The organism is Nitrospira sp. Nam74 (assembly GCF_965152615.1).
Map to the genome: position 1 here is coordinate 1258810 of NZ_OZ224220.1, position 228740 is coordinate 1487549.

A 228740-nucleotide genomic window follows, 5' to 3' on the forward strand; every position below is an offset into this window, starting at 1 on the left:
GCTCCAACGTTCGGCCGGCCATCGGGATGGCCGCTTTGGCAGGGTTTGCAGGCTGACGGGGGGCGTGTGGTGCGCGGCCTCAACCACCTTCCTCAATACTCCGAGGGGGCGCTTCTGGATCGAGCCGCGTCCCGACAGCATCGTGGGGCCAGAGATCACCTCGAGCCGCACCACTCTGAGGGTGATCAAGGTCTGATGTTTAGCCGGCCGATCCGACCGACCCATGCCGCGGCTCGAGCGCCATGCGTATGCCGCCTTTCGGCCGCAACGTCACCATGAGCTCAGGCTCGACGCGGTCCTGGGCTAGTCTCGGATCGTAGCGGCGGCCGATAAGCGCCAGGAGCAGCGGCCCCTCTACCGTCGCAAAGTACGTCCCCACGCAGGCCCGCGCCCCTGCACCGAACGGCAGATAGGCGCAGCGGGCAGCAGGACGTTCGCTGCCGAGCCATCGCTCCGGCATAAACCGCTCCGGGTCGCGCCAGAAGGCCGGGTGCCGGTGCAGGTTATACGTGCCGACGAGGACCACGGCCCCGGCCGGCACCGGCAAGCCGCCGACGGTGACGCGGGTCGTCGCCTTGCGCTGAACGGCCGGGGCCGGCGGATACAGACGGAGCGATTCATCGAACACCGCGCGTGTGTACGGGAGGCATTCAAGATCATCGGCGTTCGGCGTCCGCCCCTTCAGGACCCGGTCCACTTCCTCGTGAAAGCGTGCCTTCGCATCCGGATGCGCCGCGAGGAGGTACCATGTCCAGGCGAGCGCGTTTGCGGTGGTCTCGTGTCCGGCCGCGAAGATCGTCAGCGCTTCGTCCCGCAGTTCCTGATCGCTCAAACAGGCGCCGCTCTCCTCATCGCGAGCCTGGAGCAGCAGGTCGAGTAAATCGTCATGCTTTGCCCTGCTGCGGCGCCGCTCGGCGATCAATCCGTAGATCAGCCTGTCCATGAATTGCATGACGAAACGAAATTCACGATTGCGCGCGGTCGGCACCCACCTGGGCAGGTGCAGCGGATTGTGGAATGAGTCGAATGCGTACTTTAGGCTGACTCGTAGCGCGTGGCTGATTTGGTCGATATGTTCGGACACGCTGGTGCTGAACATCGTTTGCGAGATCACTTCCAGGGCAAGCTGCATCATTTCGGCCGCGATGTCGACCGGCCGGCCGGCATGGTCCGCCCAGCCGGCGAGGTGCTGCTCGCCAACCTGGGCCATCCGATTGGTCATCGCGGCCATCCGAGACCGGTGAAAGATCGGCTGAATGATGCTCCGGTGCCGCTTCCACACCTCGCCCGAACTGGTTACCAATCCATTACCCAGGACCAGCGCGAGACCGACCGGCCGGCGGGGATCGTAAACCTTCACGAAGCGCTCGGATTGCTGCACCATAATCTCCTCGGCTAGATCGGGATGACTGAAGAGATAGAGGGTCTTGGGGCCGAGGCGGAAGCGCAGCGCATCGCCGTGCTGGCGCCACCAGGCCGACATGATCTGCAACGGGCGCGGCTTGAACGCGCGTAGATGACCGAGCAAGGGCGCCCCGCCGGGAACATCCACAAGTGTGAAGGATTGAACCGCCTTGGGCATGGGCGGAGATTATCACGCTATGTCGCCGGCATCAAATTGACATGCGTCAGGTTTGTCCTAGCGTGAGGTCGTGACGGGCCAACAATCAGGGGAATTAGGGAAAGGCTGTACTGCGATAACTCGGCCAAGAATAATTCGCCGCCTTCTACAACTGGACATGCGATATACTTCGTGGGAGTCTCCTTTCCAACAGATTCAATTAAGATTATTAGTATCATGGCGTCACAAGGCAGCGGTCTTACAATCTATGATCGGACGTATGGACGGCGGCAGGAGGGTGGAATGCGATGTCTCGGTTCAGGCCCGACCCCGCTCTGGCAGCATAGCGCCGGAAGTAGACGGCCGAATTAGATGTCCATACAGCCCTCTAGGCATATGCTAGTAGCCAAAGTTTCCTTCACGCCGCCGTAGATCTATGCCAGTGATGTAGCTGTCAATCGTCTTAAGGGAATCCGCCATCCGTACTTTAGTCCAATAGTTTCATCTGCGTGGCATGTTATAAAAAATAAAATACAATAGGATCTTATCTATGGTGCGGCTTTTTCTTGCAGAAGATCACAAGATCATACGTCAAGGCATCAAGCACGGCTTAGCGGATGTCAAAGTCGTTGGAGAGGCTAGCACCGCGGAAGAATTGCTCTCCCGTCTGCCGAAGCACCCCTGTGATATCCTGCTTCTTGACCTAGTGCTGCCCGATGAGCATGGGTTCACCCTAATTCCTAAAATCAAGGTCCTTTGTCCATTACTTCGCATCATCGTATTTTCTGGATTCAGCGAGCCCCGATATGCCAGACAGGCGCTGGAGTTGGGAGCGGCAGGCTATGTGGTGAAGACGGCATCAATGAAGGAATTAAAAACGGCCGTGCAACGAGTCGTCGCGGGCCAGACTTATCTAAGCCAGCCTTTTGACGAGGATGACATCCGTATGCCGCAGTTGCCGGTCAAGCGGTTGTCCCCTAGAGAAGAACAGATCCTCCATCTAATCGCGAACGGTCACAGCATGGTAGAAATCGCGTCATTATTGGGCGTGAGTGTGAAAACGGTCATGAGCCACCGGGCCAATATACGGGAGAAGCTGCAGCTTCCAACCGTTTCGGCCCTTCTTAACTATGCGGTCACCGATTGGCGGGACCGGGAACAGTGAGGGGTGAAGGGCGCGTCTGGCTAAATATACATCCGTCCTCTCCAATGGTCTTCGAGCCGTAAGCACCGGATTTCTATTGCAACCTTCGGTCGACCGACGGGATTGCCACTTTGCCACGGTTTCAATGCCTGTAAGGGAGCCGTTTGCCGCCCTGCCTGTTTTGATCTCTTCCCACCTTCATCATAACGGCCTCCCATAACCCGTAACGGCACCACCAGGTCGACTTTTGATCACTGTGAGAACGCCGGTATTTTTCTCCATCGCGTCACGAAATGCCTCTTGAGGAATATCCCGAAGCGATAGACCTCGATAAGTTGCGACGGTGTGCAGGCCAGAGAATAATATGCCGTCGATCCTAAGATCCCGACAGGGCCGCCCTCAGCTCCCCACCTTATCCCGGTACTTTCCCACGCACGCCCTGCGCGTAAGGGTCCTCTGTCATCAGTCCTTCATTGGCCGGGTAAATCGCAACCGAAAACATTCGCGTCATGATGCCGGGTACCATTGATACTTAGAATCTGTCGCGTCGGCACAGTTATTCTGCTGCCACGCTGCGAAGCAGGCAAGCCAAACCGGCACGGCCGACCAGATGATCCATACTCCTCTTTGTTGGTTTGGATGCAGTCACGTCATCTTGGTGTTTCGTCAGATAGCGGGTTGGTCAGGTTCGTGAACCGCAGGTCATTGATTCAATCCCAATCGACGTCTCCAACTTACACCATTGCTGCTCGGCGGCTGCTGATGCATACTCATGCTCTCTGGAGAGTCAGGGGCTCCGCTAGGTATGCCGGAATGCATGTGCCATAAGTGTCTGCCGTCAGTTCGATCCTCGCGAGTCCTCCGTTGCTCTTTCCGCACGTATGTAAGGCGAAAATGCCGTCAACTCATGCTAGTCCGATAGCCCTTTCGTCCGTCGAGGCGGTGATGTCACAACGCACCCACACTCATCAGACGCTCCCATTGTCGGTGAGAGACGCGACATCGGATAAGAGAGGGACGAGATCCGAGTAATAACGGACAACGTCGGAAACCGATAGAATGCCGATCACGCTGTCACCGGCGGTGACCACTAAGTGGCGTATTTCGTGCTCTTTCATCAGCGAGATGGCCGCTGTCATGGGTTGATAGTCTTCAATGCTAATAACAGGTTTCGTCATGCAAATATTCACCGTCGTGGCCGATGGATCAAGACACTGCGCGACAGCCTTACGGCTCAAATCTGTATCGGTAATGATGCCGACATAACGTGGACCGTTCTGGACGAGAAGTGAACCCACTCTCCATTTTTTCAGGAGAGTCCCTGCTTCCGCTAGCGTGGCATCCACATGAATGCTGTAGATTTTGGTTGACATGTACGCGGCCACACGGCCTTCAGGTCGTGGATTGGCGAGTCGATGTGCGTGAAGTGCACAAATACAACTCTCTAGCACTTGCTTGCGCTGTTGCAGGCTTCGTCGTTCCACATCCTGCACACCGCTTTCTTGAGCTTCTTCAGGCAAATTAACCAAACTTGCTGCCTCGCCGAGCTTGGCATACTCGTATGCCTCGGCTAAGTCCGATGCGTTTCCGAACACCTCACTAATCAGACGTTCTGTCACTTGATCAAAGTCTGCAAGTGAGGTGACGGGCATTTGCTTTCGGCTCAGAAACGGTTCAAAGCAGACCAGTCGTTGTCGCAACCGCTCTGCATCACGATCAAGGAACAGGCCTCGAGCCAGCCGACTCTTAGTGGTATGTTGCATCATGAACCTCGTTGTGTAGTGTAACGTAACTTCGTGTTGATAAGTATTGAACGCGTCGTACCGGAGCTTTGAATGGAGTACATACGGATTGACCATTGAACTCCATGTTGGCTTGCTTTCCCTTTCTGGCTACGCCAGGTAATGGTGACCGGCATAGCCGGTTCGACTGTGCTCATTGCAGGCTCCATGTGGGTGAGCCTTCGTGCCCGGACATCCGGTTAGCATCTGCTCTCTCAAGAGCTTTGTTCGACCCCATGTTGCAGATTGCTGAGGCCAACGAAATGTAGGTTTAGCGGGAACGTTAGGCCTGACCTAGCTGGAAAACAAGTCGGGGGTTGTCCTACCTGGTCCGGTGCACTGCTATGGGACGCTTCAATGAAACTAAAAAGGGAAGTTCAAGATGATGGGACGTCGTTTGAGGAAGGGGCCGACAGTTGAATCTGTAGAGCTGACCTCATCCTTCGGAGAGTCCCCAAGTCCAGCCACTCAGATCGTTTCAATCGTTCTCTTTCTGACATTCAGCCTAGACCTTGTCACTTTGTTCCGCCCTCTTGATTGTCGCCCGAACGGTGTAGGTATCCCTCTGATTGTCAAAGGGCGTTCGCACAGCCTAGTTCTTGGATCAAGAGATAAGGGGGCTGATGATTCTTAACTATGTGAGGAAGGTGAACTATGATTTACAAAAGGACGTTTGGGATACTCATCACCATCGCAATTATCATAGTTTTGGGTTATCGAGGCGGCCTTTTAGGAGCACAGGATTCCGCCCAGCCCGGGACTCACGCAGGAATTCCAGCGGAGAAAGTAGCGGACATCGTCCACGCTGTGATCCAAGCTGACCGTACTTTCTATACAGTCCATGTCGTGGAGCGGTTGCAGGAGAGGGGCGTCGTGGTGGCCTCGGAAAACTGGAAGACTCAAAAGACCCTTCCTCTTCCGGTGCAGTTTCTGGAGGAATCAGCCCGACTCGCTGCAAAGACTCAAGCCAAGATTAGCTACCGACTGCTCAGTCTCTGGCCCATTAACAAACGAAATGGGCCCAAGACCGAGTTTGATCAAGCAGGACTTTGGGAAGTCTCTCAGCATCCTGAGCATCCATATACTGGAATGGTGATGAACGGACGGGATCTGTATTTTCAAGCTGTATATGCTGACAAGGCGATCGCTCAAGCGTGCATTGGTTGCCACAACGCGCATCCCGATAGCCCGAGGCGGAACTTTCAACTGAATGACGTCATGGGCGCCATTGTCATTTCTATACCAATGGAACAATAATCGTTTCGCCCTGCGTTCCACAGCCGGCGTCCCAGTAGTCATCAATTTGCTCTTGGGAGAATGTGAAAATACAGTTTAGAACACTTCATGCGGCATCTCTGTCCATGTGTTTGGCGCCCTGTACCAGGCGGTCGATGAGGCTGCTAAGCGCCTGGATTAAACCTTTAGAGCTTCACTACCACATGGTGCGTAGTATTTGGCGCGATAGACAAGTAGGCGGCAGCAGCTTACTATGCGCCAGCTTGAGCTTACTCAAAGATGCCCTGATTGTTACACTTAGTGTGTAGGTATTTCACCAAGAGGTGGTGTCATGGTAGACCAGTCTGCAAATCTTACCCAACGAGGTTCAAGTGCCATGCGCGGCCTTTCTCATCTGCTTCTGGTCGATGATGATCCTGCCTTACTTGACGCCCTTTCGGGCACACTGGAATCACGTCTGAAGCATATAGAACTCGACACCTGTGATTCAGGGACGAAGGCGTTAGACCTTGTACGGGTGAAGGGGTACGACACGATTATCGTCGACGTGAACATGCCCAACATGAATGGTCTGCAAGTCCTGACTGCCGTGAAGCAACTGCGGCCCGAGACTCCCATATTGATGATTACCGCACATGCGGATCACGGGGTCATGGCGAAAGCTCTTGCAGCAGGCGCCACGGATTTTATTGCCAAGCCATTTGACCGAGAGGAGTTCGTGAGAGCGGTCCGTCACGGTTTAGGGCTATCCCGTCTGCAGTCTATTGCCGTGAATCTTGAAGAGCGTCATCGTAAGACATCAAAAAAGCTTGGTTTTGTTCGCGAGAAGCTGCATCAACATGTCTTGAGGAAGTTGAAAGACACGCACCATTAAAGCGGACATGATACCGCAACACGCTGGTGCTAGAGCAGGTATCAAGCAGCGTGACGACCATCGTATTCAGCAGAAAATAATTCGAATTGCAGCCGCTCTGTCGGCGTGCCCTCTATGACGTGACACGATGCCTGCTTGCCGATGTAGCGGAACCCGTTTTTTTGAAGCACTCTAATGGAGGCCAGGTTGATATCGAGTGTCCACGCATGTATGGCTCGGAGACCAAGCTTGAAGAAGCCGATTCTCAATAAACGATACACGGCATAGCTGGTATGCCCGTAGCGAGCAAATTCCTTGTCGCCTAGTACATACCACAAGAGTGCCGTCTTAAAAATTGTGTCAATATTGCTCAGTGCGACTAATCCCCAGGGTTCCTCGGCGCCGTTGAACCCATATACCATCAAACAGTGCCTCTCACTTTGTGTCATCTGCTCCAGCCTCGCTGGAGATATCATCGGTAGGCCGTTCGCAAAACTCACCCATTCATAATTCTCCCGCCGGTTTAACCAACCGGCGACTGTGCCGATTTTGGAGGCTGCGAGCGGTCTAAGCTCCATAGTGGTTCACTCCTTTCCAGCAAATCTGGTGGGACGCAGTTATAAGTTTTGGGGTAGGGCACGAGAATCAGCGCGGTACTCATACACATGTCGGTGTTGACCGATCCAAAAGCGGTTGAGAGTCTGACGTATATCAACTGTGGAACTAGGTTGTCCGAGGAGGTCTGTGATGTGGAAAGACAAAATATGGTTTCAGTGAGCCTGTTTGTATAGTACCCCCTGTCTCTTTGTTGCCTTGGAGGCCGGTCCACGATTGATAGGTATTCCCTGGCGTCAGGAATCGATTGGCACCCAGTCGTATCACACGATGGTTCATCAATCCTCGCCACCGTAGTCGCATGACGAGAATTCACTATGCTGTTAGAAAGCCGTCGTGCCAGGGGCGCCGTCCGATTTTAATGGGCACTTTTTAAACTGATGCCAGTACAACAGGAACTGGAATGGAGGTTAGGATGGGGGTTCATCCATTAGCCGGCACACTGGCCCCAGCCGAACTATTGATAGACGTTGAGAAGCTCGAACGGGCGTATCATGACCGACAACCTGATCTCACTAATCCCAATCGGCTCGGTTGTGGCCAAACTCACGCGGGCTCCGGGAAACGATGCCGTAATCTGAGGATTGAAAGTCGTGACGAAGAACGGCTGGTTTGCGGCGCGGCCTTCCGGCACTGAGAATATTTATAAACTGTACGGGAGAGGCTGAAGAACGAGTCCCACCGCGACGCGATTGTCAACGAAGTGCAGGCCATTATCACGCAGGCCTTGGCGAGCATACGATAGCCGTGCATTGTGGTCGAACATAATGGTGAGTGAGCGCACCAATGATGCGGGTATCCAGGCCGCCTTATCTTTAGCCGTATAGCAGCATCACGTTGCGAGGTGACGCCGGCGTACTGATCGAGGATGGATTTAAGAACCGGTCGTTGTCTCGTCAGTTTGATTGTAGTGTCGTGGGTGGGTGCGGTGTCCCCATAAGAGCCAGCTCCGGCTATTTCTTTGCACAGGCGGGGCCGGTTCTAGGGACCCACTCAATTGTTCTCGCACGACAAGGATCTGGACGAAATCTCGTATTTCGCGAAGAAGGGCAACAATTTCCTTCTCAGATTTCATACAGACCTCCCGAAGTTCCCGGTCGCTTTGATCTCAACCGTCTCGTATGGAGATATAGCGGTTTTGGGAAATCATGTGCTATTGCGCCTTGGTCGTAAGACTTTGGTCGGTAACCCACATAAGAGAACTGTCCTTGCTGACGTTGAAAGTAAATTGAAGTAGATGAAATACAAAGTTGTTCTGCCCCCGAAAGGTCGCGCCTTGGATGTCCTCATCAGTCCACGTGTGGTGCTTGAATCGCAGATCCATCACGCCAGTCTCGAAGTCTGCCGCATTTTAGCCGGCTCACATACGAAGCCTAGCAAGTATGGTCGGCATCGTGTACTACGGACGTAGGCGACTGTAGGTGTGCGACGGCTGGATTGCCGCCGGAGCACGAGGTACAGTGGCCTATGCTTTTTTTTCAACAACAGCCGGATGAGGTGTTCAACGACATCGTTCATGAGGCATTGGACTGGATGGAGCATGACTTAAAGGATTATGTGACGGACCCTGCCACCATGATGTTCCCCCTGCCGCAGACGGCGAAGCTGATCACTCCTGGGGCTGCATTGGCGACGGTGGAAGAGTTGAGAGCGGCGTTGAAGAGTCAAGACGTGTATGAGCTAGAACCGATGCATCGATTGATCATCAAGGAAGCGTTGCAACGGTATTGTGAATTGTATAATGACAAGCCACAGGGCACAGACGTTCACGCTCGATACGGGATTCTTGAGTTGCATCGCGATCGAATGCTGACGTTGTTTCTCGGGGAGTTCAAAGTGGTTCCTATAGAGCAAGCGGATGCCCGAACCGAAGCCCTTCAGCTCTGTCTCCTTGCCGATGCTCCATGGCGCAGTGCTATTCTGAGAGATGAATCTCCCTGGTTCCGAGCTGGAAGTGCTTATCCCTATATCGCTCATGCCACATAGGGATTGCAGCGACTATGTGGGCTCTTGGACGAGCAGTTCATCCACCTCTGTCAAAGGAGAACGATCGAGGGTGTGCTCAATTCATGGTTGACTTGGATAGATAATGCGAGCAGCCTAGAGTTGTGACGCATCGTGACCCTTTACCGCTTCATTGAGGAGGACCCCATGAAAAAGCTAATGTGGGCGGTCGTTGCAGTCATGTGTCTGGCAGGCTTTAGCTCACCGTCCTTTGCCGACGAGATGGGTAAGGGGAAGGGTGAGATGAAGGGCGAGATGAAAGGCGAAAAAGGAAAAACGGGCGAGAAAGGGGATAAGGGGAAGATGCAGGGCGAGGGCGGCACGATGAAAAGTGACATGGATAAGGGGGATAAGGACAAGATGAAGGGCGGCAAGTAGAGAAAGCGGACCCCACGTCTGGTCTTGCCAGGCACACAATAGACCGGAAGGCGGCCCGCCGGCTTGTAGCCAGCGGGCCGTTCTGTTTTTTAGTGACGGCTCGCTGAAGCGAGCCGGACCCCCCGATAAATGAAGAATATCAAGATACAGGAGCGTAGTCTTGCCGACTCCGATGCAACACATAGGAGTCTCGCTGATGCGAATGATCCGAAGATAGATGAGGGCAGTGTCGAGCGACCGCTGGAAGAAGACGGACAACACACCAGCTTGGCAGACGACGTTTCACTCACCGTGCCCGTCACTTCTGAAGTTGTCCAGGTGGATGCCTGCAACATCTCTGGCGAACCTGCTCAAGACGTACCTGCTAGTCCGGCTGTCGAGTACATCTATCGCCATCGTCTGCCGGTGCGTCTGACACATTGGCTGAATGTCGTCTGCCTTCCCATTCTTGTAATGAGCGGGCTGCAAATCTTCAATGCACACCAAGCGCTCTATTGGGGCGAGCGCTCGGATCGGGATCGTCCCCTATTGTCTATTATGGCCATGAGAATGGAGAACGGCGAGGTGAAAGGCATCACGACCGTCTTAGGCCATGCCTTCGATACCACCGGGGTGCTCGGATTCTCATCAGGGTCAGTTCGCGGATTTCCGTCATGGATGACGATCCCGAGCGGCAAATGGCTCGCCATGGGGCGGCAGTGGCATCTCTTCTTTGCATGGGTGTTTGTTGTCAACGGAGTGTTCTTCGCGCTCTATGCGCTGGTCAGCCGTCATTTCTGGCGAGACCTCTTTCCAAAACTCAAGGATCTTCGCGGGATCGGCCGTGAACTTGTCAATCACTTGAGGTTCCGCCATCCTCAGGGAGAGGAAGCGAAACACTATAACGTTCTGCAGAAACTCGCTTATACGGGGGTCGTTTTCGGATTGGCTCCTCTAATTGTCCTGACCGGTCTAACAATGTCACCGGCCATCGACGCGTCGTTTCCAGGACTGCTCAGTCTGTTCGGAGGTCGGCAGTCGGCCAGGACCATTCACTTTCTGGCATGTTTTGGTTTTATTGGTTTCGTGGCGGTGCATCTCTTGATGGTCGCGACAACCGGACTGAGGAACAACATCACTTCAATGGTGACCGGCTGGTTTCAAACCACGAAGGATGACGAGGCGCGAGATGCAAACCAATAGCAATGATCGCGTAATAGGTCGTCGCCGGCTGCTGGCCGGCGCTGTCCAGGCCGCTGGTCTTCTCTTGTTCGCAGGATGTGACAATTTATCACGCAGCGATTGGTTTACGAGCTTGCTCGGCAAGGCGGAAGGCCTGACTCAGCGCGCCCAACGACTGATCAGCACGAGAAAACCGACGGCAAAGGAGTTTACGGAAGCGGACCTTTCGAGCTTCTTCCCTCCGAACGGCACTCGCGATCCGGACAATCCTGAATATCAAAGGATGGTTCACAGTGGATTTGCGGACTGGAAACTGGAGGTCGGTGGACTCGTCCAACGACCTGCCACCTTCTCATTGGCAGCGCTGCGGGAACTCCCGTCACGTAGTCAGATCACGCGCCATGACTGTGTGGAAGGCTGGAGCGCCATCGGGAAATGGAGGGGCACGCAGTTGAGTCAAATTCTAGAACGGGTCCAGCCGTTACCCACCGCCCGCTACGTCGTCTTTCATTGCGCCGATCCTGACGATGATGGCACGTCTTATTACGAAAGCATCGACTTCGACGACGCTTTTCACCCGCAAACCCTCCTTGCCTATGAGATGAACGATCAGATTCTGCCCATCGCGCACGGCGCACCCATACGCCTCCGCGTGGAGCGCCAGCTCGGCTACAAGCACGCAAAGTACGTTATGCGGATCGAACTCGTGGAGAGCTTTGAGCGAATCGGTGGAGGAAGAGGGGGATATTGGGAAGATCAGGGGTATGAATGGTACGCGGGGATTTAGAGGATGTGAGAAAGCCTCCAATTGCTCTCGCGTTGACCCAAGCATTCGTCATCGAGATCAGTCCACATGTCTGGGGGCTGCCGATGATGGATTCCTGCAACGAATAGTCACTTTTCGAGCTTGACACGTCTGCCATGCGTTCACTACAGTGCCTCCCAGAGAGAACCTCTAGGCAAAGAGAAGAGGGTGCGAATCCCTCGCGGTCCCGCCGCTGTAACTGGGGACGAAAACCGCATAGATGTCACTGTTCGCTGAGGAGCGAATGGGAAGACGCGGCGAGTAGGGGGATCCAGAAGTCAGAATCCATGCCTAAAGGGGATGACCAACTTTCCCTCGTGGGGTGGGGAAGGGTGAGGAACGAAGACGGGAGCAATCCTCTGGGTCTCTAACGCGTACTGACCCCGAGGGTTTTCGTTTGCTCTTGCGACTCGTTCGGTCTTCCCTCATTGTCCTGATCGGATTATTCTCGGTCCCGATCCCCCTGTTTCTTTACGGCATCGCCTACCCGACCCAACCGCTGACGATTCGCGACGACCTCGATCGATCGATTCAATTTGTGAAAGCGCCCATGCGCGTCGTCTCCCTCGCCCCAAGCATCACGGAGATGTTGTTCGCCCTCGGTCTCGATCGCGAGATCATCGCCGTGACGGAGTTCTGCGACTATCCTCCACCGGCACGTCTGAAACAGAAAGTGGGGTATTCGAACCCAAGCATCGAAGCCATCGTGGCGCTCAATCCGGATCTCATCATCGCGCCCCGGGAATTTCTCCGCGCCGACCTTGTCGGGAAAGTAGAGCAACTTCAGATCCCTCTCGTCGTGCTCTCCGCCAACTCGGTGGCCGATATTACGACGCATCTCGCGAAGCTGGGAGCCATCTTCGGGCGTGCATCCCAAGCGGACGCGGCGATTGCACATGTGCAACAGCGCATCGACGCAATCCGCCGGACCACAGCAGGGCGTCCCGGCGTGCGGGTGCTCTACGTGCTCAACAGTCACCCGCTGATTACGGTGGGGCCCGGCAGCTTTATCCATGAGCTCATCGGCTTGGCGGGCGGGATCAATATTGCCGGCAATACGGCCACGCCCTATCCGCGTCTCAACATGGAAGTGGTGTTGCGAGAAGATCCTGATGTCCTGGTATTTCCCGTCGGCAAGGTCGAGAGCGTGCCAGTGAGCGAGCAACAAGTGTGGCAACAATGGCCGGCTCTGTCTGCCGTGAAGCATGAACAGTTGCGGCATGTCCCCTCGGATCTCTTGAATCGTCCTGGTCCCCGGATTGGTGACGGGCTGGAAGCGCTTGCACGGGCGATTCATCCGGAAGCCTTCACGGGAGCATCAGCTCGTTGAGCCGCATGAAGACCCTTGCGGAGCCAGAAGTGTCTGAGCGCGTTACGGCAGGGAACCCTGGTTCCGTTCATGGGGCGTCCATTGGCTTGAGTACTACCAGTGACGCCATGGTCGGTCGTGGACAACGAGGCCTCTACATTGTTGTCAGTCTCTCGATCGCCTTGGCTCTTCTTGTCGTCCTTTGTCTTCAAGTCGGAAGCCAGTATATCGATCCCATCACAATACTGTCGTTACTTGGCCACGCGATCCAGAGTGGGGACGTGAGTCGCGAGTCGATAGGGACCACGGGGACAATTCTGTTCCATGTTCGATTGCCCCGCGTGCTGTTGAGCATCATCGTTGGGGCCAGCCTCGCATCCGTCGGTGCCGTGCTCCAAGCGCTCTTGCGTAATCCGCTTGCGGACCCTTATGTCCTGGGCATTTCTTCCGGATCGGCGCTCGGCGCCTCTTTAGCGATGTTGTTCGGCATCGGCACCTCCTTTCTGGCATTGACAGCGTTGCCGCTCTGTGGATTTGCGGGCGGGTTGATCTCGCTCATCGTGGTCTATCGAATCGGCTCCTCGGGGGGTCGTCTTCCCGTCCACAGTTTGCTCCTGGCAGGAGTCATCCTCAATGCGATTTTCACGGCTCTCATTATGTTTATTACGTCCATCATGGAACCGAACCGCTCCTTTGGGATGATGGCGTGGCTCATGGGGACGCTTTCGACGCACGTCTCGTCGGGACTGACGATTCTCTTGGTCTATGTGCTGATCGGGTTGCTCATTCTTTATAGCCAAGCCACCACGCTGAATCTCATGACGCTGGGGGACGAGTCGGCGCGCTCGCTGGGTGTCGAGACCGAGCGAGTCAAGAAACTTATGTTTGTGACGTCGGCCATGGTGACCGGTGCGGTCGTGTCTGTGAGCGGCATGATCGGCTTCATCGGCATGGTCGTTCCTCATGCCGTACGTCTGGTGTTGGGAGCGGACCATCGGCTCCTGTTTCCAGCCTCGGCCTTGGTCGGCGGCATGTTTCTACTTCTTGCCGATACAGCCGCACGCACGCTCTTATCGCCGACGGAGATTCCCGTGGGCATCATCACCGCGCTTACCGGAGGCCCCTTCTTTATCTATCTGCTCATGAGGAAAAAAGGGATGTGGTCGTGACCGTTGGAGTGAGCTGGACCCGTACCCGGTCCACTCGTTCATCATAGGGGGTACGAAAAAGTTTAGGACGAACATAGCAGAGAGAAGCCCATCAGCGTCGGGGAAGATGGTGTAAAGCCATCACGGTGCCGCCACTGTAAGCGAGGAGTGCTTCCGCAATCTGCCACTGTGTGCCAGCGCACATGGGAAGGCCCGGAAGCGCGGCGATCCGCGAGTCAGGAGACCCAACTGATGGACATTCTACTCAGCCCTTCGAGCATAGGGGAGGTAGAGCATGGACCGGAGCCGACAGGACTCGTCCGTATTCGGATGGGTCGGTGTACTGATTATCTTTCTTGCAGCGGGTGTTCCCAATGCGTTTTCAGAGAACGGTGAGCAGACAGAGGATATCCTCGAAGCTCCACAGGTGGTGGTGACGGCGACGAAGACCCCCACTCCCATAAGCCAGGTGACCAGTGCGGTGGAAGTGATCACACAGGAAGCCATCGAACGGCAGAAATTCAAGACCGTCGCCGATGCGTTGCGATTAAGCCAAGGATTGACGGTGTTCTCAAACGGAGGTCCGGGCACGGATACGAGTGTGCGCATCCGTGGCGGCAGCAATACGCAGACGCTCGTCCTCATTGACGGAGCCATCGTCAACAGTGCCACGCAGGGGTATTACAATTTCGGCAATCTCACCACGGACAACATCGAGCGAATCGAAATTCTCAGGGGCGCTCAGAGCATGCTGTGGGGATCGGATGCCATGGGCGGGGTGGTCAATATTATCAGCAAGCGAGGTATGGGCATTCCGCAAGTGAGCGCCTTCTTTGAGTACGGATCGTTTCTGTCCATTCGCGAAGGCGGCAACGTGGCCGGGCAAAAAGGCCCGGTTGACTTCTCCTTGTCACTGTCCCGCTGGGACTTCACCGGGTTTTCCGCCGCCGATTACCGGCTGGGTGCGGCTGAACGTGACGCGTTCCGGAACTGGCAAGGGTCCTCGAAGGTCGGGATTGCCATTCCCCACGATGGGCGGTTGGAATTGGCCTTTCGCTGGCTGGAAGGTCATGTCAATCTGGACAACGTGTCGAATCCGCCTCGCGATGTCTTTGGGTCGCAAACCAGGGAGCAGGAGTTCATCTATACCGGCACCTATGACCAGCGGATTACGAACTGGTGGTCTCAAAAAGTGACGCTCGCGCGCGATGAAGACCACTCGTTGTTTCTTCCGGGCACGTTGCAAAGGAACCTAACCACTGGAGTGTTCAGTCAGCCCTTTGGAGGCGCGAATCAGACACGCACCCTCTCCAATCGGATTGAGGTGCAGGAAAACGTCCAGGTTGGAAAGCCGTTGCTCCTGACCGCCGGCTATCAATTCCGCGAACAACAGGGCGAGAATGACACCGGCCTCTCGAGCAAGATCGTTCGGTCCAATGCGGGATTTGCTCAGGCGCAGCTCAATCTGTTCGACCGGGTCTTTGCGACGGGCGGCATACGACAAGATAGTTACAATATCTTCGGAGACGCGACGACCTACCGGCTGACGGGTGGCTATATACATCGTGAAACGAATACCAAGCTCCGATCCAGCTATGCGACGGGCTTTCGCGCGCCGGCCATCAATCAGTTATTCTTTCCGAATTTCGGCAATCCAAACTTAGGACCGGAAAAAAGTCAATCGATGGATGTCGGGATCGACCAAGGGCTGTTTGGGGACCGTGTTCGTCTCAGCCTGGGCTATTTCTGGAATCGATACCGCGATCTCATCGTCAATAGCCTGAACGATCCAACTTGTGCGCCGTTCAGCACCTTTTTACAATGCCCATTGAATATTGGCTCGGCCGTCACAAAAGGATGGGAGGCCGGCGCGACGGTGTCGCTGATTCGTGATCGGCCGTTCATTAAAAACCTAGAGATCCAGGGCCAATACACCAATACCCTCACGCGCGACCTCAGCAATGCACTACGCTTGCCGCGATGGCCGGTCGATCAGTGGAGTGCGCTGCTGAACTATCAGCCGATCGATGCACTGGTGGTGACGCTCGCCGCTCGTTATGTGGGTTCTCGCTTCAACGACATCCAGAATCGTCAGAGCCAGAAGGCCTTCGATGTCTGGACGCTTGCGGCGAGTTACGATGTGACAAAACGGATTCAGCTCTATACCCGGGCAGAGAACCTCTTTGACGAAAAGTATGAAGAGATATTGAATGCGGGCACGGCGGGACGATCGATTTATGCCGGCATGAAAGCCACGTTGTGAGGCCAATGCAATGAACGTGACGAACACGGTCGACACACCGAAGCCTTTTCCTCGACTGGTCATCGCCGGCACACATAGTGGAGTCGGAAAAACGACAGCGACGCTGGCCATCCTGACGGCATTGACCACGCGCGGTCGCCGCGTGCAACCGTTTAAGGCCGGTCCAGACTTCATTGACGCAGGCCATCACAGCGCAGTGACGGCGCGGCCATCGCGCAATCTGGACGGTTGGATGCTGGGGGCATCGCTGAATCGCGACGTTTTCGTCCGCGCAGCGGCTGACGCGGATCTCTCCGTTATCGAAGGCATGATGGGATTATTCGATGGAAGCTCGGCAACCGAAGACACGGGCAGCACCGCCGCATTGGCGAAGCAGTTGGACGCCCCCGTGTTGCTGGTCGTCGATGGGAGCGCAATGGCACGCTCTGCCGCGGCCATGGCAAGTGGATTTGCGCGTTTTGACTCCAAGCTGAACGTGCGGGCTGTGCTGTTCAATCGGATCAGCGGCGAAGGACACTATGCGCTGCTCAAGGATGCGGTAGAAGCCGAAACAGATCTTGCCGTCGTTGGATACCTGCGGCCTGATGCGACCGCAACGATTCCTGACCGGCATCTTGGCCTGACGACGGCGATAGAACACGGTTCAACGGACCTCTACCAGCGGCTCGCCCGGGCCGCGATGCAGACCGTTGATCTGGATCGGATCGAAGCACTGGCTCGATCTTGTAGAGGGCTCTTCTCGCCGCCGCTTCGAACGCCTGGACCTCATCGAGGACAGACAATCCGCGTCGGGCTCGCCTACGATCCGGCCTTCTGTTTTTATTATCGAGACAATCTTGATTTGCTTGAAGCGGAAGGGGCGGAACTGGTCACGTTTTCTCCGCTCAGAGATCAGGCTCTTCCCGCAGTTGATCTGCTCTATCTGGGAGGCGGCTATCCCGAACTCTACGGGGAGGCACTGGCCGCCAATGCCGCCATGCGACAGGCGATCCGCACGTTTTCAGAGCGTGGGGGGCCGATCTACGCCGAATGCGGCGGACTGATGTATTTGACACAGGCTATCCGCGACTTTGAAGGGCGATCGCACGACATGGTCGGTGTCTTTCCAGCCGAGACGGCGATGAAGCGTCCCGGTCTGACGCTTGGATATCGAGAGTTGGAGCTGACGCGGTCATGTATGTTAGGGGCGGTAGGCCTCACAGCACGAGGGCACGAGTTTCATTATTCTTCATTGAGACCGATCGGACCTCTTCACTATGCGTGCAGACTGACCGATGCGAAAGGTGAGCTTCGAGGACAAGATGGTCTGATGACAGGCAATACGCTCGCGCTCTATACCCATCTCCACTTTGGCAGCCAGCCAGAGGTCCCGCGTGCGCTTATCAGCTCCGCACGCAACGCCGCTTCGCGGAGACACGAGAACCAAGGAGGAGCGCGATGACAGAGAGTGCCGAGCACAAAGCCCGCATGGAGCGACTGAAGACATCGGTGGATCGCCGGATCGAAGCTGCGCAGGAGGAAAGAGGCCTGGTGATGGTCTATACAGGCGCCGGCAAAGGAAAGACGACAGCGGCGCTCGGCATGGTGTGGCGCTGTCTTGGACATGGTATGAAAGTGGCCGTCGTACAGTTCATCAAGGGGGCGATCGATACGGCAGAAGAACGGGTATTGAAGCGCTTCGGCGAGCAAGTCACGTTTCTCCGCATGGGCGAGGGGTATACCTGGGAGACCCAGGATCGAGATCGCGATACACGGTTCGCACAACAAGCCTGGGAAACCGCGTGCGGCTTTCTGCGTGATCCCGCATATGCGATGGTGATTCTCGACGAGTTCAACATCGTCCTCCATCACGGTTATGTGCAGTGGTCCACTGTCTTGCCCGTTCTCGATGCTCGGCCCCCGATGCAACACGTCGTCATCACCGGACGAGGCGCGCCGGCCGATCTGATTGAACGGGCCGATCTTGTGACGGAGACGAAGCAGATCAAGCACCCCTTTCGAAAGGGAATTAAAGCTCAGCCCGGCGTAGAATTTTGAGCCGCGCAAGGGATAAGGGAATTGAGTGAGGGAGATATGGGTATCGATAAAACATGTGAGCGCTGCGGGCTGACGTTCCAGTGTGGGGGTCCCGGGTGTTGGTGTATGCAGGTGCCGCTGACCCATTCGCAGCGCGAGGGAATTGCCATGCAGTTTCTGGACTGCCTGTGCCCCCACTGTCTGCCGCAGGTCGCATACAAGGGTTCACAGGCGATCACCGATATCCGCTTAAATGAGAGCGGCGGGAGGGACCAGCCGGAGCCTAAACGCTGAAGGAATCCATGGCTGCGCGTACGTTGATGATTCAGGGAACCGCATCGCACGTAGGGAAATCGGTGCTCACGTCGGCCTTGTGCCGGGTCTTTCAACGGCGAGGGCTCAGGGTGGCGCCGTTCAAGGCTCAGAATATGTCCAACAATTCGTTCGTGACACCAGATGGCAAGGAGATCGGGCGCGCGCAAGCCGTGCAGGCTGCCGCCTGTCGTCTTACCCCCCGGACGGATTTCAATCCGATCCTCATTAAGCCCTCAGGGGATTGTCAGGCGCAATTGGTCGTGCACGGAGAAGTTGCGGGCTCGCTGACGCCCTCCTCCTTTGGGCGTCTTCGGCGCGAGCACTTTGCCACCGTCTGTGAGGCGTTTGCGCGATTGTCCGCTGAATTTGATCTCGTGATCCTGGAAGGCGCCGGCAGCCCGGCGGAGATCAATCTGCATGAGCAGGACATCGTCAACATGCGTATGGCACAGGTCGCCCATGCCCCTGTGTTGCTCACTGCAGATATTGAGCGCGGCGGCGTCTTTGCCGCACTGGTTGGCACACATCTGCTGCTTCGAAAAGAGGAACGGCCCTATGTGAAAGGTTTCATCATCAATAAATTCCGTGGCGATCCCTCGTTACTGACACGGGGCATTACGGACGTCGAAGCCCGCCTCACGGTTCGGTGCCTTGGTATCGTGCCGTATTGGAACGATATGTACGTACCCGAAGAAGACTCGGTTGGATCGCCTGCCTTGTTTGGTGATGGGAAAAGACTCCGTCCCGGAGGAGTCAGGGCGACTGGGTGCGATGAGGATGGCGCTCCGGAGCGGCTCGCCATTGGCGTGGTCGACCTGCCACACCTCTCGAACTCGACGGATCTCGAAGCCTTGGCACGGACACCGGATGTCCATCTCATTCGAGTCGTCGATGCGAGCACACATCCACTGGATGCACTCATCATTCCTGGGACGAAACATACGGCAGAGGCGCTCCATTTCGTCAGAGATCGAGGCATCGATCATCTTGTGAAACGGGTCGTCGACGACGGAGGAACCGTAATGGGGCTGTGTGGAGGATTTCAGCTTCTAGGCCGACTCATCTTAGATCCTGATCGGGTGGAATCGACCCAACCGGCGCTGAAAGGGCTCGGCTTGCTCGATGTCGTGACGACGTTTGAGCGGGAGAAGCGCACACGGCAGGTCTGCGGCATTCATGTACAGACCGGCTGCAGTGTCGAAGGGTACGAAGTCCACATGGGGCAGACCGTCATCGGCCGTGATATGAGTCCTTTCCTCGAAATTAGAACGAAGGGCGAGACGGCGTCTAGAAAGGACGGTGCGGTGTCACATCATGGTGGGGTCATCGGCACGTACGTGCATGGCGTGTTTGATGCGCCGGACTTTCGCCGCGTCTTTCTGAATCAACTTCGCCAACGAAGGGGATGGGCACCGCTTCCCCTCACGGAGGAGCTCTCACTTGATCGCCGCCTGGACACGCTCGCGGATTTCGTCGAGAACCATCTAGATCTAGTTGCCATTGAGAGGATTATTGAGCAGGGAGTGTAGACGATATGGATGTCGAAGGCCAAACAGGGCGATTGATCCTCGTGGTTGGAGGTGCGTCATCCGGGAAAAGCGCGATGGCGCTCACGCTTGCGGGCGTCGGCACGCCGAGAGCCTTCATCGCGACTGGTCAGCCGCTCGATGAAGAAATGACCGAACGGATCAGACGTCATCAATACGAACGAGGGCTAGACTGGGAGACCGCCGAGGTGCCGGTTGAGCTTGAACAGTGGTTCCTAGCCAACGGCCGGTCCTACCGAATCATCGTCTTGGACTGCCTCACACTCTGGCTCAGTAACCTACGAGCCCATGGCGTGCTGGACGAACAGATCCCGGAATTGGTGCGTGCGCTCTTAGGCGCCATCCGTGCATCAGCGGCGCGAGTCGTCGTGGTCACAAACGAATTGGGTTTAGGCCTGGTTCCGCTTGATGCGTCCGTGCGAGGATTTCGAGATGTCGCTGGAAAGACGAACCAGCTTTGCGCAGGTGAAGCCGATGAGGTGTACTTCATCGTGAGCGGGATGCCGATTCAAATCAAACCATTCGGGACAGCACATGTGAGGGCTGGGCAATGACACTGGCAGAAACCATTCGCAATATTCGCCCTGTCAATCAGGCCTGTATGAAACGAACGCAGGCGCGACTGGATCATCTGACTAAACCCAAAGACAGCTTGGGGCGCTTGGAGGAGTTGGCCGTTCGATACGTCGGTATCACGGGTGAAGAACAGCCGAAAGTTCCATCGGCCGCCGTCCTGACCTTTGCGGCCGACCATGGTGTAACGGATGAGGGCGTGAGCGCTTATCCTCGAGAAGTCACGGCCCAAATGGTGCTGAACTTCCTCAGAGGCGGCGCGGGGATTAATGTGCTCGCCTCGCATGTCGGCGCAGACGTTCGGGTGGTGGATATTGGCGTGGACCACGACTTTGGGATGTTGCCAAGATTGATCGCCAAGAAGGTAGCGCGGGGAACCCGGAACTTCTTGCGTGAGCCAGCCATGTCCAGAGAGCAGGCAATGGAAGCGCTGGAAGTGGGCGTGGTGTTGGCGTCTCAACTTGCGGATGAGGGGATTGGCCTGTTAGGAACCGGAGAAATGGGGATCGGGAACACGACTCCCAGTGCAGCCATTACAGCCGTCTTCACAGGGGAATCGGTTGTACAGGTGACCGGGCGGGGCACCGGCATCGACGATCAAGGCTTTCAGCGCAAAGTTGAGGTGATCGAGCAGGCGATCGCAAGACACCATCCCAATCCAGACGATCCCATCGATGTACTGGCAAAGGTCGGCGGGTTGGAAATTGCCGGGCTCGCCGGAGTCATCCTAGGCGGTGCAGCGCGTCGGATTCCGGTGGTGCTCGACGGATTTATCGCCGGCGCAGCGGCCCTCATTGCGGTGAAGTTGCAGCCGCACTGTCGCCACTATCTGATTGCCTCCCATCAATCGCTGGAACGTGGACACGGCGCGATCTTGAAGCAAATCGGACTCATGCCGCTCTTCGACCTGAGCCTTCGCCTCGGAGAAGGAACGGGCGCCTGTCTTGGTATCGGGCTGGTACAGGCTGCCATCAAAATCTTGACGCAGATGGCCACCTTCGATGAAGCGGGCGTGTCCGAGCGGGGGACCTAAGTCTATCATGGCTCGCTCGTTAGTCATCGCATGGCACTTTCTCACGGCGGTTCCATTCATCCGTCAGACTCGTGCCCCCGACTCATACGAGTGGGCGCGTTCCATGGCCTGGTTTCCCTTAGTCGGTCTGGCGCTTGGCGGCATCCTCGCCGCCGCCGCCATCGCACTCTCACCGGTGTTTTCCCGCCAGGTGACGGATGCGTTGCTCATCGTGCTGCTCGTGGTGCTCACGCGTGGACTGCACCAGGACGGCCTGGCCGATACGCTCGATGGATGGCTTGGTGGTCGTTCCCCGGAGCAACGGTTAATGATCATGCGTGACTCCAGAATCGGCACGTTTGGCGCCACCGGTCTCATACTGGCGTTGGGGCTGCGGTATGTGGGACTGACCGCCTTGCCGGATGCCGGTCGTCTTTCCATGTTGACTTGCCTGCCGGCGATCGGTCGATGGGCCATGGTGATCGGGGCATTCCATGTGCCGTATGCCAGACCGGAAGGGGGGCTAGGTCAGCCGTTTCTGCGATATCTCACCGGCCGCGATGTCCTCGTGGCGACGCTGTTGCTGTCCGCTCCCCTCATGCTCGCGGTGGGTCCAATTAGAGGGATGGCTCTCATGATTGTGGCGGCAGCGACCGCTCGTGCAGTGGTGATGGTCGCGCGTCGCCTGTGTAGCGGGATCACCGGCGATATGCTGGGCCTCATCAATGAGTGTGCAGAACTCGGGTTCTTATTACTGGCGCCGGTAGGTTTGAGTTTCTTATGACGGCTGGAATGTTGATTGCGGCCGTCGTGCTCGATGTGTCGTGCGGAGACCCCCAGTGGCTTCCTCATCCGGTGCGCCTCATGGGACGAATGATCGCATGGTACGAGCGCGGCATGCGGCGCCTGGTCTCTCGCCGGATGGCCGAAGTTGGGGCCGGGGTCGTGCTCGCCGTGGGGTTGCCGGCTTTCTGGTATGCAGCGAGCTATTGCCTTCTTGAGTTTTCGATGGCGACTCATGTGATCATCGGGCAAATCGCAGGAGTATTGCTGGCTTCTACCGCATTGGCAATCCGTGATCTGAGCGATCACGCGGTCGCCGTGGCTCGTGCCCTTGACGAGCCCTCCCTCGACGAGGCCCGTCGCGCAGTGGCTCACATTGTCGGTCGCGATACGGCCGGTCTTTCTGAACCGGAGATTGTCCGCGCCACTATTGAGACGATCGCAGAGAGTACGTCGGATGGCGTGATCGCGCCCCTCTTCTATCTCGTTATCGGCGGTCCTCCCTTGGCCCTCGCGTATAAGGCCGTCAATACATTGGACTCTATGGTCGGACACCTTGACGCGCCCTATCGATACTTCGGCTGGGCTTCGGCGCGGCTGGACGACCTCGCCAACTGGATTCCGGCTCGTCTTTCGGCGTGGCTGCTCATCGCGGCAGTCGCTTTCCGGTTTGGAAGTGTGGCTCGCATGCGGTATGCCTGGACGGTGTTCCGTCGAGATGCCTGGAAGCACCCAAGCCCCAATAGCGGCCGACCGGAAGCGGCGATGGCCGGGGCACTTCAAGTACAGTTAGGCGGGGTGAACTACTACGGCGGCACACCCATGCCGCGTCAGGTGTTGGGAATGGCTGAGCAACCGCTGACCTCATCTCGCATTCGTGAAGCCGTATCCATCATGTGGCTCACCTCGTTCCTCGGGGCAGGTGTTGCCGTGTGTCTTTTGTTCTGATCATGCATATGCACGGTGGAAATATTTATCTGGCAGCTCGGGAACGTGTGTGTCAGCCTCAGGACATCCTCGACTTCAGCGCCAGTATCAATCCGCTTGGGCCATCCCTTCGAGCCATTCGTGCTCTTCGGCAAGGGTTCTGGATGGTGCGTCACTATCCTGATCCCGTGGCGCATGATCTCCGTCGAGCTTTGGCAAAACACTTCGGCATCGATCCGTCGTGCTTTCTTATTGGGAATGGCTCATCAGAGCTCATCTATCTCCTTCCGATAGCGCTGTCGCTTAAACGAGCCCTCATCGTTGGGCCGGCCTTTTCGGAATACGCCCGGGCGATGAATCAATGGGGAGGGCAGTGCTCGTATGTGCACGCAGAACGAAAGGACCAGTACCAGCCATCTATCCAAAAAATTATAGACGGCCTTGATGATCGCCGCGCAGCCGTGGATGCCGTGTTCCTGTGCAATCCCAACAGCCCGACCGCTCAGGCACTGAGCCGGCATGAGGTGCTTCAGGTCGTGCAATGCGCGGCCAAGCACGGCTGTTGGATTGTGTTGGACGAGACGTTCATCGAATTTTGTGAAGAAGAGTCCCTCTCGCGTGAAATTGCTCAGCACCCTCGGCTGCTGGTGCTCCGCAGCTTCACGAAATTCTACGGGTTGCCAGGCCTGCGGATTGGATATCTCGTGAGTCATCCTCATGTGATCCAGCAAGTGCAAGCGCATCAACCACCTTGGTCCGTTAATGCCTTGGCGCAAAGAGCGGCACTGGCAGCGCTCACGGATCGGGGGCATCGGCGGAAGAGTTTGGCCTTTATGAAGGAAGAACGGGAGCGCTTCAGCCGAGCCCTGATGTCGCTGCCTGGCATTCATGTCTTTTCGTCGTCGGCGAATTTCCTCTTGCTGGAACTGCCTCAGGTGCTTGCTGCGTCCACGGTGGTGGAGACACTTCGGCAGAGCCGGATCCTTGTCCGCGATTGTTCAGATGTGCCGGGGCTCAACCAATGGACCATCCGCGTGTCAATCAATACCGCACGTAACAATGATGCATTACTTGCAGCCCTTCGGCTAATCTATGAAACCTGACATGGGGACGGCCCGCCGTGCGTGGTCTCAATTCACGACCCGCTTTTCGATCATACAGCAGTCTCTCGTGATTGATCTTCGAGAACGGCGCCGCATTCTCTCGTCCGCGCCACGCGGGGGAGGGTTCGTTCGAGCCCGGTACGTCATCAACCATCAGGTCGATGCCAATCCTATACGGTCCGATCCTCCGGCACCCATGTGTGAGTGGGGGGACCCAGCCCGCTATTTAGGTTCAATAGCGAGGAAGGTTGGGGTCACACACGATTGTGTGGGGCTGATGACTGCCGTGCCCATCAGGCGATTGATCGCCCTGCGTGAGCAGGTAGAAGGCCTGTGGGTAGAAGGGTTTTTCACGGTGGGCGTGACTAATGCTGTTCGCGCCGGTGATTCAATCAGTGCCGGACAAGACTATAACCCGGGGACCATCAACATGGTAGTCGTGACGAATGCGCGGCTCACCCGATCCGCGATGGTCTGCGCCGTTCAGGTCGTGACTGAGGCCAAAACGGCAGCCCTCTTTCGTGCGAACGTGCATTGTTCGAAAGGAAACGCCGGCGCAACGGGCACCGGGACGGATGCAACCGTGATCGTGTCCGGCGATGGTCCTGCTCTCAAATTTAGTGGCACTCATACCGTGATAGGCATGATGCTTGGACGACTTGTGTTGCGCGGGCTTCAGAAAGGTTTACGACGGTAATACGTTCGTCCACCTCCGAGGTCTCTCCGCTATGCTTCTCAACGATTTAGTCATCTGCTCGAGTAATTGATGCCCCCATCTTTCTGGTCTTTTGTGTCAGGCAACGCTACACTGTTCTGACCAAGGCGGTGTACCAGTACCTCACAAGGGAGTCACCATGGCGAATCGCATTCAACGGTATGGATTCGGCGTCATGTGCCTGCTCGCATGGGTTGTCTTCTCTCAGGAAGTTCCCGCATCGTTCCCGTCACAAGGCGATCCTGCCGTGTCCTCAGGATCGCAGCGATTTGTTGCCGCGTCTGATGGCACAGTGGTTAAAGACCTGCAAACCGGGTTCACGTGGGAACAATCACCGGATTTCTCCTACAGCGTCTGGACTGAAGCCATCGCACACTGCAAGGCCAAAACCGTGGGTGGGCATACAGGGTGGCGCTTGCCATCGATCAAGGAACTCTCAACTCTCATTGATTCCTCACAGAAAGATCCGGCGCTTCCGTCCGGCCATCCGTTTGGCAACAATAAATCTTCGATCTTCTGGTCGTCGACACCGTCAGAGACCGATGATATGGTCGCCTGGCATGTCAGTTTTTTCACCGGGGAAGCGGTGACCGATCAAAAATCACAAACGCGGCGCGCGTGGTGCATGTTAGCAGAAAAGGCAACACCGCGCCCATGATTCAGATCAAGCGTGCCTATCAGGAGCCAGGTCCTCGAGACGGGATACGAATTCTGGTCGATCGATTATGGCCGCGTGGTATCAAAAAAGAAGCGGCGCACATCCAAGAGTGGCGCAAGGACTTAGCCCCCAGTGATGCGCTTCGTCGATGGTTCAAGCACGATCCAGGAAAATGGTCTGAGCTTCGTAAGCGATATCGAAAGGAACTCAGCGGTAAAAACAAGATGGAAGAACTTCGTCAGCTTGCCGGCTTCGCGAAACGAAAGCGGATCACACTGGTCTATGGGGCTACTGACGAACAGCATAACCAGGCCGTGGTCTTGAAAGAACTACTCGACGAGTTGGCCTGATGTCTTGACAGCTCAGCCAACCCTCACCTATTCTCCGATGACCATGCCGATCCGTCGATTCTCTGTGACAACATCCCGTGATCCTGCACCTCTGATTATTCCCCGGCCGCTCGTGACGAAACTGATGCAATTGTACGATTATCCCGATCCGCGGAAGGCTGACAGGATGATCCGCGGCTACGACCGGCCGCACGCCGTGCGCACTGCCCGGATGTGTGCTGCAGTTGCGAGACGGCTCGGGCATCCACCGGAGCGGGTAATGCAATATCAGATTGCCTGTCTGCTTCACGACCTGGGCCGGGCTGGATTGGATCGTCGGTTGTTTGGGGCGATCTGGTCGTGGGCCAAGCAACACGGCATTCCAACGCGACCAAGAGAATGGCGCGCAGTTCATCCCGAAACGCGGTACGGGCAGGAAACGGCCGCGTTTTGGAAACTCTATGCGCCAGCATTGAAAGACGCCGGTGTGGCCATCGATGACTGGACTCGCGAGCAGGTCGAGATGCGATTGGGCTATGCTCGCCGGCTCTCGCGCCGCCTTCGTGCCGCCAAGCCTCTTCTCAAGGGATTATCGGTGCGTTGGGAGTCCTGGATGGAGCTCGTCATGCTCTACTATTATTATCCGGAAAAGATGAAGGGCGCGCCATCATGGGTCCGTCAATTGGCGGAAGTGCTCGTGGCCTGTGAACAGTTTGAAGCATACAGCAATCGCCGGCGAGGGGCCGATTACTACACGCGTCGGCGTGAAAGTGTCGAAGAGGCACTGACCTATCTGACGAAGTTGAGGTTGGAGGGCATCTTAAGCCACGGTGTGGTGGACGCGCTCGTCTCGCTCGCGAGCGAAGGCGCGTTCGATCGCATTCTGACAGAAGCAAGAGGCATACCGCTTTCGCCGCGGGAGAAGCGGTATCTCCGCGCGATGACCCCTGGAGGAGGAGCATGACGGTAAAAAGCATTCCCATGCGCCTCGCCATGAGAGGGGAGACCCACGTTGAAAATATCACCTCACAGGTTCAGAAGGCCGTGGAAAGTAGCGGGCTCATAGCCGGTATCGTGACGGTCTTTATCAAGCACACCACCGCATCGGTCATGATCATTGAAGACGAGCCCGGCATACGGGCCGACACAAAGTCATTTTGGGATCGGATGATCCCGGCGGATCCCGCCTTACAACACAACACGCGCAATGCCGGAGAAGACAACGGACACAGCCATCTCCGGGGGCAGCTCCAAGGTCCCTCGATCGTCGTTCCATTTACTGACCGAGCGCTTCTGTTGGGAACATGGCAGCAGATAGTGGTGGTTGATTTCGATACGCGCGTCCGCACACGTGAGTTGATCGTGCAAGTGCTTGGCGAATAGCCTCCTCGCCGACACCGCCGACCCTGCGGCGACATCCATTTACAGCCACACCAACCAGACCGCCAGAGGCCTCTGACGGTTCGTATCTCTGTTATGGTAAGAGAAGAACGGATTTAATTAGGAGAGGACAACATGAACGTGAAAAGCTTCCTCTACGGTAGTGTGCTGGGCATGCTGGTCGCGGCTGTGCTCGGGCAGTTAAGCGTGACGGCCGAAAGCAAGCAGGCGGATATCCCACTTGGTATTCCGCCAGAGGCTGTTGCGGCGTACGTCCATGCCGTCATTCAGGCTGACCGGAAAACGTATACAACTCTGATTGTGGAACGGATGCAGATGCGCGGCATAGTCGTGGCATCGGAAAACTGGGAACAGCGGGGAACGCTGCCATTGCCGGTCCAGTTTCTCAATGAATCGGCCAGATTGGTGGCGGAAGATCAGAAAGGGGTCTCATTTCGGCTGATTAGCCTTTGGCCCATCAACCAACGAAATGGACCGGCGAACGATTTCGAACGAGAGGGGCTCCAGGACGTTCTCAGGCAAGGAGATCGTCCTCATACGGGCATCATTACCAAGGGTGGAGTGAGATACTTTCAAGCGGTGTTTGCCGACAGGGCGATCTCTCAAGGTTGCGTTGGATGCCACAATAGCCATCCGGGAAGTCCTAAGACGAACTTCAAGCTGAATGATGTCATCGGTGGAATGGTGATCACGCTGCCGCTATAAGAAGTTTTCGGCCAGCATGGCACCGCGTCTGTCAAAGGGCGTATTGGTCGTGCATCCTCACGACGATACGACTGATTTTTTCTAGGACGCCATAGCTACATGCAGTCCAGCAACTTTTCCTGCCTCAGCTATACTTATCTTCAAGCAGAGCGACTGACACGACTCATCACGTAGTTCTTCATCGCTTTGATTCTCGTATAAAGAAGCGACCACTGGTGATATCAGGTTTGTAAGTAGCTGAATTCAGGTATGTCCGCGCATTGTGCTCGCTTCACTCTAAGCAAGTCGGCATGCCGGTTCGACATATGAAGAGTTCCTTCTATTTCAGCTAGCATGATCCGACTTCCCCGCTTACTTAAAACAAACGGCATTCGTGTCCGGCGTGGCGTAGGCGGCCTGTATCTGGCCATGGTGGTGTATCTCTGTGGACTCGCAATCCTTCCGCCTCTGTACGCCCAGACAGGGCATCATACTCCACGTCAGATGCTCGAGAGCGCCAGGGCTTTTGAAGCCCAACAAGAATATCCTGAGGCCATTTCTGCCTATCGCGACTATCTAGTGGTCCGACCCGACGATGACGAGGCACGAAATAGCCTAGCGAAGTTGTTGGGATGGCAGGGGTACTATGATCAAGCCGTCTCATTGTATCGGGACATCCTTACCCGGCATCCTCTGGATCTGGAGGTCCAGACGGCCCTAGCCCGCGTGCTGTCATGGCAGAAACATTTCGATGAAGCGCAACAGATTTTCGAGGCCGTTCTCCGTGACGATGTGAATCAATTGGATGCGATGAGCGGTCTGGCGGACGTGCTGTTCTGGACCGGCCGTGGACGCGAGGCATTGCCGTATTATAAACAGGTGTTTGCGGCCGCTCATGATCCGGAAATTGGCAAGCGGATTGACGTGATCAATACCGAACTGCTCGCTGGTCCTTCCTCCACGGCGGCAACGACTGAGGCGAGCGGCGTTCAGCTTGAGCAGAGTGGTGCAGCACGCCGTCTCGCTGAAGTTCGAAAGTTGGAAGCCGGCAAACAATATGGGGAGGCGATCGCTGCCTATCGCATCTACCTGATGCAACGACCGGACGATGACGAAGCGCGGGCCGCGTTAGCGCGACTCTTGGCTTGGGAAGGGAACCACGCTGAAGCCGTGGTCATGTATCGGGATATCCTGAGTCGACACCCCGCCGATGTTGATGTTCGAATCGCCCTGGCTTTGACGCTATCGTGGCAGAGGCGCTTTGAAGAAGCACGTCAACTCTATGAGGGTGTGCTACACGACGATCCAGAGAATCGTGAGGCAAAGAAGGGTTTGGCTGACATCACCTTCTGGCAGGGAAATCGTATCAAGGCGCTCGAGCTGTACGAGTCGCTCTATGCCGAGACAGCTGATCCGGACGTGGCCCGACAGATTAAGGCCGTCAAAGAAGAACTTGTCGCCTCTCCTCGAGCACCGGTAGGTGAAAAGGTAGGCCGCCTCCGTCTCCCTTACCGCGATTACGCCAAGATCGGCTATGGCCATTATTCGTACACGAAAGGCATTCCGGATGAGCGGGATGTGTTGGTGGAGGCGGGGACCTCCATTGGAAACAAGACCCTTATAGCGAGGGTAGAGGCTCTCAACCGCTTCGGGTTCCATGACACGCCGGTATCGGCGGAATTTTATAGTGCGCTATGGAGCCGTGCATGGGGCTATATTGGGGCGCAAGCCACTGCTAATCCAAATTTTGCCCCCAACTATTCGGCCGTCGGTGAGGTGGCCCAAGGTCTCGGCGCCGTCCATTCTGCCCTATCCTGGCTGGAACTTTCCTTCGGATATCGGCACCTCCTGTTTAAGAAGGATAATATCGATCTCTTACTTCCCAGTCTGACCGTGTACTTCCCTTACAACATCTGGCTCACAGAAAAAGTCTATTTCGTACCGGATACGGGCTCCATCACCCTGGCTTCACAACTGACATGGCGGCCGCAAGACCGGCTGCAGTTCTTCGCCTCCGGGTCATTCGGGACATCGGGAGAACGCATCGTGGCGACGCAAGACTTCACGAGAGTTCAAAGCCGGACCATCCAAGGAGGTGTGACGTTCCCGCTTACGTCGCGGCTTTCGGCCGAGGCATCGGGGTATTACGAGGATCGCGGAATTCTCTATGTCAGGCGCGGTGGCATGATTAATCTCATTGTTCATTGGTAACCGCATTGCTCACTTTACGTGGTCGGCTCATCCTCGGCTTGGCGCTCATGGTCTGCGCCGCCGTCCTGCTGAGTTGGATCCGCCCGCATTTTGACCCACTCGGACCGATGATCGTTCCTGCAGAGGCGATGTATGTGTTCCAAGGTCTCACCGGTCCTCCAAATATGAGCACCGTGCCGCCGGCACGTCCCGCTGACTGGAATCAATACGCGCAGGGCAGTCGCACGCGGCTAGCTGTTTTGTTGACCGATCGCTCGTCTGCCTGGCTGGGGCTTGCGCATGGTCTGAAGACGATCGGCATCCCGTTTCTCATCACCGAGGACTATGCCGAGGCTCTTACTCATAAGGTCGTGCTCGTCTATCCAACCATTTCCGGAAGCGTGCTTTCGCAAAAAGCCTTGCGTGCACTTGCGGCGTTTCCGCGTGGCGGCGGGACACTGATTGGCACCCAGGTTCTTGGTGGACTGAACGAAGTGTTTGGTTTTCGCGAAGCGGTGGCCTCACGGCAACGATTCGAAGTGCACTTGAAGCAGGAGGATGCCATCCTCGCTACATTCACCGATCCCAGAGAATGGACGTTACGGTTGGGGAACCGTGACAAGAAGCCGGAGGCATTAGGAAGCTACGGCTATACGCAGAATACCACGCCCGTGGCGCTGTATGAGGATGGCACAGCAGCGGTGACTCATAAGCCATACGGCGAGGGGCATGCCTATGCAATTGGGGTTGATGTGGGATTTCTTCTCCTACAAGGTCACAACAATCGCGGTGAGGAACTTACATACAGCTTCGATAATCGTTTCGATCCTACGCTGGATGTGTGGCTACGGCTGTTTAAGGCAATCTATACAGCGGGGGAGCCGGATGCGGTCACTATCGGCACCGTGCCTTTTGGCAAATCGCTCTCGGTCATGTTGACGCATGACGTCGATTTTACGAAGTCGATGGCAAATGCCGTGACCTATGCCGAGTACGAGAAGAGCCAGGGATTGGTGGGCACCTATTTTGTTCAGACGAAATATATTCGGGACTTCAACGACGATATTTTTTTTAATGAGGAAGGTATCACGCATCTGAAGATGCTCGCTGCACTAGGGATGGAGATCGGCAGCCATACGGTCGCCCATTCAAAAGTATTTAACAAGTTTCCAATGGGGACCGGTTCCGAACGGTATCCTTCCTATACTCCCTTTGTGAAAGATCGGCAGACGGCGTTCAACGGGACGATTTTGGGAGAGCTGCGGGTCAGCAAGTTTCTTCTCGAACAGTTTTCCAAGCAAACATTGGTTTCGTTCAGACCGGGAGAGCTGTCGAATCCTTCCTCCCTTCCGCAGGCATTGGAGTCGACAGGGTATCGCTACAGCTCGACAGCCACAGCCAATAACTCGCTCACCCATTTGCCGTATCAGTTGAATTACGACCGATCCGGCCAAGCGGAAACCAACATGTTCGAATTCCCGGTCACGGTAGAGGACGAGGAGCTGCCGAAGCTAGGCGAACGTGTGCCTGAGGCACTTGAACTGGCGCACCAGATCAGCCGCTATGGCGGGTCCTTTGTCGTATTGATTCACCCGAATATCGTTGATCACAAACTGGAATTCGAAAAACACTTTGTGGAGGGGGTGAAGTCGTTTGCCTGGTTCGGCTCCGTCTCGCAGTTCGGCCAGTGGTGGAGCGCGAGGAACGAAGTAGCAGCCGACGTGTCCCGAGAAGGGGACACCTGCCTTCTGACATTACAGGTCCCCAAGCCCATGGCTGGCCTGACGGTGCAAGTGCCGAATGGCTGGACACTGGGCCAACGCGCCGTTAGCATGAGCTCAGCGGAACAGGTCGGGCAGACCGTGATACTTCATGACGCTCACGGCACTATCATACTGCGCTTTTCAAGAAATCGATCAGTCTAGCCTTTGACATGCTGAACTGTGCACGGAAGTGTCACTTCCTCCCGGTGCATGAGCTTGCAGCCGCAATATGTCAGCGAATCACAAGTCAGATGAGCGCAAATAAGAAGTCGAGGACTGATGCGCGCGGATGGATTGGCTCCCCGGGCAGGACTCGAACCTGCGACCATTCGGTTAACAGCCGAACGCTCTACCAACTGAGCTACCGGGGAACGCGTGTTGAAAAGCTGGTGTCAGACGATTATTGAACGGCAGATTGTAGCTAAATGGAGTTCATCGATTCAAGGCTTTCTTGCACAAAAAGTTATACGCCGAAGTCATCGGATTCATCGTCTTCGTTTGATGCATCCGAGGTGCCGTCCGAAAGCGAGGCATAGTGCCGGGCCCACGAGAGGTAAATGTTGCCGCTGTCGCGCATGGCATCAGCGCCCTTGACTAACTTCGACGCAAGCTCGGGGTCCTTCCCAATTCGCCCGATTTCCGCCGCTCTCCGTTCTAAACATTCGGGATAGCTCTTCAGCAATGCCGTGATTTCTCCAAGCAATTCTTGGAGGACATTATCCTCGCTTTCCATGACATTCCTCCTGCTTTAGCACCGATGCCATAATAAAAAACCCCACGGCGCAGGCCCATGGGGTTTTTTAAACTCTGTGTGAGCCGATCAGCCTTGGTAGGCTTGCCCAAGGCCGGCTGATTCTCCCTTGTGCGACAGGAGCGTGCCGGTGGCACTCACAGCTTGCATTTCGATGGCCATATGTTTGGCCGCATTGCACACGACAACGCACAGTTCGCAACCTTTGCACCGATTGATCGCGACCTCTGCCACCATTTTCGTGACGTTGAGGTCTAAGCAGTTGGCTTCGGGACAATACATGATGCAGAGACGGCAGCCTTTCTTGGCCACACACTTCTCGTCGATGACTTGCGCAATATTATACATGCGTGTGTTCCTCTTTTTAGGCCGCCACCGGAGTGCCGACTTTCAATTCAACGTGATTCTTGTCAGCCCATTCTGAGGCAATTTCATATGCGCGTTTAACAGTCGCCAAGTTCTTGGCAAGCAGCATTTCCTTCTTGGCGAATTTCTTCTTGATGGCTTCGTCCAGGGTTGCCGTGCCGCCCGATGCGACGAATTTCTTCCCGAATCGCTCCTGGAGCGCTAAGTCGAGCGCTTCCATCGAGACGCATTTCGTAATGCCGGCCACCGATCCGATCATGGTCATGTTGGTCGATAATTCGGTCCCGGCCACCTCAAGGGCGATCTGCGTGCCTGGAATGTAAAACAATGCGACGTGTAAATCGTTCAATCGCTGAATATCTTCATCCGAAAGCAGCGAGACGTCTGAATTGATGATCACGACGCCGCCTTCTTTGATGCCAGAATAGAACGGCATGGTATAGCTCTTTCCCATCGTGATGACCTGAGGATGGAAGACCTGAATCACGTCCGGGAATACGAGCTCGCCTCTGTCATAAATGCGCTCCAAACCGATCCGGCAATAGCTTTCTGCAGGAGCCATCCGCTTTTCTGCTCCGAAGAACGGATTGGAGATGGCAAATTTCCCGTCTTTGGAGGCCGCCATGGCCATAACGTGTGCCGCAGTCACCGCACCCTGGCCGCCTAACCCCGACATCCGAATATTGATCCGCTTCTTGATCATTGTGTTCCTCCTGACGGCTTGTCCTCTGTACGTTAGGCTTCTTGGGCGGCCAATTGCTTGGCTGCGGCTTTGCGTTCTTTGTCTTTCGCTGCGACTTCGGCGAGGAACTGCTTGGCCGGCTCGCTGACATATTCTTTATAGGCAAATCGCTCCGTCGGCTTTTCAGAGTCACGCATTTCCTGAAGCCCTTCCATACTGTTCTTGCCGATTTCAAGAATGCAGGGCGTATAGAGCTGCAGATAGGTCGGGCCGATTTCACGAGCGACGAGTACTGCGTTTCGGATCACCTTTTCGACTAACGACGGCTTGCTGACCGTGCAATTCACCACGTAGTGACACCCGGACTCCCGAGCAATCTCCGGTAAACGGACCTTCTCAAAGGTCTTTCCTACCGGCGCCATCTTGGCGACAAAACCCTTTTGCATGAGTCCGCTTTCCTGGCCGCCAGTGTTGGCATACAATTCATTGTCGAAGCAGATGGTCGTGAATTTTTCCTGACGGAACCACGCCTGCAGCGTCATATCGAGACCGATATCGACAGTGGCGCCATCCCCGGCCAAGACCACAACATCCTTGGTCCGACCTGGAAATCTCACCGTGAGCGCCCGCTTCAGCCCGGAGGCAATGGCATTTTGATTCCCGAACAGCGAGTGAATGTTGTGTACGGCAACATGAGGGAATACCAGGCTTGTGCAGCCGGTCGATCCCACCATGACGGTGTCTTCAGGGTTGGGAAGTGAAGCCAGTATATAACGAAACGCCATAGATTCCGGACATCCCGCGCAGAGCGAGTGCTCTTCAATAAGCTCCTTGGAAGTCCCGATATCTTTCCAGCCTCGGTCTTGATTGCCGTACGTCGCCCGATTAACGAGATCTTGATATTCGGGCGGCATGATATCGAAAAACTCAGGGGCAATTTTAATTCGCTCTTTACTCATGGATGGCCTCCTAATCGCGCTGCCGTCTATTTCGGTTATTCAGTGTCCGCTATCACACAACGGTCGTTCGAACGATCAACTTCCGCGTCCAGCCAACGACATCGTTCGCATGCCCAGTGTCTTTTTAATCTCTTCAACGATGATTTCCGGCGGCATTGTCATTCCACCGCAGACGTGCGGGGCGGCGATCACGCGATCGCTATTGGGAATGGATGCCCTAATTTCTTTTGCCATCCACCCCGTGACGTTGAATTCCGGAACAAAGATGTACTTGGCGTTTTTTGTGGCTTCCCGGATTTCTTCTCCCGGCCAGGGCCGTAAAGTTTTCACTTTTACTAAGCCGCATCGTACGCCCTCTTCTTCCAAGAGGCGAATCGCTTCTCGACCTTGAGAGACGGCGGTCCCGGACGACACGATCATAATATCGGCATCCGTATTCTCGGTATCGACCAGTCCATTCAACCAGTGGATGGAATGTTTACGGGAACGCTCGACGGCTGCCCAGACTTCCTGTTGCCAGCTGGCGTGTGTTGCATAGCTAATGTAGTTGCTCTTCATCACAAACGGGTCCCGCATCATCCGAACCGGCGGACACTCCATATCCATGCATGGTACGGGCGAACGATACGGATCGTAGGGAGGCAAGCACATATCGGCGGGTGTTAGATTGACGACGTCTTTTGTGTGGGTGACGAAAAAGCCGTCGCAACAGAGCGCCAGCGGAAGATGCACGTCCGGCTCTTCGGCTACCATGTAGCCCTTGAGAATCCAGTCATAGAAGTCTTGGGCGGTCTCAGCGTGCCAGACCAACATGCCGGTGTTCAAAAGATAAGAAATTTCCAGCGTGTCAGGTTGAATAGACAGGGGTGAATTGATGCCACGGCACGTCACAATCATCTGGATCGGCAACCTGGCGCCCGCCCACATCGGGAAGTTTTCCATCGCTCGCATCGTGCCGGGTCCGGCGGTCGTGGTGAAGACTCTGGCACCGCCAAATGCCGCGCCGGCGCACTGAGACATGACGGCGAATTCACTCTCACCTCGGAAATAGTCACCGATGTACCCTTCGGCGAACAACTCACCGATCAAGGCAGCCGCCTCGCTTTGTGGGGTGATCGGATAGGCAATCATGACGTCGCAACTGGCCCGTCGAAGAGCTTCCTTGATCACCTCGCTGCCTGTAAAGAACGACGGCGTGCGAGGGGCTTCATTCATCATCTGCCAGGTGTCGGTGTACGTTTGGCCCTTTTTGTTTTTCGTACCGATGACTGACTGTGTATGTGCCATGGCCTCCGCCTCCTTAATTGTCTGAGTAGTGCACGTGTCTTTGACGACGTCAGCGGCTTAGTTGGATGCTCCACTCTTGGAAACAGCCTGTGAGACTTTGACTGTGCCTTTTAATTTCCGTATCCACTCCGCTACGCGCATAATCTTGTCCACCGATGCATCTCGGAACGACAGCATGGCATCTTCATGGCCGGCTTGGGCACACATGGCAACCGTGTAACAGGAGGTTCCACCTCTAATGATCTTCAGCGACAGATTCGCTTGATGGCAGTGGACTCCCACGAACATGCAACAGTCAATCTTGTTATGCCAAATCGTCAGGTTCGGGTGGTTCGGATTAATTTCAATTTCAGGATTGATCTTTGGATACTTTGGTCGGTAATCAGGCATGGGGATCAGCATGGCTTTCTGGCCAGGCTGGACACATTCTTTGAGTGTCTCATACAGGTGCCGAATGGCGGTGGCTTTCTTCGCCGCTTTTTCATTCCAAGCCCACAGCACTAACGGCCCTGGAAAAATCGTGGGAACTTTGGCCATCAGGAATTGACGGGCTGCTTCCTCGTACACTTTCTCTTCAGGAACAATAACACCGTTGATATGGCCTTCGCCCGGATTGGGCAATCGGATCCCCATACTGGCCGCTGCAGGGGGCAGAAAATGCTCCGGACCTGGCAATACGCGATACTGATTCATTCCAACCACTCCTCACTCTTCGGACGCATGCTCGCTTAATAGTTCAAGAACCAAGAAATCCTCTTTCTACTCTAAGCTTTCTTTGTCAGGATGTGCAAGCCGGCAGAAGCCCCACGGGTGAGGGATTATGGGCCATGAAGGGGTGGTCTTGTAGGCCTTTGGTCCCAACGCCAAGTCTTAGCATTTGTCAATAGTCCTGCCAAGTTGAGTGAACGAGTATAGCGACCCTGTTCTTTTGTTGTCAATCAACAATGTCTATGGGGCCGTTAATGGATGAGAGTGCAGAAGCTTCCGGATAGCATGAAGGGAGACACACGGGAGGGTGCGAAGGCAAACAGTTTAGCAAGCCCGGATAGTGTCGATCGAAATCAAATGTACTTATTCATTTCAGTGAGGTCTCATCTATTACCTTAAGACGTATTCTCTTTAGGAAGGATTTGGGTAAATGGGTGAACCTCAATGCGTTCAAAGACGCCATTTACGGTGTACGGGTCTTCTTTCGCCAATGCTTCAGCCTCTGCTAAGGAATCTGCCGAGATGACTATTAAGCTGCCGGTTCCATCCGTTAGGGGGCCGGCCAAGAGGACACGTTGTTGAGCGTGCAGCACGTCTAATTTGGCAAGATGCGCAGGCCGGTAAATTTTACGCTTTCTGCCACCATCGGGCCCATCAAAGCCAAGAATGACGAATTTCATGGTGCGTTAGTTACTGCTGAGATTCAAGGGGCTGTCTTCCTGAATAGCCGCTATGCAGGTCGTGCCACCACCGAATCTCTGTTTCCCCGCGTTTCCAGCAGAGATAGACGATTCGGCCATCCATATGATGAGGAAAGTCGCAAAGCCCCATGTCTAGGTCCTTGACGAGCACTCCCATTTCCTGAATTGCTTGAAGGTGTTCGCTCATTTGCTCTAAGGCGGTAATATAGACTCTTCCTGCGTAGCTCCCGCCTCCGAAGGTCGCTTTTGCGCTGGCCTTATTGATTTCGTCCTTCACACGGTTTAGTAGCTGTTTTGATTGTCCGATCAGAGTCAAATGCCGTTCAAGTTCGGGGATGAGACGATTCGCCTCAGAGAGCGTAAACATTCGTTCCAGATTCTGGCCTTCTTCTAAATTTCCCATGCGCATTCTTTAGCACAAATGCTGTTGTTGCGCAATGGAACGATCGCTCGTGGAACCCGTGTCGTCTCCTTTTAGTGACTCATCCCAGGGGAACGATTTTACGATGCCTATTGACAAAATTTAACTGCAGCGATAGGATACCCCACAGCTTCCAGAAATCCGACATTACTTCCACCCTGTGTAGCTTGCCGGGGCAGATCTCGAATCAGATCATCGACGTCAACATTTAAAATGAATTGTTGGTGTAGTCCGATTTGTCAAGACACACCTATTGTTAACCTAGTCACCGCGACCGGAGGTCGGGGCGCGAAACACTGAATTCCTTCGCTGGCCATTCTCTTCGCTAAACACCTTCGTTCTTCCATGTTCAATCACCACATGTCGCGACCATTTTCACTTTGTCTCTCGTCCAAAGAGAGGTTAGTTTTTTGTCAATAAGGGAGAAGATTATGCACCTTGCCGAACTGAAGCAAAAATCAATTGCTGATCTGAATGATGTGGCGAAAGATCTCAAAATAGAGGGCGCCGCCAATCTTAGAAAGCAAGAATTGATCTTTGCCATTCTTCAGGCCCAAACAGAGAAGAATGGCGCGATCATGGGAGAAGGCGTGTTGGAAACCCTGCCGGACGGCTTTGGTTTTCTACGAGCACCTGACTCCAACTATCTGCCGGGACCGGACGACATTTACATTTCGCCGTCCCAAATTCGCCGGTTCAATCTGAGGACGGGCGATATCGTGTCAGGGCAGATCCGTCCGCCCAAGGAAAGCGAGCGGTATTTCGCCCTGCTCAAGGTCGAAAAGGTTAATTATGAAGACCCGGAAGTCGCTCGCGACAAGATCCTCTTCGATAATCTCACGCCCCTCTATCCTGAGGAGCGAATCAATCTCGAATTTGACCAAGGCGAATACTGCACCCGGGTCATGGATCTGACGACACCGATCGGGAAAGGCCAGCGGGGCCTGATCGTAGCGGCGCCTCGAACCGGAAAGACCATGCTACTGCAAGCCATTGCACGGGCGATTCTCAAAAATCACCCTGAAGTCATGTTGATCGTGCTGTTGATCGATGAACGTCCGGAAGAAGTGACCGACTGGCAACGGCAAGTGAAAGCGGCGGAAGTCATCAGTTCCACCTTTGATGAACCGGCCCAGCGCCATGCGCAGGTGGCCGAGATGGTGCTGGAGAAGGCCAAGCGGCTCGTCGAGCATAAGCGTGATGTGGTCATTTTGCTCGATAGTGTTACGCGGTTGGCACGGGCCTACAATACGATTGCACCTCCGAGTGGAAAAGTGTTGTCCGGCGGCTTGGACTCCAATGCACTTCAGCGGCCCAAACGATTCTTCGGAGCCGCTCGGAACATTGAAAACGGAGGAAGTCTGACGATCATGGCGACTGCTTTGATTGATACCGGTAGCCGCATGGACGATGTAATTTTCGAAGAGTTCAAGGGCACGGGCAATATGGAAGTGCATTTGGATCGCCGTCTCGCAGACAAGCGTATTTTCCCGGCCATCGACATCAGCCAGTCCGGAACCCGCAAGGAAGAGCTCCTGGTGGATCGCGATCGGTTGAACAAGATGTGGATTCTGAGAAAGGTCCTCAGCCCGCTTGGTACCATGGAAGCCATGGAGTTCTTAATGGATAAGATCGGGGGCACGAAGACCAATCAGGAGTTCTTGCAGTCGATGAATCGATAGAGATCGAGGCGGACGAAGGATTCGCCGGGTCCGCTGACCCAATAGCTATTTCAAAAGGCCGTCGTTGTAAGTACAATATAGGTCAACGAAGAGGAGTATCATGAAAACAGCGATCCATCCGGATTATCGAGTGGCAACCGTGCATTGTGCCTGTGGGTCGACATTTAAAACGCGCACGACCGTCGGCAACGTCAATGTCGATATCTGTTCCAGCTGCCATCCGTTCTTTACCGGCACGCAAAAGATTGTGGATACGGAAGGACGAGTGGAGCGGTTTAAAAAGAAGTATGCCAAGAAGCAATAAGCGATTTATGCAGCCCATGTTCTCTGTGCTGTGAAGTGATTGATAGGCACGATGGCTGAAACGTTTACTGCAGATTCAGAACACTCGCTTCTGCTTGCCAAATGGGAAGAGGTGGCGAACCGTTACGAGGAGTTGAACCGTCAGCTCGTCGATCAGTCCGTGCTGAGCCAGCCCTCTCTGTTGCATAAACTCAATAAGGAACGAACCGATATCGAAGGGTTGGCCCAACTATTTGTAGAATACCATGAGTTGCGGAAACAAGAAGCCGAAGCCGAACAGATCGCGCATGAGCCGAATATCGGCCCCGAGTTGCAACGGCTTGCCGCTGAAGAGGCGCAGTCCTTAAGGGAACGTTGCGATGATATGGAGCAACAAGCCTTGGAGCTGCTCGAGCCGAAAGACCCTCGTGACGAGAAAAATAACTTTGTCGAAATCAGGGCGGGGACTGGCGGTGACGAAGCGGCCTTGTTCGCCGGGGACCTGTTTCGCATGTATGCGAAGTATGCCGAAAAGAAGCGATTGCGCATGGAGATCATCGAAGCGCATGAGACAGGTATCGGCGGCTATAAGGATGTCGTGATGCTCGTCGAGGGGAAAGGCGCGTTTGGGTTCTTTCGATACGAGAGCGGAGTGCATCGCGTGCAGCGTGTGCCGACGACCGAAGCGAGCGGACGTATACATACCTCCACTGCAACAGTGGCTGTCATGCCGGAGGTCGATGAGGTTGACGTCCACATCGATCCGAAAGATCTTCGCATCGACACGTTTTGCTCGTCCGGCGCAGGCGGCCAAAGCGTCAATACCACCTATTCAGCGGTCCGGATTACTCACATTCCGACGGGCGTCGTGGTATCGTGTCAGGACGAGCGGTCGCAGCTCAAAAATAGGATCAAGGCCATGCGGACGCTTCGTGCCAGAATCGTCGAGGCGGAACGGGAGAAGCAGGAAGCTGAAATCGCGCAATCACGCCGCAATCAGGTCGGCACAGGAGACCGGAGCGAAAAAATCAGGACCTATAACTTCCCGCAAAATCGTGTCACAGACCACCGCATCGGCCTGACGCTGCATAAGCTGGAGCAGGTGCTGGCCGGAGATCTCGATGAGCTGGTTGAGGCGCTTCGAGCGAACCAGACTACAGCCAGTCAGTCCGCTGAGCCCTCATGACCGGCTCAGTCCGCGCGGTAGACTATCCCTACAAACAGCATCCTTTCGTATTGTCATCCATGACCATCGGTCAACTAATGCGAGCCGGAGCGACTATGCTCGCAGAAGCCGGCATTGGTCAGCCCGAACACGAAGTCGTGTGGATTCTCGAATCGGCTCTTGGTCAGGATCGGTTGGGTCTTCACTTGAACAAAAATGAGAGAGTGGAGGAACGGGTCCGGGACAATGCCATGGCTTTGTTCCAACGGCGAGCATCTCGTGAGCCACTGCAATATGTGCTCGGCACACAGGAGTTCTGCGGATTGGATTTTCGTGTCACGCCGGATGTGTTAATCCCTCGCCCCGAAACGGAACTTCTTGTTGAATTAGTCGCGGAGGCATGCGCAAAGACCCCGGGCGCGCTAATTGCCGATGTCGGGACGGGATCCGGATGTATTGCCATTGCGTTGGCTCGTGCCATTCCCACGGCAACGCTGTATGCCACGGATCGTTCCCCTCAGGCATTGGCCCTCGCCCAAGAAAATGCCAAGCACCATGATCTGCAAGATCGCGTGCATTTTTTACTGGGAGACCTTCTGGAGCCGCTTCAACGGCTTGGATTACAGGGTCGGTTCGTCGCCATCGCCTCGAACCCGCCGTACATCCCTGAAGGCGACTTGGCAGGCCTGCAACCAGAGGTCGGATTGTTTGAGCCTCGCCAGGCTCTTGCTGGAGGGAATGATGGTTTGTTCTTCCACCGGCGTCTCGTCCGTGAAGCCGCTGGTTTTCTTGTGCCGAACGGAGTCCTGGCGGTCGAGGTTGGGATTGGGCAGGCTCGTCATGTTTCTGCCCTAGCACAGGACGGGGAAAACTACTACAATGTGCGAACTTTTCATGATATGGCCAAGATCGAACGAGTGGTCGTTGTTCAGAAGAGGGCAGAGTGACGAATTGAAAGCGGATCCTTTTGTAGTCATCAATCTGCACATTGCTCGGCGTTGAGTAAACCATGGATCAAATCACTATCTTAGGCGGTCGCCCATTGGAAGGGACGGTCAAGGTGAGCGGCGCGAAAAACGCCGCGTTGCCGATTCTTGCGTCGAGTCTTCTTGGGGGGGAGTGTCGTGTCGCCAATGTGCCGCACGTAGTCGATGTGACTACCATGTGCAAGCTGCTGGGTATCATGGGCGCAGGGGTGTCTGTGGAAGACAGTCGAGTGATAATTCAGGCGGAACATATCCACTCAACGGAAGCTCCGTACGATCTGGTCAGGAAGATGCGGGCCTCCATCCTTGTCCTCGGTCCGTTATTGGCTCGGTGGGGGGAAGCGACGGTCTCGCTACCGGGTGGTTGCGCAATTGGAACCAGGCCGGTGGACCTTCATCTAGCGGGCCTCGCGAAGCTGGGAGCCGAAGTATCCGTTGAGCATGGTTATATCCGAGCAAAAGCAGTTCGTCTCAAGGGCGCTCGCATCAATATGGACATGCCGACCGTCACGGGGACGGAAAATCTGATGATGGCGGCTTGCTTAGCGGAAGGGACGACGGTTATTGAAAATGCAGCGAAAGAGCCTGAAGTTGTGGATCTCGCCGTCTCCCTCATCAAGCGGGGTGCCCGGATCATCGGCGCCGGCTCCGACTTGATCACCATTGAAGGCGTTCATGAACTGCGTGGCATGGATCATGAGGTTATTCCTGATCGGATCGAAGCCGGTACATTTCTCATGGCAGCGAGCATCACAGGGGGTAATATCTGCGTGGACCATTGCCTGCCTCGGCACTTAGAGGCAGTAACCATGAAGTTGCGCGAAATGGGTGCCGATGTGAACGAAGATAAGGAAGCCGTTCGCCTGAAATCCGCCGGGCGCCCGAAAGGTATAGACGTCAAGACATTCACGTATCCCGGGTTTCCCACGGATATGCAGGCGCAGATGATGGCGTTGATGTGCGTGTCGACCGGTACCAGCGTTATTTCGGAAACGATTTTTGAAAGTCGGTTCATGCACGTGCCGGAACTCTGCCGAATGGGGGCCGATATTAAAGTCGATGGTCACCATGCCGTGGTGAACGGAAAGGCCACCCTGACGGGCGCGCCCGTCATGGCATCAGACTTACGAGCCAGCGCGGGCCTCATTCTGGCCGGGCTTGCGGCAGAAGGGCAGACGGAGGTGTCCCGGGTCTATCATTTGGATCGAGGATATGAGCGGATCGAAGATAAACTTCGCGATCTGGGCGCGATCATCCATCGCGTGAAGGCTGCGGCATAGGATTGTGACACGATGATGATCACCGTAGCCTTGTCAAAAGGGAAGCTGCTGGAGTACGCACTCGATTTGTTTCAGCGGACAGGATTCACCAATGGGGGATTGTCGGCAGACAGCCGAAGGCTGGTCATTCCCTGTTACGACCAGGACATGACTTTGCTTATTGTTCGTCCGAGCGATGTGCCAACATATGTAGAATATGGGGCTGCGGATGTCGGCGTCGTCGGAAAGGATATGCTCCTGGAACAGGAGCGTGACGTGTATGAGCCGCTGGATTTGCAATTCGGCGCCTGTCGCATCTCGGTGGCCGCTCTCCGTGGACAGGAATTCCGCGACCGGTTGTCCTCAAAAATCAGGGTTGCAACGAAATATCCCAATATTACCGAGCGCTATTTCAATCAGAAGGGGATACCGGTTGAGATCATCAAGCTGTATGGCTCCATTGAACTGGCTCCCCTCGTTGGATTAGCCGATCGCATTGTAGATCTGGTTTCCAGTGGGCAGACGCTGAAGGCTCACGATTTGGTCGAAGTAGAACTCATCGCCCGATCTACCGCTCGTCTCATCATCAATCGAGCGAGCCTCAAGATGAAACACGAACGCGTCACCGATCTCATCACAAGATTGAAGGCTGAGTTGGTAAGCACCGGCGCATCGCAAAGGAAAGCAGCCGCGGGCACGAGGCGCTAAGGGAGCGACCATGAAAGTCATCGCAAGCACAGATCGGGCGTTCAAGCCGGCGGTCAAACGCATTACGACGCGATCCAATTTTCAGGCCGGACCGATCGAGTCGGCGGTTAAGTCCATTCTCAAAGCGGTGGAGCGGGGAGGTGATCAGGCGATCACCCGCTATACGAAAAAGTTCGACCATGTCGTGCTCAAGCCGGAGCAGTTCCGTGTGGCATCTGAGCAAATCAAGGAAGCGTACTATCACCTCAGAAAAGAAGAGGGCGATGCCTTGCGCTTTGCGGCTCGGCGGATCACGGCCTTTCACGAACGCCAGCGCTTAAAGACGTGGATGTACGAAGAAGGGGGCGCCACGCTGGGCCAAATGATCCTGCCGCTCGATGCCGTGGGTCTCTATGTGCCTGGTGGAAAAGCGGTCTATCCCTCATCGGTTCTCATGTGCGCGATCCCGGCGAAGGTAGCCGGCGTGAAACGGGTGGTGATGTGTACGCCTTCGACGAAGGCAGGCATCAGTCCCTACCTTCTCGTCGCGGCCGACATTGCCGGCGTTGATGAGGTCTATCAGGTCGGAGGCGTTCAGGCGATCGCCGGCATGGCGTATGGGACGAACACCATCGCACGAGTGGATAAGATTGTGGGGCCGGGCAATATCTATGTAGCCACCGCAAAACGCCTCGTGTATGGCACTGTGGGGATCGACATGGTCGCCGGTCCCAGCGAGTTGCTTGTAGTCGCCGACGAGGGCGCCAATCCAGCCCATGTGGCAGCCGACTTGTTATGCGAAGCGGAGCATGATGAAGATGCCAAGGTTTACCTGGTGACGACTTCAGCACATCTGGCGCATGATGTTGCCAAACAACTACAGGAGCAGACGAAGCGCCTGACGCGAGAGAAGATTGTCGCGAAATCCATTGCCCGTCATACGGTCGCCTTGGTCGTGGAGACCATGGAAGAGGCGATCGACCTCGCGAATGACATTGCTCCGGAACACCTTACGCTGTCCGTCGATCGGCCCTTCGACTATTTGGAAAAAATTAAGCATGCCGGAGCATTATTCCTGGGCCGGTACACGCCACCGGCGGTCGCCGATTATGTGGCTGGTCCGAATCATGTCTTGCCGACCGGAGGAACCGCCCGTTTCTTTTCTCCCCTGTCGGTCGATGACTATTTGAAAAAAAGCAACATCATTGCCTATAGCAGAGAAGAGCTGAGCAAGGTCAAGGATCATCTTACGAGGATGGCCCATATGGAAGGGTTCGATGCCCATGCCAAATCGCTGGAGAGTAGACGGCCATGAACGCTATGCCGACACCACGCTGCGCCTCGATTGAACGAAACACGACGGAGACTCAAATTAGCGTTGACCTGGCGCTGGACGGAGTCGGTGGCAGCCACATCCAAACGACAATTCCTTTTTTGGATCACATGTTGCAGCTACTGAGCAAGCATGGGTTCTTCGACCTCACTATACGGGCTAAAGGCGATACGGATATTGACGATCACCATACGGTTGAAGATATTGGAATCGTACTCGGTGAGGCGCTGAAGCAGGCGCTGGGGAAAAAAGAGGGGATCCGTCGGTTCGGTTGGGCGTCCGTTCCACTCGATGAAACACTTGCTCAGGTGACGGTCGACCTCAGCGGCCGGCCTTATCTTGTGTATCACGTCGAGCTTTCAGAGCGGCGCATTAAGTCCTTCGATCTCGGCTTGTTTGAGGATTTCTTCCAAGCGTTCGTGACCCATGGTGCATTGAATTTACACATCAATGTGCAGTATGGCCGCAACCCACATCACATTATGGAGGCGATATTCAAGGCCTTGGCAAAGGCGCTGGATCAAGCGACCTCCATCGATGAACGGATCACCGGGGTGCTTTCAACCAAAGGGAAACTCTAGGTACGCCGTTCGGAGAGCGGCCTTCAGGAAGGTGTAACGTATGGTTCCTCCTTCCCGGCCTTCCACTCCGATGCTATGGTGCACGCCATGATTGCCATTATTGACTATGGAATGGGGAACCTTCGGAGTGTTCACAAGGCCTTTGCCGCCGTGGGGCACGATGCCGTCGTCACGCGCGAACCCGATATCTTAAATAAGGCGAGTCATCTGGTTCTCCCTGGAGTGGGGGCCTTCGCCGACTGCATGGCAAACCTTGCGCAGTATGGCCTCATCGAGCTGATTCGGAAAGGTATCGCGAGCGGCAAGCCGTTCTTGGGCATCTGTCTTGGCCTTCAATTGCTCTTTACGGAAAGCGAAGAATTCGGCGTGCACAAAGGCTTGGATATTCTGCCAGGGAAAGTCCGGCGTTTTCCCTTCGAACACGGTCCAGATACGATAACATTGTCTGAGTCGAGTCGTCTGAAGGTCCCGCATATGGGGTGGAACGAATTGGCCCTTGAGCGTGTGGCGCCACCGCTTCATGATGTGCCGGCCCGCGCGCACGTGTATTTCGTCCATTCGTATTATGTCGAACCCTTGGATCCCTCAGTCATTGCGACGACGACGGATTATGGGCGTCCCTTTGTATCAAGTATTTGGCGCGAGAACATCTTTGCCTGTCAGTTTCATCCCGAAAAAAGCCAAACAGTCGGACTTCAAATTGTCAAAAACTTTGCCGAGTGGCGGTCATCATGAGGCCGGCTGAGCTTGCAAGGCATGCGATGGTCGCGGTCGCATTCATGGTAATGGGAGCGTGTGCTCCCGCCAAAGTGACGACTACGGCTTCGCCTGGGCTCGGCCAATATGAGGTCCGCTCAGTCGCGATTATGCCTTTCGAGCGACTGGCGACACCGCAAATTCTCGATCCCGCTGGTGCCCACGTTTCCGTTCCGGGTGGAGTGAAGCGATCCGATATTCAAATTGCCCTCCCTCCTGCCGGTCGGCAGATCGACAGGGAGGCTACGACGGTGCCGGCGTTTGTTCCGGAGAAAATCAGCCGGATGGTGTATCAAGAACTCAAAAAGCGGCCCGGCCTCCGTGTCATTGCTCCTGAAGAGGCAGTCGCTGCCATGCCGGCTTCTGGAAGTGGTGTGAGCGGTATTTCGCTTGAACAGAGGGCCAAAGACGTTATGAAAAGAACGGGCGCGGATGCGGCGCTACTGGGACGTGTGCTGGTCTATCGTGAACGTGATGGAAGCCGATGGGGTGCGATCCCTGCCGTCCTTGGGTTTGAGGTCAAGCTCATGGCACCGGACGGGGTGACGTTATGGACGGCCAATTACTATGAGAAGCAACGCCCGCTCACGGAAGACCTGATCGGGTTCTGGCAACACGGCGGCGGCTTCGTGACTGCAGAAGAGCTGGCGGAGTACGGAGCGGAACGCGTCGTTCGAGAGTTTCCTTTTGGTACAGTGTAAAGGCATTCAATAGTGGTGACCGCTTCATGTTAGTGATTCCAGCCATTGATCTTAAGGACGGCCAGTGTGTGCGTCTTCGCCAAGGCGATCTGAAGCAAGAGACGGTCTATTCGGAAGATCCGGCGGCGATGGCCGCTCACTGGCAACAGCTGGGGGGCCGGCTCCTTCACCTGGTCGATCTCAATGGAGCGGTGGACGGACAACCCAGAAACTTTTCCTACATTGAAAAAATATTGACAAGGATCTCGATCCCGGTTCAAGTCGGCGGAGGAATTCGGACCATGGATACGGTCCGGCTCTATTTCTCGCGCGGTGTGCATCGCGTCGTTTTGGGAACATCCGTCCTGAACAATCCCGGCTTCCTGGAGCAGGCTTGCAAGGAATTTCCTCACCGTATCATCGTGGGGATCGATGCGCGAGATGGTAAAGTCGCCGTCCAGGGTTGGACGCATGTTTCCGGCACCTCCGTGGCGGATCTTGTGCAGCAGCTTGGAGGGTATTCGTTGGCCGGTATCATTTATACCGATATTGCGAAGGACGGCATGTTGGCTGGACCCAATCTCCTCGCACTTCGCGAAATGGTCGACTCAGCGCCGGTACCTGTCATCGCATCCGGTGGCATTACATCGCTCGACGATCTTCGGGCTATTCGATCGCTTGGATCCCGGATTGCCGGGGCAATCGTGGGCAAGGCCCTGTATGATGGAAAGCTGGATCTGCGAGAGGCAATCCAGGCGGTGGCGTCGTGATCCTATGTTGACCAAACGAATTATCCCGTGCCTTGATGTCAAAGACGGCCGCGTCGTCAAAGGGGTCTCGTTCGTCAACCTTCGCGATGCGGGCGATCCGGTGGAGGTCGCCGCGGCGTACGATCGCGATGGAGCGGATGAACTCTGTTTCCTGGATATCACTGCATCCCATGAGAATCGTGCAACCATTCTTGACGTCGTGGCCCGGACTGCCACACAGGTCTTTATGCCCGTGACGGTCGGCGGTGGCGTGAGAACGTTGGACGATATTCGAGCCCTATTGAACGCCGGATCAGACAAAGTCAGTATCAACACCGCCGCAGTCGAACATCCCGAGTTCGTCAATGCCGCAGCCGGCCGGTTCGGGTCGCAATGCATCGTCGTGGCGATCGATGCCAAACGTGTCGGAGATCCACGCGCAAATCGCTGGGAAGTGTTTACTCACGGGGGGCGACGGGCAACGGGTCGAGATGTGATTGAGTGGGCGCAGACCATGGAACGCGCGGGTGCCGGAGAAATTCTCCTCACTAGTATGGACTGCGATGGCACTCAGGACGGATATGATCTGGAGTTGACGGCTGCCGTCTCCATGGGAGTGTCGATTCCCGTAATCGCGTCCGGAGGAGCCGGCCGCTTAGAGCACCTTGCCGATGCATTTACGGTTGGCCGGGCCGACGCGGTTCTTGCCGCCTCAATTTTCCACTATCGGACGTATACGATTGGGCAGGCGAAGAGGTTTCTGCACCAGAAGGGCATTCCGATGAGATTGCTGGATGGCCGGAGTGCAAATCCAATGGTCGCCTCATGAGTACGTGGGCTCGGATTCAATTCGACGAGCGGGGGCTGGTACCGGCGGTCGTGCAGGACTGGCGGGATGGCACCGTGCTGATGGTGGGATTCATGAACCGCGAAGCATTGGATCAAACCGTGACGACGAAGCGTATCCATTTTTGGAGCCGTTCTCGAAACAAACTATGGGAGAAGGGGGAAACGTCAGGCCATTATCTGCTGCTTAAGGATCTCTTCATTGACTGCGATCGTGACACGGTATTGGTGAAAGCAGAGCCGGTAGGGCCGACATGCCATACCGGCGCACAGTCCTGTTTTTTTTCGCAACTCGCGGAGACCGGGACGATGGAGGGCTCGAAATCCTCCGAGGTAATGGGCGGTATTCTCGACCGGATCTACGGCACGATTCTGGATCGAAAAGAACACCCGAAAAGCGGTTCCTATGTGTCATCACTATTTGAAGGCGGGCAAGACCGGATTCTTAAGAAGATTGCGGAAGAAGCCGGCGAAGTGATGCTTGCCTCTAAAAACGTCAAACGCGAAGAGATCATTTATGAAGTGGCGGATCTCTTCTTCCATACGCTCGTGGTACTCGGCTATCATGGCATCACCTTGCAGGACGTGTATCAGGAACTGGCGTCTCGCCATGGCAAGCGGGGCATACGTACACCTCAAAAGGAGACGGATAGACAGTGAGTGCCTGTCTGTTCTGCAAGATTGTGGATCGCACGATTCAGTCCACCATTGTGCATGAAGATGAGCACGTTCTCGCCTTCCAAGATATTCATCCTCAGGCACCCATACACATTCTCGTCATACCGAAGCGCCACATTCAATCGGTTCAAGAGTTAGAACAGGGTGATGCCGGCCTGGCAGGGCATCTCCTGCAAACCTGCGTGGACCTGGCGAAGGAAAAGGGAATTTCTGAGTCAGGTTATCGAATCGTCACGAATTCTGGGCTTCATGCCGGTCAAACGGTATTTCATCTTCATTTTCATCTTTTGGGCGGTCGTCCGATGACCTGGCCTCCCGGATAAGAGTCCTTCCTTGCCTTTACAGAGAGTCCGTCGATTTGTTAGGCTGACCGGTCGTTCTTCCTCGTATTAAGAGGCATCATGGCTGCGGGTTTGATCTCGGAAGAGATCATCAATCAAATTCGGGAACGCGTGGATATTGCTGAGGTAGTGGCCAATTATGTGGCTCTCTCCCGAACCGGACAGAATCTTAAAGGTCTATGTCCCTTCCATTCGGAAAAGTCGCCTTCCTTTACCGTGAGCCCCTCACGCCAGATCTTTCACTGCTTTGGATGTGGGGTCGGGGGCAATGTGTTTACATTTGTGATGAAACTCGAAGGAACGAGTTTTCCGGACACCGTGCGCCAGCTGGGACAACGTGCCGGCATCGCGGTGCCGTCTTTCTCAAGCGGGCAGGGAGCAGCCGATACGCCGCAGCGAGAGCGGCTCGAGCGACTTCATCAGTCGGCGATGAAATGGTTTCAGCGCAATTTATGGGACACAGAGCCCGGGCGTCAAGCCCAGAAGTATTGCGAAGTGCGAGGATTGGAGCGCGCTACCATTGAAAGTTTTGGACTCGGTGTGTCACTCCCGGCGTGGGATGGTCTAATTCGCGCGCTTGTGCAGGAACAGTATTCTATGGCGGATATTGCTTTGTCGGGTCTGGCCATAGCGAAGGAGCCGTCTAGCCGGCGCACGACCGATGCGATCGGATATTACGATCGATTTCGTGGCCGGCTCATGTTTCCCATTACCGACTTGCGCAACCGCGTGATTGGATTCGGGGGCCGAGTCATGGGGGAAGGTGAGCCAAAATATCTGAATTCTCCCGAGACGCCGCTCTTCAATAAAGGCCGAACCCTATATGCCTTCGATCACGCCCGCGATGCGGCCGGCCGGGAGAGCCGATTGGTCATCGTTGAAGGGTATTTCGATGCGATTGCCCTGCATCAAGCGGGTATCAGGAATGTCGCGGCTACGCTGGGGACTGCGTTGACCCCGGATCACCTGACGATCATTCGGCGGTTTGCTCAAAAGGTGGTCTTGCTTTTCGATCCCGATCCGGCGGGCGTGCGTGCAGCCTTGCGGACGTTGGATCTCTTTGTCGGCAGTGGGCTCGGTGTGACGGTTATTTCTCTACCAGGCGGTCACGATCCCGATACGTTTGTCAGAGAGCATGGGGCTGACGCATTCCGAGAGTTGCAAGAGCGGGCGCCGAGTTTATTGGATTTTGCGGTTGAGCATAGTCTGCAGCGAGCGTCCTCGGGGTCGATCGATGATCGTATCCGAAGCGTCGATGAGATTTTGCGTATTCTGCAGAAAACCAGTCATCGAATTGAACAAGAAGAATGTATGCGCCGGGTTGCGGAGCGACTGGGTCTCAATCAGCAGCGATTGATTGAACGCTATCCGGAATTGCGGCCCAAGCCGGACGGGCAGACGACAAGGCCGGCCCCGGTTTGGCAGTCGATCCGCTCCAAGCACCATCATGAAGAATGGGACCTGGCGTATTTCTTAGTTCAAGGGAAGCTCACTGCAACTCAGGTTCGTGCCTTACACCCCGAGTTCTTTACGGAACCGGTATGCCGACGGATCGTCCAAATCGGACTCCGACATGTTGATGGAGATGGTCGAGTCTTGGTTCGGCCGCTCCTCGATGAGGGATTAGGTGATCCGGACTGTAGTGCTGTGGTGACCGAATTGTCGATGTCGGAACGGCACTTCGATGATGTCACAGCCTATATCGACGGGTGTCTTGATGCGTTGGAGCGAAAACAGCGTCAGCAGGCCTTGGGGGAATTGATCGTGCAATTACGGGTCGCCGAACGGGAAGGTCGGGTAGAAGAGGCCCAGCGCTTGAACGCGCAGGTGAACGTCTTACGGCTCAGCAAGGCGGGTTCGGTCCCTATTCAGACCTCTTAATGTTTCACTGAGGAGTCACTATGCCGAAAGAAGAATTGCTCGGAGAAGTCAAAAAGCTCATTTCGATCGGAAAGGAAAAGGGCTATTTGACCTATGACGAGTTGAACAACACATTGCCTGCTGAAATGGTGTCCTCCGAGCAGATCGGCAATCTCATGAGTATGTTCGGTGAAATGGACATCGAGATTGTCGATTCGGCTGACGGTGACCGCGAACAGAAGCTTGGCGACGCGGAAGAGGCAGTGGAAGAGGTGGAAGAGGTCGAAGAAAAGGAAGAGATTGAGGAAGAGGAAAAGGAAATCGATCTGACGCCCGGCGTGTTGAGCCGGACCGATGACCCGGTGCGTCTGTATCTCAAAGAGATGGGAAGCGTCTCGCTACTTAGCCGAGAAGGTGAAATCGAAATCGCCAAGCGCATCGAAGAAGGCAAGAATGAAATTGCCTCCGTCGTCTTTGGCATGCCGATGACTATCCAATTTGTTTTGTCTCTCCGCGACGATCTCAAAAACGGCAAGATCAGCGTCCGCGAGATCGTGCCTGTTCAGGAAGAGGAATTTGAAGAGGATGCCGAGGTGGTCGAGCGCGACGACGAAGAGTTGCGCGAAAAAACGCTCGAAGCGCTCAACAAAGTTCGGAATGCCTCCAAGACCTTGATGACCCTGTATGAGAAGAGCCGCCATGCGGGCCAGGACCCGGCTCGTCAGCGCCGAATCAAGGGGCAGATTAAAGAGGTCCGTCCGCAATTAGTTGAGAAAATGGAATCCATCAATCTGCACGTCGTCTTAAAGGATCGGCTTGTACAGCGGGTGCGGGACGTCGCGCAAGAGATCCGTGCCGCCGAGCGCGAAATCGCGCAATGCCAGCGGAAGCTGGGTGTGCCCGGCGAACCCGGCGCCGAATTGTTGCGAAAGCTCTGTCGTGATCGCCGCGATTTTCTCGCCGTCCGTCGGAAGTCCGGCCTTGCCGAAGAAACGCTGAATGATCTCAAGAAAATCTATCAGGCGGCACGTGCCAAGGTCCGTCATTTAGAAACTGAAGAAGCACTTGTTTCGGCCGAAGAGATCAAAGACGCGGTTCGTCAGCTGGACATTGCTGACGAGAAAGTGAAGCGCGGAAAAGCCGAGCTGGTCGAAGCGAATCTCCGACTAGTCGTGAGTATTGCCAAGAAATATACAAATCGCGGTTTGCAATTTCTCGATCTCATCCAAGAAGGGAACATCGGGTTGATGAAGGCCGTGGACAAGTTCGAGTACAAGCGCGGCTATAAGTTCAGCACGTACGCGACTTGGTGGATTCGACAGGCCATCACGCGTGCAATTGCGGATCAGGCCCGGACAATAAGAATTCCGGTGCACATGATCGAGACGATCAATAAGTTGATCAGGACCTCACGCCATCTGGTCCAAAAACTCGGACGCGAACCCAATCCCGAGGAAATCGCTGAACGCATGGATCTCCCGCTGGATAAGGTGCGGAAGATTCTCAAAATCGCCCGCGAGCCAATTTCACTTGAGACACCGATCGGAGAGGAAGAGGACAGTCACCTCGGAGATTTTATCGAAGATAAGAAAGCGATTTCGCCGTTGGAGGCCGCCATCCGGTACGACTTGCAGCGGCAGATCAACAATGCTCTGCAAACGCTGACTCCGCGTGAAGAGAAGGTCTTGCGGAAACGATTCGGGATCGGCGAAGCGACCGATCACACCCTCGAGGAAGTCGGTCAGGATTTTGAAGTGACGCGCGAACGGATTCGGCAAATCGAAGCCAAGGCCTTACGGAAGCTTCGCCATCCCAGCCGGAGTCGAAAATTGAAAAGCTTTGTTGAAAGTTTATAGGGGATTTGATTGACACCTCGGCGAGCGGAGATTACAATCGATTCCTTCTGAGAACCGAAGGGGCCCATAGCTCAGTTGGTCAGAGCGGCGGACTCATAATCCGTTGGTCCCAGGTTCGAAGCCTGGTGGGCCCACCATCGGGAACATTGAGTTCACCTATGCGCATTCAAAGAGGCTCCGTTGCATCCCCAGCTTCCTATACTGATTGACTTGCAGACCATTGATCTGAGAATCCTTGAGATTAAGGATCAGGAACGTAAGCTCCCGCAACTTCTTCAAGCCTCTGAATCCCCTCTTCAAGAAGCCAGAGAACAGTCTCAAACGCTTGCCAAAGAATTAGACACGCTGAATAAAGAGCGGCGAGACCGCGAGCGCGACTTGGAAGTTCATGAAGCGCACGTTGGGAAACTCAGGACCCGCTTGATGGAGCTCAAGACGAATAAGGAATATCAGGCCCATCTGTTTGAAATAGAGATGGCCAACAAGAAAAAAGGCGTCCTGGAAGAACAGATTCTCACATTGATGGAGCGGATCGAGCAGAATCAGCACGCGGCGAAGCAATGCGATGAGAAGGCTGCTGAAGTCGAGCGCATTTTTGTCCAAGAGAAAGTCCGCATAGACACCTTGGCATCTGGACTCCACGAAGAGCTTGTTCAATTGGAGGACAAACGGGAGCAGATCGTTCAGGGGCTCGATAAGAAACTCGTCGCACGCTATGCCAAATTAAAGGCTGGCAGAAAAGACGTCGCCATCGTGGCGATCCGAAATGGAATATGCGCCGGATGTCGGCTCCAGCTTCCTCCTCAATTGCTGGCCGAGGTGAAACGTTCCGAGGACCTCCAGTCCTGTTCTTACTGCCATCGCATCCTGTATTGGGAGGGGGAGCCGGCTGGTGTGTCGGCAGGGGGCTCGCCGACGACCGGCGAAAGTGGACAAGAAACTCTTTAAGCTTCAGAAGTATACCCCAGCACCGACTGCGTAGTTTTGAAGTGCAGCTTCGCAACACTTTCTAGCCCTTCGCGTCCGAGCTTTTTTACGACTACACGTGCTGCAAGTTCCACCGCCTGAGAAGCCCCCTTGGGCAGAGACACCCCAATCTCGTCCGAGAGCCGTTTGAGCCGTATTAAGAATTCCGCTCGAGCAAGGACCGACGCAGCGGCCACAGCTAAGTCTTCTTCAGCTTTCGGTCGTTGGATCAGTTGGATCCGTTTGCCTTTTTCCAAGAGCGCATTCAAAATAAATTTTTCATCTCCAAATTTATCCGAAATCGCAAGGGGACACTCAGAATGCTCTAGGATGTTTTCCAATGCGCGCGCATGTCCCCATGCGAGCAACCGGTTCAAATTCCTTATCTTAGCGTACAGTTCGTTATAGCGATGAGGGCCGATCGCGACCACGCTGTGCCGACAGACCTGGCGAATGTCGGGTGCCATCTCAAGAATGCGGCCGTCGGAAATCCGTTTGCTGTCCCGCACCTGCATAAGCCGAAGGTCCGGTTCGTCTGCAGGTCTGATCAGTACGGCTGCGATGACTAATGGACCAAAGTAGTCTCCTTTGCCGGACTCATCAATTCCAATACGCTCGCCGCTGTAGGCCGTTTGATTCATAATTATTTTTCATCATTAAAAGGGGGGGCGTACTGTAACAAACAGGCGGGGGGCGGTCAATCCGAGTGGCCTTGAACGTCACTGTCGTAAACGTTATAGTGATTGAGCGCGTTGGAGGAGGTCAGATGATCGCCTGAACGTAGGTTCGGGAGGAAAGTCCGGACTCCAGAGGGTAGGGTGCTGGGTAACGCCCAGGCGGAGTGATCCGACACCGGCGCCACAGAAAATACACCGCCGATGACCGCCACGAGCACGCTTTCCGCGGCGGCACAGGTAAGGGTGAAATGGTGGAGTAAGAGCCCACCGCGGTCATGGCGACATGACCGGCAGGGTAAGCGTCACCCGGAGCAAGGCCAAATAGGAGGACACGAGGAGTGGGCACCGGTGCCACTTCTCAACGGTTGTCCCGACCGTGGTCCTCGGGTAGGCTGCACGAAGCTCGAGGTAACTCGCGCTCCAGAGAAATGATCATCCTCGGTTCGGATGAAATCCGAATCGGGACAGAATCCGGCTTATCGATTTGCTCCAACGCGTTTTTCTCAGCGCTGCTCGCAGTTCCCGCTCAGTGATCTTTCCGGCCAATCGCTCGTCCTGATCGATCAGGACGACAGGGATCCGATGACCGTACAGAGCTAAGAGTCGAGCATCCTCTGCGATATCAATGGAACGAAGAGTAAACGGGATATCGACTTGCACATGACGGGCGATTCGGAGTGCCACATGGCACAAATGGCAATTGTTTCTGGCCAGAATGGTCACTTCCATCATCATCGCCGGATCGGAATGGAATGGTTTCTGAATAGCATAGAGGCGTGGAGCAGGCAAGGTTCGTCCATGTGGACCTTAGGAGCGCCCATTGGAGGCGCATTGTTATTGACTTCTTTGTGCACAGAATGCTAGCATCGACGAACTTTCTTTTGTTTTTCAGACCCTTTCGAGAGAGGGCATCACGATGAAACTCACCGGCGCAGAAATTTTTGTGGAGTGCCTCAAGCGTGAAGGAGTGAAAACTCTCTTTGCGCTACCGGGAGGAGTTGTCCTCAAAATTTTCGACATTCTCCATCAGCAGAAGGGGCTTGATGTCATTTTGACTCGCCACGAACAGGGAGCCGGGCATATGGCTGAAGGGTATGCGAAGGCGACCGGCCGCCCAGGCGTGGCTTTAGTAACCTCAGGCCCGGGTATGAGCAACGTTGTGACCGCGTTAGTGGATGCCTACATGGATTCGGTGCCGCTCGTCTGTTTTTCCGGTCAAGTCTCCACCAGCATGATCGGCAACGATGCGTTTCAAGAAGCGGATAATATCGGTCTCAGTCGACCGTGCACGAAATACAATTTCCTGGTGAAGGACGTCAATGATCTGGCCGTGACCATCAAAGAAGCCTTCTACATTGCGACTACGGGTCGGCCAGGCCCCGTGCTTGTGGACATTCCGAAGGACGTCTCGATGAATAAGGCCGAGTTCACCTACCCGGGGTCGGTCTCCATTCGCGGGTACAATCCGACGTACGACGGGAACAAATGGCAAATCAAACAAGCCGCCGAAGCGATCGCCAAGGCGAAGAAGCCGGTGCTCTATATTGGTGGCGGCGTTGTTTTCTCAGGGGCTTCCGAGGAAGTGCGTCAGTTGGCCGAGATGTGCCAGATTCCCGTCGATATGACCTTGATGGCTTTGGGTGCCTTCCCAGGCGAACATCCGCTCTCCATGGGCATGATGGGTATGCATGGCACCTATTGGGCCAATATGGCGGTGCATTACTCCGATCTGGTGATTGCGGTGGGGGCGCGTTTTGATGATCGCGTAACGGGCAAAGTATCGGAGTTTTGCCCACATGCCAAAATCATTCACATCGATATCGATCCCACGTCGATTAAGAAAAACATTCATGTCGATATTCCGATCGTCGGTGATTGCAAGCGCGTGCTTCGTGAGCTGATCCAAGTGCTCAAAGCCACGGTGAATGGCGATCAAAAAGATCTGAGAAAGCCATGGTGGGATCAGATCAATGAATGGCAGCGCGCTCATCCGCTCACCTATAATCAGGATCCGACGGGTTCGATTAAGCCCCAACATGCCATCAAGCGGCTCTATGAATTAACGAAGGATCGCGACCCGATCGTCTCGACGGATGTCGGCCAACACCAGATGTGGTCAGCGCAATATTTCAAACTTCCGAATCCCCGGCGCTGGCTGACATCCGGTGGATTGGGCACGATGGGATTTGGCTTTCCCGCCGCCATGGGGGCCCAAGCCGCATTCCCGGATAAGCTAGTGCTGTGCGTGGCGGGCGACGGCAGCGTGCAAATGAATATGCAGGAAATGGCGACGGCGGTTGTGCATAAGCTTCCGGTCAAAGTGATCATCATCAATAATCGGTTTCACGGCATGGTTCGTCAGTGGCAGGATCTCTTTTATGAGGGTCGGTATTCTTCGAGCGATCTGAGTACGACGCCCGATTTTGTCAAACTTGCTGAGGCGTATGGAGCGGTGGGATTACGCGCCCAAAAAGTTTCCGAGCTTGATGCGGTGATCAAGGAGGCGATTGCGATCGATGGCCCGGTGATAGTCGATATCCCGGTGTATCCATACGAGAACTGTTATCCCATGATTCCTGCAGGCGGCTGCAACCATGAAATGATTCTGGCCGATCCTCCTGAACTCAAGAAAAAAATGGGCGCCAATGACAAGGTGACGCCGGAGGACAAAGATACGGTGGTGACGGCCTAGCGGAGAGTAACAATTCATGGTGATCGGCTGAAGGGTCGGTCATCACATCACTCATCGATCGCCAATTCTGACTATGGAACATATCATCTCAGTCACCGTTGAAAATAAGTTCGGGGTACTTTCCCGTGTGGCCGGTCTTTTTAGCGGTCGTGGATTTAATATTGAAAGTCTCTCGGTGGCGCCCACGCTCGATCCCACCATGTCGATGATGACCATCGTCACCTCCGGTGATGATCGGATCATCGAGCAGATCGTTAAGCAATTGAACAAATTGATCGATGTCATCAAAGTGGTCGATCTGAATGAAACGGAATTCGTGGAACGTGAGACGGCGCTCATTAAAGTCCACACGAAGGCTGAAGATCGAGCGGAAGCCTTGCGGATCACCGATATCTTTCGTGCCAACGTCATTGATTCGACTCCGAACACGTATACGATTGAAGTCACCGGGGATATTAAAAAAGTCGACGCGATGATCAATCTGCTTCAACCGCTTGGCATTAAAGAGTTGATCAGGACGGGCCGCGTAGCGATCGCACGTGAGTCTATTCGGCCTGCCCTCGCGCAGCCAAAACGGGTTGCCAAAGAGTAGCCTTCCAGTTCCGTCTTGTGAACGATCTGCCAATCTTTTACGCTTCAGGAGTGGTCATGAAAATTTATTACGACGCTGATGCCAATCTGGATGAGATTCGGAAGAAGAAGGTCGCGATCATCGGCTTCGGCAGCCAAGGCCATGCGCATGCGCTGAACTTGAAAGAAAGCGGCGCCGATGTCGTCGTTGGCCTGAGAGAGGGAGCGTCGTGGCGGAAGGCCGAGCAAAGTGGTCTCAAAGTCATGCCGACGGCCGATGCGGTGAAGGGCGCCGATGTGGTCATGATCTTAGCCCCGGATGAAGCTCAGGCCGCAATCTATCGGACTGATATTGCTCCGAATCTCAAGAAGGGGGCCTATTTGGCATTTGGGCACGGATTCAATATCCATTTCGGCCAGATTGTGCCTGCTGCCACGACGAACGTGTTCATGGTGGCGCCGAAAGGGCCGGGTCATTTGGTTCGCTCGGAATATACAAAAGGAAGCGGTGTCCCCGCGCTGCTTGCGATTCATCAGGATCCCAGCGGCAATACGCGTCAGGTCGGGTTGGCCTACGCGAGCGCGATTGGTGGCGGACGGGCCGGCGTCATTGAAACGTCATTTCGAGAAGAAACCGAGACGGATCTCTTCGGGGAGCAGGCCGTGCTGTGCGGCGGGCTGACCTCATTGATTCAGGCCGGATTCGAGACACTGATCGAGGCCGGATACTCTCCGGAAATGGCCTATTTTGAGTGCCTGCATGAAGTGAAATTGATTGTCGACCTGATCTATGAGGGCGGCATCGCGAATATGCGGTACTCTATCAGCACCACGGCAAAGTATGGCGATGTGACCCGCGGTCCGCGGATCGTGACCGATGAGACGAAGAAGGAAATGAAGAAAATTTTGGACGAGATTCAGAGCGGCCGCTTTGCGAAGGAATGGGTCCTGGAAAACCAAGCGAATCGCCCGGTGTATAATGCGTTATTGGCAAAGGGCGAGGCGCATCCGATTGAAGATGTCGGCGGTCGCCTACGCGCCATGATGCCATGGCTCAAGAAAGGCAAGTTGGTCGACCGGAGTAAGAATTAACGCCGGGCATCCATAGGCAACCATGGCGGATCGAGCAGTCGGCATTCCAATCGTCCGTGAGGGCGTGCCATTCATTGCAACACTCGGCGGTGCGACGATATTGACGGGCGCGCTCGGCTGGGGAATACCTGCCCTCTTCCTGGGTAGCGCGACTCTTTTTACCGGTTGGTTTTTTCGAAATCCTCGCCGTGACAGCCCATGTACGGAAGGAGCGGTTGTCGCGCCCGGCGATGGAAAAATTATCGCCATTGAAGAAGACTATGAGCCCCGGTTTCTCAAAGCGCAGGCCACACGCATCAGCATTTTTCTCAACATCTTTGATGTCCATGTCAATCGTATTCCCTGTGATGGCACGGTTGTCGATATCCTCTACCAGCCGGGGCGATTTGTTGCCGCCAATCAACCGGCCGCCACGCTGAGTAACGAACAGAATGCGCTGATGATCCGCAGTGTGAACGGAGCGAAAGTCCTGTGCGTCCAGGTCGCCGGCTTGATTGCTCGTCGTATTGTTTGCTGGGCCTCTCCCGGCGAGAAGGTCGTGTGTGGCGAACGGTTCGGACTGATTCGCTTCGGTTCACGGGTTGATCTGTTTCTTCCAAAAGGCAGCTCGCTGCATGTCGCGATTGGCGATCGGGTCAGAGGCGGTAAAGACCTGCTCGCGCTGCTGCCGGTCGGGGAGGCTTCATGCGCGGAACGATCATGAAACGGACGAAGGCCTTTATGAAAAATGATGGAAAGCGAAAACGGGGCGTGTATCTGATCCCAAATCTGCTGACGACGGGCAATCTGTTCAGCGGTCTCTTTTCCATTCTTGCCGTGTTTAACGCCAACTACATGGCCGCGGCGATTGCAATTTTGGTGGCGGTGGTGTTTGACATGCTCGACGGAAAGTCTGCTCGCTGGACCAATACGACGAGTCAATTTGGAGTCGAATACGATTCGTTGGCCGATATGGTCTCTTTTGGCGTGGCCCCGGGCTTGCTGATCTATTCCTGGGCTCTCAGCGCGCATGGCATGATAGGGTCCGCCGTGATGTTTGCATTTGTGGCGTGTGGCGCGTTGCGATTGGCTCGGTACAACGTGATGTCAGGCACGTCCGAAAGTAAGTACTTTACCGGCTTGCCTATCCCGGCCGCTGCCAGCGTCATTGCGACCGTCGTGGTGTTCGATCACCACATTGTTCGCATGGGCGCCGAAGTCAAGCCGCTGCTGATTCTTATCATGACGCTCACGCTCGCGTTTTTGATGGTCAGCACCGTGAAATACCGGAGTTTTAAGGATTTGAAATTCAGTGACGGGCATCACTTTAACTATCTGGTATGGGCAGTCTTGGTACTCATGTTGGTGATTGCCTGGCCGCAAGTGATGTTATTTGTAGTCTTTGCCGGCTATGCCGTTTCAGGAATGATCGAAAAAGGAGTGACCTGGCTTGCGAAGACGTTCGGCAAGCGCGGACCCGGAGAACAACCGGTTTTGCATTCGAAAGACTCGTAAGGGCGATGAAGAGGAATAGTAGGTAGCCACGACGGAATCAAGAGAGCTGGTGGTCCATTTACAAAATGGACATGGTGCAAACCAGCCCGTCGAGCACCGAACTCGCCTCTGAGCCGGACTCGTGAAGTGCATTCAGTAATGAGTCCCGTCTGACCCACGTGAAGGGTTGCAATGAAGGGTGATCGAGTTTTGCATGTCAATGGAACCGATCACTGAATCGGGGTGGTACCACGGAGTGCGAGAAGCCTTCGTCCCTGGCCAAGGGCGAAGGCTTTTTTGTTTATGAGGAGGCTGAAAAATACCGCCAGCTTCGTTCTCGGCTCGAAACAATCCTCAACGTACCTCAGAGGGTACGCTCCCGGTTGTTTCTCCCCTGCGGCCTTGCTGGACGGGTTTTTTGAGCCTCCTCGAGTTCCGTGCGATTCACAGCAGGAGGAAGAGCCATGACACGCATGATTCGGATCTTCGATACCACGTTGAGGGATGGGGAACAGTCGCCTGGTGCGAGCATGAACGTGGAAGAAAAAATCATGATCGCCAAACAGCTTGCGCGGCTGAACGTGGACATCATCGAGGCGGGATTTGCGTATAGCTCGCCGGGTGATTTTGAGGCGGTGAAGCGAGTCGCCGGCGAAGTCGAAGGTCCGACGATTTGCAGTCTGGCGCGGGCCAGACCGGAAGATATCAATCGTGCCTGGGACGCCTTGCAGGGGGCTCCGAAGGCCCGCATCCATACGTTTCTCTCGACCTCGGATATCCACCTCAAACATCAATTTCGCATGACCCGCGAAGAAGCGTTGAAGCGGGCGGTCGACATGGTGCAACTCGCGCGTGGCTTTGTCGTTGATGTAGAGTTTTCACCCATGGATGCGAGCCGATCGGATCCGAGCTACTTGTGTGAAGTCATAGAGGCTGTCATCGACGCCGGCGCGGGAACGGTCAACATTCCGGATACCGTCGGGTACGCGACTCCTCTCGAATTCGGAGGTCTGATACGGACGATCCGGGAGCGCACGAAAAACATAGAGCAGGCCGTGATATCGGTCCATTGCCATAATGATCTTGGCTTAGCGGTTGCGAATGCCCTATCCGCCGTAGGGGAGGGAGCCGGTCAGGTCGAATGCACCATCAATGGAATCGGTGAACGAGCCGGAAATGCCTCCCTTGAGGAAATTGTGATGGCGTTGCGGACGCGCAAGGATTCCTATGGGGCGGATACCGCGATTGTCACGGAGGAAATCTCAAAAACCAGTCGGCTCGTGAGCAAGATTACCGGCATGGTCGTCCAGCCCAACAAGGCAATCGTCGGCGCCAACGCCTTCGCTCATACGTCGGGTATTCATCAAGACGGGCTGCTTAAGGAGAAAAGCACCTATGAGATCATGCGTCCCGACTCAATTGGGTTGGTTCAGAGCAAGATGGTGATGGGCAAATTGTCCGGCCGGCATGCCTTCCGGCAACGGCTGGAAGAACTGGGATATACGTTGAGCGAGGCCGAGCTCAATCATGCGTTCGAGCGGTTCAAGCGGCTGGCCGATCAAAAGAGGGAAATCTACGAGGAAGACCTCGAAGTGATTGTGTCCGAAGAGATTGCAAAGGTGGAGCAACAATTCAGGCTCACATCGCTCATGGTCGAAAGCGGGACAGGAAAGATTCCGACGGCCGTCGTCGAGCTGGAGATTGCAGGTCGTACAAGCAAGCACACCGGAACGGGGGACGGTCCGGTCGACGCAGCCTATCGTACGATCGCGGCTATGACACACACAAAAAGTCGACTGTTGTCGTATTCCGTCAAAGCCATCACGGGAGGAACGGACGCTCAGGGCGAAGTCGCGGTCAGGTTGGAGGAGAATGGCAAGACGGTGACCGGCCATGGCGCGGACACGGATATTATCGTCGCCTCTGCGGAAGCCTATCTGAATGGACTCAACAAGCTGGCCTACTGGGCATCTAAAAACCGAATCTATCCGGAAACGTCGGCTTGATTTGGAGGATGACGCCGCTGTAGAGTTCATTCCTTTGCGAAAGAGCGAGCAGGACCGTGATTGTCAGAAGGCTCAACGAGTGCAAGGAATTTCTCGCGGGCGACCACACGCATTTACGTGAACTGCTGCATCCCGATAGCGCGTCGGTGAAGGTCGGCTATAGCTTGGCGCATGGACATTTAGCGCCCGGTGCCGATTCCAAACGGCATCGATTGTCTTCCTCCGAGGTGTACTACTTCTTGGCGGGTCGTGGAGTGTTTCACATCGATGGTCACTCGTCGCACATCGAATCGGGCATGGTCGTGTATGTACCGCCCGGCGCCGAACAGTGGGTGCAGAATACCGGCAGTTCCAAACTGGAGTTCCTGTGTCTGGTCGATCCGGCATGGAAGGCTGAAGATGAGCACATCATGGAGTAACGAGTGACCAGTAACCGTCAACGCAAAAAGGAGATTTGAGTTGAAAGCAAAGATTGCTGTCTTAGCCGGCGATGGCGTTGGCCGTGAGATTGTTCCGGAGGCGGTCAAGGTGTTGAAGGCCATTGGTCAACGCTTCGGTCATGCATTTGAATTTCCGGCTGGGGACGTCGGCGGACATGCGATCGACAAGGTCGGTGTGCCTCTGCCACAAGCCACGCTATCACTTGCCAAAGAAAGCGATGCCGTGCTATTGGGGGCGGTCGGCGGTCCGAAATGGGAAGGCTTGGAGTACAGTCTCAGGCCGGAGCGGGCGCTGCTGGGTCTTCGGGAAGAACTGGGCTTGTTTGCCAATCTTCGCCCTGCCAAGCTCTATTCCATGCTCGCCGATGCTTCAACGCTGAAGCGTGAAGTAATCGAAGGAATTGACCTGCTCGTGGTGCGGGAATTGATAGGGGGGATTTATTTCGGGAAACCGAAAGGCATTGAAAAGACCCCGACCGGCGAACGCGGCATTAATACGGAAGTCTACACGACGGAGGAAATCCGCCGCATTGCCACCGTCGCCTTCGACGCGGCACGCAAGCGCAAGCGCAAGGTTGCCTCCATCGACAAGGCGAACGTGTTGGAGTCTTCCGAGTTATGGAGGCGTGTGGTCATTGAGGTGCATAAGGACTATCCCGACGTTGAATTGAGCCATATGTATGTCGATAACTGCGCGATGCAGCTCGTGCGCAACCCAAAACAATTCGATGTCATTGTGACGACGAACATGTTTGGAGATATTTTAAGCGATGAAGCCGCTATGCTGACGGGGTCCATCGGGATGTTGCCATCGGCCAGTATCGGTTCACGCGTGGGGATGTATGAGCCGATCCATGGCAGCGCGCCCGACATTGCGGGCAAAAACATCGCGAATCCCATCGCTACCATTGCGTCGGCCGCCATGATGTTGAGCTATAGCTTTCAACTCGAAAAGGAAGCCCAGTCGATTGAGCAGGCCATTCTCCACGCCTTGGAACAAGGCTATCGGACAAAAGACATCCAGAGCCCCGGATGTCAGGTGGTTGGGACGATAGAAATGGGCGAGGCGATCCTGAAGAATCTGCGTCAGAATTAGGCAACCCCTATGTTAGTGTCGACAAAGCCGGGAACTATCAGCACCGTTGCGGGAAATGGCGAGCCCGCTCATTCGGGTGATGGCGGACCGGCCGTCGCAGCGAGCGTGAATGAGCCGAAGAATATCGCGATCGGTCGAGGAGGCCATCTCTTTATCGCCGATTCAGAAAATCATGTCATCAGACGGGTCGATCTCCATACCGGTGTCATCATCACGATCGCAGGTCGTTCGATGGAGCCTGTGCCTCGAGACGTCAGCGGCGGTGTGCAGGACGATCCGCTGCCGATGGATCAGGACGATCCCTTGGGGGGGCCGAGTCAAGAGGTAACGTCCCGATTTACTCAGTCAAGAGACGTCAGTGGAACAGTCCGGTTTGTGACCGGGACCCAACCAGGCGCGAAACGGTTTAGTGGTGATGGTGGACCTGCCGTGGAGGCGCAGCTGAATTTTCCGGGTGCCGTTGCCGTTGATGAGCACGGGCATGTCTACATCGCCGACACGATGAACCATCGCATTCGAAAGGTCGATGCGAACAGTGGGGTCATCACGACCATCGCAGGCACCGGCCAGAAGCGATGGTTAGGCGATGGCGGGCCGGCTGTCTCGGCGGCCCTCAATGAGCCAACCGCGCTGGCCTTGGATCGAAACGGTCGTCTGTACATTGCCGATCAAAGCAATCATCGGGTGCGTAGACTGGATCTCGCCACCGGGATTATCACGACTGTTGCTGGAACGGGAGAGGCAGCTTACTCCGGCGATGGCATGCCTGGTCACGAGGCGGCCCTCTCGGGCCCGAGTGGTCTGGCGGTCGGCGTCGATGGTACACTCTACATTGCGGATACCTTTAACGGAAGGATTCGGAAGGTCGATGTAGACACCGGCGTCATCTCGACTGTGGCGGGGGACGGGTCCGAATATCGGTATCAAGGCAATCCGCATGAGTTTTCGACCAGTCTCTCACGCCCGTACGGCATTGCACTTGAAACGGATGGACATCTCTTGGTGACCGATTCCGACAGTCATTTGATCCGGCGATGGCATCGGCTCAAAAAGATCATTACCCGGGTGGCTGGGACCGGAAGCGCGGGATATAACGGAGATGGCGGCCTACCGCTCGACAGCAGCTTGAACTATCCTTTTGGAGTTGCGGTGGATCATCAGGGCAATATCTATATCGCCGATACGTTCAATCATCGCATTCGTATGATTATGGCCTAACCCCGATCTCCAATTACACCATACACTTGCCGTATATTTGATGTGGCATTCGCGGAGTCAAGGATGTTGAAGAACAAAACTGCGTACCGTGTGGCGGTCGTGGGCGCGACGGGAGCAGTCGGCGCCGAAATGATTGAAGTTCTGGAGGAGCGAAAATTTCCGGTTGAAATGCTCTTTCCTCTTGCCTCGGCACGGTCCGCAGGCGGCACGGTCTTATTCCAGGGCCGGGATGTCACTATTGAAGAGCTGACCAAAGATTCGTTCGTCGGGATTGATATCGCCTTATTTTCAGCTGGCGCGGACGTGAGTCGGGAATACGGCCCCATCGCTGCGAAGGCGGGAGCGGTAGTCATCGACAACAGTTCGGCATGGCGAATGGACAAGGAGGTGCCGCTTGTCGTGCCGGAAGTCAACCCGCATGCTGCCGAACAGCATCACAACATTATCGCCAACCCGAATTGTTCGACTATCCAGATGGTGGTGGCGCTCAAGCCCTTGCACGACCAGGTTCGGATCAAGCGTATCGTCGTGACGACGTTTCAGGCAGTTTCCGGCACGGGCAAGGAAGCCATGGATGAACTCATGGACGAATGTCGGGATCTCTTAAGCTTCCGTTCTGCGGAACCCAAAGTGTATCCATACCAAATCGCGTTCAATTGTCTCCCGCATATCGATGATTTTTTGTCGTCGGGCTATACGAAGGAAGAGATGAAGATGGTCAACGAGACGAGAAAGATCATGGGAGATGCCTCGATCCAAGTGACCGCGACGACCGTGCGCGTTCCCGTGTATGTCGGTCATTCCGAATCCATTAATATCGAAACTGAACACAAAATCACGGCCAATGAGGCGCGAGCGCTTCTTTCAACCGCTCCAGGCGTCATGCTGTATGATGATCCAGAGCATAAGATCTACCCCATGCCGCTCGATGTCGCTGGAAAGGATGAGGTTTACGTCGGACGAATTCGTGAAGACGAATCGATTCCCAATGGATTGAACCTGTGGGTGGTCGCAGACAATCTTAGAAAGGGAGCCGCGACGAATGCCGTGCAGATCGCCGAACTGCTCGTGAGGTAATCCGTGTCTGAGCTCGGTGGGATCGGCAAACTCCTAATTGTCTTGGGAGTTGCGCTGCTGGTGGTCGGTGGTCTCATCACGCTTCTGGACAAACTATTTGGCACGGGGTCGGCATTCGGATGGCTCGGCAAACTACCCGGCGATTTTCTCATCAAGCGCGACCACGTCACATTCTACTTCCCGCTTGCGACAAGTATTCTGATCAGCATCGTGCTCAGTGCCGTGCTGTATCTCATATCTTTCTTTTTCAGACGATAAGTCTATGAAATGTCTCTCCCGTCTGATGCTGGCCATACTGATGTGGTGTGTCACGGACATCGCACTGGGCTCTGAATCCATCCGCGTGCTCTTGGACCAGCAGGTGAAAAAGGTGACGGTCCAGGGTGACCAAGGGCTGATTGTCACGTTTGCTAACGGCGAGAGACGCTCGGCGACTCGTCCGGTCACGGTGTCGATGGCGGCCGGCCACCTAGTGGTGAACGGGAGGCGGTTTCAGTCCTCCTCCGCCGTGTTTCATGCTCGCGGAGGAGACGTGTCTGCAGTGATTACGGCTCACATAAGGCCAACTCAGGCGCGGGACTCCAGTGGTGTAAGGAAGTACGCGCCTGTTGAGTCACCCCAGTCGTTTCGTGTCGGGGGATCGCTTCACATTATGGTCCGGGACGGTGCATTGGTGGTCATCAACGACCTACACATGGAAGAGTATGTGAAAGGAGTGGTGCCGTCGGAAATGAGCGCCGGTTGGCATCCGGAGGCGCTCAAGGTCCAGGCCGTCGCCACGCGAACTTATGCGCTGTATCAACGCGTATCGAATGCAGCGCGCGAGTTCGATGTAGTTGCCAGCACTCAGGACCAGGTCTATCGAGGCCGACAAGGCGTGGATGAACGGGTTCAGCATGCCGTCGAATCGACCCGTGGGATCGTCATTACGTATCAAAATGCCCCTATTCTGGCGGCCTTTTCGTCGACGGCGGCGGGACCCACCGAAGATGCTATGAATGTGTGGTCCAAAGACTTGCCGTATCTCAAGGGGGTGGAGTGCCCCTTCGATGAGAACTCGCCGTACTATCAATGGCGCATTGAGTTGCCGCTCCAGTCGCTGGAGCAATCCCTTAGAAAGCAGGGTATTCCGGTGGGCACGATTGCCACTGTCACGCCTTTCCTCTACAGCCGGGCCGGCCGCGTCGATAAAATTCGGATCTTGCATTCGGATGGAGAAGTGGTTCTCCGCGGCCAAGATTTTCGAAAGGCGGTCGGATACAGTGTCATTCCAAGCACGCAGTTCGAGATCGAGGCGCTGGGGCGCATGGTAGTCTTTGCTGGCCGTGGCTCCGGGCACGCCGTCGGCCTTTGCCAATGGGGGGCAAAGGAGCTCGCCGATCAAGGCTATCCCTATGATGCTATTCTCCGCTATTACTTTCCAGGAACAGAGTTGCAACAGGCGGCTTCACTTCATTTGTCCAATTAATCATGCTGCTCTCTGAATTTGACTTTCCGTTCGATCCGGCCTTAGTCGCTGATCGTCCAGTGGAACCTCGTGATCAAGCGCGTCTTTTAGCCGTGTCTCGGCAGAGCGGAGGACGCGCGCACCATCGTGTCGACGATCTTCCTGGGCTGCTTAAGCCGGGAGATCTGCTGGTGATCAATGATACGAAAGTGCTTCCCGTCCGCCTGTGCGGTCGCAAACGGCCGGGTGGAGGAAAAGTTGACATGATCTTTGTGAAAGATCTGGGTGATCATACCTGGGAAGTCTTGATGAAGGGCGGAGGAAAGGTCGGTCAAGTGATCGAATTGGACGCGGATACGCATTGCACGGTGCTGGAAACAGGTCCGTCGAAAATCAGAGTGGGTATGAAGACATCGAAGCCGATCCGTGCGCTGTTTGAGGCCATGGGACATATGCCGCTCCCGCCCTACATCAAACGCGCACCCGAGCCAGCGGACCTGAAATGGTATCAGACGTGTTTTGCGAGGCAAGAGGGGTCCATCGCCGCTCCGACGGCGGGGTTGCACTTTACCGAGGGATTAATCGCCAATCTCGGTGCTCGCGGCATAGGCGTCGCGACAGTCACTCTGCACGTCGGATTGGCGACGTTTCGTCCGGTCAAGGCGAGTCGCATCGAAGATCATGAAATGCTGCCTGAGCGCATGGACGTCTCGTCAGAAACAGCCGAGAAAATCATGCGCACGAAAGCCGAAGGCGGACGAATCGTGGCGGTCGGCACGACGGTCGTGAGAACGTTGGAGACGGCAAGCGATGAGAAAGGCGCGATCGCTCCCTATAACGGTGAGGCGACACTCTATATTACCCCGGGATATCGGTTTCGCATGGTAGATGCCATGCTGACCAATTTTCATCTGCCGCGCACGACGCTGCTGATGCTGGTTGCTGCGTTTGCGGGGGTAGAGAGACTCAGAGCGGCATATGCCGATGCGATTCAAGCGCGATATCGGTTCTACAGTTATGGCGATGCCATGCTGATTCTGTAGAAACCGTCCAAGGTCAACACATCATCCAATCGTGGCCGGAACCTTCCACCTTTAGACGGTATGACCTTCAACTGCTTAAAGCATTTCCTTGTGAATTTGGATGGGCACTTTGGCCTTCAGCGCCTCTTGGTACGCCATCAAGGCACGCTGCTGCTTCTGAAATAAGAAATCTTGCAGCAGCCGCTCATTGGCTGTCTGCGCAGCCTGACCGGATGATTCGGTTTGCGACTGACGTGCCATTAACGTTTGAGCTTCGGTAATCTCGGCGGGGGTCAGCGCAACGGAATCCCGGACGATCATTCTGGCCTTTTCCCTGAGAAGCTCCGTGGTGTGCAAGGACTCGAAGAGCGATGGGGTCAATCGATTGGCCGCGAGAAGTCGGCGGTAAAGATCGGGATCGAACTGCCCATTCTTTTGAAAATCCGGCCGGCGCAGAATATCGTCGCGCAATTCCGCTGGCGACACCGTCACTCCCAAATCTTGCGCCGCGAGGGTCCAAAGTTTACTCTGAATCAGGCCGTCGAGCACGAATTGTTTCAACGTCTCTTCTTTGAAGTCGCCTTGTACGTTGTCTTTGTAATACCGGTAGGTATTTTCATAGGCGCGTCGATATTCGTCACGGCTGACTGAAAGGTCACCGACCGAGGCGATCCCGTCGGTCTGGCTATCCGTGAATCCCCACCAGCCCATGCCGACGATAAATGCAATGGCCAACACCCCCATCATCGATTTCAACAACCAGGGATACTTGTGTGCGCCTTCGCGCATCAGCTTAATCATAAAGTGTCCTTTCCAAGCACATAAGGAACAAAATTTTACCGTCGCTCAGGACTAAAGGCAAGAGGAAGGAAAGTCTGGCAGCCATTTGATTCTCCATTGAAAGCCGATGCATCGTTTGTGCTATAGGGGTCTTTTTGTTATACTCCTTCACTTATTGATGGTTAGTGATGCAGATTGGCCACGGGATGGGTGGGGTAGTCGTCTGACAAGGGGTATTTACCCAAAAGCCGATATCTTAAATAGGTTTATTGCCAAATTCGTTGATGCCATTCTTGTCATGGCGGCGGGAAAGCTGCTCTCACCGGCTGGCTGGCTGGCTGGGTTAGCCTACGTACTGATTTCCGACGGCTTTTCGGACGGGCGTAGCATTGGAAAGCGTTTGACCGGCCTACAAACGGTCAACGTCCGAACCCAGGATGTTGCCGGTTTCAAGGAATCCATCATTCGCAATCTGCCTCTGGGATCAGCTTATCTCTTGTTCTCTGTCCCTTATATTGGATGGATCCTGGCTGGGGCCATTACGGCATTGGAAGCCTTATTGATTATCGGCAACGAGCAAGGGCTCCGCGTCGGCGATGAAATGGCGCATACGCAAGTCTTGCAGAGTGGGCAATTAGATGTTCGGGAATAATCATCGGGTAGTGGATACGAACCCATACCATCCGATGGAGCCTGAGGAAGGGGGACAGAGTGGGATTCGCCGGTGACATTTTAGGCTGGTTCTCCAACGATCTCGCGATCGATTTGGGAACGGCTACCACGTTGGTCTATGTCCATGGCAAAGGCATTGTGCTAAACGAGCCTTCAGTCGTCGCCGTGGAAAAGAAAACGGAGAAAGTACTGGCGGTCGGATCCGAAGCGAAGAAGATGCTCGGGCGAACCCCGGGCAACATTTCTGCGGTCCGCCCTATGAAAGAGGGCGTGATAGCCGATTTCGAAATGGCCGAGAAGATGTTGAAGTATTTCATCAATAAGGCCCACAACCGCAGCACATTCGTGAGGCCTCGCATTATCATCGGCGTGCCGTCACGAATCACGCAAGTGGAACAACGCGCTGTCCGAGACTCGGCTGAATTAGCCGGGGCTCGCGAAGTGTATTTAATCGAAGAACCGGTGGCCGCTGCGATCGGGGCTGGTCTTCCCATCACGGAACCGTCAGGGAATATGGTGGTTGACGTCGGTGGCGGTACGACGGACATTGCAGTGATTTCATTGGGGGGCATTGTCTACAGCGAATCGGTCAAGGTCGCGGGTGATCGTATGGACGATGCGATCATGAATTACGTCAAGAAGAAGTACAATTTGCTCATCGGCGAACATATGGCCGAGCGGGTGAAGGTGGAAATCGGGTCCGCCTACCCATTTGAAGAGAAAAAAACGATGATGATCAAGGGGCGCGACTTGATTTCGGGAATCCCGCGCACGTTGGTGATCGACGACGCGGAAATCCGGGAAGCGCTCCAGGAACCGATAGGAACGATCGTGAATGCCATCAAGGTGGCGTTGGAGAATACCCCCCCTGAATTGGCCGGTGATATCATCGATCGCGGGATTGTGCTGACAGGCGGAGGATCCCTTTTGAAAGGAATGGACACGCGCTTTCGAGAGGAAACAAATCTTCCTATCATCACCGTTGATGACCCCCTTACGTCGGTCGTCCTGGGCGTGGGGAAAATCCTTGACGAATTGGATCTGCTTCGCAAGGTGTCTGTCATGTCGCAATGCGGAACCTCCCGTTGAGTCTCTCCCTCCCCACAGGGTCATAGAGGATGCTGCGCGCACTGTCGGGGACCACGCGATTAATTCTGCTGCTGCTGACGTTGCTGCTGTCGGTTATCTTCCTGCTTCCCAAACAGACCCGAGCGGTACTGCAGGCGTTCGGCCAGCCGCTTTCAGCCGTCATCTTTTTTCCGGTCGAGCTGTTGACCGGCTTCGAGCAGACCGTGATCGGGGCATGGGAAGACTACGTGGCCTTGCGCCATGTCCACGAAGACAACCGTCAGCTACGCCGAGACCTCGAGTTGCTTCAAAAGCAGAACGCCGATCTTCGAGAATCTGCCGTTGCAGGTCAGCGGTTGGCGGCACTGCTGGAATTCAAGGAGCAATTTGTGCCACAAACTGTCGCCGCGCGCGTAATCGGTCGAGACTCCACGAACTGGTACAGTGGGGTCATTCTCAATAAAGGCGACCGGGATGGGATTCGGCCGGAAATGGGTGTCATGACGCCGGCCGGAGTCGTAGGCCGTGTCGTGAAGACCGGTCCCTTTTCTTCCATGGTATTGCTCGTCACGGACCCGCATAACGCCATCACGGGCATTATCCAGCGGAGCCGAGATGAAGGGATTGTAGAAGGAACCTCACATGGTCACGCTCGTATTAAATATCTTCCCTTGCTGGCCGGTATACGCGTAGGCGATACGGTGATCACATCAGGTCTGACCGGAGGTTTTCCACGCGGTATTGTGATTGGTTCCGTCCTGTCGATTGAAAAGGAGGAAGGTGAACTGTTTCAATCAGCAGAGATCCTTCCGGAAGCCGATCTCTCAAAGCTCGAAGAAGTCCTCGTGATTACTGTGCCGCGTTCGTTGGACGCTGAGGTGAATGCCAAGGATCGGTGAGCCGTGAAACAGATCCTCTACTGTAGCCTCATCCTGAGTCTGGTGCCATTTCAGGCGACCGTATTACATTACGCCAGTGTCGCCGGGATTCGCCCAGACCTCACGTTGATCGCGGCCTTTCTCATCGGGTTTTTGAGTGGGGAAATAGAAGGTTTACTGATCGGTATCCTCCTGGGATGTGTTCAGGACCTATTCTCGGCCGGCTCCCTCTGGGTCAATCTCGTAACAAAGGGTATGGTTGGTATTCTGGCCGGGTTGTTGGGGCGCCATCTCGCCAATGCGACCCCTGTCACGGTCTGTGCATTCCTCTTTGTGCTGTCCCTGCTGGCGGGGTCCACCGTAGCCGTGTGGATTCGGGTCGGAGACGATTTGACCGGCGTTTCGCAGATCATCCAATCGGTCGCCCTCCCGCAAGCGGTGTTTGATGCCGTACTCGGCGCGCTGATCTATTGGGTGATGCCGGGTCGGCGTAGAAGAGAGTCGGAATTCGGAAACGAAATGGTCTTCTTCGGGCGATAACGGCGACGATGCATGTCTGAATTCGATCTTCACAGCGAGCTTCGTGAGGTTCAGCGTAGGCTCTCCATCCTCCGCGCGCTCCTCCTGTTGTTCCTGCTCTTGCTGGGTGCCCGCTTCTGGCATCTGCAAATTTACGAGGGCGGCTATTATCGAAACCTGTCGGACAACAACCGCACGCGGACCGTGCTCATTGAACCGGCTCGCGGGCTCATCTATGACCGCCATGGGGAACTTCTGGCGAATAACGTGCCAAGCTTTACGCTGTATGTCACGCTGGAAGATGTCAAGGATCGCGAGCAATTGATCCAGGGTCTCATCACGCTCATCGGGTTGGATGAAGAGATGGTGCGCAAGAAACTGTCCGCGCGCGGAAGTAAACTTTTGCCGAGGAAAGTGAAGGACGGTTTGACGTTGCGAGAGGCCGCGCTCATTGAATCGCACCGATTGGATTTTCCAGGCGTGATGATCCAGGCGGAGTTGCAGCGCAACTATCCTGCCGGACTGGCTGCCGGCCATATGACCGGCTATGTCGGCGAAGTATCGCCAGATCAGTTGGAGCGTGAAGACTCTTCCGATCTGCATCAGGGCAGTATTGTCGGACAGTATGGCCTTGAACGCACGTATGATCGATCACTGAGGGGTCGGCCAGGACAAAAAGTCATTGAAGTGGATGCGACGGGTAATGTGAAGCGAACCGTCATGGTTGAAAAACCTCAGTCGGGCGATGACCTCTATATGACGATCGATATTCGTCTGCAGAAGCTTGCTGAAAATCTCTTGGGTGAGGAGTCCGGCGCCATTGTGGCACTGGATCCCACAACCGGCGAAGTCTTGGCAATGGCAAGCCGTCCTGGGTTCGATCCGAATATGCTGTCTCGTGAGCTGACCGGGAAGCAATGGGAAGAGGTGGTTCAAGATGAACGGCATCCATTGACCAATCGTGCGACGCAAGGACAATATCCCCCGGGATCGACCTTTAAAATAGTCATGGCGGCCGCCGCGTTAGAAACGGATACGGTGCAGCCGTCGACCCAAATTCGGTGTGTAGGCGGCTATCAATTCGGCAAACGAGTGTTTCGCGATTGGAAGGCCGGGGGCCACGGGATGATTGATCTGAAGCATGCCATCATTCATTCGTGCGATGTGTACTTTTACACGGTGGGAAACCGAATGGGGATCGATACCATCGCCGCGTATGCCGGGCAATTTGGGTTGGGAAAGGAGACCGGCATCGAACTCCCTTCAGAGCGAGCGGGGATTATGCCTTCGACAGCCTGGAAGCAGCGAGTTCGACACGAGCAATGGTTTCCTGGGGAAACCATCTCCGCCGCCATTGGCCAAGGGTATGTCACGGTGACGCCGTTGCAGATGGCTCGATTGGTCGGGGTCGTAGCCAACAATGGCCTGGCGTATAAGCCCCGGTTGGTCCGCACGATCATGCGTCGGGAAACCGGGCACATGGAGGATATCGTCGCGGATCTGCAGGGACGGCTGACGGTCGATCGCAGAACATTGGAATTGATTCAGGAAGGCCTGGCCGGTGTGGTCACGGAGGGAACGGCGGCGAAAGCGAAGTCGACCTTGGTGTCGATTGCTGGAAAAACCGGCACCGCGCAAACGGCGGCGTTGCGAACCGGCCCACAGGAAGACATTCCCAAAAGGTTTCGCGATCACGCCTGGTTCGTCTCGTATGCTCCCGTCGAATCGCCCCGCATTGCTGTGGCGGTTCTGGTGGAGCATATGGGCCATGGCGGGTCAGCGGCGGCGCCCTTGGCTAAACAATTAATCGAAGAATTTGTCAAATTGCGGCCGCTCGATCCCATCGTGGCTGACCCTGAGCCTCCCGCCTCGGACTCCGCGAGGGGTGGAGCCCGGAAAGGCACCTCATGATGGACCGCATGATGGACAATCGAAAGCCGGATCACTTTGAATGGCGATTCCTCGCAGTGATCGTGGCTATTCTTTCCCTCGGTGTCCTGTCGATCTATAGTGCCACCTATTCCCAACCGGCCAACGGCCTGCCTCTGTACGTCAAGCAGATCATTTGGATCGTGGCCGGCGCCGGCGCATTTCTCATTATGTTGACCATTGATTATCATACGATTGCCAGATTAGCCTATCCACTCTATGCGCTTGTGCTCATCCTATTGGCCGTGGTCTTAGTGACCGGCAAGACCAGCCGAGGGGCACAACGATGGATTCCCATTGGTCCCTTCGCTTTCCAACCCTCCGAGTTTGCCAAACTCGTATTAATTTTGGTGCTCGCCAGTTATTATGCAAAGAGTTCCAGAGAAGGATGGCTGCAACGAGTCGTCCTGCCCAGCCTCATCATGATGCCCGGGTTGTTCCTCATCATTAAGCAGCCGGATTTAGGGAGCGGGCTCAGCTTTTTGGCGGTCTACGGAGCGATGTTGTTGGTAGTGGGCATTCGTTCTAAAGCTGTCGGCATCTTGTTTCTCTTTTCGCTCATGCTGTTCCCATTTGCCTGGGAAATGGTCTGGGGAGGACTTCATGACTATCAGCGCGAGCGTATTATGACGTTTGTAAATCCGGATTATGATACGGGCGGCAAAGGCTACCATGCCCTTCAATCGCGCATTGCCATTGGTGCGGGAGAACTCACCGGCAAAGGACTGTATGGCGGCACGCAGAGCCAATTGAAGTTCCTCCCAGAGGGCCATACCGACTTTGTGTTTTCCGTCTACGCCGAAGAGTGGGGATTTCTTGGAGTGGTGGTGCTACTCGGTCTATTTATCGCCTTGATCGTCCTGTCGGTCGATATCGCCTTAAAAGCGAAAGACGTACTGGGCGCACTCTTGGCGGCAGGGGTGACCGCGATGATAGCCTTCTGTGCCGTGGTGAACATCGGCATGACGGCCGGAATTGTTCCGATTGTCGGCATACCGCTGCCCCTGATGAGTTATGGCGGGAGCGCGACGGTGATGACGTTGGCGGCGCTGGGGTTACTGTTGAACGTGAAGCGACGTCGCCTGGCCTTGTTCTATTAATGGCGGCCGCGAGCCCCCTGTTTTAGGGCGCGCACGGCCGCGAGCATTTCAGAGTGTAGAGGCTTTTCACTTTTAAAGCGATCTGCTCGGGTCCTAGGTGGAATGCCGACCATAAAGCGTGATGGGCAATGTCCCTCACCGGCCGGTGTTGTACCGTTTAGTCCGGATCCCAGATTGCGGAGGACGGACATGGGGAGAGATATTGCGATCAATGTTACCCGCGAAGAAACGCGAGTGGCGGTCCTGGATAATAATCAGGTGACGGAGGTGTATGTTGATCGCGCGAAACACAAGGATTTCGTCGGCAACATCTATAAAGGAAAAGTGATGAAGGTCTTGCCCGGCATGCAGGCAACCTTCATCGATATCGGGATGGATAAGGCGGCCTTCATGCATGTCTCCGATCTGGCTGTCGATACGGAGCCGGGGGAAACGTTGGTCGATACCGACGATGACGACAAGGGCCAGGATATGCCGCGGCCTCGACGTCAAGTCAGCAAACCAATCGAGGCCCTGTTGCAAGAAGGCCAAGAGCTGATGGTCCAGATTTCCAAAGGGCCCATCGGTACGAAAGGGCCTCGCGTGACGACCTATGTCTCCTTGCCGGGACGCTATCTGGTCTTCATGCCCAACGTCGAGCACATCGGTATCTCCCGGCGCATTCCCAAGGATGAAGAACGAGCGCGCTTGAAAGAAATTATGAAGCGGATCCGGCACCCCGGTCATGGATATATCGTCCGTACGGTCAGCGAAGGAGTCAAGGAAGAGGAACTTCGTTCGGATGTCGAGTTTCTCACCGTGCTATGGCAGGAAGTAATGAAGAAGCGGGATCAGTTGGCGGCTCCCAATCTGCTTCACACGGATCTGAGTCTAGCGTTTCGTGTCGTGAGGGACCTGTTTACGACCAAAGTGGAGCGACTCTGGGTGGACTCTCGGGAAGAATATGAAGCGATTAAGGATTTTGTCCGGCGCTTCCTGCCGGAGCAAGCCTCGCGTGTCCATTATTACGATAAGGAAGAGAGCCTGTTTGATCACTTGGGGATTGAAATGGAGATCTCCAGGGCGATCAATCGAAAGGTTTGGTTAAAGTCGGGTGGCCATATCGTCATTGACCATACGGAAGCCATGACCGTTATCGATGTGAATACGGGCCGGTTTGTCGGAAAAAAAGACCAGGAAGAGACGATCCTGAAGAATAATCTCGAGGCGGCGAAGGAAATTGCGTATCAGATTAAATTACGCGGGATCGGCGGCATCATCATTATTGATTTTATCGATATGGAGCGGGAGAAAAACCGAGAGAAGGTATATCAGGCGTTTGTAGATGCCATGGCCAGTGACAAGGCAAAGATCAGAATTTCACGAATTTCGGATTTGGGATTGATCGAGCTTTCGCGAGAACGCGTCCGGGAAGATCTCATGCGGACATTGTCGGAGCCGTGCCATTATTGTGAGGGACACGGCTATACAAAATCACCCACGACCATTGTTTACGATGTGTTTCGAGACATCCGTCGGCTCGGCAGCGAAGCGCTTGACCGCACGGTCGTCGTCGGCGCGCACCCGGCCGTCGCGGGGTTGCTGTTGGATGATGAACATCAAGGGGTTGAAGACCTGGAACGAGAGTATAAGACTAAGATAATCGTCAAGGCTGATCCTTCCTTGCACCTCGAACAGTACGACCTCATCGTGATTTAAAGCTCGGGGGCCGAGTCGCAGCACCCAATAGGAGGCACGGAGTCAGGGCTGCAGGCCTGCGGCAGACGACTGAAGACATCCATGCACAACGCTGATCAAGTGGAATCCTGGTTGTTGCTTCGCGCCATACGGGGCCTTGGTGATGCCACCTATTTGCGTTTGGTTCAGGCTTTCGGCTCTCCGGATGCGATCTTACGAGCCTCGCGGGAAGAATTGTCGACCGCGGGGCACGTTAAGCCGTCGCTCGCTCAAGCGATTTGCCAGGGCCCCGGTGATGACGCGAAGCGTGCCGTCGAGGAAGAACTTAAATCATTAGCGATCCTCGGGATATCCATCGTCACGCTATCGGACCCCGAATATCCTTCTCGTCTAAAGACGATCCATGATCCGCCGCCTGTGCTGTATATGAGCGGGGTATTATCACTGGCCGATCAGCCTGCGATCGCTATCGTCGGGTCCAGGAAAGCAACGGCGGCGGGTCGCGTCTTCACCGAGCAATTAAGCCGAGAGCTGGCGTCATTGGGATTTACGATTGTCAGCGGCTTGGCTCGAGGAGTGGATGCCGCCGCCCATCGAGGCGCGCTGGTTGCCAAGGGACGGACCGTGGCGGTGTTAGGATGCGGATTGGACCGGACATATCCGCCGGAACATCAGGCGCTCCGCAAACAGATCGAATCAACCGGAGCCATCATTGCGGAACTGCCCCTCGGGTCCTACCCTCATGGTTATCATTTTCCTCGACGGAATCGCATTATCAGCGGGATGTGTTTGGGCGTCATCGTGACGGAGGCGGCCCTCGAGAGCGGCTCGCTCATCACCGCACGGTTAGCCGCGGAGCAAGGGCGGGAGGTGTTCGCCGTTCCTGGCTTCGTCAAGAGCGACACCAGCCGTGGTCCGAACGCATTAATCAAGGAAGGCGCAAAATTGGTGGAAAGCGTCGAGGATATTCTCCCGGAACTTTTCCCGCAGCTCGAGAGTAGCTTTGTGGCCCATCTGAGCTCGTCCATGGCGCCGCCTGCCGCTCGTCCCGAGCCGGATGAACTCGAACATCGCGTCTATCGGTGCTTGACTTGGGAGGGCATACACATTGATGATCTCATTGAGCAATGCGGACTGCCGGCAGCCGAAGTGTCCAGTCTCCTGCTGGGGCTGGAATTAAAGGGGTTATTGCGCCAATTACCGGGCCATTCCTATGTTCGGTTATAATGTACCCTGAAAGAGGGTTGGCCTGCCGCGAAAGTGGACCAGGCCGTGCCATACGGGAGCTTGAATGGCGAAATCACTGATCATTGTCGAGTCGCCGGCGAAAGCACGGACCATCACGAAATATCTCGGTCGCGGTTACACAGTCATGGCCTCGGTGGGTCATGTCAAGGACTTGCCCACCAGCAAGCTAGGCGTGGATCTCGAACACGACTTCGCTCCTCAGTACGTGACGATCAAGGGAAAGTCGCAAGTGCTGTCCGATATCAAGAAGAAGGCAAAAGACGTCGATAAGGTGTTCCTTGCGCCAGACCCCGACCGGGAAGGCGAAGCGATCGCCTGGCACATTGCCGAAGAAATCAATGGCAAGACGAAGAAAAAAGATCAGAAGGTATTTCGCGTCCGATTCAATGAGATCACCGAAGCGGCAATCAAGCGAGCGCTGCAGGCACCGGGGCACATCGATATGAATCTCGTGAACGCGCAACAAGCGCGTCGCGTGCTGGACCGCATTGTCGGCTATCAAGGCAGCCAACTCTTATGGAAGAAGGTGAGACGCGGTCTGAGCATGGGTCGGGTGCAATCGGTGGCTGTGAAGCTGATCTGTGACCGGGAACGTGAGCGAGAAGTTTTCCGCGCCGAAGAATATTGGTCCATCACAGCCACCTTAGCCGGGAATAACCCACCGCCCTTTGCCGCAAAACTGAACAGCATCAATGGTCAGGATGCCGTCATATCGAATGGGCAAGAGGCTGAACGCATTGTCGAAGCGGTCCAGGGTAAAGAATTCCTCGTACAGTCGGTTGAGCGAAAGGAAAAAAAACGCAATCCCGTGGCGCCTTTCATCACGAGCCGGCTTCAACAGGAAGCCGCCCGTAAATTGCGGTTCACGTCGAAGAAAACGATGACCCTGGCTCAGCAGTTGTATGAAGGGATCGAGATCGGCAGTGAAGGACCTGTCGGCCTGATCACCTATATGCGTACGGATTCTCCTCGCATTTCAAATGAAGCGGCCGAAGAAGCGAGGCAATTGATTCGCGAACGGTTTGGCGCAGACTATCTCCCTGCGACGCCGAACGTCTATAAAACACAGAAGGCGGCACAAGAAGCCCATGAAGCGATCCGGCCGACGTCGGCACATCGCGATCCGGAGTCAGTCAAACAGTTCTTGGAGCGGGATGTCTACCAGCTGTATAAGCTCATCTGGAACCGCTTTATGGCCTCTCAGATGACGCCTGCAATTATGGAAATGACACGTGTAGAATGCGTTCCGCAAGGAACTGTGGAGACCTACGTGTTTCGAGCGAACGGAACGGTGGTCAAATTTCCCGGTCACACCATCGTGTATCGAGAGGGGACCGATGTGGAGGCAACCGATTCGGCGCGAGCCGGTCAGCAGGAGTCGGAGGACGAGGACGACCGGCAGTTGCCGATGCTGACTGAAGGCGAGCGGTTGCGCCTTGTGGCCCAGGAAGGTCATACGGTGCCGGGCCTCCTCTCGAAACAGCATTTCACCCAGCCCCCTCCTCGCTACAATGAAGCCTTATTGATCCGCGAACTTGAAGAAAAGGGGATTGGTCGGCCATCAACCTATGCGGCGATCATCTCAACGATCCAGGATCGTAAATATGTCGAGAAGGTGGATAATCGGTTCGCGCCGACTGAGACGGGTCGAACGGTGAATGACTTTGTTGTGAAAGGCTTCCCCGACATCCTGAACGTCGACTTCACGTCACAAATGGAGCAGCAACTGGATGAGGTTGAAGAGGGGGATAAACCATGGGTCAGCGCCGTTCGAGACTTTTACGTGCCGTTCACCAAGGATATGGACAAGGCGAAGGACATCGTCGGACCCAAGGATATTGTTGAACCGCCGACCGACATTCCCTGTGAAAAATGTGGACGGATGATGGAAATTAAATGGGGCCGAAATGGGAAGTTTCTTGCCTGTCCGGCCTACAAAGAAAAACCGCCGTGCAAGAACACGCAGAATTTTGAGAAGCTGGAGGACGGCACGATCAAGATCGTTGCCAAGCAGGACATTACCACGGATGAGAAGTGCGAGAAGTGCAGTTCACCCCTGCTCGTCAAGACCGGCCGTTTTGGAAAGTTTCTCGCCTGTTCAGCCTACCCAGAATGCAAGACGACCAAGCCGATTCCTCTCGGTGTCAAATGCCCGCAGGACGGAGGAGATCTTGCCCAGAAGCGCACGAAGAAGGGACGGACGTTCTATGCATGCAGTAACTATCCCAAGTGCGAATTTGCGATTTGGGATCGTCCGGTGAACAAGCCCTGCCCCAGTTGCCAAGCGCCGTTTCTCGTCGAAAAATACAGCAAGCAAGCGGGGACGAGTGTCCAGTGCCGCAACGAGGAGTGCGGGTATAAGGATGCCGGCTAAGTTTTTTGTTCTGTTCGTCACCCGCATCTAACCTCATTTCAACCCTCATTGCATGACGCCGCAGCGCGTTTTCGCCAACGTGCTTGCCTGCGATGTATCCCCAGCCACACGAAACAGATTTTGAATACTCCTCTCAGCGACTCTGAATCTCATAATTCATCTCGCTAGGTAGTTCCACTTGAATTGATGAAAACGGCATGACATATTGAGAGAAGGAGCGCCTCCGTGCGCCGAATGACTAGTGATCCCTTGAACCAATCAGGAGGCTACCATGAAAGCAAAAGAAGGCATCATCGAGTTACTCAATAAGATTCTGACCGCCGACCTGACGGCCATCAATCAATATTTCTTGCACGCAAAGATGTGCGAGAACTGGGGATATGAGCGGTTGCATCATAAGATCAAGGAGCGCAGCTTCGACGAAATGAAGGATGCGGATGAACTGATCGAGCATATCCTCTATCTTGAAGGCGTTCCTAACGTGCAACGGTTGGGGACCGTGCATGTCGGTGAAACGGTTCCAGAACAATTCAAAACGGATCTCCAGGCTGAAAAAGAGATGCTCACGATGCTGACAGAGGGAATTGTTCATTGCGCGAAGGTTGGAGATTACACGACTCGGCATATGCTGGAAGATATGGCCGAGGACGTCGATGAACACATCGACTGGATTGAGACGCAAATGGAAACCATCAAGCAGGTCGGATTGGAAAACTACCTCAGCGAGCAGATCAAAAAAGAAGGATCGTAGGGGACGCCTGTCGCATGCACAGATGACTGAACATTCGCCATACCCACATGCCGATAAGGCTGAGAGCGATCATGCCAATGGAGATGATAAGACTGATCAGGACGGCCTGTTCTTGTGCGTGACCGACATTGCGCGGCATCATGGTTGTGTTCGTTAGGCGCTGGACCGAGCGATCTTCGTTTTGGAGTCTGGTTTGCTCTGTTGAGCCTCGACGGATAGGGCTATCGTAGTAATGGCTAATTGACAGGCGTCACAGGCCCAAAATACGCTGGTCTGGACAAGCGTGCGATGTTGACAGCGAGGACATGAGCGAATCTTCATTTTTATAATTGCCTCCTCAGGTAAACCGGATGAATTTCTCCGAAGGATGGGTAGGGGGGCTCGGACGAACCGAGGCGCCCTACCCAGCGGGGCGAACGGCACTCTCGCCCCGAATTCTCAGCTTGAGCTTCCCGTGCAAGATACATGAGGATGTTCGTCCTGCCGTTCGTGTACAAACACACCGACTAACGTCGGATCGAGTTGAGATCCCGCCAGCATCCGTAGGCGGTTTAAGACCGATTGCTCATCGGAATGAGAGCGGCTCTTCTCGAAGCAGGATGCGTCAAATCGATCTGCTATGGCTAGAATGCGCGATCCCAGGGGAATGAAGGTCTGACGAAGCCCGTAGGGATATCCGGATCCATCCCAATGCTCATGATGGTGGGCCACGATGACGGCTGCCCGACGTAGAACTGGAATGGCTTCGAGGAGCCGAGCTCCTTCGCGCGGGTGGCATTGCATCAAGGTGTATTCCTCCTGAGTCAGTGCGCCGTTCTTTCTCAGAATGGTATCGGGAAGCATCACTTTTCCGGCATCGTGCAGTAGGGCCGCCAAATAAAGATCAAGGAGATCGCGAGTTGAGACGCCGATTGCATGTCCGAGGGCCGTCGCATGACGGGCTGTGCGGTGCCCATGCTGCAGCAATGCGGGATCCTTGGCCTGCATTGCCTGGATCAGAATGTGGAGCGCTGTTGATGATGGCCGGGCGAAGCCACGATTTTGTTCCATTCGTGGAAGAGAATCGGTCCATATAGTCCTGCGTGTGTTCATGCAAACCTCTTTCGGATGATAAAACAAAGAGAGCCCAACACCACGTTCGGTCTTGGCTCTGGACGAACAATCCGTGGGCCTTCAAGGAAATATCCTCTGTCGTAATCACATCCGCATCATCCTCGGCGGTGTTCCCATCATTTGTGAAAAGGGAATTATGACGAGCCGCCGGCATCGTCTACATTTGAGCTCGATACCATCGGCATGCCAACGTGCGAGCATGTTCCCGCAGTGGCATCGAATGTCCGTTATCGATTTCAGCGCTACATCGTCCATCGTGTTCTCCTGAAATAAAAAGAGCCCGACTTGCTTTCACAAGGTGGGCTCGGGACGATGTGTCGCTGGCCTCTTCTTCGTTGTTAGCTGATACCGATTCTCAATATCATATTGGGATTGGTATCGTCAACCTTTTTGTTAGCCCAAGGGGCAAAGAAGTAAAGATTCAATTATCTGCAGACACTCCGAGTGTGGTATCGATGTGTTATGATTCTTCTATGTTAAAAGTAGCGGCCTCCTTATTGTTGGTAGGCGCGTTGGCAGGTTGTGTGACTACCATGCCGGCGCTTCCTGGTTCGGTTTCGACTGATGCCGCTGTCGTAATTGGCCGAGCCGTCACGGTCTTGCTCGGACCTACCACGCGATGGTTTACGCCCGAATTACGGTTTTTCGAATTGGTCAACACGGCTACGCAGGAACGCACCCGAGTAGACGTAAACAGTGACGATGCGTGGTTCGTTTTGCCTCTGCCGGAAGGGGAGTATGAGTTGGGGCGTATTCAGATCGCCGAGGGTGCCTTCATGGCGATGGCCGGGATCCATGCCCATTTTCAAGTACGTGAGGGCGCGGTCACCTATGTCGGTACCTGGCGGCTTGGCGTCGATTCCCCACAGTACAACCGAGCCATTCTTCTTTCTGCTGTTGCCGAAGGAGAGCCGGCAAAGGGTGAAGTATTGGATCGGTACCCAACGCTTGAGGGGCGCCCCATTATAACCGAGCTGCCGACTCCATCTACCATTGAATCTCGATTGTACGAAACGCCGCCGTATCCGCGCTTTTGGTGGTTTCGCCGACATCAGACCTCCTAATCCATCCGCCCCATCCTTCCACCTCAAAGAGCCCTATTGCGCCCAGGAGGCTTCGTGCAATTCAGTTGGGCCAGATGGCCCTAATCTTTTCTATTGACAAGTCTGTGGCTTTTTTAATATTAATAATCGTTCTCAATTTCATGTGGATTTATCGGAGAATGCATTACGTGAACCACGGTATCAGATGCGAAGAGGCGCGGTGTGACTGCGGCCACCTTGTTGCCAGACTGTTGACGGCTGGAGTTGAACTGAAGTGCAAGCGCTGCAAGCGCCTTGTCGTCATTCCTTACGCAACTGGGGAGTCAACAACATCGCAAGGCGCGTCTACGAGCCGGTAGAGCGCGCGTAGGAGGTACGTTACAGGCACACTATTTACTCAGAGGACCACAGCGTCCCAGGCAACACTATTCCAACAGGAGGAGAGGCATGGGACGGGGACGGCTGTGGTATGGGTTTCTAGTGATGTGTTGTGTGGTTCAAGCTGGCGCTGCAATCGCCGAAACGACTGATGAACGGCTTCAACGCCTGGAACAAACGATCGAGGACATGAAAAAGCACGAGGCGCGCGAACGCGAGGTTGAGGGCCAACCACCGGCCATGCGCCCCGGTGAATCGCCCAACGTGCAACAGTTGGGTGCTGAAGGCCAAGGTGCCGAGCGCAAATATGGGTCGATCATGCAAGGGTCTGGTAAGTTGATCTATGCGAGGCCCTTCGTCTCAAGTCCTAAGGCCATTCTCGGCGGCTATATGGATTTTGAGTATATTAATCGGCGTAATCAAGGCGGCCCAAGTACGATGGAGGTTCATCGCTTCGTTCCGTTCATCTATGGAGACATCAGCGAACATATTAAGTTCGCCGCTGAAATAGAAATTGAACATGGGATTCTCGAGCGATCAAGCTCACCCACCAGCGAGGTCAGCTTAGAATTTGCAACCATTGACTACCTAGTGAACGATAAGTTGAATTTCCGCGCTGGAGTGCTCTTGCTCCCGGTCGGCAAGTTCAACCTCTTACACGATGCTCCCCTTCGTGACTTGACGGAACGACCACTCGTGACCCAGTTATTGTATGGCGCGGTGCTTTCTGAGACAGGAGCGGGCGCCTATGGAACGTTCTATCCGAGCCGACAATCCAAGCTGGATTACGAAGTGTATGTCACGACCGGCTATAACGGATTTGGGAATTGCCAGGCAGGGAGTACGGCTGCAAATAGCCTGAATACATCAACTTGCGCGAATACGATTACAGAGAGCCGAGGCGTAGCCGGCGCCCGGCAGCGTGTCAGCCCTATAGGCGGCGGATTTGATAACAACAATGGTAAGTCAGTAGTGGGAAGACTGGCTTTTAGCCCATTTCTCGGGGCTGAGGTTGGCGGGTCCGGTTACTACGGGACCTACGATCCTTTTGGCCAAAGGCATATAGGGATTGCGGCAGTCGACTGGACGCTTGTGCGTGGGCCGTTCGAAGTCATCGGAGAGTCGATCTGGACCTATGTCGAGGACAACAATAAGAGAATTGACGGAAGTGTGTGCACAAATGTGACGGGTAGTATTAGTGGTAATTTGAGTGGCCACGTATGCCCGCAGCGCATGCAGGGTTACTACATCCAGGGGAACTATCATTTTCTCCCCCAGTGGATGACGCGCTTGGCCCCCAGCTTCTTCCGCCCCGAGATCTCGACCTTTACCGCGATGATTCGATGGGAGCAGGTCAATACGAATCTCGACCAACCAGACGGCCTGGGACAGCTGCAGCGGGCAACATTCGGCTTGAACTATCGTCCGACTGAAGACACGGTATTCAAGGTCGATTTTCAATATAGTCCGGAGGCTATTGATCGAAACAGTAACAGAATTCACGATAGGGCCATTCTATTGTCGGCCGCCACATATTTCTAAAAGAGCTGAAGGTAAGGTATAGTCCGGGGATTCACGTGGGGCGGCCTAGGGGCCGCCCCTGTCTTTTTAGGAGGGATGCTAAACGATGAGATTCTTACAGTTGGCAATACTGTTTTCTTCAGCCATATTCATGGTAGGCTGCGCTTCTTTGTCAAAAGAACAGCATGTCCTCTGCCCGTATGATACCGTCTGGAACGCGGCAATGGACACGATGAAAGACTTTCCCGTGAAAGTCAAAGATAAGGAATCCGGCGTTATCGAGACGAGTTGGACCGAAATGGAGGGACCGGACCGAAGGTTCGGCGTGTTTCGGCGAGCTGCATTTGACAACAAACAACGGTCCCGCATGATCGTAACAGTCACTCGCCGAGACCCGGGTACAGAAGTCAACGTGACGGAAAACAGAGAGCAATGGCATGTCCGGGGAGGCGCGACGAGTCAGGCAACCAAATGGTCTTCTGTTGAGCCATCTGAAGAAGCGATGACAGCCGTGATGAACAGAATCAATAGCAAGTTGAAAAGCCAAGGGTGTTCGACACCATGAAACTGATTCAAGCGCTGATGTGGGTGGTCTGCATAGTCAGTTCCGGCCCTGTATGGGCCGAGCGTATCTGGGATGCCGAGTTGGGGCGGTATCTGACGCCCCAGGAAATGACCAGCGAAGAGGAGTTTCTCACCGAAGAGGAAGCGGCACGGCTCATGTTTCCAAAGTCGGAACGCATCGCTCTAGAGAGCATCGAACTGAATGCTGATCAGAAGCGAGTGATCGAGGAACGCATCGGATGGCATTTTCCAGAGTCGCAATTTAACGTCTATATCGGCAAGACAGGCGCCGTGGTCGACGGATATGCAATCGTCCAAAACACCATTGGCAAGCATAAGGCCATTACGTATATGGTTGGGGTAGACCCGAAAGGACAAGTGCTCAATATCGAAGTGCTGGTCTATCGCGAGGCAAAAGGTTCCGAAGTCCGCACGAAACGCTTCAACGCGCAGTATGAAGGGAAGACGCTTTTCGATCCCATCCGCATCAATCGAGATATCATTAATATCAGCGGCGCGACGATGTCGGTACGGTCAATGAGTGCAGGGGTCAAACGAGCCTTGGTGATGGTCGATGAGCTCTACTTGAAGCCTCTAGGGCGAGGCAGCGATACGATGGAGGCCAAGCGAAGCCAGCAGGGTATTATGAACCGCTTGTTTGGAGGCCTGTTCGGCAACTGATGCGTAACTTCAATACTCGCTTCCGCCTTCGTGACAGTGATCGGCACATTAGGCTGATTTATACGCTCTTTCTGATGTTCATGGTCATTGCGTTCGGATTTTCATTTTTTTGGGCCCACAGTATGACCGAATTGTCTCCAGACCGGGTCGCACAGCACTATCTCGGATCAGATGCCACCTTTGGCGAACCCATGTCCTTTCGCGAATTGTCTGAGATTACGCATTTCCACCTGTTTACCATGCCGGTCCTATTCCTGATCCTCATCCATGTCCTGTTCTTGACGGAAGCCGGCAACCGACTCAAGGTGCTGACGACGTGGGCGTCCTTCGGGGGGGTGTTTCTAGATCTGCTCTCGCCGTGGCTGATCCGGTACGTTTCGCCCGTCTTTGCGCTGACCATGCTCATGGGCGATCTGCTTATGGCTGCGAGCTTCCTCATCGTTTTGCTCATTCCTCTGTATGAAATGTGGATCAAGCAGCGTCCGTTTATGGCAAGCGGACGCCCCAGTGATCAGCCGCGATCATCTCCATTGCTGACGCCAGATCCGCCGAGTGCTGCTCCACTTCAATGAGCCTCCACTTCGCCTGCCGAATCGTCGTCTTCTCCTTCCTCGTCTGCATGCTGATCGCAAGTGACATTGCTCGTGCCGACGTCTCGACTGTGCGACGGAGCCAGATGCTAATGGGCACACTGGTGTCGGTGACCGCGGTGGCTCCAGACGAGCCGACTGCACAGCGCGCTGCGGCCTCAGCGTTGATGGAGATTCGCCGACTTGAGGAGCTCTTGAGTACCTGGATACCGACCAGTGAACTGTCGAGTTTGAATGTCGCAGCCGGGCGGGAGCCTGTGAAGATCAGCCGCGAGACCATGGACGTGCTCACGCGATCGGTGGAAGTGGCTCGGCTCACCGAAGGCGGATTTAACATTGCCATTGGTCCTGCCGTTCAAGCGTGGAGCGTGATAGAGCACTTGAACATCCCCTCACAGGAACAGCTCGACAGCTTACGGCCGCTTGTGGATCTCTCGGCGCTTCAACTTGATGGTGCGAGGCGAACGGCTTTTTTGACGCGGGATGGGATGCGCGTGGATGTCGGCGGAATCGGCAAGGGTTTCGCTGCCGATCGAGCCGTCGACGCGATGCGAGCCGCTGGAGCAACTGCAGGCGTGGTGGCCCTTTCCGGCGATATCAAAAGCTTTGGACGGATGCCTGATGGAGAAACATTTCTCTTTGGTATTCAACATCCCCGAAAGGATACGGCACTCTTAGCCACGATCGAATTGCATGACGAAGCCATATCGACCGCCGGAGACTATGAGCGATTTTTTGAGCGTGATGGTGTGCGGTATCATCATATTCTCGACTCTCAGACATTACAGCCTGCCCGCGAGTGTCAAAGCGTGACGGTCATTGCGAAGGAAGGTGTGATGGCGGATGGGTTGGATACCGGTATTTTTGTGATGGGGCCACAGCGTGGGATGGAATTAGTGGAGCGACTACCGGACGTGGAAGCCGTCATCGTCGATCGTGAAGGCCGCATTCTCGTGTCCTCTGGCCTGCGCCTTCGCATGCACTTTATTGACTCAACGAATAAATAATAAGATTCAACACTCGCCGTGCCTTCCGAATGGCTGGGGAAGCCCTAGAGGAGAGAGGCGTTTGACCTGCAGGGCTTGTTGGTGGGCCTGATGCCGAACAAATAACCGGACCTTTTGATTTGCCCCGGGGAATTCATTGGCCGATGGTATGGTCAACGCCGGCTCGGCCTGCGCGGCTCAATCGGGCCGCTGGAGGCTCTTGAATGTTCATTCGTGCCGACGAACGCGACTTGCCGGCGCAATGCATCTGGTTGAGGGTCAATTCAAGGGCCGAAAGCGATGCAAACGCCCAGCCAACCGGCATACGGTGAAGTAACATTGAGAGCGCTCAGCATGGAGCATACCGTCGGTCATACCCATGCTGATTCCACAGCACTGCATCTACGACCGGACCACCTCGAGACTAACTTGCTGAAATCCCATCCCGCGTATTTCATCTACCACTTTGACGAAGCGCTCGAGAACGGTCACGCGATCGGCCCGTACCACGACTAATGATTGCCGTGGCTGCGAGGCCAACGCGCTCTTCAGTCCATCTTCGCCGACCGGCTGATCGTTCATAAATAACCCTCCGTCAGCCGTCAGGGTCACCACCAGCGGGGAGTCCTGCCGATCTCCGGTTTCCTTGGCTTTCGCCAGATCGACAGGAATCTGACCTGTGGAGATAAAGGTTGCCGTGGTCAGCACAATGACCAGCAGCACCAACATGACGTCAACCAATGGAATGACGTTGATCTGATCGATATCACGCTCCATGGCGACTCTTGTAGGTGGTCACCAATTCGGTGACCCGCCGGCGAAGGACATTGTTCATCACGACGCACGGGATCGCTACCAGCAGGCCGGCCGCAGTGGCTTTTAAGGCCAAACTGAGTCCGATCATGATGGTGCTGACGGCCATGGTGCCGGCCGTTCCCATGGTGTGAAAGGTCAGCATGATGCCGAGGACCGTGCCCAACAAGCCGATGTAGGGCGCATTGGCGGCGATCGTGCCGATGATGACCAGGCGTCTGGTCAGGGCAATTTCACACTGGTGTTGGTTTGAAAATTGGGTCACGTCCACGCGGCGATAGAACAGCCACCGTTCAACGGCGATCGCGACCGCCCAAACACTCAGAGCAAGCAGCAGCCCGATCACACCGTAATCAACGACATTCTTCAGCGCATCCATGAGGTACCTCAGCAAGTGTTAGCAAACACCATCGATGCCAGAATGACAGGAAGCTGTCAACCGGATTGTGCGATGGGTCGTGTTTGTGGTCAAGGCTGGGCGAACGTGTCGTCCTGAGGAAACAGCACCGTGTGGGTGGCAATGACGCTTAGTTCGACCGGAGTGCCCACGGAGTAGATGCTGGTAGAAGAGGCGCTACTATGAACGATGCGTCCGGAAGGGAGCGCGATCGTATAGAGATTTTCAGATCCCCGGAATTGTCGGGCTAAAATCCTCGCCTTCGCCAGATCGGACGGCACGACATGAATATCATCAGGTCGGATCATGACCACCACTTTGGTCCCTGTCGGATACCCGCTCTGGTTCGGAAACCTTCCCAGCTCGGTTAGCACCGTTCTGTGTTCAACAAGGCCGGGAATGAAGTCGGCTTGTCCGACGAAATCGGCGACAAAGGGCGTCGCCGGCGTATGGTAAATGGCCTCCGGGACATCAAGCTGTTCAAGGCGGCCATTGCGAAGCACGGCAATGCGATCGGCCATGGCAAACGCTTCGTCATGGTCATGCGTGACCAGCAAGGCGGTCGTGCTCGTGTGCCGCAACAGATGGAGCAGGTCCTCTCGCATCTTTCCCGTCATATCAGGGTCCAAATTGCTAAAGGGTTCATCCAGCAACAACATCACGGGCTTTGGTGCCAACGCGCGCGCCAGGGCCACGCGTTGTTGCTGTCCACCCGAGAGTTCGTGCGGATAGCGGCGCTCAAATCCCGTGAGACCGACCATGGCCAACATCGTCTCGACCTGAGCGGCGCGTTGGTCGGCCGGAAGATGGCGAAGGCCGAAGGCGACATTGTCAGCCGCCCTCAAATGAGGGAAGAGGGCATATTCTTGGAAGACCATGCCGATCCGGCGTTGTTCCGTCGGAACCAACAGTGTCGACGAAGAGACAAGCTGGCCTTGTAGGTAAACCTCACCGGCCGAAATCGATTCAAATCCGGCGATGGCGCGTAGCGTCGTCGTCTTTCCACAACCCGAAGGCCCCAACAGGCAGAGGATATCTCCCTCTTGAGCGGTCAGCGAAATATCGGCAATGGCCGGACGCCCCGCCTCATACGCACATGTCACATGACGGAGTTCCAACACTGGCTGGCGAGTTGAATGGACTGGCGTGTTCATGTCGGGGCTTGCCTGTTTCTCCACATCCGGCGCATTCTGCATCTTACCTCAAAAAGATGCTCAAAAAGGCCGCCCAGCGAGGCCCCAGGGAATTCGGAGGCCGAGGCGTACTGTGAAGTACGTTGAGGTGCCCGAATGACCGAGAACGAAGCTGAAGGCCTTTTTCACCATCTTTCTAAGCGGCGCGCCAGTCTTTGGCGACCAGGAGCAACAAGGCCGGCACCGTCATGACCACGATCAGCAGCGCCGCTGGGGCCGCCAGTTGAAAATATTCTTCACTGGCTTCCAACCAGACACGAACCGCCAAGGTATCGAACCCCACCGGACGCAACAGCAACGTCGCCGGTAATTCTTTCATGCACTGCAGAAAGATCAGCACCCAGGCCACGATGAATCCACCGCGAACAAGCGGAAGCGTGACGGTTTTGAGTATCTCGACGGTGCCCGACCCCAGACTTCTCGCGGCTTCTTCCAGATTCGGCGTGACTTGTTGCAACGCCGGTTCCATGGTCTGGAGTCCTGCGGGAAGAAAATGCACGACATAGGCCACCATCAGTACGATGACGGTGCCGTACCAGAATGGCGCGATATGCGCAAAGGCAACGAGAATCGCAAGCGCACCGACCGGGCCCGGCAATACATACCCGGCATAGGCGGCCTGCAGGCACAGGACGCTTACCCTGGAATAGCGCCGCGTCGCCAAATAGGCGAGGGGTGTGCCAAGAATAATGGCGATGGTCGCGGCGAATGCGGAGAGGAAGGTGCTGTTCCAAATGAATCCGAGGAAGCGGGCATCAATGGCCCCTTCGCTGACTACTGTGGCCGTCCACTTCATCAAGAGCCAAGCGGGCACCGCGAAGGCTGCCCCCAAGATCAGCGCAAAATAGCCTGTGATGAGCATGGTTCCGATAGGGCCACAAGTCTTTCGTGCCGGAGCGCGATAACGGCCGGTCGTTTGGTAAAAGCGGCTTCGCCGGCGAAACCAGCGTTCGGCCAAGAGGAACACCAGCGCGAAGACTACCAAGAGCAAGCTGAGGATCGCGGCGGCCGCATGGTCATACCGTCCGGTCAACTGTTGATAGACCGCGTACGTAAAGGTCTGATACCGCAAGAGGGAGACGGCGCCAAAATCGGATACGACGTATAAGATAACCAATGACAGTCCGGCGACAATTGCCGGGCGCAGAAGAGGCAATGTCACCCGCCACAAAATGCCGAGCCGCGAAACGCCACAGGCGCGAGCGACCTCTTCGAACGAGACATTGAGATTCAACAAGGCGGCACGGGTGAGCAGATAGACGAAGGGAAACGTATCGAGCGTCATGACGAGCGTCGCACCGGCATAGGTTTGTGGAGAAAAGACCTGTGCCTCGGGGCCCGCAATCAGACGCCAGATCTGTTCGATCGGCCCACCCGTCCCGAGGAGGTAGGTGTAGACATAGGCCAGGACATACGTCGGCATGGTTAGCGGCAAGACTACCGCCCATTCCCACATACGCCGTCCCCAAAAGTCGTAGCGTACGACGAGCCAGGCGAGAGAGACGCCGATCAACAGTGTTCCGATCGACACGCCGACCGCGAGCCAGGCCGTATTGGACAAGAGTTCGGGGATCCTGGTTTGCCACAGGCGTCTCCAGACGGCGGCCTGCGTGGAGAACGCTAGGCTGATGATGTAGAGCAACGGCAAGAAAATCAATCCGGCAACGAGGACGCCCAGCGCCGAGACGGAGGTGGGGAACCATTGCCGAATTGCCTGCGCCATGGTGCCTGGTCAGCGAAGGCCGACGCGTTCAATCAGGGCCATCGTGGGCTCGCGTAATTCGCCCAGTTTGACCAGCGGCACGGTGGCGGTTCGGAAGCTCTGTCTTGAGGGCAGGGCAGGATCGGCGGCGACGTCCGGATTCAGGGGGTATTCCTTGTTCTGGTCGGCGAACATCTTCTGGCCCTCCGGCGACTCGAGAAACTCGACTAACCGCTTCGCCAGGTCTTTATGGCGGCTGTGCGCGACAATGCCTACACCGGCGGCATTCACAATGGCCCCCATCCCGCCATCTTGCTGATCCGTAATGAGCGGCGCGATGGGCGCCTTTGGCTGTGCGTCGAGGTGTCGATAAATGTAGTAGTGATTGACGAGCCCGACCGCCGCCTCGCCCTTGGCCACCGCATCGACGATCTGGGAACTTTTCCCATAGACATGGGTGCCGGCATTAACTTTCAACCCCTCGAGGAATTGTTGTGTTCGCTGATCACCATAAACCGCTTGGATCACCGACACGCCGGCTTGCAAATATTCACTGCCCGCATTTGGGATGGCGATCTTTCCCTTCCAGCGAGGGTCGGCCAAATCCAACATCGATTGAATGTCGGCAGGCTTAATCAGCGCGGTATTATACACGATGATCCACACGCGTCCCGACAATCCAACCCACGTATTATCCGAGGCTCTGAATGCCGATGGAATTTTCCCATCGATCAGGGCGGCATCGAGCGGAGCGAGCAGCTTAAGCTCACGTGCTCGCTCGAGCGCTCCCACCTCATTGGTGATAAAGACATCGGCCGATGTGCGTGCTCCCTCGGCTTGTAGCCGATTGACCAATTCGGTACTTCCGGATGATAGAAGATCGACATGCACGCCGGACTTGGTTTGAAAGGCGTCGAGGACCGGTTTGATGAGTCGCTCGGCACGTCCGGAATACACCACCAGCCGGTCGGCGGCTAAGCTTTCCATTGAGAAGCAGAGACCCTCAACCGCCAGTGCCATGAGTATCATCAGAATCGTAGATAAGCGAGACCGACCATGAAGGGTTATCAAAGATATTCTCCTATTCATACCGGTTGGATCGACTGAAAATGAAATTGATTCACTCTCTCAAAAAGAATAACCAAAAAAAAGGAAAAACGGTCAATGTCGGCAGCCGGCGCACACGCCGTAGAGTTCCAGTTTATGCGTTTGAATGGTGAAGCCATTTCGGCGGGCGACCTCTTCCTGAAGTCGCTCGATGTCTTCATTTTGGAATTCCACGATTTTGCCGCAGGTCGTGCAGATGAGGTGATCGTGGTGCCCCTTATGCGACACATTATCGTATTGCGTTTGTGTGCCGAAATGACGAGCCTGGGCCAAACCCACCTCGCAAAAGAGATTCAGGGTTCGGTAAATCGTAGCCAGTCCAATATGCGGGTCTTTTTTGGCAAGTTGCCGGTACATTTGCTCAGCGGTGATGTGCTCGTTCTTTAAGAACATATCCAAGATGTGCTCACGCTGACGCGTGAGTTTCAATTGGTGCTTGGCCAGATGATCTTTGAGAACGGAAATTTCTTTCGCAGTTTTCGGCATGATTTGATTCAGACGGTTTTGATAATTGAATATTAAAAACCAATTGTGTAGGAAGGGTCAAGTGGAACTATTCGAATAGTGAGCAAGCGGTCCGGCGTTTGACCAGGTCCTTCGCCAACGACTATAGTCAGGAAGAACTCGGCATGGGCGGCGCGGAGGTTCGGCATGGCTGTTTCAAAAATCGACAATTTCATTCAGGGAGCATGGCGATCCGCCTCGTGCAGTGACTGGTTCGAAAGTCGCAATCCTGCGAATCCGGATGACGTCATCGGCCTCTTTCCCCAGTCGACAATCGATGATATTGAATCCGCCGTGCTGTCCGCGAAGCGGGCGTTTGACGACTGGCGTGGCATCGGCTTGGTCAAGCGTGCGGAATATCTCCTACGCGTCGCCCAACTGATGGAGGAGGACCAGGAGGCATTAGCTCGAGTGGTCGCACGCGAGGCGGGCAAGCAGATCAATGAAGCCAGGGCGGATGTCGTTGAGGCGATTCATACGGCGCAATACGCCTTTGCCTTCGGTCACTTGGGGCAATATGGCCGGGTCCTGGCCGACGAAGTCCCCAGCAAACGCTGTTATGAGGTCCTTGAACCGAGGGGCGTGGTCGTCGCCATTACGCCGTGGAATTTTCCTGTCGCGCTTCCGTTTTGGCTCACCGGGTTATCGCTGGTCTTGGGCAATTGCGTGATTCTCAAGCCGAGTGAATTGACGCCGATGTGCGGGGCGAAGATCGCGGGCTATTTTGACAAGGCGGGTCTGCCGCCTGGCGTCTTTCAAGTATTGCATGGAACCGGTGAAGCCGTCGGTGCGCCGCTGGTCGCACATCCGCACACTCACGTGGTGCTCTTTACCGGGAGCTATGAAGTTGGTCTGCAGATTAAGCAGGAAGTAGCGAAGCAGGCAGATAAAGTATGCACGATCGAGACGGGCGGAAAAAATGCCGTATTGGTCATGGATGATGCCAATGTCGACATGGCCGTGTCCGCCAGCGTCTTGTCGGCCTTTAAAACAGCCGGGCAGCGATGCGTTACCGCCGGTCGGCTCTTGATAGACAGCAGTCTCGTCAACCAGTTTGCCGATCGATTTGTCTCTGCGGCCAAGCGCGTGACCATCGGCGATCCAATGGACGAGCACGTCTTCTACGGGAGCATGATCAATCAGCACGGAGTCAACAAGGGCCGCCGTTTCAATGAGTTGGCACGGAAGGAAGGCTTCCACATTTTGTTGGATCGCAACAGTGAACCGCCTCCAACGCCCAATGGCTACTGGCTGAGGCCATTTGTCTACCAGGGGCCGTGGAATCACGACAGTGTGTGCTTAACCGAAGAAGCCTTCAGCCCGCATGTGGCCATCGTGCCGGTTCGCGGTGTGGAAGAAGCCGTTGAAGTCTACAACGATACCAAGTATGGTCTGTCCGGCGCCATCATTACCGAAGACTATCGGAAGGCGAAGTATGCCGAAGAACATATGCGATGCGGGATTTTTTATTGGAATTTGCCCTGTATCGGGGCTGGCGTGCGGTTGCCATTCGGTGGCGTCAAACAATCCGGCAATCTGATCCCTTCCGCGGCCGGCTTGATCCCAGTGCTGACCCATCCCAAAGCGATCACGTATAATCTCGATACGAAGATTGTAATGGCGCAAGGATTGAAGGCAGAGCTCGAGTGACAAGGATGAAGGATAAGCGAAGAGTGATGAGTAAGAAATGAGGAAGCCGGACCAGATTACGATCGATCGTCTACTCTTGCTTCATTTGCTGCAATCAGCCGAGCCGTTTGGATTGCTCAACGACGTCAAATTGCAACAATTGACGTTCCTCTGCGAATTGCAGATGTTCGCCAAAGGACTCAAAGGCTTCCATTTTGAATTTTTCCGGTATGCGTACGGCGCCTTCAGCAAGGATCTGGACAATGATCTGATGTCGCTGCGGAGGAAAGAGCGCGTTGAAAACTTCAGTGCGTCGAGAGAAGCTGAAGATGTGATCGAATTGTTCCTTGAGGAAGCGGAGAAGATGAACTCGGAGACGAATGCACAGGTGCTCGACATTCTCAATGCGGTCGTCACGAATTATGCACCTCAGGACACCGACAAAATCTCCAAGTCGGTCGAAGCGGTGGAGATCAGTTCACCAGCCGAACCGGAATTCAAACTTGCCATCGAAACCGTCTCCTTTCATACAATCCTCCTCGTGCCATCCCGGATTGAAACGAAAAGCGAATTTACCCTGCCGGCGCCGGTGCTGGCTCGCCTGAATACGGCGTTGGGCTATTAAATGTCGGGTGGGGGAAGTCAAATCAGCCCCAAATGAGACTTCTGCTGATGGAAAAGCTAGACATTGAATTTCTTCGCCACTTCTTCTGATTTCACTGATCGAAGCTTAGAGTGTGTTGTCTGGTGAAGAGGGAGAGTTTTTAGATGATTCTTTCGGATTCTTCAAATCAAGAGACCAGTGTTGGTCATGGGGTGAGGATCGAAACCGGAGCTCGGCACTAATATGATCGTCTGATTGCGATTTGCCCTGCGGGTAGAGTCTGAATTCGAAGCGGCCACGCTGCTCTCCGCTCGCTTCCTTCGCCTGTAAATCGCCCTTCAATTCGATGTAGTTCTCGATCATACCTAAAGCCTGGTTGAGGAGTGAGCGGAGCACGCTCTTGGCCGCCGCTTGCTCAAACGGCTCATCGAAATTCAACTCGTCAGCAATTGGGTGGACTCGTTCACCTCCCCACACCGGGCATGCCAATAGTACGAGAATAATGCTCAAAGCATACCGAAGCATCATGGTCCGCAGTGTATGTCCAAAATAGAAAGCGGTCAAGAAGGCGTACCCTTACGTACAATGCCGGCAACGCCATTATCAGTGAAGACTACAATGGCCTCTGCAATCCGTACAGGTCGCCGTATTTTTTCTCTAGATACACCAAGAACGGCTCCGGACTCAGCGGCCGTCCGGTCACGCGTTGCATCAGATGCTCGGCTGTGAACATGCGGCCCCAGCGGTGGATTTTTTGATTGAGCCATTTGGTCAACACGGTCAGTCGCCCGGCTTCGATCTCGGCATCGAGATTCTGGATCTCTTTTTGAACTTGTTCGTACAACTGTGCGGCGTAGAGATTCCCCAACGTATAGGTCGGGAAATAGCCGAAGGCCCCGAACGACCAGTGTACATCTTGTAGCACGCCTTCTGTATCGTTCGGCGGGACGAGGCCGAGATACGTCTTCACTTTTTCATTCCATACAGAAGGGAGGTCTTCCACACGCGTTCTGCCTTCGATCACATCTTGTTCAATCTCGAAACGCATCATGATATGGAGATTGTAGGTCAGTTCGTCGGCTTCGACCCGTATCAATGACGGCTTGGCCCGATTGATCGCGGCGTAAAAGTGTTCCTGTGCCACCTTGCCGAGTTGTTCGGGGAACATCTGCTGCAGCAGCGGATAAAAACACCGCCAGAATGGGCGGCCTCGTCCCACGGAATTCTCCCAAAGCCGCGACTGACTTTCATGAATCCCCAGCGAGAGCGAGTCTCCCAACGGCGTCCCATACCGGACGGGATCGAGTCCCTGATCATACAATCCATGGCCGCCTTCATGGATGCAACTAAACAGGCATGCCGCTAATTCTTTTTCGTACACTCGTGTCGTCACGCGCACGTCGGTCGGATGGAACGATGTCGTAAAGGGATGTGCGGACAAATCCAGTCGCCCGCGCTCGAAGTCATATCCCATCGCCGTGAGCACCAATCGTCCAAACTCCATTTGGCGGTGTGTGTCAAATGAGAGAAAGAGCATGGAATCATCAACCTTGACGCTGGAGGCCATGACTCTGTTCAACAGCGGCACCAACCGCGCTTTCAATGCTACAAACAGAGGCTTCAATTGAGCCACCGTGGCACGTGGTTCGTAGGTATCGAGCAGCGCGTTATAGGGTGTATCGCGATAGCCCAGGTATTCGGCTTCTTCTTGTTTCAGCGCGATGATCGTTCTGAGATTGGGAAGGAACAGTCGAAAGTCGCTTTTCTTTCTCGCTTCGACCCAGACCTGCTGCGCTAACGATGATTCCCGACTCAGCCGTTTCACAAAGTCCGACGGCAATTTTTTCGCACGGCTGAAATCACGCCAGACTTCTCGCAACAGGGCGCGGGCTGATTCATCCCACGCATCGTCCGGTGTGTCGGCAGCCTCGCCGGTGGATGGATCGACCCACTGGCTCAACACGCGCTCGATGTCCGGTGAGACGAATCGGTCATGCGCTAGAGTCTGCAACGTCGCAATCTGCTCCGCCCTCGCATGGCCACCGCCGGGCGGCATATAGGTCTCCTGGTCCCACGAAAGCAATGACGCGGCGCTGGAGAAATGTTGAATTTCTACGAGCTGTGTGGTGAGCGGCGTTAACGTTGCGAGCGTTTTCATGAAGGCCTCCTTGCACAACCGCGTCCCAACACGCGATGATGCAGTTTACGGAACGGGCGGTGGTTTTGTCGACTCTGCGAAGAATGAGGAGAACGATGAAAGATTTAGTGCTGCCGGAAATTGAAGCGTATGCCGAAGCCCATTCATGGGCAGAATCGGATATCTGTCGGGCCTTGCGGGAGGAAACGTATCGTCGAATGGAGTTTCCCCAGATGGTGGTGGGGCCTCTCGCAGGCGCATTCCTCAAAATGATGGCCCAGATTGTCCAAGCCAAGCGGGTACTGGAAGTCGGCACCTTCACCGGATACAGTGCGCTGTGCTTTGCCGAGGCGTTACCCGATGACGGCCAGCTGATTACCTGCGATATTGATGCGGCGTCCGTTGGGCTGGCGAAGATCTATTGGGCCAAAAGTCCTTATGGTAGTAAGATAGAGGCTCGGCTCGGTCCCGCCGTTGAGACGCTCGGCACGCTCTCCGGACCGTTCGATCTCATTTTTATCGACGCGGACAAGATCAATTATTTGAAGTACTATCGGCGTGCGCTGGAGTTGATTGCGCCTGGAGGCGTGATTCTCATCGATAACGTGCTCTGGTCAGGCGACGTGTTGAAAACTGATGGTGTCGATTCCTCCACGAAGGCCATTCAAGAACTGAATCATGTCATCGCCTCAGACCAAGGAGTCAAATCCGTGCTCGTCACGATCCGCGATGGCATTTTTGTAGTGAGGAAAGCGTGAGCGACAGTGTTCAAGGGCGCGCTGCCTCTCGTGGAGTGCCGGAAGGGTCCGCCGCTCTTGCCTATGCCGCCTTGACGACGGCTGCGGTTGTATGGGGCGGGTCCATTGTTGCGCAGAAGATTGCGCTCGGATCCTTTTCGCCGGTCGAAGTATCGGTCTTGCGCGGCGTCGGCGCTCTGTTGATCTTAATTCCTCTCTGGTGGCGGCAAGAAGGGCGAAAGGTCACTCTTTCACCGAGAGATGTGGCGATCCTGGCAATGTTGGGCCTCGGCGTGCTGGGCAATCATCTCTTCACACTTTTCGGGCTGCGGTACGTCGGAGCCTCGACGGCTGGTGTTATCATCGGGGCGAGTCCCGTGATCACGGCCTTTCTGGCGTCGCTCCTGATTCGCGATGTCCCCCTTCGTATAGTTTTGCCCGGCTGTGTGGTGTCGTTCGCCGGCGTCGCGCTCGTATCCGGCATGAATACGAGCGGCGCCAATGAAGAACGCGTATGGCTCGGCGGGGTGCTCGTCGTCCTAGGGCTTGTGAGCTGGGCGATGTATACTATTGGCAGTCGCCACATTATGGAGCGACTTTCCCCTTTAACCGTCAATTGGACGACGTTGTTGTTCTCGATCTTGCTTCAGATTCCATTACTTTGGACGGATACGAAAATGCGGGGGATCGGGGTGGACACGGTCGCCTCATCTAGTTGGCTGGCTTTGTTGTATCTGATTGTGTTTGCAACGGCCCTGGGACAGCAAGCATGGCTCTATGGGGTACGCGGTGTAGGGCCGTCGCGTGCAGGGGTGTTCGTGAATCTGATTCCCGTTTCGGCGCTGGTATTCGCAGCCCTGATCCTTGGCGATCGCATCCAAATGAAGGAGATTATTGGTATCATGCTCATTTTGGCTGGTGTGTGGTTAGTCAATAGGCCGGTGGTGTCACGGGCGCCGGTTCAGCAAGAAGCGTAATTATGTCGAATACCATTGCGGCGGGATCCCAAACCATCCTTATCGTCGAGGACGATGAAGACATGGTGACACTCCTGCAGTTTTTATTGGAACGGGAGGGTTATCAAGCCATTTTAGCGTCAGATGGCCGGCAGGCTCGCCATCTTATCGACACGCTGTTGCCGCCGCGGTTAGTGCTTTTGGACGTCATGCTGCCGTACCACAACGGCTTTGAATTGGTAACACATATCCGATCGAAAGAACCATGGCGGGGAGTCCCGATTGTGATGTTGACGGCCGACTCGGCCGAGCGGGATATCGTCCGTGCCCTTGATGCCGGCGCGAGTGATTATGTGGTCAAGCCGTTCAATCCGAAAGAGCTGATGGCCCGCCTCCGGCGATTTCTCAAGGCAGTGTCATAAGTTGAGTCCGAGGTAAGATGGTGCAGCCTGCAATGATGCCGTCATTTAAGTGGATATGGATGGGAGCGATGGCCGAAGCCGCGGTTGTGGTGGCGCTCTTCGCCGGTATCGTCGCGCTTCAGTTGACAAAAAATCTACAGCTTCGGCGACGCAATCGCTTCCATGCGGCCTGGCGCCCATTACTCGTGCAGAGTTTGAGCGACATTCCACAATCCGTTCCCCCAGTCGACTCTCGTGATACCCTAAACTTTTTGTTCTACTGGAATTATTTTCACGAGTCGTTGCTGGGCGAAGATAAAATCGTCGGCCTCAATCAACTGGCCCGCCTCGCAGGCATGGATCGTGCGGCGCTGAAGCTCTTGAAAGCGAAAAGTCTCCGCAAACGGCTCATGGCCATCATCACCTTGGGTCATTTGCGTGAGCGATCGGCCTGGAACGATCTCATGGCGCTGGCTCAATCCTCACATCCCATCGTGTCCTTGTCCGCTGCGCGAGCCTTGGTCGATATCGATTCAAAAGCCGCATTACCGCTGATCACGCCCTGGATCGGCGCACGTGCCGATTGGTCTCCCCCCAAGGTGGCCGCGCTCCTCTCTCAGGTCGGTTCAGCGTTCATTGCTGAGCCTTTATCAGAGGCCGCGATGGCAGCGACGCCTGACATGGCGGTGCGGATCTTGCACTATTTGGAAGTTACCCGGAGCACGGTGGCGCTGCCTGCCGTGCGGACGCTGCTGGCACGCGACTCGACCGAGACGGCGTTGAAGGTCGCCTGCCTGAAGCTGGTTGGGCAATTTCAGGATCCCAAAGATCTTGCATTGGTCAGGTCCTTCGTCTCGCATCCGGATGAAAGCGTGCGAGCTCAGGCTGTGGCGGCCTTGGGCACCATAGGAATGCCGGCCGATGAAGGGCTCTTGATCTCGCTTTTGTCGGACTTGCAGTGGGACGTGCGCTATCGGGCGGCGGAAGCGTTGGCACATTTACCGCTCATGAAGCAGGAGCGTTTAGCCGAAATCCACGCACGGCAACAGAATGCCCTTGCGAGACAGATTCTCGAACCGTTTCTTCGCACCTCGATAAGCGCGCCACACGCATAAGAACCGCACTGGACCTTATCTCACCGATCTCCCTGAGGCGTCACTCCGGAAGGGAAAAGTAGCCGGGCATATCATGAATCAGCACGCCAGCCAGACTGGTGTGTGGAAAGGCAAAAATCGTATTGAGTGCCGCATTGACATCGCGGCGGTTTTTCCCGGCAAAGGTCAGCCGTTCCGGTCGAATCGTAACCTGACGTGCGATTCGAAAACCTTCCTTGTGTTCCGGAGGTGGCGGCGTGAGGACCAGCCGCCGACCAGCCCTGTCGACATAGGCATTGGCCATGTCCCGCCGAGGTTCCCGAATCAGAGTCACCTGGCGATCGACGGGTAATGAGCGTGTTTCGACCGCCAGCCATACCGGCACCTCGATGGCATCACCGTACCTCAGCGTATGTTCTGTGAGGTCTTGTAAGTCGTCCACATCGGTCCGATAACTCATTAACGCCACTTCATCGACGCGATCCATCACTTCGAAGTCCAGCGGCCGATGGTTGACTGTTTTGGCGCTAAACCAAAACGGCATCACAATAGACAATCGAGTGCGGTCCCCTAGGGCCGCTCTGATTGTGTCGATAACATGAAGGTAAAGGCGGTAGTCCTCAGGATCTGAAAAGCGAGCGAGGAGGTAGGGTTCAATATCCAGTTGAAGCCCTGCCCAATGGCCCTCTGCTAAGAGCGTCCGTAATCGTACAATCTTTTCAATCAAAGCCTCGGGTTCATAGATCGCCTCCGGGTAGCCATCGAGGGCGAATATTTCAACGCCCGATTGACTGGCACGCTTCAACAGCGACGCATACGCAGACCAGAGACTCGGCGGATCGTCCCTGTGCGGCATTTGCACCAGAATTCGGCTGATCTCCGCACGCCGGCAGTCTCGTAGCAAGATTTCGGGATGTGCCACCGCTGCATGGTAGTCCCAGACCCAAAATCCTTTCGCGTGCCGCGCCACAAGCGAGGGAGGCATGCGTTCCAGCACGAAACGTTCGAGTGCAAGGATTGTCTCGTCGGAGCTGGTTTCAAATACGATTGTCGTAACGTGCGTGGGATCCACATGGGTGACGAGCGGTTTGAGAGAGAGCCGTAGATCAAAGTTACCGGTGACCCGCGCCAACGGAACAGCGGGCCGGTCAAGACCATTTGTCACTGCGATGGTTACCGGCTTAGAGGCCTTGCCTTTGATGGTCATGGTGCCATAGGACAGCACATCAATGGCCGTAGACCTCTGGAGAGTCATGGCGGCCTCACATCTATTGGCGTTCGATGGTCGGATGACCACTGTCCATGTTCCCGTCCCCATGTCCGGCGCCTCACATGGTCCAGTCAATTTCGATGTTTTGACAATGGGCAAAACATCGAATTGCCCAATGGAGGGGCGAAACGGTGGAGGGGGCTCATGGGTGGCTACGGTCGATCGAAACGAAATCCGTGGGGGAGCGGCGTCACTATAGGTGAGGTCGATCTCTTCGATATTGAATGGGATGTCACCGGAAATGGGAATTTCTTCCGCAACAGCATTGTTCAAAAAAGTACAGCCTGCCAGAACAGTCCAGCCAAAAAACAAGACGCATTTCATGTGGTACATTTCCTTACACAATGGACAGAAACGGATCATTCGCTTGTGTGCCCACTTCGAGTATCGCCCGCTCGCCGCATAGTCTCCCTAGGTGGCCGAGTCACGGCCGCACGATGGCTGATGTAGAATGAGTGAGCCTCTCGGACTGGCCGCGGGCCTCCTACAGACATGGGAATGGCTTTTCATTATTTATTTCCTGCTCCTGGCGGCAAGCTATCTGCTGCTAGATCTTATTGCTCTCGCCTCCCTCTCTCGGTACCTTCCCGAACATACACTGGATCGCTTGCCCGAAGGCTATACCGGTTTTGAGCCCGGTATCAGTCTACTTGCGCCTGCCTACAATGAAGAATCGACGATCGCCAGTTCGATTCGATCCTTGTTGCAGCTCACCTACGCGGAATACGAAATTATCGTCATCAATGATGGGTCCAAGGATCGGACGCTGGATGTACTCATGAGCGAATTTTCATTAACCCAGTTTCCTGAAGTGTACCAGATGCGGATTCCCACCAAGACGATTCGTGCAGTGTATCATTCTCGGCATTATCCAAATTTGCGCGTTGTGGATAAGGAGAACGGGGGGAAGGCGGATGCGTTAAATGCCGGCATCAATCTCTCCAAGTACGGGTTGTTTTGCAGCTTGGATGCCGACTCGATTGTGCAACGCGATAGTCTCCAACGCATTGTCCAGCCGTTTCTGCATGATCCCTCTACGGTGGCTTGCGGAGGCACCATTCGAATTGCCAATGGCTGTCAGGTCAGCGGTGGATTCCTCGTCAAGGTCGGCATGCCAAAAAATCTGCTGGCGCTCTTTCAAATCGTTGAATATATCCGCGCGTTTTTCTTTGGGCGACTCGGATGGTCGCCGCTGAATGCGATGCTGATCATTTCAGGTGCCTTCGGGCTGTTCCAGAAAGAGGCTGTCCTGAAAGTGGGCGGCTATCGCACGGAGACCATCGGCGAAGATATGGAATTGGTCGTTCGACTGCACCGGGTGCTACGAGAATCTCGGACGCCGTATCGCATCACATTTGTCCCGGATCCAATCTGCTGGACTGAAGCCCCCGAGGATCTGAACACGCTTCGCAACCAACGAATCCGGTGGCAGCGGGGGCTCTGTGAAAGCCTATCCCTGAATCGCGAGCTGTTGTTCCATCCTCGAGGCGGCACGGTGGGATGGTTAGCCTTTCCGTTTGCGGTCCTGTTCGAATGTCTCAGTCCGCTCATCGCGGTCATTGCGTATTTCACCATGGCCATTGGTTTTGCCTTGAATTTGATTTCGATTGAAGCGCTCACCGTGTTTCTGCTGGTGGACGTCGGTCTCGGAATGGTGGTGTCCGTCAGTGCACTGCTCCTCCAAGAGCTGTCGTTCCATATCTATCCGAAATGGGTCCACAACCTGTGCCTGTTTGCCGTTGCGCTTGTGGAAAATCTTGGCTATCGGCAATTGAATGCTATCTGGCGCTTCATCGGACTCTTTCGTTGGATCTCCGGCGCGAAAGCGAGTTGGGGTCAGATGACTCGTGTGGCGACTTGGCAGTCCCGGTAGTGGAAGCAATATGGCAACGAATCGAGAGTCGGACCCCATGCGTATCTTGATTGTGGACGATTCTGAAACGTCACGCCACCTGCTTCACGCGTGGTTAACAGGTGCGGGATATACGGATGTGATGGCGGTCGACTCAGGACCCGCCGCCCTGCAACGTGTGACGAATCCTTTAGCCCCACGAGAGAGCGATGTTGACCTCATCCTGCTTGATATTGAGATGGCGGGTATAGATGGGATCCATACATGCCGAAGGCTTCGGGCCGAGCCGCATTTGCACGATACACCGGTGATTATGGTCACCGCGAAGACCGATCCGCACACGATTGCGGAGGCATTCTCTGCAGGGGCAATGGATTATATTGTTAAGCCGGTTCAGAAGGTAGAGTTGTTGGCCAGAGTCCGCTCGGCTCTGGCCCTGAAGCGGGAGACGGATGCCCGGAAGGCCCGCGAAGAACAGCTGCTCGCCAAGAACCTCGACTTGCAGCGAGCGATGCATGAGATCCAGGTTCTGCGTGGGTTGATCAACATCTGCTCCTATTGCAAAAAAATCAAAAACGATCAAGGCACGTGGCAACAGGTCGAGTTGTACCTTCGCGAGCACACCGAGGCGGAGTTCAGCCATGGAATCTGCGCCGACTGCATCCACAGTCATTTCCCCACTTTAAAAGGGTTATCTCCGTAACGACCGGGAGGCTGCCTGCCGGTAAAGGGTGCGGGGATTTGTGGGAAGTCCTATGCGTGATGAGAACGACATTGTCTCCCAAGTGACGTTATCTACCATCGATAACACCCGACAGGTAGGGCCTGAACAAGCTCTGAAACTGTCCCAAGCATTGGCGCGAAACATTATCGACAGTTCATTAGACATGATCATTGTGTTTGACAAAGCGCGACACATTATCGAGTTCAATCGCGCCGCGCAGGACGCGTTCGGCTATGGCCCAGGAGAGGTCCTGGGCCAATCGATGGACTTGCTTTATCTCGATCGGCAGGTCAGCGAGCACTTCTACGCAACGGCCATGCAACACGGGCGTTATGTGCACGAGGTATCGAACCGCCGGAAGGATGGAACCCAGTTTGCCAGTCTATTGTCTGCCTCGGTCTTGCGCGATGGGTCGGGCGAGATTCTCGGCGTCATGAGCGTGTCCCGCGACATTACCGAACAGAAGCGCGCCGTGGCGGAGCTACGCAAGGCGAAAGAGGCGGCTGAATCCGCCAATCAAGCCAAGACCGAGTTCCTCGCCGGCATGAGCCATGAGATCCGCACGCCGATGAACGCCATCATCGGGATGGCCGATCTCTTATGGGATACGCCGCTCATGCCCGAGCAACAGGAATACGTCGGCATTTTTCGCCGAGCCGGCCTCAGTTTGCTGAATTTGCTGAACGATATACTGGATCTATCCAAAGTCGAAGCCGGTTATTTGGAGTTGGAGCGGATTGAGTTCGATCTGCGTGAGGTCATTGATAAGACATCAGAAATGATGGCCTTGCGGGCGAATGAGAAAGGCTTGGAGCTGGGGTGTTCGGTGGCGCCTGGCGTGGCGGTGGACCTGATCGGGGACCCGAACCGCCTCAAACAGGTTCTGATGAACTTGATCGGGAATGCTATTAAGTTCACGGGGAAAGGGCAAGTCGTTTTACGGGTTATCGAAGATCCTGACATCAAGGAACCTGGGGCGCTCCGGTTTATGGTCAGTGATACGGGCATCGGAATCCCAGCAGAAAAGATAAAGAGTGTTTTCGACCGATTCGTTCAAGCCGATTCCTCGACAACTCGAAAATACGGGGGGAGCGGATTGGGGCTGACCATTTCGAAACGATTAGTTGAACTGATGGGAGGGCAAATATGGGTTGACAGTGTGGAGGGCCAGGGCAGCACCTTTTCGTTTACAGCCCGTTTCCCCCAGCAACCGTATCCGAACCATCGCATCGTATCGGAAATCGATCTGGCCGGAGTGAAGACATTGATCGCGGACGATAACGCGACGAATCGGCTCATTCTGAAGGAAGCGTTGACGTCGTGGGGTGCATGGGTCACTGAAGTATCGGGTGGGGAGTCGGCCCTGCTGGAACTGCAGAGGAACCATGCCACTGAGCCTTATCAATTGGTTCTCTTGGATTGCCTCATGCCCGACTTGAGCGGATTTGAAGTCGTTGAGAAATTTATGAACCTGTCAACCCTTGGCGGGATAACCGTGATCGTTCTCACATCCGACTGCCGAAGTGCGGATATCGCCAGATCATATAAACTTGGTCTGGGTGGGTATCTTGTCAAGCCGATCCGACGATCTGACTTGCAGAAGGCCATCACGATAGCCATGAATCGGCCCAATGGGCTTGGCTCAACGGTGTCCGTCAATAACGCACTCGAACTCGAGGGCCGTTACGTCAAGATTCTCTTGTTGGAAGACTCTCCCGATAATGCCCTGCTGATCCATGCCTATCTGAAAAAGGCGGCGTGCGAAATCCATCATGCAGAAAATGGACAAGCGGGCTTCGAGCGGTTTCAGGGTGGACACTACGACCTCGTGTTGATGGATATGCATATGCCGGTGATGGATGGGTATACCGCAACCGAACGGATTCGGGACTGGGAACGGCAACATGGGCGACAACCAGTTCCTATTTTGGCGCTCACGGCATTCGGCATGAAAGAAGAAGCGCAGAAAAGTCTGAACGCCGGGTGTACGGCGCATCTAGTCAAGCCGATTCGGAAGGCAACCCTTCTGGCAGCGATTGCGAAATATACCAGGAGTGTGACGTCATGACACCTCAGAACGACCCAGGTACGTTACGGATTTTCATCGATCCTGATCTCAGGGATTTGATTCCAGGGTTTCTTCACAACCGGCGGCACGATATCGAGACCTTGCAGGAGGCGCTGGCTATTGGGAACTTCGATACGATTCGCATGTTGGGGCATCGTATGAGGGGGGATGGTGGTGGATATGGGTTTCATAAGATCTCTGAAATCGGCCGTGCTTTGGAGAAGGCTGCCGTCGAGAAAAATAGTGACGAAATTACGGAACGTGTACACGAATTGACGAACTACCTTGGCCGTATTGAGGTCGTTTATGAGTAATGCGGCTGTTCAGCCGGAGGTGGGCGGTGAGGGAGGGCTTAAGGCCGAGCGGCGCAAACTCATGCAGGCGCTTATCGTCGAAGACGATTCGGATATGCTGCGCTTAATCGAAAAGGTCGTGCACCTGCGCGGGCATCAGGTAACGGGCTGTGCAGACGCGGAATCGGCGTGGACCGCCTATCAGCAAGGTCAATATTCTCTCGTGTTTTTGGACTGGCAGCTTCCCGGCATGGATGGCTTGGAGCTGTGCCGAAAAATTCGATCGCATCCGAACAGTGAACAAACGATTGTCGTCATGATCACCGCCCGCGACGCTTGGGAAGATCTTGAGGCCGCCCTGAGAGCCGGAGTGAACGATTATCTGGCCAAGCCGGTGAACCTTGACACGCTAAAAGTTCGGCTTGCAATCGCCGAGCAATCGGTCAGAAATATTGATCGTCGCCGTGAAGCCGAGGAGGCGTTGCGAGACCAAGAAGAGATCGTGCTGGATCTGAAGCGTCAGTTAAATGAAAAGACGCAGTTTCACGACCTCATCGGCAAAAGCAAATTGATGGGGGAGTTATATGTGCGCATCCGAGAGTTGGCCAAGGTCGATTCGACAGTCTTGATTGAGGGCGAGACGGGAACCGGCAAAGAATTAGTCGCCCGGGCAATTCATTTCTCCAGTGCACGAAAGGCCGGGCCTTTTATTGCCATCAATTGCGCCGGGTTATCCGATGCCTTGCTCGCGAGTCAACTCTTTGGGCATAAGAAAGGCGCCTTTACTGGGGCGGTGGACCATCAACAAGGGTTTTTTGAAGCGGCCAATGGCGGGACCCTATTTTTGGATGAAATCGGAGATATCTCATCGTCGGTCCAGATTAGTCTGCTTCGTGTGTTGCAAGAGAAAGAGATTGTGCGGCTTGGTGAATCGCGACCGCGCAAAGTCGATGTGCGGGTCTTGGCGGCGACACATCATAATTTGAGTCGAGACGTCGAGAACGGGTCATTTCGCGCCGATCTTCTGTACCGGATTCGAGTGGCCCGCATTCAGTTACCCTCGCTTCGCGATCGTCGCGGAGACATTCCCTTACTGGTGGCCTCATTCCTTGGTCAGTATTGTGCGGTGACCGGCAAGCTCGTCGATCGGGTGAGCCCGGAAGCACTGCAGGCCTTAACGAACTACGGGTGGCCCGGCAATGTACGCGAGCTCAAGAGCGCGATAGAATCGGGCCTCATTAGCTGTAAGGACAGCACCATTCAGATCGAGGATCTTCCCCCTGAAGTGGTAGATTCCAACTCCGTCCTACGCATGCCTATTGATGCGCCTCAAGATGAAAAAACACGGTTGGTCGCCGCCCTCGAACACGCTAAAGGAAACCGCACGATGGCCGCCCGATTGCTTGGAATGAGCCGCGCCACACTGTATCGCCGCCTCGCTGAGTTGAGTCTGACGCCGGAATAATAGTTCCCGTGAGTGCTGGCCACTTGAGAGAGCTGTGGCCCTTTTCTGCTGACTACCCCTGTAACGGCCCATTGCATTCCTCCAATCGCTGATCTGCTACTGCAACACGAAAAGTACCAAGTGCGTTTTGTTTTCATGGTCGCGTCCTCAATTGCAAATCGTTCCTAGGGCTTAGACCGCCCGAGCATTCTTTACTAGGCCATCTAATTTATAGTATTGTCCACGCCCAATTTAACTGGTGTGTGACCTTTGGAAATGCAACAAGGTAATACCCTACCACGATCTCGGAGAACTGAATGAGAACACGAAGCGTCTTATTTATCGCTGTGATATTCCTGGTTTCGTTCGTCGGCTCTGTACATGCACAATCGCCGACACCCGAGGTCCCGCCACCTCTGGATGTCGTGACCCTCAAAGATGGAAGTCTCATCTATGGCGAGATCATCGAGTTGACCAATGGTGAATTGAAGGTCAAGACTTCGTTTGGCGTGGGCGATGTCGTCACCATCAAATGGGCTAAGGTGGCGAAGCTCACGGTGAACCATGCGCTTCCGTTTCATTTAAAGGAGGGCACCGTGATTGTCGGGACGGCCGAAGAGGGTCCGGCAGGCACCCTGATGCTGAAAGCCGCGCCAATGTCCGGTGCGTTGACCGTCCCGTTGGAGTCCGTCAGCACCATCAATCCGCTGATCCAGCCGCCCGTCGTCTATTCCGGCGGTCTGACCGCAGGGCTATCACAGAACGGCGGCAACTCACATCTTCGAAATGCCAGCCTACTAGGAGACATGACGGGACGGAGCGAATCGCTCAGACTGACGCTCTACGGTCGGTACATCTATGGTGATGACAACGGAAGGTTGATCACCCGGAATGCACGCGGCACGATCAAGCTCGACTTCTTTATTACCAAGAAGTTGTATTGGTTCGCGTCGTCTTATTTTGAGCAAGACACCTTTCAAGATATCAAGCTCCGGACCGCACTCTCCTCAGGTCCCGGCTATCAGTTCATTGACAAGAACGATTTTACGAGCCCATATTTGCGGGATATGACGCTCTACGCTGAGAGTGGTATCGCATATTTCAATGAAGACTTTTCGGTAGCGCCCGATCGAACATCGCTTCGCGCACGAGTATCGGTGAAGTGGAACTGGCCGATTCTCGATGAACGAATGACCTTTTATCATTATGATGAGGTGTTCCCCTCGCTTCAAAACACTCAGGACTTTTATCTCACCTCGGATCAGGGCATTCGTGTCAAGATCATTGAAGGCTTCGTCAGCGGATTTCAACTGACCTATCGGTACAACAATATGCCGCCGCCGGGCATCAAGAGTTCCGACACGCTCTTTCTTATGACCATTGGCTACACCTTCGACACCAGCAGAAAACGAACCTAGCGGGTCACTCACAATGGGAGGATCATATGCTGAAAGAATTTAAAGACTTCGCCATGAGAGGGAATGTCCTGGATATGGCGATCGGTGTCATTCTGGGTGCAGCGTTTGGAAAAATCGTGTCGTCCTTCGTCAGCGACATTCTCATGCCGCCGATTGGCTTACTCTTGGGGCACGTCGACTTCTCGAGCTTGTTCGTGAATCTGTCCGGGCAACCGCAGCCGTCTCTGGCCGCGGCCAAATCGGCCGGTGTCCCCACCATCAACTACGGAGTATTTCTCCAAACCATCCTGGATTTTACGATCATTGCGTTTGTGATTTTTATGGTGGTGAAGCAGGTCAACCGCTTCAACAAGCCAGATGCTCCCGCGTCGCCGTCGAACAAGAATTGCCCGTATTGTTTATCGGAGATCCCAGTGAAGGCGACACGATGTGCACATTGCACCTCTGATGTAAAGGCGGCCTAAATAATTTCTATTGCCTTTCAGTGGGAGAGGTCGTTGTATTTCCCCGGCAGGCCTGTCGCTCACTTTCTCTCTCCGAGCGCGTAATCGCTTGGCAGGGCCGCGTTTTCTACTAGCAAAATTCTAAGGATTGATTATACTGATAGGCGTTACTGCTGATGGAGACGAAGCACGGTGAGAACCGAAACGGCTAAAAGCGCCTTTGAACGATTGCCCACCGGAACAGAAACCATTCTGGTGGTCGATGACGACAATAACGTGCGCGCCTTGATTCGAGAAACTTTGAAGATGAAGGGCTACCATGTCTTAGAGGCCCAATTTAATAGCGGCGCCTTAATGGCCTCGGGACGACATCGAGGGCCCATTCACTTGATGATTGCCGATGTCATGATGCCCGGACTCAATGGCCGAGAGCTGGGTCGCCGGCTCGAATCGCTGCGTCCGGATATGAGGACTCTCTACATTTCCGGCTATCCCCGTGAAGTCCTTTTAGAGGAGCATATTCTCGAGGACGGATCGGTGTTTCTTCAGAAACCGCTCAGTCCGGAGACGCTGCTGCCGAAAGTCCGGGAGCTTTTGGATGCAACCGGAGGGTACCATCAGAGTACGGATCACGCAAATGACGAATTCGTGCTGAACATGTTGCAGTCGTTGCTGACCAGGAAGAAAGAATTCGAGCTCTCCAAAGAGCAGACGGCAAAGCTCGAAGCGCTGTTGATCGAGTACGAGGAAGCGCGGCTGGCGTGTGAAGCCGAATTTATGGTCGCTGAGTTGCACATTCAGACACTGGCCCAAGATGATCAGACGCCCGCTGCTGAAATTGAAGCGGCGCTTCGGAATTCAGAACGGGCCCAGACGACCGCGCGTTTGGAAGGTCTTAAGGCATTGCAGGCTGCTGAAGCCATGCTCTCCTCCGAGCAACGACAAAGGATGGTGGCTGCATACCCTCACGGGAGACGACGGGTAGGAGACCCCATGCGTCCGCTGTAGCTTTTGACTCTCTGTACGCTTCCGTTAGGATGCACACTCTCTCGGTTTCATAAACTCGATCAAGCGGTTCTCTGCCCAAAATACATCTTCTTCCGCCTGCGGCCGTTGCACAAATCCGCAATGACCACCCTGCCGAGGCGCGATAAACCGAATGTATGTATTGCTGTGGAGCGCGGGTGTGTCGAAGATTCGATACGGGATGAAGGGGTCGTCCTGAGCCGTCAGGACAAGAGTGGGGACTGCAATCTGTTGAAGCACATGGCGAGCGCCGACCCGTTCGTAATAGTCTGCGGCGTTGAGGAATCCCCCATCAGGAGCGGTATAAACGTCATCAAACGCCCGCAAGCTCCGAATGGATGAAAGCGCCGTGACATCAAAACGATCGGGAAACAGCGCCGCTTTGCGCTTGAGCCTAGCCTGCATGCTGGTTAAAAAATGTCGATGATAGATCCAATTGCTCCGCTGCTCTAGGGCCGCCACGCAGGCCGCGGGGTCGATATTGGGACATACGGCCATTACGCCTTTGAGTGGCGCGAACGAAGCCTGCACTTCTCCAGCCATTCGCAAGACCAAATTTCCGCCCATAGAGTAACCCGCGAACCATAAACGCTCAAGTCCATCTTTCTCGGCCAGCTCCGTGGCAACGGCCAGGAGATCCGCGGTCAGACCGCTATGGTACAGCGTCGGTGTTTCATGTTCCGTCCCGCCACAATTGCGCTGATTGATCCGAATCGTATTGAACCCGGCTCGCCACGCCTTTGTCGCAATGCCACGCATATACCGTGACTCGCTGCAGCCTTCCAGCCCATGGACCAAGAGGAGCGTCCCATGTCCCGGAGGGTGTGGCTGCCAATGACAGTAACCTAAAATACGAGAGCCGGCCGCGACGGTGAACAAGCGAGGTTCACATGGAATTCCTCGTAAGAGGCCATGGCGCGGCCACCACCGCGGTGCGATGGTCATTGTATGGGGATTGCGCATCAGTGGGTGAGGAATAAATGGAATGACCCCATTGATGATTGACATGCCGTATTTTAAACTCGGGTCCCGGCGGGCTTCAATCAACGCGACATGGAATGGATGACCCGTTTGGCGTATGATAATGGCGCCATTAACGAGGAGCGGTATGATTCAAGAACGTATTGAAGAAGTGACGCGTGCAAATCAGGACTTTTATCAAGCGTTCGAACATCTTGATATTGCGCGGATGGATCAAATCTGGGCAAAGCAAGATTATGTTACGTGCATTCATCCAGGTTGGCCGCATCGCGTGGGTTGGCCGGCGGTGCGCGACTCCTGGGTGTTAATATTCAACAATACGTTCTCGATGAAGTTTGAGTTGGCCGATATCTTAGTCCAGGTGGCCGGCGATCTGGCCTGGGTCATTTGCATGGAAAATATCACCAGCTACCAAGGAGAGACGACCCAGGAGAGTCAGATTCTCGCAACCAATCTTTATGAGCGGATAGAGGGTCGATGGTACCTTATCCACCATCACGGATCGCCGGTGATGGGGTGAGGGTGGTGGAGGGCGGGGGGCGCCCTTTGTGCTCGCACACCGCGCACGTTAAGAAAGTGCTCGGTGCATGCGCGCAGAGAATGGCGACCCTCCCGCCCTCCGGTCATTTCTAGATGCGAAGAGTGAAGAAGAAGTTGGAGGAGGGAAGGGACGGCGTGCTCCCAGAGCGCGCACAATCGGAATGTGCTCGCTCGATGGGCGAAGGGGAGGTCAGCCTGACCGACTCTCGCGTTGTTTTAGAGAAAAGAGAGCGCTGGAAAAGCGTAGAGGATAGAGGGCGAAGGAAGGAATCACTTTAGTGCTGAACCATGAAAAGAAGAAACAGAGCAAGCTATTCGGCCGCCATGACGGTTTTTCGCCATTCGGTGACAATCGTGTCTCGCTCGTTCATGGTCATGCCGGCATATTTCGTGAACATCGCGGGGCCACGACGACGTCGCCATGTCACAAAATTAATGAAATGTTCTTTGCAGAGGGAAGTAGTCCCGCCGGGCGCATAAGCCTGGTTCGTGCAGCCTTCAATTAAGCAACGTTCGTCGTTCATAGGAATCTTGTTCCTTTCCACAAGGAATATCAGCACTAGTATGCCGGACCTTCTTTCATGGTTGCAAGAGGTACACCGGTGTTCGCCCCTGTCCCATGCACGCATGCAGCGATGGGCTCATGGGCAGGGATAGTTGAAATGCGGACCTATCAGTTATGATTCTCCGTCGTATTCCCATCGCCATCGGCTCATTTCTTCTTGCGGCCCTGCTAGCATGTGAGCCCTCCTATCGGCCGGGACTGCCGCCAGGCAGTCCGTTTGCCGACGAGGAACCGAGTGACTCAATCTTACAACACGGGGTCGCGACGGGCGATGTCAGTAGTCATGCTGCACGAGTATGGCTCCGGACAAATGGCGCGTCGGCGGTTCTAGTGGAATGGATGGATGGGGTGGCATCATTCAAATCCGCTCCTCTCCAGACCACTAAAGATCAGGACTATACGACTTCGGTGTTGCTCGATGACCTGAAGCCGGAGACTGCCTATCGATATGTCGTTCGGGCCGGCCCACCGGATGAACCCACAGACCGCGGGCGAATCGAGCACACTGCGGAAGGCCGGTTCACCACGCCGCCTTCAGATGATCACGCCAAGCCGTTCACGTTTCTGTGGAGTGGTGACCTGGGAGGGCAACAACGCTGCCGTCGAACGCCGTCGGGCTATGCGATCTTTGATGAGATGCTTCGCCGCCGACCACATTTCATGATTTTCTTAGGCGACACAATTTACGCCGACGATCGTTGTCCTTCCCCCCCGAATGCGCCGGGGAGCGAGTCGACCGCATCATCACTGGATGAATACCGTGCCAAACATCGATATCAACGGCAGGATGCCGCTCTGCAACGCTTTTTAGCAGCCATACCGGTTTATGCGATTTGGGATGATCATGAAGTCCGTAATAATTTTTCGGGTCCTATCGATCCGCTGATGCCGGCCGGACGTCAGGCGTTGCTGGAATACTGGCCCATTATGGCCCCGAAGGAGGATCCATTCCGGCTCTATCGAAAGTTCCGATGGGGGGCTGATGCAGAGGTGTTCATTTTGGACACCAGGCAATACCGCAGTTTCAATGGTCAGAAAGATGGGCCCAACAAGACCATGCTTGGAAGCGCACAGCGCGAATGGTTAATAGAGGGGCTCACCAAATCCACGGCAACATGGAAATTTATCGCGACGAGCGTGCCGCTTTCCAATCAAAAAGGCGGAACGCTCCTGCTGCCGGGCAATGACAGTTGGGCTCGAGGTTCGGATGGGACCGGGTTCTTCACCGAACTGCGCAGTATCGTCGATAGCCTTCTAGCGCACCGCATTTCCAATATCGTCTGGCTCGCCGGGGATGTGCACTATGCGCAGGTGAACGATTATGATCCGGACGGGGACGGCATCACGGATTTCTATGAGTTTATTTGCGGTCCTCTCTCGGCCGCCTATGCAAGGCCGGTCCCTCCTAGTACCGATCTTAAGCCTAGGAGCGTGTTTAGCGAAGGCGGTTTTGCCAACTTTGGCGCGGTGACGGTTGAGGGGTCGAATTTACGGCTTGCCATCGTAGATGAGTCGGGGACCCCTCGCTTCGAACGCACCATTCAGGCACGAGCGTCGAGTCCTCGATAGACCCCTTGCATTCTGCAACACCTCACAGGTACCGTAACAATCTGTTTGGCACTCATCCCGCGTTCATCGAAATAAGCGGCGGCAGCGTGCCGATGGGCAAATATACGACGTGATAGTCAGCATATTCGGATGGAAGGAGACGATGTTATGGCGGGTTCGATGACAGCAGAAGAAGTGTGGAAACAAGTTCAAGATGCAGCGGCGTCCGCGACTGCTCCCGACGAGAAAGCGCTGCAGATCGATTACAACGCGCTCCGCGAAAACATTCAGAAGGCGCTGGGCAATCGGAAGGTTGCGATGATACACATCAATCGCTTTCTGCCGGAAGGGTACGAGGATCAGGGACGATTTAATGTTCTCTTACTGACCGGCGGAAAGGTCGTCTACGATATGGTCGTCGGCGATTCGTACTTTCGCTACGACATCGTGTCGGTCAACGATTTGGATAAGATTCAGCTTATCGATGCGGTGTGGGAAAATCGAGAGAAGCGACGGGAAGAGCCGTTCCTCAGTCTTCGGCTGATGCATGCTGATGAGACGCACTTGTTGCTGGCATTGGATAACGACGAGCGCAAGAGCCTCTTGGCGTTTACGGAGGCCGTCTCAAACGCGCGTCATCCGGAGAATTAACACGTGACGGCGGAGTGTGCTTACGATCCTATGAGGAGGTGTAGAGCGGCAACGGGCGGACCGTCGCGTCGTAACGTTGCCCGTCGATCTCGACGGTTAGTGTGGTGCCTGGCGATGCAAGGTCCCGCAAAGGGAATCCAAATGCGATGGAGCAGCCGAATGACGGGGAGTGGGCCGCGCTGCTAACCCAGCCGACCTCCCGTTCACCGCTGAACAATTTGGCCCCCATTTTGGGGATCACCGGATCCAGAAGGACTAGAGCAACCATTCGGCGGCGGACACTTCCATAGGTGTCCATTCGAGCGACGACTTCTTGCCCGGGATAACAGCCCTTGCTCAAACTAAAGGCCTTGCCTTCCAAGTTGGCTTCCGGTGGAACAATCTCCTCCGTTAGCTCGGTTCCCGCCTTAGGGAATCCGGCTTCAAGCCGAAGCATTTCGCGCGCCTCGGTTCCAAACGGCTTCAGCCCCATCGGTTCGCCAACGACCCATAGCCGTTCCCAGACCGAAACGAGTGCGTCCGCTGGAATCAAGATTTCGACATCCGTCTCGCCGGTTTCTTCCGTCCGCACCAGAAGAGCTTGGTGACCGTCGATCTCCTGTGTCAGGAACGTTAGTGGCTGCAACTTGCCGACATCGCATCCAAACGTCTCCTGGATCAACATAGGAGCCTGAGGGCCGCTGATAAGGAGGAGTCCCCAGGACTCCGCGGCATTTTCCATTTTGGCTTTTGTACCGTACAAGAGAAATTTGCGTAACGCTTGAAAGGTCGTCTCGCCAATCTCGCCGACGTCTTCCACCATCAGCGCATCGGGGAGCGCGTACACCCGAAAATACGACAGCATCTTGCCTTTATGTGTAAGAAGGCTTGAATAGAGCCCGTGGCCCGCTCTGAGTGGCAGAATGTCATTGCTGATGATGCTCTGCAGCCATTTCACCCGGTCGTCACCCGTCACGCGAAGCTTCCCACGGTGAGAAAGGTCGGCGATGCCGACTTTATTTCTCACGGCCGTGTGTTCTGCCACCGGATCACCGTAATTCCGGGGAACGTCCCACCCGGAGACTTCTTCGAACGTGGCCCCGTGTTTCGCGTGCTGGCCCTGAAGGCGTAGCTGTCTCATTCGTTCTTCTGTCCTTGTAATGGTGTACTACTGATGCACAGGACTTCTTCGACTAATCCTCGGGTCCGCGCCGAAAATTCGTTTCGAGACACAATCTTGGTCACCCCTAATTCCTTTGCCTTCTTCCAGGTGTCCACCTCTTCATGATTGGCATAGGCTAACGTGGGCATCGATGTCCGGGATTGAGCTCCTTGTATATGACGTAGGGCGTCAAATGCATCAACCTTCTCGTCGTTCATGTTCAGGATAATCGCTGATGGAGCCGACGTGATGAGCTTTTCAGCAAAATCGCCCTGCGTTCGAGCCCGCTCCAGCACATAGCCATGAGGGAGCAACGCATCCCGAATCTTCGTATAGAAGAAGATATCGGTCACCGCCACCAGAATCGTCTTCTTGTCATTGTCCATTGTTTTCTTCTGTAGCGGCTGCTCAAAATGGTCTTGAGCGAGGCCGCAGGTGAAGTCAAAGCCGGAGGCGTAGCCTTTGGGCTACGTTGAGGACTTTGATGAACCGAGAACGAAGCCCAAGGCCATTTTCAGCAGTCGCTTAATTGAGCATGCTGATGACCCGGCCTAACGCCTTCTTCGCCAACGAATAATTTGGGTTGAGTGTCAGAGCTTTCTTATAACAATCGATGGCTTCCGACCATTGCCCTTTGCGTTCATAGACCCGCCCCAAATTCAGATGCGGAAACGCCGGACTCTCATAGCGCCTCGCTTGTAATGCTTTTTCAAACCATGGAATGGCTTCGTCGTACTCGCCCTTTTCGATCAAATATGCCCCGATGTCGTTGTAGGGATTTCCAAATTCAGGATCGACTTGGATCGCATGCTGACACTCTTCGATCGCATCGTCGAGTTGTCCCATGAAACTATAGGTCCAACCCAGGAACGTATAGGCTTCCGCCGTCGGATGGCTTTGGATCGACTGCTTGTAGAGGTTCACCGCCTCTTCCAGTTCGCCTTTCATCTGATGCTCGTAGGCCTTCTGGAAGTAGCTCCACGCTTCCTTCTTATCCTCTTCGCGTCCTTCGCCTTGAATCAAAAAATCTTGAATATCCATAATTAGCCTGTTGAAAAAGGCATGTTCACACCCACTTGCCCCAAGCGTGCCAAGTTGCCCTCCTTCACGCTGTGCGTTCTCGGCACACACAGTCCCCCACGCACCCGCGGGAAAGAGCCGGTCTTGGGTGGCTCCGGGGTGGGCGCCTGAAATAAGGGTACGTTTCCGGTCGTTTCTCGCCAGTGGCCTCGGTGGCTGATCTTTTGAGCAGCCTGCCAGGCCAACAAAAATAGGAGGACTAGTTACTCCTGTTTTAGCTTCTTCTTAATCAGCTCAGCTCCGTAACGCCCGGATAGTAACATCGAGCCGAACGCCGGGCCCATACGCGGCGTGCCGTGCACGGCCGAGACGGCGAGCCCAACGACGAAGCAATTGGGATAGACCTCGCCCGTATGCTCCATGACATCTTCTTCTGACCGTGAGACCCACATCGCTCCGTTCCCGGGAACTGTTTTGTACAGATTCCGGCGATGCAACAGGTTTACGACGACGGCATCGTGACCGGTGGCATCAACCACTATTTTACTCTCCAGCGCGATCGGATCGACATGGATGATATCATGCCCTGCCATCTCGGCCGTCGTGTTATTGACCACCACGCCTTCCAAGATCCCGTCTCGCCGCAAGATGAGGTCGACCACGCGGGTCAGGTTCATAATTTTTGCTCCAGCCTGGTACGCGCCGGCGATCAATCCCGCCGTGGCATGAGGCGGATCGACGATGTACATGCCTTCGCAGTCCTTGATTTGTTTGCACGGGACACTGAGTTCACCCAAAATTTCATTGGCTGGCGCACAAATCGTAGCCTTGTTCATAAGGTAGCCGCCGGACCAAAAGCCGCCGCCTAACGCGAGGGATTGCTCGATGACAAGGGTGCGGAACCCCATCATGGCGAGATCGCGAGCGCAAATGAGGCCCGACGGCCCGGCGCCGACAATGATCACGTCGCTTTCGATCAGTTGGTCAAACTCTTTGTACCACTCACGCGCGATCTGACGAGTGATGTCGCGCTCGCGCAGCGGCGCCGGTTTTACCTTCCCCATGCGATACTCCTTCAAAGGATGCCGAAAACGACCACCTTCACACCCTCCCTCACGAGACGCGCCGAGACGCGTCCGTTCCCGAGGTTCGTTCTCCGTTCGTCAACATCCTCAACGTACCCCAGAGGGTACGCCTGCGGCGTTGACTTCACCTGCGGGCTCGTTGGATGACCGTTTTAAGCATCCTTTCCTGCTACTGGTAAATTTCTGCTCCAGATTTGCGGAACTCTTCGGATTTCTCTTTCATGCCGACTTCGAGCGCTCGCTCCTCATCCAACTGCTTCTGTACGGCATAGTCCCTGACATCCTGTGTAATTTTCATGGAACAGAAATGCGGACCGCACATGGAGCAGAAATGCGCGACTTTGGCAGCATTATCCGGGAGGGTCGCGTCGTGAAAGATGCGGGCCGTATCCGGGTCGAGCGACAGATTGAATTGGTCTTCCCATCGAAATTCGAATCGAGCCTTTGAGAGCGCGTTGTCCCGCGCTTGTGCGCCTGGATGGCCCTTGGCCAAATCAGCGGCATGTGCGGCGATCTTATACGTGATCACTCCGACTTTCACATCTTCCCGGTTAGGCAGGCCGAGGTGTTCTTTCGGTGTGACATAGCAGAGCATCGCACAGCCATACCAGCCGATCATCGCGGCGCCGATGCCTGATGTAATATGATCGTATCCGGGCGCGATGTCGGTGGTCAGCGGGCCGAGCGTATAGAACGGCGCTTCATCACACTCTTTCAGTTGCTTCTCCATGTTGACCTGGATCAGGTGCATGGGGACATGGCCCGGCCCTTCGATCATCACTTGCACGTCGTGCCGCCATGCAATTTTCGTCAGTTCGCCCAATGTCTCCAGCTCGGCGAATTGCGCGGCATCGTTCGCGTCGGCAATCGAACCCGGGCGCAGACCGTCTCCTAGGCTAAAGGAGACGTCGTAGGCCTTCATGATTTCGCAGATCTCCTCGAAGTGCGTATAGGCGAAATTCTCCTGATGATGCGCCAAGCACCACTTCGCGTGGATGGAGCCGCCCCGCGAGACGATGCCCGTCATGCGAGACGCAGTCATCGGGACATAGGGTAATCGCACGCCGGCGTGAATAGTAAAATAGTCAACGCCCTGCTCGGCTTGTTCGATTAAGGTATCCCGGAAAATGTCCCACGTAAGCTCCTCGGCCTTTCCCCCAACCTTTTCCAGCGCCTGATAGATCGGCACGGTTCCGATAGGGACTGGAGAATTGCGAAGAATCCACTCACGCGTTTCATGAATGTTTTTGCCGGTGGACAAGTCCATGACCGTGTCTCCGCCCCAGCGGATGGACCAGATCATCTTATCGACTTCTTCTTCGATGGAGGAGGCGATGGCGGAGTTGCCGATATTGGCATTGATCTTCACCAGAAAGTTGCGGCCGATAATCATCGGTTCGCTTTCTGGATGATTGATATTTGCCGGAATGATGGCCCGTCCGCGCGCCACCTCATCACGCACAAATTCCGGAGTAATTGTGGGCGGAATGCGAGCGCCCCAGGCCTGTCCCGGATGCTCCGCAACCCCGCCTCCATGGCTCTTGTTGCCGGGGATCAGGTCGCGTCCTCTCTCACGGCGCTGATTCTCGCGGATGGCGATGTACTCCATTTCGGGCGTAATGATTCCCTTGCGTGCGTAATGCATTTGGCTAACGTTGTGGCCGGCTTTCGCGCGAAGCGGCTTGCGGATGTGCTGAAATCGCAGCTCGGCCAATTTGGGGTCCGAGGCGCGCATCCGTCCGTAGGTAGACGTGACGTTCGGCAACTCCTGAACATCGTTGCGGCTCATAATCCATGACCGTCGGTGAGGGGAAAGGCCGGCACGGATATCGATGGTGACGTTCGGATCCGTGTACGGTCCCGACGTGTCGTAGACGGTAACCGATCGGTTTTCGACGGCAGGCCCTCCATTGGCCGTCCTTGTCGGCGTGAGCTGAATTTCACGCATCGCGACACGGACTCCCGGCAAAGTCCCATCCACGTACACTTTACGAGATGCGGGAAACGGAGCGGTGGTCAGTGTCGTATCAACGGTGTAATGCCCATTGCCTGTTCCGCTTCCGTTCGCCGTGTCTCGGCCGCTGTGTGAAGGTTGTGGATGGCTCATGAGATCCTCCGGTTATCCAAATAAAAAAGCCGCACCAGATTCAGGGTGCGGCTTGGTCTTCCAAAACTATCCGCTTCCCTACGCTGGCATTATCCAGGTCAGGTTCTGAGGGTTGTCCCTTCGGACTCTCAGCCTTTTGAAGACGGCTCCCCTAGCTAGGGAACGATCCTACACCTTGGTTTTTCTCCCTGTCAATTGGGCATTTCGGCCTATTAGCCTATGAACTAGGCCGGAAGATTCATTGATTGTCGGCAGGGGCTATCGTACAATTCATTGTATAATTGGTTCATTGTTGTGACGGGTGGCCGCCATGAAGGGACTCCAGAGGCAATGAAATTGCTTGAGACAACAGAGCTACCGCTGATCGACTATCAGCATTTGTCGGCTAAGGAGCTCTTTGCCCGCACGGCGGCAGCGAAGCGCACGCTCGGCGATAACGTTCTGATCCTGGGACACAACTACCAGCGCGACGAAGTCATTGAGCATGCAGATCTTCGGGGTGATTCCCTGATGCTGTCCAAACTGGCGGCGCAGCACGCCGAACGCCCCAATATCATTTTTTGTGGTGTGCATTTCATGGCTGAGACCGCTGACATTCTAAGCCGGTCACAACAAACTGTGATTCTCCCGGACCTCGCTGCCGGATGTTCGATGGCGGATATGGCTGCGATCGAGCAAGTCGAGCAGTGTTGGGAGACGCTCGGCCGCATTCTGCCCGTCGAAGAGACGGTCATGCCGGCCGTCTACGTCAATTCCGCTGCCGTGCTCAAAGCCTTTTGCGGCGAGCATGGCGGCATTACATGCACGTCTTCCAATGCCCGCGCCGTTATTGAATGGGGATGGGCCAGGCGGGAAAAGATCTTATTCTTCCCGGACGAGCATCTGGGGCGCAATACGGCCAATAAAATGGGGATACCGCGCGATCAAATGATTGTGTGGGATCCGAATATGCCTAAGGGCGGGAACACGGTCGACGCGATCAAGCGCGCACGGCTGATCTTATGGAAAGGCCACTGCAGCGTCCATCAAATGTTCCAACCCGCGCACGTGGATTATTTTCGAAAGCAATATCCGGATGGGAAAGTCATCGTGCATCCGGAATGCCACGAGAACGTTGTCAATAAGGCCGATCTCGTCGGGTCCACGGAGTTCATCATCAAGACCGTAAGTGCCGCTCCTGCCGGTACGATATGGGCGGTGGGAACAGAACTCAATCTCGTCAACCGTCTCAAGCGGCTCCAACATGATAAGCGGGTCTTTTTTCTCTCGTCCACCGTCTGTCAATGTGCCACCATGTTTCGTATTGACGCTTCCCACCTGTGCTGGGCGATAGAGAATCTGGCGGAAGGACATGTGGTCAACCGTATTGTCGTGCCGGATGATGAGAAGATCTGGGCAAAGATCGCCTTGGATCGTATGATGGCGGTCAGTTAAACGCAGGCCTCATCATTCGACAATTCTTACCCCAGCCGAAATTTCTTCTTGCAGAACGCCGTGCGCTAGATTAACTACAACGTGATGGATTACAAAGCCACCCTCAATTTGCCTCGAACCGATTTTCCCATGAAGGCAAATCTGCCTCAGCGGGAACCGGAGATGCTTGCGTGGTGGCAGCAGGAAAGATTGTACGAGCAGCTCCAGGAAGCGGGAAAGGGCCGGCCGCTGTATGTACTCCATGATGGTCCACCGTATGCGAACGGACGGATTCACATTGGCCACGCCCTTAATAAGATTTTGAAAGACATCATCATCAAGTCGAAGACGATGGCCGGATTTCATGCGCCGTACGTACCCGGATGGGATTGCCATGGGCTGCCGATCGAGCATCAAGTGTTGAAGGAATTAGGTGAGAAAAAGAGTCAGCTTGATACGCTGACGATCCGGAAGCTGTGCCGCGAGTATGCTGAGAAGTACGTCACCATCCAGCGTGATGAATTCAAGCGGTTGGGTGTATTCGGTGACTGGGATCATCCGTATCTCACGATGGATCCGGCCTATGAGGCGACAGTTCTGCGCGCATTCGGTACATTCGTGGAGAAGGGGGGCGTCTACAAGGGACTCAAGCCGGTTCTCTGGTGCACGTACGATCAGACGGCTTTGGCGGAAGCGGAAGTTGAATACGAGGATCACACGTCGCCCTCGATCTATGTCAAGTTCCCAGTCGCTCAGTCTCCAAGCGTCCTCAGCAGTCTCTTTCATCTTCCATTTCCCGGGGATGGGACACAGGTGTCCGTGGTGATCTGGACCACGACTCCATGGACCCTTCCCGCAAATCAGGCCGTCTGCCTTCATCCCGACATCGAATATGCCTTCGTGAAAGTCGGCACGGAAGTGTTCATCATCGCCCAACCATTGGTTGAGTCGGTCGCGAAGGCGTGTTCGTTTTCGGCCTATACGATATTGGGTACAAAAAAGGGGAGCGAAGGATTCGAGGGGTTGGAGACGCAACGTCCACTGACAACCGGACTATCGCCGATCCTGCTCGGGGACTTCGTCACGCTCGATCAAGGTACGGGTGCCGTTCACATTGCCCCCGGACATGGGCAAGAAGACTATGTGTTGGTGCTGTCGCACAATGCCACAGCGAGGCCAGGCGAACGGCTCGAAATTCTCGCTCCCGTCGACAACGCCGGGCGGTTCACGGATGTGGTGAAAGAGTTTGCCGGACAGCATGTGTTCAAGGCAAATCCCGCCATCGTCGAATTGCTGAAAGCCTCGGGCCGACTCCTCGGCCATGGATCGATCACGCATTCCTATCCCCACTGCTGGCGCTGCAAGAACCCGGTAATTTTCCGGGCGACGGAGCAATGGTTCGTCTCGATGGAGACGAATCAGTTACGTCAAAAGGCGATGGAGCAGATCGAACGGAAAGTGAAATGGATCCCATCATGGGGTAAAGATCGCATCGGCGGGATGATATCCAATCGACCGGATTGGTGCCTGTCCCGTCAACGTGTATGGGGCGTTCCGATTCCCGGTTTTACGTGCGCGGGATGTCAGACCGTCTTAGCGGATCCAACGGTAATTCAGCATGTCGCAGAGCTCGTCGCGAAACATGGGGCGGACATCTGGTTCCAAAAATCGGCGGCCGAGATGGTTCCTGCAGGAACCACATGCGCCAAGTGTGCCAAGACTTCGTTTGAAAAGGAGAAAGACATTCTTGACGTGTGGTTTGAATCCGGCGTGAGCTATGAGGCTGTGCTGAAGCCGCGACAGTGGTGGCCGGCTGCCTTGTACCTCGAAGGATCGGATCAGCACCGCGGCTGGTTTCATAGCGCCTTGCTGGCCGGTGTCACGACCGACGACCGCGCGCCATATGATGCCGTGCTCACGCACGGGTTTGTCCTCGACGGCCAAGGTCGAAAAATGTCGAAGTCAGCCGGCAATGTAGTCGCGCCGCAGGACGTGATCAAGCAATCCGGCGCCGAGATTTTACGACTGTGGGTCTCCGCCCAAGACTATCGCGAGGACCTCCGGATTTCGAGCGAGATTCTGAACCAGCTGATCGAGGCGTACCGAAAAATCCGCAACACGTGCCGGTTCTTGCTCAGCAATCTCTATGACTTCGATCCGTCGATTCATGCCGTTCCCTACGAGCAATTGCCGGAATTGGACCGCTGGGCACTTACGCGCCTGGCCGACCTGATTCCCCGCGTCACGAAGGCCTATGAGGATTTTGAGTTTCACGCGATTTTCCACGCGCTCAATAATTTTTGCTCCGTCGACATGAGCGCCGTCTATCTAGATATTCTGAAGGATCGTCTTTACACATTTCGCAAAGACTCGCCGCTTCGCCGAAGCTCGCAAACCGTGCTGCTGGAGATCGTGGTCGCGCTGACTAAACTCATGGCGCCGATTCTGAGTTTTACGGCTGAAGAAATTTGGCGGGCTTTGGCGGCGACGATGAAGTGTGATGGCAAGGCTGATAGCGTACACTTGGGTTTCTTTCCAAGAGCGGATCAAAGATGGGTGGATGAAAGTCTTGCGCGGCGTTGGAACCGGCTTCTTACATATCGAGAAGAGGTTCAGTGGCATCTGGAGTTATCTAGGAAGAATAAGGTTATTGGGTCCTCCTTGGAGGCTCAAGTTACTTTGGCGGCCAAACCGGAAGTGTATCAATTTCTTAAACACTATGAGTCTGACCTGTCGACATTACTTATTGTCTCAAAGGTAAAGCTTGAATCTAATTCAACAATAGCATCAGACATTATGACAAGTGTTCAGAAAATTAATGTTCCCAAGTGCGAACGTTGCTGGAACTATCGTGAAGCTGTGGGTATCGATAAGGATCATCCGACACTCTGTGATCGATGTCTTGAGGCGATTCGGTGATGAGCAGGAATGCCCGATATCTCATTCTCGCATTCCTTACCGTGTCGACCGTGGTGCTGGATCAAGTCAGCAAAGTGCAGATCATGCAGACCATGCGGTTGCATGAATCGATTCCCATATTTCCGGAATTTTTCAGTCTCACCTACATTCGCAATCCTGGAGCGGCTTTTGGCTTGCTGGCCTCCAGCGGTCAGGCGTTTCGGCTAATCTTCTTCGGGGTGACGTCGGTTTTTGCGTTGGGGTTGCTCGGCATGATTTTCTTTCGCCTACGTCAGGACGATTGGGTGGGGCAGCTCAGTATCGCGGCGATTCTCGGCGGCGCCATCGGTAATTTATTGGACCGCGTGCGTTTCGGAGAAGTCATCGACTTCTTAGACTTCTCTATCAATGGCTACCATTGGCCCGCCTTCAACGTGGCCGACGCCGCAATCAGCGTCGGTGTCTTTTTTCTCATTCTTCACTTCGCGCTGGATAAGAAAGAGGAGGAGGGAGTGCTGCAGCAGGGCCGCCTATAGCAGCGCTTCGACGTCCTTTTACGTTCCGGCGACGTGCCGATGCCTCTGTCGCGCGATCATCTTTAACCTGCCACGTGGTCCATGGGTCGGCTCGCCGTGTCGAGTGCTTCTTCCACTGTGGATTTCAATGCGTCTGCATCCAATAGCTTTGATAAAAATCCGCTTGCCCCCATTTCGACGGCTTTCGATTCGAGCCCTTCGGTGAGGTATTCGGACATCAATAAGATGGGAAGCTTTGGGCGAATCGCTCGTATGCGATGAATGAGCTCCGTGCCAGTCATTTCAGGCATGCATTGGTCGACGATGACCAAATTATAATCGAAATTGACAATGGCCTCCCAGGCGCGTCGGGCAGAAAGACAGACGTTGACTTCGGCATGGGAGAGTTTGGTGCGGAGCGTGGCTGCGACGGCATCCAAAACGGTTGGACTATCATCGATGAGAAGGATTTGCGTCGGGGCGTTCTCTTGTGGCTTTGTCGCTTCATCATCGAGCCAGCGAATCTGGTAATGATCTTCCTCGAAACAATGTTTCCCCTCGTGATTGATGGAACGTTGACATTGAACGACTAGACGGGTTCCCTCACGATCAAGATCGTGGCCGGCTGGACATCGGTCCGGGTCATTCGTGTTCATGGGTGGCCTCCTCAATAGTGGTGTGAGGCGTCGATCGGAATCCGCGGTGAAGACGTCCTCGTTGACAAGCGAAAGATTTCTGGAGAGACATATTTCGACACTCCCGTTTGCCACCGCGGCCGCTCGCGGCAGACTGCAAGTCGCGCGGTAAACTCACACTGGTCAATCATATGGGGTGAGCACAGCGGCTCCTTCCGGACGACATGTCAATGGGCTTAACGCCTACATCATTGATGCGCTATATCCTACGCTAATTCTTGAAAAAGAAAATTCGTCAAGATACTGCAGAGAGATTACGTAATGTGCCGCATGACGTAGCCAGAGACAACATCGTCTTGGATGTTGATCCTGATGAGAAATGTAATGTGAATTCGCGGCGCGGAGGGATAGGACGATAGCGGTATGGATGCTACGTGGAGAGGTTCACGATGAAGCCACCGTGCTCTTTGAGTTGCCGCTGTTGTTCCATGGAGAAGAACGCCAGCGGTTCACTGTGACAGAATCGACACTCTTTCGTGGTCACCGACGCTCCGGCCTCGCCGATGTTTTCCAGGTGTTGCTTTGCGAGTTTGAGGGCAGTCGCTTCATCCGTCGTCATGACATCAAAGTGCAGTCTGCCTTGCTTGCCGTTGACCCATGTGTCAAACACCTTGACGGTGTCGGTCGAGGTCTCTGTCATCTTCTCCTCCTGTCGATTGGTTCGTCATACTGACTAGTAAAACATAATCAACACGATGATGCCGAGCGCGATTCGATAATAGGCGAAGCTGGACAGCGTATGTTGTTTGACAAAGGCTAAAAATGCGGCGATCACGGCCCAGGCGACGAAGAAGGAGACGATGAGGCCGACCATGAGCGCGACAAGATCCTGCTGAGTGAAGATCGAGAACGACTTCAGCATTTTATAGGCCGTCGCGACGATCATCGTCGGCAGAGCCAGAAAAAACGAGTATTCCGTCGCGACGCGACGATCCATGCCGGCTAAGAGCCCTCCAATGATCGTCGCGCCGGAACGAGAGACGCCGGGGAACAAGGCACAGCACTGGGCCAGGCCGACCATGAGCGCAGTTCTGACGCTTACCTGGTCGAGTGTCGTCACATGAACCCGTTTGTGGGCCGCCTCGACCCATAAAATGATTGCGCCACCGACGATCAAGGCCGCCGCCACGGTCTGCGGCGTGAAGAGATGCTGTTCGATCCAATCGTGGGCGACAAACCCCACCAGGGCAGCGGGAAGAAACGCGATCAGCAATCCGATCAAAAACCACAGGCTGCGGTGTTGCTCGATTGAGCGCCTCAGAATACCGGCTGAGCCCGTTCCTTCCCATACACCGTGTCGCGGAGTACTTTGCAGCAGGTTCAGCAACGCGATCAACTCTTGAGCGGCCTGTGAAAACAGCGAGGCAATTTTGTGTCGTTCGTACACCATAATGGCCAGAATGGAGCCTAGTTGGATGGCGACTTCGGCCGTATCCGCCACCGCCCCCGTGAATCCCATTAAATGGCCGACGATAATCAGGTGCCCCGTGGACGAGACGGGAAGAAATTCTGTCAGGCCTTCCACCAGCCCTAAGATCGCTGCTAGTTCCAATCCAAGGGATGATCCGTCTGATTCGCGCATTCTCTGGTCCTCTTTCCATATGTTCGGAAGCGGGCGGCATCATCACAGACTGCCGGCAGCCAGTCAAGCCAGGGAGAGGCGCACACTCGGTAGGTCAGTCCTATGGGCCTCTACTATTGACAAAAGAGCGATGATCAACTACACATCAACTTTGTAGCTCACTGGAAACAGTGTAGCATGTGCGGGGACCAGGCTAGTGGAGGACGGGATGAAGACGTATGCAGTGATGGTCGTCATGGCATTCGCGCTGAGCACCTCGGGATGCGTCAGTAAAGATAAATACATGGCCGCGACGGCCGAAGTCGAGTCCAGCAAGGCCGATCTGGAAAAAGCGCGGGCTCAGAAAAACGCTCTGGACCAACAGGTAAAAAGTTTAAAAGATGCCAATGCGAAATTGACGGCCGATTCGGAATTCATGTCGGCGGAATTGCAGCGTATCAAGGACAGCCGGGATAAAGAGCGGTCGAATATCGACACCCGGACCAAAGATCTCGAGCAGAAACTCAAAGAAATGACGGCCCATCAGCGCATGTTGAAGCAGGAATACGAGGACGTTAAAAAGCACAACGAAACGCTCAAATCCACCGTCGCTCGATATCAAAAGGAACTGAAAGAGCGGGAACGCTCGATCTCGTTGCCGACGCCGCCGGCACAGCCAAAGTCGCCGGACTTGGTGCCCGCGCCGTCTGCAAAGACCGATACGGCTCCCTCCTTGCCGAGCGCCCCCGCTATCGCGGCGCCGCAGCCTGCGGCTCCATCAGCCGGCGTAGCTCCCGTCAACATCAATACGGCTTCGCCCAGCGACCTCGTATTGTTTTTGGGACTGACCAAGGATATGGCTGAACGAGTAGTCGCGAATCGTCCGTATAAGATTAAAGGGGAGTTGGTGGCCAAAAACATTATGCCGAAGGCCACCTTTGATCTGTTGAAGGACAGAATTACCGTCGCGCAATAAGGCATTTCATATGTCTGCACCGGAGGCTACTCGCCACGCGGCGGGTAGCCTCTTTTATTATCGACGAAAGACGCGGGTCTTTCGGCCCGCCATGTCCTTGCTCGTCCTGTGCGAAAGCTCGTAGAATGACCTCCATGCGGAAAGCCATTTGGATACTGAGTGTGATTGCGGTGGCAGTCGCTATTGGAGGATACGTATTTTTTAGCGGGGAACGCAAATCTCCGGTCCGCTACAAAAGTGCTCCGATCCAGCGTGGATCGATCGTGTCTGTCGTCACCGCCACGGGGTCGATCAACCCGATGACGACGGTGCAGGTCGGCAGTCAGGTGTCAGGCATGATCGAAAGCCTGCACGCGGATTTTAATTCCAGCGTCGCAAAGGGGCAGGTCGTGGCCCGGATCGACCCCTTCCCGTATCGTGCCAGGCGCGATCAGGCTGCGGCCAACCTCGCGAATGCGAAGGCCGTGCTGATTAAGGCGAAGGTCGACCTCTCCCAACGCAAACGAGAATTGGATCGGGTGCAATCTCTGGTCAAGCAAGAATTCGTGTCTCGAGCTGAAGTCGATACGGCGCTGACGGCGCATGAAGGTGCCATTGCGACGCTCGCGGTTTCAGAAGCGGCTGTGAAGCAGGCGGCAGCGGCCCTTGAGGCAGCTGAGTTGGATTTGACCTATACCGTTATTCGCTCCCCCGTTGATGGGACGGTTATTTCGAGACAGGTGGAGGTCGGCCAGCGTCTTTCGGCCAGTTTTTCCATTCCAACGTTGTTTTTGATTGCCGAAGACCTGACCCAGATGCAAGTGGATGCAGCGGTGAGCGAGTCGGATATCGGCGGCATGTCGATCGGTAAGGAGGCCACCTTTACGGTCGATGCCTATCCCGGAGTCCAGTTTCAAGGCCGGGTGCGGCAGGTCCGGAACGCTCCCGTCAGTGTTCAGAATGTTGTGACGTATGACGTCGTGGTGGGCGTAGAGAACAAAGACCTGCGGCTGAAACCAGGGATGACGGCCAACGTGGCCATTATCGTCGCTCAGGTAGACGATGCGCTGAAAGTTCCCAATGCAGCGTTTCGATTTACCCCAGCCAGATCAGAATTGCCCGAAGGTACCGCTGGACTGGCGGTTTCAACCTCTCAGGGCCACACCCCAGGCCACCGGGGTCCGAGTGATGCCAAGACTGTATGGAAAATGGGAACGTCTGGAGATCCCGAGCCGGTTCCAGTTCACGTGGGCATCTCCGACGGAAGCGTGACTGAAATTATCACGGACGCCCTGACAGAGACGGATGAAGTGATCATCGGTATTGAGGCATCCCGGAGCGGCCGCAAACCGGAATCCTTACCGCCTGGATTTGGCTCCGGGCAGCCGCGGCGTCCGCGCGAACGAGGAATGTAGGGAAGAGGAGGACTGGCCCCGTCTGTCCTCACGCAGCGGGCACTATAAGAATGCGCTCGCCGAACGTGCGTAGGGGAGGGGAAGCCCAGTCCTTCCTCTGTGAGAAGTTGTCAGAGGAAAAGGATATTGGGTTCCCTCATCGTTTGCCAAGATCTCTGGAAGATCTACCGATTGGGAGATGTCGAAGTTCAGGCGCTTCGTGGTCTGAGTGTCGCGATTGAGCAAGGCGAATTTGTGGCACTTATGGGCGCATCGGGCTCGGGTAAGTCGACACTCATGAATGTGCTCGGCTGTCTGGATGTCCCGACGAAGGGACACTATCGGTTGGGTGGCCGGGATGTCGCTTCTGCGACTCAGGACGAACTTGCGGATATTCGCAATCGGCAAATCGGCTTCGTCTTTCAAAACTTCAATCTTATTCCTCGCACGAGCGCCTTGGAAAACGTGCAACTTCCTTTGTTCTATAGGGGAGTGCCACTTCGTGACCAACGCGTTCGTGCCGCCGATGCGCTGAATCGTGTGGGACTGGCTGGGCACGGACACCACTTTCCGTCTCAACTGTCCGGTGGTCAACAGCAACGGGTCGCCATTGCACGTGCGCTCGTCGCGGCTCCGGCTATCCTCCTGGCCGATGAACCCACCGGCAATCTTGACACCGAATCGAGTCATGACATTATGGGGATTCTTGCCGATCTCAATCGACGGGACGGTCTCACCGTTCTTGTCGTAACGCACGATTCGGATGTCGCCGCCTATACCTCCAGGGAGGTCTTGCTGAAAGACGGGCACCTGGTCGGTGACCGGCACCGGATTCCGTCAGAGGTCGCGACGCAATAGACATGTTGGCCTTCGTGAGCATGACAATGGTGACGGCGTTTCGGGTGCTCGGGCGTAATCGACTGCGTGCGGGCTTGACCATGCTGGGAATCATCATCGGCGTAGGCGCCGTGATCGCAATGGTCAGCATCGGGCAGGGAGCCAAAGAAGCTGTCCGGGCGCAAGTCGCGACCATGGGGACTAATCTCATCATTGTGTGGCCCGGCTCCGCCACAGTCGGCGGCGTCCGCAGTGCGCAAGGGGGTGCCGTGACGTTGACCGTGGCCGATGCGCAAGAACTCAAGAAAAAGGTGCCGCTCCTCGTCGATACGGGCTGGGCCAAGCGCGACGTCATGCAGATCATTAACGGCAACAAGAATTGGAACGGCCCGGTGAATGGCATCTCGCCAAGCTATTTCACGATTCGGGATTGGTCGTTCACCGGCGGCGGTCCGATCAGCCAGGCGGATTTGGACTCAGCGGCGCGGGTCGCCGTCATCGGCCAGACCATTGTGGAGCAGCTATACGATGCCGGAGAAGAGCCGGTAGGCTCGACGATTCGTATCAAAAACGTGCCGTTCCGAGTCGTCGGCGTCCTCTCCCCAAAGGGGCAATCGGCGCAAGGGTCGGATCAAGACGATGTTATCTTTATTCCCTTCACTACCGCCGAACGGAAGTTGTTGGGGACACCGTTTCTCGGCATCGTCGGCGCGATTTTTGGTTCCACCAGCCGACTCGATGATCTGCCGGAAGCGGCGGAGGGCATTCGGGACGTCTTGCGGGCCCGTCATCGGCTTCAGCCGGATCAACCGGATGATTTCACGATCCGAACGCAAGTGGACATCGGCAAGCTACAAGAGGGCGCCGGTGAAACGTTAACGGCCATGATGTTTGCCATTGCCTCCGTTTCTCTTCTAGTCGGGGGCATCGGCATTATGAACATTCTGTTGGTGTCCGTCACCGAACGGACGAGGGAAATTGGCGTGCGTATGGCGGTCGGCGCGAAGCGGCGCCATATTCTCATGCAGTTTCTTATTGAAGCGATGACCTTGGGGCTTTTGGGCGGGGTATTCGGCATCGTCGTCGGGATTGCGGCAGCCCGCATCATGACCGCCGTAGCAGGCTGGCCGACTATTATTGCGCCGGGTTCGATCGTCGTCGCCTCTGTATTTTCCCTGTTCATAGGCCTGTTTTTCGGTCTGTACCCGGCGAATAAAGCGGCGCGGCTCAATCCAATTGAAGCCTTGAGGTATGAATAATCTTCCGTATTTGCTTTCCGCTGAGACGACACTCATCCATGGCAGAGTTCTGAGCCGGCGTCTAGGAAAAATCTATCATGCCTGTACAGGCGCGCGTGGAAAATTTTCCCAGGCGGGTTTCAGATGGTTTTAGAAAAGGCAGCCGCAGTTAGTGGCAAGGTGGTGAAGCGAGGATGCTGAGAGTGAGTTCCATTGACGGTGATTCGGCAGCCAGCTCTTTGTATAAATGCAGTTCAAGCACCCGATTGTCGTTAAGCCCCAACGCTTCGCACACAGCATCCTGTGTGATCTTCAGTCCCCCATCAATATCCCGGTGAAGGAGCGACATAAAACGGCACCGGATCGACAGCGCCACATAATCCGAGCGTAGCCTGAGGAGAAGTAACTGTTTATTGGTGGAATGCGACAGGGCGACAAGGATCTGTTGACCTATATCGACTTTATATCGCCGTCCGGCAGCGGATAGGATGCGTCGGCCATTCACCGTCGCATATTGATGGTTGATGCTCGGCGGGATCGGCAACGTAATAGTGAAGCGGTCCGGTTCAACCGCGGCTGGAGGAAGTACCGGGGGGATCACCGTCATCTGCAACAGACGCGCGCGAGACTTGCGGGTCACACGTCGCGTCTGTGGCAATTTCGTTGCACTTGCAGGTGCCGTCTGTGAAAGAGAATCAGAAGGCCGATAGCTGGTGAGTCGAACGGGATGCGCTGTGGTGTGGGACGGCGGTTTGCGCGACAGTGGCGGCCTCGCCTACAAAAGATTCAGAATCTTATTCAGGTTCTGTTCGTACTTATCTTCCGTACGGCTAATGTAGCGCCGCCATTCGGATGGATTCCACACTTCGAGGCGATTGTAGAGACCGACGATGATGATCTCAAGATCCTCATCCATCGGGACGTGCTTACGGAGACGTCCAGGGATTAAAATACGCCCCGTCTTATCGATGTCCGATGTGCCGACTTCAGACACGACAAAGTGCATGAACAACCGACTCTGGTCTTCATCCAGTTTGGTTTTCGTGCGCTCTAACACCTTTTCCCATTCGCCCGCTGAATAGACCCAGAGCGACTGATCGGTCCCTTTTAGGAAAACAACGCTGTTTCCTTCGAGTTCCAACCGCTCTCGAATAGGAGAGGGAGCAATGAAACGCCCTTTTTCGTCCACCTTGCAGAGATACTCACCTGCAAACATGGAATCGCCTCCTGGTCAGTCCGCTCGGTTGTGCTTAAGGAAAAGGCTCCCGAGGGCTCATCGTATCAAAGGCGGAGAAAATGTCAAGACTTTCAATCGTAGATCGCGTTACGCCAAATCCGGTGCGTCGGATTCCGCCATATCACTTCCGGCTTCTTCAATCGCTTCATCGAAGTCGTCCCCCATGTCTTCTCCCATCTCTTGGCCCATCTTCTTCATAAATCGAGCCATGCTCTGCGGGTCATTCTCATCCACATCGCCGAATTTGCTGGGATCCGCTAGGGACTCAAGCCGCGCTTCTTCCGACTTGGGCGACGCAAAGCGGGACATCAGGCGATCCAGTTTCGTCCCCCCACAAAATGTGCATGCCGCAGTGGAAGCCTGGTTGGCGCTCAGGATCAGCAGGCTGATTCGTTTTTTACAATCCGTGCAGCGATATTCATAAATAGGCATGGTATCCCTCGGGTAAAGAATACAGCGATCGGTTATCAGCCTTCAGCAACTGCTTGGACGGATTCCCCCTAAAGCTGCTGCTGAAAGCTGACGGCTGACAGCTAGACGGTTCTTGCCAATGTGCACACATACACGTCTGAGGCTCCGGCCTTGCGAAGTGCCTTGGCACATTCATTGACCGTGGTGCCGGTTGTAAATACATCATCGATGACCAGAACGCGTTTGCCGGCCACATCGTGAGGACGGCGAATAGCAAAGGCGCGCCGTAAATTTTTCAACCGTACGGCTCGGGTCAGTTCCGTCTGCGGGGCGGTCTCTCGTGTACGAACCAGGTTATCGTATGAGAGCGGAATGTTTCTCGCCTGACTCACACGGTCGGCCAACAACAGCGATTGATTATATTCACGGTTCCTCAGGCGTGCCGGAGACAGCGGAACCGGGATGATCATATCGAGGTGAACGGTCTCGATCGGCGCTCGGTCCATCAGCGCACCGAGTGCCTTTGCTAAGGCGACTTTCTTGCTGTATTTGAAGAGATGGACCGCCTCCCGAAGTGGCGATGCATATGGATAGAGAGACCACGCGCGGGTGTATGCGGGATGGTTGCGCCGACATGTGCCGCACATATGTTGCGGACTATACTCAAGCGCGCAAGAGGACACGAAGGGACGTCCGCAGCAGGGGCAAAATGGGCCGCGCAATGGTTGAATCGTGTCCCAGCAGGCGCCGCAAAAGAACGGCACAGGGTCACCGTTCAGCGGCATGTCACAGTTCCTGCACTGCACCGGAAGAACAGCATGGAGCAATCGTCGGACACCGGACATTATGGTCATCTGTGTCCTCGCGCATACGATTTGTAAGGACCATTTTACTCGCTGTCAAGTCGTGCCGTGTTAGGACGACGCCGAAGGAATGGCGTTTCTCTTGAAGGCTTGGTTCTTGTGGCATGTCTGATGGTGTGGTATAGGTTGGTTTCACAATATGGTGCAGAATCTCACGACGACAATTGCAGGCATTCGGTTCCCGACCTGTTTTATGAATGCCGCCGGAGCACTGTGCGTGACGGAGGACGAACTCCGGCGCTTAGGCCACTCGCATGCCGGCGCCATTGTTACAAAGTCAATGACCGTTGAGCCGCGTACGGGGAATCCTGACCCTCGCTATTATGCCTTTCCAAGCGGGTCCATTAATTCGATGGGCTTGCCCAATTTGGGGTATCTGGCGTATGCAAGCTTGATCCCGACGTTGCGTGAATTCGGGAAGCCTGTGATCGCCAGTGTGGCCGGTCTCTGTGAAGCGGACTTTATAAAGATCGCGACAGTGATCAACGACAGTCGCCCGGACCTGATCGAGGTCAACCTCTCATGTCCCAATATTCCCGGCAAGCCACAAATCGGATATGACGCTGAAGACTCTGAACGTCTCCTTGAACAAGTTCGGCGAGTCATTACTGTCCCGATGGGGGTGAAACTGCCGCCATATTTCGATCCGGCGCATCACGAGAAGATGGGGAGAGTTCTCGAGCGTGTAGGGGTAGAATTTTTGTCACTCATCAATTCAGTCGGGAACGGGCTTGTCGTCGATCCCGAGCGAGAATCAGTCGTGATTAAGCCCAAGGGCGGATTTGGCGGATTAGGAGGACCGTTGATTAAACCGGTTGCGCTGGCCAACGTGCGCGCATTCTGGAAAATCCTGGGCGGGCGGATACCGATTATAGGCGTTGGCGGCGTCGTCAGTGGAACCGATGCATTCGAACATCTTCTCTGCGGGGCGTCGGCAGTGCAGATCGGAACGTCGCTGGTCGAGGAAGGCGTGGGGGCATTTGAGCGACTGAGCCAGGAATTGTCCGAGGTGCTCGCGCGAAAAGGTTACGCCTCACCGGAGGCATGTCGAGGAAAACTGAAGGAGTTGTGAGCTACTTGGAGAAATTCTTTGGTAGGAGGCGCAGAAGGAGCGCTTGACGCAGGAGTTGGGCAACATTGCGCACACGTAACCGCCGCATCAGGTTGAAGCGATGCACTTCAACCGTTCTCACGCTGATGTCCAGTTGACCCGCAATTTCTCGATTCGTCATGCCCTGCGCCACCAGGCGAAGGATTTCCTTCTGACGTGGTGTAAGGGAATGCGTCGACGTGGTCCTTCCCGGGAAGGATCCTCTTTCCATCTTTGATACCCCGCTCTGTCTAGTCATTGTACGTGTTCTCGGCATTGGGTACAGTCTAACAAACCGGCCTTTTCCTGTAAACACCACAATGAGAAAGATTACGTCCCATTTTGAACGAGATTAGTGTTAATGCCTACATGATCATTAGCGGCTGACACGCGCCTTCAGCAATTCTGACCATGACAAGAGCACTCTGCGCAATCACTCGACGCCATCTCTTCGCCAGTCCTGTGCGCACCGCTTTGACGGTGCTCGGCATTGTACTAGGCGTCGCAGTGGCCGTAGCCATTCAGACTGCAAATGTGGACGTTCTCAAGTCCTTCGAGCAGAGCGTGATGGCAATAGCCGGGCGTGCCACCGTGCAGGTGTCGGGCGGTGAGCTGGGGCTCGATGAACGCCTCATTCAAGAAGTGACTCGACATCCGGATGTCGTGTCGGCGATGCCGGTGATTCAATTGACGGCTCGTGTTGTCGACGGTCCCAATCAGGCCCGTCTCTTGCCCATTATGGCGCTCGACTTACTTGAGGCAAACGATCAAAAAAGAATTCGGTTTCGCGGGCGGGATGGAGAGCGCCCATCATTGGATACATTGCTCTCGCCGCAGGCAGTCTTTGTCGGAACACGGTTGGCCGTTGAATGGGATGTCCACGTCGGCTCCGAGCTTCGCATCACTACCGGAATGCGGCACTATGACGTGGTCGTGGCCGGCCTCATCGAATCCGATTCAACGCAGCCTTCGATCTGGGACACGATGGGGATCATGGATGTTGCGGCCGCCCAAATGCTGTTTGGCTTGGTGGGGCGGCTGGATCGAATCGACATCATCACTGAACCGGGGCGTCCCCTTGAAAAGGTCATCGACGAACTGCAAGCGGCGCTGCCTGCGTCGGTAACCGTGACCCGTCCCGCCAGTCGTACGGACCAAATAGAGCGCATGACCCGTGCCTTTCATCTTAACCTCACGGTCTTGAGCATGGTCAGTCTTCTGGTCGGGCTATTCCTTGTCTACAATACCGTGTCTTTTGCCGTGGTGCGACGTCGACGCGAGATTGGCATGCTGTCCGCGATGGGGATGTCGCGCCGCGCCGTGACGGTGTTGTTCATGAGTGAGGCGGCCACCATGGGACTGGTCGGCGGACTTCTTGGAGCCGGCTGTGGCGCACTGCTCGCCAAGAGTCTCCTGTCTCGCCTGAGCACGACAATTTCAGACCTGTATGTGTCCGTCGATACGGGGGGACCGGATGTGTCGCTGGTCCGCTTTGTGTTCGACCTGCCTCTCACAGTTTGGATAGAAGGAGCGGCTTTGGGCGCGATCGTATCCATGGTAGGCGCCCTCGTCCCGAGTTGGGACGCCGGACAAACAGCTCCGGCGAAAGCGTTAGCGCCCGGCAATTATGAGGCAACTCAGAGGGCACGGGTGTCGTTTCTTAGTTGGACGGGCATCCTGCTCATCCTTCTCGGCGCAGCATGTGCAGTGCCCGGTCCCGTATGGGGGGTGCCCCTTTTTGGGTACGTGGCGGCACTCTGTCTCTTGCTGGGCCTGTCGTGCCTAATCCCCCTCGTCATCCATTTGTTCGGGACGGTGTGGTTAGCGGCCGGTCAATCGCACGGTCGTTCAGGCGCGCGCATAACATTGCCGCTTGTGGCTCGATTAGCGGCCGACCAGATATCACGCGCGCCCGGCCGGAATGCCGTGACGATCTCGGCCATGATGGTAGCCATCTCCATTATGGTGGGGGTCGACACGATGGTCGGCAGTTTTCGTGAGACCGTGCGCGAGTGGATTGATCAAACCGTCATGGCTGATTTAATTGTGGCTCCTGCAAATTGGCTGCATGGACATGAAGTGGGGCAACTGGCGAATCGAATTCCTCTCACGTGGGTGCAATCGCTTTCAGGCATTCCGGGCGTGGCCGCACTCGACACCTATCGGGACGTATTCGTGGATCTCAAGGGCCGCAGGGTCGCACTGGTGTCGCGAGACTTACGACTCCATGCGACACGGAGCCGCTATCTCATGGTTCATGGCAATTCGGCCACAATATTGAATGAGGCCGTCATCAAGCGCGGTGTGGTGGTATCGGAGGTATTGGCTCGTACCGCGGAACTGCAGGTTGGAGACCTCATATTGCTGGCCACACCTTCAGGCGAGCAGGAGTTTCCAGTTCTCGGTATTTTTTTGGACTATGCGACCGACGGCGGAAAGATCGTAATGGATCGGGATATCTATCAGCAGCTTTGGAAAGACGATACGACAACCGTCATTCCCATCTATGTGGAAGGCGGCGCCGACCGGGCCACCGTCCGGCGGCTTCTCGAAGAGCGCGTGGCAGGGATGGACGGTTCAGCAGATCGACAGACTCCATTGATAGTCATCAGTAATGGCGAGTTAAGGCAAGAGATTATGGTGATTTTTGACCGGACCTTTACCGTCACCTATGTCCTCGAACTGATTGCCATCATCATCGCCGTGTTAGGGATTGTAAATACGCTGGTGTTATCGGTGCTCCAACGGCGGCGAGAATTCGCCATGCTCCGGTCGATTGGGGCGACGATCGTACACGTCAGGCGATTGATGGTATGGGAGGCGGGTTATCTCGGTCTCCTCGGCGGACTTCTTGGTGTCTTGGGTGGAATGCTGTTGTCTGTGCTGCTCATTGAAGTCATCAACAAACAGTCGTTCGGCTGGACGATTCAGTTTTTTCTGCAGCCCCGGGTGGTCGTGCAAGCCTTGGTGTTGGCTCTGGGAGCGGCATTCATCGCGGCTTACATTCCGGCGCAGTGGGCAGTCAGGCAGTCGATCGCCGAAGGACTCCGCTATGAATAAAAGAGGGGGAGGACTGGTGTACTCCTGTGCTCGCAGAGCGCGCACGTCGGAGGTGCTCGCTCGATGCGCGCAGTGGGAGTCCACCAGCCGCCGGCGTTCAAGAGGGAAGAGATAAGTTAAGAGATCGTTATGACATTTAAGGGCGGGCGGATCGTCGTTGGAGCCTGTGAGGCATCTGCCTGATAGTCCACTTCAATGGTGAATCCGAGGTCTTCGATCATCTTCCAGGCTTCAGAGGCGGGTTGGCCCGGAGTCGTCAAATAACCGCCAACGAAAATGGAATCAGCTGCATAGAGTGAGAGCGGTTGTAATGTCCGTAAATTGAACTCGCGTCCCCCTGCGACTCGAATCTCAGTCTTGGGATGAAGAAAACGAAAAAGACAGAGGACCTTGAGGCAGCGTTGCGGCGTCAATCGATGCGTGTCTTGAAGCGGCGTCCCGGGAACCGGATGCAGCATATTGAGAGGAATCGAGTGGGGGTTGACCTGCTTTAAGGATAACGCCAGTTCCACCACATCGTGATCGCTCTCACCCATTCCGATGATTCCGCCTGAGCACAATTCCAAGCCGGCGGCTCTCGCATGCCGGATGGTATCTACGCGGTCTTGAAAGGTATGCGTCGTACAGATCTCCGAGTGGTAGGCCTCGCTCGTATTCAAGTTATGGTTGATGCGATCAACTCCCGCCGCTTTCAGCCGTTTAGCCTGTGCTTCATTCAACAGTCCCAGCGAGCAGCACACTTGGATGGGAACTTCTTGCTTGATGGCGCGCACGGCATCCGAAATTTCTGTGACATCACGATCTAGCGGACTGCGACCACTGATCACGATGCAATAGCGTTGGGCTTTTGCAGAGGCGGCGCGACGGGCGCCTTCTACCATCTGGGCTTTGGGCAGCAATCCATATTGGTGAATGTCCGCGGTCGACACCGCCGACTGAGAACAATAATGGCAGTCCTCCTGGCAGGCGCCGCTCTTGGCGTTCATCAACATCTGCAACCGTACTGTGCGGCCGAAGTAGCGCTCCCGCACCCGAAACGCACCATTCAACAGCTCGAGCAAATGTTCATCCGGTGTGGCCAAAACAGCAAGGCACTCCTCTCTAGTAAGCATCTCATCCCGAAGCGCCTTCTCCGCAAGCACACTAAAGTCTGTCATTGCTTCTCCTAATCGATTCGCTAATTTCAATGATGTGGAATGCTCAAAAAGGTTATCCAACAAGGCCGCAGGTACAGGAAGCACCGCAGGCGTACCCTCCGGGGTACGTTGAGGATGCTTTCAAGACGAGAACGCCGTTGAGAACCTTTTTCAGCATTTCATGTACCTTTAGACTGTTTCGAAGGGAGAGGCAATCCCCTGATACGGAATCGCGCGCACACCTACTGCACCGGCCGCGTCATGCTGATCGGTCCCCGATGCGTCGACCCATGGAAGCGCGACATAGGTATTCCAGAGTCCGCAGCTCTGACAGCGCCCGGACCAATCTGAAGATTCTTGCCGGCAAGTGGTGCAGACGTACGGCACGACGACTCGTTTTCGGAATCCCAATGCCTTCTTGAGCTCGTCGACCGCCTCATCCATCTGGTGTTTCCGCAGATAAAGATTCGCCATGATCTTGTGAAAATCGGAGGTTTGATCCTGAGGGGTCTCCAATGTCGACAGCACATCGAAGGCCTCATCGACCATTTCAAGCCGGTAGTACAGTTTGCCGAGATAGAATTTTAACGTTGGATCCTGAGGGTGTCGCTGTGCGGCCTCCTGATACACCCGAATGATCTCCGAAGGCTCCCCCATCTCTAAATACAGCTCTTCGAGCCGGTGCAGCAAGATGATATTGCCGGTTCTCGTGTAGACCTTCTCCAGAATTTCGGCGGCGTTTTTTGTTTTGCCTTCATGAATCAAAATTTCGCTGAGCCCGATATAAGCCGGCAAAAACGACTTGTCGCGTTTCATCGCTCCGCGGAAGTAGCGCCGCGCTTTTTCCGGATGCCCGCGCTCGAGTAACTGCCGTCCGACCTCATATGTGAGGCCGACCATGATCCCTGCCTCCGTTCGTTGATCCGGTTCAGGCAAATGAGATTTTAAGAGCCGGTGTTGGATTTCCAATGCTTCCGGCCATTGCTCCAGGCGGATGTATAACTCGCGTTTACGAATGAGAGCCGTGAGGTTGGCCGGGTCGAACCGCAGAACCTCCTGCAGGGTCTGGAGCGCTTCCTCGAAGCGCTTGGCGCCTTCCAGGTCACGAGCCAAAGCAAACAGGACTTCGATATTGTGTTCATCGATGCTGCGTGCCTTTCGATGAAGCCGAATGGCTTCAGAAAAGTTCTGCTCCGTGCGGTACAGGCTTCCCAGCCATAAGAGTGAATCCACATGGTTGGGATCGAGCGCAAGGGCCCGTTGAAACAGGCCAATGGCTTCGCCGGTTCGTTTGGAGACGACCGCATGCGCGCCTTCACGATGAAGGGCATCGACCTTTTCTTTTCGCCGGACGAGCCGTGTGCTTCTCCAAGTCAGAATAAGATGGCGGGTCTCTCGGACGCCCACCGTCAGAATCACGATGAGCGCACCGATAGCCATTGAGATCAACATCAAGGACACGGGGCTCAGTTCGTAGACACCGGTGGGGCTGAGGCGGATAGTGATGGTACCGGGATTCAACTCGCGGACATAACCGTACACGAGGCTGGCGACGATCACGAGAAATAACGTCAGCAGTAACCGAAGCATTACCGACTCTTTGTGGCCCGCCGTACGGGCCGCTTTTTAAGCGTCTGATCCGGCTCAGTCACGAGCGCCACACGTTCGGTCGGAACTTTGACTCGTTTCGCATCGCCCCAGAGTTTCTCAAGGGTATAGAGCTGGCGCAGGTCCGTCCGAAAGATGTGGACGATCACGTCGGCATAATCGATCACGATCCATTGCGAGGTCGACAGCCCTTCGAGGCTCAGGGGACGGATTTTTTGCTCGGAGAGCGTCTTGTCAATGTGGTCTGCAATGGCTCGCACCTGGCGATCCGAATCGGCGGAGCAGAGGACAAGATAGTCGGCAATTGAAGTCAGCGGAGCGACATAGAGGATCAGGACGTCGTTAGCCTTCTTGTCGAGCGACGCCTGAGCGATAAGCAGAGATTTCGCCTTAGATTCCAGTGCGATTGACCTTCTCCCCCTGCTGATACAAGTGTTGCTCAAGTATATAGGATTCGACAGGGGCGGGCAACAGGTTTGACACGCTCAATTGATGTGTGACCCGGTAGCGAATGTCGGACGCCGAGACATAGCACGGAGGGATCCACAGGAGAATCAAACTCATTCCGCCGGGAAGCGGCACATCGACCTGGAGAGCGCGCTGCGTATCCAGGGCGAGGAGCGGCGCGCGATCCATTGCAGGTAACAACGACATTTTCAAAAGAGCGGTAAAGGTCGAGCCGGGGCGCGCCAGCACGACGAAATGGCAGGCACGAAGGAGATTCGAGGCTTGTTTCCACGTATGGAGTTCTAAAAATGCATCGAGTCCAATGATGAAAAACAATTCGGCTTCGGGTCCGAATTCTTTCTGAAGTTCGTGGACCGTCTCAATCGAGTACGACTTGTTCGGTCGGCGCATTTCTATATCCGACACCTGAAAAGCTGGAATGTCCTTGATCGCCATCCGGACCATTTCGAGGCGATGTCTGGCCGGAGCTAAGGATATGCTTGCCTTATGAGGGGGATCGCCGGAAGGAATAAAGAGAATGCGATCTAAACGCAACCGACGTTGCGTCTGGGCAGCTGCTTCCAAATGACAGCGATGAACGGGGTTAAAGGTGCCGCCAAATAAACCGATGCGCATGGTCTAGAGCCCTGAGTTCTGTGTGCTGAGGTCTGAGTAAATTTCGGATAATTCCGGTCGTTTCATCCTCAACACTGAGCACTGAGGACTCAGGACTTATAGAATCACCAGGTTGTCCCGATGAATCGCCTCTTCGTACTCTTGATCGCCCACGGTCTTTTTGATATCCGAGGTCTTGAGCCCCTTTATCCTACCGAGCAGAGTGGACGAAAAATTAATCAAGCCCTTGGCGACTTCTTTGCCGTGGGCATCGGTGCAGAGTACGGCATCGCCGGGATCGAAGGCGCCGCTCACTTCGATAATACCAGACGGCAACAAGCTTTTGCCCCGCTGCATGAGCGCGTCGATCGCTCCGTCGTCGAGGATTAATTGCCCCTTCGCTCGCAGCGTGTGGGCAATCCACTGTTTTCGACTCGATAATTGTTGCCCATGAGGCAAGATCAAGGTACCTGTCTCATGGCCGTCTAGCGCCCCTGGCAATAGCCCCGACGTTTGCCCATCCATAATCAGCGTCGCGACGCCGTAGGCCGCGACTTTTTTGGCGGCTTGGATTTTCGTCGCCATCCCGCCCGTCCCTTCTTCTTTGCTCGTCCCGCCTGCGAGCCGTTCAATATCAGTCGAAATTTCAGCGATGAGGGGGATGCGTGTGGCCGAGGCATTGCGGCGGGGATCGTCCGTAAAGACGCCGTCAACGTCGGAGAGAATGATCAGCAGGTCGGCATCGACCAGATGAGCGACTTCAGCGGCCAAGGTGTCATTATCGCCAAACCTGATTTCCTCAACGGACACTGTGTCGTTCTCGTTGATGACGGGGAGGACACCATGATTCAGGAGCGCGGTCAATGTATGGCGGGCATTCAAGAATCGTCGCCGGTCCGTCAAGTCCTGATGGGTCAGCAGAATCTGTGCGACGTTCACGCCGAGTCGTTCGAACGCTTTTTCATAGGCCCACATGAGACGGCTTTGTCCGACTGCAGCGGCAGCCTGTTTGAGCGGAAGGCTCTTGGGATACGAGGAGAGACCGAGTTTTTGAACACCGGACACGATGGCGCCTGAAGAGACCAACAAGACATCTCGACCTGTTGACTTAATTGCGCCCAACTCGCTGGCTAACCGCTCGATGCGGTCCAACTGCAATCCTGATGCACGGGATGCCAGGAGACTACTGCCCACTTTGACGACGATTCGTTTAGCCTGAGTCAGGATTTGCCGGCGCATACGTTCCTCAACGCGTCAACCTGTTTTCCTACATACTCGATCAACGGGTCGAGCCCTTCGCGCGTAATGGCGGATACGGCAAAGAAACGGACTCGACGTCGCCGGCAGTGCGCACGTAACTGTTCGAGCCGTTGACCGTCTCCTTTGCTATCCATCTTCGTGCCTACGACGGCGAATGGTTTGTCCTTGAGGCTGGGATTATAGGCCCCCAGTTCCTTCCGCATTACCTCAAAGCTCATCACCGGATCGTCCGCGGCCCATTCCGAGATGTCGACCAGATGAAGCAGGAACATCGTCCGTTCGATATGGCGTAAGAATTGAAAGCCCAATCCTTTCCCCTCATGTGCCCCTTCAATGAGCCCGGGGATATCAGCCACCACGAAGCTGCGGTTGTCCTTCCATGAGACAACTCCAAGGTTAGGAGTCAGTGTGGTAAAGGGATAGTCGGCGATTTTGGGGTGTGCGGCAGAGATGGCTCCAATCAGAGTGGATTTGCCGGCGTTCGGAAAGCCGACCAAGCCCACGTCGGCCATGAGCTTCAGTTCCAGTCGGAGCCAACGTTCTTCCCCCGGAGTGCCTGTTTCAAAACGAGTGGGAACGCGGTTCGTCGATGTGGCAAAGTGGCTATTGCCCCGTCCGCCATGGCCACCCTTCGCGACGACGGCCGATTGTCCTTCCTCCGTGAGGTCGGCCCGCGGCTCACCTGTCTCATCATCCAGCACAAGCGTCCCGACCGGAACGCGAATGATCACGTCCGACGCCGTCTTTCCATGTCGGTGCGATCCTTCACCGGGACCGCCCGGTTTTGCCATGTAGTGCTGTTGATAGCGCAGATCCAGGAGCGTTGTCAGTTGTCGAGACGCGACGAGGATAACATTGCCGCCGTTTCCTCCGTCCCCGCCGTCAGGCCCGCCGTACGGCACATACTTTTCACGACGGAAACTGGAGACACCACTTCCGCCGTGTCCGGCTTTCACGAAAATGCGAACCTGATCGACAAACATGGTTCTGGCTCCGGACAGGCGGTGAGTTCAGTGGAGAGTGCGCTACGTGCGACAGAGACGAGGGGACAGGGGGGAAACCGATATCAAGAAGCCGGGTAGACGCTGACCTTTCGGCGATTCCGGTTGCCTTCGAATTTCACCACACCGTTGACCAAGGCGAATAACGTGTAGTCACGTCCCACGCCGACATTAAAGCCCGGATGAAACTGGGTGCCGCGCTGTCGCACGATAATGCTTCCGGCCGTGACCTGCTCCCCACCGAATGCTTTGACGCCGCGATATTGAGGATTGCTGTCGCGGCCGTTCCGGGATGATCCGCCACCTTTATTTGTTGCCATGGAAACTCCTTCGTCAGCAGAACGTTGAAAAAACCCTCCCGCTTTGTTCTCAGTCCTTTGTCCGCCTCAACGTAACTTCCCTACGCCTCGGCGTCCAAGCTCCCTGCGGCCGTGCTGAGCTGGTTTTTTGAACATTCCATAGTTAAGCGGTCACGATATCAGTAATGCGAACCTGAGTGAAGCTTTGACGATGACCTTTGGTCCGACGATAGTTCTTTCGGCGCTTCTTCTTGAAGATCATCATCGATCGAGTCCGTCCCTGGCGCAGGATTTCCGCGGTGACCCGTGCGCGTTCGACCCAAGGATGACCGATCAAGAGATCGGCGTTGGCATCTTGAACCAGGCGAACTTGTGATAATTCAATCGTCCCACCGACCTCCCCAGGAAGCAGTTCAACCTGAAGAATCGTACCCGGTTCTACCCGATACTGTTTTCCACCGGTCTCTACAATTGCGTACATAACATTCCTCCAATGCAGAACGGAGGTTTTTATCATAGGAGGAGAAAGGCTGTCAAGAAAGCATACACACGGAAGTGGAGGAAGCAATTGAGAATGTCGGCAATATCAAAAGTGAACGGAGATGCCGGCCACTAAATTACTCGCATTATAATCGGCTTTAAACTGTGCATTATTCTGAAATTCAAATGATGCCTTGTTATATTTGTACTCGCCAAATAAGGCGACATGCTTCATCAGAAAATAGCGCGCTCCGACTAAGGCATTTAAGCCAACACTTGAATCCGACGCGGAGAGTGGTTGATTATTCAGAGTCTGTATCTCTGATCCTGCTATCCGTGCCCAATACATAGCCACGCCAACCCCAGCATATGGTTGGAAGCGCTTTCCTGGGTACCTGAGAATGATATTAAGGGCAGCGGTTGACATCCTCGTATGAGCACCTGGTTTGTCACCGGCACGCGTAAAAACTTGACCGCTCGGTGTGGTGACAGAGAAAGGTTGCTGTTTGATGTGGGGGTTGGTGTAGAAATATTCGCCTTCAATTCCAAGCCAATTGAGCCCTGGGAAAAAATACCCGACTTTGGCTCCATAGAGAGGCGAGGTGGCCAAATCGAGATCGCTGGACTTAAAGCCCGTGCCACCGAAACGGTTCCCGATTCCCTCGACATTTGAAAAGGAACCGGGAAAACTTACGCCTCCTTGCCCCGCAACATAGAACTCCGCGTGGGCTGTCGCAAAAGCAAAAATAGTGGTTCCGACAACCGTCAGTGGCAATCCCCACTTTCGCGCTAATCTCCGCATTGTCGTCCGCATTGTCATCTCCTTCTGAATCTCCAGTGTCGTCCTTCGTCCGACGCTATGTGTGTATCTCGACTCACTGGGCTAAATAATCTGGGTGCATGCATACATCCTAGGGTCTATTCATTGTCATGAGCAGATGATGTGCCAGATTGTTCATAGAGAGGGGAGTGCTTGAAAAGTGGGCACCCTGGAATAGATGGCCTAGTAGGATGTCATGAGTAGTGACAAGAATTCCGTCATTTGAATCTGTCTTTAGGCAGGATCGTGCCTTGTCTTAAGATCAAGGAATGATGGCAATTTCTCTGGTGCCTTCAGGGGCGCCTACACGGTTGAGAAAAAATGTCTATCAACTTTTCCGTCACCGGGTACCTGCGTCTCATGCCGGGGGATCGGCTTGACGGAGATTTCTGGCCGCTGTTATAGTCAGCTCTCATTTTTGGCACGCGTCACCATTTTGATTTTGATTGGACAACACCTCTGATGCTTGAACCCAGCGAAAAGATTTGGATGGACGGGGCGTTCGTAGACTGGAAGGATGCCACTGTTCACGTGCTCACCCATTCCCTCCACTATGGATTGGCTACCTTTGAAGGTATTCGCTGTTACAAGGGCCGTGACGGCTCTGCCGTATTCCGGCTGCCGGAACACGTGGACCGGCTCTTTGAATCGTCGCACATCGCCATGTTGGCCATGCCTTATGATAAGAAGCAGATCACCGAGGCCATCATCGAGACCGTGCGGGTCAACCGACTAGAAGCCTGCTACATCCGCCCGTTGGTCTATATCGGCTATGGCGTCATGGGCCTGTACCCAGGTGAGAATCCGATCCGTGTTGCCATTGCGGCTTGGCGATGGGGCACGTACCTGGGCGAAGACGCGCTGAGCAAGGGCATTAAAGCCAAGGTGTCATCATTTACCAGGCATCACGTGAACATTGCGATGACACGAGCGAAGATTTCCGGTCAGTATGTCAATTCCATTCTGGCCAAGTGCGAAGTGAAGGCATCCGGTTATGATGAGGCCATCATGCTGGATCCAGACGGGTATGTTGCCGAGGGGACTGGGGAAAATGTATTTGTGGTCCGCCGAGGGCAATTGAAAACGACATCGATGTCGTCGATCTTGGAGGGCATTACCAGAAACTCCGTTCTTCAACTAGCCCGCGAACGAAACATTCCTGTCATCGAAGAACGTTTGACGCGCGATGATTTGTATGTGGCGGACGAAGTGTTTCTGACCGGGACTGCCGCCGAAATTACTCCTGTGCGAGAACTCGACGGCCGCCGCATCGGAGCCGGGACCGCAGGACCGGTGACTAAACAGCTTCAGCAGGCGTTTTTTAGTATTGTTCGCGGAGAAGACCCATCCCACGCCAAGTGGCTGACCCTCGTCTAGAGCTTGCCCCTTCGTTCTTCCACGACCGTATGATCAACTCAGATTGAGCTTGCCTGTTTAGTGCGCGGTCGCAGGGGCTGCGCTCTCCCCGGTCGTGGCCGGCTTGGAGGAGTCCGACTTGGATGTATCGGGAGTGCCTTGCGGCAGAATAGGAGCAGGGGCTGCACTTTCCTTCTTGTTCAAATCGATGACGGTAGACGAGAAGGTTCGTTCCTTGGAAAGAAGCGCGAGGCCTAACGAAGTCAGCATAAAGATCACCGCCGCGCCGATCGTGACCTTGCTAAGGAATGTGCCCGGTCCGCGGCTGCCGAAAACGGTCTGGCTCGATCCTCCAAACGCCGCTCCGATTTCAGCGCCCTTCCCGGCTTGCAGCAAAATCGAAGCAATCATCAGAAAACAGACGATCACGTGAATAATAACGGCCAGCGTATACATTTACACTCCTCGGCGTTTGTTCCCGGGTACGGATCGATCCTCTGCAAAACGTGCAATTGTAGCAAAGCATACGGGGTCGAGACAAGCCCCGCCGACCAGCACGCCGTCCACCTCCGGCGACTCAAGAAAAAGGCCGGCATTATCGGCATTCACACTTCCGCCATACAACACCCGCATGCGTTCACCCGTGTCATGGCCCCAATGAGTAGCAACTGTGCGTCTCAAAATGGTATGGACTTCCACAGCTTGAGCGGGGCTTGCGGCGCGGCCGGTTCCGATCGCCCAGACCGGTTCATACGCAATGGCGACCATCGCCATGTGCTCTTTGGACAGCCCATCCAGATCCTTTTGTAATTGTTCAGTCACTATGGCTGTCGTCTCTCCACGTTCTCGATCGGCTAAAGATTCGCCGACGCACACGATAGGTTTGAGTCCATGCCGAAGGGCAGCCTTGACCTTCTTATTGATATCCTGATCCTGCTCGTCAAACCATTGTCTTCGTTCAGAATGACCGATGATCACATATTGACACCCTATGTCTTTCAGCATTGAGGCGGAAATCTCGCCAGTATAGGCCCCCTTGTCTTCCCAAAAGACATTCTGACCGGCTAACGCAAAGTTAGACGACGGTCCCATCGCGTGCCAGGCTGCATGGAGGGCGGTAAAGGGGGGGGCGATCACCATGTCAATCGAATGGGGCTGGATGAGATCGGACAGTCGACGAACGTACGTCGTCGTCTCAGCCGATGTCTTGTTCATCTTCCAATTGCCAACAATGAGTTGTCGACGCACAAAAATCCTCGTGTACGCCGCTAATCCAACACGGAGAGGCGAGGTCTAAGCGGGTTGGTTAGGAAGAGCCGCAAGGCCCGGCATCTCCTTTCCTTCGAGTAGTTGGAGGGTCGCGCCGCCGCCTGTGGAGATGAAAGACATATTTTCGGATTCACCGGCCCGATGTACGGCCAATGCGGTATCACCGCCACCGACAATCGTCAGGGCGTAGGCGTTCGAGACGGCATGGGCCATCGAGAGCGTTCCGCGAGCATACGCGTCGTTTTCAAAGACACCCATCGGCCCGTTCCACAAAATAGTCTTTGCGTTCTGCACCGCTTCGCTGAATAATTTGACCGATGCGGGCCCGATGTCCATCCCGTACCACCCTTTAGGAATTTCCTGTACCGGTACAATCTTCGTTTCAGCGCCGGGATCGGGACTGGCGGCCACCACGCAGTCGACGGGCAAATAAAATTTGGTGCCCCGGGAGAAGGCATGTTCTTGGACGCCTTTCGCAAAGTCCAACATTTGGTCTTCAACCAGCGAATTGCCGATTTCCAATCCCAACGCCTTGATAAAGGTAAAGGCCATTCCGCCCCCGATGATGACCTTGTCGACCTTCTTGCCCAAATTCTCGATCACGCCGATCTTGCCTGAGACTTTTCCCCCTCCCAGAATAGCGACGAACGGTCGCATGGGATTGGCAATGGCGCCCTCCAGATATTCGATTTCCTTTTTCATTAAATAGCCAGCGCCTGAGGCGGGGACGAACTTGGGAATGCCCACTGTGGAGGCGTGAGACCGATGGGCGGTTCCGAACGCATCGTTGATGTAGACGTCGGCCAGTGCGGCGAGGGCCTTGGAAAATTGCTCGTCGTTCTTTTCCTCACCGGAATGAAAGCGGAGGTTTTCAAGAAGCAGAACATCGCCCGGCTTCATCTTATCGACCAACGTTTCCACAGAGGGCCCAATGCAGTCAGGTGCAAACGTCACTTCTTTGCCGAGGAGACGCTGAAGACGTCTGGCCACGGGCGCCAAGCTGAAATTGGGGTCCGGCTTTCCCTTGGGGCGGCCCAGATGGGAACAGAGGATCACTTTGGCGCCTTCGTCGACGGCATGATTGATCGTCGGCAGCGCGGAGCGAATACGGGTATCGTCGGTAATTTGATGCGAGGCATCGAGTGGGACGTTGAAATCGACCCGAATGATGACCCGTTTGCCGCGCAAATTGATCGCGTCGATCGTCATCTTGTTCAGGTTCATGTGACCTCCTCAACCACGGACCCGAGCACGTGTCCGAGAATGCGCGGACGATCGGCGCGGGAGATGCAGAGCCGCCTCAGGATTTGGCGACGATATATTTCGCCAGATCGCGGACGCGGCATGAGTACGCCCACTCATTATCGTACCAGGCCATCACTTTGACCATGCGATGGTTGAGCACGGTCGTCAGCAGGGAGTCCAGGGTTGCGGAATGAGCATCGCCATTTTGGTCGGTGGACACGATCGGCTCTTCGCAGTATTTCAAAATGCCTTTCAAGGGGCCTTCAGCCGCTTTGCGAAACGCGGCATTCACGCTTGCGCTATCGCAATCCTTCTCGGTTTCAACCGTCAAATCAATGAGCGACACATTCGGCGTCGGCACTCGAATCGCCATGCCATCCAATTTACCTTTGAGTTGCGGCAGCACAAGATGCAGGGCTTTGGCGGCACCGGTCGACGTGGGAATCATGGAAAGTCCTGCCGCCCGGGCACGACGCAGGTCCTTATGGGGCAGATCCAGCAACTGTTGATCATTCGTATAGGAGTGAATGGTCGTCATGATGCCACGTGTGATTCCGAACGACTCATCGAGCACTTTGGCCACGGGGGCAAGGCAATTCGTGGTGCAGGACGCGTTAGAAATGATCTGATGAGACTTGGGATCATACGTCGATTCGTTGACACCAAGGACAATGGTGACATCAGGATCTTTTGCAGGTGCGGAAATAACCACCCGTTTGGCGCCGGCGGAGAGATGCTTGCTGGCGCCTTCGCGATCGGTGAACCGACCGGTGGATTCGATGACGAGATCGACCCCCAGATCTTTCCACGGCAGTTCTTTGGGGTCCTTTTTTGCCAGAATCTTGATGGGCTTGCCGTTGACGATGATTTGGTCTTCGCGAGCCTCGACTGCCACGTTCAGTGTCCCGTGCACGGAGTCGTATTTCAACAGATGAGCCAAGGTTTCGGCGTCCGTCAAATCATTGATCGCAACGAATTCAAAGTCTTTGTCATTCAAAGAGGCGCGTAACACATTGCGACCGATCCGCCCAAACCCATTGATCCCGATTCGAATAGCCATTGGTCGTGGTTCCCCTTGAACTTTCGCTTGAAAAGCAAATGCCTACAAATAAAAAAGCCGGCCGTAAAATGGCGACCGGCAAGCCAGGCGAATCGTAGCGATGGTTGGGACAGGTTGTCAAGACGAGAATTAGGAAGAGCGGGACGGTCTACCTACCCCCCTTACTCGCGCACCGCGCACGCTAAGAAGGTGCTCGGTCAACGCGCGCAGTTAGGGGTAGGTAGACCGTCCCGCTCGGGAGGCGGGAGAGGTTAAGAGAGGGGACGGCATGGCCCGACTCTCCGTGCTCGCACAACGCGCACGCTCAGAAGGTGCTCGTTGGATGCGCGCAGTGGAGGGTCAACCACACCGCCGCCTCAGGAGTGATTTAACAGGAGGAAAGGCAGGAAGACGCTTCCAGAGTTACCCAACTAACTGACGCGCATTGAAGAAGCCGGTAAACTCGCTCCGCTCAGACAGTACCGTCTTCGCCCTTGCCATGAGGAGCAAGGGATTGTGCGTCAGCAAGGTGAGTCCCACCTCCTCCAGCGAAGAGCCGCAGACCTCTCCCCAATCATCCCGCTCTGGGTGGGCGAGAACTGGGGGAAAGGTAGGAGGAAGAGTGGAATGGGGCTGTCCGAGGAGCCCTAGTTGCTCGCGCCCCGCGCACGATAGGAATGTGCTTGGTGAACGCGCGCAGTTATGGGCACCTCGGCCAGCGCCCTCTTTTGTGGTGAAAGTATGGGTTCCCGGCGTGGCTGACCATCTGTGCTCACACAACGCCCACTATCAGAAGATCTTCATCCCGGAAGCGGCGCGTCTTGGCGCGCCTGGATGGGCGTGTGAAATTGAGGCGCAGTGGAGGGCCAACCACATCACGCCCTAGGGTGTGTGGAATTAAACTTAGAGACTCACGGTCTGGAACGTAACTTCAATCCTTTGAAGCAGCAGCTTGCTTGTAGCGTTTCATGAGGGGGAGTAATTCCTTAAAATTGCTCTGAGCGTCTTCGATGCTGTCTGCTATTTTCGAAGAGATAATTAACTGCGTTATTAGCAAGGTAGTAGTCAATAAAATTTTTATACCCTAGTGGGTGTGGCATGGTTCAGAGCGGACTTCGCCGGCGGAGCGAAGGAGCTGTTGTGGTCGGTGGCGGGAAGGAAAGCGGAAACTGACTGAGTCTGCGAAGCAATTTTCCTTAGGCCTCCGCCCGCCGCCCGGCCAGAACAGCCGCTCCGACGGTGCGAGAGCGCGGCGGACCGTGCCACACCACTCTTCGTTACTAATTCCAAGTTTTAATTCACGGCGGTCTGTTTTCCAAAAGGGAGAAGCCGACCAGATGAAGTGCTCTAGCAGCCGTGTATGACGCCAAGGTGGCTGCGAAAGCGACCGTGTTCATGGATGCCGGAAGACAAGCGTATGGGTCTGAGAGAACTGTCGACCCTCCTTATAATTTCCCTTTTTCTGAGCATGCTGACATTGACATCTGAATCGTTTGCGGCATGCTTTTCTCATGCTGTGTCCTAACTGTAGATTTCAACAGTCCGACGATACGACTGAATGCCTACGGTGTGGCATCATCTTCGCCAAGTACCATTCAAGGTCGGATAGCCGGCTGTACCATGGAGTTAGTCGTGACTCTTTCGCGGTTCCTCCATCCGCGTTCCGTCAATGGACGAAAGAGGCGCTGTGCCCAGTCGATCTTCCCATCAATCGCATTGCTTATGGTGGCCGCTTACTCATCTATGCAGGGCTCGTGGTTTGCGGTTCAAAGTTTCTCTCTACTCCGATGGAGAGCAATTACGTGGGCCAATCGTTCATGCATCTGATCAATCTTCCCTTTCATGAAGCCGGTCATGTTATTTTTAGCCCAATGGGGCGGTTTATACAGGTGCTTGGCGGTTCGCTCGGTCAACTCTTAATGCCACTGATTTGTCTGGGCGCATTGCTGATCCAAAATCGAGATGCATTCGGCGCTTCCGTGGGCCTCTGGTGGTTTGCAGAGAGTCTGATGGACCTCGCTCCATATGTTAATGATGCGAGGGCGCTAGATTTAGTTCTGTTAGGCGGAGTGACGGGCAAGGAAGTCGAGGATTACCACGATTGGGAGCAGATTTTGAGTACGCTCGGATGGCTTCAATATGACCATACGCTTGCGCATGTTACATATGCTCTTGGAAGTATATTGATGATTCTCGCCTTTCTATGGGGCGGGTATGTGCTTTATCTACAGTTCCCACTCCTCAAATCTTCATCGCGTCTTTGACTTCCTCTAACGTTTGATGGGAAACCTTTTTGGCGCGGTCGGCGCCGGCTTCTACGATGTCTTTGACTCGCTTCGGGTCGTTGCTGAATTGTTTCCTGGCTTCCCAGATGGGAGAGAGTTTGGTGACCATGGCATCGGCTGCGAGTTTTTTGCAATCGATGCAGCCGATCTCGGCGGTGCGGCATTCTTTGTTGACGCGCTCAATGACGGGCGGAGGGGAATAGATTTTATGGAAATCGAAGACGGGGCAAATATCGGGATTACCTGGATCTGTACGGCGGACGCGAGCCGGATCGGTCACCATCGTCTTGAGTTTTTGGCGCAGAACCGGTTCGGCATCCGAGAGGTTGATTGTGTTGCCGTAGCTCTTACTCATCTTGCGACCATCTGTACCGAGGACTTTGGGGAAACTCGTCAAGAGTTCTTGCGGTTCGGGGAAGACGGATTTATAGATGCTGTTGAAGCGCCGGCCGAGCTCTCGGGTCAGTTCGAGATGGGGAAGTTGATCCTTGCCGACCGGCACAAAGTCGGCCTTGTACAAAAGAATGTCGGCGGCCTGCAGGACCGGATATCCGAGGAACCCGTAGGTGGCCAGATCGCGGTCGGCAATTTGCTCCTGTTTTTCTTTATAGGTCGGGTTACGCTCCAACCACGGAATGGGCGTGATCATCGAGAGGAGCAGATGCAAGACGGCATGATCGGGATTGGAGGACTGCACGAAGATCGTGGCTTTATGGGGATCGATGCCCACGGCGAGCCAGTCGATGAGCATCTCGCGCACAAATTCGTGGATGCGTGACGTGTCGGCATAATTCGTGGAGAGGGCGTGCCAATCCGCGACGAAGAAAAAACAGTCGTATTGAGTTTGTAATGCCTTCCAATTGTCCAATGCGCCGAGCAGGTTGCCCAGGTGGAGAAGCCCGCTCGGTTGCATGCCGCTTAACACTCGTTTCCGTGTCATCGTTTAACTATCCCATTCCTAGTGAACCGATCTTGCCCACGATGGTGCTCACGACGGTACCGGTGAGCGTCTCGATCACATGAATCTGGGGATCCAACACGATCAAACCCACGATGATCAACATCCCGTACGGCTCCACTCGAGCGAGCGCCATGGCGGAACGCGCGGGCAGGAGATTGGTGAGGATCCGTCCTCCATCAAGTGGCGGAATCGGGATGAGATTGAAGACCATCAGTAAGACGTTAATCAAAATCGAATAGCGTGCCATCACGGCCAAAGGAACGACAAACATCCCGATTAAGTCATGCTGTGCGGCCATATCCGTCTCCGGCGCGCCGGCCGGAAAGGCCTGATCAACATACATGAGTACTGCATAAAACACGGCGCTGGCGATCGCCAACAGCAGATTCATTCCCGGTCCGGCCGCGGCGACCAGCGCCATATCACGGCGCGGATTTCGAAGCTGGGCGGGATTGACCGGCACCGGTTTGGCCCAGGCCAGAAAGAAGCCACCGGGCAGGAGCAGGCAGATCAGAGGGAACAGGATGGTTCCGAATGGATCGATGTGGGCCAGCGGATTGGTCGTGAGCCGCCCTTGCAGGCGGGCCGTGGAGTCGCCGAAGTGATCAGCCACCCATCCGTGAGCGTACTCATGCAGCACGATGGCCAACATCAGTGGAAGGGCGAGATACGAAATGGTGTGAAGGATCTGTGATAACGAATTCATGTGCGCCTTAGTTCAATTGTACCAACCGGCCGTTCTTCACGTGAATCACATACAGGCGTCGGTCGAGCGCGCCGCTGGCGGTAAAGGAGGCCGGGCCCGTCAATGTCGGAAACTCATGCATCTCCACGAGCTGATCGCGCACGGCTCGTCCCGTCGTGGCCCCTTTGCGGATCGCTTCGATCACAATGCGCATAGCATCGTAGGCTTGCGCGGCAAACGGAGACGGATCGGCTTGATATTTCCGCCGGTAACGATCCACAAACTCGCGTATGTTTTGATCGGGGCTGTCGACGAAAAACGCATCCACAAACGTGCTGCCGTCGATCGATCGATCCGCGAGCTTCGTGAGACTAGGAGAGTTCCATGTGTTGGTGCCGAGAAGCGGTACTTTCACATCGTAAAACGCCAACTGCGGGGCAATCATGGCGATCTGATGAAAGTCCCCCGGCAGAAACACGGCATCAAACCCTGGCGTATACAGAATACGCACGATGTTTCTGCCGTTCTTCACCGTCTTCACCGTTTCAGTCTGACCGTATTTCTTTAAGTCGGCTTCCTTCAGCCGTCGGATGGGTTGGCTAAAGTCTGCTTCGGTTTCCTTGTATGATTCCATCGCGATCAGTTCGCCGCCGCGCTGTTTGACTTCATTGCCGAACAGAGCGGCCAACTCGTGTCCATAGGGCGTATCGGGATATAAGATGCAAAAGCGGCGGTGACCTGCCTGGCCGATGGCATAGTCCGCGAGTCGCCGTGCTTGTAGTGGCTGCGTCATGGCGGTGCTGAAGAGGTAGGCCCCCAGATGCCGGACATCCGAGACATTGGCGGATGGTGTGACAAACGGTGTGGTGGTTTGATCGGCCAGTGCGGCAACCAAGGGCAGATCCCTGGAGAGCAATGGTCCGATAACGGCCAAGGGATGTCGTTCGTTCAGCAGATCGCCCAATTCCATCCGCAAGGCCATTTTGTCCGTTTCGCTATCAATGACCTGCAATCCGACGCCATTGATTCCGAGATGGTCCCGCGCTTTGTCGACGGCAATCTGGATGCCGTTAAGGGCTTCCGTTCCAAAAGCCTGCAGTTTTCCGGACAGCGGCAGAACCGCCGCGATGATATGCTGGCTTGCTTGAAGCTTATGTTGAAAGGCACGCAGCATATCGGTCGCGACCGGCCCATAGTCGTGATTGGGAAATCGAGCGAGGAACACGCGGATGTTGCGTTCGGCAAGATAGTCTTCTCCCTGGGCGTTCTGCATCTCGATTAAGCGGATCAAGGCCAGATCGCCGGGAAACTCGGCGGGATAGGTTTCGCGAAGTCGCATGAGCGCCTTCTTATCCATCTTTTCAAAAATCAAATCCTTGATCCGTTCACGGCTTTCGCGTCGCTGTTCGAGGGGTGCCAGGGACATCTCTTCAATCCAGGCTTGGATCGCACGCGGGATATCGGCCTTCTGTGTATGCAGCTCGGCGACCATGCGTAGTGCCTGGCGTCTGGTCTCCGGGTCCTCCACTGAACTTTTCGCGTCTGTTAGCGCGGAGAGTGCTGCATCTGATTTGCCGAGCGCTAATTGGGCTGCGCCGATCATGAGTTTGGCGCGTCCGGCGAGGGTGGAGGCAGGAAACTCGGCGAGAAGCTGATTCAGATACGTCAGGGCTTCTTCATGCTCCTTCTTCCCGATGAGTGCGGCGGCTAACAGTAGATAGGCGTCATCGATATCGTCTTGCTTCGGAGACGAGGCGAGGAACCGTTTCAACGTCGCGATCGCCGCGCCTTCCTGGTGGGTCTCAATCAGATTTTTTGCATGCTCCAGTGTCGGACGCGGTGTTCCGCCGGACGATTTGGCCCGTTCGGTGCCGGCCGCGACGGGCTCTGCCATCGAGAGATCTTGGGTAAGCACGTTCATGGGCACGACAAGAAGGGTCACGATGAGCAGGCGAGCGAACAAGGCTGAGAATGGATGTCGATCAGCCCATTCCTCGTGAGATGAGCCGTTGGACGAGCGGGAATGAGCAACGCAACCGACCATGAAGCTGTCACTATAGGAGAGGGTGCTTTGTGCTGTCAACGTTGTGCGGTATGGATCCATCGGTCACACAGCTTAGCACTTCATGCTATAGTTTGCCTGCTCGTCACAGGCGACAGATTGATTCAGTTTTCTACTCGTTAGATTCTTATGTCCGTGCACTCCTCAGAAATTCTGCCGATGGAGCCGCTCATCGATCGCTATCTGACTGACGTGCGTATCGAGCGTGGTCTTGCTCGCAATACGGTTGAGGCGTATCGGCGGGATCTGCATACGTTGCAAACGTACATGGTCGGGCGGCGCTTTCAGCATCCATCTGAATTGACACGTGAGGCGCTGCGGGCATTCTTGCAGTATCTGACCCGAATGAAATTATCGCCGGCTTCAATTGCCCGCAGCCTTGCGACCCTTCGCGGGTTTTGCCGTTTTCTCGCGAAGGAACGGGTGATTGCGGAGAATCCAATTCTGCTGATCGAGTCGCCTCGTCAATGGATGCGCCTTCCCAAGACGCTGACGCAAGACGAAGTGACGGCCCTGCTTGAGCACCGCAAAATGACCACGCCGGAGGATATTCGCGACACGGCGATGTTGGAGCTGCTGTACGCGACGGGTTTGCGCGTCTCCGAACTGGTGAATCTTGAGTTATCCCATCTGAACCTTTCTGTCGGCTATGTGCTGGCGACAGGGAAAGGCGCGAAGCAACGGATCGTGCCAATCGGTGATGCGGCCAGGCGCACCATCGAGGCGTATCTTAATGGGGCGCGGCAGGCCTTGATCAAACGTCGAGAGTCCCCATACTTGTTCGTGACAAGGCGCGGGAAGAACATGACCAGACAGGCATTCTGGAATCTGCTTCGCAGTCGAGCGCGACAAGCTCAGATTGTGAAGCCCATTTCACCTCACATGCTGCGACATTCCTTTGCCACCCATCTGTTGGAGCATGGAGCCGATCTGCGATCGGTCCAAACCATGTTGGGTCACCGTAAAATCTCAACGACACAGATTTATACGCATGTCGAGTATGCGCGATTGAAGCGCCTTCACGTCGATTTTTTTCCGAGGAAAACGCGCCGCACCAAATCTGTTTTAGGCATTCCGGCTCAAGAGGCCGGGCGAAGCTGACGGTCACTTCGAACCGTATCAAACCGTTGACAAGGGGTATGGGACTTGATACTATCCGCAAACGCTCAGCAATGTTACGGATTTTGGGCGGATAGCTCAGTTGGGAGAGCGCTGCCCTTACAAGGCAGAGGTCACAGGTTCAATCCCTGTTCCGCCTACCAGGCGAGCACATTCGATACTGTACTCCCGAACATATTGTTGCTCTAAGATACAATACACATACTGCCGGGTTAGTCTTGCCATTCTTTACGGGGGGGCCGTCGTTCAGCCTGGTTAGGACGCCAGATTGTCAATCTGGAAGTCGCGGGTTCAAATCCCGTCGGCCCCGCCATTTTCCTTCAAGGTTTGTGTCATTGTCGATGATGGGTTTAGCGTCTATACGACAGGAGGGCTGCGCGAACCGCATATGATGTTCCAAGCCGGTCCGATGGGGCTTGTCGGTTCACTTGGAGCCGTCTCGAAAGTCGTCCTCCTCGCCCTCTTTCTTTTCTCTGTGATCTCCTGGGCCATCATTCTCTACAAGTGGCGCGCATTCCGCGCCAGTGAGCGTGAGGACCGGCGATTTTTGCAGGCCTACGCCCGCACGCAAGAGAAAGAGGACCTGCGGCGTCATGCCAAACGTCTGATCGCCAGTCCAAGTGCGGCGGTGTTTCTTGGTGTGATGGAGCGAGTGGCGCCCGAACGAGAGGGTATCCCGGCTGCTGCCTTATCGCCGGTCGAGCTCGATGTCCCAGACCGTCAATATCTGGATCGGGTCGTGACGCATATCATGCAGGATCAGCTCTCACGGCAAGAGGCGTACCTTCCATTTTTGGCGACGACTGGAAATATCACGCCGTTCATCGGGCTATTAGGCACGGTGTTGGGAATCATTGACTCCTTTCGGGAGATCGGCAAGCAAGGCACCGCCAGCATTGCGGCGGTCGCGCCGGGGGTCTCGGAAGCGCTGGTTGCCACGGCGGCGGGGCTCTTTACGGCCATTCCCGCCGTGATTGCGTATAATTATTATCTAGCTCGTATTCGAAAGACCGCGTTCCGCGTTGAAGCATTCAGCATTGAACTGCTGAATATCGTAGTGGCGCGGTTGAAGCAGGTCGGGATCCGCGGATGATTTTTGAAAGCCGTCACCGACGCTTTCTGGCCGAGATCAATATCATTCCGCTGGTCGATGTGGTCTTGGTTTTGCTGGTCATCTTTATGGTGACGGCGCCGATGCTGTACCGTGGGATGGACATCAATCTGCCAACCTCTTCAAGCAATACCATCAAGCCCGAAGAACGCATTGTGCTTACCGTCGAGCGCGATCAAAAAGTCTATCTGGACAAAGAAATGGTTCCGTTGGGGCTCTTGGAGTCCAAGCTCCGGGCGGCCAAACAGCGGAATGCCGAGGTGTCCGTGTACCTACGTGCCGACCGCGACGTGGCGTATGGAACCGTCGTGCAGGTCATGGATGGGGTCAAACGGGCGGGCATTGAAAAGTTAGGCATGGTCACGGATCCTCCGGCGGGAGGGCGGGAGCGTGTCGTCGACGAATCCGGGAAGCAGGACAAGGGGCATTGAATGTCGGCTGGAACCTATCCTCAGATGGCGTTGAGCCCGGTCGGCGGCGATTTTTCACCCGGTCGGCATATGAAGATCATGGTCGGACTCTCCCTGGTTCTGCACCTGGTCTTGATTCTCCTCATCGCCGGTTTGCGATTGCCCGGCAAAACGGAGCGCCCGCTTGCCGCGTACCAGGTGTCTCTCGTCTCCACGCCGACTCCAAGCGTGGATCCAAAGCCTGTCTCACCACCCGCCGAGCCGGAACCTCCGAAGGCGATAGACCCACCCGTGGCCCGGCCCACCCAACCGGTGGTGAAGCAAATGGCTCCGTCGCCTCCGCCTCCGCCCCCGCCACAGCCGGTGCGGTTGGCCCCGACGCCGCATGTACGTGCACCTGAACCAATTCCAATGAAACCGATGTCCGTACCGCCTGCCCCAAAGGTCCGACAAGAAGCGCCATCGCCGGCGCCTGTGCCAGCTCCGGTTGTGCGCCAGAGCGAAGCCAAGCCTGTTCCGGTCCCAGTGCCGCCTCCCCCTCGCCCGGTGTTGAATCGCGACGTGCTGCGCGGGATTGCATTGCCGACCGAAGTGCCGAAATTGGGCGAGGTGAATCCGATCCCGGCGGGAACGCCCAAAGAAACCCGCTCGCAGACTCAGACAGATGTTCAGAAAATGTTGAGCAACCTGTCCGTACCGGAATCGACGCCCACTGCGACCGAACAGACAACGCCGCAACCCGCACGGGTCAGTCCCCCGCGCGCGTCTATGAGTGAGGAAGTGAATCGCCTACTGGAGCAACCCCCCGTAAAGGTCGAACCCTCGAGACCTGCTCCCGCTGCCGAGTCCCGAGTGGCGTCAAAGCCTTCTACGTTGCGCACACCGGTGACGACGCTTCAGGCCTCGGGCGTGGCCGCGGGAAACCCATACCTGGCACTGATTCAACGAAGGATTAGTGAGCACTGGACGGCGCCTCAAGTCGGCATGACCGGCGAACACTTTCAAGTGATGGTGAAATTCCGCTTGGACAAAACCGGTCAGGTCAGCGGGCTCGTTATCGAGCGCACGTCCGGTAATGAGTATTATGATCTCGCCGCTAGGCGGGCCGTGTTGGCAGCCAGCCCGTTGCCGTCGTTTCCTCCGGAGATAACGCAATCTTATTTCGATGCTCATTTTAGCTTCGCCATTGGCGAGCCCGTGAGTTGACACCATGCGATTCTTTCTTTTCGGCACATACGTTCTCGTCATGGCCGGTCTGGTCGGGATTCTGCAGTCCGGGGCGGAAGATGTGTTTATGGAAGCGACGCGTCCCGACTTTCAAAAAATCCCGATCGGTGTGTTCGGGTTCCGCAACGGCAGCAACCACGACACCAGTGGAGAAAAAGCCGCCGATGTTCTTCGCGCCGATCTCCGTCGTTCGCAGATTTTTTCGGTCGCCGACCTTCCCAAGTTGGGCATCAAGTTAAACGGCAAGTGGGAAAAGGATGCCGTGGATAAGCGCTTAGCTCAGCATGCGTCCGAGCAAGGCATCTCGGTCCTGGTGTGGGGAAAAGTCTCGACCAAGGAAGCGGATGTCTTGCTGGACGGCTACGTCTATGACGGCGGAAGCGGGGATGTCGTCGCGGACCGACGCTACATCGGTTCCTCATCGGTGCTCAGGCAAATGACGCATCGACTGGCGGATGAGCTGGTCTTTCGTTACACCGGGGAGCAAGGCATCGCGAGAACGAAGATTGCCTTCGTGTCGGAACAAAATGGCGGGCGTGAACTCTATGTCATGGATTATGACGGCTATGGTCCCCGGCAAGTGACGGCCGATGGATTTTTAAACTTGATGCCGAGATGGTCCCGAGACCGGCGCTTCCTGATCTTTACGTCCTATCAAGAGCGAACCAAGCAGCACATTGATATGGTCGAAGTAGCGACCGGGAAGCGATGGACGCTCATTGCCCTTCCGGGTTTGAATATTACGCCCGCCTTGTCCCCTGACGGCAACTCGCTGGCATTTGCAACGAGTCAGGACGGCAATTCCGAAATCTATAAGATGGATACGAATACGAAAGCGTTCCAACGGCTCACATTCCATGCGTCCGGAGATCTGTCTCCTTCGTGGTCTCCGACGGGCCGAGAGATCGTGTTCACGTCGGATCGTGGAGGAGGGCCGCAACTCTATGTCATGAGTGCTGACGGGTCAAACGTGCGGCGTTTGACGTATGAGGGCGATTATAATGCCGCGCCCGCCTGGTCTCCGCGGGGCAATTGGATCGCACACGTCTGCCGCACGGAAGAGCGTCAATACAAGCTGTGTCTCGTCAGCCCTGACGGCCAAAAACGCCTGCGGCTCACGTCGGGCCATGGGGTCGATGACTCTCCCTCGTGGTCGCCGGATGGGCGTCATTTGGTCTTCAGCTCCACCGGCGAAGGCAAGAGCCATATTTACATGATTAATAGCGATGGAACTGATCTGGAACGACTGACGTCGGGAGGCATCGCTCATACCTCTCCCTCGTGGTCGCCGATGTAAGCCTGATGAATATGCCTGTGAATGGTCTGACCGGATATCACCATAACAACAAGGAGAGTCGCATGCGTACACTACAGCTCACCTCTTGCGTGGCCTTACTACTGGGAGGTCTGCTCCTGGGGGCGACGGGCTGCTCCAAGTCGATTCAGGCCAATTCGGGCTCGAAATCGTTTGAGCCCGGTGCGAAAAAGAACGTGGCCTCGGCCCCGGCGAAGCCGTCTAGCAGCAAACAGCCGTCTCCCGCTCCGACCCCTGCCACTTCGGAACCCGAATCACTGGTGTCCGAGCCTCCGATGGTCTCCGAGCCCCCCACGCCAATCCCGTCTCTGTCCACGCTTGATCCAGGTCCACCTCCGCTCAACGCTAAACGGTCAGATGAAGAGCGCATTCCAGGGGAAATGTTAGTCGCCAAGACGGAGCCCTCCGATACGAGCCGGCGGCAAGTCGAAGAGATTCAACGTGAGAATCTAGCGACAGCCGCCTCCGGGCTCGAAGATGTGTTTTTTGGATTTGATAGTTGGCAAATCAGCAATGAAGGCAAGCAGACGTTGATGCTCGATGCCGAATGGATCAAGGCCAACCCTCGTCAGAATGTCACTATCGAAGGGCATTGCGATGAACGGGGTACCCTGGCGTACAACCTTGTCCTCGGCGAGAAGCGCGCCAAGTCGGTGCAAAAGTACCTGGTCGAGCTAGGCATCGATCCGAATCGGCTCACGGTGGTGTCCTATGGAAAGGAGCGCCCGTTCTGCAAGGATCGTGAAGAGGGTTGCTATCAGAAGAATCGCCGTGGTCACATTGCAGTCCGCGTCCAATAGGTTAACATCCAGGTTCACTGGAGTCAGGAGGAACCGGTGCGTGACATGAACAGCCATCTCCGTGAACCGTCCGTGGCCTCTGCGGGCGGTGTCGTCATCTGCGGGCTCGTGTCGCTGCTGCTATCCGGCTGTCTGGCGCAGCAGGCGGAGCTGAAAGACGTTGAACGGAATCTGGGCACCAAAATCACGAAGCTCGATCAGCGTGATAAAGAGTTGCAGCAGACCGTTAAGCAGGCGAAGGTGGATATCGACAAGCTGGTGAGCGAGACTCGTGCACGCTTGAGCCAAGAAATCTCCACGTTGCGGGAAGAAGAACTGCCGGCTCTCCGTGGCGGACTCGACAAGGATTCGCATCAAATGGCGACGTTGCGCAGTCGACTGGATGACTTGGAGCATCAGTTGACGAAACGAGCCGCCGCAATTGAGAAGACTCAAGGCGATCAGGCGGCGGCTGCCAAAACGGATCGGGATCGCTTGCATGACGACGTCAGTAAACTGACCGGGCGTATTGACGCCATGAACGGAACCGTAGCGAGTGTAACGAAAAAGTTGGGCGAAAAACTCGATGAGCAGGATAAGGGCTTATCGACGTACGAGACGAAGGCTCAACAGTTGGAGTCACAGAATCGCGCACTCACGGAACAAATGGCGCAATACAAGCAGGCTCTGGCGGACTATAAGAAAGTGCTCACGACGTTGGGTGAGAAGCTGGTCCACGAAGAGCAGCGAACGACGGAGTTGTCGAATAAAGTCGCCGGCCGCACCGATCAATTGGCGTCGAAGGTGGATAATGATACGAAGGCGACCACGACATATCTCAATGATGTCAATAGGAGCGTCGGATCCGTGGCCAAAGCGGTCGAGACCATGAACGCCCAATTGGTGCCGCGAATCGAAGAGCAGGATCGGCGACTGGACGATCTGACAAAGCTCATTCAAGCCATGGATGCGCAGCACGCGGCGACCAACCAGGCTATTATGCAGCTTCAATTGGCTCGCGAGCAGGCTCCGACAAAGATCTCGGAAGATTCTGCTCAAGCTTCACAGCCGGCCGTGCGGGAGCAAGCTCCTCCGCCTCCAGTCGTCGCACACGCGTCCCGCGACACGTCCCTCCATACCGGTCAAGCTCGGGAATCGTATGATCGCTATATCACGACATTCAAACAAGGCAACCTCGACGCAGCGATGCATGGATTTTCTCAGTTTCTGACCGAGTATCCGACATCCGACTTGGCTGCGAATGCGCAGTACTGGCTCGGCGAGTGTTATTACGGCAAGAAGGACTACGCGCGAGCCATCGAAGCCTTCGATCGCGTAAAAGTCGACTATCCCGGCAGCGAAAAAGTACCGTCTGCCCTTCTTAAAAAAGGATTCGCGTACCTGGCGCTGAAAGACAGAAATCGCGCGTCTTCGGTCTGGAGGCAGGTGGTCGATGGTTATCCCAATAGCCCCGAAGCAGGCAAGGCATTGGAAAAGCTGGCGCAACTCAAGCAGATACGCTGAAGGGAAGAAGAGGGCATGGATGTTCTATCGATGAATGGAGTGAAGTCTCTGCGCGCGACCATAGGTGGAAGCGGGCTGCTGGTTATCATGCTCATGACCGGTTGCGCGAAGCACGCCGACTTTGTCGATCTCCGAGAAGAAGTCACGAATCTCTCGAGGGCCCAGGAGCAGACGCAGAAGCGCCAGGAGGCATTGCAACGCCGTCTGGAAACGGGGAAGCCTATACCGCTTGATGAGGCTTCGAAAGGACACGATACGTCGGCTCAACGCATTCAGCAACTGACAAGTCGATTGGCGGACTTTGAAAGTCGTCTGTCTCGGCTGGAAGATGGACAGGCAACCGTATCGGGTAAGCTGGACGAATCGCGTTCATCCATGTCTTCGACGCCTACGCGTTCCTCAGAACCGCAAGAGTTCACTGCCCCGCAGTCCTTGGCCGGCACCCCGGGGATTTCACCGACCTCCGCCTTCAACCTGGCGTATAACGATTATCTCAATGGCCGATACGACCTTGCCGTGACAGGCTTTCAACGGTTCCTAAAAGACTTCCCTTCCACTTCGCTGGCACCCAACGCGTACTATTGGATGGGTGAATCGTACTTCAGCCTGAAAGATTATCCGCATGCTGCGCAGGCGTTCCAAAAAGTCGTGAATGACCATCCACGCAGTGAAAAGGTGGCGCCGGCATTATTTAAGATGGGTGTGGTCACTGCAGAGGCGGGCGATTTGCCCAAAGCGCGCGGCTATTTGAGGAAGGTCATTGAAGATTATTCGACATCCGATGAAGCCAAATTAGCGAAGAACAAACTCGCTGAGATCCGATGAAGCGGACATCGTACAGATACGGGATTGCCCTGGTCCTCGCCCTATGTCTGCCCATCTCTCGGGGACTCTTGTGAACCCAACCTGTTCTCTCCATCGTTGCGCCCCAACCATATGAGCGTTGACGTGCGTCTTGGAAAAATTCACGTATTGCCCGGTGAACTTGCGAGCCGTATTGCGGCCGGGGAAGTCATCGAGCGGCCGGCTGCTGTCGTCAAAGAGTTGGTCGACAACAGCCTCGATGCCGAGAGCAGGCGGATTGTCGTGGAGGTCGTGGACGGCGGACGCCGGCTCATCAAAGTGACCGACGATGGAGAGGGGATCTGCGCGGCCGACGTCCCTCTGGCGTTTCAACGCCATGCGACGAGCAAATTGCAAGACGACACCGACCTCTGCTCCATCGCGACCTTGGGCTTTCGCGGTGAAGCGCTTCCAAGTATCGCGTCGATTGCGAAGATTCGTCTGGTCACGGGGACCCGGGACGAACCGGTTGGCACATTGTTGATCATGGAGGGCTCGGAGGTCGTGAAATGCGAGGAAGCCGCATCGCCTCACGGCACGCAGATTGAGATCGGCGATCTTTTTTTCAATACTCCGGCCAGAAAGAAATTCTTAAAGACTACAGGAACCGAGTTCTCTCATATCTGCCAAGTCGTGCAGCAGGCCGCGTTGGCCTGGCCAGCGGTCCATTTCCGGCTGGTTCATAACGGTCAGCAGGTGTGTGACTACCCCGCTGCCGAGACGCCGCGGAATCGCATTCTCCAGGTCTATGGCGAAGCTGTGTCGGCTCAGATGGTGCTGGTGCAAGGCGAACTCTCAGGTCTTCGCGTACACGGGATGGCCATCGGAGCGACGAGTGCGCGGACGAGCCGTTCGCCCCAGGAATTGTTCGTTAACCGACGGCCGGTGAAAAATGCGACGGTCTCCCATGCAATCTATGAGGGCTATGGCGTCTCGCTGCCCAAGGGCCATCATCCGCTGTTCGTCTTGTTTCTTGAGGTTGATCCCGCTCGAGTGGATGTGAACGTTCATCCAACAAAACGCGAAGTCCGTTTTGCCGACTCGGATCTCGTCCATCGAGCCGTCCAACGAGCCGTTCGGTCCGCAGTCGGATCCACCATATCAGATGGCGCCTTTGCAGAAGTTCCCTCCGTGCTCCCAGGAAATCCCGCCGGAATCGACGTGCGTATGTTGACCGACGGCGGGCATGGGCAACGACAATTTGAGCCCGCGTCTTCAAGGGGTTCAGAGTTCCCCGCCAAGGAGACGGAGGAGCGAGCCCGGATGTCGGCACAGAGTGTTGGGGAGACGACATCTTCCTATCTGGTGCAACGGGCCAGCGAGGTGCTTCCTTTCGGGCAGATCCGACAGACGTTTCTGGTGGCGCAGGTCGGGAGCGAACTGCATGTCATCGATCAGCACACGGCGCATGAGCGGGTCCTCTTTGAACGTCTCTCGCGCGCATGTTCCGAGCAGGCCATTACGCAGCAGCCCTTATTGATTCCAGAGCCGGTCACGGTGCCGCTCCACCAGGCGATGCAACTGGAGCAGTTCCTGCCTGATTTCGAGAAGCTCGGTCTTGCTATTGAACCGTTCGGGTCCGGAACGTTTCTGATTCGGGCCGTTCCCGCTCTATTAGGTCGCATGGACGGTGCGGCGTTGGTGCACGGTCTTTTGGAGGATTTCAATGAATGGAGCTCGATGGCGTCCTTCGAGCAACGTCTGCGGCCGATCCTCGCTACCATGGCGTGCCATAGCGCTGTCCGAGCCGGGCGGTCCATGACGCTGCCTGAGATCAAGATCCTAATCGAAGATTGGGTCGCTGAAGGCGTCCCGACAACATGTCCGCATGGACGCCGAATTGCGTTGCGGTTGCCGGCGGAGGAATTGGAAAAGATTTTTAATCGCTAGCCCGCCTATGAACGTTGATCGTAAACCACTCGTCGTCGTCGTCGGCCCTACGGCGGTGGGGAAAAGCCGGATGGTCATCCCCTTGGCTCAAGCGCTGAGGACGGAAATTCTGACTGCGGATTCTCGCCAAGTATATCGCGGCATGGATATTGGCATGGACAAGCCGCCGGTGGAGCAGCGTGGCGGCGTCCCTCATCGGCTGATCGACCTGGTTGAACCCGATCAGCCCTTTAACGTTGGCGAATATCGTCGCCTGGCCATGGCAGAGATCGCGCGGCTGCATCAGGAAGGACGAGTTCCTTTGATGGTCGGCGGGACAGGGCTCTATGTGCGGACGATCGTCCGTGGGTTGTGGGACGGCCCCCCGCCTGACTGGGAGTATCGCCATCGTCTGGCGGATCTGGCCCGCGCACAAGGGCCGGAGGCACTGTATCGACAACTGACCCAAGTCGATCCTGACTTAGCGGCGCGGCTTCATCCGCGCGATGAGATTAAAATTATCCGCGGATTGGAGGCGTACCATGTCACAGGGCGACGGTTATCAGATCTTCATCGCGAGCATGGGTTTGCCGAAAGGCCCTTTTCGACGCTCTTAATCGGCCTGACCAGGGACCGGCAGGAATTGTATCGGCGTATCGACGCCCGCGTGGACGAACAGTTAGCGAATGGATTAGTTGAGGAAACGAGACGGCTATTGGCTCAAGGGTACGATCGCCGCTTGAGCTCGATGAAGGGGTTAGGCTATCGGCAAATCGCCGGCTATCTCGACGGCGACTACCCCTATGACGAGGCGGTCCGTCTTCTCAAGCGGGATACGCGTCATTTTGCGAAGCGTCAGTTTACCTGGTTTCGAAAAGAACCGGGCATCGTTTGGGTCGAGATCGAAGAGCGCGACTCCACTCAGGTCGTCATGGCGCGTCTGATCACTATGGTGCGACGTTTTTTAGCGGATCCGAGTGACCTTTCCTGGGTAACGTCTGCCCATCAACCCGAGGCCCTCATGGCGGGAGCGTAGGAGGAACATTGGCACGTACAGCGGGTACGCCACAGGCAGAGATCGGCATCATCGGAGGCAGTGGACTGTACGAGATGGTCGGGATGGAGCGCGTCCGGGAGTATCGCCTGACGACTCCCTTCGGGCGTCCATCCGATGCGCTGCTCCTTGGAATGCTTGACGGCGTCCGGGTGGCCTTTTTGGCTCGGCATGGTCGAGGCCATCGTCTCAATCCGAGCGAAATCAACTACCGGGCGAATATCTATGCGCTTAAATCCGTCGGTGCGAGCCGGATCGTTTCGGTCAGCGCCGTCGGTAGCATGAAAGAGACCGTTGAGCCAGGTCATCTGCTCTTCCCCGATCAGTTTATCGATGTGACCAAGCAGCGGGTGTCCACATTCTTTCGCGACGGCATCGTGGCTCATGTGGCGTTCGGCGATCCGGTCTGTCCGGATATTAAGCGGGCACTTGTTCAAGCCGCGCGTGCCGTAAGGGCGACGTGCCATGAAGGCGGGACGTATCTCTGTATTGAAGGTCCACAGTTTTCCACCAAAGCCGAGTCGCGGCTCTATCGGCAATGGGGCGTTGATGTCATCGGGATGACGAATATGCCGGAAGCGAAATTGGCTCGTGAAGCGGAAATGTGTTATGCCACGATGGCCTTAGCAACCGACTATGATTGTTGGCACGAGAGTGAAGAGTCCGTGAGTGTCGAGATGATCCTGGCGACGCTCCATAAAAATGTGGAGCTTGCCAAGCGGGTCCTCCGCGAGGTGCTCTCCATCGCGCAGGAGCCGCGGGACTGCATGTGCGGCGCGGCCATGCAACATGCCATTGTGACGGCCCCGGACATGATTCCCAAAGCGACGCGTACAAAACTAGATCTGCTCATCGGGCGTTATTTGCCGAAGAAAAAGGGAGGCCGCTGAGATGGGAAAGTTGCTGGTCGTCGGGTCAGTGGCCCTGGATACCGTCCGGACGCCGTTCGGGGAGGCGACTGAGGTGTTGGGCGGCTCAGCGACGTTCTTTTCCGTCGCGGCCAGCTATTTCACCAATGTCGAACTGATTGCCGTCATTGGCGAGGATTTTCCAGAGGCCCATTTGAGCTTTCTCAAAAGCCGCCACATTGACGTCGCGGGATTGGAGAAGCGGCCAGGGCAGACCTTTCGGTGGAAAGGGGAATACAGCTATCAATTGAACGAGGCCCGTACGCTGGATACTCGATTGAATGTCTTTGAGACCTTTCGCCCGAAGATCGCGGATCACTATCGTGCGCCGGGCATGTTGTTCCTGGGCAACATCGATCCCGAGTTGCAGTTGGACGTACTGAATCAGGTTCAACGGCCATCCGTCGTCGCCTGTGACACCATGAATTTTTGGATTGAAGGCAAGCGCGAGGCGCTCTGGCGTGTCTTGGAGAAGGTGGACATCCTCATCATCAACGACGGTGAGGCGCGGCTCCTGGGTCAGGATTCCAATCTCGTGCAGGTCGCGAAGACGATTCTCGCGAAGGGACCGAAGCATCTCATCATTAAACGCGGAGAATATGGCGTGTTGATGTTCAATCAGAAGCAGGTGTTCGGCGCGCCGGCGTTTCCGCTCGAGCAAGTCAAAGATCCTACGGGAGCCGGCGATACCTTTGCGGGCGGATTCATGGGCTATCTCTCGGCCACCGGGAACCTCTCCGAGTCCTCGATCCGCCAAGCGATTATCTTCGGCAGCGTAATGGCGTCGTTTACCGTCGAAGCCTTTAGTCTTGACCGTCTCCGGGTTCTGGACTACAAAGAGATCGAGGCGCGATTTCGAGAGTTCAAGCGTCTGACTCATTTTGAGGACTTATCATGACGGAACCGTTTGCCCGGGGAATGGATCGACGCAGGCGCCGGGTAATGAGACTTGCGGTCTTGATGTGCTCGTCGGTGATTGCGATCACGGGATGCGCATCCGAAGAGAAGTTACAAAAATCTAAAGGATACTATCAAGAAGGCTTGGCCAACATACAAGGCGATCGCCAGCAGGCGTTCGTCTCGTTGCAGAAGGCCATTCAATTGAATCCGAATCACAAAGAAGCGCATTACTTGCTGGGGCATTTGTACGCGCTGCAACTGAAATATCCTGAAGCGGAACGCGAATTGCGTGAGGCGCTACGCATCGATCCCGAATACTCGGATGCCTATAATCATCTCGGACAAGTGCTGGAGCGACAGAATCGTTGGACTGAGGCAATTCGAGCCTACCGTCAGGCCCTGAGCAATCCGCTCTATGGCACTCCCGACCTCGCTCGCTTTAATCTTGGACGCGCGTTGGTTCATGAGGGTGATTTGGAAGGTGCGACGCAAGCGTATGAAGATGCGCTCCTCATCAGCCCACCCACCGTTCCGTCGGCGGTGCTCAACCTCGAACTCGGCCGGGCCTATTACAAACTCGGTTATGAAGTGAAAGCGAAGGAGACGCTGGCCCGGGTGAAGGCTCAGGATAAGGGAGGACAATATGCGGCGGAGGCCGGCAAGCTGCTGGAGCATCTGAAGCCGTAATCACGCTATGGAATCCATCGGCGAGTTCTTTAAACAAGTCAGGGATACCAAGGGGTTGACGCTCGAGGATGTCGCCTTAAAGACTCGTATCCATCCCGAGTTTTTGATTGCACTTGAGGAAGGCAACTTCACCAAACTCCCCGACCAGGTGTTTGCCAAGGGATTCGTGCGTTCGTATGCGCGGTCGCTGGGGCTGGATGAAGAAGACGCGATGCGACGTTTTGAAGGGTCAGCCGGTGCATTTTACGAAAAGCAGGCGGAACGCGAATTATTACGTCTGAAACAGGCTGAAGACGATAGACGAAGAAAGACGAACCGAAAAGTCGTCTTGGCGGCCATTGCCGTGGCCCTATTGGGACTCATCCTGCTGATGTCGCGGGAACACAATTCAGTGGCACCTGCCAGGCCGGCCCCGGAGATTGAGCCTCCGGCGATCCAGCCCCAAGGGCAGTCGTCATCCACGCCATTGGACAAACTGGATGGGGTCCTCCAGGGTACGGAAAAGGAACGATCCCTCGCTGCTTCCACGGCGTCGTCAGATGCTCTGCCGCCATCCTCTCTGTCCACCGTGACCGCCGTTCCCGCGGTCCGCGAAGAAATGATCTCGCCTCCCTTGGTTCGCACCGACCCCTCGTTGGGAGGGACCCCAACGGACGGGTCCATGGTGTTGGCCATTGAAGCATTGGAATTGACTTGGGTCGTCGTGCAGGTGGACAACGGAAGCCCGGAAGAAGCGCTCATGCGGCCGGGGGAGCGTGTGCAATGGAAAGCCTCAGATCGTTTTACCCTGACACTGGGAAATGCCGGAGGTGTTCGAGTCGAATTGAACGGAAAAGAACAAGGGCCATTCGGGAACAGCGGAAAAGTCGCTCGAGATATTGTGCTCAAGCGAGGAGCGTGAACCGCGATCGTTGATGATGAGGCGTATTTGATCCGGTCGAGGGCCAAAACGTCCCACGAAGTAAGTCTGTAAAAACATCGTCTGCACTTGCTGATCCCAAATCCATACAAATTTACGCGGTTTTTAACAAAGGTCCATGAGAGATTTATAGGCATGGACTTTGAGTATCACTGAGATGGTTTAGGGACATAAGGCATGACGGTGTATGAGCTCAGTCGAAGCCCGGATGATCGCATCGAAAGGAGGTGCTGACAAGCGACCTTGGCTTGACAAAGTTGCTGAGGCATTGCTATAGTGCCGCCGTTTTACGGCTTAAAAATCGGTGGGTAGGACGCAGTGGCAGTGTGTGTCAGTATTGTAGAGTCGGTTTTTACATTCCGCGATTTTTCACACAAGGAGGAGCCGTGATGGGGTATCTCGTGAAGTCGGTTGGTGTGCTGTCAATGTTGCTGTTTATGGCGAATGTGGCAGTCGCTGAAGAGAAGGATCCCTTGAAGCCACGCGTGCCACCGGATCAAATGGCTGATGCGAAGGCAATGAAGAATCCTGTCGCAGTGACGCCGGAAAGCCTTGCCAAGGGCAAGGCATTATTTGAGGGGAAAGGCACTTGCTTTAACTGTCATGGCAAGGAAGGCAAGGGAGACGGTCCAGCCGGACAGATTCTTAATCCCGCTCCTCGTAATTTTACGAACTGTAAATTCCACAAGAAGCGGAAAGATGGCGAGCTCTTCTGGGTGATCAAGAACGGCAGCGCGGGAACCGGCATGGTTCCGTTGATTCCGGCTGCAATCAACGAAGAAGAAGCCTGGACGATCATCAACTACGAGCGCTCCTTCTGCAAAGATAAGGGCGGCGAATAGTCCATTCCCTACGGGCGGAAAAAAAGCAGAGAGGGCCTTCCCTCTCTGCTTTTTTCATTGGAGCTAAGTCCTGCCGGAAAAGAGGCCGGTCGCTGGGCCGGAAGTAAGGAAGAGGACGTAGCAGTCAGCGTTAATTCGTTGGCTTAGTGAGCAGCAGCGATGAGAATTTGCTGCCTGATTGGAGCGGGGGCAGGACTTGTGGCTGCTGCTCTTGATTGAAGGCGCTTTTTGCGGCCGGTGGCACGGATCGTCCGAGAAAGGCGCTCAGCTCGCCTAACGTCACCTCCCCGTCTAAGTTATCGTCGGCTTCGCCTTTGAGTCCTCGCAGCAAGTAGTATGTAAATAAGCCATGCTGCACCTTCTCTGATTCGAGACCGTCGTGCAAGCCGGTTGTCCCGATCAAGCGAACGATACGGTTTCCTCCCAGATCCCACTGCGGTTCCTTGTGCTTGCCCTTTTGATCGCCGCCTAATCTCGAGACGGAACCGTCGAAGATGAAGACAATCTGTCGCGCCTTCAATCGGGAGAGGGCCGTCTGCAGATCTTTGAGCGGATAGAGGCGTGAGACGGAAGCTCCCCCTTCATAGGGAACTAGAAAGGTCTCGCCTGATGGAGAGACTTTCGCCTGGCCAGAAAAAAACATAATCACCACAGAGTCGGGGGTGACGCGGGTCGGCAGCCAGTCGAGGAGGGTTTCTTCGATGTCAGGCCGAAGCGCTTTCATATCGTGCAGGAGCCGGATATTGGAAGCCGGGACGCCGCCGAGGGTTTGGAAGTAATTGGTCACCATTTCGGCGTCCAGAGCCGCATATTTCCTAGCGGAGAATTGCGGGTCGCGGTGCGTACTGATCCCGACAGCGATGACAAATGTTTGAGGTTGTTGAAATGTCACCGATGGTGTCTGTACCCGATCGGCAGTATCCGAGGCGGGCATCGCCGGCGTTGGCGTGGACGGTCTCATCACCGAGTCGGGCGACTGGACAGCTTGAGGCTTGATCTGAGCCGCCGTCTCACCCGTGTGCTCAGCGGGCGGCGAGGGCTTCGTCGTAGCCACTCCTGGCGCAGAAGGGGAGGGGACCGGCCCGGCTGTCGGCAGTGATGGTTCGAACACGCTTCGCGCCTCGCGCATAAACTGCGTGCCGAGCACGACTGCCGCATCGTGGAGAAACAAGTCCATGGTGGCATAGGCGCACCGCTTCTGGGTCGCCTCTAGAATGATCTTTTCACGGCGAGTCGTCTTCAAAGTGCGCTCACCCAGCACCGTCCCCGATTGGTCCCGAAAGACGACAGCGGATTCCAGGAGCAGCTCGGCCGGAAGCCGATCGTAGACACCGTCGGTCTGGATCTGCAACCCCGATTGCTGCAATGTGACGAAGGCTTCGACATCGGCCGGCGTGTCTGTCGCTCGCTGTCCCGCCACCTGAACGGATTGGAAGGTTTGATGTGCGGCATCGATCAGCACATCTTCAAGTTCTGCGCCGATGCGAAGCTCTTGGGGATGATTACAGGCATCCGCATACCGAGCAATGGCGGTCGTGAGTGTGGGATCGAACTTCATACGGACGGATGCCGGTATCCGAGGGCCCATATCCGGAAGGGTAGACCTGTGAAAGGGCGAGGAGAATCGGTCGCACCCCGAGACCAAAGAGGAGCAGAGGATAAAGGCGACGATAAGACGAGTGGGATGCATCTTAAGACCCCCTCAACGTGCGCGACACCCTACCGGAACTAAAAAAGGAATGCAACGTGCACATGGGTTGTCACGAGCGGTTGGCTTCTCTATGCTATGCGGCACATAAAGGTGCTGAGAACAGAGTCCTAAGAGCTGGGTTCTTTAAAACGACCTACTCGTGACTCGCTAAGGTCTTCTGACTCGGCACTCGGACTCTCTTCCTATGCGGATTCTCGGTCTTTCCAATATGCGTGATGCCTCGGCGGTGCTCGTCGAAGACGGCCGCATCGTCGCGGCCGCAGAAGAAGAGCGCTTTGTCAGGGTCAAACATGTGACGGCGCTCCCGCTTCACGCCATTCGCTATTGTTTGAAGGAAGCCGGCATCGAGGCCCGTGACCTCGACGCGATTGCAGTGCCCTGGAAATATTGGGTCCTGGGGCGCCGCTCTTTACTCGCGCTTGGGTCGATGTTGCGATCGCCGCAGCTTTTGCAAGTCAAAGGGAAGCGCAGTCTGGAACGCATGGCGCAGGAGTGGACCGAACTGGCCTGCCTGTCCGGGAAGCTTTCACACGCGCTGGGCGCCTTACGGGTCAAACCGACCTATCTTGATCACCACCTCTGTCACGCCGCAAGCACCTATCTCGTCTCGCCGTTCGATCGAGCGGCCATCCTCATCGTCGATGGAGCGTCGGAATCGCACACCGCGTTACTCGCAGTCGGCGACGGCTCCCAGATCCGCGTGCTGAAGCGAATCCCGCTTCCTCATTCATTAGGGCAGTTCTATGCTGCCATGACGGCATTTCTGGGATTCCGACCGGATTACGATGAGTACATCGTCATGGGATTGGCAGCCTATGGGAAACCCGAGTATGCGAAACAGATGCGTACCCATCTTCTTCAATTGCGTCCTGAGGGAGCGTTTGAGCTCAACACACGGTTGTTGGATTTCCACCTTGCGAGAGTCGGGATTTTTCCTTCCGCGCTGCAACAGCTCTTTGGTGCCAATCGACGTCGTGACGAAGAGATTACCCAACGCCATCGTGATCTGGCCGCCAGTGCGCAATGGATCTTGGAAGACACTGTCTTGCATATGGCTCGCCACTTGCGGCACCTCACCGACACGGACAACCTCTGTCTTGCCGGAGGTGTGGCCAATAACTGTGTGGCCAATAGTCGCCTCCGCCAAGAAGCGGGCTTTTGCAATGTCTACGTCCAGCCCGCGGCAGGGGATGCAGGAACGGCGCTGGGAGCAGCGCTGTGGCTATCGAATCGGCGGGGAGCCGCCTTGCATCGAGAGGCCATGCGCCATACCTATGTAGGTCCTGAATTTACTGAGGAAGAATGTCGAGAGGCTTTGGCTCGTGCCGGTTTGAAAGGCGAACTGCTCTCAGACCAGGCACTCTGCGATCGTATGGCCACGGAACTGGCCCTCGGGCGATTGGTCTTCTGGTTTCAAGGCCGGATGGAATGGGGCCCGCGCGCCTTAGGCAATCGCAGTCTTCTCGCAGACCCCAGACGCGAAGACATGCGCGAACTGATTAATGCCAAAGTGAAGCTGCGAGAACCGTTTCGGCCATTCGCACCCTCTGTTCTCCAAGAGCGCACTGCCGACTATTTTGACTGGCCCGGGCCATCTCCGTTCATGCTATTTACGGTTCCAGTGCTGCCCCAGGCTAAAGGTCTCATTCCGGCCGTGACTCATGTCGACGGCACCGCCCGCATTCAAACGGTTGACCGAGAATCCAACCCGAAATTCAGAATGCTACTGGAAGCCTTTGAGCGAAAGACCGGCGTGCCGATTCTGTTGAATACTTCGTTCAATGTGAATGAGCCGATGGTGTGCACGCCGGACGAGGCGATTCGTTGTTTTCTTCGCACGGAGGTGGACTGGTTGGTGCTGGGGAGTTTACTAGTTGGACGACCCAACTAATCGTTAGAGCAGTCTCGGAAGTTCCAGCCGTCGCTGGTCCGTTTCAGATGCAGATGCCCTCGCATACTCCGGGGGGTTTCTGTTGAACATTTCTATGGCAGACCAAAACAGATCTATGAACGGGAGGCCTTCATAAAACAAACAAATGCAGACAAGCTTCTGGAGATGTTCGGGGTCTATGCAAGCAGGCGTCTGAGCGATGGTCTTTATACCGTATCAATGGATCATTGCCCGAGCGAGCAACTTACTGGTGAGGATTGGCATACGACAGTTCTTGTGCTTTCCGCTGCCATGGAACATGCAGACCTCGCTCACCGTGTGGCGAAACGGATTCGTCCTGATACAGGCACGCTAACGAAATGGACTAAAGCAACTCGTGCATATCGGAAGCGGTTTTTTGAACGAGTTCCTTAAAGAGCTTTCACTAGTTCCAGTCTGTGTTCTTGCGATATCTGCATCGGAACTGAGTATCTGGGACAGTGTAAACCACTTCGTTAAGGAGCTTGAACTTGAAGGCTATTATCAGCACATCCACACCCCAGATAAGTGTACTAAAGTGGCTTTGGGGCCATTTATACGGGCATCAACGGGAGAGAAGGTCACTGTGACCCTTTCCGAAAATAGAGCAGCTATGTGCTTGTTCGTTGCGCATTTCGTCTTGAGGATGCACAAACGTATGTACGAAGCTGTTAATGCCAACTCTCCCGATGGCCCGAGCCACGTCAACTGGAACTTTTATGGCGATAAGTTTCCGGGTCCGCGTGGAAGCAATATGGAGCTTATGTTTCAGATTCTTTCTTGTCTGGATAGACAAACGGGACGAATTCTTTGGGGCTATTTTGAAGATAGCGACAAGATAGCAAGTGATCTTTTGGCCGATAATTTGGCTGGCGCCCTTAATCAAGCAAGCAAAACTCCACCCAAATGTAGTGCAACCATGCTTACTCGTAAACCCGAGACTCAGGGCTGCTTCTATTGGGAACACTGGACTTGAGGCTAAGTGGTTTACTGCTTTCTTGGCACGCGCAGCCGACAATGCAGGGACACGATATTCCTTGCATTGTGAAGTGCCCAAGAAACAATGATGGAGATAGCACACACTAAGTTGAGATGCCGAAAGGCTTCGTTTCTGCATCCACTTTCATCAACATTAGGCAGCAAGGCTTGGCATATGCTCCAGATTGGGAAGCTTGAAGCCGCTAACCGGCAACTAGATTTCGCGATTCGGCTATTTTTCTCGTGTGGCGACCCGGTTTGCGTCCATACGTTGGCGGGAGCTGCATCGATTGTTCTGACCGATCTTGTTGAACATCACGCACCCTCCAAATCATGGGACCGAAACGTTCAAGCCGCCAACGCACTTTCGGCATCTGATTACTTCAATATCGTCCGTAACGCACAAAATTTTCTCAAACACGCTCGCGGAGATCCGAAAGCTATACTTAACTTTAATGAAGTCGAGACCGAAGAATTGCTCATGCTGGCAGTCATGAATTCAGGGAAGCTTCAGCACATGTCCATGGAGCAATCGGTATATCAGCTCTGGTATCTTGGCAGGCGTGTGAAGGAATTGGGTGCTGGTTTTCCCTTTGTTCAGGAGGCCATGGCGCTGTTTCCTGGAATTGAAGGTGGCTCCCCGGCTAAAGCTAAAGAAGTCGGGCAACAAATCCTCCTGGCACAGCTTGCGGCGAAGTCATCCATATCATGACCGAAATGTTGTCGAACATCCGGATCGAATTCTGCTGCCGGAATCTTCTGTTCAGCGGCGACGAGGTTACTCATCTTAGAACAATATCTACCAATGTTTGAGCTGAGGACAATCGCTCTCTTCGTCGCCACCGCGGTTGCCGAAATTGTCGGATGTTACCTGCCTTATCTGTGGCTCAAGAAGGGAGCGTCAGTCTGGCTGCTGGTCCCTGCTGCGGCGAGTCTTGCAGTCTTCGTCTGGCTGCTGACTTTGCATCCCACAGATGCCGGGCGGGTCTATGCCGCATACGGCGGTGTGTATGTGTCAGTCGCGATCGTGTGGCTGTGGGGCGTGGACGCCGTGCGTCCTTCGCCATACGACTGGCTTGGCGTCGCTGTCTGTCTGGTGGGCATGGCCATCATCATGTTTGCTCCACGCCCTGCCTAACTTACATCGAGAGGAGCGCAAGATTTGAATCGTAGGTCTACCACTTCCACAGGTGCACCAAACAAGACGGACAATTCGTCGCCGAATTGGTTTTCGTTGAGGAAGATTCACGATACTTGGTGGACATGCTATGGTGTTTTGAGCCAGGAATCACAAGCGGTCAGCTCTCATGTCGAACATGTGCGTCACATGTGCCTGCTCAGAGCTGAAAGCTGATGGCTGATCGCTCCTCCTCTGTCGCTCTCGATGCTCTTCTTCTTCTTTTCCTCGTCAACCTTGCGCTTCAGCCCCTGGTCGAGCCGGATTTTGGATGGCACCTGCGAACCGGGATCGATCTGCTTCACCACGGTTGGCAGATGCCTCGCACCGATCCGTATTCGCACACGATGCCGGATTGGCCATGGGTCGAACACGCCTGGCTAACGGATGGATTGATCGGTGTCATCTATACAGGCCTGGGATCTGCCGGATCCTTAGGCGTCATTCTCTTGTTTGCCGCGGTAATTGCGGGGGCATTTCTTTTGGCGGCCGCTCCCGCACGAGCGGCCCGCACAGCGCGATTGGTGGCGGTATCTGGAGCCGCGTGGATCGCACTTCCATTTCTCGGCGCGCGGATTCAAATGATCACGCTTCTTGGATTAGCGCTCGTCTTATGGTTCTGGCACCGCTATCAAATGGGGCAGGGCGCAAACCTGTGGGCTGTTCCGCCGCTGTTCTTGCTCTGGGCTAATCTTCATGGCGGCTTTACGGCAGGCCTCTTCACGTTGGGCCTCTTATTAACTGTGGCCGCCGTGACGAGGCTTGTTGCTGACGCGCGACCCAAATTAGTCCAGCGGATTGATGAACCGGTCCTCTCCTGGCAGCAGCTCCGTCATATGGTCTTGATCCTTGGGATTGCGGTGTCGTTGACGTTGATCAATCCGTATGGATGGCGTCTCTATGCGGAGATTGTTCAGTCCTTGGGTGACCGGTTCATGATCGACACGCTACAGGAATGGCAGCCGATCTCCACTCAGCACCGAGCCGGTTTGATGTATGTCCTGTATCTCTCCGCACTGGCGTTGACCATGTTCTGCTTCTATCGACGCGTGGAACCGACTCGCTGGGCCGTCTTGGCTGTATTCCTGGCGCTCTCGTTGCGGCACTGGCGCAATGTGCCGTTCTTTCTTCTTGTCAGCATTCCGCTTGCCGCGGAGATGGTGCAGGCTATCGTTGCTTGGCTGGCCGATCATGTTCCAACCTTTCGGCATCACATGAGACAGTGGATTCTTGGCGTGACGTTGGCGGTCGGAGCTGGAATTGTGTTCCTCGGCTCGGCGCATATTGAGCGGGTCGCGCAGTCGGGGCTAGCGCCGGCGAAGTTTTTTGAAACGACCGAGTATCCGATTGAAGCGGTGGAGTGGATTCAGGAACACCGAAGCGAGCTCGGCACGCGGCTCTATAACGACTATGGGTTCGGGGGCTTCCTGCTCTGGTGGCTGCCGGACGAGAAAATCTTTATTGATGGACGCATGCCGGCCTGGAGAATCGGCGATCGGTGGATCTTCTATGACTATGTCGCATTGACACACTGGGATCCTCCGGCGTTGGGCGTCTTGGATAAATATGCGGTGGATTGGGCCATGACGGCGATCGGTGGCACACTGGATCGCGTGCTCAGTGAAGAGCCTACCTGGCAGGTTCGATATGCCGATTCCAAGGTGCGGATTTACTCGAGGCAATGAGCTGAATCAGTACGTGTGGCTTTCCGCGGCTTCGCGCAGTTCGCGTAGAACGTCCGGTGATTCTCGACGTCGGTACAGGCCTTCCGCGTTATGCCGACGCACGGCGAGTAATTCCCGAAACATGCCAATCCCATCCCGGAAGACACGCACCTTCGAACCCGGCTGGTCCGTCCAATTGATCGGCACCTCGGCGATTCGATAGTTTCTGCACCGTGCGATGTACAGAAGTTCGAGATCCAACCCATAACCGTCGATCCGCGCAACCGAACAGAGATCCTCCGCCACCCGCTTCTGAAACAACTTGAAGCCGCATTGCGTGTCGGTGATGCCGGCGAGCCCCAGATGCTGAGCGACCTGATTGAAGAGGTTTCCGAAGACCGTCCGATGCCACCTGGCTTGAACCCGATACCGCCGGTCATGTGATCCCAGGAAACGTGACCCGATCGCCAGGTCGGCGCCTTCTCCGACCGCACATTCGAGCCGCTCTACTTCCTGAATCGATGTGGCGCCATCGGCATCAGCCATCAGACGGAGCGTTCCTCTGGCAGCCAGCATGCCCGCGCGTACCGCGCAACCTTTCCCCCGATTGGTAGGAAGCCGAATTAAGCGAACAGATGGAACATCGAGAGCGAACCGGGTCACTCTTAGCGCGGTCTCGTCGCGGCTGCCATCATCAACGACGACAATTTCGTAAGGATCACCACGCTGAGAAAGATAGTGGGTGATGCTGGTAAGATACGGAAGAAGACGGTCTTGCTCGTTATACGCGGGGAGGACGACTGAGAGCGTGATCGGTTCTTCAGAACGCGCCATAATCAGGACTGGGCCAGGTCCATGGACAGTTATCCCTGAGGGAATGGCCTTCACCGTGAGCATCCGAGCCTAAGCCTAATACACCAGAATTGCAAGCGATTGCGCAATTTGGCAGACCGCATGAAGCATTTGAATACGACAGAAAGATAGCACGAGGGCCGAGGAGGTGGACCATGCGCCATGTGTGGACGCTTACAGCGTGGACCGTGTTTCTAGCCCAGGTTGTTGCGTGTGAGTCAGCGACCCCTCCGCGGCAACTGGCGGACTATCTCGGCCAGCAGACTGTGAAGGAGGCCCCGAGCACGCCTTTGCCTCCAAGACCGGTTCATGCGGGTCTTGTCGTCCTTGCCGATACATCGCGTCCGGATGCCGTGGCTGTGCCCCAGGAAGCTCTGAACCGGCTCGCGGAGATGCTGAAGCAAGAGTTGAGCGAGATGACTCCGGTGGTAATCGACAAGATCATCTCGGCCGAGGGCATACGCCCGGAAGGCGATCCCGGTCAATTCGTGGAGCTTGGGAAATGGCATGGAGTGGATGATCTGGTCATCATGGTCGCGTCAGCCATCGAGCAGGAATACCCCATGACCGTGTTTCTCGGGTGGGTGACGCATGCGCAGCCAGGATGGCGCCGTGATAACTGGTCGCGGTTGGAAGCGGCATTGCTGGATGTCAGAACGGGTCAGATATTACTGCGCGCCGATGGAGCGGGCTTTGCGACCTTGGATCGACCGGCTGCACCCGGTATTAATCAGTGGTACCCTGTCATTTGGCTTCGACCTCAGGACCCGGCCCGACGCTACTATCCACCATCCTATCAAGGTGCGCCGAACACCCTTCGAGTCGTCGCGATGAAAGAAGCGGCTAACCGATTGGTCCTTAAATTCCAAGAGGCCTGGATTCAGAAGCGTCAAAAGGAACTGGAAGCCGCAGCCTAGAAGCTGTGTCTTCGGGTCCAGAGTCCTGGCGAGAGGCACGCGGTGCCTATCGTGCGCTATCCCACCCAGGAGGGGCGGGGGTTTTTGTCTTTGAATGGTAGCAAGAGGTTAGTGTAAAATTGCGTCATTTCACGGCTACAACCTAGATGCGGTGTCAGTCCGCATCGCAAGTCATTGAGGGACCAACATATGCACATTATTGAAACGCTTCGTGTTCGTGCATCGGTTCATCGCTGTCGTCAGCATATCGGAACCGCCGTCGCGGCCGCCGTCCTGTTCTATGGGCCGATGGCCGTGAGTGGGTGGTTCACGCCGTCTCAGGGCGACGCTGCTGTCCCTCCCGCAGGGATGCAGACCTTTGCTGATATCGTGAAACAAGTCACGCCGGCCGTCGTCAATGTCGCCGTGGTCGGCGGTGGCGAAAGTGGACGCCGTGAAGGGGGCCCAAGGCGACCGCTTCCTCCTGGTCCATTTGGAGGGCCTGGAGGTCCCGGCGGTCCTGGCGGGCCTCCCGGTGGCGGAGAGGAACCGCCGGGAATGGAACCACCTGGTCCTCCACCATTTCCCGGCCCTCCGGGGCCTCACGGACGACCGGAGCAGAGTGCCGGCTCCGGTGTCATCATCGATCCGCAAGGACATATTTTGACAAACAACCACGTGGTCGACAATGCGTCTGAAATCACCGTGACGTTGCACGATAGTCGTGAGTTTAAGGCGAAAGTCGTCGGCACGGACCCCAAGACCGATTTGGCCATTATTAAGATCGAGGCCGACAATTTACCCGCGCTGAAGTGGGCCGATTACGACAAGCTGCAGGTCGGAGATTTTGTGCTCGCCATTGGGAGCCCATTCGGTCTCAATTCAAGTGTGACGTTCGGCATCATTAGTGCGCTGGGTCGCGGCAATGTCGGCATTGCCGATTATGAAGACTTTATCCAGACCGATGCGGCCATCAATCCGGGCAACTCGGGTGGAGCCCTGGTCAACATGAACGGCGATCTCATCGGGATCAACACGGCGATCTTTTCACGGACCGGGGGATCGGAAGGGATCGGCTTTGCGATTCCAAGTACGATTGCGATGGACGTGACCGATGCCTTGATGAAAACAGGCAAAGTGGTGCGGGGATGGCTTGGTATCGCGATTCAGGAAATTACGCCGGCGCTTGCCAAGTCGTTCAAGCTGCCGGAGCAGCGGAAGACAGGCGTCTTGATCAGCGACGTCAATGAAGACGGTCCGTCCGCCCAGGCCGGGCTCAAGCGAGGTGACGTCATCATCGGGTTTGATGACAGGGAAGTGAAGAACGTCAGCCAATTGCGGAATATGGTCGCGCGCACCCTCGTGGGGCGCCAGGCCAAACTGAAAGTGCTGCGTGAAGGCAAAGAGCAGTTTCTGAACGTGAAGGTGGGCGAGCGCCCGACGGATGAAATGCTCGCGAGGAAGGAACCTGCACCGCAAACGCCCAAGGAAACCGTGAAGCCGCCGGATAATGTGTTGGCGTCGTTGCGCGTTCAAACCCTGGATGCCGCGACCATGAGCCAACTGAATCTACCGGGTAAGACGTCCGGCGTGCTGATTAATCACGTTGAACCGGGCAGTCCCGCAGAAGCGGCCGGCTTGCAACGCGGTGATGTGATTCAAGAGGTGAATCACGAAGTTATCAAGTCCTTGGACGATTATCAAAAAGTGTCCGCGAAAATTAAAAAGGACGAGATGGCTGTGTTGCTCTTGAGCCGGCAGGGAAATAATCTATTCGTGGCGGTAAATCCGAAGTAGCCGAATCAACGCTGCAAAGGCCGATTGGCTGACTACTGATGGCGGATTTTAAGCAATTCGGGAAGTGGCTGCAGGATTCTGTCTTTGCGCCGCTCGAAGATAAGAAGATGCCGGTCATGGAGCACCTGGTGGAGCTCCAGGTCCGGCTCACCCGGACCGTGCTCGTCGTGGGTGTCGTCTTCGTTGGCACGTTCTTTTTTGCCGACACGTTGGTGCAATGGCTCCGCGTGCCACTGCAAAATATGTTCGTGCCCGGCAAGCTCGAATGGGAGCCGACGGACCTACCGACGATTCCCTTTGTCTTCTTAGCGCCGGCCGAGGCTTTGTGGCAGAACGTGAAAGTGGCCGGCTTGTTTGCGCTCGTGATGGCGACCCCGTATGTGCTGTGGGAGATCTGGCAGTTCGTGGTGCCGGGTCTCCACAGCCACGAGCGTCGGTTTGTGGGGCCGTTTGTGTTTATCAGTGCGGTGGCGTTTTACGCGGGGGTTTCGTTCTCATTCTTCTTCGTCCTTCCCTTTGCCTTGAACTTTCTGATTTCTTATGGCGTCAACGCCGGATTTATTCCACAGATTTCCATCGCGCAGTATGTGGGCTTTGCCCTGTGGTTTCTGCTCGTATTCGGCTTGATCTTCGAAGTGCCGCTGGCCATTACGTTGATGGCCAAATTGGGATGGGTCAATGCACCGATTCTCAAGCGTTACCGAAAGTGGGCCTTTCTCGGCGCCTTCCTGGTTGCGGCGATTCTGACGCCGACCCCGGATCCATTTAATCAGTGCTTGATGGCCCTGCCGATGTATGTATTTTACGAGGTCGGTATTATCAGCGCCGGAATATTCGGCAAGAAGTCTTCGAGCGAATCCCAGTCTACGGGAGCGACTGCCGCGCGCCCCCCCGGGTCGTCCATGCCCATCCCAAAACCTGCACTTGCGGGGACAGGCGACTATGTCTCGGTTCAGGATTCGAGTCGTCGCTCTTGACCTTAGTATTGTCATGTTGCAGGTTGCCATTTTGGTTGTGAGTAGCAAGATTCTGGCGGGTGAGCCTGATAAGGGGCGGGAGGCGTTGGATCAGATCGTCGGCGAGCTTCCGGGTAAGGTCATGGCGTATGAGATAAGTCCGGATGATCGGGTACAGATCCGCGAACATCTGGTACGTCTGTGCGATGAACATCATCCTGATGTCATCTTGACGATCGGCGGAACAGGTGTTAGGCCGACAGACTGGGCGCCTGAGGCCACTCGAGACGTCGTCGACAAGGAAGTGCCGGGGATCGGCGAGGCGATGCGACAGGCAAGCGTCAAGAAGGTCCTGACGGCGATGCTGTCACGAGGCACTGCGGGCATTCGGAAGGAAACGTTAATCATCAATCTTCCCGGCAGCGCCAAAGGGGCTAAAGACAATCTTGCCGTGATCTTGCCAGTTTTGAATCACACCGCGGACAAAATAAAGGGCCTTAAACGTGACTTGTGATCGTTGTTGCAAAATGTCCCGTGTAGCGGGATAACGATAAACAATTCACGAGGACAGGAGAACAGATGGGCAGAGAGTTGAATGTTATTCAGCCGTCGGGATCGGGCACTGGCGATACATGTACATACATGTGGGCCTGCGCCATTTGCGATGAGAATGAAACGTGTCAAAAGGATAAGGAAGGGCATAGCCGCTGGCTCGTGGCGAAACGGATGGAGCGCATCGAGCACAAAGTGCTGATCATGAGTAACAAAGGCGGCGTCGGAAAAAGCACGATGACGACGAATCTCGCCGTCAGTCTGGCGCTGAAAGGTCATGAAGTCGGCATTTGCGATATGGATATCCATGGCCCGAACATTCCCAAGATGGTTGGCGCGGAAGGTCAAAAGCTCAAGATCAGCTCCACGGGCGGAATCATTCCCTTTCAGGCATACAATCTCAAGATTGCCTCGATGTCCTTCTTGCTGCAGAATCCCGACGACCCGATTATCTGGCGAGATGCGTACAAGTATGAATTCATCAATCAGCTGTTGGGTGGTGTGGAATGGCAGGACTTGAATTTTCTGCTCATCGATTTGCCGCCTGGCACGGGCAATGAATCTGTCACGACGATCGATCTGCTCGGTGGCGTGACGGGGGCCGTAATTGTCACGACCCCGCAAGAAGTCGCTCTGTTGGACTCTCGAAAGTCCGTCACCTTTTGCAAGGATAGCGAGGTCCCGATCATCGGCATTGTTGAAAACATGAGCGGGCTCGATTGTCCACAATGCGGCCATCACATCGAGGTGTTCAGGAGAGGTGGAGGCGAAGCGTCGGCGTTAGACATGGGTGTGCCATTCCTGGGGCGAATTCCGCTCGATCCCGAGGTTGTGACACAATGCGATGCCGGTGAGCCGTTTGCAATGTTCTATTCCGATACGCCGACCGCCGACGCGTATCATACCATCGCCAATAAAGTGGACGCGTTCTGTAAGAAAAGCGGCTCGTTGCTTAAGGTCGCTCCTCGCCATCACCACTAGTAGAATGGTGAGAAGGGCCCGCAGCTTCGTTTCTCGGGTCGAAACAATCCTCAACGTACGGTACGCCTCCGTTGTTTCGAACCTGCCGCCTTGCTGGAGGACCTTTTTGACCATCGTGCAGAAGACTAGGGACGGAAAGAATTCAATGAATCCAAAACAGTCGGACCTCACCTCGCTCCATGAAGCACAGAAGATAGTGCTGGACGCCGCCCGGCCCTTGGGGCTTGAAAAGGTTGCCATATTAAATGCACTGGGCCGTGTACTCGGCGAGGATATTGTGGCCACGCGTGACAATCCACCTTGGGATAATTCAGCCATGGATGGTTTTGCCGTCCGCTGGGAGGATTTGAAGCAGGAGCATGCGATCAGCAAGCCGGTGATCCTGAACGTCATCGAAGACGTCCCGGCGGGGAAAGTCGCGACCAAGGCCGTGGGGCCCGGGCAAGCCATTCGAATCATGACCGGTGCACCCTTGCCTCGAGGCGCGAATGCCGTGGTCAAGGTCGAGGAAACGGAACCGTCCTCCACCACAGTGAAGATTTTCAAACCGATTGAACCGCGCGCCAACGTTCGCCCCCAAGGGGAAGACGTAAAAAAAGGGGAATGTATTATCCGCAAGGGGACGCAGATTCGTCCGGCGGAAGCCGGAATGCTCGCCATACTTGCGAAATCGTTCGTGCTCGTCTATCAGCAGCCGCGCGTGGCGATTCTTTCTACCGGGGATGAACTCGCGGATTTGGATGAGCGCTTCAGCGAAGAGAAGATCATCAACTCGAACAGCTATGGCATCGCCGCTGCGGTGCAAGAGGCAGGGGGCATTCCCATTTTGCTCGGCATCGCGCACGATCAGCCGGCGGCCTTGAAAGAAAAAATCGCGCATGGATTGAATGCCGATATTCTTGTTTTGTCCGGCGGAGTGTCCATGGGGGATTACGATTTTACGAAGGCGGTCTTTAAGGAACTTGGCGCGGAGATGAATTTTTGGAAACTTGCCATCCGGCCCGGTCAGCCATTGGCGTTTGGCAAAATTCAAGGCAAGCTGGCGTTCGGCCTGCCCGGTAACCCTGTATCCTCGATGGTTACGTTTGAGCAACTCGTTCGGCCGGCGATGCTCAAGATGGGAGGCCTGCGGACGTATGGCCGTCCAGTCGTGCAGGCACAGATGCAGGAAAAGTTTTCCAAGCGGAACGATCGCCGGCATTTTCTGCGTGGCATACTGACGCGCGAAGAGGGTGTGTTTAAAGTGCGCACGACGGGAGAACAGGGATCTGGGATCTTAACCTCAATGGTGAAGGCCAATTGTCTCATCGACGTTGCCGAGGACGTTGAGCGGCTGAATCCGGGTGACTGGATCAACGTGCAGGTGATGACGCATGACATTTGGACGAATGAACCGCCACCTCTTTCAAGTGGACACGGGACGCACTGTTGCTGACGCTCCTCCCGCAAAGGACCCTATGACAGTTCCCATTGTGAGTTTTGTCGGACGATCGAATAGTGGAAAGACGACGCTTATCGAGCGCCTCATTCCGGAACTGGTCCTTGCAGGGTATCGCGTCGCCACGATCAAACATGCCGGCCATGGCTTTGATCTCGATACGGAGGGCAAGGATAGCTGGCGACATAAGCGGGCCGGCGCCAGTACGGTGATCGTCGTCTCGAAGGGCAGCCTCGCGATGTTCTCCGATGTATCGAGTGAAATCGGCGTAGAGGAACTGCGCGAGCGATTTGTGGATCGAGATCTGGATCTCATTATCGCCGAAGGGTGGAAGAGCGAAGGGTTTCCGAAAGTCGTGGTCGTACGCGATCAACTAGGTGAGGTGCCGGTGTCGACGGAAGGTCTGCTGGCCGTCGTGTCCAACATGCCGATCGAGCTGGCGGTTCCAACTTTCCATCCGGACGAGATCAAACGGCTGAGCGAGCTGCTCATTCGCCACTTCCCCAAACGATGATCCGCGCGCCTCGAGCCGTCGTCATTGTGACGATCATTGCGGCCGCGTTCCTTGTAGGCGGAGTGGCCGTTCCCTTGACCAATCATGCGGACTTCTGCGCCAGTTGCCACACGATCAGGCCATCCTACGATACGTGGAAAATCTCCACCCATAAGGACGTGACATGTGTGGTTTGTCATGTGCGTCCTGGGTTCCAGAATTGGCTGCATGACAAAGCCTGGAATGGATCGAAGGATCTTGCCATCTATCTGTTCGACACACCGACCGACCCCCATAATTTGGTCGCCAAGGTAGATTCCGCCGTCTGTATCAGTTGTCATCACGCCATCCTACGGGTATCCGAGGTGGCGCCGCGCGATTTGCCTCCCCCGGTGAAAGACGTCGGGTTGATCATGAGTCACCGCGCGCATATGGAGGCGTTTGTCAAGCGCGGACAAGAAGAAGGCTGTACGACCTGTCATTCACGTGTGGTACATGAGAAGCCGATCAAGGGATACCCGATTGTCATCCCCCGCGGACATGTCTCGGAGGACAGCGAGCCGCATTATCCCGATCATCCCGAAGGGACGAAGCTTCGGGCTGCGGCCATGGCGGACTGCTTCCGTTGCCACGACGGCAAGACACAATACGAAGGAAAAGTCCTCAGCAAGCGTTGCGAGACGTGCCATCTTCCGGACAAGCTGGACAAGTTCTTATTCAACTGATTGTGGTCGCGTCATGAGACGGTCAATTCCCGGGACAGATTGTAGTGTAGAATCGAGAGGCACAATCTTCACGAGAAATGAAATGAGACTCGAGGCTGATGGCATGTGTTCCGCGGTCCTGGAAGTAAAAAATCTCACGAAGCGCTTCGGTGACTTTACCGCTGTTGATAATATTTCGTTTCATATCGGCCCAGGCGAAATCCTCGGGCTGTTGGGTCCGAACGGCGCGGGAAAGACGACGACCATTCAAATGCTGCTCGGTTTGGTCACACCGACGTCGGGATCAATCAAGATGTTCGGCCTGGATTTGGAAGCGCAGCGAGAGACGATATTGGGCCAAGTGAACTTTTCATCGACCTACATTTCGATGCCGTTTTCGCTAACCGTAGAAGAGAACCTTCGGGTCGTGGCGAAGCTCTACGGGATGGATGACATTGCTCGCCGCATCAACGAGGTGGTCAAGACTCTGGAGATGGAGGAGTTCCGGGCGAAAGTGACCCGCAAGTTGTCGTCCGGTCAAATGACGCGACTCGCCTTGGCCAAGGCCATCCTGACGGAACCAAAAGTGCTGTTCCTCGATGAGCCCACGGCAAGTCTGGATCCGGATATTGCCCATAAAATCCGTGGCGTACTCAAAGAAGTGCGGCAGTCCACCGGGTTGAGTATTCTGTACACTTCACACAACATGCGGGAGATGGAAGAGATGTCGGATCGCATCGTCTTCTTGCAGCGTGGCAGACTTGTCGCGCAAGGCACCGCCCAAGAGATCGTCGAGACGTTCGGCCAGCAGGACTTAGAGGAGGTATTTCTGAAGCTTGCCCGTGAACGATAGTGATGGGTAAGCGTCAAGCGTTGAAAAGCCTCACAGTCATCATGTCCTGTCTTCGACTGTAAGACCTGCTGACCTTACGATGTTATAGGCACATTATGAAACTGCATCGCATCGATGCCCTCATCTCCCGACATCTCTATCTGTACAAGCGGAGTTTGCCCCGCCTGATGGAGATTTTCTATTGGCCGTTTCTGGATCTCGTCGTGTGGGGATTCATCACCGTGTATCTGATGAAGTTTCAGGGCCAGATTCCGGGAGTCGTGACCTTTTTCCTCGGCGCCCTGATCTTGTGGGATGTCTTGTTCCGCGCGCAGCAGGGAATCACCATCTCATTTCTCGAAGAAATCTGGGCTCGTAATTTGATGAACCTCTTTGCAAGCCCGCTCAAGCCGAGCGAGTTCCTGGTCGCCACCATGGCGTTGAGTGTCTTCAAGGTTACCGCCGTTTCCGTCATCATGGTTGTCGCGGCATTTGTATTTTATGACTACAACATTTTCAAAATCGGCCTTTCATTAGTTCCTTTTGTCTTCAATTTGCTCGTGGCCGGCTGGACTATCGGGGTGTTGACGACGTCACTCATCATGCGATTTGGGCAGGAAGCGGAAGTGCTCGCCTGGGGCATGGTTTTTTTATTTCAACCGGTCTCCTGCGTCTTTTATCCCATTGAGGTGCTTCCCAAATGGTTACAAGCCGTGGCGTGGGCCAATCCTGCGGCGCATGTGTTCGAAGGCATGCGAGCGGTCATCAGTACGGGGGTGGTCCCGCCGGCCCACCTCGTATGGGCGGCCGGATTGAATTTGCTCTATCTCGCGTTGATGGTCGGCTGGTTTCACCACACGTTCAACGTCTGCAAGGAACGGGGATCGCTAGTGCGGATAGGGGAATGAGGTCGCGTCCAGCATCGTGAGCATCGATCCGAAAAAAGGCTTTCAAGTCGACCCAAATGATGATTTTGCTCGCCCGTGGCATAGAAGGGTCATTCCGTAGGGTCCAAACTGCCTGAAGAAGGGCGATGGGTTCCTCTATATCTGTCTATTAAGTTCCCATTTACAGCGACAGTACGTCTCATCGCGCTGGTTATTCTCCAAAAGTTTTCTTATGGCCCTCCGCTTGTTCTTTCTTGCTTCATGTGCTACCGTAAAGCTACTTCATCCCCTGGGCCTGGCGATGAAGTCGAATAACAGGGCCCGTTAACCGATGTTGTTTTTGTCCGAGAATCTGATCGAAGTCCGACCTGAGTCGCTTCTGTTTCGCGTCTTCGGCCCGTTCCTTCCTTCTCTCCTCGAGTCTAAGACAATATCACTTTCAAAGGAGGACCCTCATGGGTTCGAAGATCTATGTCGGTGGGTTGCCGTATTCGGCAACTGAGCAGGAGTTGAACAACCTTTTCGCCGCGCACGGCAACGTGGAATCGGCTCGGGTCATCACGGACAAGTTTACCGGTCAGTCACGTGGCTTTGGCTTCGTGGAAATGTCGAGCGGTGAAGAAGCGTCGAGGGCGATTTCTGCTCTCAACGGCACGCAGATGGGCGGCCGAACCCTCACGGTAAACGAGGCAAAGCCTCAGGAGCCGCGTTCTGGCGGCGGAGACCGTGGTGGTCGAGGTGGATTCGGTGGTGGGGGAGGCGGAAACCGCGATCGCTGGTAATTAAATCTGAGTTCCCATTCAGGCTGCCGTCGAAGGACGGCAGCCTGTGCTTTTCCTTCCAAGCTCACTTCAGCAAAGGATTTCCCTTCGTCTCCGTTCCTGATTTCCGTTCCTGATTTAGGACTACCGACCACGACAACCCGTTCTTCCCTTGGTATACACACGTGTGCCCCTAGTGCGACTTCGTCGCCTGGTTGGGCTGGCTCTTCGATTCCATGTTGCGCTGCCGGACTACCGCGAAACGTTGCTCGTTGTGCGAGCGAGAAGACGTCAGTCTTGCTCCCACGTCTGAGAATTCCATGCCTGTATGTCATCCGTCCGAACGCGACAATACCCGCTACTGGAAAGCCATTAGCAGGATTGTTGAGTTGTTGTTTATGGTGCGTTATGGTACCGTAAATTTCTTCATCACGTGGGGCCTGGTGATGTGGGATGGGGCAGCAAGGCCCTCAACCGATGTTGTTTTGCCCGGGAATCTTCCGGAAGCCAGACCTAAGTCGCTAGGTCTTTCGCGTCTTCGGCCCGTTCCTTCCTGTTGTGTTCCACCGTCCAAGACAATATCACCATTAAAGGAGGGACCCCTCATGGGTTCGAAGATCTATGTCGGTGGCTTGCCGTACTCTGCGACCGACCAGCAATTACAAGAGCTGTTTGCGCCGCACGGTTCCGTGGCTTCGGCGAAGGTCATTACGGATAAATTTACGGGTCAGTCGCGCGGATTCGGTTTCGTAGAAATGTCGTCGGGCGAAGAGGCGAGCAAGGCGATCGCCGCTCTCAATGGCACCCAAATGGACGGGCGCACCCTCACGGTGAATGAAGCCAAGCCTCAGGAGCCGCGGTTCGGTGGAGGGGAAAGCCGAGGCGGCCGTGGTGGCGGTGGATTCGGCGGTGGCCGAGGCGGTAAAAGGGACCGCTTTTAAGTTGTAATCCATCTGACGGTGAGTTGTCGTCACATAATCGCAGCTCGCTTTTGTGTGACCTGACTGTTGGTGTCATCACTACGAGGAGCACATGAACTACTTACAGAAGTCAATAACGGCTGCTTGCATGTTGGCCATGTTCACGAGTGCGGCCGTCTCTACGGCTTCTTCCGAGCCATCGCAGGTCATCGCAGACGGGTCGAAGGTGACGGTTGAGTATACGCTGGCATTACCCGATAAGACCGTTTTAGAAACCAATGTCGGGAAGGAGCCGATTTCATACACCCAGGGCAATCACGAAATCATTCCTGGCCTGGAGAAAGCGCTGGCGGGTTTGAAAGCAGGGGACAAGAAGCACGTCACGGTCACAGCCGAAGATGCGTATGGGCCATACGATGAACAGAAAAAGGTGACGGTGACGAAAGAGCAAGTACCTCCTGAGGTGAAGGTCGGGACCAGGTTGCGGGCGCAGAATGGGATGGAAGCAAAGGTACTCTCGATTGACGGCAATTCAGTGGTAGTGGATACGAATCACCCGCTGGCCGGAAAGTCACTGGTATTCGATATCAATGTGCTGAAGGTTGAGAAACAAGACGCGAAGTCTGGTCAGTAACGAATTGCCCGGCCGGGCGTCAGCGCGACGTCCGACCGGCCGTTCGCGAATGTCTCGAAGGTGTCCCGAAACGTCCTCGCGTCCAACAGAGGTTCAGCCGTGCCAGTGGCGGTGAGGTGGTTGGAGGCTCACACTATCAAGATGCGATAAATGACTCGTTATTCATGAGGGCGAGGCGCGATGCTGATCGATGTCGCGGGCTCGCTCCTTTAAACGCTCTAATCGCGTGCGATCCAACGTGATAAAGATCGTCTTTTCTTGAGTGACAGTGACGGTTCCAGCCGACTTGCCTTTGACTTTTCTGACGTACTTCCGCCGCGTATAAATCACCTCACCCTTGCCGCTTTTCTTGAGGTCGCTATAGAGCAAGGCCAAGGTCGCGGCATCGCGCAAGGTTTCATGCGACGGGTCGGCGCCCTTTTCGAGGCGGAGCACGACATGCGAGCCGGGTGTGCCATGCGCGTGAAGCCACAGGTCATCCGGCCGCGCTTCCCCGAACGTGAGTGCCTCATTCTCGCGAGCGTTTCGCCCCACGTAGATCGCCAGGCCGTCCTGCGAGACGAATCGACGAAACGGCCCTGACCGAGTTTCTCGTTTCGCCTTCGCATACGGTGGAGTTGCGTCTATGGGCGCTCCTCTTGGAGAACTGAATGAGGGAACAGGATCGGATAGGCCAAGTTCAAGGTTGGTGCGTTCGATTTGCAAGGCGTTCAAGTCCTCTTCGGCTCGTGCGAGTCGTGGCCGAATCTCGCGTTCCGCCGCCACGTGCTTGCGGTGTTTTTTGAAGTAGTCCTCCATGTTACCCTGCGGGCTTTTGGATGGGTCTAATGGAATGATCAATTCAGGCATGGCTGGATCGAAATAGTCGACGACGATGAGTTGCTCATGCCCTTTTTTGATCGCGTGAAGGTTCGTTTTCAGCAGTTCACCGTACCGAGCATAGTCTCTATAGCTGGCTGCCTTGTCGAGATCGCCTCGTAACACCTCCACCCGCCGCGCCGCTTTCTTGATCCGCCTTTTAAGATCCGCGAGTCGGGTGTGCCGCCATCGTGATGTGGCCCGCTCATCCTCACGCGTTTGGTACTGTTGCTCAATAGTATGCGATACAGGGAATGGCCGGCTCCTATCTTGAGGTGCAATCAAAGTTGAGTCGCCATGGGATCCCGAGAAAGCCTTGAAGGCGGGCGGCTGATAGGTCTTGCCGATCTGTTCTCGTGCCGACGCCAATGCGCTTATGACCTGCTCTTCGCCATTCACGAATAAGAGATCGGCTTTCCGGCCGGTCAGCTCTGCAATCAAGGCACATGGTCCCTCTCGCGCCGCCAGATGAAGACGCACGATCCGGTCCCCCTGCATCTGCTCTAGTCGTTCGATTCGCGCGCCATGAATATGTGCCCGCAGAAACTGGCAGAAGGCAGGTGGTGAGGGTGGATTCGGGAGGCGTTGTGTCAGCAGATGCAGGCGCGCGGTCTCCGGATCTGCCGAGATGAAGAGCGAGAGGCTCTGCCCCGGCGTACGAATGGCCAATGTAATGGCGCGCGGGGCGGGTTGAAAGACTTTCTGAATCCACCCAGTCTCAATAACCGGGGAGATTTCTTTTACAACCGCCGCAATGTCAGTCGCCGAGAGTCCCATTGAATATGGCTAGTGTGGCGGGGTATGGAACGAGAAGCAAGAGGGGATATGTCATAGAGCTCCAATAGCTATGCCAGCGAACGGCCGTCGGTCAATGGCGGTCGCCTTGGATCAGGCGATTGTACACAATGGCTCCAAGCAGGCCAAATCCCCAGGCCCCGCCGACAAACGCCACCAGCTCTCCTATCATCTTTATGATACTGATGTGCTGAGGGAGTAGGGAGGAGACATCAGCGCCGAAGAATTGCGCATTGAAGATGAAGACAAACAGAGGCGGAAAGACAGTCCGAAGCAGGACCAATATGAGTGCCAAGACGGCGGTAGTGATGGCCAGCGTATTGGCAAAAGCAAGAGGCCGAATCGTCATGATTGAGCTCGCACGCCATGCTAGGGGAATGCAGCATTAAATGCAATCAGAGGGGCTTGTTCTGAGAGAGAGAGGTCTTAGAGGGCGCGGCAACGCGTGGCCTAACAGTATGAGGGAGGAGTTGTATGATCTTTTCATACGTGGGTTTAATCGTGATGGAGGGGGAGTATCGGCCTAGGATGATGAAGCAGATCATCGCCTGCTTCCATTGCTTGCTCCTCACCGCCTTAAGGCCTTGCCAGAAGAGCAATTCTCCATACAACTGCCGGCGGAACGCGATGCCATCGCGGTACGCGTCTTTCGACATGTTGCTTTCTTGTACAAATGGCCGTTGCCGTTGAAGCGTTTTCATGGCAGCCGTTAACATCTTGCCCCAGTTTTGAGATTCCTGTTTCGGGTGTCGGCGGTATTCGGCAATGACGGCATGGTGACAATGCATGGCATGGGTGCGGGTAATCCGAAAATACAGGTCCTGGTCCTCGGTTCCCTCCAATCCGGGCTGAAAACCTCCGACGCGCTGAACGATGTCGCGGCGAAACATGGCCACGCAGGGTGGGCCGATGAAATTGAATCGTAGCAACGTCGTATAATGAGTCGGTAACGGCGCGCAGTTGTGAACATGCCAGGTGTCATTCATGCCAAACCATCGATAGTCACCGCAAACAAACGCCGCTTCTGGATGAGCCCGGAAAGCAGCCACACAGGTTGCCAGGTGGTCGGGAAGCAGGCGATCGTCCCCATCCACGAACACGAGGTAGTCCCCGCTTGCTTGTGCAATGCCATGGTTTCGCGCGACGCAGACGCCTCCATGCTGTTGCCGTATGTAACGAACGCCCGCATAGCGCCCAATCACTTCCGCGCTGCTGTCGGGTGATGCGTCATCGACGGCAATAATTTCGTAGGCAGGATGGGTTTGTGCCAGGACACTCTCCACCGTCTCTGGTAGGAATTGCGACTGATTGTAACACGGGATGATGACGCTGACTTTTTCCATATATGCGGGAGAATGAAAATACCTAGTCTATATTGCATAACGCAACTTTTATACCGGTTAAGAACTAATGGTTTTTTAGGGAATATAGAATATCTCTCGAGGATGGCTGTCAATCGCAGATGACACTATTTTGCCGCCAACATGGATGGCGATTGCAATGAAACCCGTGAGATAGCGGGCGGCTGTGGACCCTATGATCGTTCGCACCGTCAAGTTTGTTTGCGCCCCAGGACAAAGAACGTGGATCGGCGCTAAGTTGTGTCGGTTCTATCAGGCACGGTAGAGTGCCGTTTTTATTACACGAGGGGTATCCGTGGAAGCTGGAAAACTGTCCCAACAAACCCTTGATGCTCTTGAGTGGCCTCGTATGCTGGAAATATTGGCGGGCCATGCGCGATCCAGCATGGGAGCAGAACGGTGTCGGACGCTCCCGTTAGCGGCCTCTTTGGATGAGGCAAGGCTGGGATTGCGCAAGACGGCCGAGATGGTCATGTTTCGGGAGTCGGCCGAGCCATTTCCTTCTTTGTCGTTCCCCGATCTCAGAGAGGTGCTCAGCCGCGGCTCGAAAGGAGCTGTTTTAGAGGGGCATGAATTGCGCGATCTCTCGGTAGTGCTTGGTCTCACGTTTGACGTGGTTCGATATCTTGGACGCCAGCGCGAGTTGGCGCCGGCACTTTGGGAGACTGCCGCTCCTATTTTGGAGGTGAGTCAGTTACATGACTTCAGAGAGCGAATCGACCGATGCGTCGATGCCGAGGCAAATATTAAAGAATCGGCCACGCCGGAACTGCGCCGGCTTTCGCACCATGCCCATGACCTCAAACAGCAGATGCGCCGGCGCCTAGAAGGAATCTTGGCGTCGAACCGCTACGCCGACGTCTTACAAGAGTCCTATTTCGCCCAGCGCGAGGGTCGATATGTGGTTCCCTTGAAGGCCGACATGCGTTCGAAGATTCCCGGCATCGTCCATGACGTGTCTTCCAGCGGAGCGACCGTCTTCGTCGAGCCGCGGGAATTGGTGGAATTAAATAATTCGATCAAGGTGGCCGGTATTGAAATCGAGCGGGAAGTTCGCCGGATCCTCACTGAACTCTCGTTCATCGTGAGAGAACATGGGATGACCTTATTGGCCGGCTTGGATGTCCTAGCTGCTCTCGATTGCATTGCGGCGAAAGCCGCCTTCAGTCATCAGGTCAAAGGGCAAGAGGTCTCGCTCACCGCCAATGGGCGGATTGCGCTGAAACAAGCACGTCATCCGCTTTTGGTGCTCACGAAAGAGGCGGTGGTCGCCAACGATCTGATGTTGGATGAGACAATCAAAGTCCTGATCATTTCCGGACCCAACACCGGCGGTAAAACAGTGACCTTAAAGACTCTGGGACTGTTCGCCCTCATGGTCAGAGCCGGACTACAACCGTCCTGTGCCGCCGATTCGGAGATGGCCTGGTTCCCCGACATCTTCGCCGACATTGGTGATACTCAAGATCTCGCCAAGGATCTGTCGAGCTTTTCCGCGCATATCACACAAATGATCCGCCTTCTTGATCAGGCGGCCGGGATTGGGACTGCGGGCACGGCCCCGGCGCTGGTGCTTCTTGACGAGCCGGTCACCTCAACCGATCCAGCGGAAGGGGCGGCGCTGGCGGAGGCGCTCTTGCTTCGGTTTGCCCACATGGGCATGAAAGTGGTCGTGACGACGCATTATAACTCCCTCAAAGTCTTGGCTCATGCGACGGCTGGATTCATGAACGCGAGCGTCGGATTTGACGTACAGACGCTCTCGCCGACGTATCGCGTCATGATGGGCATGCCCGGTGGTTCGTCGGCTATCGAAATTGCCGGACGGTTGGGGATGGACGAAACGATTCTTGACGAGGCGCTGCAACGGGTGCAGCGCGAGGATCGTGCGCTGGAGCAGATGCTCACAGAGCTTCAAGACGCACAGCGCCGGCTGGATGAAGAGACGGAGAAGATCGCACTTCTGAAAACCGAAACGCAGCGTGCCGCCCAAGAGGCACGAGAAGTCGCGGATCGCCTGAAGAGCACCGAGCGCGAAGAGCGGAAGCAAGTCAAGAAGAAATGGACCGATGAACTTCTGCGGGCGCGTGCGGAAATCCACACCGTTCTGGAAGGACTGAAACAGGAACAGTCTCTGAGCAGGGCCAAAGAAGCCAAGCTGCAATTGCGGCAAGTGGATGAGGTGATTAGAAAGCAGTTGGCCCACGCTGAAGCACGCATTCCACTGGAGCAATTGCAGGCTGGCGATCAAGTAGAAATCGCCCATCTCGGTACGAGCGGGACGTTGTTGGAATCGCCGAGAGGCAAGAAGCGGGTGCGGCTGCGTGTGGGAGATGCGGACATGTCGGTGGCCGCGGCCCTATTGGTGGCATCCGAGAATCCGACGAGGCCATCGAAGGCAGCACCAACGGTCGGCGTGGCTCTCTCTCGATCGGTGATCTTACCGATGCATTCGGAGCAAGCATCCGTTGCTCTCGACCTTCGTGGTACAGCGGCTGATGAGGCGATTGACCGTACCCTCGCCGCATTAGATCGAGCTGCCCTTGCCGGAAGTCCGAGTCTTCGCATAATTCACGGCCATGGGACCGGCCGACTGAAAACGACCCTTCGGGCCTATCTGAAAGACTCGCCCTACGTCTCGTCCTTCCGACCCGGTGAGCGGGCGGAAGGAGGGGATGGCGTGACCATCGTCAAACTGAAGTAAACAGGATAGGCTGCGGGTAAGACTCGATTTCGGGTTTCTCAACCTCCGCTTCAGCCTCAACTTGCCCCAGGCCTTCCCGTTGTTGGTGGATTTGCCCAGGTGCTGGTTGAAAGGCACCACCATCGCTCTCTCTTCCCGGTAACAATAATCCGTAAGGCAGCGATAAGGAAAACAATTTCATGATGGCACTTTGCTTGCGAACCTTGCTTCCATAATCACAGTGAATAGTGGAACAAGCATAGGAGGGGCAGCACAATGACACGACGTATAGAACCAATTGATTTGATGGTGGCGGTGGGCGTGTTCGCGACGGTCCTTGGGGGATACTTTCTCTTCATGGCCTCAAACGGTACGCTGGAAGCCGCGCAACCTCAACTTGCCACAGGCGAGCAAAGCACGACGGACATCGGTCCGATGGCGGCTATGGAATGGGTACAGCCGGCGCTTGGCGAGGCGCTGGTCCAGAATTTCCTGTTGGACCGTACCATCATGGCAGACATTGAAGCGGCGGCCAAGGAGCTGAATCGCGTCTCGCTGATGGCTCAGGACGTACAGGATGTTCCCGGTATGTCCATGGAAGCGCTCTCGTCCCGCATGATGGAACTCGATGCGGATCATGCCGGTCGCGTGCAATACGTCCTTGGGCGTTCTATTGTCGTTTCCAGTGGGCATGGAATCCGAGCAGGCTTGCTTTCATCCACGCTCCTCGATGGCCCCTACAATCAGCGCATGATCACTCTTGCTGAGACGAGAGCTCGGCAGATGGACACCGCCTATCAGGAAAGCCGCCAACCGATGCTGGGGCGCATGGTCGTGGCCGTCGCTCAGGCTGCTGATGAAACGATGCGTTTCGCGGAACGAATACAGGATAGTCTGGGGCACGCGATCGTTCGGATTGCATCTCTGCAGGCGGAGAGCCAAGCCAAAGCCGAGTCCCAAGCGCAATTGGCTCTTCTCATCGTCGGCTCGATCCATAACGAAGAGGTGGCGGGGCGCTTCGAGAATTTGGCCAAAGCGGAGACATCGACGCAGCCGGTCTCGACCGTTGTGACTCAGCCTCGAACGTGGCCTGACATTCCGACCGGTTTCCTGACGGCGGGCTCGATTGGTCTGATCGGATTGTTCTGGGGGCTCATCATCCGGAGCACCAGACCGGAGGAGCTGCCGACAACGGCGGAAGTTCCATCCGAGCCGGTGTATCGAAAGACTGCATAATCGACCGGCGGTGCGATTTTCACATCGTCTGTGTCGGAAGGCAAGCAGACTCGCCGAGGCGGATCTGCTTGCCGCATTTGACAAAGGGGGCATACCATGTCGTGGGGCTACTGGGGAATCGTGGCAGGGCTCCTGGTCCTCCTGACCATCTTCTTTTTCTGCATGGATCTCTTATATCGGGATGAGAAGAAGGTGATGCCCGGGGAGGACATTCGAGACAGTCAAAAGGCCACGCGCGCGGCCGACTCCAAGCATGCGGCTTAAGCCGCAGAGTTGGGTTCGCTCCTATTGCGTCTCTGCGCATCAGCGAAGAAGCGGTGGGGTCTGCCATGCGGGGCCGCGTTGATCGTTATGTCGAGAGCCACTATGAGTGAAGCGGCTCGAGCGAGTCGTGAAACCGTGACGTCTGAGGAGTATTACCGGACGTTGTGGAATCATGCGGTAGACGCAAAGGTAATTGTCGATGCCCAAGGCGTGATCCGTGATGTGAATCGCCGCACGGAATTTAAATTGGGACGGACGGGCGCTGAACTCATCGGCACGCCCGTCACCAATGTGTTTTGGGATCACGATCGGACACGCTTTCGCAGAGTGTTGACGCAGGTCGTGACCGGCCGAAAAGAGCGATCGATCTCAGGCCTCCATGTGCCGACCCTCAGCGGAACCGTCCTCACGATGGATGTGGAAATCGTCCCTGTGGAACGGACCGATGGAGAGATGACGGTTCTGCTGCAGTTCGAAGACATGACGGAGAAGCGGCAATTGGAGCAACAGCTCATCCGTTCCGAACGGCTCGCCTCGCTCAGTCAATTCGCCTCCATGTTCGCGCATGACATTCGTAATCCACTGGCGGGCATCAAAAAAACATTAGAGCTACTCAGGGAGCGGCCGGAGCTTCACGCGCAGCCGATTGCCCAATGGTTTGGGGATTTACAGTTTACGACGGATCTCCTCTTAGGGATGATCAACGATATGCTGGATGTCTACCAGGAGAGCTATTCAGGCTTGCCTATTGTCGTATCGCATTTTCCCGTCGGGGCGCTGTTTCATGAGGCGGTCCATTTGTTCAAATCCGAAGCCGACGCCAAAGGGGTCATCGTGCGGCTAGACGTCAGTCCTCAAGACATCATGATGACCGGCGATCGGCGTCGCCTTCAACGAGTCGGCATCAACCTGTTGCATAATGCACTCAAATACTCCCCGCCGAAGGGTGTGATTACCATTTCCATTAAATCTGGACAGGAAGGGGCGATGCCTGTGGGATTGGGACGAGTTGGCGATGAGGTGCTGCTCATGCGCGTGGAGGATGAAGGACCGGGGATCGACGCCGCGGATCTGCCCTCGCTGTTCGAGATGTTTTTTCGCAAGAAGGATGGACATGACTTACGAATCGGGCGCGGTTTGGGTCTGCACTTCTGCCGCCTGGTGATTGAAGCTCACCGTGGCCGTATTTGGGCGGCGAATCGCTTGACCGGTGGTGCGCAATTCTCAATTGCTGTTCCTCTGCATGCGCAAGGATAGAAGATGATCAAGCTGCTCATCGCCGAGGACCAACGTCTGTTTCGCCAGAGTTTGCGCTGTCTCTTGGAACGAGAGCCGGATATCGAGGTTGTCGGAGAAGCCACCGACGGGCGGGAAGCGTTCAACCTCGCCATGGAGTTAAAGCCGACAATGGTATTGATGGACGTCGATATGCCGAAGCTGGACGGGGTGACAGCGACTCGCCTCATTCAGGGTTGTACGCAGGAGGTAAAGGTCTTGATGCTCTCGGTGCACGATGATGACACACGGATCGTGGCAGCCGTGCAGGCCGGCGCAAGCGGCTACATTCTGAAGGACGCCGACCATGACGAATTCCTGCGCATCATTCGAGGGACATCGGAAGGTGAAGAGGTTTCGTCGCCGTTTTTGCCGGATCGTGGAGCCCGTACGGTATACCGTGCTTTGACTCAAGGCAGCGACCACCAGGGCGGGGGCCTCGGTATATTGACGGACCGGGAGCGGGAGATTCTAGCATGTGCATCCGGTGGACGAGGCAATAAAGAAATAGCCGATCAGCTCTGCGTCTCGTCGGATACCGTCAAAACCCATTTGCATCACATCTATCGAAAGTTGCAGGTCACCGGCAGGGTAGAGGCTATTCTCCTCTACTTGAGTGCTAAATGAGACAGCGCCTATCGCGCCTGGCTTCCCCCATCGTGGTGAGAGGGGAAACAATCTGTCGTGTGATGGTTGTTCAGACTGTCCTTATGGTGAGCGTCGTTCTCTGTGCCGGTTCAGTGCATACGCCACAGCGAGGAGGATGGGATGCGGACCCCTATGTGCCGGACAGTAGGTATGCGTCTGTACTCTAATCGGACAATGGACACTCACCCGCATGGGTGACGCTAAATGCATCGTTTGGGCCATAGTGTTGTCATGGCGGGCTCTTTAGGATCGACCATAAAGGAATGCGGCTGTTGGGAGCACTAAGGTCGTCTCTCGGCATGAGGTGAAGAAAGGGGGGCATGATGTCAGGAGTCGAATGGACCATCGTGACGGTCATCGGAGTGTGTTTAATTGCCCTCTTTGTGATTCTCGAAGTCTTCTTCCCCATGCCGGATGCGTCCGAGGGGACGATTACGGAGCGAACTGACCTAGGTAACTCTCCACAACCTATACACTCTGCGAGTTCCCATCCGCTTCAATGATACTCGAAGAGGTGAACTATGGTGGAATTAATTGGGGTCATCACCATCGTCGGCTTACATTGGGTCTTGGCCGCCAGTATGGCGAATGAGAGCGATGCTGAAAAACGCCGATGCGCGCGATTGGCGTTATTCGCAGCCAGTCAAGAGAATGCTAAAACGACTTTTGCGGCGAGAGACGCAGCCTGAAGCTATTCGCACCTTGTAGCAATGTGGCTCGGATGTGGCTGATCGTCCGCCATGAGGTTCGCAGTTACGTCTAACATTCAGATGGCTCCCCGTGCCGTCTGCCTTCACTGAACTGAGCAGAGGTGTTACTTGAGGCGAAGTGGGCCCGATAGGCGGGTGGGAGAGAACTCATACGCGGACGGGATGTGTCTGGAACCATTGTTCCAGAATACGATCAAGCAGACTCAACCGTACTTGTTGATTATCAATGGAACCCAGCGAACAGTTTGTTTGTGGTAGCCCTTGCAGTCCCGGGATGTGAGAAGCATTGATCACGAGCGCATGCACAGGAAGTGATGGCGCGAGGGCGTGGCGGGCTTTCAAAAAGGTTTGAACATGGTTGAGTTCCCCTTCCATCGACGGGTTAATCAAGAGGATTGCTCCCAGCGCACTCGGCAGGCATTGTTCCCACAGCGATCGAAACCGCTTTTCCGCTCGCACGGATAATAGGTGCAACAGAGCGTCCGACGAAAGTCGAACCAGTCCAAAATCCGTATGCTGTTTCTGATTGCCTTCATCAGCTCCGACAGCTGCCCATCGTGATGACGAAAGATCTTCCACGAGTAATTGAATCAGTTCGCTTTTACCCGTCCCCACAGTGCCGACCACCAACAGTCTGAAGATGTGCCGGTCGCCGAGCGAAGCCGTCTCCGCTTGCGCGCGGCGAAGGACCTCCTCTAAGCGGAGAATCAGGCGACCGACCTCGCTCCCCTCAGCGGAGGATCGAGAGCCTGGCACATTCGCGACCGGAATCGCTTTGGCGTGCTCTTGTTCTTCTAATTTTCGAAGGTCTTCAAACAATAAGTGCGCCAGGCTGGCCGTGATGGGCATGTGCTCGGGCATGGCATCGGGAAGAAATAGATACCGCCCTGCCTTCCATCCAAGGAGCACGAAAAGCGGTTCTTCGCGTTTGGGCGAACGGATATCGGCGTCGATAATCGTACCCTCCTTAAAATAGAGGGTGCCCGTCCGTTCACCGTGGCTCAGGACGAGGGCGCCCGACTTCTGGTCGAGCTCCAACATTTGAATCAGATCTAACACGTTCACCTCATCGAGTTGACCGCTTAAGCCGATCCGATCCAGCGGTATTTTCTTGGCCTGCTCAATGCGATCGATCATCGTCTCGACATGTTCGGCGAGCTGATCTAAGGGGCAGGGCTTGGTGAGGTAATCGTCCGATCCGATCTTGCGTGCTTTAGTGCGGTCGGTGTCCTGATCTCTTGCCGTCAGGAAAATGAATGGAATGGTGCGTGTGGCCGTGTCTCGTCGAAGTCGGCTGCACAGTTCGTAGCCGTCGACACCGGGCATGCCGATGTCTGCGATGATGAGGTCAGGGCGATCGGCGGCCACTTTTTGAATGGCTTCTAGGCCGTTCTCAGCCGTCTCCACCTCGTAGTTCCGAGCGCTGAGATAGAGAGATACTATGCGTCGAAGGTGGGCTTCATCGTCGACGACGAGGATTTTATACGCCATAGCATGACCCTATCATGCCGATGAACAGCGCCTATCAGGCGAAGGTGCCGGGGTCAGATGCGAGGCCGCAGGTGAAGTCAAAACCACAGGCGACCCCTCTGGGATACGTGGAGGATTTTGACAAGCCAAGACCGAAGCAGATGGTCCCGTATCCTTCGCCGTGTCATGAGACGATGTGCGGCTGGCCAGTACCATGAATCACCTCATCTGTGATCACGATGGAGGTCACCCCTTGCAGGGCCGGTACTTCATACATCAGATCGAGCATGACGTCTTCGAGAATGGCCCGGAGCGCGCGAGCACCCGTCTTGAGAGGGACGGCACGATGGGCAATCGCTTTGACGGCCTCGGGTGTGAATTCGAGACGTACATTTTCCAGCTCGAACATTGCCTGATACTGCTTGAGCAGCGCATTCTTCGGTTCCGTAAGCACCCGAATGAGCGCTCCCTCATCCAAATCGGATAGCGTCGTGAAGACGGGAAATCGTCCGACAAATTCAGGAATCAATCCATATTTGAGAAGGTCTTCCGGCTGGGTCACTTCAAGCAGACTGGCACCTTTGTTCGAGTTCCGCGTAGTGGTTCCAGAACCAAAGCCGATGCGCCGGTCCGTCGTCCGTTGCCCGACGATTTGGTCCAGTCCGACGAAGGCGCCGCCGCAAATAAAGAGAATATTCGACGTATCGACACGAATATAATCCTGTTCAGGATGTTTGCGTCCGCCTTTCGGCGGAACGTTACACACCGTCCCTTCTACCAGTTTCAGCAGCGCCTGCTGCACGCCTTCTCCTGAGACGTCCCGAGTGATGGAGGCGCTCTCCGATTTTCGGCTGATCTTGTCGATCTCATCGATATAGACGATGCCGGTCTCAGCCTTTTTGACATCGAACTCCGCCGCCTGCAACAGTTTCAACACCACGTTCTCCACGTCTTCGCCGACGTATCCCGCTTCCGTCAGGGTAGTGGCGTCGGCAATGGCGAAGGGAACGTGAAGAATCTTGGCCAGTGTCTGAGAGAGCAGCGTCTTGCCGGTTCCCGTGGAACCGATCATCAAAATGTTCCCCTTCTGCAACTCGACTTCCCGCAAGCGGTGCCGGCTCAAAATTCGTTTGTAGTGGTTATGGACGGCCACCGAAAGGACTTTCTTAGCGCGATCCTGGCCAACGACATACTGGTCAAGGATCGTTTTCATCTCCGTCGGCTTGGGGAGCTGGATATTCACGGGCAATGATGATGCTTGTCCTGCTCCTCCTGCGCCTTCTGCGAGGAACGTACTGCACAGCCGGACGCATTCATTGCAGATCAGCAAACTGGATCCGGTCTGGCATGTTTGACAGTGATATGGCGCCGGACTTTCAATGAGGCTTTTGACGACATTTTCACGCTTACCACAGAAGGAACACTGCCGGTCGCGCTTGTCTTTATTCTGTCGTGATTCCCAAAACACCTTGGTCACTCCATGTACTTTTATTGTACTGCATCCAGCAAAACCGCGGCATCTTACCCCGCCTGCCGATCCAACTCAAGCGGGTAATTTACCTGAGATGACAGCGGCTCCGTGGAAAATCGAATGGTAAATCGCGTGCCCTTAACGGCGTCGCTGTGCACGCTAATTGCCCCTCCGTTGTCCTCGATGAGGCGCTTGACATTCGTTAGTCCCAACCCGGTTCCATACTCTTTGGTGGTGAAAAACGGCTCAAAAATACGGCTCAGATTTGCGTCCGAGATGCCGCATCCCGTATCGATGACATCTATCACGATGGCGGCGTTCGGCTCGCCTCGAGCCGCAATGATCAACTCTCCGCTTCCGGGCATGGCTTCTCTTGCATTGATCAGAAGGTTGACCAGCGCCTCCTTGACCTGCTCAGGATCGATGCGGAGGTTCGGCAGATGCGGCTCCAAGCGCGTCTTCACGGTAATATGCTCGTGTCCTCCTTGTGCTTGCCATTGCCGCAGCGCCGACTGGACCAGACTGTCGGCCGAAGTCGGTTTGAGTTCCGGCGGCTTCTGTCTGGCGTAGCGAAGAAAGTCGTTGATGCGGTGAGTCAGCCGGTCCACCTCGTCGATGATGTATCGCGTCACCTCGTGTTTCACGGCATCCGGCTGGTGCTCCTCCAGGACGAGTTGAGCGGAGCTACGGATGACCCCGAGGGGATTGCGCAGATCATGGGCCAATGCAGCCAAGAGTTGCCCCACCGAGGCCAGCTTCTCTTTGCGGATCAGTTCGTCGTGCTGGACGCGGATCATATGGAGGCTTTCTTCCAATGTATGGCGCATTGCCGCGAACGTTCTGGCAAGGTCCTCAATTTCATCGCCGGTGCGGATTTCCACCGAGGGTTCGGGTAGCGCGGCTGGCTCCGGTATCGTACCCGACGAGCGCGCCAGCATATCCGCTCGTAAGGTCTCGGCCTCTCGTCTGAGTGCAAGAATGGGTTTCACAATCTTATACCCCATACCAAAACCCAGCGAGGCGAGGACGACGACCAGTCCGAACCCAATCAGGCCCACGGTCGGCAGTAAAGAATAGATGGGCGCATAAGTTTCTTCAGGCTGCTGGCGCACGAAGGCAAACCAGCGTTGGCCTCCAAGACTGAGCGGCGTGAGACGGGAGGAAAAACGGACCGGCGCGGCACCGATAATGGAATTGTGGCCGCCGTGCGCGTCATCGTCGGCGACCAGCCAAAGAGGACGGTCCTGAGCGAGCTGATTGATCAGCACATGCTGAATCAGGTGTTCGGTGGGCGGAAGCACGGGGCAGACTAACGGCGTGCCGGCGGTATCCAGCAACATGCCGTGGCCGGTCTCGCCGACATGGATCGGTAAAATCGTGTCCATCAGTACTTTACGTCGGAGAATCAAGCCGACGACGCCGATCGGCTCGTCATGATCGTCGCCTGGGATCGGGACGGAGATCTCAAAGACATAGTCGTTTAATTGGGGGTCCAGATGTAGCGAGCTGACGTAGGCGGCGTCCAATCCGTTGTCGAAGCCTTCCTGCCACCACGTTTCCTGTCCATTCAAATACGGCGTATGGAGATCGTTGGATGCCACCAAGGCGCCATGATTGTCGGCGACGATTACACGGACGTAATGGCCTGTGTCGTGCGCCCAGTCCGTTAGATAGTTAATGGTCTGAACCACCGGCAGCCGTCCGCTGTTAAGATGAGTCAGCAGTTGTGGAGAATAACCTTCGCTTAAGAGCTGTTGAATCTCGCCCTCTGTTTTTCCGGCGTAGCGCTGGTTGGACAGTTCCACGATCCGACGTACTAAAGCGGGGGCCGCAGCCAATTGTATCGCGCGGTCGATTTCCATATCGACGGCACCCGAAATGCGGATGGCAGTGGACCGGGCGATTTCCTGGAAGCTGCTTCCGATGGAATGTTTCAGACTATTGGTGCTGTAGAGGTAGGTGGCGATGAGCGCCACGATGCCGGGCACGATGCCGGCAATCAGGAGGGCCACGAAAAACTTCTTTTGCAGGCCGCCGGTTCTGGGAGAGTATGTCATCATACTCCGATCATGTGGATGGAGGAGAGTATGAACCAGAAGGCTATGACGATCATGTCGCCGGCCATGACGAAAGTCAAGGGCGCGTCAGACAGCAGGCATCAGCCGCGTTAGGATTTCTCCTCGGGATCGCCCAGGTGGTACTTCGCCATTCGATAGCGCAAGGTGTTGCGCGTGACTTTGAGCAGCCGGCTCGCTTCCGACACATTGCCTCCCGTTTTTTCCAGCGCTTCCTTCAACATGGCTCGTTCCAACTCTTCGACGGACAGTCCCAATGAGAGGAGGGAAACGGGTGAGGACGGAGATGCGGTGGATATGGACGGTTCCGACGACGTTCGAATCGCGGACGGGAGGTGCTCCGGCTTGATGTCGCCTTCGCGACAACGCATGGTGATCCACTCGACGACATTGTGAAGCTCGCGGACGTTGCCGGGCCACTGGTGCCGTTGCAAGATGGCCAACGCGTCGGGGGAGACTCCTCGAAGATGGAGGCCGCGCTCCCGACAAGTGGTCTTGAGGAACGCGTCGAGAAGATCCGGAATATCTTCGCGCCGGTCCCGTAGGGGAGGAATATGGAGGGGGCAGACGTTAAACCGGTAGTACAAGTCTTCCCGGAACTTGCCTTTCTTGATCAAATCCGCGAGATCCTGGTTCGTGGCGCCGATCACGCGAATATCAACCTTGATGCCGCGTGTGCCGCCCAAGGGCTCCACAGTATGATCTTCCAGCACTCGCAGCAGCTTGGCCTGTGCCGCCGGGCTCATCTCTCCAATTTCGTCCAGAAATAGCGTCCCACGATCGGCGAGTTGAAAGCGGCCGGGCTTCGCCTTTTTGGCGTCGGTAAAGGCCCCTTTTTCGTAGCCGAAGAGTTCTGATTCCAGCAGGGTCTCGGGAATACCGCCGCAATTCACCGTCACCAATGGTCCCGCTGAACGAGGGCCGGCATAATGGATAGCACGCGCCAGAAGCTCCTTGCCGGTTCCGCTTTCACCGGTAATGAGGACAGTGGCATCCGTTCTGGCTACCTCCATGGCAAGCTGTTTGACTGCTTCCAGCGCTGCGGATCGTCCGACGATTCGCTCAAATCCGAAGCGTTCATGGAGACCAGCCTGCAAGGCGTGATAGTCCTCCGAGAGCCGCCGTGCTTCCAGCGCTCTGGCGATGACGATCTTTAATTCGTCGTGATCGACCGGTTTCGAGATGTAGTCATAGGCGCCTTTCTGCATAGCTTCGACGGCCGATTTGACAGTCCCGTATCCGGTAATGATGAGGACGGGGACACCTGGCAGCACGCGTTTTGCCGCTTCAAGCACGTCAAGCCCCGAGCTGTGGCCGAGTTGTAGATCGGTGACAATGAGGTCGATCCCCCCGGTGTTATTGAGAAGGCGAATACCTTCTTCTCCCGAGTCGGCTAAGAGAAGTTCATATCCCTCCTGCCTCAAGACTAATTCGAGCAGGCGGCGCATGCGCTCTTCGTCTTCGATAATCAGGAGCGTGGCAGGGCGCATCATGTCACCCAGCTTTCAGTCGTCCGCTTTCGGGTTCGAAGATTAGCCTGACGGTTGATCGCTGATCACCGACATGCTCATCTTGACTATAGTCAATGGGGGAAGGTCGTGCAAGGGCCGTGGGCGAGAGAGACAACTACCTCTTCAAACCCGTGGATGAATGTCGATGTGTCGCCGTCAAATTTTGAATGGCCAGGTTGACGGTCCGTAAAAATCCGCCATGCTTGGCTCGCCGGATGGGGCTGTCATGAAACCGGGCCGTAAACTCGGGTTCGGTGAGCCCTGCCCATTCCGTCAGCTTCGGGGCCAACGTATGGGAAGACGGTTGGAGGGCGGGGTCGGCGGTGGGCGTTGCCTCGATATTATACGGGCACACATCGAGACAGTCATCGCACCCGAATATACGGTTTCCTAATTTGCCGCGGAACTCATCGGGGATCGGATCGCCGGTACGGGGCAGTTCAATGGTCAGGTAGGAAATGCAGCGTCGGGCATCGACGACGTACGGCTCAGTGATGGCGCCCGTGGGACAGGCGCGGATACACAGAGTACAAGACTCGCAGAGATCGACGGCCGGCTCATCGGGATCCAGCTCCAGTGTCGTGAGAATTTCTCCCAACAGCAGCCAGGAGCCGAAGCGGGTTGATACGAGATTGGAATGTTTGCCGATCCACCCTAGCCCAGCTTGCTGTGCCCACGCTTTTTCCATGATGGGACCGGTGTCCACATACCAGCGCGTGTGAGAATTCGGGGCCAATTGACGAATGCGGGCGGCCAGTTGTTCGAGCTTGGGCCCCAGCACGTCATGATAATCCTGCCCCCAGGCATAGCGCGCGATTCGACCATGGCCCGGTGCCTCGTCGGGCTGTCGATCCGTGAAGTAATTCTTCGCCACTGAGATGATGGACCGGCAGCCGGGGAGTACGAGTTGAGGATCAGCGCGCCGTTCGGGATTGCGAGTCATCCACGCCATCGCGCCGTAATAGCCTTGCCGTAGCCATTCGCGCAATCGATCAAGAACAGAAAGCGCGGCGGTATCGGGCAGGGGAACTCGACTGATGCCGACGGCGTCGAACCCCAGGTTCGTCGCTTCATACTTAATAGCTTCGGAGAGTGTCATGGATGGGGCGTCGGTACTTGGCGGGTTGGAGGCGGAAGGACGGCTGAACAATCAAATACGACGGCAAACCTCGCCGAGCAATGGGAAGTCGTGCATTTGCTGCACGTGCCGGTGATTCGTGTTTTCCAATCGGTCTCTTTGTCATTGAAGCGGCACGTCGTCAATCCGCCTTTTGAAATATTTGTCCAGGGCTTCGTCGTACCAGGGAAGTTGGCAACCACGCACCCGGAGGGTATTGGGATTTGGCAGCTTTGACGCTTTTCGTTCTTCGCCATGCCAAAGTTACAGGTTGTTTCGGTCGTGGCCGATGAGTCGCCCAGGGGCTGCGCAGCCGCAATGGTCAGCATGACGACGAGGACGAATCCAGTCGGTAACAATGCGCAGAGCTTCATCCATCCTACCGTAGAGGTATACAACATGTACGTCAACCTCGTGATCCTAGCACAGTTACTCGGCGGCATCGACGGATCTTTGAAGCAGGGAAGGATGGTCAATGAGCGATCCCCGCATCTATCTTCTGGATGTGGAGGAGGTGGAACCACATCAACAGGAGGAATGCGGCGACGAACCGCCGTCACTCTATTTTTGCGAATCGGCTTTCGTCGAATGTATGGTGCAACTGTTCGGTCATGGACCGGCGGTACTCCAGCCCGCTCTTGCCGCTGACCTGGACCAACCCTTCCTGATCCAGGAGGATCAGTAGATCCGCTTCCGCGGCAAGCTGCCGCTGCGGCATTCCGACATTCAGACGGTACAGAGTCTTTCCGTCCGGATTACGTTTGGGGCCGTTGACGATCTCAGTGAGGCCATCAATAAAGCCGTCACAATGGTCATGGCCGTCACCGGTGTGCCTGACTTTCGTCCCATCGGGGATTCTTATCCACGGTTTTTCTGCTGCGCCTTTGGCTTCATTGAACATAATAACCTCGATGTTGAATCATAGGTGATGGTGATCAGGATCGGGCGGTTTGCGCCCTTTGTCTTGTGGACTGTCGTGACGTTGCTTCAGTGAATTGACGGGCTCGATAACTCTGGTGCTAGAGCGGCTGAGACCGGGGAATCAATCGCGTGAGAGGGACAAAAGCCCACGATAAATCGCCAGCGAGGCTCAAAACGTCATACGTTATGCTACTCTCTGTATCGACATGGGTCAAGGCGTATTTCTGTTTCCCTGCGCGACTATGGTCGAATAGAGTATGAGCGTCCCGTTCGAGTCAAGCGTCGGCCGATGTGGTGCAGATGCACAACCTGTGACCCAACGTTAGGGTGGAGGAAAGGTAAGTTCGACGAGTTCCGTATGGTCGAGTCCTTGCTTGGCCAGCGCGATGAGATCGAAGCCGCGCTCAATCTTTCTGATGTGGTCCATGTCTGTTCTGGTGCTGGGATGCGGAGGAACAAAGAGGCTGCAGCAGTCTTGATCCGGCTCGATGGATGTCTCCAACGTGCCGATCCGCCGAGCCTGGTCCGTAATTTCGACCTTATCCATGCCGATCAGTGGGCGAAGGATCGGCAAGCCGGCCGCTTCTTCTACGACGCCGAGATTTTCAGCTGTCTGGGATGCGACCTGTCCTAAACTGTCGCCGGTCACTAAGGACCAACAACGCTCGCGTCTCGCCAGTTCCTCGGCAATCCGGATCATCATCCGTCGATAGAGCACGATTCTAAACGGGGCAGGGGCTCCCAGCACGATCTGTCGTTGGATATCGCCGAAGCCCACCAGGTACAACCGCGACTGGAATTGATAGCGCGTCAGGAGGTCGGCCAGTTCACGAACCTTCTCCTCCGATGCGCGAGAGACATAGGGGCGCCCGTGGAAATGGACGAAGATGGCGGTACACCCTCGTTTCATCATGCGAAAAGCCGCGACGGGAGAATCGATTCCCCCTGAAAGCAGACACGCCACTTTCCCACTTGTGCCTACAGGCAGACCCCCGGGCCCCTCTTCCCGTTCAAGAAAGTAGTATGCATCCTTGATGAGCGTTTCGATATGAACCGTCAAGTCGGGCCGGCGAAGGTTGACGGACTTGCCGGTCAGCCCACACACGTATGCGCCGATTTCCCGCTCCACATCCATGGAGGTCAAAGGTAAACGCTTGTCTGATCGTTTGGCCGAGACACGAAACGTATTGAACGGCACGCTTTGGATGGCGTCACCGATGGCGCGTTTCAACGGATCGAGCAGGCGGGGAACATCCTGCCCGAATGGGGCCGATTGGGCGAGCGAGAAATTCGCAATACCGAAGACCCTTGCAATTCGATCTCGGACGAGAGGCCATGAGGCTTCAGGAGACAAGATGACACGGATGCGTCCTTGTAGCGCATCCACCTGCTTACCACCCACATCGCGCATGGCCATGCGCAAGTTCCGCACCAGCCGCTGTTCAAAGAAGGGCCGATTGCGCCCCTTCAGCGCCAATTCATGATAATGGATAATCGCGCAGCGCATCCTTTTCCCGCTTCTTGTTAAGAATAGGAGAAATCGTTCAGTGAAAGCTAAGAGGGTGATAGGAGGATCATCACTTGCGCGCTTGGACCGGCCACGTTCCTATCGTGGGCGATCTGCGAGCACGGATGACGCCCTACCACCCTCCTGCATCAATGGCTGTCCAGCGACTCGAGATACTTCTCCGCGTCCATCGCCGCCATACAGCCTGAGCCGGCCGCAGTAATGGCTTGCCGGTACCGGGTATCTTGAACGTCGCCTGCCGCGTACACACCCGGCACGTTCGTCGCCATCCCGTTTTTGGTGACGATATAGCCGCGGGCATCCATCTCCACCTGTCCCTCGAAAAGGCGTGTATTCGGGCTGTGACCTATGGCGACAAAGACCCCGGCGCATTTCAGTTCTGAGAATTGACCGGTGACGACGTTGCGTAATCGAACGCCCGTGACGACGTCCTTGCCAAGGATCTCCTCTATCGCCGTGTTCCAAATGAACGTGATCTTTTCATTCTTGAAGGCGCGATCCTGCATGATCTTCGATGCGCGGAGTTTGTCGCGTCGATGGACGACGAAGACCCGATTCGCGAACCTCGTGAGGAAGTTCGCTTCTTCAAGCGCCGTATCTCCTCCTCCAACCACGACCAAGTCCTGCCCGCGGAAGAAGAATCCATCACAGGTGGCGCAGCTCGACACGCCATGCCCCATCAACATGGTCTCCCCCGGGATACCAAGCCAGATGGCGGAGGCGCCGGTGGCGATGATCAACGTTTTAGTCTCGATGATCTGTTCGCCCTCAACCAAGACACGAAGGGGTTGGCTCTTGAGATCGACGGACGTCACATCCCCGGTCCTCACCTCGGTGCCGAACCGTTCGGCTTGCATCCGCATCTCCTTGATGAGATCGGGCCCGAGAATGGCATGGCGAAATCCGGGATAGTTCTCAACTTCAGTGGTCAGCGTAAGTTGACCGCCGGCGTGCGTACCTTCAATGAGCACCGGCTTTAGGTTGGCGCGAGCCGCATATATTGCAGCGGTTAATCCTGCCGGACCGGACCCCATGATCAGCATGTTTTCCATAGAATGCAATTTACCACACGGCATCATACGCTTGCACGACCGAGGTCATGCCTGATTCGATGCTCTTGACAAGGCGGCGGCTAGCGTTATCTTTTGAGCATGGCATCGCGAGAACTGACATACGATGAAAAGAAAGCGGCGGAAGCCGCGTTTCGTGGGCTTCCCGTCAATTCGTCTTGGTCGGCGGCCGCCCGAGAGGTGTATGAAGGGATTATTCTCGCTCTCGGAGAGAAAGCGCCGTCTCAACAATCGGGCGATGAGGGTGACCTGTCTAGTGCACGAGGTTCTTCGCCGGAAGCGCCTCCGACGACTCGAGATCTAGCCGTCACTGAACCTCAACAGCAGGTGCCGGTGCAGCTCCTGAATCGTCAAGAAGCCATTGAGGCGGGAATCCTCGTCGACGTGTCGTCGATTGCGGAGCAAGTCGGCCTGCGCCTCTCGGTCGGCATCAGCAAACCTCTATGGGAACTGGGGATTACAGCCTCCCATCAATTTGATGACGAGGAATGCCACACTCGTGTTCGGGACGTGTTGCTTGCGCTTCGACTTCACGTGGAGCAGGCAGAGATCACCGCGCCGTGGATTAAGTTTCGGGCGCTGCTATCTCTTCCGCCGGAAACGCAACCCCAAATGTGCACCTTGGTCGCCATTGCGCACAAGGACTCTAGCGCTCCATACGCTCTCACCGTGATGCTTCCAGAAGAGATGTCCGGGATCTCGGTCTCCGAATAATCGCCTTCCTACGTTTCGCGGACTTCAGTTGCACACTGTGACGCAATTCTCCATACACGCGGCTCACGGCCGTTTTAAGCGTCGGCAGCGGTAAGGTGCCTTTTAAAATGTAGTCCGCCCGTTTCAATTTTTGCGCAAGGGGCAGTTGGCTCCGTATGCGGCGCAGCGCTTCTGCCCTGGTGAGATGATTGCGGCGCTGAAGTCGAGTGATCTGTGTCTCTCGGTCGGCGACCACAACGATGATGTGGTCGACCCGCTTGTCGACTCCCGCCTCAAACAACAGGGGGACATCATACACAATAATCACGTTGGGATCTTTCCTTGCCAGGGATCTCGTGAGCCGTGATTGTTCGCGTGCCACCCGGGGATGGATGATGCGACTCAACATGCGCAGTTTGCGGGGATCCCGGAAGACGATATGCGCTAAGGCCGGCCGGTTGAGCGTCCGATCAGCCTCAAGCACCTGCTTCCCATAGAGCCGCACAATGTCCCGCCAGGCAGGTTTCCCCGGTTGCACGACCTCTCGTGCGAGGGCATCGGCATCGATCACCACGGCTCCACATTCCTTGAACAGCTTCGCCACAGTGCTCTTGCCGGTTGCCACGCCGCCCGTGAGTCCTATCAGGAGCATGCCGGAAGATAGCATGGGGCCTTTACGGGTCACAACAAAATGAAGTACCTTGGTGGAGTGATGGCACCAGAGATGGACAACATGAGACCGACATATAGGTATGGTTCGCTTTTCCCGTGTCGCTCTGCGGGGCGTCTATTAGCAACAGTCATCATGACGATGTTGCTGGGTGTTGGGACCGTCACGGTGTTGGCCCAGGATCTCGAACCGGCGCAAATGGTGCGTGAACCACGTACTATAGTTGTGGCGCGTGACGGCAGTGGCCAGTATACATCGATACAAGAGGCCGTCGATGACGCCAAGAGCGGGGACACCATCCGCATTAAGGGCGGCGAGTATCAGGAAGACGTCACGATTCACAGTAAAGATGGGCTGCGGCTCATCGGCGATGGAGTCGACAAGGTCACCGTGTTGGGTCGTGAGCGAGTCGGTGTGTTTCACATCGGCAAATGGCCGTATGGGGCGACGCAGATCGAGATCAGCGGCATGACGATCCGTGAACACGGCGGCCATGCGATGGGCATTTTTAATGGCAAAAGCATCGTGCTCCATGACGTTCGGATTAATGGCATGCTCTTTGGGCAGCAGGTGCAGGACGTCCGTATCGAGCGCTGTAGCATTGGCGGCAGCGAAACGACGGGGGTTCAATTTGCCGACTCGCAAGCGGCCTTGGTCGGCAATCTGATCCACGATAACGATCATGGCGTGACGGTGGCTGGGAAATCGGATGTGCGGCTTGAACGGAACGTCATCACGCGAAATCTCTTTGAAGGGGTCATCGTCACGGACAATGCGAAGGCCGTGCTGATCAGCAATACCATTACCAAGAACGGCGGCGGAGTCGCCTTTCTCAATGCCTCCAAGGGGGAGGCTTCCGGGAATGTCGTCGGCCTGAACCAAGTGGGATTTTTGATCGCGCCATCCAGCCATCCCACACTGTCTTACAATGCCGTTCATAACACCGACCATAATTATATAAAATCCGGTGATGCGCCGACCCCTGCCCCTGAATTAAAACCAGAGACTGATGTGACTGCTGATCCGCAATTTGTCGATTCAGGCCGCGATGATTTTCGTCCTAGACGCGACAGCCGGCTCGTGCGCGTTGGAAAGTTCGCCTACCTCGGCGCCTTACCCCCCGTGGACTGAGCGATCCATTCACCGGTTGTAGTGGCTGTTCCGCCTAATGTCCATCCCTTCTATACAATCGGCATTGGTATGGTATGATGAAATCGACGGCGTTGACTGGCTTCCACCGTCTACGAAGGAGTAATTGATGGCCAGCTACCGGCCCGAACATGAGACGATAAACTCCGAAGGCATTCCGCCGCTCGATGATATGGAAACGGGAAGACCTGTGGGGGCGATTCTTCCTATGTCAGAGGCGGCTCAACTTGCCTTGCGTGACAGCATTGAACTGGTCGATTTTCTGATTAACCAGGATGGAGTGACCTGGAATTAACTGCTGGAGCGTTTTCCCTTTCGCGACGCGCCGTTGGCGGCTTTACGGATGGTGGTGTCTGCATAATCAGTCGGTTTGTCTTTAGCTCGGAGCCCTCTCCTCACTCTTGTCTGTTCAAAATCGTCCCTGTCAGTAATTAATGTAACGTGCCACAATGGCGTCCAGCCGGGCCTGTCGTTGACCAGACAATTGGAAGCGGTTCGGCGCCATCCGTGAATTTCTGCATGCCGCCAAGCGGAGGCGACGCAAGTCAGCGATGAGAACTCAACCATTCTCTATCAGGCGATCGAATCGATTCTCGCCAGCTGTGGCGAAGGGAAACGTTTCGGCATCCATCTCGACAGGGATGGACTGCAGGTCGGTGGTCAGCCTGGCACACAGGTCACCTGGATGGATGCGAAAGTCGACGAGCGGGTGGTGACACCCCGTAGCGGGAAGGCGGTCGCGGGTACAGGCGCTCTGGCTCAATGCGCTCAAGATCGGCTCTGACCTATCCGATCAATGGAATGAGCCATTGCAACGTGGCCTGGCGACATTTGAGGAAAGTTTCTGGGATGAGTCGAGCGGGTCGCTTCATGATGTGATTGATTGGGATCACTGTCAGGGACCGCCGATAGCGCCTGCCGTCCAAATCAGATCTTGCCCGGGGAGGTTTGCCGTTCCCACTTCTTCAGGACGCACGGGCTCGACTGATCGTCCAGGTTGTCGAACAACGCCTCTGGGCACCGATGGGATTGCGGTCCTTGGCGTCCGATGACCCTGCCTACGTGGGCCAGTATCTCGGCGAGATCCGTGAGCAAAACGGCGCCTACCATTAAGGCACGGCGTGGCCTTGGCTGGCGGGCACGTTTATTGAAACCTCGGTCCGGGTGCAATGCGACACGGCGGCCGCAAGGAAGACGGCACAGGCGCAGTATCTCCAGCCCATACTTAACCATCTCCGGGAGGCGGGACTCCGCCACATCTCTGAAATTGCCGACGCCGAACCGGCCCATACGACCCGAGGATGTCCCTTTCAGGTATGGTCCCTCGGTGAAGTTCTTCTGATATCGTTGAGCGTGTGACCGATTATGCCGATCGGTCACGCCCCACACTCTCCCTCATGCGAAAGGACGGCGAAGATGAAGTCCACTGACCGACTCACGGCTGAAGCGAAGCGGTTGGAAGAGAGCGCAAGTCGGAAGGTTCACTGGAAGCGTTGGGGGCCCTATCTGAGCGAACGGGCGTGGGGCACGGTGCGCGAAGATTACAGCTCTGATGGGAACGCGTGGGACTATCTGCCTCATGACCATGCCCGGTCTAAGGCTTATCGATGGAATGAGGATGGGCTCGCCGGCATCTCGGATCGCCATCAATTTATTTGCTTCGCGCTGGCCCTGTGGAATGGCCGAGACCCAATCATCAAAGAACGGTTGTTCGGACTCACCGGGCATGAGGGCAACCACGGCGAGGACGTGAAAGAGTATTATTTTTATCTCGACTCCACGCCTACCCACTCCTACATGAAGTACCTGTACAAGTATACACAGGCAAAGTTTCCGTATGCCAGGCTGGTCGAGGAGAATCGGCGGCGTGGGCGGGGCGAGCCGGAATTTGAGCTGATGGAGACCGGTGTCTTCGATGCGGACCGCTATTTTGATGTCTTTGTCGAATATGCGAAAGGGGCTTGCGATGATTTGCTGATCCGTCTCGACATCGTGAATCGCGGATCTGAGCCGGCGGAACTGACCGTATTGCCGACCATTTGGTTCCGTAACACCTGGTCGTGGGGCCTCGATGTTCGACGCCCCAGACTCAGGCAAGGTCATGCAGGCCACGAGCGCGACAACGGCATCAGCGTGATCGAACTCGCCCATGAGTATTACGGTCGGCGGCGCCTGCTATGTGACGGCGCGCCGCCACTGCTGTTTACTGAGAATGAGACGAATGCGCAGCGGCTCTATGGCAGTGAAAACACTTCGCCCTATGTCAAAGACGGGATCAATGACTATATCGTTCATGGTCGAAAGGATGCGGTCAATCCGCTCCAGATTGGGTCCAAGGCTGCTGCACAATACGTTGTGATGATCGAACCACGCGAGGCTACTACTCTTCAACTGCGATTGACGGATCGGGAAACGACGGATTCACTCTTTGGAGATCAGTTCAATCAGACGTTTGTGCAACGCCGACAAGAGGCTGATGAATTTTATCGCGAGCTGGAACCGGATGGACTGTCAGAGGATGCGCGACGAGTGCAGCGTCAATCCTTTGCCGGTCTTTTGTGGAGCAAACAGTTCTACCATTATGAAGTAAGTCGATGGTTGCGCGGCGATCCGGGGCAACCGGAGCCCCCGCGCAGTCGCCTCCATGGACGCAACGCTGACTGGGCGCATCTCTATAACGCGGATGTCATTTCGATGCCCGATAAATGGGAATATCCCTGGTATGCCGCATGGGATTTGGCCTTTCACTGCGTTCCATTGGCACTGGTTGATTCCACCTTTGCCAAAGAACAACTGATCTTATTGTTACGAGAATGGTACATGCATCCGAACGGCCAGCTGCCGGCCTATGAGTGGGCCTTGGCAGACGTGAATCCACCCGTGCACGCGTGGGCGGCCTGGCGTGTGTACAAGATCGAAAAGAAACGTCGAGGGGTCGGTGATCGTCGGTTCCTCGAGCGCGTCTTTCAGAAGCTCCTGCTGAATTTCACCTGGTGGATCAATCGCAAAGATACCGAGGGGCGAAATATTTTCCAGGGCGGATTTCTAGGCCTGGATAACATCGGCGTCTTTGATCGAAGCAAGCCGCTGCCGACCGGCGGTCATATCGAACAATCCGACGCCACAAGTTGGATGGGCATGTATTGTCTGAATATGCTCGTCATGGCGATGGAGTTAGCGCGCGAGAACAATGCCTATGAAGACATGGCAAGCAAATTTTTCGAACATTTTGTCTATATTTGCAGAGCGATCAACCAAATTGGGGAAGAAGAACTTGAATTATGGAATCGAGAGGATGGCTTCTTTTATGATGTGCTGCACCTGCCTGACGGACACAACCTGCCACTCAGGGTCCGTTCGATAGTCGGGCTCATCCCTCTCTTCGCAGTCGAAACGTTGGATTCCGAACTCGTGGATCAATTGCCGCGTTTCAAGCATCGCATGCAATGGTTCATCGAGAACCGGCCGGAATTCGGCTCGCACGTAGAGACACAGTCCCATGATCACGGGGTGCGCCGCTTTCTCTCCCTGGTCAATTGCCGGCGCCTTCGCAGCGTGCTGCGATACATGCTCGATGAAAAAGAATTCCTGTCCCCCTACGGCATTCGGGCTCTCTCGCAGTTTCATCGACAGCATCCGTATACGCTGGCCGTTATGGGAACGAAATATCGCGTGAATTATGAGCCGGCTGAAGCCAGCACAGGACTTTTCGGCGGCAATTCGAACTGGCGCGGCCCCGTCTGGTTCCCGGTGAATTATTTGATTATCGAATCGCTTCAAAAGTTTCATTACTTTTTGGGCGATCGCTACCAGGTGGAGTGCCCGGTCGGATCGAGTCGTCACATGCATTTGGGCGATGTCGCCAATGATTTATCGAGTCGCCTGACGCGCCTCTTCCTCCGTGGGCCGGACGGCCGCCGGCCGGTATACGGCAGCACGGAAAAGTTTCAGTCGGATCCGCACTGGCGGGACCTGCTTCTGTTTTACGAGTACTTCCATGGTGACAATGGGGCGGGCATTGGCGCCAGCCACCAGACCGGGTGGACCGGTCTCGTAGCGAAATGCATCGATATGCTTGTGCGTGGCGGGACGAAGGCCTGAACTGCCGTTTCGTCGAAGCAGGCCGGCTGGTAAGGCAGACTACGCTCCAGGAACCGGAGCTGAGCGCTCTAGGCAGTTCGCTACTTATAACGAATTTTCAAACCCAGCATGAATTGTGGCACAAAGGAAAGGGGCTTCGATAGACATGCCGGCAATCCAATCATCATCGTCTGTTCATGGACGTCAGTGGGCGGACTGATCGCGGCCGACTTGGGTTTCGATCAACTTCAGATGTTCATACTCGTAGGGTTCGCACGTGTGCTGCAAGGCAGCGTTTCGTGGCCATCTCCGTGAACAGATGATTCTGGCATCCTTTTTTAGTTCCTGGTGGCCGCGGGTCTCCAGCTGACGGAGCCGATCGGTCAGATCGATGGTCGGTTCCGCGTTTGGATCGATTTTGAAGGCGGGAGCCTTCTGGTGAGGGGGCCAATCTACCGGCGACGTGCGTGAGGCCGTCGCCGACTGAGGGTCTGCGAGTTTCCAGCGAAGCAGCCGTCCGTCTTCGTCCACCGTCAGGGTCAACCCGAACCGGGCATAATCATACTGTACTTCTCTGGAGCTGCGTCGCATCATCACGGATCGCGGCTGCCCAAACCGTTCGTGGATTTCTTCACGGGTCATGCCGGCTCGAAGCGTCAAATCTCGTATGGGTTGGAATGCCGGTTCGGTTTCAGGATTGATCGAAGGTACGGATTGCCGGGCGCGTTTGACCAATGCCTCAAGTGACATTTCTGAGATCCTGAGCAATCGCCATACGGTGATGGTTCGCGATGGGCAGCCTGTTCCACCTTGTTCTTCAAACAGCATCTGCGTTTCGATCGGGACACCGGTAAGCCTGGGGACTTGCGTGTAATTCAACACTTCTTGAACGGAGGCCTCATAGGCTTTTTGTCGCCCCTCTTCCGCTTTACGCGCGCAAGACGCCCGTCCCGTAAAAAAGAGTTCGTCTCCGAATCGAAACATCGCTTGTTCTGTCCAAAAGGGACGGGTCCACGCGTCGCTTTGGACTATGTCCGGGCGAATCACAAGACATAGAAGCGCCACGACTATATGAGACCGGCGGATCGACATTATTCCTCTTGCTCCTTAACGACCACCAGACAAGGATAGCAAAAGATAAGGAGGATGTCCTACAGCATGTCATATTGCGGGCAGAGGTATGAGATGTGAGATTGAGCTGTTGAAATGGTCTCTTGCTGAACGTGTACTGTGAAAACTATAGCCGGGGTGTAACGCAGAACGCCGGCCATTACACGCTGTGCGATTCAGGCAAACGACTCGGAGAGATGCCGCGCACCTTCCATGCAAGGATGCCCAGCCCTATGCCGACCAGGGCAATGGTGGATGGCTCCGGGACAGCTTCAAGTGAGGCAAACTTTCCTGTTCCGCCGTTCAATGAGCCGGCTCCGTAGAGCGATTGAATATTCGCCACATCCGTCGCCGAAGGCCAGACTTTCTCGCCCGTGTAATAAGCATACATGAGATCGCTGCTATTGCCGCTGTGATCTAAACCTAGAGCATGTCCGACCTCATGTGCGGCTACGGTAAAAAAGTCGAACGTCCCTTGAGGGCTTCCATTGCCGATGATCTGGTCCCAATTCTCATTGGCACCCATGTCGACCACGCCGCCGGCGATGTGCCAAGAGCCGCCGGCATTGGTATAGCTGTATCCCCCTTGTCCAAGGATACCCCACTGCCCATCGATAGGACTGACGCCGATATTGATGATTTGGCTCTCCGGCGCCCATGTATTTTGAATGAAATTGAGATTGCTCACACTACTCCAGGTCTGGAGAGCCGTGACTGCTAAATTCGCTTCCCATGGCGTGATCCAATTGGGCTGTCCCATAATCGTAGGGCGGAAGTCATAGTACACATCGACGGCAGGGGTCTGTGGCAGTTGATCGGTCCAGGTGAGCGCAAAGCTGGTGGATGTGATGTGTGACACCAATAGAAAGACTGAGAAAATGATGGTCGCGCGAGTCACTCCGATCACATCGTAATTTTCCATAATGACCTCTCAAGCATTTAAGTTGGTATGGACCGTCGCACTGTATGGGGCTTGCTCATTCATGTCCATCAGACAGATAGCTACGTTGGTTCCCTACAAAATCCTAGAGCTCATTTTGTTCACATGCGACCGTTCGAAAAGCTGGGGTTATCCTGTAATCGCCGCTCTCCATGCCCTTGGGGTTCCCTGCTGATAGGGGAACCGATCTGAGTCACCTATACAAGTAGGACAAGTCCAATGCGCCCAAGGCTATTAATGAAGGAGGATTTCACGTCGCAGCTGAAAGAAGAGCTTGTGTTGTTGGCCATCATCGGGACGTGCCTCATCATGCCCGTTGCGGCGCAAGCGGAGAGCGACGGCCACAGTAAGGAGCACAGGGAAGTCACGGCAGTGGTCACGGCACAAAAATCAGGACTGCTGACGGTGAAGTTGCCGGACGGAACGACCATGACGCTCAATTCTAAGAATGCCGAGCGACATGGCCACCCGATTCCGAAGGTCGGTGATGAAGTGACTCTCGTGCTGAACGAGAATAACGCGATTATCGAAGCACACCCAAAGGGCCATGAGGGTTCCCATACGTTCGTGACAGGCAAATTAGTCTATGTCGGCCTCATGAAGAATCAGATTAAGCTCATTACTCCTGAAGGGGACAAAGTCTTTCCACTCGAGCGGCAGGAAATAAAAACGGGAGGTATCGAGGAGGGCGCGTTCGTGACGGTCGAACTCAACGAGGCAGGTACAGTGATTGACCTTCATCGCGCCAAGGAGGGCGACAAGAAACACTAACGACTGCCATGCTGAGGATGGAAACGCGGCCTGTGGCGCACCTGTGGCCGCCATGGGCGCTTTTCCCGCTTTCACCAATAAATCAATGCATGCTCTTAAGAACCGGACTTCGCGCAACGGAATCCGATCGTCGCAGAGCGCTGGTCGGGGAGGGCACCATTCCGGCTCGCCGTGCGCAAAAGATTCGGATGGCTTTTCCATGAGCCGCCGCGAGCGCTTTTGTAGCGGCCGGTGTTCGGACCTTTCGGATTGCGTTCGGGCATAATCGAATAGTAATCGAATCCAAACCAATCCTGGACCCACTCAGCGACATTGCCCGCCATGTGGCGCACCCCGTAGGGGCTTTGTCCATCTTCGCCGCTGTTCACTGCCGCCACAAGCGGGATTTCATGCACATGATATTGGCCGAACACGGCCAACCCCGGGGCGGGATTCGTGCGCCCCCAAGGAAATAAATTGCCGTCAGACCCCCGCGCTGCCTTTTCCCATTCGGCTTCCGTCGGCAATCGTTTTCCCCGGGCCATGCAAAATTCAGCCGCCTCAGACCAAGTGACGTACAGTACCGGCCAGCTTGCAATCACCGGATCCGGCATGTAATGCACCGTGATAATGTGCCAGATCAGCCGTTGGAGTTGTTCCGGCGGTTGTCGATGCTGCCCTTGGAGAAAGGCGAGATACTCGGCAATACTCACTTCATCCCGATCAATCTCGAACCCATCGAGCCAGACCTGCCGTTGAGGCAATTCAGTATTGTCGAATTGCGTCCCTAATCCATACGGATCGTCGTCGATGCGATTGGTGCCCATCTGGAACCAGCCGGCTGGAATGATCATTGCGGGAGATGCTTGAGCAAGCTGGGCAATGGTCGCGAGATGCCGGCTGATCTCTGCCTTCGGCTCAGCCCCGGCCTTGACGATGGTGGGGTGGAGTAGCACAACGACAAGCAGCACGGTCAGGCGCATGAATCTGAAACACAGTCGGCGATGGAACCGCAAGATGATAAAGAAGCCCACCAGATCTGTATACAGTACGGGTACAGAGGAAACAACCAATCCGTCGTATAGCGTGCGCCATGGCCTGTATCAAAGCAGATAAGCCGCGTACTCAATCGGATACGCCGCACACGATTCTTGGTTCACATCGGCAAGGGTTGTCGGCTCCAACCGGCTGAGAAGCCCTGAAGTAATGAGGGAGTCGGGAACTAAAGTAGAGGGAGGGCCAAGAATACATCTGGTATGCCCTATGCAGATTTATTGCCCGGAAGCGTTCGTCTTGCAGCCGATGAAGGAGACGGAGGTCAGGTGGCCCCTCACGCAGAACGACCATCGTATGACCCCCAGGTGTTGCTTAATGCTCAGCCGGTGATGGTCGCCGTCATCGATCCTGACACGTATAAGGTCCAGTTCCAAAATGAGACGGGCCTCGACAAGTTCGGGGACATTTCCGGCCAGACTTGTCATGAGAAGATCGCCGACTGCCCGACGCCGTGTTCCTTCTGCAAAATGCCCGAAGCGGTGAAAACGGGGCGGATCACTGTGAATGAAGTGACCCTCCCCGATAATCAATATGTGTTGGTTCAATGGTCAAGAGCCGTGACAGCCGACGGCCAAGCCCATGTTATCGAGACGATAACCGATGTGACGGAACGGAAGCGTATGGAGGAGGCCGTGCGTAGATCCGAGAAAATGGACGCACTTGGCAGGTTGGCGGGCGGCATTGCGCACGATTTCAACAACCTCTTGACCATTATTAACGGGCACGGTGAGCGGATTCTGCAGCAGTTGGATGAAGACGACCCCCGCGCGGGCAGTATCAGAGATATCCATAGAACCGTTGATCGGGCGGCCGACCTCACGCAACATCTTATCGCATTCAGTCACCATCAAGTACTCCATCCGACGGTTCAAGACCTCAACGCCCTTGTGACCGGCATAGAACCGGCGCTCCGATCACTTGTCGGTACGCGTATCGATCTTACAATCGTCCTAGAGCCTGATGCCGGGCGGGTCGTTACGGATCGCGAACAACTTGAGCAGGTCATCCTCAAGCTCGTCACCAATGCCCGAGATGCCATGCCACAGGGGGGCCGGATGAGAATCGCCACCGCACGTGGAATCGTTCATGAAGCCACTGCCTGTGAATACAGAGTTAGGCCAGGAACCTATGTGCAACTATCGGTCGCAGATACGGGCGTGGGCATAGACGCTGAGACACAAGCACATATCTTTGAGCCGTTTTTCCAGAGAGCAGGTCTGGGCGGAGGAAGCGGATTGGGGTTGGCAAAGGCCTATGGCATCATTCGGCAAAGCGGTGGTTTTATCGAACTGTCGAGTGAGCCGAGCAGGGGTTCCACCTTTACTATTTGTCTCCCGCGCTATGAAGCCATCTCACCCGCTCCGATTGCCGTCCCACCGATGGAGCCGCTGCCTGGTCACAAAACGATTTTAGTCGTTGAGGATGATGAAGATGTGAGACTAGTGGTCGGAGATATGTTGCGGCCTCGGGGATATCGAGTCAGGGAGGCCTGTGATGGGGTTGAAGCGCTCCAAGTCCTGCAGACCTCTTCCGACCCCGTGCATATGGTTCTGACGGATGTCATGATGCCTCGCATGACCGGTCCAGAACTCGTCAAACGGATGGAATCGCTCTCCATGCCGATCAAGGTTCTCTATATGTCAGGCTATACGGATGAGATTCTTGAACCTGCGATGGGACAGCGGTTTGGGTTCATCCAAAAGCCCTTTACTTCGAACGCATTGCTGCAGAAGGTGTCTGAGACATTCGCGGTCTCCGAGGAGAAGTGACCGTTATTGTTTTCCCTTCGTTTTCTGCAGGGCAGCGACGGGCTTGCGCGTACACGTCGGACTAAGCGTTTCGCTTTTGAAATCTGAGCCCGTGCCATTTGGTGGCGAATAGTGGTTTCCAGCTCTTTGCCTTCCTCGTTGTCCTGCGCCGCGGAAAG

The 228740-nt window shown here is 55.3% G+C and carries 219 protein-coding genes, 4 tRNA genes, 1 other RNA gene, 3 pseudogenes and 3 riboswitches; of the genes and pseudogenes, 154 read left to right on the forward strand and 73 right to left on the reverse strand.

Translation table 11 applies throughout. The annotated features are described in order from the left end of the window. Nucleotides 1–199: 199 nt before the first annotated feature. Nucleotides 200–1582: a cytochrome P450 gene (locus tag ACWHYZ_RS06075; RefSeq protein WP_447986391.1), complete on the reverse strand. Its 1383-nt coding sequence runs from the start codon at nucleotides 1580–1582 to the stop codon at nucleotides 200–202. A gap of 529 nt (nucleotides 1583–2111) precedes the next feature. Between ACWHYZ_RS06075 and ACWHYZ_RS06080 the strand changes: the two genes are divergently transcribed. Next, nucleotides 2112–2726 (forward strand): response regulator, encoded by a 615-nt coding sequence (locus tag ACWHYZ_RS06080; protein ID WP_447986392.1) that lies wholly within the window; start codon nucleotides 2112–2114, stop codon nucleotides 2724–2726. A gap of 947 nt (nucleotides 2727–3673) precedes the next feature. On the opposite strand, the gene ACWHYZ_RS06085 is transcribed toward ACWHYZ_RS06080, so the two are convergent. Next, complete coding sequence (locus ACWHYZ_RS06085; RefSeq protein ID WP_447986393.1) at nucleotides 3674–4471, reverse strand: CBS domain-containing protein; 798 nt, start codon at nucleotides 4469–4471, stop codon at nucleotides 3674–3676. A 669-nt stretch (nucleotides 4472–5140) separates the two neighbouring features. Here ACWHYZ_RS06085 and ACWHYZ_RS06090 point away from each other — a divergent pair. Together ACWHYZ_RS06090 and ACWHYZ_RS06095 are read left to right on the forward strand one after the other, a co-directional pair. Beyond that, nucleotides 5141–5743 carry a Tll0287-like domain-containing protein gene (locus ACWHYZ_RS06090; protein ID WP_447986394.1) on the forward strand — a complete coding sequence of 201 codons (603 nt, stop codon included), beginning with the start codon at nucleotides 5141–5143 and terminating at the stop codon, nucleotides 5741–5743. A gap of 355 nt (nucleotides 5744–6098) precedes the next feature. Continuing rightward, nucleotides 6099–6596 carry a response regulator gene (locus ACWHYZ_RS06095; protein WP_447986395.1) on the forward strand — a complete coding sequence of 166 codons (498 nt, stop codon included), beginning with the start codon at nucleotides 6099–6101 and terminating at the stop codon, nucleotides 6594–6596. 41 nt (nucleotides 6597–6637) lie between these two features. On the opposite strand, the gene ACWHYZ_RS06100 is transcribed toward ACWHYZ_RS06095, so the two are convergent. Then, nucleotides 6638–7153, reverse strand: coding sequence for a GNAT family N-acetyltransferase (locus ACWHYZ_RS06100; RefSeq protein WP_447986396.1), 516 nt, complete (start codon nucleotides 7151–7153; stop codon nucleotides 6638–6640). Between the two features lie 452 nt (nucleotides 7154–7605). Between ACWHYZ_RS06100 and ACWHYZ_RS06105 the strand changes: the two genes are divergently transcribed. The 26 genes and pseudogenes from ACWHYZ_RS06105 to ACWHYZ_RS06230 all read left to right on the forward strand — a co-directional run bounded on the left by ACWHYZ_RS06105 (nucleotide 7606) and on the right by ACWHYZ_RS06230 (nucleotide 32436). Next, complete coding sequence (locus tag ACWHYZ_RS06105) at nucleotides 7606–7827, forward strand: hypothetical protein (RefSeq protein WP_447987651.1); 222 nt, start codon at nucleotides 7606–7608, stop codon at nucleotides 7825–7827. Continuing rightward, nucleotides 7736–7935, forward strand: a pseudogene (locus ACWHYZ_RS06110) (phosphoglucomutase, alpha-D-glucose phosphate-specific); the annotation flags it as partial. The gene ACWHYZ_RS06105 and the pseudogene ACWHYZ_RS06110, both read left to right, overlap by 92 nt. A 722-nt stretch (nucleotides 7936–8657) precedes the next feature. Continuing rightward, entirely contained in the window at nucleotides 8658–9176 is a 519-nt protein-coding gene (locus tag ACWHYZ_RS06115) for a hypothetical protein (RefSeq protein WP_447986397.1), read from the forward strand. A gap of 165 nt (nucleotides 9177–9341) precedes the next feature. After that, entirely contained in the window at nucleotides 9342–9572 is a 231-nt protein-coding gene (locus tag ACWHYZ_RS06120) for a hypothetical protein (protein WP_447986398.1), read from the forward strand. A gap of 384 nt (nucleotides 9573–9956) precedes the next feature. Further along, nucleotides 9957–10754 (forward strand): cytochrome b/b6 domain-containing protein, encoded by a 798-nt coding sequence (locus ACWHYZ_RS06125; protein WP_447987526.1) that lies wholly within the window; start codon nucleotides 9957–9959, stop codon nucleotides 10752–10754. Then, nucleotides 10741–11520, forward strand: coding sequence for a molybdopterin-binding protein (locus ACWHYZ_RS06130; protein WP_447986399.1), 780 nt, complete (start codon nucleotides 10741–10743; stop codon nucleotides 11518–11520). Before ACWHYZ_RS06125 ends, ACWHYZ_RS06130 begins: the two co-directional genes overlap by 14 nt. Before the next feature lie 130 nt (nucleotides 11521–11650). Continuing rightward, a riboswitch (cobalamin riboswitch) is annotated at nucleotides 11651–11847 on the forward strand. Nucleotides 11848–11935: 88 nt separating this feature from the next. Further along, nucleotides 11936–12868 carry an ABC transporter substrate-binding protein gene (locus ACWHYZ_RS06135; RefSeq protein ID WP_447986400.1) on the forward strand — a complete coding sequence of 311 codons (933 nt, stop codon included), beginning with the start codon at nucleotides 11936–11938 and terminating at the stop codon, nucleotides 12866–12868. Between the two features lie 29 nt (nucleotides 12869–12897). Then, nucleotides 12898–14016: a FecCD family ABC transporter permease gene (locus ACWHYZ_RS06140; RefSeq protein WP_447986401.1), complete on the forward strand. Its 1119-nt coding sequence runs from the start codon at nucleotides 12898–12900 to the stop codon at nucleotides 14014–14016. A gap of 75 nt (nucleotides 14017–14091) precedes the next feature. Continuing rightward, nucleotides 14092–14263, forward strand: a riboswitch (cobalamin riboswitch). 27 nt (nucleotides 14264–14290) lie between these two features. After that, nucleotides 14291–16258: a TonB-dependent receptor plug domain-containing protein gene (locus tag ACWHYZ_RS06145; protein ID WP_447986402.1), complete on the forward strand. Its 1968-nt coding sequence runs from the start codon at nucleotides 14291–14293 to the stop codon at nucleotides 16256–16258. Nucleotides 16259–16268: 10 nt separating this feature from the next. Then, nucleotides 16269–17699: a cobyrinate a,c-diamide synthase gene (locus ACWHYZ_RS06150; protein ID WP_447986403.1), complete on the forward strand. Its 1431-nt coding sequence runs from the start codon at nucleotides 16269–16271 to the stop codon at nucleotides 17697–17699. Further along, a complete protein-coding gene (cobO, locus tag ACWHYZ_RS06155) occupies nucleotides 17696–18295 on the forward strand; it encodes a cob(I)yrinic acid a,c-diamide adenosyltransferase (RefSeq protein ID WP_447986404.1) in 600 nt (199 codons plus the stop codon). The genes ACWHYZ_RS06150 and cobO overlap by 4 nt, the downstream gene beginning before the upstream one ends. A gap of 36 nt (nucleotides 18296–18331) precedes the next feature. Further along, the gene (locus tag ACWHYZ_RS06160; RefSeq protein ID WP_447986405.1) at nucleotides 18332–18568 is read left to right on the forward strand and encodes a cysteine-rich CWC family protein; all 237 of its coding nucleotides are present in this window, start codon (nucleotides 18332–18334) and stop codon (nucleotides 18566–18568) included. Between the two features lie 8 nt (nucleotides 18569–18576). Beyond that, nucleotides 18577–20118, forward strand: a complete 1542-nt coding sequence (locus tag ACWHYZ_RS06165; RefSeq protein ID WP_447986406.1) for a cobyric acid synthase — start codon at nucleotides 18577–18579, stop codon at nucleotides 20116–20118. 5 nt (nucleotides 20119–20123) lie between these two features. After that, complete coding sequence (locus tag ACWHYZ_RS06170; protein ID WP_447986407.1) at nucleotides 20124–20690, forward strand: bifunctional adenosylcobinamide kinase/adenosylcobinamide-phosphate guanylyltransferase; 567 nt, start codon at nucleotides 20124–20126, stop codon at nucleotides 20688–20690. Further along, nucleotides 20687–21742, forward strand: a complete 1056-nt coding sequence (gene cobT / locus ACWHYZ_RS06175; protein ID WP_447986408.1) for a nicotinate-nucleotide--dimethylbenzimidazole phosphoribosyltransferase — start codon at nucleotides 20687–20689, stop codon at nucleotides 21740–21742. Before ACWHYZ_RS06170 ends, cobT begins: the two co-directional genes overlap by 4 nt. Nucleotides 21743–21749: 7 nt before the next feature. Further along, nucleotides 21750–22505: an adenosylcobinamide-GDP ribazoletransferase gene (cobS, locus tag ACWHYZ_RS06180; RefSeq protein WP_447986409.1), complete on the forward strand. Its 756-nt coding sequence runs from the start codon at nucleotides 21750–21752 to the stop codon at nucleotides 22503–22505. Next, nucleotides 22502–23452: an adenosylcobinamide-phosphate synthase CbiB gene (gene cbiB / locus ACWHYZ_RS06185; RefSeq protein WP_447986410.1), complete on the forward strand. Its 951-nt coding sequence runs from the start codon at nucleotides 22502–22504 to the stop codon at nucleotides 23450–23452. Before cobS ends, cbiB begins: the two co-directional genes overlap by 4 nt. Continuing rightward, a complete protein-coding gene (cobD, locus tag ACWHYZ_RS06190) occupies nucleotides 23437–24534 on the forward strand; it encodes a threonine-phosphate decarboxylase CobD (RefSeq protein WP_447986411.1) in 1098 nt (365 codons plus the stop codon). Before cbiB ends, cobD begins: the two co-directional genes overlap by 16 nt. A gap of 1 nt (nucleotide 24535) precedes the next feature. After that, nucleotides 24536–25231, forward strand: a complete 696-nt coding sequence (locus ACWHYZ_RS06195) for an adenosylcobinamide amidohydrolase (protein WP_447986412.1) — start codon at nucleotides 24536–24538, stop codon at nucleotides 25229–25231. Nucleotides 25232–25388: 157 nt separating this feature from the next. Next, complete coding sequence (locus ACWHYZ_RS06200; RefSeq protein WP_447986413.1) at nucleotides 25389–25907, forward strand: Lcl C-terminal domain-containing protein; 519 nt, start codon at nucleotides 25389–25391, stop codon at nucleotides 25905–25907. Further along, a complete protein-coding gene (locus ACWHYZ_RS06205) occupies nucleotides 25904–26257 on the forward strand; it encodes a DUF488 domain-containing protein (RefSeq protein WP_447986414.1) in 354 nt (117 codons plus the stop codon). Before ACWHYZ_RS06200 ends, ACWHYZ_RS06205 begins: the two co-directional genes overlap by 4 nt. A 64-nt stretch (nucleotides 26258–26321) precedes the next feature. Continuing rightward, nucleotides 26322–27200, forward strand: coding sequence for a hypothetical protein (locus tag ACWHYZ_RS06210; protein WP_447986415.1), 879 nt, complete (start codon nucleotides 26322–26324; stop codon nucleotides 27198–27200). Next, nucleotides 27197–27619 carry a secondary thiamine-phosphate synthase enzyme YjbQ gene (locus tag ACWHYZ_RS06215; protein WP_447986416.1) on the forward strand — a complete coding sequence of 141 codons (423 nt, stop codon included), beginning with the start codon at nucleotides 27197–27199 and terminating at the stop codon, nucleotides 27617–27619. The genes ACWHYZ_RS06210 and ACWHYZ_RS06215 overlap by 4 nt, the downstream gene beginning before the upstream one ends. A gap of 132 nt (nucleotides 27620–27751) precedes the next feature. Then, nucleotides 27752–28342, forward strand: a complete 591-nt coding sequence (locus tag ACWHYZ_RS06220) for a Tll0287-like domain-containing protein (protein ID WP_447986417.1) — start codon at nucleotides 27752–27754, stop codon at nucleotides 28340–28342. A gap of 333 nt (nucleotides 28343–28675) precedes the next feature. Then, nucleotides 28676–30532 carry a tetratricopeptide repeat protein gene (locus ACWHYZ_RS06225; protein WP_447986418.1) on the forward strand — a complete coding sequence of 619 codons (1857 nt, stop codon included), beginning with the start codon at nucleotides 28676–28678 and terminating at the stop codon, nucleotides 30530–30532. A gap of 5 nt (nucleotides 30533–30537) precedes the next feature. Beyond that, a complete protein-coding gene (locus ACWHYZ_RS06230) occupies nucleotides 30538–32436 on the forward strand; it encodes a polysaccharide deacetylase family protein (protein ID WP_447986419.1) in 1899 nt (632 codons plus the stop codon). 133 nt (nucleotides 32437–32569) lie between these two features. On the opposite strand, the gene ACWHYZ_RS06235 is transcribed toward ACWHYZ_RS06230, so the two are convergent. From ACWHYZ_RS06235 to ACWHYZ_RS06275, 9 genes are all read right to left on the reverse strand, one after another. Further along, nucleotides 32570–32645 (reverse strand) — tRNA-Asn (locus tag ACWHYZ_RS06235). 92 nt (nucleotides 32646–32737) lie between these two features. Continuing rightward, complete coding sequence (locus tag ACWHYZ_RS06240; protein WP_447986420.1) at nucleotides 32738–33007, reverse strand: hypothetical protein; 270 nt, start codon at nucleotides 33005–33007, stop codon at nucleotides 32738–32740. Between the two features lie 87 nt (nucleotides 33008–33094). Then, complete coding sequence (locus tag ACWHYZ_RS06245; RefSeq protein WP_447986421.1) at nucleotides 33095–33373, reverse strand: pyruvate ferredoxin oxidoreductase; 279 nt, start codon at nucleotides 33371–33373, stop codon at nucleotides 33095–33097. A gap of 16 nt (nucleotides 33374–33389) precedes the next feature. Then, the gene (locus ACWHYZ_RS06250; RefSeq protein ID WP_447986422.1) at nucleotides 33390–34094 is read right to left on the reverse strand and encodes a 2-oxoacid:acceptor oxidoreductase family protein; all 705 of its coding nucleotides are present in this window, start codon (nucleotides 34092–34094) and stop codon (nucleotides 33390–33392) included. 32 nt (nucleotides 34095–34126) lie between these two features. Further along, on the reverse strand, nucleotides 34127–35032 hold the full coding sequence (locus tag ACWHYZ_RS06255; protein ID WP_447986423.1) for a thiamine pyrophosphate-dependent enzyme: 906 nt from the start codon (nucleotides 35030–35032) through the stop codon (nucleotides 34127–34129). 75 nt (nucleotides 35033–35107) lie between these two features. Next, the gene (locus ACWHYZ_RS06260; protein ID WP_447986424.1) at nucleotides 35108–36319 is read right to left on the reverse strand and encodes a transketolase C-terminal domain-containing protein; all 1212 of its coding nucleotides are present in this window, start codon (nucleotides 36317–36319) and stop codon (nucleotides 35108–35110) included. A gap of 57 nt (nucleotides 36320–36376) precedes the next feature. Beyond that, nucleotides 36377–37012 (reverse strand): carbon monoxide dehydrogenase beta subunit family protein, encoded by a 636-nt coding sequence (locus ACWHYZ_RS06265; RefSeq protein ID WP_447986425.1) that lies wholly within the window; start codon nucleotides 37010–37012, stop codon nucleotides 36377–36379. Between the two features lie 410 nt (nucleotides 37013–37422). Beyond that, complete coding sequence (locus ACWHYZ_RS06270) at nucleotides 37423–37707, reverse strand: YciI family protein (RefSeq protein WP_447986426.1); 285 nt, start codon at nucleotides 37705–37707, stop codon at nucleotides 37423–37425. Nucleotides 37708–37717: 10 nt separating this feature from the next. Continuing rightward, complete coding sequence (locus ACWHYZ_RS06275; RefSeq protein WP_447986427.1) at nucleotides 37718–38131, reverse strand: DUF2203 domain-containing protein; 414 nt, start codon at nucleotides 38129–38131, stop codon at nucleotides 37718–37720. A gap of 449 nt (nucleotides 38132–38580) precedes the next feature. Between ACWHYZ_RS06275 and rho the strand changes: the two genes are divergently transcribed. The 18 genes from rho to ACWHYZ_RS06365 all read left to right on the forward strand — a co-directional run bounded on the left by rho (nucleotide 38581) and on the right by ACWHYZ_RS06365 (nucleotide 54838). Then, the gene (rho, locus tag ACWHYZ_RS06280; RefSeq protein ID WP_447986428.1) at nucleotides 38581–39831 is read left to right on the forward strand and encodes a transcription termination factor Rho; all 1251 of its coding nucleotides are present in this window, start codon (nucleotides 38581–38583) and stop codon (nucleotides 39829–39831) included. Nucleotides 39832–39931: 100 nt separating this feature from the next. Continuing rightward, nucleotides 39932–40135 (forward strand): 50S ribosomal protein L31, encoded by a 204-nt coding sequence (rpmE, locus tag ACWHYZ_RS06285; RefSeq protein WP_447986429.1) that lies wholly within the window; start codon nucleotides 39932–39934, stop codon nucleotides 40133–40135. Nucleotides 40136–40225: 90 nt separating this feature from the next. Then, nucleotides 40226–41299, forward strand: coding sequence for a peptide chain release factor 1 (gene prfA / locus ACWHYZ_RS06290; protein WP_447987527.1), 1074 nt, complete (start codon nucleotides 40226–40228; stop codon nucleotides 41297–41299). After that, nucleotides 41296–42225 carry a peptide chain release factor N(5)-glutamine methyltransferase gene (gene prmC, locus ACWHYZ_RS06295; protein ID WP_447986430.1) on the forward strand — a complete coding sequence of 310 codons (930 nt, stop codon included), beginning with the start codon at nucleotides 41296–41298 and terminating at the stop codon, nucleotides 42223–42225. Before prfA ends, prmC begins: the two co-directional genes overlap by 4 nt. 62 nt (nucleotides 42226–42287) lie before the next feature. Next, the gene (gene murA / locus ACWHYZ_RS06300) at nucleotides 42288–43544 is read left to right on the forward strand and encodes a UDP-N-acetylglucosamine 1-carboxyvinyltransferase (protein ID WP_447986431.1); all 1257 of its coding nucleotides are present in this window, start codon (nucleotides 42288–42290) and stop codon (nucleotides 43542–43544) included. A 12-nt stretch (nucleotides 43545–43556) separates the two neighbouring features. After that, nucleotides 43557–44231, forward strand: a complete 675-nt coding sequence (gene hisG, locus ACWHYZ_RS06305) for an ATP phosphoribosyltransferase (RefSeq protein WP_447986432.1) — start codon at nucleotides 43557–43559, stop codon at nucleotides 44229–44231. A gap of 10 nt (nucleotides 44232–44241) precedes the next feature. Then, a complete protein-coding gene (gene hisD / locus ACWHYZ_RS06310) occupies nucleotides 44242–45525 on the forward strand; it encodes a histidinol dehydrogenase (protein WP_447986433.1) in 1284 nt (427 codons plus the stop codon). A gap of 5 nt (nucleotides 45526–45530) precedes the next feature. Further along, on the forward strand, nucleotides 45531–46124 hold the full coding sequence (gene hisB, locus ACWHYZ_RS06315) for an imidazoleglycerol-phosphate dehydratase HisB (RefSeq protein ID WP_447987528.1): 594 nt from the start codon (nucleotides 45531–45533) through the stop codon (nucleotides 46122–46124). Nucleotides 46125–46211: 87 nt separating this feature from the next. Beyond that, nucleotides 46212–46859, forward strand: a complete 648-nt coding sequence (hisH, locus tag ACWHYZ_RS06320; protein ID WP_447986434.1) for an imidazole glycerol phosphate synthase subunit HisH — start codon at nucleotides 46212–46214, stop codon at nucleotides 46857–46859. Next, nucleotides 46856–47581 carry a hypothetical protein gene (locus ACWHYZ_RS06325; RefSeq protein WP_447986435.1) on the forward strand — a complete coding sequence of 242 codons (726 nt, stop codon included), beginning with the start codon at nucleotides 46856–46858 and terminating at the stop codon, nucleotides 47579–47581. Before hisH ends, ACWHYZ_RS06325 begins: the two co-directional genes overlap by 4 nt. A gap of 26 nt (nucleotides 47582–47607) precedes the next feature. After that, the gene (gene hisA, locus ACWHYZ_RS06330; protein ID WP_447986436.1) at nucleotides 47608–48330 is read left to right on the forward strand and encodes a 1-(5-phosphoribosyl)-5-[(5-phosphoribosylamino)methylideneamino]imidazole-4-carboxamide isomerase; all 723 of its coding nucleotides are present in this window, start codon (nucleotides 47608–47610) and stop codon (nucleotides 48328–48330) included. 4 nt (nucleotides 48331–48334) lie between these two features. Next, complete coding sequence (gene hisF / locus ACWHYZ_RS06335; protein ID WP_447986437.1) at nucleotides 48335–49138, forward strand: imidazole glycerol phosphate synthase subunit HisF; 804 nt, start codon at nucleotides 48335–48337, stop codon at nucleotides 49136–49138. Beyond that, nucleotides 49135–49815, forward strand: a complete 681-nt coding sequence (hisIE, locus tag ACWHYZ_RS06340; protein WP_447986438.1) for a bifunctional phosphoribosyl-AMP cyclohydrolase/phosphoribosyl-ATP diphosphatase HisIE — start codon at nucleotides 49135–49137, stop codon at nucleotides 49813–49815. Before hisF ends, hisIE begins: the two co-directional genes overlap by 4 nt. Then, nucleotides 49812–50156, forward strand: a complete 345-nt coding sequence (locus tag ACWHYZ_RS06345) for a histidine triad nucleotide-binding protein (RefSeq protein WP_447986439.1) — start codon at nucleotides 49812–49814, stop codon at nucleotides 50154–50156. The genes hisIE and ACWHYZ_RS06345 overlap by 4 nt, the downstream gene beginning before the upstream one ends. Before the next feature lie 78 nt (nucleotides 50157–50234). Next, the gene (gene dnaG / locus ACWHYZ_RS06350) at nucleotides 50235–52055 is read left to right on the forward strand and encodes a DNA primase (RefSeq protein WP_447986440.1); all 1821 of its coding nucleotides are present in this window, start codon (nucleotides 50235–50237) and stop codon (nucleotides 52053–52055) included. Nucleotides 52056–52075: 20 nt separating this feature from the next. Continuing rightward, on the forward strand, nucleotides 52076–53890 hold the full coding sequence (rpoD, locus tag ACWHYZ_RS06355) for an RNA polymerase sigma factor RpoD (RefSeq protein WP_447986441.1): 1815 nt from the start codon (nucleotides 52076–52078) through the stop codon (nucleotides 53888–53890). A gap of 60 nt (nucleotides 53891–53950) precedes the next feature. Next, a tRNA-Ile gene (locus tag ACWHYZ_RS06360) sits at nucleotides 53951–54027 on the forward strand. A 43-nt stretch (nucleotides 54028–54070) separates the two neighbouring features. Continuing rightward, entirely contained in the window at nucleotides 54071–54838 is a 768-nt protein-coding gene (locus ACWHYZ_RS06365; protein ID WP_447986442.1) for a zinc ribbon domain-containing protein, read from the forward strand. Here ACWHYZ_RS06365 and rnhC read toward each other — a convergent pair. Beyond that, nucleotides 54835–55497 (reverse strand): ribonuclease HIII, encoded by a 663-nt coding sequence (gene rnhC, locus ACWHYZ_RS06370; protein WP_447986443.1) that lies wholly within the window; start codon nucleotides 55495–55497, stop codon nucleotides 54835–54837. The two genes, ACWHYZ_RS06365 and rnhC, sit on opposite strands and share 4 nt — an antisense overlap. 113 nt (nucleotides 55498–55610) lie before the next feature. Here rnhC and rnpB point away from each other — a divergent pair. Then, an RNA gene (rnpB, locus tag ACWHYZ_RS06375) (RNase P RNA component class A) lies at nucleotides 55611–56028 on the forward strand. 21 nt (nucleotides 56029–56049) lie between these two features. On the opposite strand, the pseudogene ACWHYZ_RS06380 reads toward rnpB, so the two are convergent. After that, nucleotides 56050–56268: pseudogene (locus ACWHYZ_RS06380) on the reverse strand (glutaredoxin family protein); the annotation flags it as partial. A gap of 181 nt (nucleotides 56269–56449) precedes the next feature. Between ACWHYZ_RS06380 and ilvB the strand changes: the two are divergent. From ilvB to queA, 13 genes are all read left to right on the forward strand, one after another. Continuing rightward, complete coding sequence (ilvB, locus tag ACWHYZ_RS06385) at nucleotides 56450–58225, forward strand: biosynthetic-type acetolactate synthase large subunit (RefSeq protein WP_447986444.1); 1776 nt, start codon at nucleotides 56450–56452, stop codon at nucleotides 58223–58225. A gap of 73 nt (nucleotides 58226–58298) precedes the next feature. Beyond that, nucleotides 58299–58817 carry an acetolactate synthase small subunit gene (ilvN, locus tag ACWHYZ_RS06390; RefSeq protein ID WP_447986445.1) on the forward strand — a complete coding sequence of 173 codons (519 nt, stop codon included), beginning with the start codon at nucleotides 58299–58301 and terminating at the stop codon, nucleotides 58815–58817. Nucleotides 58818–58873: 56 nt separating this feature from the next. After that, the gene (gene ilvC, locus ACWHYZ_RS06395) at nucleotides 58874–59887 is read left to right on the forward strand and encodes a ketol-acid reductoisomerase (RefSeq protein WP_447986446.1); all 1014 of its coding nucleotides are present in this window, start codon (nucleotides 58874–58876) and stop codon (nucleotides 59885–59887) included. Nucleotides 59888–59909: 22 nt separating this feature from the next. After that, nucleotides 59910–60590 (forward strand): phosphatidylserine decarboxylase family protein, encoded by a 681-nt coding sequence (locus ACWHYZ_RS06400; protein ID WP_447986447.1) that lies wholly within the window; start codon nucleotides 59910–59912, stop codon nucleotides 60588–60590. Continuing rightward, nucleotides 60572–61381, forward strand: coding sequence for a CDP-diacylglycerol--serine O-phosphatidyltransferase (gene pssA / locus ACWHYZ_RS06405; RefSeq protein ID WP_447986448.1), 810 nt, complete (start codon nucleotides 60572–60574; stop codon nucleotides 61379–61381). The genes ACWHYZ_RS06400 and pssA overlap by 19 nt, the downstream gene beginning before the upstream one ends. A 443-nt stretch (nucleotides 61382–61824) precedes the next feature. Next, complete coding sequence (locus ACWHYZ_RS06410) at nucleotides 61825–63366, forward strand: 2-isopropylmalate synthase (RefSeq protein WP_447986449.1); 1542 nt, start codon at nucleotides 61825–61827, stop codon at nucleotides 63364–63366. 56 nt (nucleotides 63367–63422) lie between these two features. Next, on the forward strand, nucleotides 63423–63785 hold the full coding sequence (locus ACWHYZ_RS06415) for a cupin domain-containing protein (RefSeq protein WP_447986450.1): 363 nt from the start codon (nucleotides 63423–63425) through the stop codon (nucleotides 63783–63785). 40 nt (nucleotides 63786–63825) lie between these two features. Next, the gene (gene leuB, locus ACWHYZ_RS06420) at nucleotides 63826–64902 is read left to right on the forward strand and encodes a 3-isopropylmalate dehydrogenase (protein WP_447986451.1); all 1077 of its coding nucleotides are present in this window, start codon (nucleotides 63826–63828) and stop codon (nucleotides 64900–64902) included. Nucleotides 64903–64911: 9 nt separating this feature from the next. Continuing rightward, nucleotides 64912–66120, forward strand: a complete 1209-nt coding sequence (locus ACWHYZ_RS06425; RefSeq protein WP_447986452.1) for an NHL repeat-containing protein — start codon at nucleotides 64912–64914, stop codon at nucleotides 66118–66120. Between the two features lie 63 nt (nucleotides 66121–66183). Next, nucleotides 66184–67197: an aspartate-semialdehyde dehydrogenase gene (locus ACWHYZ_RS06430; protein ID WP_447986453.1), complete on the forward strand. Its 1014-nt coding sequence runs from the start codon at nucleotides 66184–66186 to the stop codon at nucleotides 67195–67197. Between the two features lie 3 nt (nucleotides 67198–67200). Then, nucleotides 67201–67455 (forward strand): DUF2905 domain-containing protein, encoded by a 255-nt coding sequence (locus ACWHYZ_RS06435; protein ID WP_447986454.1) that lies wholly within the window; start codon nucleotides 67201–67203, stop codon nucleotides 67453–67455. Between the two features lie 4 nt (nucleotides 67456–67459). After that, nucleotides 67460–68665, forward strand: a complete 1206-nt coding sequence (locus ACWHYZ_RS06440) for a SpoIID/LytB domain-containing protein (protein ID WP_447986455.1) — start codon at nucleotides 67460–67462, stop codon at nucleotides 68663–68665. Between the two features lie 2 nt (nucleotides 68666–68667). Then, nucleotides 68668–69687, forward strand: a complete 1020-nt coding sequence (queA, locus tag ACWHYZ_RS06445; RefSeq protein WP_447986456.1) for a tRNA preQ1(34) S-adenosylmethionine ribosyltransferase-isomerase QueA — start codon at nucleotides 68668–68670, stop codon at nucleotides 69685–69687. Between the two features lie 75 nt (nucleotides 69688–69762). Here the strand turns inward: queA and ACWHYZ_RS06450 are convergent, their stop codons facing one another. Continuing rightward, on the reverse strand, nucleotides 69763–70467 hold the full coding sequence (locus ACWHYZ_RS06450; RefSeq protein ID WP_447986457.1) for a SurA N-terminal domain-containing protein: 705 nt from the start codon (nucleotides 70465–70467) through the stop codon (nucleotides 69763–69765). A gap of 157 nt (nucleotides 70468–70624) precedes the next feature. On the opposite strand from ACWHYZ_RS06450, the gene ACWHYZ_RS06455 reads away from it, so the two are divergent. From ACWHYZ_RS06455 to bfr, 10 genes are all read left to right on the forward strand, one after another. Then, nucleotides 70625–71098 carry an RDD family protein gene (locus tag ACWHYZ_RS06455; protein ID WP_447986458.1) on the forward strand — a complete coding sequence of 158 codons (474 nt, stop codon included), beginning with the start codon at nucleotides 70625–70627 and terminating at the stop codon, nucleotides 71096–71098. Between the two features lie 59 nt (nucleotides 71099–71157). Further along, nucleotides 71158–72207, forward strand: a complete 1050-nt coding sequence (locus ACWHYZ_RS06460) for a rod shape-determining protein (protein ID WP_447986459.1) — start codon at nucleotides 71158–71160, stop codon at nucleotides 72205–72207. A gap of 29 nt (nucleotides 72208–72236) precedes the next feature. Continuing rightward, complete coding sequence (gene mreC / locus ACWHYZ_RS06465) at nucleotides 72237–73085, forward strand: rod shape-determining protein MreC (protein WP_447986460.1); 849 nt, start codon at nucleotides 72237–72239, stop codon at nucleotides 73083–73085. 3 nt (nucleotides 73086–73088) lie between these two features. Further along, a complete protein-coding gene (locus ACWHYZ_RS06470) occupies nucleotides 73089–73604 on the forward strand; it encodes a hypothetical protein (protein ID WP_447986461.1) in 516 nt (171 codons plus the stop codon). Nucleotides 73605–73616: 12 nt separating this feature from the next. Beyond that, complete coding sequence (gene mrdA / locus ACWHYZ_RS06475) at nucleotides 73617–75494, forward strand: penicillin-binding protein 2 (RefSeq protein ID WP_447986462.1); 1878 nt, start codon at nucleotides 73617–73619, stop codon at nucleotides 75492–75494. An 8-nt stretch (nucleotides 75495–75502) separates the two neighbouring features. After that, a complete protein-coding gene (rodA, locus tag ACWHYZ_RS06480; RefSeq protein ID WP_447986463.1) occupies nucleotides 75503–76612 on the forward strand; it encodes a rod shape-determining protein RodA in 1110 nt (369 codons plus the stop codon). A gap of 189 nt (nucleotides 76613–76801) precedes the next feature. Continuing rightward, nucleotides 76802–78310, forward strand: coding sequence for an Rne/Rng family ribonuclease (locus ACWHYZ_RS06485; RefSeq protein WP_447986464.1), 1509 nt, complete (start codon nucleotides 76802–76804; stop codon nucleotides 78308–78310). 81 nt (nucleotides 78311–78391) lie between these two features. Beyond that, nucleotides 78392–79516: a DNA-processing protein DprA gene (dprA, locus tag ACWHYZ_RS06490; protein WP_447986465.1), complete on the forward strand. Its 1125-nt coding sequence runs from the start codon at nucleotides 78392–78394 to the stop codon at nucleotides 79514–79516. A gap of 64 nt (nucleotides 79517–79580) precedes the next feature. After that, nucleotides 79581–81911, forward strand: a complete 2331-nt coding sequence (gene topA / locus ACWHYZ_RS06495; RefSeq protein ID WP_447986466.1) for a type I DNA topoisomerase — start codon at nucleotides 79581–79583, stop codon at nucleotides 81909–81911. 271 nt (nucleotides 81912–82182) lie between these two features. Then, nucleotides 82183–82662, forward strand: a complete 480-nt coding sequence (gene bfr / locus ACWHYZ_RS06500) for a bacterioferritin (protein ID WP_447986467.1) — start codon at nucleotides 82183–82185, stop codon at nucleotides 82660–82662. 438 nt (nucleotides 82663–83100) lie between these two features. Here the strand turns inward: bfr and ACWHYZ_RS06505 are convergent, their stop codons facing one another. Then, nucleotides 83101–83754, reverse strand: a complete 654-nt coding sequence (locus ACWHYZ_RS06505; RefSeq protein WP_447986468.1) for an HD-GYP domain-containing protein — start codon at nucleotides 83752–83754, stop codon at nucleotides 83101–83103. A gap of 494 nt (nucleotides 83755–84248) precedes the next feature. Here ACWHYZ_RS06505 and ACWHYZ_RS06510 point away from each other — a divergent pair, with 494 nt between their 5' ends. The 6 genes from ACWHYZ_RS06510 (at nucleotide 84249) to ACWHYZ_RS06535 (ending at nucleotide 89559) form a co-directional block, all read left to right on the forward strand. Then, nucleotides 84249–84839 carry a hypothetical protein gene (locus ACWHYZ_RS06510; RefSeq protein ID WP_447986469.1) on the forward strand — a complete coding sequence of 197 codons (591 nt, stop codon included), beginning with the start codon at nucleotides 84249–84251 and terminating at the stop codon, nucleotides 84837–84839. 426 nt (nucleotides 84840–85265) lie between these two features. Continuing rightward, complete coding sequence (locus ACWHYZ_RS06515; RefSeq protein ID WP_447986470.1) at nucleotides 85266–86738, forward strand: hypothetical protein; 1473 nt, start codon at nucleotides 85266–85268, stop codon at nucleotides 86736–86738. An 85-nt stretch (nucleotides 86739–86823) separates the two neighbouring features. Next, nucleotides 86824–87282 (forward strand): DUF3576 domain-containing protein, encoded by a 459-nt coding sequence (locus ACWHYZ_RS06520; RefSeq protein WP_447986471.1) that lies wholly within the window; start codon nucleotides 86824–86826, stop codon nucleotides 87280–87282. Then, the gene (locus ACWHYZ_RS06525) at nucleotides 87279–87962 is read left to right on the forward strand and encodes an FMN-binding protein (protein ID WP_447986472.1); all 684 of its coding nucleotides are present in this window, start codon (nucleotides 87279–87281) and stop codon (nucleotides 87960–87962) included. The genes ACWHYZ_RS06520 and ACWHYZ_RS06525 overlap by 4 nt, the downstream gene beginning before the upstream one ends. Continuing rightward, nucleotides 87962–88534: a hypothetical protein gene (locus tag ACWHYZ_RS06530; RefSeq protein WP_447986473.1), complete on the forward strand. Its 573-nt coding sequence runs from the start codon at nucleotides 87962–87964 to the stop codon at nucleotides 88532–88534. Before ACWHYZ_RS06525 ends, ACWHYZ_RS06530 begins: the two co-directional genes overlap by 1 nt. 110 nt (nucleotides 88535–88644) lie before the next feature. Then, nucleotides 88645–89559: an FAD:protein FMN transferase gene (locus tag ACWHYZ_RS06535; RefSeq protein WP_447986474.1), complete on the forward strand. Its 915-nt coding sequence runs from the start codon at nucleotides 88645–88647 to the stop codon at nucleotides 89557–89559. Between the two features lie 381 nt (nucleotides 89560–89940). On the opposite strand, the gene ACWHYZ_RS06540 is transcribed toward ACWHYZ_RS06535, so the two are convergent. The 6 genes from ACWHYZ_RS06540 to ACWHYZ_RS06565 all read right to left on the reverse strand — a co-directional run bounded on the left by ACWHYZ_RS06540 (nucleotide 89941) and on the right by ACWHYZ_RS06565 (nucleotide 95236). Continuing rightward, nucleotides 89941–90315 carry a biopolymer transporter ExbD gene (locus ACWHYZ_RS06540; RefSeq protein WP_447986475.1) on the reverse strand — a complete coding sequence of 125 codons (375 nt, stop codon included), beginning with the start codon at nucleotides 90313–90315 and terminating at the stop codon, nucleotides 89941–89943. Then, on the reverse strand, nucleotides 90305–90730 hold the full coding sequence (gene exbB, locus ACWHYZ_RS06545; RefSeq protein WP_447986476.1) for a TonB-system energizer ExbB: 426 nt from the start codon (nucleotides 90728–90730) through the stop codon (nucleotides 90305–90307). The genes ACWHYZ_RS06540 and exbB overlap by 11 nt, the downstream gene beginning before the upstream one ends. 89 nt (nucleotides 90731–90819) lie before the next feature. Further along, complete coding sequence (locus ACWHYZ_RS06550) at nucleotides 90820–91944, reverse strand: ABC transporter ATP-binding protein (RefSeq protein WP_447986477.1); 1125 nt, start codon at nucleotides 91942–91944, stop codon at nucleotides 90820–90822. 133 nt (nucleotides 91945–92077) lie between these two features. Further along, nucleotides 92078–93664 (reverse strand): ABC transporter permease, encoded by a 1587-nt coding sequence (locus ACWHYZ_RS06555; RefSeq protein WP_447986478.1) that lies wholly within the window; start codon nucleotides 93662–93664, stop codon nucleotides 92078–92080. Nucleotides 93665–93673: 9 nt separating this feature from the next. Continuing rightward, a complete protein-coding gene (locus ACWHYZ_RS06560) occupies nucleotides 93674–94663 on the reverse strand; it encodes an extracellular solute-binding protein (protein WP_447986479.1) in 990 nt (329 codons plus the stop codon). A gap of 141 nt (nucleotides 94664–94804) precedes the next feature. Beyond that, nucleotides 94805–95236: a Fur family transcriptional regulator gene (locus ACWHYZ_RS06565; protein ID WP_447986480.1), complete on the reverse strand. Its 432-nt coding sequence runs from the start codon at nucleotides 95234–95236 to the stop codon at nucleotides 94805–94807. 165 nt (nucleotides 95237–95401) lie between these two features. Here ACWHYZ_RS06565 and ACWHYZ_RS06570 point away from each other — a divergent pair, with 165 nt between their 5' ends. Together ACWHYZ_RS06570 and ACWHYZ_RS06575 are read left to right on the forward strand one after the other, a co-directional pair. Continuing rightward, a complete protein-coding gene (locus ACWHYZ_RS06570) occupies nucleotides 95402–96904 on the forward strand; it encodes an aldehyde dehydrogenase family protein (protein WP_447986481.1) in 1503 nt (500 codons plus the stop codon). A gap of 37 nt (nucleotides 96905–96941) precedes the next feature. Further along, nucleotides 96942–97508, forward strand: coding sequence for a hypothetical protein (locus ACWHYZ_RS06575; RefSeq protein ID WP_447986482.1), 567 nt, complete (start codon nucleotides 96942–96944; stop codon nucleotides 97506–97508). 105 nt (nucleotides 97509–97613) lie between these two features. On the opposite strand, the gene ACWHYZ_RS06580 is transcribed toward ACWHYZ_RS06575, so the two are convergent. Beyond that, complete coding sequence (locus ACWHYZ_RS06580) at nucleotides 97614–98015, reverse strand: hypothetical protein (RefSeq protein WP_447986483.1); 402 nt, start codon at nucleotides 98013–98015, stop codon at nucleotides 97614–97616. Between the two features lie 85 nt (nucleotides 98016–98100). After that, nucleotides 98101–99645 (reverse strand): carboxypeptidase M32, encoded by a 1545-nt coding sequence (locus tag ACWHYZ_RS06585; RefSeq protein ID WP_447986484.1) that lies wholly within the window; start codon nucleotides 99643–99645, stop codon nucleotides 98101–98103. Between the two features lie 95 nt (nucleotides 99646–99740). Between ACWHYZ_RS06585 and ACWHYZ_RS06590 the strand changes: the two genes are divergently transcribed. The 4 genes from ACWHYZ_RS06590 to ACWHYZ_RS06605 are packed head-to-tail and all read left to right on the forward strand — an operon-like array spanning nucleotide 99741 to nucleotide 102833. Next, entirely contained in the window at nucleotides 99741–100382 is a 642-nt protein-coding gene (locus tag ACWHYZ_RS06590) for an O-methyltransferase (RefSeq protein ID WP_447986485.1), read from the forward strand. Further along, nucleotides 100379–101338 (forward strand): DMT family transporter, encoded by a 960-nt coding sequence (locus ACWHYZ_RS06595; protein WP_447986486.1) that lies wholly within the window; start codon nucleotides 100379–100381, stop codon nucleotides 101336–101338. Before ACWHYZ_RS06590 ends, ACWHYZ_RS06595 begins: the two co-directional genes overlap by 4 nt. Before the next feature lie 2 nt (nucleotides 101339–101340). Beyond that, nucleotides 101341–101739, forward strand: coding sequence for a response regulator transcription factor (locus tag ACWHYZ_RS06600; protein WP_447986487.1), 399 nt, complete (start codon nucleotides 101341–101343; stop codon nucleotides 101737–101739). 17 nt (nucleotides 101740–101756) lie between these two features. Then, nucleotides 101757–102833 carry a HEAT repeat domain-containing protein gene (locus tag ACWHYZ_RS06605; protein ID WP_447986488.1) on the forward strand — a complete coding sequence of 359 codons (1077 nt, stop codon included), beginning with the start codon at nucleotides 101757–101759 and terminating at the stop codon, nucleotides 102831–102833. Nucleotides 102834–102873: 40 nt separating this feature from the next. On the opposite strand, the gene ACWHYZ_RS06610 is transcribed toward ACWHYZ_RS06605, so the two are convergent. Continuing rightward, on the reverse strand, nucleotides 102874–104406 hold the full coding sequence (locus ACWHYZ_RS06610; RefSeq protein ID WP_447986489.1) for a hypothetical protein: 1533 nt from the start codon (nucleotides 104404–104406) through the stop codon (nucleotides 102874–102876). 127 nt (nucleotides 104407–104533) lie between these two features. Between ACWHYZ_RS06610 and ACWHYZ_RS06615 the strand changes: the two genes are divergently transcribed. The 8 genes from ACWHYZ_RS06615 to ACWHYZ_RS06650 all read left to right on the forward strand — a co-directional run bounded on the left by ACWHYZ_RS06615 (nucleotide 104534) and on the right by ACWHYZ_RS06650 (nucleotide 113332). Continuing rightward, nucleotides 104534–105955, forward strand: coding sequence for a glycosyltransferase (locus ACWHYZ_RS06615; protein ID WP_447986490.1), 1422 nt, complete (start codon nucleotides 104534–104536; stop codon nucleotides 105953–105955). A gap of 10 nt (nucleotides 105956–105965) precedes the next feature. Beyond that, nucleotides 105966–106637 carry a response regulator gene (locus ACWHYZ_RS06620; RefSeq protein ID WP_447986491.1) on the forward strand — a complete coding sequence of 224 codons (672 nt, stop codon included), beginning with the start codon at nucleotides 105966–105968 and terminating at the stop codon, nucleotides 106635–106637. 52 nt (nucleotides 106638–106689) lie between these two features. Further along, the gene (locus ACWHYZ_RS06625) at nucleotides 106690–108726 is read left to right on the forward strand and encodes a response regulator (RefSeq protein WP_447986492.1); all 2037 of its coding nucleotides are present in this window, start codon (nucleotides 106690–106692) and stop codon (nucleotides 108724–108726) included. Continuing rightward, nucleotides 108723–109040, forward strand: a complete 318-nt coding sequence (locus ACWHYZ_RS06630) for an Hpt domain-containing protein (protein ID WP_447986493.1) — start codon at nucleotides 108723–108725, stop codon at nucleotides 109038–109040. The genes ACWHYZ_RS06625 and ACWHYZ_RS06630 overlap by 4 nt, the downstream gene beginning before the upstream one ends. Further along, a complete protein-coding gene (locus ACWHYZ_RS06635; RefSeq protein WP_447986494.1) occupies nucleotides 109033–110484 on the forward strand; it encodes a sigma-54-dependent transcriptional regulator in 1452 nt (483 codons plus the stop codon). The genes ACWHYZ_RS06630 and ACWHYZ_RS06635 overlap by 8 nt, the downstream gene beginning before the upstream one ends. A 296-nt stretch (nucleotides 110485–110780) precedes the next feature. Beyond that, nucleotides 110781–111881 carry a DUF481 domain-containing protein gene (locus tag ACWHYZ_RS06640; RefSeq protein ID WP_447986495.1) on the forward strand — a complete coding sequence of 367 codons (1101 nt, stop codon included), beginning with the start codon at nucleotides 110781–110783 and terminating at the stop codon, nucleotides 111879–111881. Nucleotides 111882–111907: 26 nt separating this feature from the next. Further along, on the forward strand, nucleotides 111908–112345 hold the full coding sequence (gene mscL / locus ACWHYZ_RS06645; RefSeq protein ID WP_447986496.1) for a large-conductance mechanosensitive channel protein MscL: 438 nt from the start codon (nucleotides 111908–111910) through the stop codon (nucleotides 112343–112345). A 171-nt stretch (nucleotides 112346–112516) separates the two neighbouring features. Beyond that, the gene (locus tag ACWHYZ_RS06650) at nucleotides 112517–113332 is read left to right on the forward strand and encodes a response regulator (RefSeq protein WP_447986497.1); all 816 of its coding nucleotides are present in this window, start codon (nucleotides 112517–112519) and stop codon (nucleotides 113330–113332) included. 24 nt (nucleotides 113333–113356) lie between these two features. Here the strand turns inward: ACWHYZ_RS06650 and ACWHYZ_RS06655 are convergent, their stop codons facing one another. Next, nucleotides 113357–114358 carry a YheT family hydrolase gene (locus ACWHYZ_RS06655; RefSeq protein WP_447986498.1) on the reverse strand — a complete coding sequence of 334 codons (1002 nt, stop codon included), beginning with the start codon at nucleotides 114356–114358 and terminating at the stop codon, nucleotides 113357–113359. A 100-nt stretch (nucleotides 114359–114458) separates the two neighbouring features. Between ACWHYZ_RS06655 and ACWHYZ_RS06660 the strand changes: the two genes are divergently transcribed. Beyond that, nucleotides 114459–114851, forward strand: coding sequence for a nuclear transport factor 2 family protein (locus tag ACWHYZ_RS06660; protein WP_447986499.1), 393 nt, complete (start codon nucleotides 114459–114461; stop codon nucleotides 114849–114851). Between the two features lie 331 nt (nucleotides 114852–115182). Here the strand turns inward: ACWHYZ_RS06660 and ACWHYZ_RS06665 are convergent, their stop codons facing one another. After that, nucleotides 115183–115395, reverse strand: a complete 213-nt coding sequence (locus tag ACWHYZ_RS06665) for a hypothetical protein (protein WP_447986500.1) — start codon at nucleotides 115393–115395, stop codon at nucleotides 115183–115185. 155 nt (nucleotides 115396–115550) lie between these two features. Here ACWHYZ_RS06665 and ACWHYZ_RS06670 point away from each other — a divergent pair, with 155 nt between their 5' ends. Together ACWHYZ_RS06670 and ACWHYZ_RS06675 are read left to right on the forward strand one after the other, a co-directional pair. Continuing rightward, the gene (locus tag ACWHYZ_RS06670) at nucleotides 115551–117005 is read left to right on the forward strand and encodes an alkaline phosphatase D family protein (protein ID WP_447986501.1); all 1455 of its coding nucleotides are present in this window, start codon (nucleotides 115551–115553) and stop codon (nucleotides 117003–117005) included. A gap of 147 nt (nucleotides 117006–117152) precedes the next feature. Continuing rightward, nucleotides 117153–117635 (forward strand): hypothetical protein, encoded by a 483-nt coding sequence (locus tag ACWHYZ_RS06675; RefSeq protein WP_447986502.1) that lies wholly within the window; start codon nucleotides 117153–117155, stop codon nucleotides 117633–117635. Between the two features lie 28 nt (nucleotides 117636–117663). On the opposite strand, the gene ygfZ is transcribed toward ACWHYZ_RS06675, so the two are convergent. From ygfZ to thiC, 5 genes are all read right to left on the reverse strand, one after another. Beyond that, nucleotides 117664–118755 (reverse strand): CAF17-like 4Fe-4S cluster assembly/insertion protein YgfZ, encoded by a 1092-nt coding sequence (gene ygfZ, locus ACWHYZ_RS06680; RefSeq protein WP_447986503.1) that lies wholly within the window; start codon nucleotides 118753–118755, stop codon nucleotides 117664–117666. Beyond that, a complete protein-coding gene (locus ACWHYZ_RS06685) occupies nucleotides 118752–119162 on the reverse strand; it encodes a response regulator (RefSeq protein ID WP_447986504.1) in 411 nt (136 codons plus the stop codon). The genes ygfZ and ACWHYZ_RS06685 overlap by 4 nt, the downstream gene beginning before the upstream one ends. Before the next feature lie 139 nt (nucleotides 119163–119301). Continuing rightward, the gene (locus ACWHYZ_RS06690) at nucleotides 119302–119817 is read right to left on the reverse strand and encodes a tetratricopeptide repeat protein (RefSeq protein ID WP_447986505.1); all 516 of its coding nucleotides are present in this window, start codon (nucleotides 119815–119817) and stop codon (nucleotides 119302–119304) included. A 242-nt stretch (nucleotides 119818–120059) separates the two neighbouring features. Further along, nucleotides 120060–120860 carry a sulfide-dependent adenosine diphosphate thiazole synthase gene (locus tag ACWHYZ_RS06695; RefSeq protein WP_447986506.1) on the reverse strand — a complete coding sequence of 267 codons (801 nt, stop codon included), beginning with the start codon at nucleotides 120858–120860 and terminating at the stop codon, nucleotides 120060–120062. Between the two features lie 190 nt (nucleotides 120861–121050). After that, complete coding sequence (gene thiC / locus ACWHYZ_RS06700) at nucleotides 121051–122988, reverse strand: phosphomethylpyrimidine synthase ThiC (protein ID WP_447986507.1); 1938 nt, start codon at nucleotides 122986–122988, stop codon at nucleotides 121051–121053. Between the two features lie 58 nt (nucleotides 122989–123046). After that, nucleotides 123047–123151, reverse strand: a riboswitch (TPP riboswitch). A 167-nt stretch (nucleotides 123152–123318) separates the two neighbouring features. Between thiC and nadA the strand changes: the two genes are divergently transcribed. The 3 genes from nadA (at nucleotide 123319) to lspA (ending at nucleotide 127835) form a co-directional block, all read left to right on the forward strand. Next, complete coding sequence (gene nadA / locus ACWHYZ_RS06705) at nucleotides 123319–124422, forward strand: quinolinate synthase NadA (RefSeq protein WP_447986508.1); 1104 nt, start codon at nucleotides 123319–123321, stop codon at nucleotides 124420–124422. An 84-nt stretch (nucleotides 124423–124506) separates the two neighbouring features. After that, nucleotides 124507–127320: an isoleucine--tRNA ligase gene (ileS, locus tag ACWHYZ_RS06710; RefSeq protein WP_447987529.1), complete on the forward strand. Its 2814-nt coding sequence runs from the start codon at nucleotides 124507–124509 to the stop codon at nucleotides 127318–127320. Then, nucleotides 127320–127835, forward strand: a complete 516-nt coding sequence (lspA, locus tag ACWHYZ_RS06715; RefSeq protein WP_447986509.1) for a signal peptidase II — start codon at nucleotides 127320–127322, stop codon at nucleotides 127833–127835. The genes ileS and lspA overlap by 1 nt, the downstream gene beginning before the upstream one ends. 62 nt (nucleotides 127836–127897) lie before the next feature. Here lspA and ACWHYZ_RS06720 read toward each other — a convergent pair whose 3' ends face one another. The 3 genes from ACWHYZ_RS06720 to ACWHYZ_RS06730 form a co-directional block, all read right to left on the reverse strand. Continuing rightward, a complete protein-coding gene (locus ACWHYZ_RS06720) occupies nucleotides 127898–128470 on the reverse strand; it encodes a response regulator (protein WP_447986510.1) in 573 nt (190 codons plus the stop codon). Between the two features lie 409 nt (nucleotides 128471–128879). Next, complete coding sequence (locus tag ACWHYZ_RS06725; RefSeq protein WP_447986511.1) at nucleotides 128880–129149, reverse strand: DUF2024 family protein; 270 nt, start codon at nucleotides 129147–129149, stop codon at nucleotides 128880–128882. Nucleotides 129150–129182: 33 nt separating this feature from the next. Further along, nucleotides 129183–130091, reverse strand: coding sequence for an undecaprenyl-diphosphate phosphatase (locus ACWHYZ_RS06730; protein ID WP_447986512.1), 909 nt, complete (start codon nucleotides 130089–130091; stop codon nucleotides 129183–129185). A 208-nt stretch (nucleotides 130092–130299) separates the two neighbouring features. Between ACWHYZ_RS06730 and ACWHYZ_RS06735 the strand changes: the two genes are divergently transcribed. From ACWHYZ_RS06735 to ACWHYZ_RS06750, 4 genes are all read left to right on the forward strand, one after another. Further along, nucleotides 130300–131046 carry a helix-hairpin-helix domain-containing protein gene (locus ACWHYZ_RS06735; RefSeq protein WP_447986513.1) on the forward strand — a complete coding sequence of 249 codons (747 nt, stop codon included), beginning with the start codon at nucleotides 130300–130302 and terminating at the stop codon, nucleotides 131044–131046. A 134-nt stretch (nucleotides 131047–131180) separates the two neighbouring features. Beyond that, nucleotides 131181–132440 carry an efflux RND transporter periplasmic adaptor subunit gene (locus ACWHYZ_RS06740; RefSeq protein WP_447986514.1) on the forward strand — a complete coding sequence of 420 codons (1260 nt, stop codon included), beginning with the start codon at nucleotides 131181–131183 and terminating at the stop codon, nucleotides 132438–132440. Nucleotides 132441–132566: 126 nt separating this feature from the next. Then, the gene (locus ACWHYZ_RS06745; RefSeq protein WP_447986515.1) at nucleotides 132567–133277 is read left to right on the forward strand and encodes an ABC transporter ATP-binding protein; all 711 of its coding nucleotides are present in this window, start codon (nucleotides 132567–132569) and stop codon (nucleotides 133275–133277) included. A gap of 20 nt (nucleotides 133278–133297) precedes the next feature. Then, nucleotides 133298–134515, forward strand: a complete 1218-nt coding sequence (locus ACWHYZ_RS06750) for an ABC transporter permease (protein WP_447987530.1) — start codon at nucleotides 133298–133300, stop codon at nucleotides 134513–134515. A gap of 148 nt (nucleotides 134516–134663) precedes the next feature. Here ACWHYZ_RS06750 and ACWHYZ_RS06755 read toward each other — a convergent pair whose 3' ends face one another. The 4 genes from ACWHYZ_RS06755 to ACWHYZ_RS06770 form a co-directional block, all read right to left on the reverse strand. Further along, nucleotides 134664–135134 carry a RusA family crossover junction endodeoxyribonuclease gene (locus ACWHYZ_RS06755; RefSeq protein WP_447986516.1) on the reverse strand — a complete coding sequence of 157 codons (471 nt, stop codon included), beginning with the start codon at nucleotides 135132–135134 and terminating at the stop codon, nucleotides 134664–134666. Nucleotides 135135–135269: 135 nt separating this feature from the next. Then, the gene (locus ACWHYZ_RS06760) at nucleotides 135270–135710 is read right to left on the reverse strand and encodes a division/cell wall cluster transcriptional repressor MraZ (protein WP_447986517.1); all 441 of its coding nucleotides are present in this window, start codon (nucleotides 135708–135710) and stop codon (nucleotides 135270–135272) included. Nucleotides 135711–135818: 108 nt separating this feature from the next. Next, entirely contained in the window at nucleotides 135819–136163 is a 345-nt protein-coding gene (locus ACWHYZ_RS06765; protein WP_447986518.1) for an FmdB family zinc ribbon protein, read from the reverse strand. Between the two features lie 101 nt (nucleotides 136164–136264). Beyond that, nucleotides 136265–136996, reverse strand: coding sequence for a phosphoribosyltransferase family protein (locus ACWHYZ_RS06770; protein WP_447986519.1), 732 nt, complete (start codon nucleotides 136994–136996; stop codon nucleotides 136265–136267). 148 nt (nucleotides 136997–137144) lie between these two features. Here ACWHYZ_RS06770 and ACWHYZ_RS06775 point away from each other — a divergent pair, with 148 nt between their 5' ends. Next, nucleotides 137145–138077, forward strand: a complete 933-nt coding sequence (locus tag ACWHYZ_RS06775) for a dihydroorotate oxidase (protein WP_447986520.1) — start codon at nucleotides 137145–137147, stop codon at nucleotides 138075–138077. Nucleotide 138078: 1 nt separating this feature from the next. Here ACWHYZ_RS06775 and ACWHYZ_RS06780 read toward each other — a convergent pair whose 3' ends face one another. Further along, nucleotides 138079–138327: a LuxR C-terminal-related transcriptional regulator gene (locus ACWHYZ_RS06780; RefSeq protein WP_447986521.1), complete on the reverse strand. Its 249-nt coding sequence runs from the start codon at nucleotides 138325–138327 to the stop codon at nucleotides 138079–138081. A 179-nt stretch (nucleotides 138328–138506) separates the two neighbouring features. On the opposite strand from ACWHYZ_RS06780, the gene ACWHYZ_RS06785 reads away from it, so the two are divergent. Further along, complete coding sequence (locus ACWHYZ_RS06785; RefSeq protein ID WP_447986522.1) at nucleotides 138507–141155, forward strand: ABC transporter permease; 2649 nt, start codon at nucleotides 138507–138509, stop codon at nucleotides 141153–141155. Nucleotides 141156–141271: 116 nt separating this feature from the next. Here the strand turns inward: ACWHYZ_RS06785 and bioB are convergent, their stop codons facing one another. The 9 genes from bioB to ACWHYZ_RS06830 form a co-directional block, all read right to left on the reverse strand. After that, a complete protein-coding gene (gene bioB, locus ACWHYZ_RS06790) occupies nucleotides 141272–142312 on the reverse strand; it encodes a biotin synthase BioB (RefSeq protein WP_447986523.1) in 1041 nt (346 codons plus the stop codon). 168 nt (nucleotides 142313–142480) lie between these two features. Further along, a complete protein-coding gene (locus tag ACWHYZ_RS06795; protein ID WP_447986524.1) occupies nucleotides 142481–143881 on the reverse strand; it encodes a tetratricopeptide repeat protein in 1401 nt (466 codons plus the stop codon). Further along, on the reverse strand, nucleotides 143881–144342 hold the full coding sequence (gene rsfS, locus ACWHYZ_RS06800; RefSeq protein ID WP_447986525.1) for a ribosome silencing factor: 462 nt from the start codon (nucleotides 144340–144342) through the stop codon (nucleotides 143881–143883). The genes ACWHYZ_RS06795 and rsfS overlap by 1 nt, the downstream gene beginning before the upstream one ends. Continuing rightward, nucleotides 144290–144982: a nicotinate-nucleotide adenylyltransferase gene (gene nadD, locus ACWHYZ_RS06805; RefSeq protein WP_447986526.1), complete on the reverse strand. Its 693-nt coding sequence runs from the start codon at nucleotides 144980–144982 to the stop codon at nucleotides 144290–144292. The genes rsfS and nadD overlap by 53 nt, the downstream gene beginning before the upstream one ends. Before the next feature lie 96 nt (nucleotides 144983–145078). Continuing rightward, entirely contained in the window at nucleotides 145079–146200 is a 1122-nt protein-coding gene (gene proB / locus ACWHYZ_RS06810; protein WP_447986527.1) for a glutamate 5-kinase, read from the reverse strand. Continuing rightward, nucleotides 146182–147204 carry a GTPase ObgE gene (gene obgE / locus ACWHYZ_RS06815; protein ID WP_447986528.1) on the reverse strand — a complete coding sequence of 341 codons (1023 nt, stop codon included), beginning with the start codon at nucleotides 147202–147204 and terminating at the stop codon, nucleotides 146182–146184. The genes proB and obgE overlap by 19 nt, the downstream gene beginning before the upstream one ends. An 83-nt stretch (nucleotides 147205–147287) precedes the next feature. Further along, nucleotides 147288–147542: a 50S ribosomal protein L27 gene (rpmA, locus tag ACWHYZ_RS06820; protein WP_447986529.1), complete on the reverse strand. Its 255-nt coding sequence runs from the start codon at nucleotides 147540–147542 to the stop codon at nucleotides 147288–147290. A 142-nt stretch (nucleotides 147543–147684) separates the two neighbouring features. Beyond that, entirely contained in the window at nucleotides 147685–148002 is a 318-nt protein-coding gene (rplU, locus tag ACWHYZ_RS06825) for a 50S ribosomal protein L21 (protein ID WP_447986530.1), read from the reverse strand. A 105-nt stretch (nucleotides 148003–148107) separates the two neighbouring features. Beyond that, entirely contained in the window at nucleotides 148108–148815 is a 708-nt protein-coding gene (locus ACWHYZ_RS06830; protein ID WP_447986531.1) for an outer membrane protein, read from the reverse strand. 468 nt (nucleotides 148816–149283) lie between these two features. Between ACWHYZ_RS06830 and ACWHYZ_RS06835 the strand changes: the two genes are divergently transcribed. Then, nucleotides 149284–150198 (forward strand): branched-chain amino acid transaminase, encoded by a 915-nt coding sequence (locus tag ACWHYZ_RS06835; RefSeq protein ID WP_447986532.1) that lies wholly within the window; start codon nucleotides 149284–149286, stop codon nucleotides 150196–150198. Between the two features lie 57 nt (nucleotides 150199–150255). On the opposite strand, the gene secG is transcribed toward ACWHYZ_RS06835, so the two are convergent. From secG to gap, 4 genes are all read right to left on the reverse strand, one after another. Beyond that, entirely contained in the window at nucleotides 150256–150633 is a 378-nt protein-coding gene (secG, locus tag ACWHYZ_RS06840; RefSeq protein WP_447986533.1) for a preprotein translocase subunit SecG, read from the reverse strand. Next, nucleotides 150634–151425, reverse strand: a complete 792-nt coding sequence (tpiA, locus tag ACWHYZ_RS06845; RefSeq protein WP_447986534.1) for a triose-phosphate isomerase — start codon at nucleotides 151423–151425, stop codon at nucleotides 150634–150636. It lies immediately after the preceding gene. A 45-nt stretch (nucleotides 151426–151470) separates the two neighbouring features. After that, entirely contained in the window at nucleotides 151471–152670 is a 1200-nt protein-coding gene (locus ACWHYZ_RS06850; RefSeq protein ID WP_447986535.1) for a phosphoglycerate kinase, read from the reverse strand. A 76-nt stretch (nucleotides 152671–152746) separates the two neighbouring features. Beyond that, on the reverse strand, nucleotides 152747–153751 hold the full coding sequence (gap, locus tag ACWHYZ_RS06855) for a type I glyceraldehyde-3-phosphate dehydrogenase (RefSeq protein WP_447986536.1): 1005 nt from the start codon (nucleotides 153749–153751) through the stop codon (nucleotides 152747–152749). 1733 nt (nucleotides 153752–155484) lie between these two features. Here gap and ACWHYZ_RS06860 point away from each other — a divergent pair. Continuing rightward, complete coding sequence (locus ACWHYZ_RS06860; protein ID WP_447986537.1) at nucleotides 155485–155994, forward strand: hypothetical protein; 510 nt, start codon at nucleotides 155485–155487, stop codon at nucleotides 155992–155994. On the opposite strand, the gene trpS is transcribed toward ACWHYZ_RS06860, so the two are convergent. The 3 genes from trpS to ACWHYZ_RS06875 are packed head-to-tail and all read right to left on the reverse strand — an operon-like array spanning nucleotide 155972 to nucleotide 159582. Next, nucleotides 155972–156955 (reverse strand): tryptophan--tRNA ligase, encoded by a 984-nt coding sequence (gene trpS, locus ACWHYZ_RS06865; protein WP_447986538.1) that lies wholly within the window; start codon nucleotides 156953–156955, stop codon nucleotides 155972–155974. The genes ACWHYZ_RS06860 and trpS overlap by 23 nt on opposite strands. Before the next feature lie 7 nt (nucleotides 156956–156962). Continuing rightward, complete coding sequence (locus ACWHYZ_RS06870; protein ID WP_447986539.1) at nucleotides 156963–157682, reverse strand: site-2 protease family protein; 720 nt, start codon at nucleotides 157680–157682, stop codon at nucleotides 156963–156965. A 7-nt stretch (nucleotides 157683–157689) separates the two neighbouring features. Continuing rightward, nucleotides 157690–159582, reverse strand: a complete 1893-nt coding sequence (locus ACWHYZ_RS06875) for a penicillin-binding protein activator (protein ID WP_447986540.1) — start codon at nucleotides 159580–159582, stop codon at nucleotides 157690–157692. 270 nt (nucleotides 159583–159852) lie between these two features. Here ACWHYZ_RS06875 and xerD point away from each other — a divergent pair, with 270 nt between their 5' ends. The 17 genes from xerD to ACWHYZ_RS06960 all read left to right on the forward strand — a co-directional run bounded on the left by xerD (nucleotide 159853) and on the right by ACWHYZ_RS06960 (nucleotide 175230). Beyond that, a complete protein-coding gene (xerD, locus tag ACWHYZ_RS06880; protein WP_447986541.1) occupies nucleotides 159853–160824 on the forward strand; it encodes a site-specific tyrosine recombinase XerD in 972 nt (323 codons plus the stop codon). A gap of 85 nt (nucleotides 160825–160909) precedes the next feature. Further along, a tRNA-Val gene (locus ACWHYZ_RS06885) sits at nucleotides 160910–160985 on the forward strand. A 92-nt stretch (nucleotides 160986–161077) separates the two neighbouring features. Continuing rightward, nucleotides 161078–161155, forward strand: a tRNA-Asp gene (locus ACWHYZ_RS06890). Nucleotides 161156–161230: 75 nt separating this feature from the next. Further along, complete coding sequence (locus ACWHYZ_RS06895; RefSeq protein WP_447986542.1) at nucleotides 161231–161935, forward strand: MotA/TolQ/ExbB proton channel family protein; 705 nt, start codon at nucleotides 161231–161233, stop codon at nucleotides 161933–161935. After that, the gene (locus ACWHYZ_RS06900; protein WP_447986543.1) at nucleotides 161932–162384 is read left to right on the forward strand and encodes an ExbD/TolR family protein; all 453 of its coding nucleotides are present in this window, start codon (nucleotides 161932–161934) and stop codon (nucleotides 162382–162384) included. The genes ACWHYZ_RS06895 and ACWHYZ_RS06900 overlap by 4 nt, the downstream gene beginning before the upstream one ends. Continuing rightward, nucleotides 162385–163569 (forward strand): TonB family protein, encoded by a 1185-nt coding sequence (locus ACWHYZ_RS06905; RefSeq protein ID WP_447986544.1) that lies wholly within the window; start codon nucleotides 162385–162387, stop codon nucleotides 163567–163569. A gap of 4 nt (nucleotides 163570–163573) precedes the next feature. Then, a complete protein-coding gene (gene tolB / locus ACWHYZ_RS06910) occupies nucleotides 163574–164887 on the forward strand; it encodes a Tol-Pal system beta propeller repeat protein TolB (RefSeq protein ID WP_447986545.1) in 1314 nt (437 codons plus the stop codon). Nucleotides 164888–164949: 62 nt separating this feature from the next. After that, nucleotides 164950–165705, forward strand: a complete 756-nt coding sequence (locus ACWHYZ_RS06915) for an OmpA family protein (RefSeq protein WP_447986546.1) — start codon at nucleotides 164950–164952, stop codon at nucleotides 165703–165705. A gap of 45 nt (nucleotides 165706–165750) precedes the next feature. Beyond that, nucleotides 165751–167208 carry a tol-pal system protein YbgF gene (gene ybgF, locus ACWHYZ_RS06920; protein WP_447987531.1) on the forward strand — a complete coding sequence of 486 codons (1458 nt, stop codon included), beginning with the start codon at nucleotides 165751–165753 and terminating at the stop codon, nucleotides 167206–167208. Between the two features lie 15 nt (nucleotides 167209–167223). Next, nucleotides 167224–168033: a tol-pal system protein YbgF gene (gene ybgF, locus ACWHYZ_RS06925; protein WP_447986547.1), complete on the forward strand. Its 810-nt coding sequence runs from the start codon at nucleotides 167224–167226 to the stop codon at nucleotides 168031–168033. A gap of 123 nt (nucleotides 168034–168156) precedes the next feature. Further along, nucleotides 168157–169941, forward strand: coding sequence for a DNA mismatch repair endonuclease MutL (gene mutL / locus ACWHYZ_RS06930; RefSeq protein ID WP_447986548.1), 1785 nt, complete (start codon nucleotides 168157–168159; stop codon nucleotides 169939–169941). A gap of 7 nt (nucleotides 169942–169948) precedes the next feature. Beyond that, nucleotides 169949–170956 (forward strand): tRNA (adenosine(37)-N6)-dimethylallyltransferase MiaA, encoded by a 1008-nt coding sequence (miaA, locus tag ACWHYZ_RS06935; RefSeq protein WP_447986549.1) that lies wholly within the window; start codon nucleotides 169949–169951, stop codon nucleotides 170954–170956. 8 nt (nucleotides 170957–170964) lie between these two features. Further along, on the forward strand, nucleotides 170965–171864 hold the full coding sequence (gene mtnP, locus ACWHYZ_RS06940) for an S-methyl-5'-thioadenosine phosphorylase (RefSeq protein ID WP_447986550.1): 900 nt from the start codon (nucleotides 170965–170967) through the stop codon (nucleotides 171862–171864). 1 nt (nucleotide 171865) lies between these two features. Further along, nucleotides 171866–172780: a PfkB family carbohydrate kinase gene (locus tag ACWHYZ_RS06945; protein WP_447986551.1), complete on the forward strand. Its 915-nt coding sequence runs from the start codon at nucleotides 171866–171868 to the stop codon at nucleotides 172778–172780. Next, nucleotides 172777–173469, forward strand: coding sequence for a tetratricopeptide repeat protein (locus ACWHYZ_RS06950; RefSeq protein WP_447986552.1), 693 nt, complete (start codon nucleotides 172777–172779; stop codon nucleotides 173467–173469). Before ACWHYZ_RS06945 ends, ACWHYZ_RS06950 begins: the two co-directional genes overlap by 4 nt. A gap of 7 nt (nucleotides 173470–173476) precedes the next feature. Further along, nucleotides 173477–174370 (forward strand): helix-turn-helix domain-containing protein, encoded by an 894-nt coding sequence (locus ACWHYZ_RS06955; RefSeq protein WP_447986553.1) that lies wholly within the window; start codon nucleotides 173477–173479, stop codon nucleotides 174368–174370. A 407-nt stretch (nucleotides 174371–174777) separates the two neighbouring features. Continuing rightward, nucleotides 174778–175230 carry a c-type cytochrome gene (locus ACWHYZ_RS06960; protein ID WP_447987532.1) on the forward strand — a complete coding sequence of 151 codons (453 nt, stop codon included), beginning with the start codon at nucleotides 174778–174780 and terminating at the stop codon, nucleotides 175228–175230. A 130-nt stretch (nucleotides 175231–175360) separates the two neighbouring features. On the opposite strand, the gene ACWHYZ_RS06965 is transcribed toward ACWHYZ_RS06960, so the two are convergent. Beyond that, nucleotides 175361–176788, reverse strand: a complete 1428-nt coding sequence (locus ACWHYZ_RS06965) for a hypothetical protein (RefSeq protein ID WP_447986554.1) — start codon at nucleotides 176786–176788, stop codon at nucleotides 175361–175363. Nucleotides 176789–177125: 337 nt separating this feature from the next. Here ACWHYZ_RS06965 and ACWHYZ_RS06970 point away from each other — a divergent pair, with 337 nt between their 5' ends. The 5 genes from ACWHYZ_RS06970 (at nucleotide 177126) to ACWHYZ_RS06990 (ending at nucleotide 182690) form a co-directional block, all read left to right on the forward strand. After that, complete coding sequence (locus ACWHYZ_RS06970; protein ID WP_447986555.1) at nucleotides 177126–178832, forward strand: carbamoyltransferase family protein; 1707 nt, start codon at nucleotides 177126–177128, stop codon at nucleotides 178830–178832. A gap of 397 nt (nucleotides 178833–179229) precedes the next feature. Then, nucleotides 179230–179826, forward strand: coding sequence for a hypothetical protein (locus tag ACWHYZ_RS06975; RefSeq protein WP_447986556.1), 597 nt, complete (start codon nucleotides 179230–179232; stop codon nucleotides 179824–179826). Nucleotides 179827–179913: 87 nt separating this feature from the next. Continuing rightward, nucleotides 179914–180540 (forward strand): hypothetical protein, encoded by a 627-nt coding sequence (locus tag ACWHYZ_RS06980; RefSeq protein ID WP_447986557.1) that lies wholly within the window; start codon nucleotides 179914–179916, stop codon nucleotides 180538–180540. A gap of 93 nt (nucleotides 180541–180633) precedes the next feature. Then, a complete protein-coding gene (locus ACWHYZ_RS06985) occupies nucleotides 180634–180966 on the forward strand; it encodes a YnfA family protein (protein ID WP_447986558.1) in 333 nt (110 codons plus the stop codon). 215 nt (nucleotides 180967–181181) lie between these two features. Next, a complete protein-coding gene (locus ACWHYZ_RS06990; RefSeq protein WP_447986559.1) occupies nucleotides 181182–182690 on the forward strand; it encodes a hypothetical protein in 1509 nt (502 codons plus the stop codon). A 6-nt stretch (nucleotides 182691–182696) separates the two neighbouring features. Here ACWHYZ_RS06990 and ACWHYZ_RS06995 read toward each other — a convergent pair whose 3' ends face one another. Next, nucleotides 182697–183557, reverse strand: a complete 861-nt coding sequence (locus ACWHYZ_RS06995) for a dolichyl-phosphate beta-glucosyltransferase (protein ID WP_447986560.1) — start codon at nucleotides 183555–183557, stop codon at nucleotides 182697–182699. Between the two features lie 119 nt (nucleotides 183558–183676). Here ACWHYZ_RS06995 and ACWHYZ_RS07000 point away from each other — a divergent pair, with 119 nt between their 5' ends. The 13 genes from ACWHYZ_RS07000 (at nucleotide 183677) to ACWHYZ_RS07060 (ending at nucleotide 195372) form a co-directional block, all read left to right on the forward strand. Then, the gene (locus ACWHYZ_RS07000) at nucleotides 183677–184438 is read left to right on the forward strand and encodes a hypothetical protein (RefSeq protein WP_447986561.1); all 762 of its coding nucleotides are present in this window, start codon (nucleotides 183677–183679) and stop codon (nucleotides 184436–184438) included. Between the two features lie 189 nt (nucleotides 184439–184627). Continuing rightward, nucleotides 184628–186214, forward strand: coding sequence for a DegQ family serine endoprotease (locus tag ACWHYZ_RS07005; protein WP_447986562.1), 1587 nt, complete (start codon nucleotides 184628–184630; stop codon nucleotides 186212–186214). Between the two features lie 38 nt (nucleotides 186215–186252). After that, entirely contained in the window at nucleotides 186253–187191 is a 939-nt protein-coding gene (tatC, locus tag ACWHYZ_RS07010; RefSeq protein ID WP_447986563.1) for a twin-arginine translocase subunit TatC, read from the forward strand. After that, a complete protein-coding gene (locus ACWHYZ_RS07015) occupies nucleotides 187157–187684 on the forward strand; it encodes a MogA/MoaB family molybdenum cofactor biosynthesis protein (RefSeq protein ID WP_447986564.1) in 528 nt (175 codons plus the stop codon). Before tatC ends, ACWHYZ_RS07015 begins: the two co-directional genes overlap by 35 nt. Nucleotides 187685–187749: 65 nt before the next feature. Then, on the forward strand, nucleotides 187750–188703 hold the full coding sequence (locus ACWHYZ_RS07020) for an Mrp/NBP35 family ATP-binding protein (protein WP_447986565.1): 954 nt from the start codon (nucleotides 187750–187752) through the stop codon (nucleotides 188701–188703). A 115-nt stretch (nucleotides 188704–188818) separates the two neighbouring features. Then, nucleotides 188819–190138, forward strand: coding sequence for a molybdopterin molybdotransferase MoeA (locus ACWHYZ_RS07025; protein WP_447987533.1), 1320 nt, complete (start codon nucleotides 188819–188821; stop codon nucleotides 190136–190138). Nucleotides 190139–190160: 22 nt separating this feature from the next. Beyond that, nucleotides 190161–190655 carry a molybdopterin-guanine dinucleotide biosynthesis protein B gene (gene mobB / locus ACWHYZ_RS07030; RefSeq protein WP_447986566.1) on the forward strand — a complete coding sequence of 165 codons (495 nt, stop codon included), beginning with the start codon at nucleotides 190161–190163 and terminating at the stop codon, nucleotides 190653–190655. Beyond that, on the forward strand, nucleotides 190652–191359 hold the full coding sequence (locus tag ACWHYZ_RS07035; protein WP_447986567.1) for a NapC/NirT family cytochrome c: 708 nt from the start codon (nucleotides 190652–190654) through the stop codon (nucleotides 191357–191359). The genes mobB and ACWHYZ_RS07035 overlap by 4 nt, the downstream gene beginning before the upstream one ends. A gap of 82 nt (nucleotides 191360–191441) precedes the next feature. Further along, nucleotides 191442–192191, forward strand: a complete 750-nt coding sequence (locus tag ACWHYZ_RS07040; RefSeq protein WP_447986568.1) for an ABC transporter ATP-binding protein — start codon at nucleotides 191442–191444, stop codon at nucleotides 192189–192191. A 95-nt stretch (nucleotides 192192–192286) separates the two neighbouring features. Then, entirely contained in the window at nucleotides 192287–193078 is a 792-nt protein-coding gene (locus ACWHYZ_RS07045) for an ABC transporter permease (RefSeq protein WP_447986569.1), read from the forward strand. Nucleotides 193079–193512: 434 nt separating this feature from the next. Beyond that, entirely contained in the window at nucleotides 193513–193839 is a 327-nt protein-coding gene (locus ACWHYZ_RS07050) for an RNA recognition motif domain-containing protein (protein WP_447986570.1), read from the forward strand. 584 nt (nucleotides 193840–194423) lie between these two features. Then, nucleotides 194424–194759, forward strand: coding sequence for an RNA recognition motif domain-containing protein (locus ACWHYZ_RS07055; RefSeq protein WP_447986571.1), 336 nt, complete (start codon nucleotides 194424–194426; stop codon nucleotides 194757–194759). Nucleotides 194760–194850: 91 nt separating this feature from the next. Next, nucleotides 194851–195372, forward strand: a complete 522-nt coding sequence (locus ACWHYZ_RS07060; RefSeq protein ID WP_447986572.1) for an FKBP-type peptidyl-prolyl cis-trans isomerase — start codon at nucleotides 194851–194853, stop codon at nucleotides 195370–195372. Nucleotides 195373–195534: 162 nt separating this feature from the next. On the opposite strand, the gene ACWHYZ_RS07065 is transcribed toward ACWHYZ_RS07060, so the two are convergent. The 3 genes from ACWHYZ_RS07065 to ACWHYZ_RS07075 all read right to left on the reverse strand — a co-directional run bounded on the left by ACWHYZ_RS07065 (nucleotide 195535) and on the right by ACWHYZ_RS07075 (nucleotide 198368). Further along, nucleotides 195535–197007, reverse strand: a complete 1473-nt coding sequence (locus tag ACWHYZ_RS07065; RefSeq protein ID WP_447986573.1) for an Rqc2 family fibronectin-binding protein — start codon at nucleotides 197005–197007, stop codon at nucleotides 195535–195537. A gap of 91 nt (nucleotides 197008–197098) precedes the next feature. Further along, the gene (locus tag ACWHYZ_RS07070; protein WP_447986574.1) at nucleotides 197099–197374 is read right to left on the reverse strand and encodes a DUF5676 family membrane protein; all 276 of its coding nucleotides are present in this window, start codon (nucleotides 197372–197374) and stop codon (nucleotides 197099–197101) included. Nucleotides 197375–197420: 46 nt separating this feature from the next. Continuing rightward, the gene (locus tag ACWHYZ_RS07075) at nucleotides 197421–198368 is read right to left on the reverse strand and encodes a glycosyltransferase family 2 protein (RefSeq protein ID WP_447986575.1); all 948 of its coding nucleotides are present in this window, start codon (nucleotides 198366–198368) and stop codon (nucleotides 197421–197423) included. 313 nt (nucleotides 198369–198681) lie between these two features. Here ACWHYZ_RS07075 and ACWHYZ_RS07080 point away from each other — a divergent pair, with 313 nt between their 5' ends. The 6 genes from ACWHYZ_RS07080 to ACWHYZ_RS07105 all read left to right on the forward strand — a co-directional run bounded on the left by ACWHYZ_RS07080 (nucleotide 198682) and on the right by ACWHYZ_RS07105 (nucleotide 205181). Continuing rightward, nucleotides 198682–201090 carry an endonuclease MutS2 gene (locus ACWHYZ_RS07080; RefSeq protein WP_447986576.1) on the forward strand — a complete coding sequence of 803 codons (2409 nt, stop codon included), beginning with the start codon at nucleotides 198682–198684 and terminating at the stop codon, nucleotides 201088–201090. Nucleotides 201091–201345: 255 nt separating this feature from the next. Continuing rightward, nucleotides 201346–202305 (forward strand): hypothetical protein, encoded by a 960-nt coding sequence (locus ACWHYZ_RS07085; RefSeq protein WP_447986577.1) that lies wholly within the window; start codon nucleotides 201346–201348, stop codon nucleotides 202303–202305. A 96-nt stretch (nucleotides 202306–202401) separates the two neighbouring features. Further along, on the forward strand, nucleotides 202402–202569 hold the full coding sequence (locus tag ACWHYZ_RS07090; protein ID WP_447986578.1) for a hypothetical protein: 168 nt from the start codon (nucleotides 202402–202404) through the stop codon (nucleotides 202567–202569). Nucleotides 202570–202671: 102 nt separating this feature from the next. Next, entirely contained in the window at nucleotides 202672–203826 is a 1155-nt protein-coding gene (locus ACWHYZ_RS07095) for a two-component system sensor histidine kinase NtrB (RefSeq protein WP_447986579.1), read from the forward strand. Nucleotides 203827–203829: 3 nt separating this feature from the next. Then, complete coding sequence (locus ACWHYZ_RS07100; protein ID WP_447986580.1) at nucleotides 203830–204471, forward strand: response regulator; 642 nt, start codon at nucleotides 203830–203832, stop codon at nucleotides 204469–204471. A 542-nt stretch (nucleotides 204472–205013) separates the two neighbouring features. Continuing rightward, nucleotides 205014–205181, forward strand: a complete 168-nt coding sequence (locus tag ACWHYZ_RS07105) for a hypothetical protein (RefSeq protein ID WP_447986581.1) — start codon at nucleotides 205014–205016, stop codon at nucleotides 205179–205181. Nucleotides 205182–205349: 168 nt separating this feature from the next. Here ACWHYZ_RS07105 and ACWHYZ_RS07110 read toward each other — a convergent pair whose 3' ends face one another. The 8 genes from ACWHYZ_RS07110 to trxB all read right to left on the reverse strand — a co-directional run bounded on the left by ACWHYZ_RS07110 (nucleotide 205350) and on the right by trxB (nucleotide 216347). Beyond that, nucleotides 205350–206693: a response regulator gene (locus ACWHYZ_RS07110; RefSeq protein ID WP_447986582.1), complete on the reverse strand. Its 1344-nt coding sequence runs from the start codon at nucleotides 206691–206693 to the stop codon at nucleotides 205350–205352. 163 nt (nucleotides 206694–206856) lie between these two features. Next, entirely contained in the window at nucleotides 206857–208140 is a 1284-nt protein-coding gene (gene clpX, locus ACWHYZ_RS07115) for an ATP-dependent Clp protease ATP-binding subunit ClpX (RefSeq protein ID WP_447986583.1), read from the reverse strand. 53 nt (nucleotides 208141–208193) lie between these two features. Next, nucleotides 208194–210203 carry a sensor histidine kinase gene (locus ACWHYZ_RS07120; RefSeq protein WP_447986584.1) on the reverse strand — a complete coding sequence of 670 codons (2010 nt, stop codon included), beginning with the start codon at nucleotides 210201–210203 and terminating at the stop codon, nucleotides 208194–208196. 107 nt (nucleotides 210204–210310) lie between these two features. Next, nucleotides 210311–211711 (reverse strand): sigma-54-dependent transcriptional regulator, encoded by a 1401-nt coding sequence (locus tag ACWHYZ_RS07125; protein WP_447986585.1) that lies wholly within the window; start codon nucleotides 211709–211711, stop codon nucleotides 210311–210313. Nucleotides 211712–211844: 133 nt separating this feature from the next. After that, nucleotides 211845–212828, reverse strand: a complete 984-nt coding sequence (queG, locus tag ACWHYZ_RS07130; RefSeq protein ID WP_447986586.1) for a tRNA epoxyqueuosine(34) reductase QueG — start codon at nucleotides 212826–212828, stop codon at nucleotides 211845–211847. Between the two features lie 574 nt (nucleotides 212829–213402). Beyond that, the gene (locus tag ACWHYZ_RS07135; protein WP_447986587.1) at nucleotides 213403–213747 is read right to left on the reverse strand and encodes a hypothetical protein; all 345 of its coding nucleotides are present in this window, start codon (nucleotides 213745–213747) and stop codon (nucleotides 213403–213405) included. Nucleotides 213748–214089: 342 nt separating this feature from the next. After that, nucleotides 214090–215274 carry a tRNA uracil 4-sulfurtransferase ThiI gene (gene thiI, locus ACWHYZ_RS07140; RefSeq protein WP_447986588.1) on the reverse strand — a complete coding sequence of 395 codons (1185 nt, stop codon included), beginning with the start codon at nucleotides 215272–215274 and terminating at the stop codon, nucleotides 214090–214092. 149 nt (nucleotides 215275–215423) lie between these two features. After that, nucleotides 215424–216347, reverse strand: coding sequence for a thioredoxin-disulfide reductase (trxB, locus tag ACWHYZ_RS07145; protein ID WP_447986589.1), 924 nt, complete (start codon nucleotides 216345–216347; stop codon nucleotides 215424–215426). 99 nt (nucleotides 216348–216446) lie between these two features. Between trxB and ACWHYZ_RS07150 the strand changes: the two genes are divergently transcribed. Continuing rightward, the gene (locus ACWHYZ_RS07150) at nucleotides 216447–217079 is read left to right on the forward strand and encodes a hypothetical protein (protein ID WP_447986590.1); all 633 of its coding nucleotides are present in this window, start codon (nucleotides 216447–216449) and stop codon (nucleotides 217077–217079) included. On the opposite strand, the gene coaE is transcribed toward ACWHYZ_RS07150, so the two are convergent. Then, on the reverse strand, nucleotides 217030–217725 hold the full coding sequence (gene coaE / locus ACWHYZ_RS07155; RefSeq protein ID WP_447986591.1) for a dephospho-CoA kinase: 696 nt from the start codon (nucleotides 217723–217725) through the stop codon (nucleotides 217030–217032). The genes ACWHYZ_RS07150 and coaE overlap by 50 nt on opposite strands. A gap of 138 nt (nucleotides 217726–217863) precedes the next feature. Between coaE and ACWHYZ_RS07160 the strand changes: the two genes are divergently transcribed. The 5 genes and pseudogenes from ACWHYZ_RS07160 (at nucleotide 217864) to ACWHYZ_RS07180 (ending at nucleotide 222978) form a co-directional block, all read left to right on the forward strand. Next, nucleotides 217864–218859 carry a right-handed parallel beta-helix repeat-containing protein gene (locus tag ACWHYZ_RS07160; protein WP_447986592.1) on the forward strand — a complete coding sequence of 332 codons (996 nt, stop codon included), beginning with the start codon at nucleotides 217864–217866 and terminating at the stop codon, nucleotides 218857–218859. A gap of 127 nt (nucleotides 218860–218986) precedes the next feature. Continuing rightward, nucleotides 218987–219172, forward strand: a complete 186-nt coding sequence (locus ACWHYZ_RS07165; RefSeq protein ID WP_447986593.1) for a hypothetical protein — start codon at nucleotides 218987–218989, stop codon at nucleotides 219170–219172. Nucleotides 219173–219466: 294 nt separating this feature from the next. Further along, nucleotides 219467–219661 (forward strand): amylo-alpha-1,6-glucosidase, encoded by a 195-nt coding sequence (locus ACWHYZ_RS07170; RefSeq protein ID WP_447987534.1) that lies wholly within the window; start codon nucleotides 219467–219469, stop codon nucleotides 219659–219661. 164 nt (nucleotides 219662–219825) lie between these two features. Then, nucleotides 219826–220236, forward strand: a pseudogene (locus ACWHYZ_RS07175) (amylo-alpha-1,6-glucosidase). A 57-nt stretch (nucleotides 220237–220293) separates the two neighbouring features. Further along, on the forward strand, nucleotides 220294–222978 hold the full coding sequence (locus tag ACWHYZ_RS07180; protein WP_447986594.1) for an MGH1-like glycoside hydrolase domain-containing protein: 2685 nt from the start codon (nucleotides 220294–220296) through the stop codon (nucleotides 222976–222978). Nucleotides 222979–223161: 183 nt separating this feature from the next. Here ACWHYZ_RS07180 and ACWHYZ_RS07185 read toward each other — a convergent pair whose 3' ends face one another. Both ACWHYZ_RS07185 and ACWHYZ_RS07190 read right to left on the reverse strand, forming a co-directional pair. Further along, the gene (locus ACWHYZ_RS07185) at nucleotides 223162–223941 is read right to left on the reverse strand and encodes a hypothetical protein (protein WP_447986595.1); all 780 of its coding nucleotides are present in this window, start codon (nucleotides 223939–223941) and stop codon (nucleotides 223162–223164) included. Nucleotides 223942–224227: 286 nt separating this feature from the next. Next, the gene (locus ACWHYZ_RS07190) at nucleotides 224228–224989 is read right to left on the reverse strand and encodes a matrixin family metalloprotease (RefSeq protein ID WP_447986596.1); all 762 of its coding nucleotides are present in this window, start codon (nucleotides 224987–224989) and stop codon (nucleotides 224228–224230) included. A gap of 237 nt (nucleotides 224990–225226) precedes the next feature. Between ACWHYZ_RS07190 and ACWHYZ_RS07195 the strand changes: the two genes are divergently transcribed. After that, nucleotides 225227–225778, forward strand: coding sequence for a hypothetical protein (locus tag ACWHYZ_RS07195; protein WP_447986597.1), 552 nt, complete (start codon nucleotides 225227–225229; stop codon nucleotides 225776–225778). A 95-nt stretch (nucleotides 225779–225873) separates the two neighbouring features. Here the strand turns inward: ACWHYZ_RS07195 and ACWHYZ_RS07200 are convergent, their stop codons facing one another. After that, a complete protein-coding gene (locus tag ACWHYZ_RS07200) occupies nucleotides 225874–226740 on the reverse strand; it encodes a formylglycine-generating enzyme family protein (RefSeq protein ID WP_447986598.1) in 867 nt (288 codons plus the stop codon). 273 nt (nucleotides 226741–227013) lie between these two features. On the opposite strand from ACWHYZ_RS07200, the gene ACWHYZ_RS07205 reads away from it, so the two are divergent. Then, nucleotides 227014–228582 carry an ATP-binding protein gene (locus ACWHYZ_RS07205; RefSeq protein ID WP_447986599.1) on the forward strand — a complete coding sequence of 523 codons (1569 nt, stop codon included), beginning with the start codon at nucleotides 227014–227016 and terminating at the stop codon, nucleotides 228580–228582. Nucleotides 228583–228740 lie beyond the last annotated feature (158 nt).

Bases quoted from the DNA above. Each gene is read 5' to 3' on its own strand.
- ACWHYZ_RS06895 (WP_447986542.1), top strand. From the start codon at position 161,231: ATGATGTTCCAAGCCGGTCCGATGGGGCTTGTCGGTTCACTTGGAGCC.
- cobO (WP_447986404.1), top strand. From the start codon at position 17,696: ATGACAGAGAGTGCCGAGCACAAAGCCCGCATGGAGCGACTGAAGACA.
- dprA (WP_447986465.1), top strand. From the start codon at position 78,392: ATGCACAACGCTGATCAAGTGGAATCCTGGTTGTTGCTTCGCGCCATA.
- obgE (WP_447986528.1), bottom strand. From the start codon at position 147,204: ATGTTTGTCGATCAGGTTCGCATTTTCGTGAAAGCCGGACACGGCGGA.
- ACWHYZ_RS06165 (WP_447986406.1), top strand. From the start codon at position 18,577: ATGGCTGCGCGTACGTTGATGATTCAGGGAACCGCATCGCACGTAGGG.
- ACWHYZ_RS06720 (WP_447986510.1), bottom strand. From the start codon at position 128,470: ATGAACACGAATGACCCGGACCGATGTCCAGCCGGCCACGATCTTGAT.
- ACWHYZ_RS06785 (WP_447986522.1), top strand. From the start codon at position 138,507: ATGACAAGAGCACTCTGCGCAATCACTCGACGCCATCTCTTCGCCAGT.
- ACWHYZ_RS07020 (WP_447986565.1), top strand. From the start codon at position 187,750: ATGGGCAGAGAGTTGAATGTTATTCAGCCGTCGGGATCGGGCACTGGC.
- tolB (WP_447986545.1), top strand. From the start codon at position 163,574: ATGCGATTCTTTCTTTTCGGCACATACGTTCTCGTCATGGCCGGTCTG.
- thiI (WP_447986588.1), bottom strand. From the start codon at position 215,274: ATGCGCTGCGCGATTATCCATTATCATGAATTGGCGCTGAAGGGGCGC.
- rnhC (WP_447986443.1), bottom strand. From the start codon at position 55,497: ATGAATCAAACGGCCTACAGCGGCGAGCGTATTGGAATTGATGAGTCC.
- ACWHYZ_RS06440 (WP_447986455.1), top strand. From the start codon at position 67,460: ATGAAATGTCTCTCCCGTCTGATGCTGGCCATACTGATGTGGTGTGTC.
- ACWHYZ_RS06570 (WP_447986481.1), top strand. From the start codon at position 95,402: ATGGCTGTTTCAAAAATCGACAATTTCATTCAGGGAGCATGGCGATCC.
- ACWHYZ_RS07185 (WP_447986595.1), bottom strand. From the start codon at position 223,941: ATGTTTCGATTCGGAGACGAACTCTTTTTTACGGGACGGGCGTCTTGC.
- ACWHYZ_RS06200 (WP_447986413.1), top strand. From the start codon at position 25,389: ATGGCGAATCGCATTCAACGGTATGGATTCGGCGTCATGTGCCTGCTC.
- ACWHYZ_RS06770 (WP_447986519.1), bottom strand. From the start codon at position 136,996: ATGACCATAATGTCCGGTGTCCGACGATTGCTCCATGCTGTTCTTCCG.
- rpmE (WP_447986429.1), top strand. From the start codon at position 39,932: ATGAAAACAGCGATCCATCCGGATTATCGAGTGGCAACCGTGCATTGT.
- ACWHYZ_RS07095 (WP_447986579.1), top strand. From the start codon at position 202,672: ATGAGTGAAGCGGCTCGAGCGAGTCGTGAAACCGTGACGTCTGAGGAG.
- ACWHYZ_RS06795 (WP_447986524.1), bottom strand. From the start codon at position 143,881: ATGCTTCGGTTACTGCTGACGTTATTTCTCGTGATCGTCGCCAGCCTC.
- ACWHYZ_RS06550 (WP_447986477.1), bottom strand. From the start codon at position 91,944: ATGCAGAATGCGCCGGATGTGGAGAAACAGGCAAGCCCCGACATGAAC.
- ACWHYZ_RS06660 (WP_447986499.1), top strand. From the start codon at position 114,459: ATGATTCAAGAACGTATTGAAGAAGTGACGCGTGCAAATCAGGACTTT.
- ACWHYZ_RS07040 (WP_447986568.1), top strand. From the start codon at position 191,442: ATGAGACTCGAGGCTGATGGCATGTGTTCCGCGGTCCTGGAAGTAAAA.
- ACWHYZ_RS07100 (WP_447986580.1), top strand. From the start codon at position 203,830: ATGATCAAGCTGCTCATCGCCGAGGACCAACGTCTGTTTCGCCAGAGT.
- rpmA (WP_447986529.1), bottom strand. From the start codon at position 147,542: ATGGCAACAAATAAAGGTGGCGGATCATCCCGGAACGGCCGCGACAGC.
- rpoD (WP_447986441.1), top strand. From the start codon at position 52,076: ATGCCGAAAGAAGAATTGCTCGGAGAAGTCAAAAAGCTCATTTCGATC.
- ACWHYZ_RS06620 (WP_447986491.1), top strand. From the start codon at position 105,966: ATGGCAACGAATCGAGAGTCGGACCCCATGCGTATCTTGATTGTGGAC.
- ACWHYZ_RS06875 (WP_447986540.1), bottom strand. From the start codon at position 159,582: ATGAACGTGCTTACCCAAGATCTCTCGATGGCAGAGCCCGTCGCGGCC.
- ACWHYZ_RS06215 (WP_447986416.1), top strand. From the start codon at position 27,197: ATGACGGTAAAAAGCATTCCCATGCGCCTCGCCATGAGAGGGGAGACC.
- ACWHYZ_RS07200 (WP_447986598.1), bottom strand. From the start codon at position 226,740: ATGCGCCTGACCGTGCTGCTTGTCGTTGTGCTACTCCACCCCACCATC.
- ACWHYZ_RS07150 (WP_447986590.1), top strand. From the start codon at position 216,447: ATGGCATCGCGAGAACTGACATACGATGAAAAGAAAGCGGCGGAAGCC.
- gap (WP_447986536.1), bottom strand. From the start codon at position 153,751: ATGGCTATTCGAATCGGGATCAATGGGTTTGGGCGGATCGGTCGCAAT.
- ACWHYZ_RS06980 (WP_447986557.1), top strand. From the start codon at position 179,914: ATGATGGAGATAGCACACACTAAGTTGAGATGCCGAAAGGCTTCGTTT.
- ACWHYZ_RS06600 (WP_447986487.1), top strand. From the start codon at position 101,341: ATGTCGAATACCATTGCGGCGGGATCCCAAACCATCCTTATCGTCGAG.
- ACWHYZ_RS06250 (WP_447986422.1), bottom strand. From the start codon at position 34,094: ATGATCAAGAAGCGGATCAATATTCGGATGTCGGGGTTAGGCGGCCAG.
- ACWHYZ_RS06400 (WP_447986447.1), top strand. From the start codon at position 59,910: ATGGCGGATCGAGCAGTCGGCATTCCAATCGTCCGTGAGGGCGTGCCA.
- ACWHYZ_RS06325 (WP_447986435.1), top strand. From the start codon at position 46,856: ATGAGGCCGGCTGAGCTTGCAAGGCATGCGATGGTCGCGGTCGCATTC.
- exbB (WP_447986476.1), bottom strand. From the start codon at position 90,730: ATGGATGCGCTGAAGAATGTCGTTGATTACGGTGTGATCGGGCTGCTG.
- ACWHYZ_RS07110 (WP_447986582.1), bottom strand. From the start codon at position 206,693: ATGGCGTATAAAATCCTCGTCGTCGACGATGAAGCCCACCTTCGACGC.
- ACWHYZ_RS06220 (WP_447986417.1), top strand. From the start codon at position 27,752: ATGAACGTGAAAAGCTTCCTCTACGGTAGTGTGCTGGGCATGCTGGTC.
- ACWHYZ_RS06560 (WP_447986479.1), bottom strand. From the start codon at position 94,663: ATGGCACTGGCGGTTGAGGGTCTCTGCTTCTCAATGGAAAGCTTAGCC.
- ACWHYZ_RS07050 (WP_447986570.1), top strand. From the start codon at position 193,513: ATGGGTTCGAAGATCTATGTCGGTGGGTTGCCGTATTCGGCAACTGAG.
- ACWHYZ_RS06615 (WP_447986490.1), top strand. From the start codon at position 104,534: ATGAGTGAGCCTCTCGGACTGGCCGCGGGCCTCCTACAGACATGGGAA.
- nadA (WP_447986508.1), top strand. From the start codon at position 123,319: ATGAAATTGCTTGAGACAACAGAGCTACCGCTGATCGACTATCAGCAT.
- ACWHYZ_RS06540 (WP_447986475.1), bottom strand. From the start codon at position 90,315: ATGGAGCGTGATATCGATCAGATCAACGTCATTCCATTGGTTGACGTC.
- hisIE (WP_447986438.1), top strand. From the start codon at position 49,135: ATGAGTACGTGGGCTCGGATTCAATTCGACGAGCGGGGGCTGGTACCG.
- ACWHYZ_RS06520 (WP_447986471.1), top strand. From the start codon at position 86,824: ATGAGATTCTTACAGTTGGCAATACTGTTTTCTTCAGCCATATTCATG.
- ilvC (WP_447986446.1), top strand. From the start codon at position 58,874: ATGAAAATTTATTACGACGCTGATGCCAATCTGGATGAGATTCGGAAG.
- hisG (WP_447986432.1), top strand. From the start codon at position 43,557: ATGATGATCACCGTAGCCTTGTCAAAAGGGAAGCTGCTGGAGTACGCA.
- miaA (WP_447986549.1), top strand. From the start codon at position 169,949: ATGAACGTTGATCGTAAACCACTCGTCGTCGTCGTCGGCCCTACGGCG.
- ACWHYZ_RS07075 (WP_447986575.1), bottom strand. From the start codon at position 198,368: ATGGAAAAAGTCAGCGTCATCATCCCGTGTTACAATCAGTCGCAATTC.
- ACWHYZ_RS06735 (WP_447986513.1), top strand. From the start codon at position 130,300: ATGAAGACGTATGCAGTGATGGTCGTCATGGCATTCGCGCTGAGCACC.
- dnaG (WP_447986440.1), top strand. From the start codon at position 50,235: ATGGCTGCGGGTTTGATCTCGGAAGAGATCATCAATCAAATTCGGGAA.
- hisD (WP_447986433.1), top strand. From the start codon at position 44,242: ATGAAAGTCATCGCAAGCACAGATCGGGCGTTCAAGCCGGCGGTCAAA.
- ACWHYZ_RS07005 (WP_447986562.1), top strand. From the start codon at position 184,628: ATGCACATTATTGAAACGCTTCGTGTTCGTGCATCGGTTCATCGCTGT.
- ACWHYZ_RS06655 (WP_447986498.1), bottom strand. From the start codon at position 114,358: ATGTCAATCATCAATGGGGTCATTCCATTTATTCCTCACCCACTGATG.
- ACWHYZ_RS06955 (WP_447986553.1), top strand. From the start codon at position 173,477: ATGGAATCCATCGGCGAGTTCTTTAAACAAGTCAGGGATACCAAGGGG.
- ACWHYZ_RS06195 (WP_447986412.1), top strand. From the start codon at position 24,536: ATGGGGACGGCCCGCCGTGCGTGGTCTCAATTCACGACCCGCTTTTCG.
- ACWHYZ_RS07105 (WP_447986581.1), top strand. From the start codon at position 205,014: ATGGTGGAATTAATTGGGGTCATCACCATCGTCGGCTTACATTGGGTC.
- ACWHYZ_RS06965 (WP_447986554.1), bottom strand. From the start codon at position 176,788: ATGAAGTTCGATCCCACACTCACGACCGCCATTGCTCGGTATGCGGAT.
- hisF (WP_447986437.1), top strand. From the start codon at position 48,335: ATGTTGACCAAACGAATTATCCCGTGCCTTGATGTCAAAGACGGCCGC.
- ACWHYZ_RS06275 (WP_447986427.1), bottom strand. From the start codon at position 38,131: ATGGGAAATTTAGAAGAAGGCCAGAATCTGGAACGAATGTTTACGCTC.
- ACWHYZ_RS07000 (WP_447986561.1), top strand. From the start codon at position 183,677: ATGCGCCATGTGTGGACGCTTACAGCGTGGACCGTGTTTCTAGCCCAG.
- trpS (WP_447986538.1), bottom strand. From the start codon at position 156,955: ATGACACGGAAACGAGTGTTAAGCGGCATGCAACCGAGCGGGCTTCTC.
- ACWHYZ_RS07060 (WP_447986572.1), top strand. From the start codon at position 194,851: ATGAACTACTTACAGAAGTCAATAACGGCTGCTTGCATGTTGGCCATG.
- bfr (WP_447986467.1), top strand. From the start codon at position 82,183: ATGAAAGCAAAAGAAGGCATCATCGAGTTACTCAATAAGATTCTGACC.
- thiC (WP_447986507.1), bottom strand. From the start codon at position 122,988: ATGAGCCATCCACAACCTTCACACAGCGGCCGAGACACGGCGAACGGA.
- tatC (WP_447986563.1), top strand. From the start codon at position 186,253: ATGGCGGATTTTAAGCAATTCGGGAAGTGGCTGCAGGATTCTGTCTTT.
- ACWHYZ_RS06515 (WP_447986470.1), top strand. From the start codon at position 85,266: ATGGGACGGGGACGGCTGTGGTATGGGTTTCTAGTGATGTGTTGTGTG.
- mobB (WP_447986566.1), top strand. From the start codon at position 190,161: ATGACAGTTCCCATTGTGAGTTTTGTCGGACGATCGAATAGTGGAAAG.
- trxB (WP_447986589.1), bottom strand. From the start codon at position 216,347: ATGGAAAACATGCTGATCATGGGGTCCGGTCCGGCAGGATTAACCGCT.
- ACWHYZ_RS06085 (WP_447986393.1), bottom strand. From the start codon at position 4,471: ATGATGCAACATACCACTAAGAGTCGGCTGGCTCGAGGCCTGTTCCTT.
- ACWHYZ_RS06750 (WP_447987530.1), top strand. From the start codon at position 133,298: ATGACAATGGTGACGGCGTTTCGGGTGCTCGGGCGTAATCGACTGCGT.
- ACWHYZ_RS06945 (WP_447986551.1), top strand. From the start codon at position 171,866: ATGGGAAAGTTGCTGGTCGTCGGGTCAGTGGCCCTGGATACCGTCCGG.
- mscL (WP_447986496.1), top strand. From the start codon at position 111,908: ATGCTGAAAGAATTTAAAGACTTCGCCATGAGAGGGAATGTCCTGGAT.
- ACWHYZ_RS06740 (WP_447986514.1), top strand. From the start codon at position 131,181: ATGCGGAAAGCCATTTGGATACTGAGTGTGATTGCGGTGGCAGTCGCT.
- ACWHYZ_RS06240 (WP_447986420.1), bottom strand. From the start codon at position 33,007: ATGGAAAGCGAGGATAATGTCCTCCAAGAATTGCTTGGAGAAATCACG.
- ACWHYZ_RS06170 (WP_447986407.1), top strand. From the start codon at position 20,124: ATGGATGTCGAAGGCCAAACAGGGCGATTGATCCTCGTGGTTGGAGGT.
- ACWHYZ_RS06425 (WP_447986452.1), top strand. From the start codon at position 64,912: ATGTTAGTGTCGACAAAGCCGGGAACTATCAGCACCGTTGCGGGAAAT.
- ACWHYZ_RS06960 (WP_447987532.1), top strand. From the start codon at position 174,778: ATGGGGTATCTCGTGAAGTCGGTTGGTGTGCTGTCAATGTTGCTGTTT.
- ACWHYZ_RS06095 (WP_447986395.1), top strand. From the start codon at position 6,099: ATGCGCGGCCTTTCTCATCTGCTTCTGGTCGATGATGATCCTGCCTTA.
- ACWHYZ_RS06765 (WP_447986518.1), bottom strand. From the start codon at position 136,163: ATGCCTATTTATGAATATCGCTGCACGGATTGTAAAAAACGAATCAGC.
- ACWHYZ_RS06605 (WP_447986488.1), top strand. From the start codon at position 101,757: ATGGTGCAGCCTGCAATGATGCCGTCATTTAAGTGGATATGGATGGGA.
- hisH (WP_447986434.1), top strand. From the start codon at position 46,212: ATGATTGCCATTATTGACTATGGAATGGGGAACCTTCGGAGTGTTCAC.
- murA (WP_447986431.1), top strand. From the start codon at position 42,288: ATGGATCAAATCACTATCTTAGGCGGTCGCCCATTGGAAGGGACGGTC.
- queG (WP_447986586.1), bottom strand. From the start codon at position 212,828: ATGACACTCTCCGAAGCTATTAAGTATGAAGCGACGAACCTGGGGTTC.
- ACWHYZ_RS07090 (WP_447986578.1), top strand. From the start codon at position 202,402: ATGTCGTGGGGCTACTGGGGAATCGTGGCAGGGCTCCTGGTCCTCCTG.
- hisA (WP_447986436.1), top strand. From the start codon at position 47,608: ATGTTAGTGATTCCAGCCATTGATCTTAAGGACGGCCAGTGTGTGCGT.
- ACWHYZ_RS06535 (WP_447986474.1), top strand. From the start codon at position 88,645: ATGGGCACACTGGTGTCGGTGACCGCGGTGGCTCCAGACGAGCCGACT.
- ACWHYZ_RS06265 (WP_447986425.1), bottom strand. From the start codon at position 37,012: ATGAATCAGTATCGCGTATTGCCAGGTCCGGAGCATTTTCTGCCCCCT.
- lspA (WP_447986509.1), top strand. From the start codon at position 127,320: ATGAGCAGGAATGCCCGATATCTCATTCTCGCATTCCTTACCGTGTCG.
- ACWHYZ_RS06985 (WP_447986558.1), top strand. From the start codon at position 180,634: ATGTTTGAGCTGAGGACAATCGCTCTCTTCGTCGCCACCGCGGTTGCC.
- prmC (WP_447986430.1), top strand. From the start codon at position 41,296: ATGACCGGCTCAGTCCGCGCGGTAGACTATCCCTACAAACAGCATCCT.
- ACWHYZ_RS06245 (WP_447986421.1), bottom strand. From the start codon at position 33,373: ATGTATAATATTGCGCAAGTCATCGACGAGAAGTGTGTGGCCAAGAAA.
- ACWHYZ_RS06730 (WP_447986512.1), bottom strand. From the start codon at position 130,091: ATGCGCGAATCAGACGGATCATCCCTTGGATTGGAACTAGCAGCGATC.
- rho (WP_447986428.1), top strand. From the start codon at position 38,581: ATGCACCTTGCCGAACTGAAGCAAAAATCAATTGCTGATCTGAATGAT.
- ACWHYZ_RS06675 (WP_447986502.1), top strand. From the start codon at position 117,153: ATGGCGGGTTCGATGACAGCAGAAGAAGTGTGGAAACAAGTTCAAGAT.
- ACWHYZ_RS06760 (WP_447986517.1), bottom strand. From the start codon at position 135,710: ATGTTTGCAGGTGAGTATCTCTGCAAGGTGGACGAAAAAGGGCGTTTC.
- ACWHYZ_RS06105 (WP_447987651.1), top strand. From the start codon at position 7,606: ATGGGGGTTCATCCATTAGCCGGCACACTGGCCCCAGCCGAACTATTG.
- proB (WP_447986527.1), bottom strand. From the start codon at position 146,200: ATGCGCCGGCAAATCCTGACTCAGGCTAAACGAATCGTCGTCAAAGTG.
- ACWHYZ_RS06685 (WP_447986504.1), bottom strand. From the start codon at position 119,162: ATGGACAATGACAAGAAGACGATTCTGGTGGCGGTGACCGATATCTTC.
- ilvN (WP_447986445.1), top strand. From the start codon at position 58,299: ATGGAACATATCATCTCAGTCACCGTTGAAAATAAGTTCGGGGTACTT.
- ACWHYZ_RS07190 (WP_447986596.1), bottom strand. From the start codon at position 224,989: ATGGAAAATTACGATGTGATCGGAGTGACTCGCGCGACCATCATTTTC.
- cobT (WP_447986408.1), top strand. From the start codon at position 20,687: ATGACACTGGCAGAAACCATTCGCAATATTCGCCCTGTCAATCAGGCC.
- ACWHYZ_RS06665 (WP_447986500.1), bottom strand. From the start codon at position 115,395: ATGAACGACGAACGTTGCTTAATTGAAGGCTGCACGAACCAGGCTTAT.
- ACWHYZ_RS06915 (WP_447986546.1), top strand. From the start codon at position 164,950: ATGCGTACACTACAGCTCACCTCTTGCGTGGCCTTACTACTGGGAGGT.
- ACWHYZ_RS06530 (WP_447986473.1), top strand. From the start codon at position 87,962: ATGCGTAACTTCAATACTCGCTTCCGCCTTCGTGACAGTGATCGGCAC.
- ACWHYZ_RS06850 (WP_447986535.1), bottom strand. From the start codon at position 152,670: ATGAACCTGAACAAGATGACGATCGACGCGATCAATTTGCGCGGCAAA.
- ACWHYZ_RS06080 (WP_447986392.1), top strand. From the start codon at position 2,112: ATGGTGCGGCTTTTTCTTGCAGAAGATCACAAGATCATACGTCAAGGC.
- ACWHYZ_RS06455 (WP_447986458.1), top strand. From the start codon at position 70,625: ATGGTTAGTGATGCAGATTGGCCACGGGATGGGTGGGGTAGTCGTCTG.
- ACWHYZ_RS06430 (WP_447986453.1), top strand. From the start codon at position 66,184: ATGTTGAAGAACAAAACTGCGTACCGTGTGGCGGTCGTGGGCGCGACG.
- ACWHYZ_RS06905 (WP_447986544.1), top strand. From the start codon at position 162,385: ATGTCGGCTGGAACCTATCCTCAGATGGCGTTGAGCCCGGTCGGCGGC.
- ACWHYZ_RS06160 (WP_447986405.1), top strand. From the start codon at position 18,332: ATGGGTATCGATAAAACATGTGAGCGCTGCGGGCTGACGTTCCAGTGT.
- ACWHYZ_RS07205 (WP_447986599.1), top strand. From the start codon at position 227,014: ATGCCCTATGCAGATTTATTGCCCGGAAGCGTTCGTCTTGCAGCCGAT.
- ACWHYZ_RS06090 (WP_447986394.1), top strand. From the start codon at position 5,141: ATGATTTACAAAAGGACGTTTGGGATACTCATCACCATCGCAATTATC.
- ACWHYZ_RS06225 (WP_447986418.1), top strand. From the start codon at position 28,676: ATGATCCGACTTCCCCGCTTACTTAAAACAAACGGCATTCGTGTCCGG.
- ACWHYZ_RS06830 (WP_447986531.1), bottom strand. From the start codon at position 148,815: ATGCGGACGACAATGCGGAGATTAGCGCGAAAGTGGGGATTGCCACTG.
- ACWHYZ_RS06630 (WP_447986493.1), top strand. From the start codon at position 108,723: ATGACACCTCAGAACGACCCAGGTACGTTACGGATTTTCATCGATCCT.
- ACWHYZ_RS07085 (WP_447986577.1), top strand. From the start codon at position 201,346: ATGACACGACGTATAGAACCAATTGATTTGATGGTGGCGGTGGGCGTG.
- ACWHYZ_RS07035 (WP_447986567.1), top strand. From the start codon at position 190,652: ATGATCCGCGCGCCTCGAGCCGTCGTCATTGTGACGATCATTGCGGCC.
- ACWHYZ_RS07125 (WP_447986585.1), bottom strand. From the start codon at position 211,711: ATGATGCGCCCTGCCACGCTCCTGATTATCGAAGACGAAGAGCGCATG.
- ACWHYZ_RS06585 (WP_447986484.1), bottom strand. From the start codon at position 99,645: ATGAAAACGCTCGCAACGTTAACGCCGCTCACCACACAGCTCGTAGAA.
- secG (WP_447986533.1), bottom strand. From the start codon at position 150,633: ATGTATACGCTGGCCGTTATTATTCACGTGATCGTCTGTTTTCTGATG.
- ACWHYZ_RS07065 (WP_447986573.1), bottom strand. From the start codon at position 197,007: ATGGGACTCTCGGCGACTGACATTGCGGCGGTTGTAAAAGAAATCTCC.
- bioB (WP_447986523.1), bottom strand. From the start codon at position 142,312: ATGACAGACTTTAGTGTGCTTGCGGAGAAGGCGCTTCGGGATGAGATG.
- ACWHYZ_RS06565 (WP_447986480.1), bottom strand. From the start codon at position 95,236: ATGCCGAAAACTGCGAAAGAAATTTCCGTTCTCAAAGATCATCTGGCC.
- ACWHYZ_RS06780 (WP_447986521.1), bottom strand. From the start codon at position 138,327: ATGGAAAGAGGATCCTTCCCGGGAAGGACCACGTCGACGCATTCCCTT.
- ACWHYZ_RS06580 (WP_447986483.1), bottom strand. From the start codon at position 98,015: ATGATGCTTCGGTATGCTTTGAGCATTATTCTCGTACTATTGGCATGC.
- ACWHYZ_RS06775 (WP_447986520.1), top strand. From the start codon at position 137,145: ATGGTGCAGAATCTCACGACGACAATTGCAGGCATTCGGTTCCCGACC.
- ACWHYZ_RS07045 (WP_447986569.1), top strand. From the start codon at position 192,287: ATGAAACTGCATCGCATCGATGCCCTCATCTCCCGACATCTCTATCTG.
- ybgF (WP_447986547.1), top strand. From the start codon at position 167,224: ATGGATGTTCTATCGATGAATGGAGTGAAGTCTCTGCGCGCGACCATA.
- hisB (WP_447987528.1), top strand. From the start codon at position 45,531: ATGCCGACACCACGCTGCGCCTCGATTGAACGAAACACGACGGAGACT.
- mreC (WP_447986460.1), top strand. From the start codon at position 72,237: ATGCTGCGCGCACTGTCGGGGACCACGCGATTAATTCTGCTGCTGCTG.
- coaE (WP_447986591.1), bottom strand. From the start codon at position 217,725: ATGCTATCTTCCGGCATGCTCCTGATAGGACTCACGGGCGGCGTGGCA.
- ACWHYZ_RS07195 (WP_447986597.1), top strand. From the start codon at position 225,227: ATGCGCCCAAGGCTATTAATGAAGGAGGATTTCACGTCGCAGCTGAAA.
- ACWHYZ_RS06505 (WP_447986468.1), bottom strand. From the start codon at position 83,754: ATGAACACACGCAGGACTATATGGACCGATTCTCTTCCACGAATGGAA.
- ygfZ (WP_447986503.1), bottom strand. From the start codon at position 118,755: ATGAGACAGCTACGCCTTCAGGGCCAGCACGCGAAACACGGGGCCACG.
- ACWHYZ_RS06970 (WP_447986555.1), top strand. From the start codon at position 177,126: ATGCGGATTCTCGGTCTTTCCAATATGCGTGATGCCTCGGCGGTGCTC.
- ACWHYZ_RS06100 (WP_447986396.1), bottom strand. From the start codon at position 7,153: ATGGAGCTTAGACCGCTCGCAGCCTCCAAAATCGGCACAGTCGCCGGT.
- topA (WP_447986466.1), top strand. From the start codon at position 79,581: ATGGCGAAATCACTGATCATTGTCGAGTCGCCGGCGAAAGCACGGACC.
- ACWHYZ_RS06990 (WP_447986559.1), top strand. From the start codon at position 181,182: ATGGCTGATCGCTCCTCCTCTGTCGCTCTCGATGCTCTTCTTCTTCTT.
- rodA (WP_447986463.1), top strand. From the start codon at position 75,503: ATGATGGACAATCGAAAGCCGGATCACTTTGAATGGCGATTCCTCGCA.
- ACWHYZ_RS07070 (WP_447986574.1), bottom strand. From the start codon at position 197,374: ATGACGATTCGGCCTCTTGCTTTTGCCAATACGCTGGCCATCACTACC.
- ACWHYZ_RS06640 (WP_447986495.1), top strand. From the start codon at position 110,781: ATGAGAACACGAAGCGTCTTATTTATCGCTGTGATATTCCTGGTTTCG.
- ACWHYZ_RS06575 (WP_447986482.1), top strand. From the start codon at position 96,942: ATGAGGAAGCCGGACCAGATTACGATCGATCGTCTACTCTTGCTTCAT.
- pssA (WP_447986448.1), top strand. From the start codon at position 60,572: ATGCGCGGAACGATCATGAAACGGACGAAGGCCTTTATGAAAAATGAT.
- ACWHYZ_RS06150 (WP_447986403.1), top strand. From the start codon at position 16,269: ATGAACGTGACGAACACGGTCGACACACCGAAGCCTTTTCCTCGACTG.
- ileS (WP_447987529.1), top strand. From the start codon at position 124,507: ATGGATTACAAAGCCACCCTCAATTTGCCTCGAACCGATTTTCCCATG.
- ACWHYZ_RS07135 (WP_447986587.1), bottom strand. From the start codon at position 213,747: ATGTTCAATGAAGCCAAAGGCGCAGCAGAAAAACCGTGGATAAGAATC.
- ACWHYZ_RS06870 (WP_447986539.1), bottom strand. From the start codon at position 157,682: ATGAATTCGTTATCACAGATCCTTCACACCATTTCGTATCTCGCCCTT.
- ACWHYZ_RS06610 (WP_447986489.1), bottom strand. From the start codon at position 104,406: ATGAAATGCGTCTTGTTTTTTGGCTGGACTGTTCTGGCAGGCTGTACT.
- ACWHYZ_RS06625 (WP_447986492.1), top strand. From the start codon at position 106,690: ATGCGTGATGAGAACGACATTGTCTCCCAAGTGACGTTATCTACCATC.
- cobS (WP_447986409.1), top strand. From the start codon at position 21,750: ATGGCTCGCTCGTTAGTCATCGCATGGCACTTTCTCACGGCGGTTCCA.
- ACWHYZ_RS06670 (WP_447986501.1), top strand. From the start codon at position 115,551: ATGATTCTCCGTCGTATTCCCATCGCCATCGGCTCATTTCTTCTTGCG.
- ACWHYZ_RS07160 (WP_447986592.1), top strand. From the start codon at position 217,864: ATGACGATGTTGCTGGGTGTTGGGACCGTCACGGTGTTGGCCCAGGAT.
- ACWHYZ_RS06145 (WP_447986402.1), top strand. From the start codon at position 14,291: ATGGACCGGAGCCGACAGGACTCGTCCGTATTCGGATGGGTCGGTGTA.
- ACWHYZ_RS06255 (WP_447986423.1), bottom strand. From the start codon at position 35,032: ATGAGTAAAGAGCGAATTAAAATTGCCCCTGAGTTTTTCGATATCATG.
- ACWHYZ_RS06835 (WP_447986532.1), top strand. From the start codon at position 149,284: ATGCTTGAACCCAGCGAAAAGATTTGGATGGACGGGGCGTTCGTAGAC.
- ACWHYZ_RS07120 (WP_447986584.1), bottom strand. From the start codon at position 210,203: ATGATGACATACTCTCCCAGAACCGGCGGCCTGCAAAAGAAGTTTTTC.
- mrdA (WP_447986462.1), top strand. From the start codon at position 73,617: ATGTCTGAATTCGATCTTCACAGCGAGCTTCGTGAGGTTCAGCGTAGG.
- ACWHYZ_RS06115 (WP_447986397.1), top strand. From the start codon at position 8,658: ATGCTTTTTTTTCAACAACAGCCGGATGAGGTGTTCAACGACATCGTT.
- queA (WP_447986456.1), top strand. From the start codon at position 68,668: ATGCTGCTCTCTGAATTTGACTTTCCGTTCGATCCGGCCTTAGTCGCT.
- ACWHYZ_RS07055 (WP_447986571.1), top strand. From the start codon at position 194,424: ATGGGTTCGAAGATCTATGTCGGTGGCTTGCCGTACTCTGCGACCGAC.
- ACWHYZ_RS06635 (WP_447986494.1), top strand. From the start codon at position 109,033: ATGAGTAATGCGGCTGTTCAGCCGGAGGTGGGCGGTGAGGGAGGGCTT.
- ACWHYZ_RS06695 (WP_447986506.1), bottom strand. From the start codon at position 120,860: ATGGGGAAGGTAAAACCGGCGCCGCTGCGCGAGCGCGACATCACTCGT.
- ACWHYZ_RS06510 (WP_447986469.1), top strand. From the start codon at position 84,249: ATGTTAAAAGTAGCGGCCTCCTTATTGTTGGTAGGCGCGTTGGCAGGT.
- ACWHYZ_RS07180 (WP_447986594.1), top strand. From the start codon at position 220,294: ATGAAGTCCACTGACCGACTCACGGCTGAAGCGAAGCGGTTGGAAGAG.
- ACWHYZ_RS06725 (WP_447986511.1), bottom strand. From the start codon at position 129,149: ATGACAGAGACCTCGACCGACACCGTCAAGGTGTTTGACACATGGGTC.
- ACWHYZ_RS06410 (WP_447986449.1), top strand. From the start codon at position 61,825: ATGACACGCATGATTCGGATCTTCGATACCACGTTGAGGGATGGGGAA.
- ACWHYZ_RS06690 (WP_447986505.1), bottom strand. From the start codon at position 119,817: ATGGATATTCAAGATTTTTTGATTCAAGGCGAAGGACGCGAAGAGGAT.
- ilvB (WP_447986444.1), top strand. From the start codon at position 56,450: ATGAAACTCACCGGCGCAGAAATTTTTGTGGAGTGCCTCAAGCGTGAA.
- ACWHYZ_RS06130 (WP_447986399.1), top strand. From the start codon at position 10,741: ATGCAAACCAATAGCAATGATCGCGTAATAGGTCGTCGCCGGCTGCTG.
- ACWHYZ_RS06485 (WP_447986464.1), top strand. From the start codon at position 76,802: ATGGGGAGAGATATTGCGATCAATGTTACCCGCGAAGAAACGCGAGTG.
- ACWHYZ_RS06555 (WP_447986478.1), bottom strand. From the start codon at position 93,664: ATGGCGCAGGCAATTCGGCAATGGTTCCCCACCTCCGTCTCGGCGCTG.
- ACWHYZ_RS06075 (WP_447986391.1), bottom strand. From the start codon at position 1,582: ATGCCCAAGGCGGTTCAATCCTTCACACTTGTGGATGTTCCCGGCGGG.
- ACWHYZ_RS06900 (WP_447986543.1), top strand. From the start codon at position 161,932: ATGATTTTTGAAAGCCGTCACCGACGCTTTCTGGCCGAGATCAATATC.
- ybgF (WP_447987531.1), top strand. From the start codon at position 165,751: ATGAACAGCCATCTCCGTGAACCGTCCGTGGCCTCTGCGGGCGGTGTC.
- ACWHYZ_RS06205 (WP_447986414.1), top strand. From the start codon at position 25,904: ATGATTCAGATCAAGCGTGCCTATCAGGAGCCAGGTCCTCGAGACGGG.
- cbiB (WP_447986410.1), top strand. From the start codon at position 22,502: ATGACGGCTGGAATGTTGATTGCGGCCGTCGTGCTCGATGTGTCGTGC.
- ACWHYZ_RS06270 (WP_447986426.1), bottom strand. From the start codon at position 37,707: ATGAAATTCGTCATTCTTGGCTTTGATGGGCCCGATGGTGGCAGAAAG.
- ACWHYZ_RS06525 (WP_447986472.1), top strand. From the start codon at position 87,279: ATGAAACTGATTCAAGCGCTGATGTGGGTGGTCTGCATAGTCAGTTCC.
- ACWHYZ_RS06450 (WP_447986457.1), bottom strand. From the start codon at position 70,467: ATGATTAAGCTGATGCGCGAAGGCGCACACAAGTATCCCTGGTTGTTG.
- nadD (WP_447986526.1), bottom strand. From the start codon at position 144,982: ATGCGCATCGGTTTATTTGGCGGCACCTTTAACCCCGTTCATCGCTGT.
- ACWHYZ_RS07165 (WP_447986593.1), top strand. From the start codon at position 218,987: ATGGCCAGCTACCGGCCCGAACATGAGACGATAAACTCCGAAGGCATT.
- ACWHYZ_RS06950 (WP_447986552.1), top strand. From the start codon at position 172,777: ATGACGGAACCGTTTGCCCGGGGAATGGATCGACGCAGGCGCCGGGTA.
- rplU (WP_447986530.1), bottom strand. From the start codon at position 148,002: ATGTACGCAATTGTAGAGACCGGTGGAAAACAGTATCGGGTAGAACCG.
- ACWHYZ_RS06590 (WP_447986485.1), top strand. From the start codon at position 99,741: ATGAAAGATTTAGTGCTGCCGGAAATTGAAGCGTATGCCGAAGCCCAT.
- ACWHYZ_RS06260 (WP_447986424.1), bottom strand. From the start codon at position 36,319: ATGGCACATACACAGTCAGTCATCGGTACGAAAAACAAAAAGGGCCAA.
- xerD (WP_447986541.1), top strand. From the start codon at position 159,853: ATGTCCGTGCACTCCTCAGAAATTCTGCCGATGGAGCCGCTCATCGAT.
- ACWHYZ_RS06120 (WP_447986398.1), top strand. From the start codon at position 9,342: ATGAAAAAGCTAATGTGGGCGGTCGTTGCAGTCATGTGTCTGGCAGGC.
- ACWHYZ_RS07015 (WP_447986564.1), top strand. From the start codon at position 187,157: ATGTCTCGGTTCAGGATTCGAGTCGTCGCTCTTGACCTTAGTATTGTC.